Consider the following 230,686-nt stretch of genomic DNA (forward strand, 5'->3'; position numbering starts at 1 on the left):
TCGCTGTGGGGCATCGCGATCCTGGCCGTCGTCGGGATCTGCGCGTTCATCCCGTTCTTCGGGATCGCCATCGACGCCACCATCACCAACGGTCCCGACCTGATGGTGGAGCGGATCCTGCTCATCGACGTCCTCGCCATCGCCGGAGCAGCCGGGCACCGCCGCCTGCTGACCGGCATCACCTCCTTCGGACACCGCATGGCCATGCGGATGCGCTACGCCAAGGTCGGCGGCACCCACCTGCCCGGCGACACCTCCGAACTCGGCGCCGCCCTCGCCATGAACACCCCAGCATCGATGAGCGGATACGGCGGAGGACTGCGCGGCTTCATAGGCAGAGGTGGCGGCAGTTTCGGGATGCTCGGCACCCGGCATCGGCTGATGGGCGCACTCACCTCTCTGGTCGACGGTGCGGGCATGCCGACGGACACCGGCAGGATCCTCGCCGATGCCACGGCCGAAGCCGGGCGTGGGTTGGCCCCCTTGACCGCGGCCGCCGCCCTGGGCGGGCTGGGGACCCGGCTCGGAGCGAGGGGCGCGCACTGGCTGCTCATCGGACGCCGCCCGGACCAGGAGCAGCTGGCCAAGTGGCGCAAGCCCGCTGGCGAGAGCGACATGGGACTTGGGCCATCGGACGGTGGGGACGGCGAAGGGGGCGGTTCAGGCGGTGCTGGCCCGCGGCGGCCTTCCGGGCCGCCCGACCGGTACCGCAACGATGAGGGGCAGATCATCGACCGAACCACCGGCCAGGTCCTACACGACCAGAACAGCGACCGCACCCTGCTGTCGACCCGAGCCCACAACCGACTGGTCCGCTTCCGCGGCTACCGCATCCTGAACCGGGGCGGCCGGGCCGCCTACGGATCAACCGTCGGCCTGCCCGCCGGCGTTCGCCACGCGCGGTCAGCGGGCTCGCGCTACTCCCAGGACGCCCGCCAGCAGGTGCGGGTGTGGGGCAATACCCTCCGCGAGGACGGCCGCGCCTGGACGGACACAGGACGCGACGCGGCCCAAGTCCTGCGCAACCGTGCCGCTGACACCGATGGCCCTGGACCGTTCGTCAGCCGTCGCCTGCCGACCACAGCAACTCCGGCCGCCCCCCACCGCCCGGCAACACCGGCAGGGCCTTCACCCCGTAACCGGTCTGCAGGCCGCCCTGCCCCCGCCTCCACCCCCGCAAGGCCCACCGCGGCGGCGAACGGTCCTGCAGTCCAGCCTCGGCCCGATCTCGGCGGACCGGTCCTTCCCGGTGGGGGAAGCCCGCGTAGCCAGGCGCGTGAGGAGGCGCGGGCCCGGATGCAGGAACTGATGCGGCGCACCGGCCCCGACGCCGAACGCCTGCGCCAAGAGCAGGCCCAGCCGCGGGACGAGGGCGGTGAAGACGAGTGAAGCGGCCCGGGCGCCGCGTGAGGCGATGGGGATGCGCCCTCGCGCTGCTGATGTTCGCCGCCGTGTGCTGTGCCGCACCGGCAGGGAACGCGATCAGCGCGTATGTCGCACTCGAGACCGGTGCACGAGAGGACGGGGGGATCGCCGAGGGCGGAAGCGCCGCGGACATCCCGCCGCGGATGCTGACCGCCTACAAGAACGCCGTCCAGCAGGCCGGGCAGTACGTGCCGAAGTGCCGGGGCATGCGCTGGCCGATCCTCGCCGGGATCGCCAAAGTCGAGTCCAACCACGCCACCGGTAGGAACATCGCAGACAACGGCGACATCCGCCCCAAGATCTACGGGGTACTCCTCAACGGCTCCGGTGCCGGCGGCAACACCACCGCCGTAGCGGACACCGACGGCGGCAGATGGGACGGCACCGCGGCTGGGGAACGCGCCGTCGGCCCGTTCCAGTTCCTCCCCTCCACCTGGCAGTCCATCGGCGAGGACGCCAATGGGGACACGATCATCGACCCGCACAACGCTGACGACGCCGCTCTCGGCGCCGCGATCTACCTGTGCGGCAACGGCCGCAACCTGACCCAGCGCACCCAACTCAAGTCCGCAATCCTGCAGTACAACCACTCGAGCGCGTACGTAGCCAACGTGCTCGGCTGGATCGACCAGTACACGGCGGCCGCCACGGGCCCGAACCTGAAGAACCTGTCTGGGAAGGCCCGCACCGTGATCGAGGCGGCTCTGTCCCAACGAGGCGTGCCGTACTCGTGGGGCGGAGGCAACGCGAAGGGCAGGTCGTACGGGATCTGCTGCTCGCCCGGCGGTAAAAGCAGCGCGAGCATCAAGGGCTTCGACTGCTCCGGACTGACCCAGTACGCGTACGCGAAAGTCGGCATCAGCCTGCCGCGCCTGGCAGCCGACCAGGCCGGTGTCGGCCAGCGGATCCCTGCCGGCCTCGGCCCGAGCGCGCTCAAGCCAGGTGACCTCGTCTTCTACGCCACCGCTCCCGGCCACGACGCCACGATCTACCACGTCGGGATCTACCTGAGCGGCGCGCAGATGATCAACGCCGCCCGCCCCGGGACCGTGGTCCGCCTGGACGCCGTCAACGCGATGTCCGGCTATGCGGGGGGTGCACGGCTGCTGTGACCATCACACCCCGCTCACCGCGCCTGCTGGTGCTCAGCACCGTCCTGCTTGCCGTTGCCGGGTTGGCTCTGCTGTGTGTGCCGCACGGTCAGCAATCGCCGACTCCAGTAGTGGCACCTCCCACGGCCGCGGTCACAGCCCGGCCACCGGTCTCCGTTCCTTCCACCGACAGGACTGCGACTGCCGACGCGGCTGCGTCCACAGCGCCCGAGGCGTCGACACCGTCAGCCGTCGAGTCCGCTCTGCCACTGCACGGCGAGGGTGCCGCTGGTGACAGAGCAGTCCAGCGGAATCTGGAGACTGCCTGGCCTCCCGACCTTCCCGCCGCCGACGAGCGGCAATTACTCGCCGTCGGTCGTGCGCTGCTGCGCGCGGACGCTACCGGAGCCGGCCGCGCGAGATGGGCCGCCGTGTTTCCCGACACGGGGCAGGCGGTGGCGCCTGCGTTCGCGACCGCTGGCTTCCGTATCCAGGCCGCGATCGCCCGTCGCGACGGCAGCCCGACCAAGGCCGTGGTCCATCTCGTGTGGGCCGGCACGGACCGCGGCGGCACCTTCACCGACCTCCGCATCACCGACTGGCACTTCACCCGCACCATCAAGAAAGGAACAGCCACATGGACTCCGCTCCCCCGCACCTGACGGAACTGGCCGGTGACACGGCCGCTGGTCAGGTACTCGCTCTGGTCACCGGCCTGGTCGACGCCGCCAACTGGCTGTTCGGCCACTGGTATCTGCTCGCGCTGGCCATCGCCGTGGGCTGGAGGCTGAGCGAGCTGGCGGTACGCCGGCTCGCGGCCAAGGCCTCGGCCGAGCGGATGGCCCTGGAGCTCGTTCCCAGCCGGCACTTCGACCCGAGCCTGGAAGAGATCTTCCGACGCGGAGTCCAGCTCGCCCGCGCCTCCACGGCCATGCCATGGTGGGCACCCCGCCGGGCGAAGGCCGTGCAGATCCGGCTGCGCGCGGACGGCAGTACGCCGCTGCGCTACCGCATCGAGGGCCCGGCAGGTGGTCAACGGTTGCTGTCCATCACCCCGTTCGGGCCAGATGTCACCGTCGCTCAGGCCCGGCCAATCGTCGACGAACCCAGAGCGCACACCGTGCGTGCCGAGTTCATCCTGCGCGGCAAACCCACAGCCTCCTTGCGTGAGGTGCCGCTGTCCCCCGACCCGCTCCAGCCGCTCATCGATGCCGTGGCCGACCTGCGTGCCGAACTCGGCGACCTCGCCGAGATCCGGCTCGACATCCAACGAGCGCCGAAGTGGGCGTTGCGGGCGCGCCGCCTGCAGTTGATGGGTGCCGCGCGCCGGTCCGAGCGCCGCGAGGCCCAGCGGGCTGCTCGCTGGTTGCGGCAGGATGCCAGCGGCATCGAGGACTCGTTGAGTTGGCAGTTGCAGCAGCTGCTCAGTGACAAACCCGGCTCCGGTTCGGGTGCCGGTCGGCGGCTGGTGATGCCGCCCGTTCCCCGGCGGGTCGAGCCGGCCGTAGCCCTGGGCAAGCTCGCTGAGGACGACCACCTGGTGCGGGTCCAGTTGCTGGTGATGTGCGCCTCGAACACCGAAGGCCGCGCGCAGGCCCGTCTGGCCCAACTGCAAGCTGCGTTCGACGTGTTCGGCGGGCGCTCGAGGTGGGCCATGCGCGGGTGGCGGCTGGGGCCGTGGCGGATCGGTGCGGATCACTGGCCCACCCAGCGCGGATTCGAGCGCCGGTGGCGTCTGGGGCACTGCCAGCCGCCCCGCCCGAACTGGGTGAGGCTGGAAGAGCTGACCGGCCTGCTCAAGCCCCCCACCGTGCATTGCCGCTTGCCGGTGCTCGCCAGTGACCTGCCGACCTTCGAGTTCGGGAATCCCGACCTGCTGCTGCAGGGCGTCTACCGTGGCCCGGACGGCAGGGAGCGTCTGGTTGCCACCTACGCCAAGGAGACCCTGTTCGAGGTGGGGACGGGCAAGGCGGGCGGCGGCAAGACGGAACGGGCCCTGGCGCAGGCGATCGGCTGGGCGCACGCGGGTGGCGGGCTCGTCTTCGTCGACCCGCACCGAGACTCCTGGCCGCGCGCGTTGCCGTTCCTGGCGCACGATCACCTGGCGCCGCGGATTGCACTGATCGATCTCAATGGTCTCGGGCCCAACCCGCGGGTGAGTTCGTGGAACCCGCTCGGGATGGAGCACGGGCAGCCCGTGCACGAGGTTGTCGAGGCGATCGCCGACGCCTACGCTTCCGCGCTGGCGTGGGACGACGCGACCGCACCGCGCGCGCTCACCATCCTCACCGCCGCTCTCACTGTCCTGGTCGCCGTCAATGAGACGGCCTGCCAGGCCGGCCGGCCTGAGGACCAGGCCACGATCTTCCACGTTCGGGCTTTGCTCACCGACGCCGTCTTCCGAAAGGCAGCGCTGGGGACGGTAGCCGGCCGGCTGGACGAGGAGACCCTCGCCTGGTGGCAGTCCGTGTTCCCGACCCTGTCGCCCGACGCGTTCGCCGTCGTCCTCAACCCAATCGCCCGCCTGGCCGCGAATCCGGTGACCCGGGCATTCCTCGGCCAGCCGGCCGGTGTCTACAACATCCGCGCAGCGATGGACTCCCGGATGATCGTATGGGTGTGCCCGGGCGGCAACGGGCCCACCGACCGATTGCTGACCGCCCTCCTGGCTCGGGATCTGCTGCGGGCCGCACGCTCCAGGCGCGACACCCCTGAAGACAAGCGGGTGCCGTTCCGCCCGTACTTCGACGAGCTGATCACCCTGACCGGCGCCGCCCCGGAAACCATCGCGAGCATGTTCGAGGACCTCCGCAAGTACAAGTGCCACATCCACGGCATGACCCAGCTATTGCCCCGCCTCCCCACGCCAGTTCGGCTGTCCCTGGTGCAGAACGCGTCCACGCTGGCCACCACCGCCGGATCGCAGTCCGCGATCGCATCGATCACCGCTGAGTGGGGCGACAACCCCCGCCCCGAACGAGTCGCCACCATAGAACGCTTCGAGCACTACGTCTCCATGAACGTGCACGGCCACCGCATCGGGCCCATCCAACTGCGCGGACCCCACCTCGACAACGTCTTCGCCGCCCAGGCCCGCCCACGGCAGGCCGAAGCCCTGGAACGGGCCGCCCAAGCGAACGCACAAGCACTTCCGCTGGACCAGCTCACCGACCGCGCCGCAAAGCAGCTCGGCCGTGTCACCACCTTCCTCGCCCAGCACACCCCTGCCAGCGCCGTCGCTGTCCGTCTCTCGAGAGGAAAGGATCAGGAGTTCGGATGACCACCACCGACCCCGAGGACCGTAGGACGGGTTGCACACCCAACCCCATCGAGCTCCTCACACGGAAGGGGCCCACCTGACTTGGTACTGGCCCACGCTGAACGGTTACGCGACTCCGTAAGGCGATGGCGCCCCAGGGTGCCGGAAGAGTTAGATCTTGGAAGTGTGAGCATGCACGGCAAAGGCCACGGCCTGTTGCTCGAGGTACCGGCCGGAAGCATGGGGATCGTCGTGATTGTCCACTGCGACGTCGGTGACACCTGGCGCTACAGCAGCGAGACCTGTACCGGCGGTGACAGGGTCGTAGGGATCGAAGACGTTCAGCCAGTCGACATCCGACGGTAGGTGCAGCTTCTCTGGGACACGAACATCGAGTTCGCGCTGAACGGGCAGCCAGGCCAAGGGTGAGCCGCAGGTGATGAGTTGGCTCACGCCGCCATCGGCCGGAAGAGGAATCTCACCGCGTTGGAACATGTCATAGATGACGACGCTGCCCAGGGAGTGGGCGATGATGAGGGTGGCGCCGGTCTGATGGAGTGCCTTGCGTACACGTTCACGGACGGTTTCCGCCATCCCGTCGTACTTGGGTTTGCTGCTGAAGTAGCCGTAGGCCTCGCTGAGTCGGCTCAGCACCATTTTCCCCGCTCGGGGACCAAACTTTCTGTCGATTCTCGCGAGGGCTCTGGTGACGCGGGGTGAGACGCGGGGAGGAACGCCCAGGGTGCCGGCCGTAGGCTGCTCGCTCGGAGAGGGCGGCGTGTGTTCTTCCAGTGCCTCTACGAGAAGTTCGATCTCCTTCTCGTCGGCTCGGTCCAGGTCGCCCGTCTCCTCTTCATCCCCGAGCTGGAGGCGCCCCTTGGGGAAGACGTTGCCGTAGTAGGGAGTCGTCACCGCCGGTGCGGCGACAGCGGACCCAAGGTGCAGGGCTATACCTTCGGCCAGGGCCTGGTTCCAGTCTTCGGCCAGCTTGATGGCGTTGGTGTCGCGCTGGCGGATGCCATGGACTCCCACCACGTGCAAATCGCTCATTGTCCCGGCTCCTCTCCCCGTCGCCGCTCTCCGGGCGGCACGGCAGCGATGCTATCGAGCTCCCTGCGGCCCGGACACGGGAGCGCCCGCGGGGGACGCCCGGAGGTAAAGTGCGGCTCTCGATCTTTGGTTTCTGCGCAATAAGCCGGGGGCTTCATGAGTGAGGTGGTACGCCAGGCGCGTCGGCTGATCGTAATCGCGGTGGATGACTATGCGGACGGCAACGCCGAGTTCACCAAAGGCATCAACGATCAGGTAGCGGTCGTCACGGGCTGGCTGACGGATTCCGCCCTTGGCCCCGACCGGCAGTTCTCGCTCCAGAAGCCGAAGGAGACACTGCACTCGGTGCAGCAGGTCCACCAGTTCCTGAACTGCCAGGATTTGGCCGGCGCTCAGCCGAGAGAAGCCGTCATCGTCTACATCACCGGTCACGGCCAGAGGGGACCGTCCTCGGGTCGGCACTATCTGCGCTTCGCCCGTACCGACGATGGTCGGCTCCCGGGCACCGCGCTGACGACCGGAGAGGTCGTCAGCGCGGTGCTGGCCAGTACAGCCCAGCATGTTCTGGTCCTTGTGGATTCCTGCTTTGCGGGGGCCTTGGCAAACGACGTGCAGCCCGTACTGCGGGACTTGACATCCCGTAGCCGGCTGACCTCGCTTGCCGTCGTCACCTCGGGGAACTTCGATGAGCAGCCCCTGGTCGGGTCGTTCACCGAACTCCTCAGACGCGCCCTGGACAAGATCGAGGCAGAAGAGTCCGGGTTCGCACAGCCCTACCTGTCCTTCAGCGAGTGGCGGCACGTCCTGGACGCTGTGCACCGAGAGGACCGCGGGCTGGTGGAGGCCAAGTGGGTGTGGCCCGAGAGACTGTCCGAAGACGCCAGCCTATGCCTTCCCAACCCGCGGTTCGAGGCCCCGAAGGACTTGGGCAACGCGGTCCGTGCGCTTCCTGATGCCGCAGGTCTGTTCGACGGTTACTGGCGTGAGCGGGCCTCGGGACGGACCCACGAACGGGACACCGGCTGGTATTTCAGTGGTCGGCACGACGCCATGCGTACTCTGACGGAGTTCCTCACGCGGGGCTGCGGCGTGATGGTGGTGACGGGCGCAGCCGGATCGGGGAAGTCGGCCCTGCTAGCACGCCTGGTGACGCTCACTGATCAGGCCTTCCTCGACCAGCCTGACTTGGCCAAAGTGGTGGCAGTCGTCCCGGACGACGAGCGACCTGCCGCCGGTTCGGTGGACGCTGCGGTCCTCGCCCGGAACAAGACATCCCTGGCCCTGATCGAGGATCTGTTGCGCGCGCTGGGCGCCGAGGCGGTGCCTGCCGGAACAGCCCCTTTGCGGGCGCTACAGGAGCGCCTCGCCGCGCGGGCCAAAGGAGACCGGGTGCCGACGGTGGTCATCGACGCGTTGGACGAGGCACGGGATAGCCTGGCCTGCCTCAACGATGTCATCCTGCCGATCGCACGGCTGCGGTCGGGCCACCAGCCGCTGGTGCGGATGGTGGTGGGGGTGCGCAGTTCACCCCATGCCTCGCCCGGCGCTGCGGAGCACCTCACCGATGCGGATGCCGACGAGCTGCTGCGCCGGCTGTGCAGGTCCCTGGAGGACGACGTTCTGCAGGTACCGGTCATGCTGCAACGCACGGACGACCCAAACGTCACGGACGACATCGCGGCCTACGTTGAGGCTCTGCTCAGCGGCGACGATGCGGGCCCGTATGCCGACAAACCTGGGCAGGCCGAAATCGTCGCGCGCGAGGTGGCTTGTGCCGTTGCGCCGTCTTTCCTTGACGCGCGTCTGGCGGCGGACCAGTTGCGCACAGCTCAGCGGATACAGGATGTAACGGCTCCTGCCTGGCAGGAACGTCTAAGTCAGGGCACGGTGGCGTTGCTCCACGAGGATCTCCACGAAGTGGCCCGTCATCATGGTGTGCCCGTGGCCACACTGGTCCGAGTGATGCGTGCCACCGCTTTCGCGGCCGGTTCGGGGCTCCCATGGGCCGAGGTTTGGCCCAGCGTCGCCCAGGCTCTCATCGCTCCGGCGGACGACATGGTCTCGACGGAAGCGCACGCCGCGGCCATCCGCACGGTGCAGACGACACGGCTGACCGGCTACCTGGCCAGAAGCACGGAAGACGGTCGCCTGACCTACCGACCGGTGCACCAACAGGTCTCCAAGGCCCTGCTCCAGCAGCCGTACTCTCTGGCGGACGCCTCACCCGCCACCGCCCAAGGTCACGAGCCGCCCCCACCCCTCGCCGAAGAACACGCCCGTATCACACAGGCGCTGGCCCTCCTGCTGCCCGCAGATTCCGCAACTGTTGCGCATCCCTACGTCCGGCGACACCTCGTGGCTCACGCGGCCGTGGGGAACGTACTGAACGATGCGCATGTGCCGCTGCAACTGCTGGCCCAAGAAACCTCGCACACCCTTCGCGAGCGGCTGGGCCTGCCGTTGCCTGCGAGTTCGGCCCGTAACGACCAGGTGAACGTGGCCGCGGCCGCACTCATCGAGCCCTACCTCGCCGAAGGGTCCGACCCTGCCTCCCGGTACAGCAGCATCGCTCTGCACGCATTGACGCTCAGGCACAACGGACGACCGGCGGAGCCAAGCCCGGCAGCACTGAGCGCGCAGTGGGGCTGGTGGCAGTCCGCCACCAACGTTCTGGCCTCTCCCGGGCAGTACGTGCGCGCTCTCATCGCCATCGAGGTGTCACCAGGACGCACCCTCATCGCCGCCGGTACCAAGAACGGGGCTCACGTCTGGGACGCCTCCAACGGCCAACGCCTCGCTGACCTCCCGGCCGGCCTCGTCGACGACATGTGCGTCGTCCGCGGGCGCAGCAGATCCTTCCTCGCCACCGCCGGGTCTGGAGGCGTCGCCATCTGGGACCCTCTGTCCGGGCTGCAGATCAACCACAACCCCGCTCCTGCCAGCGCGGTCCAGGTCGTCTCTGACGGAGATCAGCGATGGCAGCTTCTCTCACGCTTCAGCGACTACTCACAGATCTGGAAGCCGGATCAAAACCATGTAGACGCTGTGCCCTTCATGCCCGACGAACCAAGCCGCTCCAGCCGTGGCATCCACACCGTGATCCGCACCCAGAATGGACAACCGCTGCTTGCCTCGCCAGACGCCGACGGCCTGGCCCTGAGGGACTTCCGGAACGGGGAACTCCGCGCACGCGTGCCGATGCCGCGAGGCAGGCTGCGGAGGCTCATGAGCCTGCGTCGACCAGGCCGCACTGACCTGGTCCTCGCCGCGTTCACGGACCGAATGCTTACCTGGGACCCCGACACGGGCGACGTACTGCCGGTGGGCAGGGGTCCGGCCGCGTATCCGGCGCAATTCGATCTCCCGGACGGCCGCACAGCCATCGCGTTGGAGAGGCGGAACAGGCAGATAGTGGAGGTGTGGGAACTCGGTGAGGCCGGCTGGAACGAGGTTGCCAGCGTCGCCGTGGGAGAGATCACCCAGCTGACGACCCTGCCCTCCACACCGGGCCGATGGCTCGTGGCAACGGCGGGCGAAGCAGGTCTGCGCTTGTGGCATCCAGACCCCGACATGCCCCTGACCCATCACGGCACGGCAGCCGGACCTGTCACCGCGATCACGGCGCTGCAGGTCCCGAGCGCAGACGGTCGGGTGCACCATCGGTGGGTCGTCGGCAGCCGCGCCGGCGTGGAAGTCATGGATCTGGAGGGCAGCGACAGAATCAGCTGGCACCTCGGACAGGTTCAAGCCCTTCATGCTCTTTCACCAGGGCGCGTGGCTGTTCTGGCAGACAGCGGAACGCACATCTGGCAACCGCCAGCAGGAGCAGAAAGCGTGAGGGGGCCCTTGACGTCGTTGCAGCATGAATCCTGGACGCTCCGCTGGCCCGACAGGATGGTGGCCAATTGCGTCGTCAACTGGCCACCAGGTTGCACTCGCATCGCCACTGCACGCTCCGGCGGCATTTTGTTGGAGGACATCGAGGGCGGACAGGCTGAGTACGTGGACATTCCATCATCCCCAGCGCCCCGGGCTGTGGTGGCCCTGCCGGCCGCTGACGGGACGACTCCGCGCATTGCGGTCGGCACACGCCGCGGTGCACTGATCTGGGACCTGCAAGCCCAGCGGGAAGTCACCAATCTCCGCGTCCGAGGTCAGCGATCGGACACCTGGGCCCTGACACTGCTCCACTCAGGCGCCACCACTCTGCTGGCCGCTGCCACTCGCGAAGGCATTCACATCTGGGACACTGCAGACTGGTCACCGCAGGCCCGGATCACGACGCCCTGGACCAAGTCGCTCGCCGCTATCGCCCTGACTCCCACACACCATCTGCTGGCCAGCGGGAGTGGCCACGCTCTACACCTGTGGGACCCAGCTTCCGGCGAGCTCTTGCACAGCTTGATCACCGCCGCACCCGTCGACACCATCGCCTCTGCGCCTGAGGATGGCTCCGTCTTCATCGCAATCGGCGGGCCGGCAGGCTTGGCGGCCCTCCGAGTCAACTTTCCTACCCTTTGAGGCGGCAGGAAGACAAATCACCAGTTGGAGATCTTGCCCGGCGGGAGCCCAAGGCCAAGGATCCGGTCGGGAATCGCGCCCGGAGAGGGCGACGCGGTGCGGGCGATCAACTCGGTGGCCAGTTCGAGGGCGGGACCGGACAGGCCCGTTCCGGGCTGTGGCCACCCTCTTCGACAAACTGACCGCCCATTACCACGCCGGTATCCACCTGAACCGCCCGGGTGAAATAGAGACTCGATTCCGTGTAAGTATCAACTTACGGGACAACCTTTAAGGGCGATCGCATTCTGGTGCGCCCAGGCTGCTTCGTTGGTCAATTGCTCGGACCAGTCGATCAGGGTTTCCTGCAGGGCCGCTTTGGCGAGGTGGATGCGCTGAAATTCGCCGGTCCCGGCGGGTGGGTAGGTGTGCTGGATGTCCCGCCATAGCCGCTGCAGGGCGTAGTCGGCGTCCAGGGCTTGGGCGCCGTGCAGTTCCATCGCGTCGCGTCCGGAGCGCACGGCCCACTGGTGGCCGAGGTATTTGGCGTTGATGAGGTCGGTGTCGCAGGGCAGGCCGTGGTCGAGGAGATGTACGGCCTGGTAGGTGACGGTGCGGGCGGCCCGCAGGCGGGCCTCCATATCCCCGATCCGGTCACGGACGACGGCCAGGTCGGCCAGCGTGCCGGTGTAGCGGGGACGGTGTTTGAGGTAGTGGCTAGTGGTGTGCACGGTCGCCTCGTGTAGGCCAAGGCTAACGGCGGCCAGATTGGGTCTGCCGTACAGGATGCTGCTGGACTGCGCTACCGCCAGGCCTTGGCCGACGTCGCCGAGCACGTTGCCGGTAGGGACGCGGACCCGGTCGAGGTCGAGGCGGCCGAAGGAGAAGCCGTGCAGGCCGAGGCCGGGCCGGTGCGGTCGGACGGTCAGGCCTTTGCGGTCGTGCTCGATGAGGAAGGCGGTCAGGGTGCGCGAGGTGCGTACCTCGCTGGTGGCGGTGCAGGCGATGACGATGTGCATCCGGGCAAGGTGGCTGTTACCAATGTGGATTTTGCTGCCGGTGATCACCCAACCGTCGCCGTCCCGCTCGGCGACGGTCTCAATGCCTCCGATGTGGCCGCCCATGTCCGGTTCGGTGACGGCGATCGACGGCAGAACGGTGCCGTCGGCGGCCTGGGGCAGCCACAGGCATTTCTGCTCATGGCTGCCCCAGTGCACCAGCGCGCCCACCGGTATCTGACTGGCCTGCAGAATCGCCGCTGTGGCTCCGGATACTGTGGCGATGCGGTGGATCAGGACGGTCTTCGCGACGTGGCCGACCCCCAACCCGCCATAGGCGGCAGGAACGGCGATGGCGAACCAGCCGCGGGCCGCCATGAGTTGCGCCATCTTCCGCTCGATCTTGCTGGGTGAGGCTTCCATGCGCGGCACGCGTGGTGCGACATGTTCAGCAGCGAACATGTCGGCTTCCCACCACAGCCGTTCGTGGACTGCGTTGAGGTAGGGGTGAAGAGCAGTGGACAAGGGGCGCATGTACGACTCCCTGTTGGGGTGGCACGGCGGGTGCGGCCGAAGCGTCGGCTGGGGCTTCCGGAGCCGGAGCGGTTACTAGCGTGCGGCGTGGTTGGTGATGACCTGCATCGCGGTGTCGCGGGTGTCGAGGACGATGTCCCGCAGTCGGAGAGCCTCGTCGAGAGGGCGCGGGTCGGGGTCGATGACGCATACGGTGCCCACCGCAATGCCGTCGTGAATCAAGGGCGCACCGAAGTAGGACTGGATGCCAACCGCGTCGACTACGTAGTTGCTGCTGAAGCGGTGGTAGGCGTGGACGTTGTGCAGTGGAAGGGCCCTTTTGCGGTCGACGACTTCGGGACACCAGCCGTGGTTGCGGTTCATGGTCCGGTCAACAATGAGGTATCCGCTGTCGGCCGGTGGGTTGTGCAGGCCGATGAACGTCTGGTCTTCCAGGAACAGGTTGACCATGCCGTAGAGGAAGCCGGTGCGCTGGGCCATGTCGGTGGCGAGGTGGTCGAAGTACTGGGTGGCCTGGGTCGGGATGCCCAGACGGTGGATCTGTTCGATGCGTTGCGCCTGTTCGGCTAAGGCGATTGCGTGCTCGCCGCTGACGGTGTCGTGGCCCGGGTGGACGGCTCCGGGAGGCGGAACGATCATGCCGTAATCAGGCCTCGCCGGCAGTAACCGGGTGGCTGGGTCGGTGTGAGGCGAGAGCGCGGTGGGGTGGGGGGTGTGGGTCATCATGCGTCCTGGAGTGTGGTGGGGCGGGTGGGCGGGGTCTGGGGTTGGGAGAGGGCGTGGTCGACGAGCGTGAGCAGGACGCCGGCGACGGAGGTGGCCGCGCGGGCGTCGCAGGGCACGACGGGGAGGTGTTCGGGGAGGTTGAGGGCGTCGCGGATGTCTGCATTGGGGTAGCGGTGGGCGCCGTCGAACTGGTTGACGGCGACGATGAAGGGCAGCTCGATCCGTTCGAAGAAGGAGATGGCGGTGAAACTGGCCTCGAGGCGGCGGGTGTCGGCCAGGACGACCGCGCCGATCGCCCCGTGGGACAGGTCGTACCAGAGGTCCACGAAACGGTCCTGTCCTGGTGTGCCGAACAGGAACAGTTCCAGGGGCAGGGGGACGTCCAGGCTGAAGCGGCCGAAGTCGAAGGCCACCGTCGTGGTGTCCTTGGCTTCCACTCCGTGCAGGTTGTCGGTGGGGGCACTGGCTTGGGTGAGGTATTCCTCGGTGGTCAGCGGTTCGATCTCGCTGACGGCGCGTACCAAGGTGGTCTTGCCGACGCCGAACCCGCCGGCGATCACGATCTTGAGGATTGTCGGCTCGCCCGCGTCCGCCTCCCGGCCACGGGAGGAGGGCGCTGGGTCAGCCGGACTGGGCGTAGGAGACGGCATCGGGCCACCGGGCCTTGAGACCGGCACTGAGTGCCTCCAGCAATTGTCGAGTCGGATCAGCCGAAGCAGCGGCAGTGCTGGCGGGCACCCGTAGGGCACGTGCGTCCAGCAGATCGGAGATGAGGATGCGCACCACGCTCACCGGGCGGCCGAGGGTGCCTGCGAGTTCGGTGACCGAGCGGCGCCGCTGCTGGCACAGCGACACAATTCGCGTGCATTCCTCGGGCAGTGCGGGCCCCGGTCTGCCCGGACCTGTCTCGAGCACGCTGTCCAGACTCAGCGTGTAGCGGGGGCGGGTGCGGCCGGCGGTCAGCGTGTAGTTACGTACTACGGAGGATTCGTCGCCCGCGGCATCTGTTGAACAGGCGTGTGGGTGACGGGGGTTCATCGGGCATTGTTGCTGGCAGCGGGGTGGCGGACGGGGATGGTCATGTAGGGCGCGAATCGGTTGATGAGGCGTTCCATCTCGAAGCCGACCGTTCCGGCCTCGGCGTCAGGCCGGGAGATAACGCCCAGCACGGTGTCGACCTCTTTGCGGCTGCTGCCGAGGGTGGTCTCGAATGCGGCGCTGCGGCCTGCCCTTTGGAGGAAGAACAGGGCGTCGTCGCGTTCGAAGAGGATCTGCTGCGTGGGCCGTTTCTTCCGGGTGGGTCCGGTGATGTTGTGGGCCAGGGAGGCCAGGCCGCAGAATGCGGCGGCCAGTTCGTCCGCCCAGTTGCGGTCCAGGCCGCTGTCGAGCAGTTTGAGGCCGTCGCGTGAGAGCAGCAGGGCGTGCGTGACGCCGGGGACTGTGGTGGCGAAATCGTGCAGCAGCCAGGCCATGTCCGTCGTCGCGTCTTTCGTCTGGGGCGCATGCGCGCTTGTGGTGCTGTCGGCCGTGCCGTTCACGTCGGGGGTGGTCATCGTGATCTGCTCCATGGGTATGAAAGGCCGACCCGGCATCTCGCCGCGGGGCCGGGCACATGGGTGGGCGTCAGGGCTGTGTGGACGGCTGCTGCCCGTCACCAGCGGCTGTCTGCGGTCCGGTCGTGTCAGTGTTCTGGGCGCGCGCGGCCTGCCTGCCGCCGAGGAAGGCTGCCGCCAGGCCTGCTCTGGCAGCAGTCACAGGGGTCTGAGACTGCTCAGCGCGGACAGCGATCTGGGCCGGCGTGCGCCGGGGCAACGGCGGCGCCTCGGCATCCGCTCCGGCATCGTAGACCGACGCACTGGCCACGGCGGGCTTCGCCTGGGCATCGGGCGCATTTTCGGGTGGCGTAATCAGTGGCGGCGGGTCGGGCATGTACTGCTCCCCCGCGGGGGTCGACGCCGCGGTGCGGACTACGGCGGGAGGCCGGATTGCCACCAGCTGGCGTTGCGGTACCACCACCAGTGCGGTCGTACTGCCCATCGGGTTCTCCCTGAGCATCACGCTCATGCCGTGACGCTGGGCGATCTTCGCGGCCGTCAGCAGACCGATATGCCCCTCACGCACCTGGGCACTGACATCGACCGTGCCCGGATCACTCAGCAGCGCATTCAGCCTGGCGCGCAGCCTGGCCGTCATCGGCATGGCACGGTCCTCGATCTCGACCGCGAGCCCGGCCGCCACCCTCTCCGCCCGCACCTGCACCCTTGTGTCCGGACCGGAAAACTCGATCCCGTTCTCGATCAGCTCGGCCAGCAGATGCGACAGGTCCGGACCCACATGTCCAGGAAGGCCGAACTCGGCGCCAGCAGCGCCCGCCGAGACCCCCACGCGTGCGTACTGCATGACCTCCGATACCGCTCCCCGCAGCATTGTTGTCACGGTCATGGGCTTACGGGTACTGCGCAACGACTCCCCACCCAGTACGGCCTTGCTCTCCACCAGTCGTCGCATCCGCGTCACCAGATGATCAATCTCGTAGATCCTGGCCAGCAGCTGGGGATCATCGGTCTGCATCTGCAACTCGGTCAACGCATCCAACGCCCGGTCCACCAAAGCGTGCTCGCGCCGGGAGAAATGCCGCAGCATCCCCAGTAACACCGCGGCCTGCGACTCCTCATGCACCCGCACCAACGAGGCCGCAGCCTGCACCTGCAGCTCTTCCAGGAACCCCACCACCCTGGCAGCCCCGTCCGGGTCCTGCGCCGGCCCGGGCCAGTCAGGAATCGGCGGCCTCTGGCCCCGGCACAGCTCATCCGCCGTCCACAGCAGCAGCTTGTCGACTGCCATCACCGCGTCCGTGATCTTCTGCAATTCGACGGCCCACGCCGCCTCCCGCTCCCGATGCACCGCCGTCGCAGCCACCCGAGCGCGCCACGCACCCATCAAGACTGACGCGACCGTCCCCCAGGCCAGCACGCCCAACAGCCGCCCCGTGGACAGCATTGGCTCGGCCCACGCCCAGGCGACCGCCGCAGCCAACAAGACCGCAACCGACGCCAGCGGGACGGCCACCGCCAGACGAATCTGCTCCAGCACGAAGCGATCCGTCAGGGTGCGACGACGCCGGCCACGGCTGCGCCGTAAGAGAGGATGTGAAGAGGGAACGCGGCCAGACATGAGATTCCTTCGCATAAATGATCAATCACGGATGAAGCGTGCTCGCCGAACCGGCCTGAAGCGACTCCGCCGCAGGACATCCCTGGCTGTGCAGCCAGCCATAGACGCCCCCACTGGAATCGCTCGCGAACACACCCTGCGTACGCGGCTCGCCTTCACGGATCTCCTGGCAGCACGATGCGCACACCCGCCGACGGACGGCCGCCGCAATCTCCTCCACGCCGACCGGGACACTCAACGGACCTGGACGCTCGTACAAAGCCAGGAGAGAACGGGACACCGCAGCGAGGTCTTGCACGTATGCAGCCTGTTCCTGAGGCGAAGTGCCGCCGTTGCCGTTCATGACATGATGGGCGCGGATGAGCACGTGGATACCCATGCGACGCCACTCCCCACGCGTACGCGCCGTCACGTCCTCGACCTCTGACAGCAGCAGCGTGACGTGCTCTTCCAGGCGGTCACGAAGGCCTTGAACGCTCTCCTGCTCCTCCTCGCTATCCACCCACACCTGGAATCCGGCGTTGTACGCCTGCCGAATCGCCGCAGCATCGATCAACAGCCACCCGCTAGACATCAGACGACCCCTCCCCTGCCGCAAGCAGGTGCCGGCCGTGCAGGAGAAGCCGCTCCACGGCAGCCGACGAGCACAGGTTGTCTGGCCCTTTCACGGGCCCACACCAGTAGGAGCTGCCGTGGTACGGAGTGATGTGCGCCGGGTCCGGCACACCAAGAAAGCAGCCCTCCCCAAGAATGGGCGCATAGGACTCATGGGCCTTCCAACACACCCCGTCCTCAGCATGTGCCGAAACGAGCGCGTAGTACCGCCGACGAGTACGGTCGGCGAACACCGGACTGCCCGGCAAGGTGTCCGCAAGGTAGCGGTCGACTTGGTGTGAGTAGGCCGTCTCCGCAGCGGCATGAACCAGCTCAGCAGGCATGCGCACGGCAGCGAACAAGAGACCACACCGCAATAGCGCAATCCCCGACTCTCGCCAGCCCGTGCAGGCGTCCGCCTCCGACAAGGCAGCAGCTGTGAGTAGCCAGTCACGCACTGCCGGCTCCACACAATCGGCCGGATCCAGCAGGGTGTCACTGCCCATGTTCGTGGCCCCGGTCATGCCCCAACCGCCTTTTCGACCCGGTGAATAGGACACGCGCATGGCGGCAACCGAGTGGCACCTGGCTCCACCTGCTGGCCGTCGTAAATCCTCGACACAGTGCCGCAGTCCCGCGTGACCGTGCCATAGCGGTCCACCCGATAGGCATGAACCGGCAGCTTGACCCTGGACCGTAAACAGACCCTATCGTTCGTCATGTCGACGCTCCCTCAACGGTTTGAGCGTTGGCCATGGCCCCGGGACCGGTGACGCGGTCGCCGGGGTTCAAGCCGTGCGATGCAATCAGCGTCGTCCATCGCGTGCACTTGCGGGATAACCAGCAGGGGTTACCGAGGCGGTAATACACTCGTCCTAGTTCACCCCCCCCAACGCGATGCCAATCACTCCGGAAGTTGGCCCTCATGGACGCCACCACCCCGGGCTCGCTCGCCCCCGGGGTCCTCGAAAGAGAGGACCTCAAGCGAGCCCTGGCCGAGCATGACTTTGCTGCAGCCTTCGCGCTCATCAAAAAGTGGGGAGGTCTGTCTCAGAACCGCATCGCGGTCGCCTGCCAGCTCACACCCAGTAAGGTGTCCACGATCATCAGCGGCCAGCAGCAGATCACCAGTTTTGAGGTGATCTGCCGCATCTCCGATGGGCTGCGCATCCCAGGGCGTATGGTCGGCCTTGCCGACCGGCCGTGGGAAGTACAGACCGACGCCCCAGGGCCCGCATCACCCCCTGGCCAGGCCTCTAACTTGCCTGATGAGGCCTCATGGCGCCCCGCCAAGACCGTACACCTAGCCGGGGAGCTGACCAGAAGCGACCTCGTGATGGATCGCCGCGCCGTCACACGCGCCCTTTCCGGCGCCGCCTTGTTTGGCGTTGCACTCCTCGATTCCATCGAGGGCTGGCTCCAACCTGCACCTACACCCACGCCCCGCCGTCAACACGGCCGCATCGGCATGCGGGAAGTGGAGGAACTGGAGGGCACTGCACGTGCCTTCCGCGCCTGGGATCACCGGTATGGCGGCGGCTTGCGCCGCAAAGCCGTCGTCGGCCAACTGAACGAGGTAGCCAGCCATCTCGAAGAGCACCAAGCACCCGCCGTGGAACGCGGCCTGTTCCGGGTGATGGCCTATCTCGGCGGCACCGCAGCCACGATCGCCTGGGACTCCGGGTTCCAGAAACAGGCGCAATCCTACTATCTGCTCGCTCTGCGTGCAGCCCACGCCGCTGGTGACGGTGCCTTCGGCGCGAATGTCCTGGCAGGAATGGCTCGGCAGATGTTGTACCGAGACCGTCCACAGGACGCCCTAGAACTCGTGCACTTGGCGCGGAAAGGTGTCAGTACCACGGCCGGACCGCGACTGCGGGCGATGCTCCACACCCGGGAAGCCTGGGCATACGCAGCCATGGGGCGCGGAGCAGCGTTCCGACGGGCGAGCGGTGAAGCGTCGGAAGCACTCGCCAATGCAGGCCCGGAGGACGAGCCGTACTGGATCAAGTATTTCGACGAAGCCGAGTTGGCGGGTGTGACCGGCGGACGGCTGCTGGAGATGGCTCGGAAGGAACCAAAACAGCATGCGCAGGTGGCTGCTGACACCATCCGTGAGGCAGTCGCCCAGCGTGGCACGGAGGCTGGCCGCAGCCATGCACTCGACACGATCGGTCTGGCAGAGTGCCACTTCCTTATGGGGGATGTGACCAGTGCTGTAGACCTCACCGGGCAGGCCGTTGCAGCCGCAGCCCGCACGCAGTCCGCACGCGTGCGCACCCAGCTCGGCCAGCTGTATCCGTACACAGTTGGCAGAGGGGCCTCGCAGCGCATAGCCGAAGCCCGCACAATGATCCGCGACCTATTGTCGAACTGAGGGATCACCGTGACAATCATCGCCGTGACTGGGCATATGGACCTGACCCAAGAAAGCGTGCCTCTGGTACGCCACGCGCTGCGAAAGACGCTGAAGCCGTATGCCGAAAACCTTACGGGCGTCTCCTGCATCGCCAAGGGTTCCGACTCCCTTTTCGCGGACATCGTTCTCGAGCTCGGTGGCAGACTGATCGTAGTGATCCCATCGAGGGACTACCGCCAGGCCAAAGTCAAGGCCGATCACGCCGCGACGTTCGACCGCCTCATCACAGCCGCCGCCGAGGTAGTCGCCCTGGACCACCAATCCGCGAACCGTTCGGCATACGAGGACGCCAACCGGACACTTCTGCAGCGGGCAGAACTGCTCGTCGCCGTCTGGAACGGGGAGCCACCCTCCGGAAAGGGCGGCGGCACCGCGGACACCGTTATCGAAGCCAAGCACGCAGGACTGCCCGTTGAGATCGTATGGCCGGATGGCGCCACCCGGCAGAACTGAGTCGAGGTCCCGAGCGGGGCGGCCGGACGCAGCCGCTGACGCTCGCCTGCGGCCTCCGCCTCCGCTTGCCGGTGACGGACGAGGCTCAGCTCGATCTACACAGCGTATTCGGTGTAGTCGATCCGATCGCGCCAGTGATACGCCAGCCGATGGTCGAGGGCGCGGTGATCGCCCCTTCTTCCAGCCCGGGTTGGACTCACAGCCACTCGCCGGAACGGGGTGTCGGACGAAAGCAAGCGGCAGTATCCCGGACTCGGAGCAGATCCAGCTCGACCAGTCCCTTGCGTAGCCCTCGCGGGTGTTGGTCAGGCAGCCATCGGTGACTACGGGCATGGCCTGACCGCCTATGTGCTCCAGAGCGACCCCGGCAGCGGCATCGTTCGTGTCCTGCCAGTCGTGCGACCCGACTGCTACAACACGCGCCGGTTCTCTATAGCAAAGCCTGCATGTGACTGATTTCAAGCCAAGTTACCAGTGAGGCGCGCAAATTAAGCCACGACCTGCTGGCATATGCGTAATCTTCTCACTACGCAAACGAACGAACATGAGCATGCCAACCGCCAGTTTGAGCTGCGCGCATGAAGCCCAAGATAAGCAGCCACCACAGTCGCCGCGGGGAGATAACGTGACACGGCCAGGGACCGCCTCTGTTCGCATCCAGAAGCAGGCTGCTGCCTTGATCCTGGTCTGCAACCTTGCCTCTCTGCCCGGTTGCAGCGAAAGCCACAGCAGCGCCAAACCTTCCCGCCCGTCAGCCGCATCGACGTCACAGCTGCCCGCAGCCTCTACCGATCCGACCGAGGTAGCGAAAAAGGAAGCAGTGGCGGCATATGCCGCCTACTGGGTCGCGATGGAGAGGCTCTACGCCGACCCCGCCGACAAGAGTGCGCATCTTGATCAGTACGCCGCATCTGCCGCTTTGAAGAACGCCGAGGCAGACGCTAAGCGCGCTCACGACCGCGGCGACATCAACATTGGCCGCATCACCCTTACTGACCAGACGGTCGGCGAGGTGGACACCTCGGGCGCGATCCCAAACGCGACCGTCTCCAGCTGCTTGGACGTCTCCGGGTGGCAGACCGTCGATGCCAAGACCAAGAAGCCAGTGCCCCTCCCAGAAAACCGGCTGACGAAGTATGTAATCCTCAGCACCCTCGAGAAGTATCCGGAAGGGTGGCGCGTCATCCGCGACGAGCCCCAGGGGAAGCCTTGCTGACGCGCCGCATTGCCATCACCGCTGCAACCATCTTGGCTGCGCTGTCCAGCCCTACCCCCAGTCATGCGGCGGAGGGCCCCAAGGAAAGGGGCGGGATCCACTGCACCCTGTACAACTGCGAGGTCGCGGTAGACGTTCCTGGTCAGGCTGGTGGTCAAGCAGGCGGCAGCACGGGTGGAAGCGGTTCATCTGGTGGTGACGACTCCACCGATAAGACGGTCTGCAAATACAAGCTCGCAGACCCACAACCTCGCGCTGGCAGTTTGGACTGGGAAGGCCACAAACCCGGCGACGGCGCCGTGTACGAACAGATATGCGGTTGGGGTGACCTCAACGGAAACACCATCGTTCGGATGGTCTGGTTAGCCGATCCGCCCGCGCAAGAGACCGTCACGCCAGCCGTCCTGGCACAACGGGCAGTCGACTCGATGACGCTGCTCGGCCCGGACATCGCCAGCCCGCGCGCGGCCGGCAAGTACACCGTCGGTGTTCCGATGTGGATGTGGGTCAACCAGAGCCCCACCACCTACGGGCCCAACACCGCTTCAGCATCGGCTGGCGGCATCACCGTTTCCGCGGCCGCGGAGGTGTCAAAGATCGTGTGGAAGATGGGCGACGGCGTCAGCGTGACCTGCAATGGCCCCGGCACGGCCTACACGCCATCCGAGGGCATGGCCCAGTCGCCGACCTGCGGACACGTCTACTCCAAGACCTCGGCCGGAGCCCAGAACGGAAAGTTCCCAGTGACAGCGACCTCGACATGGCTCATCGACTGGCAGGGCGGCGGACAAGTCGGCCAGCTGACCGAGGTGCGGCAGACCAACATGCAGGCGTCAGTCGGTGAAGTACAGGTCGTCAGGTAACGCCGCCGGAAGGACAGAACGGTGAGCCAGACTCAAGAACGCGCATACGCAGCCAACGGCGGCGCCTATCAGGGAGGTGTGCCCGCTCCGGTGGCGCCACCCCGGGTGTCGGCTCGTAGGCGACGGCCAGGTGTCATTGCCCTGTCACTGGCGCTGATCGCCGCTGGCGGAGCGGGGGTTGCTGTCCTGCTGCTCCAGGTCGGGAATCGCACGGACGTGGTGACCGTGGTCCGCGACGTCCAGGTCGGCCAGGTCCTCACGGGGGACGACCTGGGTAAGGCGTCCGTCGCCCTGGACCCGGCCGTCAAGGCGGTGCGCGCCGACGACCTGAAGTCGGTGGTGGGCAAGCGGGCCGCGGTGGAGCTCAAACCCGGCTCCATGCTTGCCCCGTCTCAGGTGACGAGGGACTCGCTGGTGAAGGCGGGCGAGCAGTTGGTGCCGATCGGTTTGGAGCCGAAGCAGATCCCGGCTACCGCTCTGGTGCCGGGCCAGAACGTTGAGCTGGTGCGGGTCCCGGCCCAGGGCGCTGCCGACGTGGGCAAGGCGTCCGATGGGGCGCCGCAGACGATTGATGGTCGGGTGGTGAAGGCGTCCGGCGCTGCCCCAGGTACGGGGATCGTGGTCGTCGACGTCGCAACTGCCGCTGCAGACGGCCCCACGGCCGCCGCTTGGGAGGCGGCCGGCACGTTGCGTCTGGTCCTTGCTGCCCCGGGCGGTAACTGATGGCGGTGATCGCGCTCGCGGGCTGCAGCGGTGCGCCCGGTGTGACCACGAGCGCGCTGGCTCTGCTGTTGTCGTGGCCTCTGCAGGCGGGCCGGCGGATGATTCTGGCCGAGTGCGACCCGGACGGTGGTGCCGTGCTGCACGGGTTATTGCAGGCCTCGCTCGGCGATCGGTACGGGCTGCGCAACCTCTCGGTGGCTGCCCGTAAAGGTGAGTTCAGTGAGGCTTTCTGGCGGCAGTTGATCGACTTGAGTGGTGAGGACGATGCGCGGGAGTCACCGCGCGACCGGCTGCTGTTGCCGGGCATCACCGACCCCGCGCAGGCGGCGAGTCTGGGCTCGGTATGGAAGGTCATCGCGCAGATGTTCCGCGGCATCGATGCGGAGAGCGGCCACGATGTCCTGATCGACCTCGGCCGTCGCGGGGCCTACGGGCCCTCCGGGGTCCTGGCCGAGCAGGCCGACGCCGTAGTCGTGGTGGTGCGTAACACCTTGCGCTGCCTGCAGGCAGCGGAGAGCCGGGTGCGCGCACTGGACGAACGGGTCGGAGACATCAGCGTGCTGCTGATCAATGAGGGGCCCTATCCCGCGGGCGAGGTCCAGCGCGTCCTTCAGGTGCCGGTGCTCGCCACTTTGCCGTACGCGCCGAACGATGCCCGCGTGCTGTCCGACGGCGCCGAACAGCCTCGCCGGTTCACCAATTCACCACTGATGAAAGCCGCCCGCACGAGCAGCGCGCTGCTCCTCCAGCGGGCCGCCCTACGCCGGGCCCGCCTCGATCCACGCGGCCTGCACACCGCGGGTGGAGAGGTGACCCGTGCACGCTAGGCCCCTGCACCCGGACCCCTCCGTGGCCCCGCCCTCCCAGGAGCGGGCGCCACATCAACTCAACGGCGCGTCCTTACCTGCTGGTGCTGCCTCGAGCACACGGGGACTCGGAACGGCGGCACCGCAGATCACCGTCGACTACCGGGTGGCGCGGGAGATCGCGTCCCAGGTAGCCAAACAACGCGAGGAACTACTCAAGACCAAGCCCGGCATGGACCGGGCCGGCGAGGAGCAGCGCTGCCTGAACTGGATCGCCGAGGCTGTCGCGCTGTGGTCGGACGCCCAGGCAATGACGCCACAGCAAGATGAGGCGCTGCGACGCGCCGTCTATGACTTGCTGTTCCGGGCCGGCCGGTTGCAGCCGTATCTGGACGACGAGCGAGTCGAGGACATCATCATCCAGGGCCCGCACGAAGTATGGCTCGACTACGGCGACGGTCAACGCCGCCGGGTCGGCCCGATCGCGGACTCCGAGGAGGAACTGCTGGAGTTGCTGCGAGAGTTGGCCCGGGGATCTGGGCACAGCGAGCGCACCATCTCCACCGCCAACCCCACCCTCGCCCTGTCCCTGCAGGACGGCTCCCGCCTTCAGGCCATCACCGGACTCGGCCCGATGACGTATGCCGTCATCCGCCGGCACCGGGTATCCCACTCCGACCTCGACGACCTGGTGCGGCTGGGCACCATCGACCCCATCCTGCGCGCATTCCTCGGGGCGTGCGTGCGCGCCGAGAAGAACATCATGATCGCGGGGAAGCAGAAGGCCGGGAAGACCACGCTGATGCGAGCGATGCTGAAGGAGCTCGACCCGGAGTGCCGCTTCGCCACCATCCAGACCGAGGATGAGCTGTTCGCCCACAACAACGGCTACCACAAGCAGGTCGTGTCCCTGGTGGGACGCGAGTCCAACGGGGAGAAGGACGTCACCGGGCGCAGCGCCGGTGAGGTCACCCTCCTGGATCTGATGCACCCTGCGCTGCGGATGTCGCTGGAGCGGATCGTGGTCGGCGAGGTCCGCGGCCCCGAAGTCGTCGCCATGATGCAGGCGTTGACGAACGGCTCCGGTGGCAATCTGTGCACCATCCACGCGCGTCGCCCGGACATCGTCTTCGACCGGATCGCCGAGTTGTACGCGCTCGCTCAGGAGAACCTGTCCGAGCAGCTCGCCTACCGGCAGACCGCCAACGGCCTGGATTTCGTGGTGTTCGTCGACATGACGGACGAGACGCAGATCGGGGGCCGCCGCCACCGCTACGTCTCCCACGTCCTGGAACTGACCGGGATCGGAGAGAACGGCCGGCCCGCCACGAACTCGGTCTTCTCCCCCGGAGCTGAGTGGGGGGAGGTGCGGGCGGTGCCGAGGATGGATCCTGCCTGCATCGACGACCTGCGCCGCGTCGGCTTCGACTCAGGCATGCTGCAACAGCCCTACGGGGCCTGGAAAGCACCGTTGCCACTGAAGGTGGGAGGGGCCCGATGATCCTGCTGTTCGGGCTGCTCAGCGGCATGGCCCTCGTCGGCGGGCTGATCGGTGCCGTGGCGGGTCTCGTCGGCACAACAGCGCCGCGCCGGCCGGTAAGCCAGCGTTGGAAGACCCTGCACGGCGGAAAGTACCCGAGCGCGGACGCCCGGATGCGGCAGCGGAGCCTCGCGGCCGCAAGCGTCGTCGTTTTCGTGGGCGTGTGGCTGGTCTCGGGGAACTTCGTCGGCGGAGCACTGCTGGGTGCGGCCGTCATCGGCGTTCCCTGGCTCATCACCCCTGGGCAGATGGCACAGGAACGCATCGGTCAGCTGGAGGCCCTGAGCGAGTGGACGCAGAGGCTGGCCGGCCTGCTGCGGCTGGGTATGGGCCTGGAACAGGCGATGATCGCCAGCCGTCAGGGTGCACCGGAAGAACTCGCCCCGCAGATCATCAACCTGTCCGACCGGCTGCGCCTGGGATGGCGACCGGAAGGAGCGCTCCGCGCGTTCGCCGATGAGCTGGACGATGTCACCTCGGACAAGGTGGCGGCGGCGCTCATCCTGTCCGTCAACGACCGCGGCCCGGGCCTTGCCCAGGCGCTGGAGGACCTGTCGGGCACCGTCCGCGAGGAAGTCGCCAAGAAGCGGGCCATCGAGGCGGACCGGGCGAAGCCGCGCACCACCGTGCGGTGGATGAGCATCATCACCGTAGGTGTCGTGGTGGCCGGGTTCTTCGTCCCCTCCTACACCAGGCCGTACTCGACGCTGCTGGGGCAGCTGGTGCTCGCCTTCCTGACGGCTGGGTTCGTCGGTGTCCTTGCTTTGATGCGGCAGCTCGGCTCCTTCCGCCGCATCCCACGCTTCCTTATTCCCGACCCCGCCAGCACCGTCCGGCTTCCTACGTCGGAGCCCGCACCGGAGCCCGACCTGTCGCTCACTGCCCGACAGCCGGAAGGAGTGACCCCGTGAATCTGATACCTGTCGTGGTGTCCGGCGGCACGATCGGCGCCGGCCTGGCGCTTCTGATTCGGGAGCTCCTGCAGCCTCAGCCCGCGCTGGGTCCGGCTCTGAAGCGCAGTGCCCCGGCTGTCTTGACGATGCCCGAACCGGACTTGGACCGGGAGGAGGTGTGGGGCCGGTGGCTGCTGGCCCGCCTCGAGCGGCTGCCTGGCGTCCGGATCCCCACCACCAACCTGGCCCTGCTCGGGCTGGGTCCGGGCGAGTTCATGCTCAAGAAGACCGCGCTCGCCGCGCTGGGGCTGCTCTGCCCGGTCATCGCGACGGTCCCGTGGGTCACCGCGGGTGTGAGCCTGCCTTTCTACGTGCCCACCGGCGTCGGGCTTCTCCTCGCGGCTCTGCTGTTCATCACGCCCGATCTCTCTGTGCGGGACCAGGCCAAGCGGGCACGAGAGGAGTTCGCGCACGCCCTGTCCGCCTACCTCGACCTGGTCGCGCTCAAGCGGGCCGCCGACGCCGGGCCCGCCGAAGCGCTGGAGAAAGCCGCCGAGGTCGGCGAGGGCTGGCCCTTCCTCTACCTGCAAAGCGCCCTACGCCGGGCCCGGCTGGAGAAGATCCCGCCCTATCAGGCCCTCGCTGAATTGTCGGCCGAGTACGACCTGCCCGTCCTTACCGACGTCGCCGACATCATGCGCGGCTCAGCCACCGACGGCGCGGCCGTCTACAAGGCGCTGCGCGCCCGCACCGCGGCGCTGAACGCCGAACTGCTGGCTGATCAGGCCGCGGAGGCGAATGCGGCCAGCGAGAAGATGACGGCCCCCGGCGCCCTCTTGGCGATCTTGGTAATGCTGCTGATGGCCTTCCCCGCCGTAATCCGCATGCTGACCGTCTGAACCCACCATCTTGTACAACTCACCAGAGAGGTAGAGAACGTGAAGCACACCGCAGCCCGCACCCGGACTCACATCAATCGTGTGGTCCTCCGGATGACCACCAGAATTCAAGGGGGCCTCGAGGAGGCTGCTCGCCGCCCGGACCGGGGTGACATCTCCATCACGACGGTCATCATCTGGGTGGCTGCTGTCACCGGCGCGGTTCTGGTCGCGGGAACGATCGCCGTCGTGGTCACCAAGTACAACGGCAAGCTCAGCGGCCTGTGATGAATCGTCCCGAGCGGCTGAAAGGCTGGTGGCGGGGGCTGAGATGGCGGGATGACCGCGGGGACACGTCCATCCAGATGGCGATCATCTTCCCGTTCGTGCTGCTCGCCACGGTGACCGTCGTCCAGGCGTCCATGTGGTACTACGCCCGGCAGATCGCCCTGACCGCTGCCCGCGAGGGCGTCACGGCGGCCCGCGCCTACCAGTCGAGTCCGGCCGCTGGTGAGGCCCAGGCGCGTGGCGTGCTGGAGCGCACCGCGGGTGACAGTCTGCGCGGCTACAGCGTCTCCGTCAGCAGCGACGGACAGCGTGTGCGGGTCCAGGTGTCCGGCACAGCGCAGTCGATGATCCCTGGTGTGTCGGGCCTGCAGGTCAGCCAGTCGGCGTCCGGGCCGGTAGAGCGCTGGGTGAACCCGGGGAGTGAATGACGTGCGCGACATCGCCCGGTGGGCTCGCAGGCTTCGCCGCGATGAGGGCAGTGTCGCGATCGAGGCGGCCATCATCCTCCCGGCGCTGATCATGTTCTTGTGCATGGCGATCGCCGGGGGCAGGATCGTCACCTCCGGCGCGAAGATCGACTCTGCGGCCGAGGACGCAGCACGGGAAGCATCCGTCCACCGCACAGCGGCGGCCGCCCAGAGCGCCGCACAGTCGGCGGCAGCCGACTCCCTCAACGACCAGGGCATCACCTGCGCGTCGACCCACGTCACCATCGACACCGGCGGACTCAGCGTGCCGGTAGGGCAGGTCGGCACCGTGACCGTGACCGTGACCTGCACGGTCAACCTGTCCGACCTCCTCCTTCCGGGCGTGCCGGGAGCGAAAACGCTCACGTCGACGGCGACCTCGGTAGTGGACCAGTTCAGACAGCGGGGAAATTGATGATCTTGCCTCGGCTTCACCGGACCCAATGCAACGATCAGGGCGGGGTCACGGTCTTTGTCGCAGTGTGCGTCTTCGCGCTGATCGGCATCATCGGCCTGGCGGTGGACGGCGGCAGCAAGATGCGCGCCACCGAGCGCGCCGACTACGTCGCAGGCGAAGCCGCCCGGGCGGGCGGACAGGCCATCGACCCCGCCGACGCCATCACCGGCACCGCGATAGTCGTCGATCCGCAGGCGGCAGCCGCGGCCGCTCAGGCATACCTCAAGTCTGCCGACGCCACCGGCACCGTCAGCGTGTCCGGGGACGGCAAGACCCTCACCGTGACGGTCACCGGCTCGTACGACACGAAGTTCTTGTCAGTGGTCGGGATCGGCTCGCTGCCGGTGACCGGCCATGGCAAGGCCACCCTCCTGCATGGCGTCACCGCTCCGGAAGGAAGTTGATGCGCACCATCACCCGCTCCCCCGCTACAGCGGCCGGCCGTTCCCTGGCGGGGCTCCTCAAAGCCATCCTGAGCCTGCTCGTTCTGGCCGCTGCAGTCGTCGGGCTGCCGGTCTTGCTGGCGTGGGCGACGCCGGTCATCTGGTCGGCCACTCACGACGACCTCACTCATCTGCTGGACCGGCAGGACACCGGTGGGGCGTTTCTGCTGCTGCTCGTCGCAGTGGGGTGGATCGGATGGGCACAGTTCACGGTCTGTGCTGTACGCGAGCTGATCGCACAACTACGGGGCGGGACGTGGCACGCCCCTCGAGGGCTGGGCGCCTCGCAGCGCGCCGCGGCCCTGCTGATCGGCAGCATCCTGGTGCTGCTGCCCACGAGCTCCGCCCTGGCCTCCGATGCGCAGGCCGCCCCTCTCACGGCCGCCGCTCTCGCGTCCGGCCAGGCGGCCCAGTCTTCACAGTCCGCCGATCACGCCTCCCCCACGTCCGCGAGCACACCGGTCTCGCGTACGTACACGGTGCGCGAGACTCGGCCTGCGGACAGTCTGTGGGCCATCGCCGAGCGGGAGCTGGGGGACGGCGAGCGGTGGCGGGAGATCGCCGAACTCAACGAGGGCCAGACCATGGCCCACGGCACGGTCTTCCGCGCGAACAGCTTTCTGCAGCCCGGCTGGCAGCTTCGGATGCCCGGACCGGACGCGGCCGCAGCAGGGGCCCACGCGCAGCTGGCTGCGGGCACGCCCGCTGCCGCCGAGACCGGGGAGCACGTCGTCACCGTCCACTCGGGTGACTACCTGTCGAAGATCGCAGAGAAGGAACTCGGCGACGGCGACGCATGGCCCAAGCTGTTCCAGGCCAGCCAGGACGCCCCACAGCCGGACGGCCTACCCAAGATCACCAATCCAAACGTGATTTACGCCGGGCAGCAGGTCACGGTCCCCGAGGCGCAACCCGTTCAGCAGCCCCAGGACGACGCCCAGAGCGAGAAGTCGGATAGCCCGAGCACCACTACTCCCCCTGCCGCCGCCCCGAGTACCGACGACAAGCAGCAGACGGACGAAGGCACGGGCGCCGAAGCACCCGTGCCCAGCCAGACCACGCGGCCGGCAGCAGAGCCGCCTGCCCACAGCACACCGTCCGATCGCCCTGCCACTGAGCCCGAGTCGAGCCGACCTTCCGCGCCCGCGTCCCCACCAGCAGATCGCGGGGCCAGCACCTCTCCCTCAGCGCCGGCGTCGCAGCCGGCCGGTTCAGCTCCTTACTCCCCCGCCACCGCGGTGCCCGAGACCCCCGCAGCGACTCCGGTCAACAGCAGCCTTCTGAACCTGCGGATCGTGCTCGGTGCCGGCGCGCTGCTGGCGGCCGCCATCACCGGTGCCCTCGCGCTGCGCAGGACACTGCAACGCCGCCGTCGCCAGCCGGGCGAGAAGATCGCCATCGCGACGGAAACTTCGACGGCTGAGGCCCAGCTGGCGGCAGCCGCCGAGGCCGGCGGCGCTGTCCGCCTGGACGTGGCACTGCGGACTCTGGCTCAGCACGTCGCCCAGCAGCAGGAGGACGCGGTCCTGCCGCCGCTACGGGCAGCGAGGATCGGGGCCCGCGCGTTGGAGGTCCTTCCCGAGGACCTTGCCCTGGATCCGGTGACACCCTTCACCACAGGACAGGGTGGCTGGTGGAGCCTGCCCGCTGACGCCTTGCTTCTGGACGAAGAGGCGGCCCGGGACGTGCCGGCCCCCTATCCGGGCCTCGTCACCATCGGCAGCACCCAGGCGGGCGACCTTCTCCTCCTCAACCTAGCCGGACTGCCTGCGCTGCTCCTGGACGGCAACCCGGTCCACATCACCGAAGTGTGCACCTCGCTCGCCCTGGAACTCGGGATGAGCCCGTGGGCAGCCAACGTCGAAATCATGACCGTCGGCTTCGGCGAGGACCTGCCGCAGCTACTGCCCACCACCCGGATCGGCCACATGCGCCAAGCCGCGCACGCACTGCGCGATCTGAGCGAACGCCTGCTGGAAGCACACCAGATGCCCGAGACGCAGCAACAGCCGTACCTACTGCTGTGCGCCTCATCCTTGGACGAAGACACGGCCTGGCAGTTCGCCGACGTCATCGACCGTGCAGGGACGGTGCCAGTCACGCTGATCGCCCCGGCAGGCACGGCATCCGTTCACTTCCCCGAGGCGGAGATCCTCAACGCTTCGCTCGGCGACCCGCAAACCCTCGACTACGCCGGCACCGACATCACGGTGCAGCGCCTGGAGCACGCCGCCTACCTCCAGATCACCACGGCGCTGAAGGTGTCCGGGCAGGCATCCCACCCCGCCGAGGATCCCTGGCAGAAAGTCCCCGACGAACACGACAGCGTGCCGCGGACCGAGCGGACATCCCCGCAGGAGTACATCGTGCCCACCGCCACCGCTCCTTCGAGTCACACCGCAGCAGACGACGTGAGGGGTGAGGTCTTCCCGGCGCTGCTCGACGCCAGCACCCATCCGTCCGGACTCCGTCTCCTCTCTCCTGCTACCACGTCGGCCGACCATGCCGAGGAACGTGGCCCCGGCACCGTCACTCCGCCGGCTTCAGTACCCGCGCAAGCTGATGTCGATTCCCCCCAGGCAGCCGCCGCGAGGGCTAACGGAGCGGCGCGCACGGTCAAAGGGCCAGCAGCTCCGGGCCCTGGCGAGCGCGAAGCGCACGATCTGCACGCACCGGAGATCCGGGTCCTGGGCCCGGTTGAAGTGACGGGCGTGGACAGTACAGGCCACGGCCCGAGAATGGCCCAGCTCGCCGCCCTTCTGTACTTCCGGCCCGGTCGGAGTGCGGATGTCCTGTGCGCCGACATGGATCCCGTCAAACCCTGGTCGACGAGCACCCTCAACGCGCGGATGCAGGGCCTGCGTAGCTCTCTGGGGAGCGATCCGTCCGGCAATCCCTACGTGCCGCGCCGCAAGGCAGGTGAGGACCCCTACCGGCTCGCCGCCAGCGTCCGCTGCGACTGGACCCGCTTCCTGCAGCTCGTCGAACGCGCCCTGCCGCTAGGACCGTCCGGTCTGAGCGACTTGGAGAAGGCGCTAATGCTGGTGCGGGGTAAGCCGTTCGGCGGCCGACCGCTTCCCTGGGCCGAGCCCTACCAGCAGGAAATGACCACGCGAATCATCGATGTCGCACACACAGTGGCCACCTACCGCATGCCGCCAGGCCCTCAACACGATCTCAGCGCTGCACACCAGGCCGTCTCGACCGGTCTCGAGGTAGATGACACGGCAGAGCTGTTGTACCGGGACTGGATGAGACTTGAGGCCGCACGCGGCAACCGCTCGGGGCTACACACCGCGATCACCCGCGTGCAGCAGATCAACCGAGCACTGGATGTCTCACTCGAAATCGAGACCGAGCAACTCATCAACGAACTCCTCGGCAAGCACCCGCACACGCCGCAGGCTGAGGCGCTATGACCCCCAACGAGTCAGCGCGCGTCACGCTGCCCCGACTCAAAGGGCCGGACCCTTCGACTGCTGAGGAGGCCAGGCCGTCCGATCACTGGGATAGCACGACACCATCAGCCACGGCTCAGCCGCTCCCCGTGTTCACCCGCGCGCAGCGCATGCTGATCGGTGTGGTCGTGTCCGGAGCCGTCATCATCGCCGGGATCGGCTTCGCGGGCTCCTACAAGGCGGTCCGCGAGCTGGCCATCAAGAAGGGCTTCGGGAACTTCGCCTACGTCTTCCCGATCGGCATCGACGCGGGCATCCGCGTCCTGCTGGCCCTGGACCTGCTGCTGACCTGGATCCGCATCCCCTTCCCGCTCCTGCGCCAGACGGCGTGGCTGCTGACGGCGGCGACGATCGCGTTCAACGGCGCAGCGGCCTGGCCCAACCCGCTGGGTGTGGGCATGCACGCGGTGATCCCCGTGCTGTTCGTGGTCGCCGTCGAGGCGGCCCGCCACGCGATCGGCCGGATCGCGGACATCACGGCGGACAAGCACATGGAGGGCGTCCGCCCCACCCGCTGGCTGCTCCCCCCCATACCCACCCTCCTGCTCTGGCGCCGGATGAAACTGTGGGAGCTCCGCTCCTACGACCAGGTCATCAAGCTGGAACAGGAACGTCTCGTCTACCAGGCCCGCCTGCGCTCCCGCTTCGGCCGCGCCTGGCGCCGCAAGGCGCCGGTGGAGTCGCTCATGCCCCTGCGGCTGGCGAAGTACGGCGTCCCGCTGATGAACACCACCCCCGCCGACCTGGCGGCAGCCAGCATCAAGCCTGCCCAAGATCCGGACACTGCTCTATCGGCACTCACCCTGGCGCAGTCCCAACATCACGGGCTGACAACTGCTGCCGACCCCCCGCAAGCAGGGACACAGCTGTGGACCGACGACCTGTGGCCCGCGCAGCCCGCCTCGACTCCAGCACCCGATGGGTTATCACGCCCTCGGCGGACAAATACGGAGAACGCTGAGGAATTGGACGACGCCCACCTCGCTCACGCACGAAATCAACCCGCTCAGCACGACGCCGCATCGACTGCCTCCCTGTACGAGCAAGACCGAACCGTGGCGGCTGACGCCCCACCTGCGGCAGACAAGGACAACGAGACGCTCGTCGCGGCTTTCCAAGAAGGCACGACGAACACCGGCACCACATCGCCAGCTAAAAAGGCCACCATCGGTCCTGCGGTGCATGCACCACACAAGTCCGCCGCCGCGGAAGACTCCGGGCTGAAACTCTCCGACGCAGGCATACACGCCACAATTGAGAAGCGCCGCTCTCACGTGAAGGCCACCATCGGCGGGCACTCACCTCACACGTCGGTTGTAGGGAGGCACCTCACCCTCGTCGACCGCTACTACCTCGCGTGGAAGGAGTACCAGACACAGCACGGCGACGAACCAACCGCCCAGAAACTGTCCGCCTACCTCGCCGACAGTGGCATGCACGGCCGAGGCGGAAAGCCCGTAAGCCCCTCCACCCGGCGCCGCTACTTTCTGTCCTTCCGGCTCTACACGATCTGGGCCCAGCACCGGGTAGGCAACGCTACGCCGGCCTTGGACGCCGTCGCAGACGACTGCGCGGCCCATAGTGTCACCGCCCAGTACAACAAGCCCCTCACCATCCACGACATCAACGAGCACGTCGACGACTTCGAACGACGCTGGCGTTCCCTCACCCAGGGCCACGCCAATCCCGACGATTGATGCCGATCACCTACCCAATCCGTACACGCTCCGCAGCCAAAACGTCGACCGCCCCCTCAGAAAATGCTGCAGCATCCCTCCTTCAAACCGCTCTGCACAGCCAGCGCAGGATAGAAACTCTCACCCTCAACTCAGCTGTGAGAGATCACTCAAGAGAAGCAATCGACTTCACTCGTGCGTACTATTAGGACTCCGTTAGGTTGGGGTGGATCTTGCTGGTTGGTGTCTGGTCCGGGGTAGGGGCTGGTGGCAGGTGGTGCAGATGCCGGTCCAGCAGTTCAGCAGGTCTTGGAGTGCATCGAGGGTCTGGTAGAGGGTGAGGCCGGTGTGCCGGCTTTTGGGGCCAGCCGCTGTTCGGTGAGAAACGCGTGGGCAGCGGTGACGAGAGTGACGTGGTGGTGCCAGCCGGTCCAGGATCGGCCTTCGAAGTGGTCCAGGCCCAGGCCGTGCTTGAGTTCCCGGTAGTCGTGCTCGATCCGCCAGCGAATCTTCGCCAGGCGGACCAGTTCGGCCAGTGGCGTGTCAGCCGGCAGGTTGGACAGCCAGTAGTCGGTGGGCGCTTCGGCTTCCTCGGGCCATTCGACCAGCAGCGTCACTTCGGGCAGGACGCCATTCCACTGACCGTCGCGCGTGGCGGCGGCCTGGGCCAGGCGGCGGGCTCTGACCCCGGCGGGCCGCACACGCAGCGCCAGGAAGCGCGAGCGCATCGGCCCGCGAGAGCCTTCCCTCCAGGTGATGTCGGCGTACACCTGAACGTGGCCCCGGCAAGATTTCCGTGAAGCAGGGGCATGCCACCGTGCGCCGGTGACGCTCCGTCATGGATAGCGGCGTCGGAGCAGGGCCATGAGGATGACGCGGTGGCGGAGCAGCGGGACCCCCGCGCGTCCGGCCATGATCCGTTTCTGGAGCTTCAGATCGGTGATGCGGCCTTCGTTGACTCCCGAGTTGAACCGGGTGGTGATGCCCTGCACGACTGCGGGCTGGTCCTCGCGGATGGCTTTGGCCAGGCTGGCCAGGGCCGGGAGGTCGGCGGTCGTAAGTTGCTCCAGCCAGCCCGGCAGCGGGGCGGCGTCACGGGTGTCGAGCATGGCGGCGAACTGACGCACCAGGTCATGGGCGCGGTTCAGTTCTGGGCAGTGCTCGAACAGCCGCGGGAGTGCCTCGGCTGCGCGCAAGCTGCGGCGGGACGGCGCGGTCGTGATCCAGCGGGCGACTTCGCGGGGTGAGGGCGGCCGTTCGCGTGGCGTGTCGATGGGCAGGCCACGGCGTAGGGGTGCGACGGCCATTTTGATTCGCTGGTAGTGGCCGCGGTAGCCCTTGGCGGCGATCTCCTGGTGCAGCACGGTCGCGGTGTGCTCGCCTTCCTCCCACCGTTGGCGAAGGTAGTCGAGGTATGGATCGAGGCTGGTGGGTTGGCGGGGCCGGGGGCGCCGCACGGCATCCTGCCAGGTGGTGGCCCGGGCGTACTTGGCCACGGTGCGCCGGTTCAGGCCCAGCTCACGGGCTGCGGCGCTGAGCGAGCAGCCGGTGTCGGTCACTGCGTGCACCGCCTCGAACAGCCGCTTCGCGTGGCGCCGGGCTGGGGTGTCGGCCCGGTCGGACGGGCCGGCTCGGTTTGCTGGTGGCGGTGCCGGTTCGGGCTCGGGTACTGCCACGACAAGGCAGCTGCGGTGCGTGGCGGCGATATCCCCGATCCGCTTTGACAGCCCCTGCCACAGATGGAAGCGGTCGCTGACCTGCACCGCGTTGGGGGCGCCGTCGGTGATGCCCTGGCGGTAGACCAGCGAGCCGTCCCGGCAGACCACCTCAACACCGGGATGCGTCCGCAGCCAGGCGGCCAGCTGTTCGGCGTCGCGCCCGGCCCACAGCTCGACCGGCAACCGTGTGTCGGCGTCCACCAGCAGGGTTCCGTAGACGTCTGCATAGAGCGCGAAGTCGTCCACGCCCAGCACCCGCGGGGTCGCTGCCGGCGGAAGCGGCACGCGCATCAAGTGGAACAGCACGCTGGTCCGCGACAGCGGCACCTTCAGGATCTGCAGCAGCCGGGCGCCGCCACGGCCGGCCAGCAGCACCCCGGCCATCTCCACGAGGTGCTGCAGTAGCGGGCTGCGACGCTGATAGCGCACCGTCAGCCCCTCGACCTGCTCGGCAAACGTCCGTCGACCGCAGCCTGGGCTGCCACAGAACAACCGCCGCACCGACAGCACTATCAGCACCGGGCGCCCGCCAGCAGCAACATCGGCCAGCATGCGGTCATAGCGACTGTGCACCCGCGCCGAACCGCGACCGCAGTCCGGGCACGCCACCGTCAACTCTCGGGTGCAGGCAGCGATGCGGACAACGCCGCCCGCCACCCACACGCGCTCCACCCGCACCGCGTCCAGGTGCGGAGACAAGATCCGTACGAGGTCATCACACTCGCTGACAGTGTCACTATCCGTGACGGAGCGTCACCGGCGCACGGCGGCATGCCCCTGCTTCACGGAAATCTTGCCGGGGCCAGAGAAGTCCGTACGCCGACAGGTGACCTCATTGAATGCCTGCCGTCCACGGCTGGTGGCCAGGGCGGCCACCGGGGACGGCTTGTCGCGGTAGCGGGGCTCCGGCCGGCGGCCAAGGCCGGACCAGGGCGGGGCAACGGGTGCCGCGTGGTGCGGGTGGGCGGTCACATCCGAGCGGATGGCCACCACGTAGGCGATGTCCCGGCCGGCCAGCCCGGCACGGAAGTCCGCGTTCTGCCCGTAGCCGGCGTCGGCCACCACCACCGGCGGCACCAGGCCCCAAGTGGCCAGCTCATCCAGGGTGTCCAACGCCAGGCGCCACTTCTCACGGTGCCCCATCTCCTCGGGCACCTGGCAGCGGCGTCGGCGGTCGACGTCGCTGTCCCACTCCTTGGGCAGGAACAGCCGCCACTGCAGCGGGACGGAGGCGGTGTCGGTGACCGCGTGCACGCTCACCGCGACTTGGCAGTTGGCCTGCTTGCCCAGCGCACCGCAGTACTGGGGAGCAACCCCGACCGACATCCTTCCGTCTTTGGGGAACGACACGTCATCGACCGCCCAGGCGTCCGGGCCGATCAGCGGCACCAGCCGCTGCGCGATCCGCCGGCGCACCGGCACCGGATCCCACGTGGACTGGTTCACGAACTGCTGCAGGTTCTGCTCATTGCCGTCCGGTAGTCGCGAGGCCATGGCCTGGATCGACTTGCGGCGACCGTCCACCATCAGTCCTCGCAGATAGCAGTCGCTCTTGGCCCTCTGATCCTTGCGCGGCACCGAGGCGAATACATCAGCCACGAATAACGCCAACGTCGCCCGAACACGATTCACTTCATGTGCATCCACACACCCACCATGCCGCTAACCACGACCACACGAAAGACCTAACGGAGTCCTATTAGGGGTTGTTGTCGCAGGGCTTTTGGGTCTGCACTCGGCTGCCACAGCCGCCGCCCGCACAGCCACGCAGGCCACGGCGGGGCGCGATCCGGGTCCCTATTTCGGGATCAGCGCGCAACGGGTCTGCGTCATCGCCCTCGATACGAAGACCACGGCCGTGCAGCCAGGGCCCCTGCCCACGGACCACCCCGTCCTGCCATTCAACCTGACCGGCGAGGAGACCTGGCTATGGGATCCGGCACGAGTCGGCGCCGCCGAGCGTCTGGCAGATATGGCGCTGCGTGTGCCAACCAGCCAGGTCACGACCCGTCCCGCAGCCCAGGGGGCCCGTAGCTGCCCTTCGCCCTGAAATCGGACAGCGGACAGCGGACACTAGTTACGGCAAGGACGCCGGGCTGCTGTGAAGCAGCCAGGAGCCAGCCCGCGGGTCTTCCAGGTATGCAGCTCAGTTCGTTGAAACTGCTGCCAGATACAACTGAGCAGACGGCTCAACCTGTTCTCCCACCACTCCCCCGCGATCACTGCCACGACAATGCTCGGGATGTCTCCGAGGTGAAGCGCCATTACGGCACGGCGTACATGAACTCCTTGCCGCCGTGCTCTGGAGCAGGGCGCACGGGTTGTTCGCCTGGGCTGCAACGATCCACGCGTCTGCCCTCTTCAAAAGGGGCAGGCCTCGACTTCCAGTGGCTCCAGGGGACTCGTGGACAGGGTGGCGTCTCGTCTCTCCACAGATGCATAGGCCGGGACCATCAGGTCCCGGCGTCGCTCATCTTCAACCACCTGACACGGTTCGAACGACGTGGCAGTGTCCTCTGTGACCGTCAACCACCAAACCACCACGGGCAAGGACAATGCGGCGCATGCGGAGCAGGGCGAATTCTCAGACGAAATCCATTCGGAGCGTTGACCTGCCCCCGTGGAGAGGAGCGGCTCCGTGGAACGCAACATGGACGACACCGCATCCAGGCGCCTGAACCAGGCCGGCCGTCGTCTCCTGTTCGACACTCGCCACGAGGTGAAGATTGCGGAGACGCTGCTCGCTCAGCGCCGACGTCTCGACCGCGCCCGTCGCGCAGCTCTGGGCGCTCTGACCGTGGCCATCCTCACCGCCGTCTGCGGAACAGTCCTCACGTGGCAGTCCTCGCGTTTCCTGCAGGGGGACATTATCTGCGGAGCGGTGGTGGCGCTCTGCGTTGCTGGGCTTCTGATCGTGAATGACAGATCGCTCGGCAAGCGCGCGGACATCGAGGCGGACCTGGAGCAGAAACGAGAGTCGCTGCGTCGGCTCAACGCCCACGAGCATCCGTCGCTGCCAGAACGACGTTTGTTGTATAGGGAAGACGTCGCCGGGGTCATCGAGCATTACCAGACGGACAGTCGAAGGTACCGCCGCGTCCACAACATTTTACAATCACTCATCATGGTCGGCTCCGCGCTCACCACGGCCATCGCAGCTCTGGACACGGGAAGAGAGCTGACCTGGCAGAGCGTTACGCTCACCGGCGTCAGCTTTGCCATCACTCTGGCCGCGGCGTTCACGGGCTACTACAAGTACCGGGAGCGCAGTTACTTCCTCCAGCAAACCGCTGATGACATCGAGAAGGAAGCCAACGCAGTCGCCCTCGGAGTCGGCCCCTACAGCGAGTTCGGGCCCGCCCAGGAACAGGACGCCTTGAAGCTGTTCACCCAGCGCGTTGAGGATCTTCGTAACGAGCAACGCCGCCGCCAGCAGCAGCTAGACCAGCCCACCGAACAGGCACCACCCGCCACGGCACCGTCGGCCTGACCGGGTGGAAGAGCGTCGCTGCAACCTTTCCGAAATCTGCTTCTCAATGCTCAACCTCGACCTCCAATCCCATGCAATAGAACCACTGGGCCGGTAGGTAGCATCTCAGCCCTCGGCGCCCTCCAATCCTTCTTGTCAGCAGGCCTCACATTGCATAGCAGTAGCCATCTGCGACTGCATATCCGATCAATAAAAAAGAGCGTGGACCACTTCATACACCACCGGATACACGGGCATAACAATGAAAAACCAGCCAAGCGCAAGGACCATCTGATTTCGACCTCTTGCGCCCTCCTCGCGTCCGCTCGCAAAGAATCCCCTGAGTCCTCGAAAATTGGCGACGATCGCAGCCCCGAGCAGAAAAAACGGCATCGCGACAAGGATCGAGTAAAGAATTTCCATATTGAACACGTCCGCCCGGCAGTAAAGTCTATCGGAAGGACGCACCCTCCTATTATTCCCTCGTTTTATGGCGTCCAGCTGGGGCCCGATCTGGGGATGAGCATGACGCCGGGGAGTACGGGGTCCGTCAGATCACTGATCGCGTGGAGGATTAGCACGGTTCGACTGGACAGAGCGACACTAAGTATAAATATTGACAATGAATGTCAAGAGCGAAGCAATAGATGCGACAATCAGGACCCGCGGGCGAGGCGATTTTTTTCGACGCCCGCAAAGGTCAATAATAATCAAAGCGCATATCAGCCCCATCAGAACCCCAAAAGAAAAGCTGCCGTAATTCACGATGTTCTCTTTTTCACTCAGTGTTCGGTTGCCCGAAATGGAACACAGGTCGACATCGCAAGGTCAGGACGGTACATCATAGATGGCGGAGTCCACGGTGTGATCCGGGGCTGTGAGCTCATCCGCTAGCTATGCATCCGATCCGGTGCGGGGATGTCGCTGTGGGTCGCGAAACGGCGAGTTGTCACTTGGCCAACGACGGTGATCTACGCTGATTGGGAACGGATTACGCAACCGCGAACGCCATGACCCCGCAGATAAGGGCGCAGGCGGTACAAACATCCGCGATCCAGGCGATCGTGTAACCCTTGACAATCAGACCGCTACCGCCTGCAGGAAATGCACGCCGTAGCTGAGAATTGATTCGATCCACTGCCCGGTCAGTCGTTCCAACGAAGTTGTCTATCACTGAGCCGCCAAAGGCGGTAGAGCGAATCTCGGAACCATCTATGGTCGTAATGGTCAACGTTCCGTCACTATCGATGCTCTTAATCAGGCGAAGTGGGACGGAATGGGTTATTAGTGGATTCACGACACGGATTTCTGCGCCTGTGAGGATGATGCGGGAGCCCATGATGCGCCTAACGAGGGAGACTCCGGCCAAGCAGACCGCCATCACCCCAAGGCCGTCTGCGTTGAGACCATGGGACATCTCAGCGCCGCTTCTGAAGGTAATCAGAACCAGCAGCAGCGTAAATAGCCACGAGATAACAGGAAAGGAACGGCGCTGCAATCTTTCCGAACACTTCCTCTTCAACGCTCAACCTCTGACTCTAATCACACAAGATAAGCGGTGGGCGGCACCTCAGTCCTCGATGCCGCCCTCCACTCCTTTATGCCACAGGCCCCTGAATGCGTGGCAGTAGCCATACTAGGCCGTGCATCTGATTAACAAAAAAGAGCCCGGGCCACTTCATAGAAAATTGGTGACGATCGCAGTCCCGAGCAGAACGAACTGCACTGCAACGAAGATCGCGTAAAGAACTTCCATATTGAACGTGTCCGCCCGACGATAAAGCCCGCGCTCAAGGATACGGGGTGGCCGGTCGGTGAAACATTCATTGCTGCATGGCCCGGCCACCGGATCACAGCGACTCAGGGGACCGACCGGGTTGCGGGGCCCATCGAGACCACTTGGTAGCTCACGTCAATTACCGGTGAAAGCCATCCAGATTGCACCTGCAACCGATAGGGCGACGCATAGGACAAGAGACGCGTCAGCAGCAGGGCATCGCGTCCAGCGGACTTGTGGAGCGAGGGCCTTTGATTCGCTCTCCGCGCCAGCCGATCCCAGCCATGCGCTGATCCTCCGTTGTGCCTCTGCGCTCGAACCCTTAAAGTGATCGATCAGAGATCCTCCGAAGGCAAATACCGGGACTATTCGATCTTTATCGAGATGGACCTCAAGCGTGCCGTCATCGCCCACGGAGACGCCGTGGATAGCCGCCTTCGGAAGGCTATGACTACGCACAGGATTCACTAATGTGAGCATATTCTCGCGCAAGATCACCTTGCAGTTTGCGACTCTTCCAGTAATCCCTGCGAGCGCCAAATATATGGGTACCCCTTGCCAACCTGTCCGGAATCCATTCACCGAGGTGACCTTGTAAACCGCTGCAAGCATGCCAATTCCCAGAACTAGAATAACTACCCCGGAGATCGCCATCCAGGAGCCCCGTCGCAGCACAACCGAATTCATTGCAACTTGCCTCACTATCTCCTAGCTCCGACGGATGCAGCCCCGCAGGACGCAGATCGAGACTCTGATCGGTCAGCTACGGCACGTCTTTTGGGTTGCAGAGCCGAAACATGCGGGGTCCCACTGACAAGACCGATCGCCTTCCGCTTGTAAGGGCGGAGGCACGGTGCCGATACGGGGCAGGACAACACGCCCCGTTCTTGCATCGGGTCGCCGTCTGTTACGGCCTTGAGATGAGCTACCTGCTCACATGGGTGAGGCGGGGGCAGTGGATGAATCCCGTCGCCCATAGCCCGTCACCGCGCTGCCCGGCAGGGCCCCGCAGCCCGCCTCGGGCGCTGATGCTGGACGGCCATCGCAATACGATCCAGGTATCGGCCTCGCAGTTGGCGGATCGGCAACGAGCAGAACCTGCAGCAGTTCGTGAACCAGTCGACGCCAGATCCCTGCCGGTGCAGCCATGGATCGCCGAGCGGATACCGCCATTGAAGGCCACCAGTTATTGCCGCGCAGCTCATGATTCTGTCACATCACGCATCTGCAGATAGCGGGCCACACGCTCGCTATCGCCGTTGTAGACCTGGAGCCGCAGCTCTTCACCGCCGGGGGAAGAGTACTCAAAGACTTGCATTCCGGGACGCCAGGCCGCGCGACGAACAGCCCGGCCGCCAACCGGAAGTCGCACTGGCCGACGGGCCGGACGCGTGAAGACCGCTCCGTCACCATCGCTGGTCAGCTTTCCGTACACAAAGGCTCCGCGGCCCAGCCCACTCCGCCAGGCGATCCGGCAGGGGATGGCCACCCTGTCTCCTCGCTCGGAGTGAGCAGCACGTCGGGCTGTTCGTCGACCAATAACCGAACGCACCGCCACCCCCGACACCAGGGCCACCAGGCCCAGCACGATCACTTCGAGCACTGCTTCGCCTTCCTAATTTCATAGATACTTGCAACTCATGGATCCGAACACTGCTTAAGGGTACCCTGATCCGGATTTAATTATCGCGCGATCAATACTGGCTAGAAGTATTCCGCCAGATGCAGGGGCCAATGAATCGCATACAGTGAAGAACACTTAACGGAGTGCCCCATGAGCAATCTAATTAGGATGACCACGACAACCAAAGACAGTAAACATGCAGTGATAGCCGCAGACCATACTGGAGAAATAAATAGGCCGACGGCCGCAATTACGGCGACCCACACGACGATCCCGAAGATTCCATCGCGCAATACTTCCTTGATTCCTACACGCCGCACGACCTTCCCTCGATCTTCGAGATAGCCGATATATACGTGCACTCGAGTTGCACATTCCGCTTTATTCATTACTCCAGAATACTTCATGACGCTCACAGAGACAGAGCGCTGCGGGCCGCCTACATTACCGTCTCGGCGACCCGCAGCAGCAACTCAACCTCACTCAGAACAGGTTCCTCACGTAGCCCTCAACTTTAGCTGGCCATTCGCCACGGGGAACCTTGTATAGGAGGGGGTAAGAGCCCGCCATGTCCCTCTTGGCAAAGAACGAGGCATACTTACCGTTCGCGCCCTTGAAGATTCCACCAACGGGTCCTCTGCCCCAGAGCGCCCCGGCCGCCATCCCCTTGATTTCGGCCTTCGCTGTTCTGGTGAGAAATTGCGTTGCGCCAGCCTGACGCTGTTCCTCAGTGGCAACAGCCATATGCGCCCCCAATCCTGCCGTGAACAGTGCGCCGGCCCCCACAAGGAACAAGCCACCACCACATACCACCGTAGCAATACAGGCGCCGGTTCCAATGGCTGCAAGCAGGGTGATCCCAATATCGACACCCTTATGATTCCACCAATCCCTACTTCCCAGGCTGTTGTCCCAGGCGGCATCGAAGTTGCCCTTCATGACGTTGCCCCATATGCCGTCTTTCTTGCGCTGTTCGGCCTCGGCTTTCCTCTTCCGCTCGTCTGCGTCTTTCCTCTTCCGCTCGTCTGCGGCTTTCTTAGCCTGGGCCTGAGCCTTGGCGGCTGCTACGGCCTTGGCATTGTAGTGGTAAACCTTGTACGTGCTGGGGTTGGCGCGGTAGGCGCGGTAGCGTTTCTGGGACTCCTTGTCTTTCTTGGGGGTTTGCTTCCAGACCCATTTTCCGTTCTTTTTGGTGTAGCCAGCGGTCATTCCGCGGTCGTCGGCCCATCGGTCGTCGTTGTAGGTCGCTCCGCCAGCGGGGCCGTCGGGGCGTAGGCCGTCTGGGTCAGATTTGGTGAGCGGGCTGTTGTGAGCGTAGCTGTAGGCATTCATCTGGGCCGGGTCGTCGTGGTCGATGACAGGATCGACGGAGAGGAAGCGGCCGAGTGTGGGGTCATACTCGCGGGCGCCGAGGTGAGTCAGTCCCGTGGGGTCGTTGGTGCCGCCGACGAAGCCGCGGGTGCCGAAGGCGGTGGATTGTTCGGAGCGGAGTCCACCGAAGGGAAGTTGCTTGCGGCGGGTGATGGCCAGGGTGGCGGTCGCAATGGCTGTCATGGCGGTGCCCTGGTCGTCGGTAAGCAGGTAGGAGATATTCGTGCCCTGCCGCACGCCGACGGTTTCCCCGTTGTGGGTGTAGTAGCGGGTGCCGGTCTTCGTGCCTCCAGCGGCAACGTGCAGTTCGTTTCCGCCCGGGAGGGTGAGGGTGCTGGAGCCATCGCCGTTCTTGGCGATCAGCCGGTTGCCGTCGGCGTCGTAGAGGTAGCTGGTGGTCTTGCCTGCCTCGGTGAGGGTGGCAAGGTGACCTTCGGTGTCCCAGGTCAGGTCCTGGGTACGGGCGCCGATGGTCCGCTTTTTGGTGTTGCCGGCTTCGTCGTAGGTGAAGCTGCTGGCCTGGCCGTCGTTGGAGCCGCCCTTAATCACGGCTTGCTGAACGGCGTGCGGCAGGCCGCCCTTCGGCATCGGGTGGGTGTAGGTGGTGGTGGCATCGGTGCCTGCTGATGCGCCGGTGCCGTGTTCGGTCTGCTCGGTGCGGTTGCCGACGGCGTCGTACTTGTAGGTGTGCCAGTAGGCGTCTGGGCCACCCACGCTGGACGCTGACGGTGCCGCGGTGCAGTTGGTCGTGGTGGTCCATGCCTCGGTCAGCCGGCCGAGCGGGTCGGTGCTGAAGCATTGGGAATCCACTGACCGCTGGGTGTCCTGGCCGCTAATGGTGGTCAGGCCAGTGACATTTCCGGCCGGGTCGTAGGCGTAGCGCACGTCGTCGACACGTTGGGGGGCAAGGTCGCGGTCGGTGACCTGCTGGGTCAGTCGCCCGGTGTGCTCGTCGTAGACGCGGCTTTGGTAGACCTTCTTGCCCAGTGTCGTGCTGAACTCGATCCGCTCCGGGCGGGAGAAGACGTCGTAGAGGGTGTTGGCGACCAGCGCGACTCCGGCACGGCTCGTGCGGAACGGCAGGTCGTCGCTGTTGAAGCTTGTCGTTACACGCTCGGAGGGCACGTCACCCACGGCGGGGTCGAGGGTCCATTCCAGTGCCCCGGTCTCGGCGACGTAGCCGTAGGTCCAGGTGTAGGTGCCCTGGAGACCGCCGGCTGCAGTCGGAATGGTGACGGTGGTGGAGGTGGGCTGGTAGCGGTCGTTGTAGCCGCCGGTCGCGGTGGTGTACTCGGCACCGCCCGCGTAGCGAGTACTGCTGGTCAGCTGGCCCTTGTCGAGGGTGTCGTAGGTCCACTTCGCGAGCGTCGTGGTGCCCTGCTTCGTCTCGGTCTTGCGGCCGAGCTTGTCATACACCGTGGTCAGGGTGGTGCCCCGGGCGTCGGTCACGGTGACGGGGCGGCCGAGCTTGTCGTACGTAGTGGTCGAGATGCCCTTGTCGGGGTCGTCGGCGCGGGTCTGCTGGCCTCGGTTGTCGAAAGTGTAGGTCCAGGTGTTGCCGGCGGGGTCGTTGACGGTGGTCGGCTCGTCGTACTTGCCGTAGCCGTACGTCGTCTTCTGCGATGCGCTGCGCTCAGCGTTGGTGTACTGGAGGAGCTCGGTGGTGCGGCCCTTGACGTCGGTGACCGTGGTGGTGGCGGTGCCGCCCTTCGGCGGTATCACCGTCACCCGGTCGCCGTCGTAGACGGTGGTGGTGCGCCACTGTTCGTCGCCGAATTTGAGCGACTTCGCCGCCGTGATCCGGCCGAGGCCGTCGTAGTCGTTCTGGGTCGCGGCGGGGACTTCGTTGACCGCCTTGGCGGTGAACAGAGTCGCAGACGGGGCGACCTCGGCGTAGTAGGCGTCGTAAGCCTTCCAGGCCCAGCCGCGGGTGTCGTAATGGGTCTCGGTCACCACGGTGTTCTGGGTGCCGATCGCAGGGGCCTGCGTCTGCCGTTCGCGCAGTAGGCCGTCGTAGAGCGCGTAGGTCGTGTTGTAGTCGCCGTTGTTCTTGAGGGCCTTGGTGGTGACTGCGTTAGCCTCGGTCTTGGATATCTTGTAGATGTATTCCACCGACGGCTTCGCCTCGTTGCCGGTCTTGGGCCAGCCCTGCTGCCACACCTTCCGGGTGCGGCCGAGACCGTCGTAGTCGGCGTCGGTGCGCTTGTCATTGGCGTCCACTACAGCCGTGGCCACGCCCCGCGTCGGGTCATAGGTGGTTGTAGTCGTGTGGCCGAGCGCGTTCGTCACGGTCTGCGAGGTCGGCGCCTCAATGGTCGCCGGGGTGTAGGTGGTCGTGGTGGTGTTGTTCAGCGCGTCGGTCTCGGTCAGCTCACGGCCGTGCTGGTCATAGGTGTGCGTGGCCGTGGTCAGGTAGCCGGTGCCGGCTTCGTCCTGCTCCTCCAGCCGGGTCACATCACCCTTCGTCGGCGCGGCGCTCAGACTGGTGGCGCCGTCGTAGTAGTGGCGCTCGATCGAGATCAGATCAGCCGGCAGGGAGGGTGTGGTCCCGCAGGGCTTAGCGACCGTCCTGATCTCGGCGATCAAAGTGAGGATGTTCGCGGTGGTGTTGCGGGCGTAGGTGGTGGTGGCACACTCCTCGTCGCCGGACTTGGCCGTGTCGCCGAGGTCGGACTCGGTCAATGGCTGGCCGACCGCGTCGAAGGTTCGGGCCGTCTGCGTGGTGCGCCAGCCCGCGCCGACCGCGGTGCGCGTCTTTTCCGACTTGCCGCCGACTGCGTATGCATATCGGGCCGGGAGCCCCTCGGTGCGGGTCTCGGTCGCGGTCGCGGCCGACCGCCGCGGCTCGTAGCTGACAGTGGTCTCGAGCTCGCCGTCGTCGCCGTTGTAGGTGGCGTCCTCGCGCATCATGCCCGCGAAGGCTTCTTGGTCGGTGACAGCCATGCCCTCGGAGTCCTTGACCTCGGCGCCCTCGATGCCGCGGAAGTAGCGGTACTCCTTCAGTGTCCGCGCATCCGATCCTGCACCGGAGCGGACCTGGACGCGGCCGTATCCCTTGCGGTCGCTGTAGGTGAGGTGCTTGGCCTTGGTGAACTCGTCGTCCTTTGACTTGGCCCAGGCCATGCCGCCCAGGTAGGTGTAGTCGGTCTGTTTGACCGGTGCGCCGCCGGTGTTGTCGCTCTCCAGTACCTGGGTGACCACGTAGGTGTGGAACCAGTCCAGGTAGGGCTCGTAGTTGTCGTCCGGGGCGTCCGGCGGCGACCAGATGATCGGGTAGCAGCGCCTCGTGCTCGACGACGGTGAGGGCACGTCGCCTGCCGCGCAGTCGGTCGGCGAGTAGGTGACGCCGATGGTGCCGCCGCTCTCGGTGTCGATGCCGTAGATGCGGTAGCGCCACATCGGCGGCACCGGGTCGGGGTCACCACCGGTGGTGGCTCCCTCGACCCGGTTGGGCAACGTTTGGCCCCGGAACGTGACCGGGGGCATGGAGACGTCGCCGGTGCCGGTGTGGCCGGTGCGAGTGATCGACGCCAGCCACAGCGCCGGATCCGTTCCATCGCCCGGACTGGGGAACTGGTGGGTGAGCGTCCAGGTGTCAACCGGCTTGTAGAGGCCGCCGGTCAGGATCGAGGTGTCGATCTGGGTGAGCCGCTTGCGGGTCCAGAAGGAAGGCGAGTAGCGGTCCTTGCACTCCGTACCCGAGGCGCAGTACCGGTCGAACGGCACGTCCGGCCAGTTCTTCGCGTGGGCGCTGTCGAAGGTGCCGCATTCCGTCAGGCAGCGTTCGGCAACGGTGAAGTCCACCTTGCCGGCCGCCTTGGCTGAGTACACGCTGTTCGCCCGCAGCCCGTACTCGATACGGGACAGGTAGCCGCCGCGGTCGTAGGCCGTGGCCGTGGAGGCTCCGGTGTTGGGGTTGACATTGCGGCCGTAGTAGTTGGTCTCTGCGGTCCAGTAGTAGGCCATGGCGTCGGCATGCGGGTCCACGACGTAGTCGAGGTTCCACCGCCATGCCTGCTGGCACCAGGCGTCCTTGAACTCGGCCGCGTAGCAGGGCTCACCTGTGTGGTTGCCGAACACCGGCACTGTCCACGTGGACTTCGTCTCTGGCTTGCCTGACGTCCAGCCGGGCAGACGGTTGTAGCCGAAGAAGTACTGGGTGCCGTCCGGCGTGGTCACCTTCCAGTACTCGCCATTGTCGTCCCCGTTGCCGGTGGACGTGCTGGTGAGCTTCTCGACCTTCGTGCCGTCGTCGCTCTCCAGATGCCACTCACCCGAAGTGGTGTCCCTGATGAGGGTGTTGGACTGACCTCCCAGGTTCAGGACAGCGTTGTCCTTCTTCCAACACTGGTCGCCGACCTTGGCGGTGGTGTTGTTGCTGCCCGTCTTGTCGTCGGTGCAGGAGATGTACTGGCGCTCGATATAGCCCGGCTCCATCGACCAACCGTCACCGATCCAGTTCGCCTGGTTGTTCGTCGCGGCCGTGCGCCCGTCGATCGACTGCGAGGAATAGCCCAGGCTCAGCTGCGGCGCCACACCACCCGGCACCTCCGGCGTATCGATCCCGTAGTCCCAGGAGAAACCGCCGTTGGAGCCGCCTGCGGACCACGAGGCCGACGGGGCCAGCGACGTCGCGCCGAAGTTGCCGGAGGCACCCGAAACAGCTGCGGTCGCGGCCAGAAGCACGGTCCCGGGCTCGGCCGAGAGACCCGTGACCGATCGGGCCGCCATCGGCGCCTTACCCACGGGAGCCGAGGACGACGGCGCAGTGTCGTCGCTCGTGGGAAGCGAGACCGTGCCGGTCAGGATGCCCGATGTGGTGTTGTTGCTGGTCTTCAGCTCTGCCCCCTGGGCGCAGCCCCGGGTCTTCGGGGTGGTGAGAGCGCAGGCAGGGAGCTGGCGCAGTGTCAGGCGCGACGCCCAGTCGCCGCCGTAGGCGTGGCGGAAACCCGAGTAGTCGACGTCCACCGTGACACGCCCCTTGGCGCCGTCCGTTGGACGAATGGCGAGGAGAAGTCCTTCGGTGCCCAGGGCGTCAGCCGTCTTGCGGTCAAGGACCTGTATCTGGGCCCGCTCCGGGCCGGCTGCCTTCGAGCCCTTGCTGCGCCTCAGCTTGACCGGCAGCGAGCCGACGTCGGCGGCTGAGCCGTTCGATGACACTGTGACCGCGGTCGTGCTCGGCGCAGGCCAGGAAACCTTGGGTGGCTTCTTCCACGCGTTCTTCGCCGCGTGGTCGGTTCGGGAGGCCTTTTTCGGCTTCACCTTCGCGGTAGGCACCGGATCCGGCTTCTTCAGACCGAGAAGATTCAGCTCGGCCGCAGCCGCGACGGGGCCGCCAAGGAGCCCGGCGAGCAAGTAGGCAGCCAGAGACAGGGCGATCGCTCTGAAAGCACGGATGCGTCTGCGAGCCCACCGTCGGGCTCGAGGCTTCGCTGAGGGCACACCGGACACAGATCCCCCCACAGGATGTTCACGGATTTGAAGATCTGCGGAGCCTACCTCGCAATCCTCAAGCAGAAAAGAGGTTCTGACGCCTATTAGATTCATGCTGCATTCGGTTAACATACGGCGGCCGAAAAAGTAAAGAGATCGAAAAGTATATAACCCGGACACAACGGTGGCCCGGTCGCTCGGACCGCCCTGAACTGAGTGAACAGGATCCTCGATTCCTTGGCGCCCTGGACTCGAAGCACCGGACGGGACCTGCCTCTTCACCACGCCAGCAGAGGGAAGTGGCTTCGCGCTTGACGCAAGGACAACCGTCACGAGATCTCACTCGTCACGCATACATGCGGTAGAAATCATGCAGAACCTGCAAAGGGAGAGTAATGAAGAATGTCCGTTACGGCGCGAGACAGCGGCATCGTCACCGTTTTTCCGTAGCCGCTACAGCAGCGCTGCTACTTGCCCCGTTCGCCGCAGCCATACCCGCAGCCGCACAGGAACAGGCGTCAGCAACTACTGCCGTCGCCGAGTCGGCATCGGACACCCCATCCAGCATCGACCAGTTGCAGCAACTGACCGACGCCGCCTCGGCCAAGGCTGAAGACACCGGTGAGCGCGTCGAAGTCACACGGCTGCGTACTGAGACGGCGGAGACCTACGCCAACCCGGACGGGTCCTTTACCACCGACCAGTACGCACTGCCCCAACGAGTCCGCAAGGGAATCAAGCTGGTCGACATCGATACCAGCCTGGCCCGCAACACGGACGGCAGCTACTCCGCCAAGGCCACCGAGGTGGAGGTGACGTTCTCCGGCGGTGGCGAGGGCCCTCTGGCCACGGTGACGCGGGACGGACGCAGCATGTCCTGGTCCTGGCCCGATCCGTTGCCCGCACCGGAGGTCGACGGCGACAGCGTTGTGTATCGGGATGTGCTGGACGATGTCGACCTGAAGCTCAAGGCGGGCACGGCTGGCTTCGGCCAGTTGTTGATCGTCCACAGTGCCGAGGCTGCTGCGAACCCGGCACTGGCGAAGATTAGGATGCCGCTGTCCACCGAGGGGTTGAGCGTCGACGCTGACGCGGCCGGGAACATGCGCGCGGTCAACCCTGCCGGGCAGGAGGTCTTCACCGCCCCGACTCCGCTGATGTGGGACAGCACGCAGCCTGCAGCCACCCTCCGCGCGACGGGTACGACTCCGCCGCCGGCCCATGAGTTCGAGGCGCCGTTCGGTGCGCAGGAAGCAGTTGTGGGCGTCGACATTGCCGGTGGAGAGCTCACTCTGACACCGGATAAGGATGTCCTCACCGGCCCGGACACTCAGTACCCGGTCTATATCGATCCGGCCGTGTCGGGCTCCCGGGAAGCCTGGACCATCGCGTACAGCAGCGCGCCGAGCACCGCCTTCTATAACGGCAACGGCTGGGATGAGGGCGATGGCAACACGACCACCAACTACGCCCGGGTCGGTAACCCGGGCGACGGCACTTCCCGCTCGTTCTTCCGGATGGACACCAACAATCTCTGGAACACCAACAAGGTGGTCTCCAGCTCCAGCTTCCGGATCCAGAACAGCTACTCCTACTCCTGCACCCCTCGTGAGGTGCAGCTCTGGCTGACCGGAGGCATCAGCTCCTCCACCACCTGGTCCAAGCCGCCGTCGTGGTCCACCAAGTTGGACACCGTCTCCGATGCCAAGGGATGGGGTTCCTCCTGCCCGGCCGGAAACCTCGCCTTCGACGTCACCGCCGGCGCCAAGCAGGCCGTGTCCGGCAAGTTGGCCAGCATCACCCTCGGACTGCGCGCCACGACCGAATCCGACGCGCTGGCCTACAAGCGGTTCGATGCCCGCACCGCGGTCTTGTCCACCACCTACAACACCGTCCCCAACGCGCCGACCGGCCTGGATACCGTCCCCAGCACCGGCTGCGACACGGCCCCGCCATACCCGGCCATCGGCAACACCGACGTCTATCTGACTGCGAAGGTCAGTGACGCGGACGGCGGCACGGTCAAGGCCCAGTTCCGGCTCTGGGGCAACAACAATTACGCTGGCGGGGCCGAGATCTTCAACCAGATCGTCTCCGTCACCTCCGGCACGGTCGCCAAGGTCAAGGTCCCCAAGGCAACTCTGGAAGCAGTGCTCGCCCAAGCCGGCGGCATCTTCGGCTGGAAGGTCCAGTCCCTGGATGCGACCGCCGCATCGCCCTGGGTTCCCGCGAGCGGTACCTGCCGCTTCAACTTCGACCCCACCCGCCCCAGCAGCCCGCCCGTGATCGCTTCAGCGGACTTCCCCGACGGCACTGACGGCTGGCCCGAGACAACCGGCCAGGCCCGCACCCCCGGCATCTTCAAACTCACCAACGGCGGCATCACCGACGTAACCAAGTACGAGTACTGGACCGACTGGGACCCCACCATCCGTATCGCCACCCCTAAGAGCACCACGGACTCCACGGATCTGGCGGAAGTCCAGCTCACCCCGCCCTCAGCCGGTTCCATGCGCGTGTACGTGTACAGCATTGACGGCGCCGGCAACCGCTCCGACCGGGCCTCGTACTTCTTCTACGCCAACAGCCTTGCCATCCCCGACAAGGCCGGTGACCTCAACGGCGACAACAACGCCGACATCTACGGCGTACGCCCCGACGGAGAACTGTGGCTCTACCCCGGCCAAGGCAACGGCTACTTCGGCACCTACACCGTCGTCAGCAACGCCAACTTCAACGGCGCCTCCCTCACCCACCGCGGAGACTGGACCGGTGACGGCTTCGAAGACCTCATCGCTGCTGTCCCCGGCGAAGCCGGCGCCAAGACCCTGCACGTCTTCCCCAACAACGGCCGCGGGTGGGCCTGCACCGCCATCGACGAACAGGCCGACGGGCACTCCCAGTCCTGCCTCTACGACCAGCAGGAACTCAACACCTACGACCCCGCCAACAACCACTGGGCCAACGCTGATCAGATCCTCGCCATCGGCGACGTCGACGGCCCCCTCGACACCGACGGCGACGGCACCGCCGACGTGCCCGCCTTCCCCGACCTCCTCATCAAGGAAGGCAACCTGCTGTGGCTCTACTACGGCGCCGACACGATGTACCTCGATGAAACCCGTGCACCGGTCCTCGTAGGCAACGGCTCCTGGTCCAACTACGACCTTGCCGCACCCGGCGACCGCACCGGAAACGGCCACGTCGACCTCATCGCACGCCACAAAACCGGCGGCGAACTGCGCCTCTACCAAGGCACCGGACCGGACGGAGAAGGACTCGGCGACGGCGCCGCCTCCACCGTCATCGCCACCGGCTGGACCAACACCTTCCGTCCCCTATACAGCGCCGTCCCCGACGGCGGCACCGACGGCAGAGCCGACATCTGGGCCACCGGAAGCGACGGAAAGCTCTACCTCTACTCCAACCTCAGCGGCAGTGGAGTAGCCGTCGGCACCAGCGGCTGGCAGAACTTCCAAGCCATCAGCTAACACCCGCCGCTCGTGTGCCGCGCCCACAGTTGTGGGCGCGGCACAACCACATCAACAGCGCTGAGAATGAGAGGACGGCTGAGAAGCTATCGTCATGGAGGACAAGGCAGGCGGGATTCAGGGCCAGTCGGTTCGCGCGGGCAAATACTCACGTGTCGAGCGGGAGAGACGGTTCCTGCTGGCCAGGCCTCCCGAACTGTCTGCGGTGACCACCACTCGCGTGATCACCGACAGGTATGTGGTGGGGACCCGTTTGAGGCTGCGGCGAGCCGCTTTTACAGACGGTCGCTGCGAGCTCAAGCTCACCCAGAAGGTCCCCGTCCTGCAGCCCGGCGCCGTCCAGGGCCTGATCACGAATACGTACTTGTCCCCGGCCGAATACGACGTCCTTGCTTCGCTGCCGGCAGCAGTACTGTCCAAGTGCCGTTTCAGCGTGCCTCCCCTTGGTGTCGACGTCTTCGACGGCCACCTTCAGGGACTGGTGCTCGCCGAGGCCGAGTTCACCAGCGACAAGGAAGCCCAGTCGTTCATGCCGCCTGCCGAATGCGTGGCGGAGGTCACCGACGACACTCGCTTCACCGGTGGGCAGCTTGTCCGAACCTCCCGGCAGGAGCTGCTCCGATGGCTGGCCGAATACGGGCTCTATCCAGAAGGCTCCCAGGATGCGGCGGAGTAGTACCAGACTTATCGACACCACGCGGACGCTGTCTGAGTGGCGGCCCGTTTCTCGTTGTTTATGCCAGATGTGCGGCATCGACGGCTATGCGGTTCCGTCTTTGCTCCAGAGACGCCATCGCCTACGGCCGACCGCAGGGTTCTCGCGCCCTCTGGCAGGGGTCTCGTCCTGTTCTCCTCCTGGGCGGGCCTGGCCGAGTACAGCGGCCTGCACGGCCGACCAGTCCTGCGTGCGCCACCAGCGGTACAGGTCGCCGGAGGCGATCACGGGAAAGGGGAGCGCTTCGACGACCCTGCGCTGATACACCTCGGCAGGGCGCTCGGCAGGGTTGAGGCGATGCTGGTGGTTGACAATCAAGGCAGCGCAGGTGACTGGCTGACCGGGCCGCAGTTGCGGCCATTTCTCCAGATGGCGTTGAAGCTGCGAGATCAGTTTCTCGCCCGCTGCCCCGGCGGCGGCCTTCACCTCGACCAGGCAGGTCGACCCGTTCAGCACGGCGAGCAGGTCCGCCGACAGGGTGCCGCCCAGTTCCTCGTCCAGATCGGTGACGGCGAATCCGGCAGCATGCAGTACCACGGCCACCGCGTCTTCCAGCTCGCTGCCGCTGCCGTACAGCAGGCCGTTGCGCATGGGTTCGGCCTCCTGCCGCGCCCGCTCCAGATCGTCTTCCAGGCGGGTCTTGTCCTCCAGGTAGCGGCGCTCCAACTCTTCAAGAGCGCCGCGTGCTTGCATCTCCGCGGGGGTCTCCAGGGCGGGATCGACATGGTGGCGTGAGCGGACGCGGCGCAGTGCGGCCGGTACGTGCGTGGGGAGGGCGCGCTGGACGAGCCAGTCGACCACCCGGTTCCAGTCGACCCCGTCAGGGATCACGTACCAGATCTGCTTACCGTCGCCGGACGTCCAGCGTGCGACGACGGGCTCGCCCAGGCTGTCGACGAGGATCGGCACCAGTTCGCCTTCGGGCTCCTGAACCGTCGTTCCGCGCGGGCCCTCCAGGGCGCTCGCCTGCAAGGTCATCGCCCACCAGGGGGCGCTGGGAGGGCGGTTGACAAGTCTGAGTCCGAGGTCGTGGTCGGCCGCGTCCAGACCGGGAGCCAGGGAGACCTCCGCCCCCGCGAGCAGCCGCTTGCCGACGATCGCGCCGTTAAAGTGGCGGAAGTCCACGCGGCCGCCGGGTCGGCCGAAGACCGACCGCACGCGGTCATCGTCATCGTCTGCTGTGCCCATGGTCGCGATGATGAGCGCGGGTTCGCCGCGCGAGGCCGCCCCGGACAGGAATCTGTCGAACTCCTCGGCGCCGTGACCGGAGAAGTGGCTCGGGTTGATGGCGGCGGCGCAGGTGCTGGTATCCATGTCGAGCCAGCGCGGCTCGGCCCCATGCCCGGTCCAGGAGATTCCCGCGTACTTGGCCGAGGCCGCGAAGAGCTTGCGCGCGTAGTCGGCGGCCTGCGGATCGGGCTCCTCCATCTGAGCAGGGTCGTGGACAGCGATGTGTACGGGGACGAGTCCGTTGGGACCCGAGGTGTGCGCGGCCATGGCCGAACCGTAGCGGCCTGGTGTGACAGCGCCGCCAGGATCCCCTCCTGCCCAGGCCGCCGACCTCGACCGGCACGAGCGCGTTGTCGGCCGCGGTGAGTATGGCGACGGTGAGGAGGCCCGGCGAGGGCGTCCAGTCGACCAGCGTCACGTCGTACGGGCTGCTGCCCGACTGCTCGGCGAGCCCGGCCGCCAACGCCTGTTCCGCGCCGATTGGCCGCTGGTACCCGACCCGGGCCCAGTCGAGGGCGCGCCGCTGGAGGTGCGGCCGCATGGTGGTTCATCGACTGGCTGCTCAACCACTGACCAGTCGACGCCCGGCCCCATCGTGTGCGGCGGGGCGCAGGAAGCCGGAAGGGCCCGGCCGCCGAGCGGTCGGGCCCTTCCGGATGGCCGGGGCGAATCAGCTCTCCTGCTGCCCGGCCGCCGCATCCTGTCGGCAGCGGAAGCACTGGGCGAGGCAGCGTTCCGGCAGCGGTTGGTCCGGGGGGTCGAGCAGAACCGTGTGGCTGCCCGGGTGGCCACAGATGTCGCAGTACATGGTCTTCACCTCCTCCTCTCATCCCTTCTGCGGGAAGGAGCGCCCAGCACAGTACGACCCGGTCGTGATGCGCGTCACAGCGCCGCCGGTGCAGCAGCATGCGTACCCCCTCGTCTGGCGCGGCGAGTACCTCGTGCCTACCGGGGAGACGACGACCACCGCTTTGTGGTGGATCGCCCTGCCAGGGCAGGTCGAGCAGTGTTACGACACCAGCGAGGCCGAGCGCCTGGTCAGCGGCATCTGTCTGGCAGTAGGGATCATCTGGGAACCGGTCGCGGCGCCCGGCGGGGCCACCCAGCTCGCCGAAGCCCTCGCCCGTACGGAACAGCGGCGGTAGGGCTGAGGAACCGGCTCGACGGCTCCCTTCCTGCCCGCACGGGGGCTCCGTACGCCATGATGGAAGTGGCCCGAGAACCGCTTCATCCTTCGAACATCCCGGGGCCACGAGTAGAAGGACACCTGATGGACCTCGATATCGCCGCTGACCAGCACGATCTGCTGACCTTGTGCGCGTTGCGTGTCGGCGACGCCACCCTCGACTGGAGTCTGCTCGCCCGCGGCGCTCAGAGCCCCGAGGGCCTGGCCGCGCTCATGGACGGACAGCTGCACGAGGACTCGCGTGCCGCGGCCAAGAACCGCCCCCTGCTGCAGCAGGCCCTGGCCGTCGGCCTGGACGATGCCCGTGCCCGTGTCGACGACGAGCTCGCCGCGGCCGACAAGGCCGGCGCGCGCCTACTCACCGTCCTGGACAGGGGCTACCCGGCGAACCTGCGCATGATCGGCAACCTGCCGCCGTTCCTCTTCTACCGCGGCGAGCTCGATCAGCGCGACGCCCGCTCCATCGCCATTGTCGGCACGCGCCAGGCATCCGAGGACGGGCTACGCCGGGCGGCACGGATGGCCCGCGAGCTCGTCGAGCACGACGTCGTGATCGCCAGCGGCCTCGCCAAGGGTATCGACGCAGCCGCCCATCAGGCCACGCTCACCGCGGGCGGCCGGACCTTCGCCGTCATGGGCACCGGCATCGCCGCCCCGATCTACCCGGCCGAGAACCGTCCGCTCGCGAAGGCGATGCTCAGCGCTGGGGGAGCGCTGCTGAGTCAGTTCTGGCCCACCAGTCCCCCGGCGAAGTACACCTTCCCCCGCCGCAACGTCGTCACCTCCGGCACCACCCTGGGCAGCGTCGTCATCGAGGCATCCAGCACGTCGGGCGCCAAGATGCAGGCCCGACTGGCCGCCGAGCACGGCAAACTCGTCTTCCTGATCCGTTCCCTGGCCGACACCCAGCCCTGGGCCAAGAAGATGCTCGATGAGGGCCGGGCGATTCTGGTCACCGCCTCCAGCGACATCACCGACCGCCTTGGCCAGGCCGCGGACATCCAGGCCGCCGGCCGGCAGCGCCAGCAGCTCGCCCTGGCCGGCCTGTGACGGCAGGTCTCCCGGATCCGGCAGGCTTCCCCGACTGCCCGGTGTGCGCATACCGCATCACCGGCACTGCGCGCCTGTGCTCCGACTGCGCCAGCCAAACCCTCCAGCCGGTCGCCGAGCCCCACTGCCCGGTCTGCTCCCAGGCCGTCGCGCCCGGCAGGCAGTGCGGCAACCGGGTGTGCGCGCTACCGCAAGCCGAGCAGGGGTTCTCCCGCGTCGACGCGGTGGCCATGTACTCAGGAGCCCTGCGCGACAAGATCCACAAGCTGAAATACGATGGAAAAGCCGGCTGGGCGATGATCTTCGGCCGGCTCCTCGTCGGCTGGATGGAAAGACACTCCGAAGAGATGCGGGGCGTCGACTACGTCGTTGGCAACCCCACCCACACCGGCCGCCAGCCCATCCAGCACATCGAGGCGATCATGGACGCCGCCTACACGGAAGATGTGACCCGCGCCTTCCCGCTCAGCCCGCCGGGCTCCCACCGGCTGGTGAAGCAGGCCGAAACGGCCCGGTCCGCGAACCGCACCCTGGACGACAAGCGCGCGGCCGCGGCCGCGCATGCCGCCGCCCTGACCTGGACCGGAGACACCGGCGACATCAAGGGAGCCACCATCCTGCTCGTCGACGACGTGTTCACCAGCGGATCGCAGCTCCAGCACGTCGCGCTCCGACTCCGGGCGACCGGAGCCACCGACGTCCGGGGACTGGTTCTCGCCCGAGTCCCCTGGAGCGGATGACGCCGCCCCGGACGCCGGGACTGGGCCTGTCAGCTGCCTCCGGCCGGTCGGTCAGCGCCGTGTCGAACTCACGCGGCTTGCCCAGGACGGTGGTCATGTGGCGGCGGCTGAGGCGCTTCATCCGGGATGAGTAACCCGGCGCCACCGTCACCGGCCCGGGCCGGTGACGCCGTGGCCGGGGCGTCCGCGTCGGGAATCACGACGTCCCGCCCGCGTGGTCAGTGACCCATGTCGGAAGAGTCCGGCCTTCTAGAGCCTGTCGTCAAACGTCAGGCCCACATCAGCAGGGTTGCGAGTGTGACGGCGGCCTGGAAGGACTGGGCGGTCTTGTCATAGCGGGTGGCGATGCCGCGCCATTGCTTGAGGCGGTTGAAGCAGCGTTCCACGACGTTGCGCCGCTTGTAGACCGCCTTGTCGAAGACCGGGGGCCGTCCGCCGCGCCTGCCGCGGCGGAGCCGGTTGCGGATCTGATCGGCCCGCTCCGGAATGGTGTGCGCGATGCCCCGCTCACGCAGCCAGGTGCGGATGGCCCGGGAGCTATAGCCCTTGTCGCCGATGACGTGCGAGGGCAGGATCCGGGGCCGACCTGGTCCGATCCGCGGCACGCGGATGGCCTGCATGACGGCGGTGAACTGGGTGCAGTCGTTGGTGTTGCCGCTGGTGATCGTGAAGCCGAGGGGCCGGCCTAGGCCCAATGCCGTTGCTTTTACGGGTTCGCCGGTTGGGGTCTTATGACGAGGACGGCTTGCGTGCCGGTGCGGGTCGGCTGCGGCCAGGCACGATGCTCGGCTCGTCTGAGGTGGTAGTTGGACATCTTGCGTTTCACGACGCGGGGCTGGCTGCGGAGCCGTCTGACAGGCAGGAGTCGTTCCAGGAGGTCCTGCTCGAGCATCACCAGTGCTCTGACCAGGAGGTCAGGGGGAAAAACTGCCCGGCGTGACGGTCACGCTGCGCCGGGCAGAGCGCAGGGTCTCGGTGAAGGAAACCCGATCAGGGTCCAGGCCACGGGTGGCAGCCGTTCTCAGCATGAGCTCGCGCAGTGCGTGGTGGACCAGGAGGTGTGCCCAGATCTGCTGACGGACACCTTCGGGTGTCTTGCTGCTGAGGACGACGCGTGCGCCGCGCTGGTGTGTCTTGATCTCGGCGAAGACGGACTCGATCTCCCAGCGCTCGCGGTAGAGCGCGGCCAGTTGCCGGGCCGGATACCGTCGGGCGTCCAGCAAAGTGGTGACCAGGCGGTATCCGTCGCCCCCGTCCGCGCCAGCCTGTTCTTTGACCCGGTAGGCCAGGACACGCACCACGACCGGCTGATCCCGGGCGGGGCCACTGCTCGCCCGGATATGAGAGAGCCACGACCCGTCACGGAACTGCCTGGTGACCGGCAGGACGCGGTTGGCGGGCACTCGCCACACCAGGTCGGCACCGGTGTCGGCAAACGCACGCCACAACGGGACTCCGAGGAACTCCCGATCGGCCAGGACGAGCTGACCCGGGCCGACCGACCGGGGCAGGCGGGTGACCAGGGTGACTTCCCCGGTGCGGCAGCCGGCGAGTTCCGCGTCCAGCACCGCGTGACTGCCGATCTCCACCAATGTCGCCATCCGCACCTGCGGGAACGCACTCCTGCCCGCCCCGCGGCCACTGCCGGGACGTCCGAAGGCCGTCTCGTTGGCTTCGCTGTCCGCAACGTCCCAGCAGGTTCCGTCGACGGCCAGCAGCCGTAAGTCCCGCCAGAACGCACCGGGAGTCGCCTCAGTGGCCATCGGCTTCGCGGTCGCGGCGAACAGCACCCGCAAGGGCTCGGATCCCAGCCGCTCCCGAGCCCTGAACAGCGAGGACTTCGCCGGAACACGCCAGGTACCCAGCAGGCCCACACCCCGCAGTCCCTCGACGAGGTGCCGCATCACTTCCAGATACGGAGAAGGCGAGAACAGGGCCAGCCCCAGCACGAAGTACACCACCAACCGGGCGGGAAGCAGCCGCTGACGCTGCTCAGAACGCCCACACGCGGCCACCACCCGATCCACCAAACCTGGCGGATACACCCAGGTCAACAAGCCAAGACCCGATAAGTCAGACACACTCGCAGCCACCCGAACCACCCCCGAGACCCACTGCCAAGCAGACTACGCCCACAGCAAAGGCAACGGCATTGGGCCTAGGCCATCGCAAGCGAGGTGGATTTTGCTGGTCAGGCCGCCCCTCGACCGTCCGAGTTCCGGGCTGCGGAGCCCCCTTTTCGAGCCCCGGCGGCATGCTGATGGGCCCGCACGATGGTGGAGTCGACCGACACCATCCAGTCGACAGCACCGGCCGCATCCGCCTTCGCCTGAGCCGCCCGCAGCATCCGCTCGAAGGTGCCGTCCGCCGCCCAGCGGCGGAACCGGGTGTGCAAGGTGGCCCAGGATCCATACCGCTCGGGCACGTCCCGCCAAGCGGACCCAGTCCGGAACTTCCACACGATCCCGTTCAGGACCATCCGGTCGTCCAGCCGCTTCCGCCCCGACTCAGCATGGGGCAGCAGCGGCCGCACGAACTCCCACTCGGCATCCGACAGTTCATGGCGACGTATCACCCAACCATGATCCACCAGGCAAGATCGTTTGACGACACGCCCTAGGTGTGTTGTCCCGGGACGTTGGTGACACGCGTGTTGGGTGCTTGAACAAGTGAGGGCCTTCTGGGTTCGGTGTGGATTGCGACATCTACCGCCGACCGCCAGGAGGCCCTCGTGTCCCACCGTAATGCCCCGCTGACGCCGACCGGCAGGCTGCGTCTGGCCCGGTGTGTCGTCGACGATGGCTGGCCTGTGCGGCGGGCCGCGGAACGCTTCCAAGTCAGCCACACCACCGCCGCACGATGGGCCGGCCGCTACCGGCAGCTGGGCTGCGAGGGCATGCACGACCGCTCCAGCCGCCCGCACCACCAGCCACGCCGCACCCCGCCGGACATCGAGGCGCAGGTCGTCCGCCTGCGTCGCGAACATCGGATCGGCCCCCTGCGCCTGGCCGCCCGCTGCGACATCGCCGCGTCCACCGCCCACCGGATCCTGGCCCGCCACCAGCTGCCCGTCCTGGCCGCCTGCGACCGGGCCACCGGCGAACCCGTCCGCCGCTACGAACGCGCCCGCCCCGGCGAACTGGTCCACATCGACGTCAAGAAACTCGGCCGAATCCCCGACGGCGGCGGCCACCGCACCCAGGGCCGTGCCGAAGGCCGACGCAACCGGACCGGAACCGGCTACGCCTACCTGCACACCGCCCTGGACGACCACTCCCGCCTCGCCTACACCGAAGACCTCCCCGACGAGACCGCCCCGACCTGCGCCGCCTTCCTCACCCGCGCCACCGCCTGGTTCGCCACCCAAGGCATCACCGTCGAACGCGTCCTGACCGACAACGCCTGGGCCTACACCAAGAACACCTGGCGACAGACCTGCCACCAGCTGGGCATCAGCCCCCGCTGGACCAGGCCCTGGCGACCGCAGACCAATGGCAAGGTCGAACGCTTCCACCGCACCCTGCTCGACGAATGGGCCTACCACCGGCCCTACACCTCAGACGCCGAACGACAGACAGCGTTCCCCGACTGGCTGGACTGGTACAACTACCACCGACCCCACACCGGAATCGACGGCCAAACACCAGCCAGCCGTGTCACCAACCTGTCCGGACAACACACCTAGGACGTCGCGCACGTAGCCGGGGACCTCCGCCCGCAGACCGCGGAGCATGTGCGCGAGGTACGGCACGGAGAAATGCCCGTACGGCCGCCGAACAGGCCGAACTCGATGTTCCGCTCGGGCACTGTCAGTTCTCTCTGCCGTGTGGTGGGGTTCGGGGGTGCCGGAGGTATTGGTGTCCTTGACCTTCACTTCGAATCACGCCGCGCCCTTCGAGGAAGATAGCGCGCATCGCGGTAGTAGCGATCGGGGCGGTGCGAGTAGCGGCAAGTGCAGCAGCGCCGGGAGCTCCGAGCGGTCCGCCGGACGAACGCTCCCGGATCCGCCCTGTGTTGGTGCAGGCGTTAAGGCCGGGACGGCGGCCTCAGTCGTCAAGTCGCCGACGAAGAGCGTGGCGCGCAAGTGTGCGTGTGGTCGCCGGGCTGGCCTGAGCGTCACCGAGCTGAGCGGTCGGGCGAAGGTACACCGGCCACCGCGGCCGCGCCCGCCTGTGGGACAAGAGTGACGTCGATGCGTGGTTCGACCAGCGGAAGCCGCCCCGTCTGCGGGAGCACAGGCCGCCGAAGCTCGATCCCGACGAGCTGCTCACCGGGGCCCAGGCCTCCCGGTTCCTCGGCTACAAGAACCCTCAGCAGGTCAACACCTATGTGCGGGACCACCCCGGCTACTTTCCCGAGCCCGACGTCGTCGAGGAACTGGGCACCCCGGAGCGGCCCTACCGCCGGCCGAAGTGGTACGTGCGGACGCTCCTGGAGTGGAAAGACTCGCACCCGGGCAGCGGGAAGCGCAGCGTCGAACGTGCAGCGCCCGCCCTGCCGGACGTACTCGTCGACGGTGGCCCGGATGAGCTGCTGGGTGCATCGCAGGCGGCGGCCCTGCTGGGATTCAAGAGCGTGAACTCCTTCAGCAGCAGTCTGGGCCAGGGCAACCTGCCCCTACTGAAGACCGTGGACGCCACGTCCGAGAAAGGCGGGCGCCGCCGGTGGACCCGCCGGCGCATCCTCGAGCAGGCCGCGCAGCGCAAAACCAGGTAACACAACCGGCGGGTGGCCGTCTCGGCCCACCGCCCCCTATAGACGCGGCATCCGGTTATGGGTTGTTGGTCCCTTGCGGACCGGATGTCGCACGATGGCCGGCATGGCGTGGCTCGCCACCACGCCCCGCAGCAGCCCCGGCTGCTGCGGACCGGCCATCACCGAACTTTCCGCTGCCACCGCCCCTCCGCGTGCACCCGTCAACGAGGTGCTCTGCGCCGACAACGGCGATTGATGCATCAGCCCGATGCTCCAGTTGCTCTGCGATCCTGGAGGCAGGAGACGAGAGGGGCCGCGTTCATGCAGTGGAAGACCCATGGCGAACGGCAGATCTACACGAACCAGTGGGTGAACCTGTGCCTGGTGGACGTCCAGCAGCCGGACGGACGCCGTTGGGAGCACCATGTGGTACGTCTGCGACACCTCGCCGTGGCTGCTGTAGTGAATGATCGCCGTGAGGTGCTGATGATGTGACGGCATCGCTTCATCACGGATGCGTGGGCGTGGGAGCTGCCGATGGGGCTGGTCGAGGAGGGGGAGAGCCCAGAACAGGCCGCGGCTCGGGAGGTTCTCGAGGAGACGGGTTGGCGTCCGGGGCCGCTCAAGCCGCTGATCTACGCCGAGCCAGCCAATGCTCCGCGCCTACACCATCATCACCCTCGACGACCTCCCCGGCCCCTGAGCCCCGCAACTGCCTCAAGCCCCCGCCCCTTGCTTCAACGCTCCCCCGACGTAAAGCAGGGGACGGGCCCCACCCCCGGTGCCGGGCCGCCACCCCCTCCCCCAACCGGCCCGGCACCAGGGACTCCATCCGACGCCCGGGGCTGCAGAGGTGCTTTCAGCGGTCGGCGGTAACAAGGCCTTCGAGTCGGCGGGCAAGCCCCTCGCTGGGCTACAACATGGTGCCAAGACCATCGACTTGATCGACATCCAGGTCCTCTACTGCCTCTTTGACGGCGTTTTCCCGCACGAGCGCGGCCGCAACTGGCAGGGCACGGCGGACCTCCACTCCACCGGGCCGGGGCGTGGCGATGACGACCCCATCCGGCCCCGACGCGTACCCGCGGGCGGGAGCAGCCAGCCAAACGGTCGGGGGGCAGCCCGTGCCGTACGAATGCCGGACCGGGCGCGCCGGGACCATCCCCACGGGGCGCGCGGAAAGCCACCCAAGCGAACGCACAAACGCTCCCGCTGGACCAGCTCACCGACCGCGCTGTAAAGCAGCTCGGCTGCGTCACCACCTGCCTCGGCCGAGCACACCCCCGCCGCCGCTGTCCGCCTCTCGAAAGGAAAGGATCAGGATTTCGGATGACCACTACCGACCCCAAGGACCGTACGACGGGCTTCACACCCAGCCCCGCCGAGCCCCTCAAGCACCAGTTCCTGCAGCGGGATGGTCGCAGAGATCACGCGGTCTCACGGGGGCGGTGGTCCTGGACGGATTCTCCGCGCGCCCGCTGAGGAAGCCGGCGGATGTCTCCTGACACTGGAAAATGGCTGCTAACCGTGGAGGTCGGCCAGCCGATCACCGTTGAAGTGATGGCCATTGGCCTGGAGGAGGGCCGGGTCCGATTGTCGGTGACCCCCGCCGACAATCCGGAACTTCGTTCGCTCCTGAGATCACGTAACGGCGGGGAGATCCTTTCCGGGACGGTCGCAGCGATCGAGTGGCTCGTGTTCGTGTCACTGGGCGTCGGGCCTGACCACCCCGTCTTCCCTGGCGTCGGGTTGAACAGCGGCACGCCGGACATCGAGACGATGCGCGAGACCATCGACCAGTTACGCAACGCCGATGCATCCCCGAGACGCTGCCGCCGCCCCCCGTCGGACGCAGACGAGTGACCGAATCCAGTGCCTTCCGGGCGCGCAGGATGAGCGGGCCGCTGGCACCGACGTCCTACAGATGCTGCTCAGCACGCTCGGGCCGGGGGCGTGCGGCGTCGACCTGCTCGACGGTCACGGCCGGGAAGCCGAAGTCGACGTACCCGCTCTTGAGCCACTGCTCCAGTTCCCTCACGGTGCGACCCACCTCGGAGGCTTCCTCGTGGCCGCAATAGCCGACCGGCCCCGGTCGACCAGGAGGTTGCGCAGGTTGTACAGGCTCCACTTCACGGGGGTCTGCGGGTATAGGCGCTGCTAGGCATCGCGGGCCAACTGCCAGGCGGCGAACCGGTCACCAGGTCGAGAACGGCAGGCTGTGCTCGACCGGCCTGGACTTGGCCGGGCAACTCGTGACCACCGCCCGTCGGCGGATCCTTCGCCTGGCCTGGCACTGGTCCTGGACCAGCCACATCAGCACCGCTCTCGAACGGCTCGCACTCTTGCCGAATCCCGGCTGGCCAACGGATTCCCGTCCTACGACAGCAGCTCAACACCCGGAGCAGTGGAACCCGAGGCCACTACGAGACGACACTCGGGCCCTGGGCATGCACAGTCTCAGCCCACGGAACGAAAACGGTCCACCGACTCCGCCGGCGGACCGTCACGAAACTTCGAGGCTAGTTCGCCGTTACCAGCCAGGGGTTGTTCACAGGGCCAGCGGTGGTCAGTCGGAAACCGCGTTGGGCCTGGACAGTTGCGGTCCCGACGTAGCGGTTCTGGTAGTTCATATATGCCTCAATGTGCATCCAATAGGGACCACAACAGACTCCCGTGGAGGCGTCGGATACACAACCTCCAGGCGGGACATGCCAAACGAGATTCCCCGAGCGGTAGTCGGTAGCGTAGCTACCGCTGGAGCAGAACATGTATGTCCAGGGAACCCCCGCCTCGGCGGACGCCGACCCGGCGGATGCCAACGCAAGAGTGCCAGTCATCAAACCAGCTGACGCCAAAACAGCAGCCTTGCGGGCAGTGCTCTTTAGGTTCATTTCTATCCCCTTCATGGAAGCTCTCCAACCCGTGGCGGGAGAAGTGATTTTCCTACGCGGCGCAGGCCCCGCAGGGAAAGCAAGTGCATCGCACCGGACGAGCTCTCTCCGATGCCAGACCTGTCGGGTGCGGCAGCACACTTCAGTTCAACCGACCCCCGTCTGACCCGCCCTAAGGCGTCATGTCATTTGGCTTTTTCGATAGTCTGCAGTCGAGGGATCGTGGAGCGTCAGGTGCCGGATGAGTTGTGGGAGTTGCTCGCCAGCTCTGTGGTCTAATTGCGAGCCCCAGACTGACAGTCTTGGGTTTTGCTCGCTTCATCACTACCTCTCTCTATTTGAAGTCGATCTGTGACACTCCGCACGGGTCCGATCGATGGACGAGCCGCCCGCACAGGCCAAATGGACTCAGCGGAATGGCGTTTGACGACCTAGATTTAACCATCCCAAGGGGAGAAAATGCCGCCTAAAACTGGCGGATGCTTGCCTGATCCCGCGCGCTCGCCGTCCGACACGAGACGTCGATAGCCTTGTCGGCGGTCTGTAGGTGCTCAGGGCCGGGTGTCGCCCCTAAGGCAAACGTTCGAGACGGGATCGTCGATTTCCGCGGCCGCGATGTGACGGACGGCCGCAGCACCTCGTGGTTGCTTCAGCGCCGGTGAAAGGTGATCAGGCTGTCACGTCGGCTTCCGGACGGGCGTTGAGGTGAAGCTCGGGTCGTAGAGAGTGGGGTACTACCAGCAGCGCCAGAGGACGCGCACCCGGCGGGCGCCCAGACCGCGGATGACCCGATTGTGGGGCTGACGGCGAGCCGTGGCCTGCTCGTATGCCTCGCGCACCCAGGGAACTTCGTGGGCCATATTGAAGACCCACCAGTCCACCGCGTGACGCATCCGCTTGTTGGTGGTGTAGCGGAAGCGGACCTGCCGGGTGCGGCCGGAGGAGCGGGTGACGGGGGCGACTCCGGTCTCGGCCATGAGCGCGGCCGAGGTGGGGAACCGCTCGCGGTCCTCGCCCATCTCAGCCAGCAAGTGGCCGCGCAGGAACGCCCCATGCCGGGGAAACTGAGGAAGATCGGCGCGTCCGGGTGGACGGCCAGGAGCTCATCGACCCGCTTGTTGAGGATGCGCATGTGGTCCTCGAGCAGGGCGAATTGCTCGGCGAGTAGGACGGCGGTCAGCTGCTTGCCGAAGGTTGTGCCCGGTGCAACGCTCAGCAGGTGTGCACGCAGTCGTTCCACCAGTATTTCGGGGCGGGTGCGGCCGGAGTAGCCGTGGCGGCTGATGAACGCTTTCATCCGCTCGGGTCCGATGCGACGGGCCTGTTCAGGGGTCGGGCAGTCCTGCAGGAACGCGAGACTGATGTCGCGGTCAAGGGAGGAAGCCAGGTGCAGCACGACTGGGTGGTAGGACTCGAGGGGTGGCCCGCAGCTGGTTCTCCAGGTCGCGTTGGTTCCAGACGACGCGTTCGCGCTCGCGGATGACCGCCCGCAGCTCAGCCAGCTGCGGTCAGGGCACGGGCAGTGAACCGCCCCGGGTTCCGTAGAGATCTCAGACTGTGGTTGTGACCTGGGGTTTCGTGGATTCGGTGTAGTAGTTGGCTTCGTACTCGACGGGTGGGACGTGGCCTATCTCGCCGTGGAGCCTTCGGTGGTTGTACCAGTCGACGTACTCGGCGGTGGCCAGCTCGACCTGGGAGAGCGTTTTCCAGGGGCGCTGGGGTTTGATCAACTCGGTCTTGTACAGGCCGATCGTCGACTCCATCAGGGCGTTGTCGTACGCGTCCCCGACCGAACCGATGGAGGCGGCGATGCCGGCGGCGTCCAGATGCTCGGCGAGCTTGAAGGATGTGTACTGCGACCCGGCGTCCGAGTGATGAATCAACTCGCCTGACCGGACCGGGCGTTGGTCGCGGTCGCGTTGCCAGAGTGCCATTTCCAGCGCGTCCAGGACAAACACGGTCTCCTTCATGGTGGCCGCCGACCAGCCGACGATCCTGCGGGAGAAAGTGTCCACGACGAATGCCACATAGACGGTCGCGGACCATGTCTTGACATGGGTGAAGTCCGCGACCCAGCAGCGGTTCGGAGCGTCGGCGACGAAGTCGCAGTCGACGAGATCGGGGGCCCGCTCGGCCTGTCCGCCGGGGATCGTGGTGATGACGCGCTTCCCGCGCACCGCGCCCTGGATGCCGAGCTCGCGCATGAGGCGCTCAACGGTGCAGCGGGCCACTTCGTGACCCTGCCGGTTCAGCTCACGCCAGATCTTCCGGGCTCCGTAGACACGGTAGTTGGACGTGTAGACCTTCTGGATCCGTTCTTTGAGCTCCGTGTCGCGCACGGCACGGGCGGAGGGGGTTGCGAGGCGCTTCCTGTAGGCGTAGTAGGTGGAAGGGGCGATCTTGCAGTCGTGCTCGGTGAGTGTCCTGCAGATCGGCTCGACGCCGCCGAAGCGGTCCCGGTACTCGTCGATGAACGTTACGAGCGCGTGTGTGGCCGGTCGAGCTCGGCCGCGAAGAAACTCGCCGCGGCCTTCAGGATCTCGTTCGCCCGCTTCAGCTCGGCGTTCTCCTTCTTCAACGCCTTGAGCTGGGCAGACTCCTCCGTCGTCGTACCCGGCCGCTGCCCGGTGTCGACCTCGTTCTGCTTCACCCAGTTCCGTAGCGTCTCGCGGGAACCGATGCCGAGCTTGTCGGTGACGGCCTGCAGGGCCGCCGTCTCGTTCGGGTGGTCGTCGCGGACCTCAGCGACCATACGCACCGCACGTCGGCGCAGCTCAAGCGGGTAACGGGAGGGTCGTGCCATGACTCAATCCTTACACGGAATCGAGTCTCTATTTCACCCGGGGCGGTTCACCGAGGGCCTTGACCAGGTCGTCGACCGACCTCGTGGACACGCCGTGGACGTAGGCCTCCATGATGACGGCGTACAGGGCCTGGTCGATGCGGCGGCGCCGCTCCAGCAACGCGGGGAAGAAGCTCCCCGACCGCAGCTTGGGGATCGCGAGATCCAGGTCGCCGGCCTGCGTGGTGAGCGTCTTGTCGCGGTGGCCGTTGCGAAGAGCTGTACGCGTCTCGGGGTGCTCGTTCCATTCCGCGCCGATCCGGGCTGTGGCTTCGGCCTCGATCAGCTCTTGGAGCATCCGCTCGGCCACGAGTTCGAGCCCGTCCGCCGAACGTAGTGACTCGAGCAGCCGGAGTAGGTCATGCTGAGACAGGGCCACCCTGCACCTCCCGCGTTGAACTGCCCGTTCACTACGCAGAGTTGCATGGTGGCCCGCCCTGCAGGCAGGGAGCGGAAACCACGCCGGCACGCGCCCCCGGCGCACTCCCTAACCGTGATCGCCTACACCGCGACAAGGGACGCCATCGTAGCCAGCAGCCGGACAGCATGGACGCCCGCAGCCGGCGGGCTACGTTCGGCGCAACTTTTCTTTTGTCGCGCGGTCCATTGAGCCCGCTGCCGGCGACGCCTCAGAACGGTGAGGCGGCCTGGGAGGTCCCAGCCGTTCTGGGGCACCTTCCGCTATGTCAAGCGTGACGCGCCCGCGCTGTGGATGCATCTCGAACACGCGAGCGCGCCTCCCACTCCATGCGGTGGTGCGTCCAGATAGGTGGGGGCGCGCTCTGCCCGACTCCGGCGTGCCTGACCTGGAAGGACGCCAGGCCGCGTAGAGTCGAGCCCATCCTGACCCGGCAGTGTCGGGGGCGCGAGCCGTGGCAGCCATGCGTGTGGCGCAGTAGTCAGGGTGCGAATCCGGTGCACGCGGACAAGGCTGGAGTTATGGCCCGCAGCACGTGATCGTCTACCCGCCCACCAAGACGGGCAGGGGAAGGTTGCGTCTGGACGACACCATCCCTGGCACTGCCTACAGCCTGCACGATCTATGTGCGTTCCTTTGCCGTGCGGGCATCAAAGGCTTGATCGAGGTGGATCTGGTGGCCGAGGACACAGGGACTTGAGTCGTCCGCTCACCCGGATGTCCCACTCTCGTGGACAGCCCCCACCATGCTTGGTTGTCGTATTTCGAGCCGTCGGCGATCACATTTCCGTACGCGAACTCCAAAGTTCAGGGAAAATGGCCTGTTCAAGGCCGTGGCGCAGCCAGTCGGCGGCCCCGGTACGGTAATAGCCCGGTTTATTGCCAAAGGTGCGGATGGTCACCGTTAGGTGCACCTGCTGCCATCGGATGAAGCGTTCTGCGAGCTGAGTCATCGACTCACCGAGTTTCCTCAGTTGGTTGTGGGATTCGTTGCGGTAGACCTGCACCCATGCCGCCTCGACCTCGGGCTGCGCGGCGTACGGTTCGGTGAAGTCGCGGTGGACAGCGGATTCCGGCAGGGGTAGTCCTCTGCGCTGCAACAGGGCCAACACCTCGTCATAAAGGCTAGGAGCCTCGAGCGCGTCCTGCAGTCCTTGATGGATGACGGGGGTTGACCGGTGCGGCTCCAGCATCTTCGACGACTTCACTCCCAGCAGGAACGCCAGGTGGCGGTACATGTACGAGTGGAGCGAGGAGCTCTCGCCCTTGCCGAGCTTGGCTTTGATGGGGTTCCAGTCCGAGGGTGTCATGTCCGTGTAGCTCTCCCACGTTCCCTCAAGTGCACGCAGATGACTCACGCTGCGGTGCAGGGTCCGTAGAGCGGCACGGACATCGTCGTCGCGAACTTCCCGCCTCGCCCTGCCGAGCTCATGGCACAGCAGTCCGAAGTAGAGCTCCATCACCTGGGAACTGATCAGGAAGGCCATCTCGTAGGGCGTCTCTGTAAGTGGCCTTTGCAAGGTGTGCAACTGCCGCACCTGGAAGTAATCGATGTAGCCGGTCGTTCCGCTCGGGTCGCCCGATACGGCGGTTGAGGGACGCAGATCGCGCCAGGATGTTTCGTCCACGGCCATAGTTCACCTTTACGTGAGGACGAGGGTCTGATCCTGCCCATGAGACCCCTCCTGCCTCCTCCCCAAGGCGTAATTCTCACGAAATACAAAAAAGTCACCCAGATAGGGGTGGGGTCTACTGGTGGTGGTGCTGTCATCACGCCGTTGACGTGCACCGGAGAGAACGCTGCGAGCGCCTCGGCGAGCACGGTCGCGTCCCCGTCCAGATCCTGCTCCATCTCCTCAGCTTTGGCGTACAACGCGCCGATGCGGTCGTGGATGGCATCCCACGAGGCGCCGTTTCCGAGTCCGAGCGCCTCGGTCAGGGCGACGCAGTGTTCCTCGAGGGTCTCCTCGGCTTCGCGGACCGCGGTGTCGGTCGCGCCCCGGTTCTTCTCTAGGGCTCGCTCGTCTCGGCGTGTGCCTTCACAGCGCGACGGGAGGGCTTCGAGTCTGCCGATGCGCTGATCGAGTGGCGTGGGGGCAGCCCAGAAAACTGGAAGTACATCGAGCACTGGCTTTCCAGGAAAGTGCAAGGTGCCGAAGCTACTCACCTACCGCCTGGCAGCGTCCAGGAGAGCGACCGAGTACGCGGCTCCGGCCTGACCTGGCGTAACGCTCACCTGCGGGTTCTCGGACCGTTTGCCGAGACTCTCCGCTGTTCCCGTTGGCCGCTTCCTTCATCGGGCACGCAAGGGGCACGGCGTCACTCGTAGAGCCGCGCTGCGCTGAAGGCCCGCGCCATGAAGCCCAGTCGCCCTCTGGCGGGAGCTCCTGACCGTGGTTCGCGTACCACCCTGGGGTATCGGCCACCCACACTTCCAGAGCCTCCAGGAAGCTGTCCAGCGTCCGGTTCTCCCATTGGTCGGCGCTCGTTAGGCTCCAGTGGGAAGGGCTCGCGCTCGTCTCCCCAGTCATCGAGTCTGAGCTTGACTCGGAAGTTGTGCTCCGCGTGATCGACCACGCTCCTACTGATAACGAACCCCAGTGGGGGAGGGACAATTCCGGACGGTGAACCGAAGATCTCCGCCAGCCCCACTGCGTCTGGTACCCCGTCGATCTCTACGAATACGCCGAATGGCTGTCGGCCGATGACCTTGCCGGTCACGGCGGCGCCCACTGCAGCGCGGTCACGGTTGCTGGCCAGGCCCGTTGTATGTCCTCGAGCGTCGGATCCCCACACCGTTCGGCCACGTGTACTCCGTCATGCGCGGCGTCCTTCGGCGATCGTGTACTTGAATCAGTGGCCTCATCCTTATCAGGTCGATCACCGGGGGCCGTCGACGTCGGCCAATCGGTCCTACGCCTCGGCCGAGCGTCCACGGAGGTCCGGCGTCGACCGCTGCTGTTCGTGCTTGTTGGTGTCAGCCGCTGGTGTCAGCGGCCGCACGCGATCTTGACAAGCCCGGTTTTTATCTCTGGCGACAGGAGCTGGTCAAGTGGCATGCCCGCGCTCTTCTCCGCAGGGTCGCGGACGCCATCGAGGGCCTTCAATCCGAGGTTCCAGTGAGACTGTATCGACTGGCCGCCCCACGTGAGCCCTGATACACCGGAGGGAAGGGAGGTGTGCATGCCTCGCGATCTCGTCAGGGAGCTGACCGCGCTCCTTGCGGCAGTGGCCATCCCGCTCGTCGTGTGTGTGCTTCTGCTGCCGGTCCGAGGCACCCTGTCCCACACCAATGTGGCCCTGATCTTGATGTTGGTCGTCGCGGTGGTGGCTGCCTTCGGCTGCCGGCGGGCCGCGGCCCTCGCGGCCTTGTCCGCCGCCGTGTGGTTCGTCTTCTTCTTCATCACTCCGTACGGAAGCGTCATCCGCTTCGCCAGGGCGGACGACATCATCACCGCCGGGCTGCTGCTCGTCGTCGGCCTTGCGGTCTCTCAGCTGGCTCGCAGCTACACCCGCGAGCACGCCATCGCCACCACGCTGCAACGCAGCCTGCTACCTCACGGACTGCCAGACACCAGCACCGTCCGGGCGGCGTTCCGGTACGTGCCCGCCGAGGCCGAGGTCGGCGGGGACTGGTTCGACGTGATTCCTCTCCCCGGCTTCCGCACCGCCCTGGTGGTCGGGGACGTGGCCGGCCACGGCCTGCACTCCGCGGTCACCATGGGACGGCTGCGCACCGCGGTCCGCAATTTCTCCACTCTTGACCTGCCGCCCGACGAGCTGCTGGCCCGCCTTGACGACGTGGTCAACCAGATGGATACGGAGGCGGGGGCTGGCAAGGAGGGGACCGTCGCGGCTACGTGCCTGTATGTGATCTACGACCCGGTCTCCTGTTGCTGCACGATGGCACGGGCTGGTCACTTTCCGCCCGCCGTCGCCCATCCGGACGGCCGCGTGGAGATTGTCGACCTGCCCGATGGACCCTTGCTCGGTCTGGGCGGCCCGAGCTTTGAGGCAGCCGAGCTGAAGCTGCCGGAGGACACGCAGCTCGTGTTCTACACCGACGGGCTCATCCACAACCGGTACCGCGACATCGGGACCGGCCTGAAGCTGCTGTGCGACACGCTCTCCGGCGCAGGGCTCGACCCGGAAAAGACGTGCGAGAGGATCCTGAAGGCGGTGCTGCCGGCACGTTCAGTCGATGATGCCGCTCTCCTGGTCGCCCGCACCCGGGCGTTTCCCCGTGACCATATCGCCGAATGGGACGTCCCGGCCGTTCCCGCCGCGGTGCCCGCCATACGCGCCGAGGTGCTCGCGAAACTGGCCAACTGGAACTTGGAGGAGTCGGCATTCACTACCGAACTCATCCTCAGTGAGCTGGTCACCAACGCCATCCACTACGCGGCACCCCCCATCCACCTGCGCCTTCTGCACGAAGCCAACCTGGTAATCGAGGTCAGCGACGGCAGCAGCACCTCCCCGCACCTGCGGTACGCAGCGGACACGGACGAAGGCGGCCGCGGCATCTTTCTCGTCTCACAGCTCGCCGAGCGGTGGGGAACCCGCTTCACCCCCACCGGGAAGATCGTCTGGGCCGAGCAACCGCCCCCAGCGGTTCCCGTCGCCCCCGTCCTGGCATCGGCTACGTGACCAGCCAGCACCCGAATCGCTTTGGGGCTGATCAGCAGTAACGCTAACCCCTTCGGGCGGATGAGACCCACAGCCTTCGTGGCCGATCAGTGGGTCAGTCGTTGGTTTGGGCAGGAGGTCCGGCATGGGGTACTGGGTGTACGCGTTCACCGGTTGTCCCGACACCGGGAACTACCAGCAGATTGCGAACTATGGGCGGGACGAGCCGGGAGACCCTGCGCCGGATCCTGCGCGCCGGCAAGGTTCTCCTGGAAGACCACCACCACGTGGAAGGCGTCCACCGACCCGCAGTTCATCGCCAAGATGCACCGCATCCTGGCCCTCTACGACACCCCACCGGCGGACGGGCGGGTGATATGCGTCGACGAGTTCGGCCCGCTCAACCTGATGCCGCCCAAGGGCAAGGCACGGGGTCCGGTGAGGCGTCCACGCCGGTTACGGGCCACCTACAACCGTTACGGCGGTGTGAGGTACATGCTCGCCGCCCTCGATCTGGCCACCGGCAAGCTGTACTACCGCATCCGCCCACGCAAGCGCTGGCGGGAGTTCCTCGGCCTGCTCAGGGCCCTGCGGGCCCGCTGGCCCGGCCAGAAGCTGTATGTGGTGCTGGACAACTTCTCCCCGCACAAGCACGCCAAGGTCCGTGCCTGGGCGGCCGACCACGAGGTCGAGTTGGTCTTCCTGCCGACCTACGGATCCTGGCTGAACTGGATCGAGGCCGAGTTCGCGGCCCTGCGCTACTTCGCACTCAACGGCACCGACCACCGCAGCCACAACGTCCTCGAAGCAGAAGAACGCGCCGGTCGCCGTCCTAAGGGTTTTACCTCCTCTCCTGCCAGGTCACCTCCCGCCATGCGGCGATCTCACCCTCGTCGCGCTTGGCGGCGGGCCGGGTGGGCATCTGCACGCTGTAGCCCATTCGGTGCAGCAGCCGGGTCACCCCGGAGATGCTGTAGGAGATGTGGAACCTCCGCCCAATCAGCGTGCGCACCCGGACGGCGGTCCACACATGGTCGTCCGCCCAGCCGTGTGCAGACGGTCCTTCGTTCAGCCACGCGGCAAGTCTGGCCTGCAGGTGGGGGCCGAGCCGGCAGTCGTAGCCCGGGGCCCCCTTGGAGCGCAGGGCTTCCCGCCCACCTGCCTTCCAGGTCGACTGCGAAGTCGAATTGACAGCAAAGTAGGCTGGGTCGGGGTGCCGCCCCCGAGTTCAACTCGGGGGCGGCACCCCGACCCCACTGCTTTCCGCCACATCTAGCCTAGGACTTTGTGGCGGTTGACTTCGTCACGCACGCGGTGGCACGGGTTCGTTCCATGCGGGCGATGCTGACGGACATGCGGCGACTGGGCGGGTATGGGTAGAACTGTGACGGTGCATTCGGGCGCACTGCCCCTGTGTTCGGGCGCGGGTTTGAGGGCTGGGAGCGCTCGGACGAACTCAGACGGCTTGGCTGCTCGGGACGCCCCAGGGGTTCCGGCGCCAAGGGGGGGTGAGGCGCCGGAACCGGCTGGGGTGGCTCCTGGCTTGTGCCAGGGTCCGTCCGGCGCTCTGTGTAGCGTCGGACGGAGCAGAGCCCGCACATCATGGCAGATGGACGTTCGCAGGCGGGGCGGGGGGTCCCGCCGTCCCGTTCGGCGGGCTTCGGTCGAGAGTGCTACGCGGCGGCGTGCGGCGCGATTGCTGTGAGTCGTTCGCGGGTCGTCTGGGCGTACGCGTCGGATTGTTCGATGCCGATGAAGCCGCGGTCCTCGAGGAGGGCGGCTGCGCCGGTCGTGCCGGATCCGGTGACCATGTCGAGGACGGTTCCGCCGGGCGGGATGATGCGCACGAGTTGTTGCATGATCTCAACGGGCTTCTGCGTGATGTGAACGCGAGCGGTTCCCCGAGGTTGGCTGCCGGTGAAGTGTCCGGGCAGATAGACCGGTTGATTACCGGGAACCATGGCACCGTTGCTCCCCCAAACGATGAACTCGCATTCTTGGCGGAGCCGGCCAGGCTGGGGGCGGGCGATTGGCTTGTGTCAGACGGCGATGCCGTGCCAGGTGTAGCCGGCGGCTTGGAGGGCGTCGGAGGTGGCGGGGAGCTGGCGCCAGTCGGTGAAGACGAGGGCGGCCCCACCGGGACGGGTGAGGCAGTGGCCGTGGGCGAGGATCATGGCGAGCCACGCTGTGTAGGAGCGTTAGTCACGGTTCTCGCCGGTGAAGCCGCCGAGGTCAAAGCCGTGGTTTCGGCCTGCCTCGCTCATGTATTTTTCGCGGGCGGCGCGGCTGGTCCGCTCGCTCATGGTGCGGCCACCGGAGTTGTACGGCGGGTCGCAGATGACGGTGTCCACGGGTTCGCTCAGCGTTGGCAGGATTGTCAGGGCGTCGCCCTGGTGGAGCGTCCATGTGGGCATCGTGTGCCTCTCGTGCGGTCGCATGCGCGAGTGGTGCGAGCGAGTTGGTGCACGGCCCCTACGGCGGGGCTTGTCCATGGGGTTCCCGATCTTGGAAGTGCTTCCGCCGTTGGTGGAACGGGTTCGGCGCATCCGGGGACTCGGACGCCGACGCGGCCACCAATCCGAGCCCAGCGGGTCCCAGTCGCGCCGTCCTTGCGGACCGGTGGGAGACCGGGCAAAGCACCTGGTGTGCAGGTTGTCCAAAACGGCCCTCTGTCGGCTAGTGGGACGCCCGTAGGATCCGCACATGCTGGCTCGAATCGCCAGTGGAAAAGGGGGATGAACATGCGTGTGAGCATCCGTACTGTCAGGGCCCTGGTGGCGGCTGTTGTAGTGGCTGGTGGCATGACCCTGGTCACTGTTCCGTCTGCCAGTGCGGCACCCGCTACGACCTGCTACGGCAGTGCCAAATCCTACGCCTCGAGCGGGCGCGACAACCTGGACTGGCCGGGTAAGGGAGTGGCCACCACTACGTCGAACTGCGCGGACATTAACGTCAAGCCCAACCAGGGCACTTACGTGCAGACGTGCTTTTGGACCAATAATGACTGGTCTTGCAACAGCCTTCGTTGGATCGCGGCAGGTACCTGGGGCACAGCGGCCACTGACGTGCTGAACGGCACGGGGTTCTTCCTGCACTTCGATCGTTCCAGCAGCGGGCTCGTTGCCTACTGAGCACCACGTGGACGCCTAAAGGCCGCCCTGCGATGGCGAGGAGTCTCGAGGCCTGGGTGATGACGGCAGGTCCGCGCAGGGCGCGCCGTACGGCGTAGCCAGCGGTGATCCGGTCGGCCCACGAGGCTGCGACTGTGGTGGTCATGTGTTGCTCTCTCTGCTTCAAATGCTCTTGAGGAGTAACGCGAAGAGGATCAACGCGCTGACGAATGTGAGCGCAGCCATCTGCCCGGGTTCGGGCATCGTGCGCTAATCTGTTCGATTCGCTCGCCGTCGGGGTGGTTGCCGTGGTGGTGCTCATCACGATGCACCTGCCCCCGGTCGTCCGCTCGCCGCGCGCTGGCATTCGGGCGGGGTCGGTGCGACGCCTGGGGGAGGGCCTCCTGCAGCTCGTCCTCTCGATCGTCATCCCCGTCGTACTCGTCGCCGATCCCGTCCAACGGGCCTGGTTGCGGTAGTGCTTCCAGGTCCGGGACCCCCCGTCCTTCAGTGGTCCTGATCCGGCGAGGCCCAACCTACGTCGTAATATCGAACACGTGAACGATCCGTCCAGACTCGACCTCCTCCACTTCGCCCGCCGAGTGGTGTTTCAGCAGGCCACAGCAGCACTCGCATAGATCGACACGTGGATCGCACAGGAGGAACAGCGCGAGTCGCGGCAACGGCAAGCCGACGAGATGCGGCCGCCGCCCGCCGACTGGCTGCTCGAGCGCGGGCTGAACAAGACCAACACGGTCGCCGTGCACGTCGGCGGCTGCTGGACCGTACGCAAGAGCAGCCGATGCATCGGCGTATCGCAGGAGCAGGCCGTCGACGCACTGCGCCAGCAGGTGCCGGCATGCACGCACTGCCGACCGGACACCGCGCTGCGGGTCCTCGACTAGATCGGCCCGCCCCCGTGATGCCCCCCGTGCGCGTGGCATCACGGGGGGCAATACGTTGCGCCGGCATCAAGGGCGTAGCCGGCGGCCGGGACAGCATGGAACACCCGCAGCCAGCGGGCTACGTTCGGCGCAACTTTTATTTGTCGGCGCGGGCCAGTGAGCCCGCTACGGTGGCGCCCCGGAACGGGGAAGCGAACCTGGGTAACCAGCCGTGCTGAGGCGCCCTTCCGCTAGGTCAAGAGTGACGCGACAACGGGACACACGCATCTCGAGCGCGCGAGCGCGCCTCCCACTCCCTGCGCTGCTGCGTCGTCCGAAGGGGTGGGGGCGCGCTCTGCCTCGACTTCCAGCGTGCCTGGCCTGGAAGACCACCGGGCCGCGTGGAGTCGATTCAATCCTGACCGGCCGTCGTCGGGAGCGACAATCGGAGCGGCCATGCGGGTGGCCGCAAGCCGGGGGCGCGCGCATCCGGCGCCTTCGGGCGAGGGTGGGTTTATGGCCAGGCGTCGCGTGATCGCCTCCCCGCCGACCAAGACGGATGGCCGGCGGATGCGCGTGGACGGATGCATCCTCGGCACGGCCTACAGCCAGCACGATCCTTGTGCGTTCCTTTGCCATGCAGGCATCAACTAGAGCGCTGCGATGGCGCCATAGAAGACGTGGACCTGCGCGCTCGGGCGCTTCAGGCGGCACATGTGATTGCTGCGTCCGCGAACATCGAGTACCGCGACTACCTCGGCGCCGCAGACGTTTTTTCCAGCAAGGGGCAGCCAACCACCTGCGGCACCCATCCGGCGTCCGGCGCACCACCGCCCGTGTCCGCAATGCCCGCGGCGCGAGTCGCGGCTGGTGTAGGACTGGCTCTATCTCTGTTCGGGTGCTGGTTGCGCTCCCACGGCGGTCGCCCCTATGTCGGGGACGGATTACTCACGGCAGGTTCGCTAGTGGGAGCGGTGGCAATTGGAGCGGTGGTCGGTGACCTGATCTGGTTGGCCGTGTCGGCGACACGCAAACGTTCCACCGTCAGCGCGGATGCCCAGCTGACCAGGATGCGAGACGCATGGAAACTGGCACTGCTGGAGAAGGGAATGGTGCCCTTTCTGCTGAGTCACCTTGATGAGGCGCACACAGAGGAACAGCAAGATCGCGCCACACGTTAGTCCGTCCGGGCGCATGAGGTTGCGCCCTGGACCCTGCTATTTTCTACAGCGTTGTAGAAGTTGATCTGGCTGCCGGTTCGCCCACGTACGGGCTCACTACGGCGGCCGTGGAACAAAAGGAGTCGACATGGCCCTGTGGGACCGCATCAAGGACTCAGCCTCGCAGATGCAGACACAGCTGGTGGCGAAGAAGAACGACCTGAAGAGTGGTGCGTTCCGTGATGCGAGTATGGCGATGTGCGCCCTGGTGGCCGCCGCAGACGGGAAGATCGACCCGTCGGAGCGACAGCGTGTCGCGCAACTGATCTTCAATAACGAGGTGCTGCAGAACTTCCCGGCTGCCGACCTTCAGCGCCGCTTCGAGGACAACCTGAACAAGCTGGCTGCCGACTTCGACTTCGGTAAGGTGAGCGTGCTGCAGGAGGTCGCAAAAGCGAAGAAGAAGCCTGCAGAGGCGCGCGCTGTGATCCAGATCGGGATCGTGATCGGTGGCGCCGACGGTGACTTCGATGCCACCGAGCGCGCAGTGGTCCGGGATGCCTGCTTCGCTCTGGGACTGCCGCCGCACGAGTTCGATCTGTGACGGAGCGTCCTCTCTGGAGCATGACACTGGGCCGTCAGGGATATCGACCTGCCGGCCCAGCTTCATGTCGGTGTCAGAGGGGTGTGGCGGCGTGCAGCAGGACGAGCAGGGTGAGTGCCGAGTTGGCCGAGAACATGGCCGACAAGAGGGCTCCCGTGGTGGCCGTCCACAAGGCCAGGCTCACGGTGGTGAAGGCCGGCGGCCAGGCGTGGGCGCAGGGGGCCGGGCCGAGGAGGGCCGCCACTCGGCGCGGGAGCGGACCGGGGGTGGCAAGGCTGGCGAGTGTGGGTGCGGGCGTGCCGCGTGAGACGAGCGCGGCCTTGCCGATCGCGCGGGCGACCGTCCTACGGCTGCCGACGGTCCCGGCTGCTTCCTCGTCTGCCCATCGCTCCGTCGTGTAGGCGACGGCTGTCCGCAGAGGCCGTAGGAACGGGTTGGCGCGGGCAGCCAGTTGGACGAGCAGCAGGTGTCGGTGGTGTCGTGCGGTGAGGTGGGCGCGCTCGTGGGCGAAAAGGGCGCGGCGCTCCCGGGAGCCGAGGCCGGTGAGCATTGCTGTGGAGACGACGACGCGGTCGCGTGGACCGCCGGGCAGGGCATAGGCGTAGGGCCGGGCGTCGGGCAGCACCGCCACCTCGGTGAGCGGCAGAGCGGCCAGTGCCTGGTGGGCCCGCCGCCGTACTCGGGAGTGGTGCAGCGCGGCGTGGGCGCAGCCCGCTACGACCCAGATCAGTGCCGGGATCGCCGCCTTCCCGGCAATCTCGTGGTGCGGCACGCTCTCGCGGACCTCGGGGTCCGACCAGCCGTCCGGCAGGGGATTGCCGGGCAGTTGAGCGGTGCCAACCACCATCAGCAAGGCCAAACACACCGTGCTGCACACGGCCATGACGCAGGAGACGCCGGTCAGCAGCACCGTGGCGGTGCGCGGATGGAGGCGCTGCGCGGCCAGGCGTGCAATCGGCCAGGCGGTGAATGGCAGCACCAGCGGGAGGAACACGAAGATGCCCATGCGTGTGTCAGTCCTCGTCGCCAGCCTGGTCGAGCAGTTCGCGCAGCGTCTGTTCGTCGCGCTCGGGCAGGGTGGTGATGAAGCTGGCCAGTACCGCTCTGCGATCCTGCTCACTGTCCAGGACGCGGTGCATCTTCAACGCGGCGAGACCTGCCTCGTCCGCGGCGGGCAGCCATACGAACGAGCGGCCCTCGCGCCTGCGCGTAACGGCGTCTTTCGCCAGGAGGCGAGCCAGTACCGTCATCACGGTTGTGTAGGCGAGGTCTGCTCCGAGGTGTTCCTGTACCCAGCCCGCCGTCGTCGGCTTTCCGGCCCCGTGCAGCGCCGCGAGCACCTGCGTCTCCAACGCGCCCTGCGCCCTGCGCCGAGGACGCGAATCCGGCCCCACCACGCGCGGTCTCCCTTCTGATGGGCCGTCGCCCGGGCACACGGTGCCGGGGTCCACATCCTACAAAGCCTTGTCCATGGCCGGTTTCCGCCGACTCCGGAACGAGGCGAACGCATGTTCCCATGGTCCGCAGGACGATCACCCGAGGCCTTCGCAGAGACGGTGCATGGCGGATTACGAATCACCTTCGCACGTCACCCCCCCAATTGCTTCTACAGTGTTGTAGATTCTAGCTCGGGGTCCGTGACCCGGATCCGAATCGACTGCTTGCATGGAGGGACGAAGCATGGGTGTTTCCCTGGCCAAGGGCGGCAACGTGTCGTTGAGCAAGGAGGCGCCAGGCCTGACCGCAGTCGTGGTCGGCCTGGGCTGGGACGTACGGACCACCACTGGCACCGACTTCGACCTGGACGCATCCGCACTGCTACTGAATACGTCAGGCGCTGTCGTCTCCGACCAGCACTTCGTCTTCTACAACAACCTGAAAAGCCCGGACGGCTCGGTGGAGCACACCGGCGACAACCTCACCGGTGAGGGTGAGGGTGACGATGAGTCGATCAAGGTGAACCTGGCCGCCGTACCTACCGATGTCGACAAGATCGTCTTCCCGGTGTCGATCCATGACGCAGATGCCCGAGGCCAGAGCTTCGGACAAGTACGCAACGCGTTCATCCGTGTGGTGAACCAGGCGGGCGGTGCCGAACTGGCCCGCTACGACCTGTCTGAAGACGCCTCCAACGAGACTGCGATGGTCTTCGGCGAGCTGTACCGCAACGGGGCCGAGTGGAAGTTCCGCGCGATCGGTCAGGGGTACGCCTCGGGCCTTGCGGGCATCGCCTCCGATTTCGGAGTCGGCGTCTGAGGCGGCAGCCTTCGGGAGCCCGTCTGAGCAGTGAACAGCCCGTTCAGTCTTTCCGACGGACCGAGCGGACTGGGTACTCCACCCGACAATGACGCTACTTGCGGGAGTGGCTCCAGGAGGCATTCCCGCCACTGGTATTCGCCGTCGCTGTGGCGTGCCGCAGCCCGTCCTCGAACCGCCCCGTGGCAGAAAGTGAGACAACGACGTATGTCTGTGAATCTGAACAAGGGGCAGCAGATCAGCCTCAGCAAGTCTGACGGTGGCGCCCTGCGTGCCGTTCGTATGGGGCTGGGCTGGCAGGCGGTGCAACGCAAGGGTTTCCTGGCCAAACTGGCTGGGACCCGGGACATCGACCTCGATGCCTCGGCTCTGCTCTTCACCGGCGGGCGGATGGCAGATGTGGTCTTCTTTCGGCACCTGGTCAGCGACGACGGTTCCGTGCGACATTTGGGGGACAACCTCACCGGGGGCAGCGGCGCCGGCGGCGACGACGAGGTCATCCTCGTCGACCTCGGCCGTGTTCCCGGGCACGTTGACCAGATCGTCTTCACGGTCAACTCCTTCACCGGGCAGACCTTCGCCGAGGTGCAGAACGCATTCTGTCGCCTGATCGACGAAGTCACCGGCGAGGAGTTGGCCCGCTACACCCTGAGCGGCGGTGGCGCGTGCACCGCCCAGATCATGGCGAAGCTCCACCGGGCGGGCGACGGCTGGCAGTTGCAGGCCATCGGCGAGCCTGCCGCCGGTCAGACGTTCCAGGACCTGCTGCCCACCATCGCCGCCCACCTGTGACCGAGGCGCTCCGGCCCTCGGGTCAGTCGCGTGAGTTGCCGAACAGCAAGCGGTAACCGATAAGCAGGACCAGCGAGCCGCCGATGGCCGCGCCCCAGGTGTAGAGGTCGAAGAAGTGCTTCTCCACCGGACGGTCGAGGAAGCGGGCAGAGAGCCAGCCCCCGACGAACGCGCCGGCGATGCCGATAAGGGTCGTTCCGATGAGGCCGCCCGGGTCGCGGCCGGGCAGCAGGACCTTGGCGATGGCTCCGGCGAGCAGGCCAAGGATGATCCAGCCGATGATGCCCACGTTGTTGTCCTCCGGTCGGGCCGGGCCGGGCGGAGTCGCCGGGCGTCGGCCACGTAGATTGCCTGATTGCGCAAGCTTATGGACAATCCTGAAGGCATGGCGAGGATCATCGGTAGTTGCCGGCGGACCGTTGAGATTTCGTCACTTGTTCATGACGTTGCGCAAGTTAGGAACTGGAAGAGGTTGGTCGTGTTGATCATGATCATCACGGATAGCGGAGGCTCTGCATGAGTGTGGCCCTGGCCAAGGGCGGCAACGTGTCGCTGGACAAGCAGGCCCCGGGCCTGAACGTGGTGACAGTTGGACTGGGCTGGCAGGCGAACACCGGCTACGACCTGGACGCGAGCGCGTTGCTGTGCAACCAGTTCGGGACGGTGCTGTCGGACGAGCACTTCGTCTTCTTCAACAACCTGATCAGCCCGGACGGATCGGTCCGCCACTCCGGCAGCGGCGGTCCCATCAGCGGAGACGACCAGCAGATCCATGTCGAACTCTCCCGGGTTCCCGACGAGGTCGTAAAGATCGTCTTCCCGGTGTCCCTCTACGAGGGCGCGGCCCGCAGCCAGAGTTTCCGCCAGGTGCACCGCGCCCACATCCGCGTCCTCGACCAGGAATCGGGTGCCGAGTTGGCCCGCTACGACCTCGCGTCGGGTGGCTTGTCGAATGAGACGGCGCTGGTCTTCGGTGAGCTGTACCGGCACGGCGCGGAGTGGAAGTTCCGTGCGATCGGCCAAGGATACGCATCCGGCCTTGCGGGCATCGCCGCCGACTACGGCGTGGATGTCCTGCGCGATTCGGCACCCAGCCCGGCTCCCGTCGCTTCGCCGCAGGCCAGTACCGGTGCCTACCTGCCACCCGCCCCGACGGTGCCGACGCCCACTCTCGTCTCCTCGCCCACACCGGCTTTCGCCGCGCCACCGCAACCCTCAGGGAGCTCCTCCGTGACCTGCTTCTTCGACCCCAACCACGGGCCCGGCACGACGACCGTGACGTGGTCCCCGCAGTGGGGTGTCGCCCGGCCGATCCAGTCATGCGGCAGCTGCGCGCAACGGGTCCACAGCACGCCGCCGCCGTTCTACACCCCGCCTCAGCAGGGGTATCCGCAGCCTGCACCGCAGGGTTATCCGCAGCAGGGCTACGGGCAACCGTACGGAGACCATCACGACCACCAGCAGCAGAGTGGCGGGCGTCGCTTCGGCACCGGCGCGCTGATCGGGGCCGGTGCGGCCGGTCTGGTCGGTGGAGCACTACTGAACGAGGCCTTCGACGACGAACCGGACGTGATCGTCAACAACTACTACGAAGAGTGATCGGCAGGTCCCCTCGTGTCCGGTGGTCGGTACGAGCGACTGGATCTCCACTGACGCGCACGCACGCCGGGATCACGCACCTACACTAGGTAAGCGCGTGCGCTGAGGCCGTGCTGTGGGCGAGGCGGGAGAAGGCTGTGTCGGAGAACGTCGGTGGTTTCAAGGATCCGTCCACCGAGGTTCTGTCGGAGGCCGCCGCAACGTTCGGGCTGCTGGCGTCGTCGGCCCGGTTGCATTTGATGTGGGCATTGTCGCAGGGCGAGAGCGATGTCACGCATCTCGCGGACCGGGTGGGCGGAGCGCTACCCGCGGTCAGCCAGCATCTGGCGAAATTGAAGCTCGCGGGGCTCGTGCGTTCGCGCCGTGAGGGTCGGCGGCAGGTTTATTACGTCGACGACCCTGACATTGTGACGGTGGTACGGGTAATGGTCGGCCAGCTGAGCGCGCGCTCGCAGCGGGGCACCGCGCCGGTACACCGACTGAGCGGGACCGGTGGCTGAGACCACCGCGGCTACCGGCCCGGACGCTGTATCGGCTCATGGCGTTGTCCCGGGCGCCGGCGCCGCGTGGCCTCGTACGGGACATGCGGTGCCGTCTGTGCTGGAGGTGCTGCGCGGGCTGGGCAGCGGTCCGCGCGGCCTGACGGAGGGACAGGCTGAGGAGCGGCTGCAGCGGCTGGGCGCGAACACGGTTCCAGACCGGCGTGCGGCGTCGTGGCCGCGACTGTTCGTACGCAGTCTGCGGGACCCCTTCACCGCGGTGCTGGTGTGCCTCGGGCTGGTGTCTGCGGTCGTGTTCGCCTGGGGGACTGCCACCGTGATCCTCCTCCTGGTCGTGGTGAGCTGCGTGCTGCGTGCGTCCGGCGAGCACCGGGCCGACCGGTCCATGGCCGGACTGCGTGAGCTTGTGGCCACCACCTCTAGCGTCCTGCGCCGAGCGGACGACGAGGACACGGCCCTCGCGCCCACGATCCGTGAGGTCCCGGTGGACGAGCTGGTTCCCGGCGACGTGGTCCGGCTCGGCCCGGGTGACCTGGTTCCGGCGGACGTACGGTTGCTGCGCGCAAGCGGTCTGACCGTGCACCAGGCCGCGCTTACGGGGGAGTCGGCGCCCGTCGCAAAGTACGCGGACGACCTATCTCGCGCGGCCGGAGGCGGTCCGTTCGAACAGCCGCAGCTGTGTTTCCAGGGCAGCAGCGTCGTGTCCGGCAGTGCCACGGCGGTCGTTACCGCGACCGGCGTGCACACCCGGTTTGCCGCCTCCCACAGCTGGATCTCCGGCGGAGCGGGAGCGAGCGCCTTCGACCGTTCCGTGCGCGGCGTCTCCTGGATCCTGATCCGGTTCATGCTGCTCACCCCACCGTTGGTCCTCATGGCCAACGCGGCGCTGCGTGGGCGCGGCCTGGAGACGCTACCGTTCGCCGTCGCGGTGGCAGTCGGTCTGACGCCGGAGATGCTGCCCGTCCTCGTCACCACCTCTCTGGCCCGCGGCGCCTCGCTGCTGGCCCGTGCGCACGGCGTCATCGTGAAGCGGCTGCCCGCCTTGCACGACCTGGGCGCTGTAGATGTCCTGTGCCTGGACAAGACCGGCACCCTCACGCTGGACCGGCCAGTCGTTGATCGCGCGCTAGGCTCTGACGGGCAGGAAGACTCCGAGGTACTGCACTGGGCCGCCGTCAACGCCTGGTGGACACTCCAGCTCGCCGACCTGCCTACGCCCGACGCCCTCGACGAATCGATCCTGGACGCGGCTGACGAAGACGAGCTGTTGGCGTACGACGGGACGGCCGCCGTACCCTTCGATCCACTCCGTCGACTTGCCACCGCCGTCGTGCGGACGCCTGGGCGCTTGGGTATTCACACTCTGGTCGTCAAGGGCGACGTCGAGGCCGTCCTCGAGCGCTGCACTTTGGAGGGGGACGAACGCGAACGGCTACGCGGCCTCGCCTCTGGGCAGGCCGACGGCGGACTCCGGGTCCTGGCGGTCGCTACCGCCGACCGCCCGGCACGCGCCCGCTCCTACTCCCCTGCCGACGAACACAGCCTCACCTTTCGTGGCTTCGTGACCTTGCACGACGCCCTCGCGCCGACCGCCACCGACGCACTCCAGGCCCTCGACGGGCACGGTGTCACCGTCAAGATCCTCACCGGCGACCACCCCGGCACCGCCGCCCGCGCCTGCCGCGACCTCGGCATCCCGCTAGGCCCCGACAGCGTCCTAACAGCCGACCGCATCGATGACCTCACGGACACGGAGCTCGCCGATCTGGCTCGCCGCACGACTGTCTTCGCCCGGTGCACCCCTGAGCACAAGGCCCGGATCACGCACGCGCTGCGCACTGCGGGGCACACCGTGGGCTTCCTGGGCGATGGTGTCAACGACCTGCCGGCCCTGCGCGTCGCCGACGTCGGCATCGCCCCGCGCGCGGCGGCCGACGTGAGCCGGGAGGGCGCCGACGTGGTGCTCGCCGAGAAGGACCTCACCGCGATCGCCCATGCCGTTGCCGCCGGCCGGCACGCGAGCGGCAACATCGCCACGTATCTGCGCATCACACTGTCCTCGAACCTCGGCAACGTCATCGCAATGCTCTCCGCGGGCCTTCTGCTGCCCTTCCTGCCAATGCTCCCGGCCCAGGTCCTTGCACAGAACCTGTGCTTCGATGCGGCCCAGCTCGCCTTCGCCCACGACCGACCGCACCCGGCGGTGCTGGGGCGACCGACCGTGCTACGACCTCGGGACCTGTTGCGCTTCATCACTGCCTTCGGCGTGCTCAACGCCGTTGCCGACCTCGCCACCTTCGGCGTTCTCGCGCTCGCTCTGCACGGTCCAGGGACCGGGGACGATGAGGCCGTGTTCCACTCCGGCTGGTTCACCGAGAACCTGCTCACCCAGGCCCTGGTGATGCTGCTGCTGCGCGTTGGCCGCAGTCGCGCCGAGGGGCGCCGGCCAGGCCCCGTTGCCTGGGCTGCGGCTGTGCTGGCCGCCATCGGCTTGCTGTTGCCACCATCACCCCTAGGACCATGGCTCGGCCTGGCCGCACTCCCTCCGATGTACTATCTGCTGCTCACGGCCGTCCTCGCGCTCTACGCCACTGGCCTGGTGGGGGCCAAGGCTCGCTACGAGCGGCGGCACGCAAAACATCTTCGCTGATCCCGCCGTCCGCCCCATGACTCATTGATCAGCTCCACGCGGTCGGGCATGCACAGCGCTGCCTCACACAGGTCTTAATGCGCCTGCGGTACAAGGGTGCTGCCAATGGGAGGGGCGCGAGAGAGGCGAGTTATGTCCGATTCCACGGCACCGAGGCGCTGGCGGTGGATCCCCGTGGCGGTCTTCGTCGTGGCCTTGTACGTCATCGCGCGTGCGGCCAACGCTCCGCAGGGCGAGGCGTCATCCCCGTCCCGTTCCACCTCGCCGGTCGGCTCACCCACACCGGCCACCTCTGCCTACGACCCCGCCAGCTACGCCTCCCCAGTGAACACCTGGGCTCGCCGCACCGGCGTCAGTGCGCAATTGCTGATGGCGATCCTCTACAACGAGGCATACAAACCGCACGACCCACCCTTCGAGCGAGCCTGGCAGAAATACAAGCCGGACGCCTCCTTCGGCATCGCCAACATGCATCGCGCCACATTCGACGAGGTCAAGAAGGGCCGGGGCCTCGCCAACCGACGGTGGGACGAGCTACCTGATGACCGGGACCTCTCCATCGAAGCTGAAGCGTGGTACCTCCACGACCTAGCGGCCCAGCTGCCCATCACCTGGGCCGCCGCGTACAACAAGAACGAGTTGCTGGCCCTGGGCTACAACACCGGCGCGGGCAACATGCTGGCTTTCACCCGCGGAGCAACTCCGGGCAGCCAGGCCCAGTCCTATCTCGACAAGCTGCACGCCAACTGGGCCAAGGCTGGCAGGGCTGTCAGCGCTGGCTGAACGATCCGGAATGGCCCTGAGCAGAATGCGGCCGGCGGCCGACACCTACCTTGCAGAGGCGAGACAGGTGAGTTGCGGTATTGCGCAATAATCGCAGCAGCGGTTGAGAGTCCGACGGCGTGGAGGAAGGGCGTGCATGCGGCGCGGGGACAGTCGGCGAGTGCGTGATGCGAATCTGCGGCTGAGCGCCGCTGTGGCCGAGGTCGAAGGACTCTATGCAGCGTTGTTGAAGGCCGGCTCTTCCGTACAGCGGAGAAGGCTGCAGGCAGAACTGGCGTACGCCGCCAACCGCTTGGCCGATTTAGCGGCTGTGCCGACGGAGACACGCCCCCGGGCCACCACCATGCGGCGCTCGCGTTGGGGTCGGCGGCGGATCCTGGCCGAACGCGGCGCCGCGTGGATCATTGCGCGGTATGGACGAAACGGGCACTGAGCCCAGCCCGCGCGGGCACGTGCCGATCCGGCACTGACGCGTCGGCTCCATGAGATCTCTCACCTGTGAATTACGGCGGGACCTTGGCTCCAGGAGCCAATTGTTTGCTAGATTGCGCAACTACGCAACCAAGGTGGAATTTACTCTGCCTGTCCGTAACACCGCCGCGCACGCCCGGCCGCACCACTGACGGCCCGGCCCAATAGGCCCGACCGTCATGGGAGTGGGATATGAGTGACCCGTGGGACGGCCCGGTCGGCCAAGCCACCCGCAGCCGCACCGCTCGGACAGCCAGGCAAGGTGCGCCTGCGCCGGACAGTGTGCACACGCCGGGCGGCCGGGCAGCGGCGCGAGCAGCCTCACGCCCGAGCGGCGGCACGCACTCGAGGCGGCGCGCCCGGCCGGTGCGGCGCGGCGGGCGAACGCTGCGGATCATCGGGGTGTGCTTGTCGATATTGGTGCTGGGGGTGGCTGGGGTCGGCTGGTGGTTCTACGAGCACCTGAACGGCAACATCAACAGCGTCTCGCTCGACGGCAAGGGCGGTAAGGAGAAGGCCGACGCGTTCGGCCGTACACCGATCAACATCCTGGTGATGGGTTCGGACGGCCGTACCAGCAAGGCGGACTGCAAGCTCGGCGGCGGCTGCTCGAAGACGGGGGTGCAGACCGGCAGCGGAAACGCGGACGTGCAGATGGTGGTCCACATATCCGCCGACCGCTCCAACGCCACCGTGATGAGCATCCCTCGCGACACCATGACCGATGTCCCGACGTGCAAGGATCCCGAGACGGGCCAGTCCACGACGGGCTACCACGGCCAGATCAACAGCGCCCTGCAGTACGGCCCCGCCTGCCAGGTCGCCACCATCCACCAACTCACCGGCATCCCCATCGACCACTTCGTCAAGCTCGACTTCTCCGGTGTAGTGAGGATGTCCGACGCGGTCGGCGGCGTCTCCGTCTGCGTCAGCGACGACGTTTACGACACCTACTCGCATCTGAAGCTGTCCAAGGGCACCCACACCCTCAAAGGCGAGGCGGCACTGCAGTTCGTCCGCTCGCGGCACGGCTTCGGTGACGGCAGCGACCTCGGCCGAACGGTCTCCCAGCACATCTTCCTCAGCGCCATGATCCGCAAGTTCAAGAGCGCGGGCACGCTCACCGATCCCACCGCGGTCTACGCCCTCGCCGACGCGGCCACCAAGGCGCTGACTGTGGACGACGGTCTGGGCAGCGTCAAGAAGCTGATCGGGCTCGCGGACGACTTGAACAAAGTCCCGACCAAGCGGATGACCTTCGCCACCATGCAGACGGCACCCGACCCGGCCGACAGCAACCGCGTGGTGGTCGGGGCGGGCGCTAAAGCCCTGTTCTCCGCCATCTCGGGCGACCAATCGCTTACCACGGGTTCCGGTAAGAAGTCGGCGGCGGCGTCCGCGACGGCCACAGCCGCGGCCGTACCCGCCTCCGAGATCGCTGTGACGGTCAAGAACGGCACCGACTTCACTGGCCGCGCCTCCACGGTCGCGACCGCGCTCATCGACCACGGCTTCAGCTCCGGTACGACCACGGCCAACGCCCCGACCCCGGTGACAACCACCACTCTGACGTACGGCGCCGACCAAAAGGCCGAGGCGCAGACAGCCGCCAAAGCACTGGGACTGCCCACCTCGCGCCTAAAGCAGGGCACCGGCACGGGTCTGACGCTGGTGATCGGCAGCGACTGGCCGAGCGGCTCCGCCTACCCGGGCGGCTCGTCCGAACCAGCGCCCGCCGACACGAAGGCGGCGGTCTCCAACGCCCATGCCCAGACCGCCGACCAGGCCAAGACCTGCGCCAAGGTCAGCCCCTACAAGACGGTCACGCTGAACGGTGTCCCGATGACGCCGCCCCAGGCGTATACGGCGGCGAGCGGAAAGCCCGACTCCGACGAATGAGACCGTGTGCGTGCAGTCGGTCCGTGAGGTTGGAATGGAAAGTTGGAGACTGAGATTGGTTCACCAATTGCGCAAGCTGGTGAGCAAATAGCGGGGCGGTGGCGCTCCGATGATTTCGGCTGCGACGCTGCCTGCCTCCCGTCAATGCCCTGGAGTCCCCGATACCGCGCCTGCCGCGCCGTCTCCGTCGACGCGCAACCCGTTGGAGCCCGGGGGCGCAGCAGGTCGTCGTGCAGCTGTCCGGAGAGGTCACGTCGAAGGGCACCGAACGCATCGAGGAGGACCTGAAGCATGCCCTTCGTTCGGAGCCCCGCCTCCTGGAATTTGATCTACTCCGGGTCACCTACCTCGACGGTGGCGGGGCGCGAGTATTCCTGACCGCTCTACGAGCAGCGCAGCCACTCGGTACCAGGTGATCGCCACCCACGTGAACCCGCAGGTCCGTCGCACGCTTACCCGCCTCGGTCTGGATTCTCTACTCACCATCTACGAGGAAGCGGCACCTGGGGGGTCGTAACAGTCATCCTGTCGGGCCAGCCCCAGGGTCGAGGAGTCCGAAGGTGACCAGGGCCAGGAGGGCGAGGCCGAGCGCCACTCGGTAGGTGACGAACGGGGCGAAGCTGTGGCGGGAGATGAACTTCATGAACCAGGCAATTACCGTGTAGCCGGACACGAAGGCGATGAAGGTGGCCCACAGAGTCGGCCCCCAGTCAGGTGCTGTTCCTTCCCCGATCTTCAATACCTCCAGGCCGCCGGAGGCCAGCACGGCAGGAATGGCGAGGAGGAAGGAGTAGCGAGCGGCGGCTTCACGGCCGTAGCCCATGAGCAGGCCAGCGCTGATGGTGCCGCCAGAGCGGGATACTCCAGGGATCAGGGCCAGGGGCACGGTGCCCACAATGACGAACCAGCCCAGACGGGCGTCGGGATCCTTGCGCCCTTCACGGACGAACAGCGAGACCGTCCACGCCTTCACGATCAAGGCGATGTCGCGCCTGAAGTAGATCAGCGCCGCGCTTTCCGTGCCGAGCTGGGTCACTGCCGTGAACGCCGAGCCCGGATCTCTCCAGCCGGCCAGCGCGGAGAAAACCCGCAGGTGTGCACTGGAGGACACGGGCAGGAATTCGGTCAGTCCTTGGAGGAGGCCGAGCGCGGTGGCATGAAACCAGGTCATCGAGAGGACTCACCGCGGATAGTTCGTTCCAGCCGGTGCGAGCTGGCTGCGGGCGGCAGCTGTCCGCAGCGCAGACGGTGATGCCGCTGTCCGACCTCAGGACGGGGCGACAACTTAGGCCAGGGTTGTACAGTTGCGCAATGTGGCAATAATGCCATGCAGCGCGCGCCGTCCGGCGCGTGCGGCTGGTCGGTGAAGAGAAGAGGTGTGCGGGATGCTCCGCAACGGACTGGAACCCTGGCATCTGCTGGTCGTAGCCATCGTGATCATCGTGCTGTTCGGGTCGAAGAAGTTGCCCGAGGCCGCCCGTGGACTGGGGAAATCGATGCGCATCCTCAAGAGCGAGGCGAAGGCAATGACGGATGACGGCGCCACGCCGTCATCCGAGACCTCCGCAGGTGGTACGACTGTCACCGAACCTGCGCCGCGCGTCATTCAGGCAGCGCCGAGTGAGGCCGCGGCGCCACGCGCGGCCACAGAGCACCCCGCGGCGCACTGAGTCCTGGCCCGCCATGCCTGCATCACGGGCTCGCTATGTCGAAGCCGTACCGCAGCAGCTCGCCGGCCACGCTGTAGTCACGGCGGTAGACATACACCCCTTCGGCGCGCAGACCGTGCGGTGCAGCCTCCACCAGGCAGGGGTGCGTCACCTGGATCACGCGCGGCCGGTCGGCCACCTTCATCCGCAGTCCGTCCGCGGGCCCTCCGTCGAGAACCGCGGTCTCCCATCCCGTCACGCCCGTCTTCTCCATGCGAGTCAGTTTAAGGGTTGCGCATGTTGAAGACTGTTGCGATGGGAACCACAGCCGGAACGGCTGTCACTTAGGTGGCATCAGGGTCAAAAGTCGCACGAGAGGGTGAACGGGTCTGTGTGTCCTTCGTCAGGGACACAGGCTGCGCCGCCGTCTCCCGAGGGGCCTCATCGACCGCTTCGCGGACCGTTTCAGCAACCTGCGCCAGTTCCGCTCTCGGGTCGAGGGCGCCCTGGACATCGGCGAGCCCGAGGCTCTCGCCATCGAGGACATGCTTGCGGACGAACACTTTCGGGTGTAGGTCCTCGAACTCGAAGTCCTTGAACGCCGGACCTAGTTCGGATCGGATCTCCTGCTTGGTGCTCTCGGAGAAGTCGCGCACTCTACGCAAGAAGCCGGTCACGTTCTGGATGATCTCCGGCAGTTTGTCTGGACCGAAGAGCAGGATGGCGAGTACCGCCAGTGTGACGAGTTCGAGCGGGCCTACGTCGGAGAACATTTGACACTCCTTGCCACGTCCAGTCCGGCCCGCCGATGCGGGAACCTGTCACAAATACTTTAGATGTTGCGCAAGCGTGGGAACCGTCACGGTAGGGTCGGCGTTGGAAACCAGTGAACGTACAGACAGCCCACAGTCGGGAGGATGAGCCGTGGGAATTACCCTGGCCAAGGGCGGCAATGTGTCGCTGAGCAAGGAGGCACCGGGCCTGAGCGCCGTGGTCGTGGGTCTGGGCTGGGACGCGCGCACCACCACCGGCGCGGACTACGACCTGGACGCATCCGCACTGCTGCTGAACGCGTCGGGGAAGGTCGTCTCCGACCAGCACTTCGTCTTCTACAACAACCTCACCAGCCCGGACGGTTCGGTCGAGCACACCGGCGACAACCTCACCGGCGAGGGCGAGGGCGATGATGAGTCGATCAAAGTGAACCTCGCAGCCGTACCCGCCGAGATCCACAAGATCGTGTTTCCGGTGTCGATCCACGACGCCGAGACGCGTGGGCAGAGCTTCGGGCAGGTGCGCAACGCGTTTATCCGCGTCGTGAACCAGGCAGGCGGCCAAGAGATCGCGCGCTACGACCTGTCGGAGGACGCCTCGTCGGAGACCGCGATGGTCTTCGGAGAGCTGTACCGACACAGCGACGAGTGGAAGTTCCGTGCGGTCGGCCAAGGCTACGCCTCCGGACTGCGTGGCATCGCACAGGACTTCGGCGTCCACGTCTGAGCACACCGCCTCGGTCCCCCGTCGCCCGCCCGGCCACCCCTCCCTCCGCAGGCGGGCGACGGGCCTGCCCTGTCACAAGCGACCCGAGCAACGATGCGTGCAGGGGTGCATTTACGGACCGGAAAGGGGGTGACTACGGTGCTCTGAACGTTCCGAGGTCGTTCCCCGCGTAGGTGACGTAAGAGGTGTTCTGGTCTGTCAGGGTTCCATCACAAGAAGATCGTGACTCAAAAGCTGCCGTCGCACAGCGACCGACAGACGCAGAATCCACCGCCCGCATCCAGCGACAGGGCGAGCGGCCGCACCTCGGCGGCACCACCGATCAAAGAGCGGGACGCATTCTTCGACAACGCCAAGTACCTCGCGATCGTGCTGGTGGCAGTGGGGCATGCCTGGGAGCCGCTGCGGGCCGAGAGCCGTACCGTCACCGCGCTTTACACGGTCGTCTACGCCTTCCACATGCCAGCGTTCATCGTCATCTCCGGCTACTTCTCACGCACTTTCGACGCAAGCCCTCAGAAGATCAAGCGCCTGCTCACCGGCGTGATCATCCCCTACGTCGCCTTCGAGACGGCGTTCACCTATTTCACCAGGTGGAGCGACGGCGTCCCGGACCGCCCGATCAGCCTGCTGGACCCCCTGTACCTGACGTGGTTCCTGGCGGCGCTATTCATCTGGCGGCTGACCACCCCGATCTGGAAGCTCGTGCGCTGGCCGCTGCCGATCGCACTCGGTATCGCGGCGCTGGCCACGCTCGCGCCGTCCATCGGCCAGGACCTTGACCTGCAACGCGTCCTGCAGTTCCTGCCGTACTTTGTGCTGGGCCTGTGCCTGAAACCGGAGCACTTCCGGCTGGTGCGGCGGTGGAATGTGCGCATCGTGGCGGTGCCGGTGTTCGCGGGCGCGCTCGGATTCGCGTATTGGGCGGTGCGGCGGATGGACTACGGCTGGTTCTTCCACCGCTCCGCAGCAGAGAGCTTCGGCGTGCCCGCCTGGTACGGGCCCGTCATGGCCCTGGCCCTCTTCGGCTGCTCGCTGGCCCTGGTGGCCTGTTTCCTCTCCTGGATACCCGGGCGACGAACATGGTTCACCGCGTTGGGCGCGGGCACGCTCTACGGCTACTTGCTGCACGGCTTCGTCATCCAGGCCGCCAATCACTGGCAGTGGTCCCGCCATGGCTGGGCTCACCGGCCTCTCGGAGAGATCGCCGTCACCCTTGTCGCCGCCTCAATGGTGACCGTTCTGTGCACCCCGCCCGTACAGCGGCTGTTCCGTTTCGCGTTGGAACCACAGATGGACTGGGCGTTCCTGAAGGACGCTGCCGAGGTGACACGCAACCGTGCAGTCGTACGTCGATGACGTTTCACAGCTTCCGCCGCCGTTGACGCCCCGGGCGAGGCCAGGAACCCACACACGACCGAGATCGTTCCATTAGTCCCATTGTCAGCAGAGGAGTGCACACCTTGTCCGCCAGATCGACGGACCCCTCGGGGCATAGTCCCCGACCACCCCGCCAGGAATCTCCTGGGCACGGCACGCGGCGGGGTGGTGTCCGATGAGTGCCACGGGCGCCGCACTGGGCGTGTTGGCCGTGTTCCTACTGACCGCAGCCACCGGCTTCTTCGTCGCCCAGGAATTCGCTTATGTCTCCGCCGACCGCCTTGCCCTCGCACGAGAGGCCGAGGCAGGCGACAGGAGGGCCGCCCGCGCTCTGAAGGTGCTTGGGCGTCTGTCCTTCATGCTGTCAGGTGCGCAGCTCGGCATCACCGTGACCGGACTGGTGGTCGGCTTCATCGCCGAGCCGTCGGTCTCGGCGCTGCTCGAACCAGCACTGTCCAAACTCGGCATCCCGGACGCAGCAGTGAGTAGCATCTCCATGGTGCTGGCTTTTGTGGGCGCAACGGTGGTGCAGATGGTGCTGGGCGAACTGGCCCCGAAGAACCTCGCTATCGCTGCGCCCGAGCGACTGGCAAAGGCATTGGCCAGTTCCACCCTCGCCTACCTGAAGGCTGCCGGCCCCATCGTGCACGTCTTCGACGGTGCCGCCAACAAGCTCGTGCGCAAGGCCGGCATCGAGCCGGTCGAGGAACTTCACCACGGCGCCACCCTGGAGGAACTCAGCCAGCTCATCGGTGAGTCCCACGAGCAGGGAGAACTGCCCAAGGACACCGCCACCCTCCTCGACCACGCCCTGGGGTTCTCCGAGCGCACTCTGGACGAGGTGATGGTGCCGCGCCCGGACGCGGTGTTCGTGCGTAAGGACGCGTCTGCCTCCGAGGCGATCCAGTTGATCGGCAAGCATGGTCATTCCAACTACCCGGTTCTGGGCGACCATCCTGATGACGTCTCCGGCGTGCTCGGTGTACGGGAGCTGATGGGACTGCCCGCCGACCGGCTCGCCGACACGACCGCTGACGCGATGGCCCGTCGGCCCCTGCTGCTGCCGAACACTCTGCCGCTGCCGGAGGCGGTGGAGAGGATGCGTGACCGGGACGACGAGTTCGCCGTGGTCCTGGACGAACACGGCGGCGTCGCCGGCATTGTCACCTACGAAGATATCGCCGAGGAATTGGTCGGTGACATCGCCGACGAGAGCGACACCGTCACCGCGCCCGCCATGGACGACGGCGAGGGCTGGCTCGTGGACGCCGGGCGCCGCCTGGACGAGATTGCCGATGCCACCGGCATCGAACTTCCGGAAGAGGACGACTACGACACGGTTGCTGGCCTGATCGTCGACCGGCTCGGTCGGTTTCCGACCGTCGGCGACCACGTCAGCGTGGACCTGGCCGACGGCGATCGCGTGACCTTGGAGGTGCGCGCTCTCGACCGCCATGTACCTGAACGTGTCCGTCTTGAGCGATCACCCCAGCCCGCCGCTGTCGAGGAGGAGCAGGCATGAGTTTCCCGATGGCACTCTTCGTCACCATGCTGCTGCTGATCGCCAGCGGATTCTTCGTCGCCGCCGAATTCGCCCTCGTCGCCGCCAAACGGCATCGCATGGAGAAGGCTGCAGCCAAGGGACAGCGTGGCGCCAAGGCCGCGCTCGCTGGAATACGTGAGCTGTCCTTGATGCTGGCAGGTGCCCAACTCGGCATTACCGTCTGCACCTTGGGCCTGGGCTCGGTCTCCAAGCCCTCGATTTCGCACGAACTCGACCCGCTGCTCCACAAGCTGGGCCTGCCCAGTGCGCTCAGTTATGGCATCGGGTTCGCCGTGGCCCTAGTCGTCGTGGTGTTCCTGCACATGGTGGTCGGCGAGATGGCCCCCAAGTCCTGGGCCATCGCGCACCCCGAACGCTCTGCGATGCTGCTCGCGCCACCTTTCCGTGCCCTTGTGAAGGCAGTCCGTCCGCTGCTGCAGCTGTTGAACATCATGAGCAACACGCTGGTACGGCTGTGCCGGATCACCCCACGGGACGAACTTGCCTCGGTTCACAACCGCGAGCAGCTCACCCACCTCGTGGCAGAATCCGAGCGGCTCGGCCTGATCACCGAGACCGACTCGAAGTTGCTCACCCGTTCACTGACCGAGCCCGAGACGCCGGTGCGCCTACTGCAGATCCCAGCCGTCGAGATCACTGCGGTCGACGGCGGTGCCAATGTCGACGAAATCCTGCGCGTGGCCACCACCAGCGAGCGCACCCGCATGCTCGTACGCGAACACGGAGCCGTCCTCGGCTCCATCCACGCCCGCGACGCCATGGTCGCCCGCGCCCACGCAAGGCCCACAACCGCCCGCGCTCTCGCCCGGCCGGTGCCGGAGCTCACGCAGGAGGCGACAGTCGCCGACGCAATCAACGTCCTCCGCCGGCGCCATGCCTCGCTCGCCGTCGTACGCGATGTGTCCGGACACCTCACCGGCATGGTGACCCTGGACGACCTGCTGGCCCGCTTCCTGCAACCACACGCCACTGAGGCGCCCCGAAGTTCTCGGACAGCGGTCCCCATAGGATCGAAGTCCGGAACGGCGGAGAGAGCACGTGGCACAGAAGCGTAGGAAGTTCAGTCCTGAGTTTCGGGACGAGGCGGTCAAGATGGTGGTCGTGGAGTCCCGCCCGATCGCCGAGGTCGCCCGCGAGATACAAGTGAACGAGGGAACGCTGGGCACCTGGGTCAGCCGGTACCGGCAAGAGCACGCCGGGGAGGAGCCTCCCCTGAACATCAGCGAACGCGCCCGCCTGCGCGAGCTGGAACGCGAGAACCGGGAACTCCGCATGAAGACCGAGTTCCTGGGAAAAGCGGCGGCCTTCTTCGCCCAGGAATACCGGTGACGGAGAAGTACGAGTTCATCGACGGCGAGGCCGACAACTTTCCCGTGCAGCAGATGTGCACCTGGGCAGGAGTATCCACGTCGGGCTTCTACCACTGGAGATCGAGGCCATTGTCGGCCACCGCGAAGCGCCGTGCGGAACTGAGGGCCGTCATTCTCCAGGTCTTCTCCGACTCGCAGGAGACCTACGGCTACCGGCGTGTCCACGCCGCGCTCCAGCGGATGAACGTGCAGGCCGGAGCAGAACTGGTCCGCGCGCTGATGCGCGAGCTCGGCCTGGTGACATGCCAGCCGCGGCCCTGGCGGGCGACCACGATCGCCGATGATGCGGCGCCGGCCACGCCCGACCTGCTGGCCCGTGACTTCACCGCTGACGCTCCCGGGCGCAAACTGGTCAGCGATATCACCTACGTTCACACCTGGGCCGGGTTCCTGTATCTCGCGACCGTCATCGACTGCCACACCAAAGCTGTAGTCGGCTGGGCGATGGCCGACCACATGAAGACCTCTCTCATATCGGATGCACTCGATATGGCGGCCCGGAACATCGACCTCGCCGAAGGCTGCATATTCCATTCCGATCGCGGCAGTCAATACACGTCTCGGGAACTTCGTTGCAAGCTCAGCTCGTTGGGCCTGCGGGCGTCGGTCGGCCGCACCGGTGTCTGTTGGGACAATGCGATGGCTGAGTCATTTTTCGGCGCCCTCAAGAACGAACTCGTGCACCGAACTGCGTTCCCAACACGCGCACATGCCCACCGGGCGATCGCCCGCTACATCGAGATGTTCTACAATCGAAAACGCCTCCACTTTCCGGACTCGGCTACAAGACTCCCGCAGAAGTCCACGCCGAGTACGAGGAGTTGCAGGCAGCGGCATAAGGAGAACCCTCAACACCGCTGTCCGAGAAGCGCAGGGCCCCTCAGTCACCGAGGCTGTCCAACTCCTGGCCGCCCTCGCCCCCCAGCCGCACCGACGCGGTGCGGACCGCGTCGGTGAAGGCGTTCGTGATCCTGGACGGCACGATGCTGCCGATCGACCGCATTGCCGCGGACCGGCCGTTCTACTCCGGCAAACGCAAGAAGCACGGGATGAACGTGCAGGTCATCGCCGACCCCTTCGGCCGACTGCTGTGGGCCTCACCGGCCCTGCCCGGCGCCGTTCACGACGTCCGCGCGGCTCGCGAACACGGCATTGTCGACGCCCTCGCCGAGACCGGCATCAAGTGCTGGGGCCGACAAGGGTCACCGGGGTGCCGGCGGCACGGTCCGCATCCCGTGCTGGGGCCGGTGGGAGACCCTCTCCGCAGACCAGAAGGTTGTGAACCGATCCCACGCAAAGATCCGGGCCCTCGTCAAGCAGGCCGTCGCCACCCACAAGTCCTGGCGGCTCCTCCGCAAACTACGGTGCTCGACCACCCGGATCACCAGCCTCGTCCAGGCCGCCCTCACCCTTCATCTGACCAGCCCAGAGTGAAGATGGAAAGGGCTCAAGGCCTTCCATCCCTCGGGCATCCGCGGTCTTCGATCCCTCCGTCTGGAAGGCCGCGTCATGGATCCCCGACCGCTCGACCGCCGCCACGCCCTGCTCGGGGGACGCGGTCACCGACGGTGGGACGCGGAGCTGCCCGTACACGCGTACCGCGGCAGTCGACTACGTCCCGGCGTGCCCGCGCCCGTGCACCCTGTACGGGACCAGCCATCGCGGGGCCGGCGCCGCTGGTACCGACGCGAGGTGGAGCAGCGGGCACAGCGATGCCCGGCAGCCTGCGCGGCCCATGACCCCGAAGGCACCTGTAGCGAAGGCTCCGGTGGCGAAGGCCCCGGCCGCCCGTCCGAAGGCTCCTGCCGTGCCCCCCAAGGCCTCGGCTGCGCCCCTCTTCAAGCCCGCCAGCCTGCCGCCGCTCATGTGGATCGGGTCCGACGGCAACAGGGACCGATGCTGTGAGGACGTCTTTCCGAGGACGACGGGCCGGCCCGGTGCCACCGCGGCCTCGAGCACTACGGCCACCACCGGGGCATCAGCGAGGCCGGACGCGAGTACACGTGGCCGAACGCCGCACAGCCTGGCACCACGTGATGCCGCGGCCGCCACGACGCGCCACAAGCCACCCAGGCCGTGCACCCTCCGCCGGTCATCACCTCTGACTGGAAGGAACCCCCTGATGCTCTCCAAACTCGGCCTGACCCGCCGTGGCGTCGCCGTCCTGGTGGCCGCGGTCGCCGCGGCGTTCGCCCTCGGCATCCTCGGCGGTGTGTTCATCACCGACGGGAACGCCGGCGGCACCCCGAACCCGCACCCGACGGCGACGCACACGAACACGCCGTCCCCGTCGGACCCGCCGCCCACGGCGGAGCCCACGGAGTCCTCGCAGCCCTCCTCGGAACCGACCTCGAGGCCGACCTCGGCGCCCAGCGACCCGGCGCCGACCGACGGCGGCGCGTCGAAACGCGCTCGGTTCAGCGTTGCGGCGTGGAATCCGTGGCACGGCCTGCCTGCGGACAGGCACGGGCAGTCCTGAGCCCGGTGCGCCCTTCCCCTGCAGGCGGCGCAGTTCGCGGCGGCGTCTTCCGGCCAGGAGCCAGGGGGTGAACGGGCCAGCCCTGCCCCGCACACCAGTGGGCAACGGCGTGCAGCAGTAGCGGCTCCGCAGGGGCAGAGGGCGAGCGAGTCTCACCAGAGCGCGGCACGCGGTCCTCGTCAGGGTCGAACGGCCAGTACAGTCCCTGACGGTAAAACAGCAGGCCACGCGCGTGGATGATGCCACCTCAGGGACCGAAGGGACTGGGTTTGCAAAGAGTGTAGGCCGCCGGTCGCTGAAGCCTCGAACCTTCCCCCATTACCTTGTTGATCAGCCCCGCAATGGGGTGCCCGGCCTCTGGGACGGCATGACTGTTCCCCCCTGTAGCTCGCATGATCTGGGGGGTGGTGTCACCGCTCCCGGAGGCACTGGCAGACCGCTGATTAGGGGCATGACCACCGACTCCTTCGGGAAGTTGGGAGGCTCTTCGTAATGTGGGTGCCGGCAGCTGGTGCCGCAGGTAGGGCCGGGGACGTACGACCGGAGAGTGCACGTGATCGACACCAGTGACATCGGCGCCTTCCTCGGCCTGGACGTCGGCAAGGGCGAACACCACGCCACCGCGCTGACCCCGGCCGGGAAGAAAGCCCTCGACAAGCGGCTGCCCAACAGCGAACCCAAGCTCCGCGAGGTGTTCGCCAAGCTGATCGCGAAGCACGGCACTGTACTCGTCGTGGTCGACCAGCCCGCCTCGATCGGCGCCCTGCCACTGGCAGTGGCCCGCGACGCGGGCTGCAAGGTCGCCTACCTGCCCGGGCTGACGATGCGGCGGATCGCCGATCTCTATCCCGGCGAGGCCAAGACCGATGCGAGGGACGCGTTCATCATCGCGGACGCGGCCCGGGCGATGCCGCACACCCTTAGCGCCATCGAGCTCGAAGACGAGACCATCGCCGAGCTGGAGATGATCGTGGGCTTCGACGACGACCTAGCGGGTGAGGCCACCCGGATCGCGAACCGGCTCCGCGGGCTGCTGACCCAGATTCACCCGCATCTGGAGCGAGTTGTGGGCCCGCGCATCCAGCACCCAGCCGTCCTGATGCTGCTGGAACGGTTCGGAGCCCCAGCCCAGATCCGCAAGGCCGGCCGCCGACGGCTGACCACCCTCATACGTCCGAAGGCCCCGCGGATGGCCGAGCGCCTGGTCGAGGACATCTTCACCGCTATGGACGAGCAGACCGTGGTCGTTCCCGGCACCGACGCAGCCGCGCTCATCGTGCCCAGCCTCGCCACTTCCCTCAGCGCCGTCCTCGACCAGCGCAAACTCCTGGCCACCAGGATCGAGGAGCTGCTGGAGACCCACCCTCTTTCCAAAGTCCTGACGTCCATGCCGGGGATCGGCGTCAGGACCGGAGCCAGGATCCTCATCGACGTCGGTGACGGCAGCGCATTCCCGAGCGCCGCCCACCTCGCCTCCTACGCCGGCCTCGCTCCCGCCACCCGCAGCTCGGGCTCCTCGATCCGCGGAGAACAACCCTCCCGCCGCGGAAACAAGCAGCTCAAAAGAGCGTTCTTCCTCTCCGCGTTCGCCGCCCTGGCCGACCCCGCCTCCAGGGCCTACTACGACAAGAAGATCAAGCAGGGCAAGCACCACACCCAAGCCCTCCTCTGCCTCGCAAGACGACGAGCCGACGTCCTCTTCGCAATGCTTCGCGACGGCACCTTCTACGAGCCGCAGCCAGCGGCGGTCACATGACCTGCGGGCCACCCAGCAGCACCACACGGTCGGCCTCGACGCCGAAGCCGAGAACCGGGTGGAGCGGATCAGACTCCGGGCTCAGCAACACCGGCTTGCCGAGCCGACGCCCGATTGCCCGCAGCAGACGGCACAGCACATCCACGCCGTGCTGACCCTGCAACTCCCGAAGATCAACGTCGAAGTCGATCGAGCCAGCCTCATACGCCCGAAAGATCACCAGGAATCCAGGAACCGGCCAGACCCTCAGCAACGCATCGGCACCCTCACCCCGGGCCAGCATCTCCGCAGCTCTCGGCAGCCGGACCACAGCACCGTCCTCCGAGTACTCGCACGACCACCCCTGCGACCGAACGAGATCAAGCACCGCCTGCCAGTCCTCCACCGAGGTATCCGGGACGCGGACGTCCGGCAGCGACCCCATCAACTCGGGAGCAAAGAAGCTCTTGACGTCATCCCACAGCAGGTCAGGCATCACGCCATGCTGCCTTGCCACTCACCGAAACGCAGCCCAATTCCCTTGACGAAACTCATAGGGGCACCCCCCCCGCGCGCCGTGTTCCATTTTCTTCATTCCCTTGAGTCCCTAAAGTCCTGACGGACAAGCAGGCGGCCATCCGTGTGCATCCATTTGCCCCATTTAGCCAGGGACTGAGGCGATGGGGGGTCCTGCGGGGCGGAGCGGCAGCACTGTCTGGCCCCGGGCTCAGGGACCGAAGGGACCGGCGCGGCGAAAAGAGCCTGGCCGGGAGGGGACCCACACCCCCCGGTTCCCGCACCCGGGCGGTTCGAGGGACGGAGGACCACCCTGGGGACGCGAAAAGCGTTCAGACCCTGACCGTTTTTCGAGGTCACAGCCCTAAGGCCTCACGTGAAGGGACTGAAGGGACTGGGATCTCCAAGTTATGAGCTGCAAGGGAATAGGTTCTTCACACGAGTGGGTGCGTGTACGAACAGAAGCACGCAGTGCTACGTGATGACTGGAAAATTGGGTCCCTTGAGTCCCTGCATGCCGCCTGACATACCCGTTGACCTGCGCAAACGCTGCAGGGACCGAAGATGTGGGGCGGTCGTCCGCAGCCCCGCTTTGGTCCATTTCGGGAGCACCCCCTCGCAAAGCAGCCACGCCTGATGCCCTGCGGCAAGGGGCCGACGGGAGGCAGCGAACGCGCTGCCCTGTGGCGGTGCAGCAGGCAGCTCTGTGTCCGGGCTGCAGGCGGTGAAGGTTGTACCAGGAGCGGCACAGGGCGGCGAACTCCTCCTGGTGCTGCTCGTAGGAGCATGTCGGTCCCCCCTTCTGGCGCTGGTGGGCGGCGGCTGGCAAGGGCGACGGTAGGCGGCCGGTGGTGGTCGGGAGTGCTGGAGGCGGCATCGCGGGCATGTGAACGGCCCCGCACAGGCAAGTACCGGGTGCGGGGCCGTCGGGGGCGGGTGGTGGTCAGTTGCTGCCGGGGAGGGTGGCGTGGATGGCATCCGCGACCTCCCTCGGGGTGGCGGTCGCCGGGGCGAGGGGCACGTGAGGGGGGCCATCCGTCGAAGGAGTCGGCGTAGGCGGTCTGCCAGGGCTCGTCGTGGTGGAAGAACCACCAGGTCGTGCCGTCGCGGTTGAGGGTGATCCCGTGGGTTTCGACGGTCACCGGGCCGGTGTGGGCGCCGGTGTGGCCCGCGAGGATCAGGTGGGCTTCGACAGCGTAGGAAGGCCCGTTCGGCGCTGCCGGGGGCGTTGAAGGCGGTACGGCCCTGGTCGCCGAGCTTCCACTGCTGGGGTTCGTCGTCGCGGTAGGCGTCGGAGCAGACGAGGTTGAAGACCTCGCGGCCGGCCGACCCGGACAGGGGGCCGTGAGGTTTCGCACCCATGGGCCCGGGGTCTTGAGTCACGTTTTGGGTGCCATGCCAGCGCCCGGCTTCCGTCTGTGCAGGGGAAGGGTCGGGCTGCGCATCACCCGTGACCCGGGCACCTGTTTGCGTGCGGCGACTGACAGTCACTTGGTCGCGGCCGCCACCATGCTGGTGCCGGTGCAGAACGCCCACACTCCCCCAGCGGCTTCCTAGTCGCGCAACCCCTGTCCGGCCTGGAACGTCGGGTCGGGGCGGCGCCAGATGATGGTGATCGACGGTTTCCGCGCGGCCGGAGCCCCGGTCCTGTCTGGGCTGGGACGAGACGTGGGGTGCTGTCTGGCGTGACCAACCCTCGTACAGCCTGGAGGCAACGCCTGAGTGACCGGTGCGATTTCAGACGGCGGGGACGACAACGCGGGGCCCCGTCAAGACTTGTGGATCAGTGATCAGAACCAGTTGATCGTGTCCTTCAGCAGGCGGGTGAGCTTCGCCCACCTTGTTGCAGGGTGGAGCGGAGAGGAGCGGGCATCGCCCGAAGGTGTCCTCCGGCGGACACCTTCGGGGTGGGTGACGCTCCATCGGGGCATCGGGTGGAGTCCACCGCGTGGATGGACCATGGCCGATCCTTCGGGTGTTGCCCATCGAGTGGAGTGGGCCGATGGGCAACGCGGCCGTCCGTCCCAACCCGGCCGCGGAAATCGTCGATCCCGTGTCGAACGTTTGCCCCGGGGGGCCGACACCGGCCCTGAGGCACCCACAAACCGCCGACAAGCCTCGACGTCTCATGTCGGACGGCGAGCGTGCGGAATCAGGCAAGCATCCGCCAGTTTTAGGCAGCATTTCCTCCTCCTGGGATGGTTAAATCTAGATCGTCAAACGCTATTCTGATAAATTCAGTTGGCCTGTGCGGGCGGCTCGTCTATCGATCAGACCCGTGCGGAGTTTCACAGATAGACTTCGAATAGAAAGAGGCACTGTCGTGAAGCGAACAAAACTCAGGACAGTCAGTCTGGGGCTCGCAATGCTTGTTGCAAGCATCGGCCTCGCAGCACAGCCCGCCACCGCCTCGGAAAGCGCCCGACCCACTACGGGAGCATGAATTTGAGTTTTGTACCACCAAATCCATGACACCCTGGTGGTCTGTTCGCGCAGCAAACTGAACTGCGGACCGCTGCGGGTCTGAGAGTACGGCGAAGCCCCCATCGACTCTCACCGTGGGAGTCGATGGGGCTTTTGGTTTGACAATGGCTAACGCAATGAGCTGAGTTGTGGAAGTTGACACCATTGCAAGAGACGATTCGTGTATTCCGTTTCGCCCTCGACCCATCCGCCACACAAGAGGCACAACTACTACGATGGGCTGGCAACGCTAGACTCGCATTTAATTATGCTCTGGCGGAAAAGAAGCGCGTCTACAGCGAGTGGCGGGCCAAGGTTGACGCAGCGGTGGCGGCCGGGACTTCAGAGAAGGAAGCGCGAAAGCTCTTTGCTTTTCCGAGGATATCCAAGCCCGAGGTGTATAAGAAGTTCGCAATCGATCGCGGCGATGACCGCAAAGGGCTCGATGGCGTCTGCCCGTGGTGGCATGAAATCAATACTTATGTATTCCAATCTGCGTTTCTCGATGCCGATGCGGCTTGGAAGAATTGGCTCGCTTCACTGAAATCACCTAACGCGGCGCGTGCAGGTTTTCCACGATTCAAGAAGCGTGACAACAGTAAGAACAGTTTCCGCATTCACCATAACGTCAAGAAGCCTTCCATCAGGCTTGTGGGAAACAGGAGACTCTTCCTGCCTAAGTTTGGCGAGATTCGGATACACAACTCAGGCAAACGGCTTGCACGGCTTCTTGAGCGAGAGGGTGCGCGCGTTCAGAGCGTCACTGTACGGCAAACCGGTCGCCGGTGGTACGCCTCCGTCTTGTGTCATGTATTTAGAATCGGAGGCGAATCCGTTAAGCAAGACGCCTCGGGGCGTGACATAGTGGTGAGCTGTTCTGCTGAACGTATTTCTCTAGGCTCCGACACTCTCGACCGCAGCAACCAACGGGAACTCGAGCATCGGAGTGTCCCCGCGAGCGTCTCACGGTCGCAGAAATCATTGGCGAAGTCGTATAGCACTTACAAGCGAACCACCCCATGGTCGAAGCGCCACTATAAGGCTCGGAAAAAACTCGCTGACCGGCACCGTCAATTGACAGAGCGTCGCGACACTTACTTGCACGCAATAAGCAAAGAGATTGCCCAAGAGTACACTTGTATCGCATATCGGGATGAAGTGAAGAGATCCGCGAGTGAGTTGATCGGCGAAAATGGCAGTCATCGATACTATTCCGGGCGTACCATTCTTGATGGTACGGGTAATGAATTGCTGCGACAGTTGCAGTATAAAGGCAAAATATACGGAGCCACGGTAACCCTCATGCCGTGTTAGCGCAGTCGCACGCGGGCTCCCCTGAGGAATGCGCAAACCCGACATCATGAAATTTCCGCCCTACGCAAGAAATTAATATAAGGCAAGGTCGCCTCTGGTAGAGGGGAGACTGAAAATGCCCGCCATCACGGGAAGACGCCCATGCGAGTGGGCGCCACCCTGGCCGAGTAATCGACCAGCGTACCTATGGTGCGACCCACAGACCTCAACCCCATTAAAACACGGGGTTCTTCAAGTTCTAATAAATAGCGACCAAACTGGGCGGTTCGTGAACGGCGAGACGCCCCTCCCGTGGGAGGGGCGCAGTGTTCCGTGTCCGGGCGGGTTCCACAGGGGCGTTTTCAACCTCCGGTTGAGCTGGCGTGATGGAGGGTGAGTATTGCCTGGACGATGCCTGTGATGCGGGTGGTCGAGCAGCAAAGTTTGCGGAGGAGCCGCCAAGTGTTGAGGGTGGCGACGGCTGCTTCGACCGGAGCACGGATCTTGGCCTGAGATCGGTTCACGGCCTGCTGACCGGTGGATAGCGCCTCCCATCGGCCACGGATCGGCACCCGGACTGTGCCGCGGGCGCCCTGGTAGCCCTTGTCCGCCCAGCATTGGATGTGAGCCTGGTCGAGGGCGTCGATGATGCCGTGTTCGCGGGCTGCACGGATGTCGTGGACGGCCCCCGGCAGTGCGGGCGAGGCCCACGGCCGTCCGAGGCTCAGCGATGCCCAGGTCGCCAGACTGGAGCGGGAGTTGGAGCGTGGACCGCTCGCACAGGGCTGGGCTGACCAGTGGTGGACCTTGGCGCGGGTCAAGAAGCTGATCGGTCGGCTCTTCCACATCTCGTACACGGTGGAGGGCACGTGGCGACTGCTCAAGCGGTACGGCTGGTCCTGGCAACAGCCCGCGCGTCGCTGCGATCCAGCGCGATGACGACGCGGTCGAGCTATGGAAGAAAGAGGTCTGGCCGCAGGTAAGAGCACCGCGGCGGCCTGCAATGGTTGGATCGTCTTCGAGGACGAGGCCGGCCAGTCGTTGACGCCGCCGCGTGCAAGGACGTGGGGCCGAATCGGCCGGACGCTGGTGGTGCGAGTCAGAGGCCGGGGCTCGGGACGGGTGTCCATGGTGGGCATGACCTGCTACAAGGCTGGCGAACGATCGCGGCTGATCTACGCAGTCCGCGAATACCGCGGGCGCAAGGACCAGCCGAAGGGTTTCGGCTCCCGGGACTTTCGTGCCCTGCTGGTCCGCGCCCGGATCCAACTCGGTGGTCCGATCGTGCTGGTCTGGGACAACGTCCGCATTCACCTGACCGCAGACCTGCGCGAGTTCTTCGCAGTCAACACCGACTGGCTCACGGTGTTCCAGCTGCCTGCCTACGCCCCGGACCTGAACCCGCAGGAAGGCGTGTGGTCTATGGTCAAGCACGACCTGGGCAACCTCGCAGCCGCCGACCTGGGTCAGATCACCCGGACTGTGAAGCGCAAGCTCAAGGTGATTCAGTACCGGCCCCAGCTGCTCGACGGTTGTCTCATCGGCAACGGCCTGGCCTTCGAGGCGTTACCCGGCTGGGGCCCCTGTCACCCGAATGCGCGCTCGGTAACATCGCTTCGCCTGGATGAGGTTTCGCCCGACGAATCGAGTGAGCCCGTGAGTGACGATGTCCTTTCTGTCATTCCGACCGACCCGCACTGGCAGCCTGAGCCGGCCGCGGCTGAGCGCACTGCGTCGCTCGTGGAGGACCTGGCCCCCGGGCCTCCCGACGGCGTCGACGTCGAGATTGACGTCACCTGGCACGACACACTCACCGTCGTCGACTCTGGTCAGAATCTGCAGAAGATCGGTTGTCCCCAATGCGGCCCGTCGATCGACACCGAGTGGTGGGCCGACCTACTCGAAGCTCACTGCGACAACGGCTTCGCGACCCTTGCCGTGGCGGTCCCCTGCTGCGGCGCTGCGACCTCGCTGGACGCGCTGGAGTACGACTGGCCCTGTGGCTTTGCCCGATTCGAGATCGCCATCTGGAACCCAGAGCACGCCTGGTTCAGCGACGAGGAACTGACGGCCATCGGGGACGCACTCGGACATCCGGTGCAGCAAGTCAGGGCCCACATCTGACGCACGTCAGCCCGCGAGTGACCCGACATCACGAGTTCAAGATCAGTAGCTTCGAGGTTCACAGTCCGGTTCGGAAACGGCGGTGTTCACGGACAGCGAGTTCTTCGGAGAGAACATGCCGCGGAGTCACTTCTGGTCCACAGTTTCACGGCGCCATGGGTGAGCGCCGGACACCCGCGGAGCGGGTGCCGGCCGCGATGAGGCACAGGACCGACGACACTGCAGTGCAGAGGCTATCCGCCGGATAATTCAGATACCGACCAAGGAGCAAACAGAGCCTCGTCACCGGCGCGCTGAGTGAGAGCACCGTAGCGACGAGACTCCGCCGCGTCGCCCAAATGTCAAAGGGTTCATTTTCGAATCATGGGCTCACAACTGGTAACTATCTCGCGCTTTGTCCCTCGGTAACCGCGCGCATTGATCACGTTGTGCAACGTTTCAACATGGTTGATAACGGAATTTGCCGTCACGATGCGTCAAGCGGCAACGACATCGTCACCCCGACTTCAGCGAAGCCTAGCGAAGTGTAAAGCGACCTTGCCGCTGCGTTGTCCCCGAAAACATGCAATCCCACAGATTTCGCACCGAGCTTGGCCGCTTCTTCAATGCAAGCCATCAACGTTGCTCGGCCGTATCCTTGACCGCGAAACTCTTCGGCCACTGCGATATCGTAGATATAAGCCTCGCTGCGCCGTGATTCGCCTCGGACAGCAAACCAAAGCCGTCCGACGCGCTGCCCACTATGGGCATCACGTACGGTGAAGAGATGACTATTAGGGGAAGCGAGCCCATTTGGGAGCAGTCGGCCATAGATTTCCTGCGCCTTCGCGAGTGACTCTTCCCTCGCCCAGGTCCCCATTCTCTCCTTTGCTTCTGCATACTCCGGCACAGCGAGGGCCTCAAACTCCTTATACTCGGCGTTACTCATCCGGTCGAGCCGTATCTCTACTGTCGTCATACCTGAAAGTATCCATACAGATCGGCGAGAAACAACCCCTATCCCTTGCGGGTTTGAGAAACGCCTGACCTCCCTGTGGAATTCCTACTGGGGCCTGCGCGGTGAATCTTCAGGCTGACGGGCGGGTGGCCAGCCGTCGACGGCACAATTCGGGTGCAACGGTTCATCGATGACAAGCGGGAGTCGGCCACCAAAAACGATGCTTCGAACCCGCAGCGCAATGTTGTTGAGATGGAGAGTTGGCGACCTACAGCGTCTATCAGTGAAGCCCATATTATTTTGATGTAAATTAAGCTTCAGAATGTTTCGCCTAGTCGCAAGCTAAGTCAGCAAGGGTTCAGTCATGGCGTGTGGGTGAAGACGGGCACTATGATTCCGAAAAGAATGACTACTGTCCCGATTACCACGGCGAGCGCAAGTCTCACTCCATGGCGATTCATTAGCATCTCTTACTTTCCACCTCAGGGTCACCAGACATTTGATCATGTGCCGAGCTGTTCAGTCTGGAAGAGAAATCCGTGGCGATTTTGAGCCGCTTGCCTAACTGCTAGTCAGCTTTGGCTTCCTCTCCGGACTGAAGCCGGGGATTCCCGTATGAGGGGGTTAGGCCGGTTGCGTGACTTACGGTTCCTGCATCACGGACCGGCTGATGCCGGGGTCTCCACAGACTGACACGGCATGACCTGCCGCGTTCGGCTGTTGATGGCCGCATTCACCTCGGCGTGGCGCGGTGTCCGCAGCCCGCGGCGTTGCGCACGAAGACGGCTTGGCTCTCGCGGTTGCCTTGACGAAGCCGCAGGCGGAGCACCGTTGCGACGTGTATGCGGGGGTGACCTTGACCACGCGTGTGCCCGTGGCGGCCGGTGCCCACGAGGGCGAGTTCGAGGCGGTTCCATCCCTTGTCGAGCACGGCCCGTCCAGCTTGCTGCCGGACGGTAACCCTGGGATCGGTGATCGTGCCGGCAGCCGAGGCTGTCACGGTGGGGGCGCTCAGGTCGTCCAGGACCACCAGGCTGTTGCATGCGGGGATGGGGATGGCCGTATAGGCGCAGAAGGCGGCTTGCCGGTCGGTGACCCGGTTCATGATCCGCCCCGTGCTTGAGATGGTCTTACACCGGTTCGCGCTGCCGCGCTTCTGCCGGGCAAGGCTCTGCTGAGGCGACCTGTACCGGTCTGCTTCGCCTGGGGTGATATACGGCCGGTCGTGGAAGGTGTCATGCTCCCGGCATACCCGGTCCATTCCCTCAAGGTCTGCTGGAGCACGAGAAAGGCGCTGCCTTGAGACGCCTTGGCATCGGCAAGCTCCGCGGCCTGCGGCACGTAATTCATGCACGCCCCACGCCGCCAATACTCCCAGCGCTGATCCAGGGCGGTGTTCCACGCTGACCGGCAGACGCTGCCGAACTCCTCGCACCGCTCCTCCTGTTCGGGCGAGAGGTCGAGCAGATAGCGACGACCGGACGGCATGAGAACACCCCCCTTCAAACGACGCGATCAACGTAGTGCACGCCACTGACATCAACCCTCTGAGCTCCGCCGCCCCCGGTGCGAGGAAGCGCGAACCTCAGGTCAAGCACGGGTCTGCGCAAGACTCCGGACCAATCGGACTCGACAGGTGCATCCCCGAACGCTTGACTCGAGGTCGCAAAGCGCTGACCCGCGTGGCACACAAAACGCCCTTAATCCTCATCGTCACCAGTCCTGAGTCGAAAGCAACGAACTTATGGGTGGACCGCCGGGATCGTCGATCTCTCTCACAACTGTGCTCGCACGCACGGATATGGAGACGAGGGTGCTTGGGTATAGGACGTATGCTTTGAATACTACGCGTCAGAATTCAGCAGCAAGACTCGGGCGAGCCACTCGGTGCGGGTCCTGCGGGCCGCAGCCGAGATCTGTGCCTGCGGGAAGAGAGCGTCAAAGCCGTGGAAACCTCCCGCCCAGACGTGAAGCTCGGCCTGGCCCCCCGCCGCCCATATACGAGTAGCATAATCGGAAATCTCGTCGCGGAAAACTTCGGCCGACCCGGTGTCGATGTAGGTGGTGGGCAGCCGGGAGAGGTCGTCGGCCAGCGAGGGGGACACGTAGCTGGGCACCTCGTCGCTAGGCAAGCCGTCGAGAACGGCTCGCCATCCGAACTCGTTCATGTTTCGAGTCCAGACATAGGGGTCGCCCGAGTACTGCCGACTGGATGTGGTGTTGTTCCGGTGGTCGAGCATGGGCCCGATCAGCACCTGGGAGTGAAGTCGGGGGCCCCCGCGGTCGCGAGCCTTTAGTGCTACCCCCGCCGTGAGACCCCCACCAGCGCTGGCGCCCGCAACTACGATACGGGCGGGATCAATACCCAGGTCGTCGGCATGTTCCGCGACCCAGAGCAGCCCCTGGTAGCAGTCATCAACCAGGGTCGTGCCGGCAAACTCCGGCGCCAGCCGGTAGTCCACAGAGACGACTACCGCACCAAATCGGCTGAGCCACTCCAGCGGGATGTCGATCTGCGAGAAGCGGTCACCCATGACCATCCCGCCACCGTGCATCCAATAGATGCAGGGCGCTTGAGCTGAGCGGTCCACGCCGGCGGGGCTGAAAACCGACAGCGGAATCTGCTCGCCGTCCACACTCGTGATGGTGACCTCACGTCGATCGATCGCGCGGCCCTCAAGGAGCGGTTCGACGGGCGCCGAGGAGAATGGCCGGATTTGCGCGAGGAGTTCCGGGCTGAGCTGGGACATGGCCGGCATGTCAGCCAAGAGTTTGCGCAGTTCGGTGTCCAGGGCGGGGAGCCCCGCAGTCATGGTCGTTACCTCTTATGTGGATGATGTCGGACGGTTGCAAGAGACTTCCCAGTCAGATGCGGCGGCTGAGGCGCCAGAATGGTGCCTGCCGTCGATCTACAGCATGGCGGCCACGAGGGCCGCACGGCGGGCGCGCATAGAGGCGCGCTCGGCACGGCGCTGCATCCGGCGGGCTACCGCGAGACGCACGGCCTGGCGTGCCCGCTCGGCCTCAAGGAGTCGCTCGTGCATTTGCGCACGAGCCACGGCTTCTGGAATGAGTTGCATCTGTCGGGTCCTGTTCTGGGCGATGCGTGGTCCGCACCGCTGGAAGTGAAACCTCAGAAAGCGGCCTTGCCACCGACAGGCACGTAGTCGGTGTACTCGGACTCCTTCGCCAACAGCGGAGCGATCTGCGCGACAATGGCCTTGGCGGCCTCGCTGGAGAACATCCGGTGGTGGTCCTCCTCACTGGTCCGCATTCTTCGGTGGCCTGCCGCGGCAAGCGGGTCTGAAGCGCCAACCCCGCGTGGTGTGCCCGTTGCGCGCGCCCGACCCCTTACGACCTGGCATGATCAGGTGGGAACCCCACTTGACACCGCGTCAGTAATGGCTGGCGTCTAGTCCTGCGAGCCGAGTTCGATCGGTACGCCGATGAGTGACCCGTATTCGGTCCAGGAGCCGTCGTAGTTTCTCACGTTCGCCTGGTCGAGCAGTTCGTGCAGTACGAACCAGGTCAGCGAGGAACGCTCACCGATGCGGCAGAGTGCGATCGTACCCCTCGCGAGATCGATGCCTTCCTCCTCGTAGAGGGCCGTGAGCTCCTCGTCGGATTTGAAGGTGCCGTCGCTGTTGGTGTTCTTCGACCACGGGACGTTGCGTGAGCCAGGGATGTGGCCCGGCCTCTGCGACTGCTCCTGTGGGAGGTGCGCCGGAGCGAGGAGCTTGCCCGAGAACTCGTCGGGCGAGCGGACGTCGACCAGGTTGAGGTTGCCGATCGCGGCGACGACCTCGTCGTAGCGCGCCCGGATAGTGCCGTCCTGCGCCGAGGCACGGTACTCGGTTGCCGGGCGGGCAGGGACCTCGGAACCATCGACCAGGTCGCGGGAATCCAGCTCCCACTTCTTGCGGCCGCCGTCCAGCAGCTTGACGCTCGCGTGACCGTAGAGCTTGAAGTACCAGTAGGCATACGCCGCAAACCAGTTGTTGTTACCGCCGTAGAGCACGACGGTGTGGTCGTTGGCGATGCCCTTGGCCGACAGCAGCTTCTCGAAGCCTGCCTGGTTTACGACGTCACGCCGCACCGGGTCTTGGAGGTCCTTCTTCCAGTCGATACGCACAGCGTTCTTGATGTGGTTCTTGTCGTAAGCCGATGTGTCCTCGTCGACCTCGATGATGACCACCTTCGGGTCGTCGATGTGGGCCAGCACCCACTCGGCATCCACCAAAACTTCACTGCGACTCATCGTGATTCCTTAAAAGCTAACATTAGGTACGGCTGCGCAGCTGTATATGCGCAGAGTCCTTGGAATTGGTCTGTGGTGGAGCGTGAGGCGCTTGCCCTGTTCGGGGCGGGTGCCTCAGCTGCGTTCCGTGAGGTCGAAGACAAGGCCGTGGATCGCGAACGGTGTCGCCTCGGCACCGTCGATACGTCTTATAAGGGCTGCTCGGCGACGGCGTATTTGAAGCTGTCAGAACCGCTAGGTGCAGATGACGGTCATGTGCCCGACGGCGCCTTGCGCTACCGGGCTCACCCCGCGTCCGAACACGCCGACTAAAGGTTGTCCCGCAATCCCCGGCGGGCGCACGACGACAGCTACGGCACCTCGCCGCTTTGTCGGATCGCCCTGATACGCCCAGTATGAGGGCGACCTTCCGCCTTGCGATGCACCGCCTCTGACGCCGCGCGCTAATCCACCGGGGATCACGGGACAGCCCTTAAAAGAAGCTCATCCCTCATGTGTGACCAGCTCTGGCCGGCGACGACGGTCCCGTGCTTCGCCCACGTTGCTCCCTAGGGCAACCGGCGTTCGAGGCTGAGGTTGTTCGTTCCACACCCACAAGATGCAGTGAACGCCCGAAGAGTTCGATGTGGAGCGCGCGTGCTCCCAGACGTGTTCAGGGAATCGGCGGGCCCTCGTGGCCGTGGCTGCCTTCGAATCGAGCGGTGACCGAGAACGTCGGGCTGGCCGCTGACTGGATAGGTGTGGACCTCAACATCTTCGTTTACGACTGCACAGGCGACGACGGAGTGCCCCTATCGGCGCGATCTGCAACCCGGTGCTGGAAGAACTGCCGCCAGAGGACGTGACTTCGGCGCCTCCAACGGAGGGCTGTCCGTCCGAGCCGACGGCGTATAGGGGTGGTCCGCGGTCATACGCAGAAGCCCGGCGGGTCAAGGCGAGCGGCACGGGCTACTTCCGTGTGCTGCCTCCAGCACGAGACCGACCCTCTTCGGGCATCTGTACACCGATGGCCTATTGCTGCGCTACGGCAATGACGCGCTGCGGCGAGGTTCGGCTAGTCGTTCCGGACGATCTCGTAGCGCGGAGTGTTCTCCGCCATCTGTCGAAGCGCGTCCTTTCGGCCGCGCTTCGAGAGGCGATCGATGTACAGATGCCCGTAGAGATGGTCGGTCTCGTGCTGGAGGCAGCGCGCAAGTAAGCCCGTACCACGCACCTTAATCGGCTTGCCCTGGGCATCCTGGCCGCGGACCACCGCGTAGTCCGGACGCGGCAGCGCGGCGTACGCCATCGGCACGGACAGGCAGCCCTCCTTGGAGTTGTCCAGGTGACGCTCCTCCGGTGGCAGTTCCTCCAGCACCGGGTTGCAGACGGCGCCGACGTGCCGCAAACCGTAGGCGTCCGGGCAGTCGTAGACGAAGACCTTGAGGTCAACACCGATCTGGTTGGCCGCGAGGCCCACGCCCTCGGCGGTGCGCTGGCTGGCGAACATGTCGTCGATCAGGGCTGCGAGTTTGTCGTCGAACTCCGTGACGTCCCGGCACTCCCGGTGGAGCACGGGGTTCCCGACGACGGTAATCGGGCGGGACGTGCCGCGTTCGCGGTGCGCTAGTTCCCGCGCTTCGGCGTCCTCCACGTCCACGACGAACCCGTGCTCGTCGACGGTGGCTTCCCTACGCAGGCTGACCGGGACTGTGGTCGATTGCTTCATACCCGCAAGATGCGGTGGGAGCCGGGAAAGTTCGATCGCCTGCCGGTGCATCAGTTGCAGGACCGCGAAGAAGACAACGGCGGCAGAGCTGGTGCGGCGGGTGCCCCCGCGGGAAAAGCGACCTTTCCAAGCATGTACGGTAGCTCGCGGTCTCGCGGCGTTAAGTGGCAGATGTGTAGTGGTTTTCCAGGTTAACTCCTTGGGAATCCTCGGCACCCGATTGGAGTTCAGCCGTGGCCGTCGCCTAGCATCACCCTCCCGGGCAAGCTTCGTTTGCACACGGGGCGTTCCGTTCGCAAAGGCTCTCGCGGCGGACGGTACCAGTGCGGCTCGCGCAAGGCAGGTGCGGCAGGCACCGGTCTAGGGAAACCAGTTCAGGAAGGCGGGGCTTCATGGCGGGCACCGACGGCGAGGATTTCAGCTTCAAGGGCTCGGACGGCGTGCTATACCACACGACGCCAGCGGATCTGAAGACCAAGGCTACGGACATTCGCAATACCGAGCAGACCGTTCAGGCGGAACTCGACGCGCTGAAGAACTACGTCATCGGCCTCGAGGCAAAGTGGAAGGGCGTTGCCTCCAACACGTTCCAGGAGCTCATGCAGGAGTGGGAGAGGTATGCGGCCCAGCTGCAGAACGCGCTCCTCGCCATTGCGAATGGCCTCAACGGGACCGCCGACAACTACCTGGGTTCCGAGCACTCGAACGTGGCGAACGTCAACCGCGTAAGCCTGCCGAAGGCCAACCTGGCCTGACGGCTCCGGACGCCGGAACGCCTGAACGTCGTACGCACACTTCTTGTCGGAGGAATCGAGATGCCCGATATCGAAAGCATTCCCATCTACGTCGGCCAGGGCCTGGAGACGGCGGGTAACGACCTCAACGCCTCGGCCCAGCACATCATGGGGGAGCTACACGCCCTGCAGGCCCGGATCCGTTCGCTGATCGACACGTGGAACGCCCAGTCCGCGACCGACTACCAGATGCGTATGCACGAGTGGGACATGGCCGCAGTCGGTCTCTTCGGCAGCGAGGAGGAGGACGGCGTGCTCGGTGAGATCGCCCACGTGATGCGCGTGAACTGGGGCAACTACGTCGGCGCCGAGGAAGCAAACATCAAGACGTGGAACTCCACGCACTGATCCCGGCAGAGCCGGCCCGTGGCCGACGCGTGACAAGGAAAACACCCAGTGGAAAATGAACGCTGCCATGTGACCGTGGTGGGAGCACGGCGGCGGGTGGACCTAGCGGTGCCCGTGGACGCGGCCATCGCCGAGTACACCCCGGCCTTGCTCAGGCTCGTGGGGCAGGTGGAATTCGATGACACCTTCCCTCCGGTCTGGTCGCTGGCGTTGCCCGGCGCGCCGCCGTTCGAGCCGGAGAGCACCCTACGGGAGTGCGGTGTCGCGGATGGCACCACGCTGTACTTGCGGGACGCGGCCGCGGGGGAGTTCGACGAGCCCGTGGTCACTGACCTCGAGGAGTCGGTCGACAAGGCCGGCGAGGACATCGCCGCGTGGGGCTGGCGGCCCCGCGCCTACACGACGCTGGTCCTCGGCATCCTGGGTCTCATCGGGGGCTTCGTGTCCCTGGTGTGGTCGGATGCGGCGGACACCGTCCGTCCGATCACCGGTCTCGGCGCGATGGTCGTCGCGTTCGCGCTGGCCCTGCTGACCTGGCACGCCTCCCGTCAGGGCTGGTCCCTTCCGCTGGGCCTGCGGCTGATCATGGCGTACTCCGCCGTTCCGCTGCTCGCTGTCGCAGCCGCGTCCTTGCCGGTGGCGGACGACACCGCCATCGGCCTGCTGCTGGCGCTGAGCGTGGGGGCTTTCCTCGGCGCGCTCACCAGCCTGCTCGCCATCCGTCACGCGACAACACTGATGGCGTTGGCGATCACCGGCATCACCCTCGTGCTGACCGCGTGCCTGATCCTCGGACGGGTCACGCCGCTGGAGGCCGCCGCGGTGGTGGGCGTCACGATGATGGGCGTGCTCGGCGTCGCGCCCAAGGTCGCCGGGCACTTGGCGGTGCTGGCGGGATCGACGGTCGGCGGCACCGACGCCTACGCCGACGAGGGCGATGTGCTGCACCTGGTCAAGCGGGGGCAGCGGCTGCTCATCGGAACGAATGTCCTCGGCTCCGCCGTTGCCGCCGCGTGCCTGGTGATCCTCGGCTCGGCGCACCAGCCCTTCGCTGTGGCCCTGGCCGGCTGCCTCGGCCTCGCCCTCATTCTGCGGTCGGGACGGCTGACGATGGCGGCGGCGGTCGTCCCGGTGGTGACCGCGGGAACCCTCGGCCTGGCCATCGCGGTGAGGTGCGCGCCCGGCAACTTCGGGGCGCCGGCCTGGGTTGGCCCCGCCGCGCTGCCCGGTGTGGCCGTTCTCGCGCTGGTGTTCGGCCTGAGCCGGGTGTTCCGCGTGGACGCCGAGGAGGAACGCCCTTCCTGGATCGACCCGCTCGCCGGGTTCTTTCTGGTGGTCTCCGTGCCGGTCGCGGTGGGCGTCTTCGACGTCTACGCGTCACTGCTGCACTCGGGGCAGACACCGTGACAGGGCCGGGGAACGGAGTGCGGCGCCGGTGAAGCGCAACGTCCTGCGGGTGGCGGACCGGGGCTGGGGTACGTACCGCACCGTCACGGCCGCCGTCCGGGCGGCCGTGGACGGCGCGGTGGTCCATGTCCAGCCGGGTGTCTACCGCGAGTCGCTGATCCTGGACCGCGACGTCACCGTCGTCGCGGAGAAGGGCCCGGGCACGGTGCACATCGCTGCCGTGCACGGGCCCGCGGTCAGCGTCAGCGGCGGCGCGCCCGTGCTGCGTGACGTCGCGATCGAGGCCGCGGCCGACCGCGGGCCCGCGGTGCTCATCGGCGGCGGCCGGCCGGTGTTCGAGAACTGCACGGTGTCCGGTGGCCGTGTCGAGATCGCCCGCGACGCCTCCGCAGAACTGCGCTCGTGCGTTGTCGAGGACTCCGACGGCTCCGGCGTCCACGTCACGGGCACGGCCGCAGCGGTCCTCGAGGACTGCGTGATCGCGTCGACGGCGGGGCACGGACTGACGCTGAGCGACGCCGCGAGGGCGGAGGTGCGGCGTACCACCGTCGAGCGTGTCACCGGGTGCGGCCTCGTGCTGACGGGAGAGTCGCAGGGCACCTTCGACGACTGCACGGTCCGGCACACCGGCGATGCGGCACTGATGGTGCTGGCTCCGGCGCGCCCCGTCCTGCGCGGCTGCCGCCTGCACGACACGAAGACACACGGGGTGCGGATCACTGACGCCCGTGACGTCGCCTCTGCTGTCCCTGAACCTGCAGCCGACGCAAACGCCGCGGCCGCCGGCCGTGAGGAGTTGCGGATCCGGCTGGAGAAGTGCGAGGTCTTCCGCACCGGGATGGAGGGCGTGCTGGCCTCGGGCACGGCCAAGCTGCGGCTGCACGACTGCCACATCCGGGAGACCGGCGGCGCAGGGGTGATCGCCGCAGGTACGGGCCGGGTGGACCTGGAACAGACGCGCGTGGTCGACGTGCCCGGGACCGGCCTGGCCGCCGTGGAGGGCGCCGAGTTGCAGGTACGCGGTGGCACGGTGGCCCGTACCGGGGCCAACGGCGTGCACGCGACGGGCCGGTGCACCGTCCGGCTGACCGAGTGCGAGATCTCCACCACTGCGTACACGGCACTGCACTTCGGCGGAAGCGTTCGCGTGGAACTGCGCTCCTGTACGGTGCGGGACAGCGCGCAGCACGGGATACGGGTGGAGGGCGCGGCGGACCTCACCGCCGAGGACATCCGGGTGGAGCGGACGCGGATGACGGGCGTCGACGTCAAGGACGCCGACGCGGTGCTGCGCCGGTGCGTGGTAGGCGAGGCAGAGACCGGCATCCGGCTGGACACCCGGCACCGCCCGCTTCTGGAAGGCTGCGAGGTGCTCCGGCCATCGAAGACGGGCATCGAGATCGCAGCGGGCACCGGCGCGGTGGTGCTCGGGGGGCGGGTCGACGGTTCGGGATCGGCCGGGGTCTTCCTCGACGAGCGTAGTGAGCCCTGGATCGAGGAGCTGACCGTCGCCGACGCCCAGGGCAGCGGACTGGTGATCTGGGCGGGGGCCCGGCCCAGGGTGCGGTCGGTGAGCATCGCGGGCGCCGCGAAGAACGGCGTGTACGCGGGCGACGGTGCCGAGGGGCTGCTGGAGGACTGTACGGTCTCGGCCACGGGCTATCCCGCGGTGTACGTGGGGACGAAGGCCTCCCCCGTGCTGCGCCGCCTCCTGGTTCACGACGCGGACGAGGACCTGTCGCAGGCCGACGGCGCGGCGGCCCGTTTCGAGCAGTGCCGGAGCAGGAACGTCAAGTCCGTCACCATGCCGACGACGGACGAGGGCGAAGTGGCCGCCGTGGTGGGGCTGACGGGTGCCCCGCGCGGCACGGGCGGCGGGCAGAGCGCCGAGGTGAGCATCCAGGAGGGGGCCGGCGAGGACCGCTTGCCGGAGCTGCTGTCCGAACTCGAGCAACTGGTGGGCCTGGAGAGCGTCAAGCGTGAAGTGGCCTCCATGGCCAAGCTGATGCAGATGGTCAAGCGGCGTCAGGAGGCGGGACTTCAGCCGCCGCCGCTGAGCCGGCACCTGATCTTCGCGGGCAATCCGGGCACGGGCAAGACGACGGTGGCGCGGTTGTACGGCCAGCTGCTCGCGGCGCTCGGGCTGCTGGCCAGCGGGCACCTGGTGGAGGCCGACCGCAGCGCGCTGGTGGGCGAGTACGTCGGCCACACCGGGCCGAAGACCACGGGGGTCTTCCGAAAGGCACTGGGCGGTGTGCTGTTCATCGACGAGGCGTACGCCCTGGTGCCGGCTGGGCAGAGCAACGACTTCGGGCAGGAGGCTGTCTCCACGCTGGTGAAGCTGATGGAGGACCATCGCGACGACGTGGTGGTGATCGCGGCCGGTTATCCGGTGGACATGGGGCGCTTCATCGACTCCAACCCGGGCCTGGCCTCGCGCTTCACCCGGACGCTGCGCTTCGACGACTACTCGTCGGCGGACCTGGTGCGGATCGTGGAGCACCAGGCGTCCCGGCACGATTACCGGCTCGGCGAGGAGACGTCGGTGGCGCTGCTGGCCCACTTCGACGCGATCGAGCGGACGGAGCGTTTCGGAAACGGGCGCACCGCCCGTCAGGCGTTCCAGCAGATGACCGAGCAGCACGCCATGCGAGTGGCTGACCTGGCCGATGCCGGTGACGAGGATTTGACGCTGCTGCTGCCGGCCGACGTGCCCGCGGTGGTCCTCTGATGGTCCGGCACCGCGGACACGCTGTCTCCTGCTCAGCCGGTGACCGGGCCAGGGGGCTCGGGGAAGCGCGACGCCCGGTCGACGCGGGCGTAGGACTGGCCCGCACTGTTGATCATGGCGATGTAGCTGCCGAGCAGCTCGAGGGCGTTGCTCTGCAGGGCCAGAGCCTTCTGCATCGCCGGGTTGATGTGCTGGGCGAACTCCTCGCCGATCTCGGCGAGCGTGCGCCGGTCGTTGTCGTCGGTCTCCTGCGGTCCAGGGGCCCAGTACCCACCCGGGGTCGGCGTGAAGCCCGTGTACTGACCCGAGGAGATGGGCGCGTCCGGGCGGGGAGGGCCCCAGAACTGGCCGTGCACCACGCCGTCGACCTTCTGACGGAGTGCCTCGTAGTTGAAGACGGCGTTGCGGCCCTGTGTCAGCAGGGTGTTCTCGGTCGCCCGTACCGTGGCCGCGTCGAAGGCGATCGGGCCGCTGTCCACCACGTCACTCGACGACTGGCCGTCCGTCGGGCCGGCCGGATCGAGGTTGAAGCTGGGAGGCGTGTCCCAGCCGACCGACATGGTGGGGACGAGGCTGCTGAAATCCTTTCCGGCATCCGGGTCTTCGACGCCGCCGTCGCCCCCTTCGGTGCCGCCGGAGTGATTCTGCTGGGGTTTGGGCATTCTCTTCTCCCGTTTGTGCGTCGGCCGACGGTGCAGGGCCGGTACTCCGATCGACATACGCCGATCCGGATCAGTTTGTCATACCGGAGTCCGGCGTTGAAACCCGGAGCCGGGATTCCGAGGAGCCCGACGACAACCCGCAACCTGCGGCCGGCGGGCAACGTAAAAGGAGTGTTGACTCATGGCGACGTCGCCAAGGGAGAATTTTACCGACGCCACCCGGATGGGAGCCCTCGTAACGGAGCCGTCGCCGCGCGCGGCACTGCAATCGGGCAAGGTCATGGTCGACGCAAGTCCGGCTGATACAAAAGAGAAGAACTCGGGCGGTGGGCACAACGATCCGGGGGGTCGTGGCGGATCGATGTCCCTGGACGAGTTCCATGTCGCGCTGGGTGAGCTCAGGCGGGCGATCGGTGTCGTGCGGGGGGAGAGCGAGCACATCTCGGGTCTGATCGGCCAGGTCGAGAGCCATTTCGAGGCGGCGCGCACCTCCTGGCAGACCCCGTCGGCGTCGTCGTTCGAAACGATGTCGAACTGGTTCTCCCGGGCTTCCCGTGAACTGGAGAATTTGCTGCGGGAGATGGCCAGCCGTATGCAGGTCGCCTACGACAACTACGCAGCCGCCGAGCACGCCAACACCCACAATTCGGGAGGCTGACCATGCCCGACAGCGTCGATTACGACATCAGCTCGATAAAGATCGACCCACAGGCGCTCGGCACGGAGGGCGAAAAAAAACTGATACCGCTCGCCAACGAAATCGGTGAAGCGGTCGAGCGGATCAACAACACCGCCGCTGCCCTCAAGCTGGGATGGGTGGCGCCCAGCGCCGAGGAGGCGCATGCATTCGGTGAGCGCTGGACGCGCGTGATGAAGCAGATGTTTGGCGAGAAGGACGGCCCGATCGGCGTTCTTCCCGCTCTCGCCGGGGGAATTCTAGGAACCGCCATCGGATTCAGCCACCTGGAACTCGAACTGGAAAAGGTATTCGGCGACTTCTCCAATGAACTCGCGGTTCCGTCCGGCGGCGACACCGGGCCGTCGGACCACACCGGACCGGACTTCCCCATCACTCAGGACTTCCCGAACTAAATGACCAGGACAGATTTTCACCGCCCGGCCAGGACGTTCCCGCCCTCGGTCCCGGAGCAGCAGGTCTCGCTGGCCGCGGCGCCGCAGAAGGCCCCGCAGAACCAGGCCCAGACCTGGCTGTACATGCTGCTCCCGCTGCTCAGCAGCATCAGCATGGCCGCCTACATGGTCACCTTCGGCAGGCCATGGATGATCATGCTCGGCATCGGATTCGTCGTCGTCTCCATCGGCGTCACGATCCTGGTCAGGATGCAGACCAAGAACGCCGGCCGGCGCACGCAGTTCCGCCAGCGCGACCGGTACTTCGAGTATCTCGGCGACATACGGCGTCAGGCGCGGGAGTCGTCGATGGCGCAACGCGCGGTCAGCGCTTTCGTGCACCCGAGCCCCCAACGGCTGTGGGCGATCGCCACCGCGGGGCCACGCCGGGTGTGGGAGCGCAGGCCCGCCGACCCGGACTTCATGAAGCTCCGGCTGGGGATCGGCCGCGGTACGCCGGCGCTGCGCATCGTCCTGAGCAGGCACAGCGATCCGACGACGGAGCACGACCCCGAGGCGCACCGCCGTGCCGAGAAGCTCGCCAACGACTTCGAGACCGTCGGCCTCCAGCCTGTCTGGGTCGATCTGGCGAACACCGGCGTCCTGACCCTGCTCGGCTCCGAGGGGCGCACCGAGGAGCTGGCCGGGGCGCTGCTCATGCAGCTCGCCGTCCTGCATGCTCCGGACGACGTCCAGGTAGCCGCTCTCACGGCGAGCGAGAGCCGCTCGTGGTTGTGGGTGAAATGGCTCCCGCACGCGCGCCAGCCCGGCCGGGGGGATTCCGTCCCCATGGTGGCGGAGAGCATGGACGGCCTCGCCGACCTGCTCCAGTCCCACGTCGACCGCGTGCGCGAGGAACGCACGGAACGCGCCGGTTCTCTGGGCCTTCGGCGTGAGGCCACGGCGTCCCGCCATCTCGTGGTGTTGTTCGACGGGTTCCGGCCGGGAGCGGACTGGGCGCGTTCGCCTCTGGTGGCGGACTTGCTGGCCGAGGCCGGTCCGGAAAGCGGCATCCACGTCGTCTGCCTGGTCGCGAAGGAGAGCGAGGAGCCCAGCCGGGTCGACGCGCGCGCCCGGGTGGACGCCGAGGGCGGCCTCAGCCTGGAGACGCGCCACCCTGCCCTGGTCCAGGCGGCAAAGGACGCGGTCGCGGACGTGTGCCCGCCGCGGCTCGGCGAGCAGACCGCCCGTGCGCTGGCGCCGCTGAGGCTGTCCGGCGAGCAGGAGCAGGTCCTCGCCCGCACCGTCGCACTGCCCGAGATGCTGGGCGTGACGGACCTCGGTTCGTTCGACCCCACCGAACTGTGGCGGGAGCCCGATGACGAGGCGCTGCTGCGGCTGCCGATCGGCTTCACGGGCGACGGCGCCCCGCTGGTCCTGGACCTCAAGGAGTCCGCGCTGGGCGGCATCGGCCCGCACGGGTTGGTCGTCGGCGCGACCGGTTCCGGCAAGAGCGAACTGCTGCGCACCCTCGTGACGGGTCTGACCATGACCCATGCCCCGGAGCACCTGAGCTTCGTGCTGGTCGACTTCAAGGGCGGCGCCACCTTCGCCGGCGTCACGGAACTGCCGCACGTGGCGGGCCTGATCACCAACCTTGCCGACGACCTGGCGATGGTGGACCGGGTCCGCACCGCGCTGCAGGGCGAACAGCAGCGCCGACAGCAAATGCTGCGCAGGGCGGGAAACGTGGACTCGGTCCGCGAGTACCAGATCCTGCAGTCCAACGGCGGCACCGATGTGGACGGCAGGCCCCTGGAGCCGATGCCGTATCTGATGATCGTCGTCGACGAGTTCGGTGAGCTCCTCGCCCAGCGGCCCGATTTCATCGAGCTGTTCGTGCAGATCGGACGGGTCGGCCGAAGCCTGGGCATGCATCTGCTGCTGGCGACCCAGCGGCTGGACGAGGGGCGCCTGCGCGGCCTGGAGTCGCATCTGTCGTACCGCATCTGCCTGCGCACCTTCAGCGCCCAGGAGAGCCGGGCCGTGATCGGGACGCCGGACGCCTACCGGTTGCCCTCGATCCCCGGCTCCGCGTACCTGAAGGTCGACGAGTCCGTCTACGAGCGCTTCCGCGTGGCGCACATCTCCGGCGCGTACAACGAGACGGACGACCACGAGCCGGCACCGGGGCCGCTCCCGGCCCCGGTGCCGTTCGGCCTGCGCACCGCCGAGGACGCCCAGGCGGAGGAGAACGACGAGGCCGAGCCTTCGGCGAGCCTTCCGCGGCCCCTGCCGGGCCGGCGCACCGAGATGCAGGTGGCCGTGGAGCAGGTGCGGGCACATGGCAGTCCCGTGCACCAGGTGTGGTTGCCGCCGCTGCCCGCGGCGGTCGAACTCGACTCGATGCTGGGCCCCGTCGGCACCGACGGCGAGCGCGGATTCCACTCCCAGATGTGGCCCCAGGGCGGCGGCCTTTCCTTCCCGATCGGCGTGGTGGACCTGCCTGCCCGGCAGGAGCAGCGCGCCATGCTGCTGGACCTGTCCGGCCAGCAGGGCCACCTGATCCTGGTAGGCGCGCCGCAGTCCGGCAAAAGCACCCTTCTGCGCTCCCTCATGGTGAGTGCGATGCTCACCCACACCCCCGACGAACTGCAGTTCCTCGGCGTCGACTTCGGCGGCGGCAGTCTCATCGGCCTGGAGCGGGCCCCGCACGTCTCGGGCATCACGACCCGGCACGACGAGGCGCGCACCCGGCGCGCTCTCTCGGCGGTCCGCCAGCTGGTGAACGACCGGGAGCAGCTGTTCCAGGAGCTGCGGATCGACTCCGCGGCGGACTTCCGCCGACTGCGTGACGAGAAGGCCCTGCCCGACGGCGTCAACGCCGCCGACGTCGTCTTCGTCGTCGACAACTGGGCGGGCCTGCGGTCGGCAATGGAGGAGGCCGAGGAGGTCGTACCTGACATCGCGGTGCGCGGCCTCAACGTGGGCGTGCACCTCGTACTGACCGCCAACCGCTGGGCGGAACTTCGGGCCAACCTGCGCGACACCATCACCGGCCGACTGGAACTGCGCCTCGCCGAGCCCGCGGAGTCGGAGATCTCCCGGCCGCTGGCCAGGCAGCTGCGGGCGTTCGTGGCCGGCCGAGGCCTCGTGGCGCCCGGCAGCTTCTTCCAGGCGGCGCTGCCGCGCCTGGACGGCACGGCGTCCACGGACAACCTCACCAAGGCGCAGGGGGCCGTGATCGACGAGTTGGTCGCCGGCTGGAAGGGCGCCGTCGCCCCGCCGTTGCGCGTGCTCACCGAACTCATCACGCCGGAGGAGCTGGACCGGGCCTGCCAGGCCCTGCCCGGGGGGGTCGAACAACTGCCCGCCGGCGCTGTGCCGATCGGGATCAGGGAATCCGACCTGGGGGCGGCGTTCCTCGATCTGGAGGCCGACGGACCGCACTTCCTGGTGTACGGCGACTCCGGTTCGGGCAAGACGGCGTTCCTGCGCTCGTGGATGCGCGCGATGGTCAAGCGCCGCTCTGCCTGGGACGTGCGGTTCATCGTCGTCGACTACCGGCGTGGACTGCTGGGCGCGGTGCCCGACGACTACGTCGGCGCGATGGCCGGGGATCCGGACGCGGCTGCCGTCTACGTGGAACAGGTCGTGGAGAAGCTCAAGGAGCGGATGCCGCCCCCGGGCATCACTTCGCGCGAGTTGAAGGAGCGCGACTGGTGGGCCGGGCCGGAGCTGTACCTGGTCGTGGACGACTACGACCTGGTGACCTCCGGCGGGGCGACCGGGCGCGGACCGCTAGCGGCCGTCGGCGACTACCTCACCCAGGCCGCCGAGATCGGCTTCCACGTGGTGCTGGCGCGCAGGAACGGGGGGTTGGGTCGCTCCCTCGCGGATCCGGTGGCCGGCCGCATCCGGGAACTCGGGTCGGGCGGTCTGATCCTGTCCGGCGATCCCCGTGAGGGAGCGGTGCTTCAGGACCAGCGGGCGCGGCGCCTCCCGCCCGGCCGCGGCATCGTCGTCTCCCGCCGCAGCGGCTCCTCCCTCGTCCAGACGGTCCACGACGCGGAGGACGACTAGCCGCGCGAACCGCTGCCCCGCCCTGCCCGCGCGACCCGTATCAGCCGACGCCACCTGAAGCGAATGACCGGCGGCGGCCCCTTCCTTGGCCGCCCGCTTGTGAGGACACACGCCATGCCTGCCCATTACGACGACGCGCACATCCGCGATCTCGGCAACGAGTGGATCAACACCGGTCTGAAGCTGCACGAGTACCTGGGGACGATGCACAGCAGCGTCCAGTCCATGAATGACGGGTGGACCGGCAAGGCGGGCCGCGCGGCGCAGGTGGTCTGGAACGGAGTCGCCGAGCACAACATCTGGCACGCCATCTGGGAGGCGGGCTGGGTGGCGCAGGAGATCGGGAAGGCGGTCATCAACTATGCCGACGAGCTGCAGAAGACGATCAAGGAGATCAACCGGGCGCACCTGATCGAGGCCCTTAGCACGATCTTCGGCATGGTCCTCGGCATCGCCTCGTTCGGCATCGCGGGCCTCCTGGGCCGGCTCGCCACGCTGGTCGGCGAGCTGGTGGAGGGTATCGCCGCCAGCATCTCCAGGATCGCCGCCGCGGCTGGGACGATCGGGCGCGCGGCAGCCTTCGCCGCCGACACGGCCATCAACGCGGCCACCACCCTCGGCACCGACGTGCTCTCCGAGTTCATGGCCTCCAGCGCCGCGCACGGGCCCACCAAGATCAACTGGGCCGGCGAGGGCATCAACGTCGGCCTGGGGGTGTTGATGGGCTGGGGAATGGGCGGCATCGACGTTCTCCAGGCCCCGCACAACTTGGGCGGCAACGGAGTGCCGCGCGTCTCGGCCCCCTCACCCACGCCGACGCCGACGCCGACCCCGACGAACATCGCAGTACCGCACCCGTCCGGAGTCCCCCACACCGGGCTGCCGTCCGTGAGGGACCTCACCCCGTTCCCCTCGAACTCGGTCTTCCAGACGAACCACGCGCCGCCGACGGGCTCCGGCATGACGAACCCGGTTACGGGCGCACCCCGCCCGAACGCCGGCGGGCCCGGCGTGGAGACGTCCGGTACGACGCGGCCTACGACCCCGGTCCCCCACGCCGACCCGCCGAGCACGTCCGTCGGTCACATCACCACGGGAGGCGGCGGACAGCCGCCGGGCCGCCTCCGAAGTGAAACCATTCCCACGAACGGGACGCCGCAGGCGTTCCTCGACGGGCCGCCCCGCAGCACCCGCGACGTCTCCGGAGGAGCCACCACCCCACCGGCTGCGCACGAGAACGGCACCGGGGGCAAGGGCGGAACCGGCAGCGGCCTCGACGTGCGGAACGAGATCCCGCCGAGCACGGCGGCCTCACACGGTGGCGGCGCGCGCGAGAACGCCCTGCCCAGCACCGGTGGGCCGACCCAGACCCGCGGCGGCGGTGCGCGGGACACCGCGACCTCACACGCCGGCGGGGGCCGCGGCACCTCGGCGGCCGCCCATGGTTCCGCGTCCGAGGGCGGTCCTAGTAGTGGGACGCCGGCTCGTGGCACGGGTACACCCGAGCGTCCTGAAGCGCAGCCGGCGGTGACCGGTGGTCATGGTACGGGCGCGCCGGAGGGCACGGGCACGCGTCCTGGAGCGCAGCCGGTCACTACCGGGGGCCGCGGCGGGACGGACGTACCCACGAGCGGGGTGCGCTCCGGCAGCCCGGAGTCGAGCGGTGGAACCCGTGCCACGCACGACGGGCCGCAGCACTCGCGTCCGGCCGGCGGGGGCGGCGGCCGTCGCGCCGTGGACTCCCAGGACGGGAAAGCGGCGTCGGAAGGCACGATCGTGCATGCGGAAACGTCGGCGAACACCGAAACCACCGCAGGCGCCGAGCGGTCCGTTGACTCGCTGGCCTCGTCGGCGTCCGAGACGCCGACGGGCAGGCAGCACGACTTCGGCTCCGGAGCCACGGCGCACGACGATGCCCATGGCGGAGGCCGCGTAGTCGAGCCCGACCCCGGCCACGACGCGCACGCCGTCCTGGTCCGCGAGGACGCCGGCAAGACCGCGAAGTGGAACACCTTCAAGCAGGAACAGAACGCGAGGAACCTTCCGGTCGTCGAGGCGGAAGCACGCCTGGAGTTCCACCGTCAGGACCTCGACACGGCCTGGCAGAACGCCTACGACAAGTACGCCGAGAACGACCTGTTCGGTGGTTCGCACCTGTCGCAGGACGGGCGCGAGGCGCAGACCGCCGAGTGGCAGTGGCGCAACGACATCACCCGCGAATTCCGGGCGGAAGTGGACCGGACGGGCCACATCTCCTCCGACGCCTTCACGCGCATCGTGGACCGCGCGCGGCACAACGCGTACAAGTACCTCGTCAGGGCCGACCAGAACGAGAGGTTCACCGCCCGTTTCAAGGAACAGGTGGATGCCTACAAGGCGAACCGGTTCGGTGAAGGCGGTGACCTTCCGCAGTTCGACAGAGCGCCCTCGAAGTACGTCTACGACCGCGATCTCCAGACGTACGTCAAGGACGACACCAAGGCGTACGGGTACCCCGACGACGGCGGTCAGGGGCCCGTCGCCAAGCTCAAGGACGGAGCCGACGGATCCCGTCCCGACGACTTCACATTCATCGAGCACACGTCGGACGGCGACGCCCCCGTCGACCATTTCCGTGACAAGTCGCACGACTTCAACGTGCTCGAGCAGTACTACATCGGCAAGCACGAGGAGTTCAGCCGGGCGCTCGACGGGTTCCTCCACGACGGGGACACCAGTGGCGGACTGCCCGCGCACACGGCTCGGCAGCTCGACGGGCTCCTGGACAACGTATTCCAGGACCTCGGGGCGATCGCGACCCGGGAGCACGACATCCAGGTGGCGACGAAAGAGATGTTCGACGACGTCATCAGGTGGAACTCCACAGGCGCGGAGGCACTGCCGGACGACTTCGTGAACCAGGTGCGGCTGGACTTCCAGCGCGACCTGCGCACCGACCACGACCTCGTCTTCCGGCACGGAGACGGGGACCGGCCCCGCGCGCTGTGGGACCTGACGACGACCCGTGCGATCGACGAACTCCCGGGCCGCATCGCCAAGGAGCACTTCATCCGGGGTCGACTGGCGGAGGAGACGCTGCACGCCCAGGGCCGGCTGTCGGAACTGGGCGAGGACTTCCTCGCCCACTTCGGCGAGGACGGGCGGCAGCGCGTCGTCGGGGAGTACCTCGACACCGTGCGGACCACCGCCGCCCGGCACTTCATCGAACGCTGGGGCGACGGCCCGAAGGCCCGTGAGTCCGCTCCGCAGTGGACCGACGTACGCGACAACCTGCGCTCGACGCTGCCCGACCGGATCCGCCACGAGGGCGACCTGCAGGCCGTGGTCGGTGAGTCCGCGCACACGTTCCACGAGATCCTGGGCCACCCGGGCAGTACTGAGTCCTTCCAGCTGCACGAGGACACGGTCAGCAGGCTGGGCAACGACTTCCGTACGGAGCGCGTCGTCAAGTACGACGCGCTGTTCGCCCCTGAAGGGCACAAGACCCAGGCCTGGCTGTCGCACGAGTCGCGCCACGAGGACGGCTTCCGGTCCCGGCTCAGCGACCTGCGGGACGGCGACTACTACTCCGACCTCAACAGCTTGCACTACCCCGTCTTCCGGGACTGGCGTGCCGGCGGGGCCTCGCCCAGTGAGAGCGTTTCGGTCCGTCCGGGCACCCCGGAACACCCCGCAGCCCCCGAAGGCCACAGCGCCGCCTCCGAGGGCCACACCCCGGCCCCCGAGAGCCACACCCCCGCCCCCATGGACGACAGCGACACCCCGGTGCCGCCGCGCGAGCACACCGGTGGCCGGCAGGAGGTGACGGTCGTCCCGACAGTCCAGACCCATCAGGGGCAGGGCCCTTCCGAGGTACGGACGCAGGCCAACCACGCCCCGCGGCACCAGGACGGGTCGCAGGTGCAGGTCACCCGGGAGCGGGACACCGCGGGCTCCCCCGGAACCATGCCCCAAACGCCCGCCGTGACGGTCCACACCTCGGCGTCCGCCACGGCGCACCGTCCTACAGAGCAGGGCCAGGGGCGGCAGCAGGCGTCCCGGCAGGAGGACTCCCTGGCGCTTGACCTGCCGGGCGAGGTCCAGGGCTGGCCGCGGAACACCTCGGAGTACACCTTCACCCGCACGCAGGTCGACCATGTCCACCAGGAGCTGCTGCAGGCGCGCCCCCTGCTGGACTTCCTCGCCCGGAACACGCAGTGGCTTCCCGGCCGGGCAATGGTTCTCCCTGCGTCACAGACCCTCGGCGTCCCGGAAATCTCGGGATTCGTCACCAGGCTGGCCGACGAGCTCGACGCCCCCGTGGTCTTCCCCGTCGCGCAGGAGGACGCCTCGGCGCCGCCCTCGTGGGCTGCCTTCGACCCGGCCGAGGGTGTCTTCCACACCGCCGACGACCTGGACGGGGTCCTCGGTGCCCTGCCCGAGACCGCCCGCTTCGGTGAAACGGAGGCGCTGCCGTACGACGTGCTCCCCGCCGCCGACCACGCGCGGCTGGAGGAGGCCACGCGGAGGGCGCTGGCGGAGCGGGGCATCGACGACGTTTCCGCAGGGCGGATCGCCCGGGTCCACGAGGATCTGCTCGACGCGGGCCTCCTCTCCCGGCAGGCGCCGATCGCGGTGCGCGCCGAGGTCACGGCCGAACTCCTTGCCGAGGGACTGAGGTTGACCGCCGCGGTGGACGACGCGCTCGGTGCGCGTACCGAGCGGCACGTCTCGTACGAGGACGTCGACGAGGCCGTCCGGCAGCTGACGGCGGAGAGGGGCGAGGCGTTCCTGTCGCTGCCGGTCGCCGTACAGGCGGAGGCCATCGCCGACCACATCGTCGGGATGGATCTCGACGAGCCCGAGGCGCTGCCCCTGAGCACGGTGGACAAGGGCAAGGCGGCGGTCCGGGGACCGGTAGCCGCGTCGGTGGAGCAGGACGACGAGCATCTGGACTTCGGCCGGTCCCTGCGGTCCCCCATGGAGCAGCGGGAGGGCGAATCCACTCGTCCCAGCAGTGGTGACTGGCGGGCCGTGTCGGACGCGGGTGTGGCGCTAACGGAAGCCCGGAGTGTTTGGAACGACACGGTGGACGATTTCGTGGCCGCCGAGGAGCGGCACCTGGAGGGGGTCGGTTTCTCCGCCAAGGCCGAGGGCCGGGGCCTGGCCCAGGCATGGGACCGCTTCGTACGTGCCGAGGCGGAGTTGACCCGTGCGGAGGAGCGGTGGTCAGAGGCCACCGGAGGTGCCCCGCTGCCCGAGGTGCAGGAGGTGGAGGCGCGGAACGGGGTGCTGCCCGGGGGCTCCCGCGTCTCCCGGTGGCTGCGCGGTCATCGCGAGGTGCCTGCGGTCGCGGGTCCGGAGGGCGTCGTCCAGTCGGTGACTTTGGTGCCGGCGGCAAGCCATGTCGTCATCGACGGCAGGAGGGCCGGTGAGGTCACCGGCCATGACGTCCACGTCCTGATCCCCACCAGCCGCGACCTGATGGTGGCGTACTGGCTGCAGCATCCAGAGGGCGTCGACGACTCCTTCAAAGCGGAGATGGACGCGTTGAACGCGGCGCGTGCAACCGCTGCCCGCGTCGAGCTCATCACAGCACTGGACAGCCGGATCACGTCCTTGGCCGACGACCTCGAGCTCTTCCGTGATCTCCGGAGCCGCCGAGTGTGGGACCGGTTGGAGACTTCGCAGATCGCCGCGCTCGTCATGGCCGAACGCCGCGGCCTGCGGGCCATGGCCGCCGACCGTGACGAGCTGATCTCCAAGCTGCGCAGCGGCGCATGGCCGTGGGCCAAGGGGTATCTGCTCGGCGGCGGCATCGACGGGGTGCTGGACTCCCTGGTCGACTCCGTCCTGGGCACCCTTCGCAACGACATGTCCCTGACCGTCAACGTGAGACTGGATGCCGGTGCCACCAGCGAGGGCACTGTGCTCGACGCGATGGTCCGGGACAACACGGTCCTGCTGCGCAATGCGTGGGAGTCCACACCCGGTCAGACCGGGTATTTGTTTGGGAGCCGCGGTCCGGCCGAAGAGGCCCTGGGCTATGCGTCCACCGTCAAACGCACGGGCCAGGCGTCCGGTATCTACGGTGCTCGCACCGGCGCACCCGACGAGTTCTTCGCGCCGAGCGATCAGGACCGCTCCGCCCTGCCCGTGTACGCGGCACTGACCTCGCCCCACCGGCCGCAGGCTCTTAAGTCGTACGGCTCAGCGGTGTTCCACCTCAAACACGCGGTGATGGAGCGGGCCACCTTCACGCCGGAGGACAGTTTCCGTCCTGGGCCGAGGGGCGCGCAGGGCGTGACGGGTCTGGGGAACCTCCTGCCGTTGCTCAACCACGGCGACGAATCCCTGGTCCGGTTGGCGTTCGCCGAGGCGACCGATTTCGCTTTCGACCCTGGTTACCGGGCCCTGAGGGATTCCGGCAGTCTCTCGTCCCGGTTGCAGGGGTACATCGAGGCGCAGATCCACGGTGGGGTCACCTGGCAGGACCTGGACCGGGTCGTGCTGTTCCACGACAGTCATGACCGGGTGAAGGCGCAAGAGGCCCTGTCCCAGAAGGACGTACTGGAGACGTTCGCCCGCGACAACGGGTTCTCGCTTACCGTCGAGACGGTCCCGGTGTTTCCCGGGGTGCGGCCGGCCGCGGTTCCGTACGGCGCGTCAGGCGCGAAGGTCCACGAGAGCTATGAGGACCTGCACTTCACCGCAGGGCTTCTGGACGAGCATGGTGTGGCGTCGGCGCGGGGGTTGGGTGCTGGTGGTGCTGGTGGTGCGGGTGTTTCGGCGTTGGTGCGTCCGTTTGAGGAGTTGCGTTCTGCGTACGGTTGGTTGGAGGAGGTCAATCCGTATCGGGCACAGGGTGGTGGTTTTGGCACGAACTGTGTTCTGACGGCGATCGCGGTTGATCTGTCGTTGCGGGACGGTGGTGTTCATCAGGCGTCTGCTTCGGATGTGGGTGCTGTCCGGCAGGGTGCGGAGGATGCTTCGGGGCTGCGGAACTACCTGGAGAACTATCTGGATCGTGTTCCGGATCCGGTGGCGGGTGCGGAGGCGGTCGCTGCGGCGATGTCGGCGGCGCCGGTCGGGGCTCGGGGCATGGTGGTGATCGAGAGTGCCGGGGGCGAGATCGATCATGTGGTGAATGTGACGCGTGATCACAACGGTGTGGTGTTCCTGGACGGGCAGTCGGGTTTCCCGGTGCGTGAGCCTGCTGGTGTGGTGTCTTTCCTGCCGACCACGCAGGGTATTCCCGGATTCCCGCTGCACAGCGATGCCGACCTTGTCACCGATGGCGCGCCGCAGCGTTTGCTGGGTTCCGGGCAGGGAGCCACCGTCCCCGAACTGAACGAGACCTCCGGCCCCCGCAAGCGTGGAACGCGTATGACCGTGATCGACGGTGTTGGGCGGGCGGTGGATTCTGGAATTCTCGGTGTTCAGCCTCAGTCCGGAAGTACAGCCCAGGCGCTGGTGGACGCGCCTGTCGGTCACGGTTACGGCATGCTCGGGCGTGCTGCGGGTGGGCGTGGGATCGGTGGTTTGTTGTGGAATCAGGGTGCTGCCGATCGGGAGGCCGAACTCAGTCGTAAATACGGTATTCGAATCGGTCCTCCCGCGGATCGACCGAACGACCATTTCAGCCATTCCACGCTTTCCAGGATTGATGGCGTCCTGGCCAGTCTGCCTCGCGAGCACGTTATTGGTAACCCGGCGCTGACCGCGATTCAGCCCGCGGTTCCCGAAGCGGGTGAAAACAGCAGCGGGTACGACATCAGTCAGAGGCTCATCGATATTGTTTCTCCATACGGGCTTCCCTCGTGGCTCCTTACGGAGCTTAATCGGGCTAGTGGGTGGCAGCGCGCCCTGATGGACAAGGCGGCGTTGTCGGAATATCGCGAGATCAGTGAGGACGGGGATCGGGAACTCGGTATCGGTGATGGCCAGCGCCAGGTGATGGGTGGTGTCTCGAATGTGCTGGCACAGGGTAACTACGTGAAGTGGATGCTGCGGCATGAGATCGGTCACTCCGTCGATCAGCGCATCAATTGGATGGCAGGTCTTCTCCAGCAGTCCCGGTTCGGCGGCTGGCGGATCTACACCGACAACGATCTTGGCGAGCTTGCCACGAGGGTTCTTGGTAAGGCCGGGTTGGGCGATCATCTCCATGTAAATAGCAGATATAGGCAATCCTTGTTGAATGCGGCGACGGCTGCGCTCCATCCGGGCGTGGCGTTGAACCATCCCCTGGTTACTGGGTTGTTTGCGGACTTCCCGGGGCAGAGCGCTGGAATTGCTCTGGTTGTTCGCTTCAAGCAGTTGGCGCAAGCGCAGCCGTGGACGTTGCTCGACGGGGGTGGTGACGTGCTTGATATCGGCGGGCGCATGTACCAGGTGAGCCGCGACGGCCAGTGGGTCAGTTACCTGCGGGCCGAGCGCACCAACCATTCTGTGTCCAATTACCAGTTCTCAAGTCCAAGTGAGTGGTTCGCCGAGGCGTACGCCGCCTTTTACGGGACGCGTCCCGAGCCTCGCGCGCGGCTCAACCCTGAGGTGCGGGCCTATTTCGGCAGAGAGCTGCCCGAGTACTTCCGCTCAAATCGGGAAGATTCGTCGGCTGCGTCGTTTGCACCGAGCTCCACCAGCGGTCGCATAGCGGCGTCGACATCGGCGCCGGCTCCGGCTCCGGCGTGGGCTTCGACGTCGACGTCGACGTCGGTTCCGGCTCAGGGGTGGGCGCCGACAGCGGCGTCGGCTTCGACGTGGGCGCCGGCACCGATGCTTTCCCCCGCCGAGGCTCTGTTTCGTGAGGTCAACCAGCGATTGCAGAGAATGGGGGCGCGCCTGGCAACACGGGATCAGGTGGCCGAGGCGGATCGGAAGTTGTCGGCCCGGCGGGGAGCGGGTTACACGCTGAGCGACCTGCGGGCGCGGAGTGTCGACGTTGTGGAGCGTCTCTTGGGGCGGCCCCAGGGAGGGCTTGGGGGGGCGGGGCGTACGGATGGCGCGGCTGTCACCGGTGAATCGTCCGCGGCAGGCACGTCGGGATCGGTGACGGACACTTCGCGGGCCGCGGGACCGATCCGGAGCACGGCTGTTCGCTCTGGTCTCGTAGACCGGACGGTGCTGGAGGGGATGTCTCCGGTCGAGCGGAGGAACGGGCTGGCCGACTTCCAGCTCAGGTGGCTGATCTGGGAGAAGTCCGCCAACCGGCAGGGAGAGGCAGGCCTGCCTGAGGGTCACCCACTGTTCACCGCGTTGGTCGAGGCGGCGAACTATGTGGGCGGACACACGCTGGTTGGTATCGAGGACCGGCTTGCGGAGCATGCTGGTGACTTGTTCCAGTTGGATCGTGCCGACCAGGATCTGGTTATCGTCGCCAGTCGTCTGCTGACCCACCTGGGGGACGGTCCCGTCGCGGAGCGGCTTGCCCGGTCAATACCGGTTGGCGTCGGGTCCGAGGACCTCCGTGGACTGCTGTCACCCGCCTCCACGGCGGATGACAGCACCGCGGTCCCCGCGCGTTCCGACACGCTCTACCCGATGCGGGAGGCCCCTTCCGCTGTCATCAGCACTGTGCCTTCGTCTGGCGGGACACCCGAATTCACCGCACCTGTTGCTCCGGTCACGGCCGATATCGGAGTGCGTTCTCGGACCGGTGGTGGATCGGTGGTGGATGCCGAGGAGAAGTTGCGGGTTTCGGTCGATGCTGCGGTTGTGCGGGCCGTGGCGCAGGCCGGTGTGGGTATGGACGCGTTTGTTGCGGATCCCGCGGTGCTCAATTGTGTTGTGCTGCTGGATGCGCTGCTTGACGAGTTGTTCCCCGTGGTGGGAGAACTCGGTGGATCTCGGGCGGCTTTCCGTGCCGTCCGTCCGGCGTTTGCTCGGGATGACCTGGTTTCGAGATCCGGTCGGACTGAGGAGCGGCTTGTTCCTGGTGGAAGGTGGTTGCCGTTGTCATCGATGGATCAGTTGGTCGATGCTCTGGTGACGGCTGGTGTGGGCAGTAAGGCGGTAGTGCTGGAGCAGGGCTTGGAGGGCATTGGGCATGCTCTGCTTTATGCGAATGTCGGGCTGAAAGCAGACATGGGCGAGGTGCTGATCGCGCGTGTGGACCCGCAGGCGTCCAGCCGTGTGGAGGTTTTGGACCGACGGGATCTGCAGCGGTGGGTGCGAGCCGGCCATGGAACGCGTATGACCGTGATCGACGGTGTTGGGCGGGCGGTGGATTCTGGAATTCTCGGTGTTCAGCCTCAGTCCGGAAGTACAGCCCAAGCGCTGGTGGACGCGCCTGTCGGTCACGGTTACGGCATGCTCGGGCGTGCTGCGGGTGGGCGTGGGATCGGTGGTTTGTTGTGGAATCAGGGTGCTGCCGATCGGGAGGCCGAACTCAGTCGTAAATACGGTATTCGAATCGGTCCTCCCGCGGATCGACCGAACGACCATTTCAGCCATTCCACGCTTTCCAGGATTGATGGCGTCCTGGCCAGTCTGCCTCGCGAGCACGTTATTGGTAACCCGGCGCTGACCGCGATTCAGCCCGCGGTTCCCGAAGCGGGTGAAAACAGCAGCGGGTACGACATCAGTCAGAGGCTCATCGATATTGTTTCTCCATACGGGCTTCCCTCGTGGCTCCTTACGGAGCTTAATCGGGCTAGTGGGTGGCAGCGCGCCCTGATGGACAAGGCGGCGTTGTCGGAATATCGCGAGATCAGTGAGGACGGGGATCGGGAACTCGGTATCGGTGATGGCCAGCGCCAGGTGATGGGTGGTGTCTCGAATGTGCTGGCACAGGGTAACTACGTGAAGTGGATGCTGCGGCATGAGATCGGTCACTCCGTCGATCAGCGCATCAACTGGATGGCAGGTCTTCTCCAGCAGTCCCGGTTCGGCGGCTGGCGGATCTACACCGACAACGATCTTGGCGAGCTTGCCACGAGGGTTCTTGGTAAGGCCGGGTTGGGCGATCATCTCCATGTAAATAGCAGATATAGGCAATCCTTGTTGAATGCGGCGACGGCTGCGCTCCATCCGGGCGTGGCGTTGAACCATCCCCTGGTTACTAGGTTGTTTGCGGACTTCCCGGGGCAGAGCGCTGGAATTGCTCTGGTTGTTCGCTTCAAGCAGTTGGCGCAAGCGCAGCCGTGGACGTTGCTCGACGGGGGTGGTGACGTGCTTGATATCGGCGGGCGCATGTACCAGGTGAGCCGCGACGGCCAGTGGGTCAGTTACCTGCGGGCCGAGCGCACCAACCATTCTGTGTCCAATTACCAGTTCTCAAGTCCAAGTGAGTGGTTCGCCGAGGCGTACGCCGCCTTTTACGGGACGCATCCCGAGCCTCGCGCGCGGCTCAACCCTGAGGTGCGGGCCTATTTCGGCAGAGAGCTGCCCGAGTACTTCCGCTCAAATCGGGAAGATTCGTCGGCTGCGTCGTTTGCACCGAACTCCACCAGCGGTCCCATAGCGGCGTCGACATCGGCGCCGGGGTTCGTGCCGCGGGGGTTGGGTGCTGGTGGTGCGGGTGTTTCGGCGTTGGTGCGTCCGTTTGAGGAGTTGCGTTCTGCGTACGGTTGGTTGGAGGAGGTCAATCCGTATCGGGCGCAGGGTGGTGGTTTTGGCACGAACTGTGTTCTGACGGCGATCGCGGTTGATCTGTCGTTGCGGGACGGTGGTGTTCATCAGGCGTCTGCTTCGGATGTGGGTGCTGTCCGGCAGGGTGCGGAGGATGCTTCGGGGCTGCGGAACTACCTGGAGAACTATCTGGATCGTGTTCCGGATCCGGTGGCGGGTGCGGGGGCGGTCGCTGCGGCGATGTCGGCGGCGCCGGTCGGGGCTCGGGGCATGGTGGTGATCGAGAGTGCCGGGGGCGAGATCGATCATGTGGTGAATGTGACGCGTGATCACAACGGTGTGGTGTTCCTGGACGGGCAGTCGGGTTTCCCGGTGCGTGAGCCTGCTGGTGTGGTGTCTTTCCTGCCGACCACGCAGGGTATTCCCGGATTCCCGCTGCACAGCGATGCCGACCTTGTCACCGATGGCGCGCCGCAGCGTTTGCTGGGTTCCGGGCAGGGAGCCACCGTCCCCGAACTGAACGAGACCTCCGGCCCCCTCAAGGAGCTCGTCGAGGAGCCCGCGCCCCGGCGTTTGCGCCCCGTGACGGGCGCCGTGGACCTGGACGAGAGGCGGCCGCCGCGAGTCGACCTGGAACTGCCGCCGGCGCCGCTTTCCACCGGCCCGGTCCGGTTCAGTGACGGCACCCAGCTGCCCATCTACATGACCGGCGGCGTGGGTTCCCAGCTTCCCGGGCTGCCACAGGACGTCGTGCGTCGTTCGTTCGCCTTCGGCCAGGGCGACCGCACGCTGCGCGGCATCGATCTCGTCGTGCGGGAACTCGACGAGCAGCTGGGCCGGTCGGTCGGCACCCGCCCGGCTCCTGTCAAGGGGAGCCGGGCACAGGACGGCTTCGGTCTGCTGGACCGGGTGAGCCGCAGCCTGCGGGACAACCCGCAGGGGTTCTTCGGCGAAGGAAGGACGTTCCTGTATAAGGCGGCGGACGGGAAGACCCGGACGCTGGGGGTAACGGCGCGGCTATACGGGAACTGGGAACGGTTCGCTTCAGGCCACGGGAATCCGGTCAAGGTCGACACCATGCAGCGGTCGACCGGCACCAGCGGCCAGGTCAAGGTCAACGCCACCTCGCTGGGGCTGGCCTCGACGGTGCCGCTGGGGCCCGTCAATCAGTTCGTCTCCCCGTGGGGCCGACTGCATTTTCGGTTCAACTTCGGCAAGCAGGTGCGATACAACCAGCAGAGGCAGGTGGTGAACCAGACCGAGACTCGCACCCTGGACGGTTCGCACGTCCATGTGGACGACGTCTGGTTCGAGTTCGAGGTCAAGGACCGCCACGGCACCGCCATCGACCTGAGCGGGAAGCCGATTCAGCAGGGTGAGGACACAGCTCGGCGGCCGGTGGAGTTCGGCTTCGCCGTGCGCGGCGGCGTCATGGTGCGGATCGCCGACTCCCTGACCACCGGCAAGGCCCTCACCGGCGAGCTGCCGCAGCGGTTGACGCTGGGCTCCGACTCCCGCCTGCGGATGGTGAACACCGAGGCCTTCGGCCCGACCGGCCATATCCGCGACTGGGTGGTGGAGCAGATCGGAGTGACATCGGACAGCATGGCCGCCTCTCAGATCGGGGAATTCTTCTCCACCGGCGGCTTCCACGGAATGTCCCGCGCGCTGAATTCGGGCCGGGTGGTCACCCCGCCGCTGTTCGGGGGGGAGAGCGGCAGCGAGCCGCTGGGTGTGTTCTCCGTGAAGGTCGAGTCCGGTGACGCCGTTCTGATCAACGAGACGACGGCCGCGGAGCTGCGGGACATCGTGCAGAGCACGGCACGCAACGAGCGGCAGATCGGGAGGTCCCACGGCGCCGAGGTCGGCGTGTCGGTGGGCCCCATGTTCCAGCTGTTCGGGCTGGAGAACGGCGAGTTCGACCTGCGCCTGCTGGCTGGGCTCAACGGCCGTTACGGTGCGTCTCGGAGCCGGAGCACCCTCTCGGGTGGGTCCGCGGCCGTCAAGATCGCGGCTCAGGTCAAGGGCTCCGCCACCGGCCTCTACCTGGTACAGAAGAAGATCACCGTGACCGCGCCGCCGACGGGGCACCGCGGGAAGCTGTGGAAGGACACGCCGCGGAGCAGGATTACGCCACGTTCCGAAACGTTCCAGACGTGGGCGGTCGAGCGGTTGACCCGCACCGAGGCCAGCCGGCTGGCCGGGCTGGACAAGGGCAAGCCCGCCGGGCGGGAGCCGGAGGCTCCGCCGTACCTGACGCAACAAGAGCCATCGACGCTGGGTATGAGCCGGGTGGAGGAGTTCACCTTCGCCGACGGGAGCATCAGTCGTGATGTCGACGGCAAGAAGGTGACGTTCCCCGAGCGCTTCGCCGACGAGGTGCTGCAGAAGGTTGGCGAGGCCTATCCGGACCTGGTCGCCCCGCTGCGTGAACTCAACCCCCGCAGCCCCCGCTGGCGCAACGCCGATCACTTCGGGATTGTGCTGCACAACACGCTGGAGGTCCTCAACCAGCTGTCGCACCACAGCATGGCGTCGAACGTCGAGACGATGATGACCACCGGTCTGCGGATCGACCTGGTCGAGTCGGCCAGGATGTCGCGCGGCCACCGCTACGTGTGGGTGGACGCCAAGCTGACGGAGCGGCGCTACGAAGGTAAGCAGGAGGACCTGCGGCTGCGGTTCAGCGCCCCGGGCACCGAGGTCGTGGGCGGCCAGCAGAGCGGCTCCCGCGCTGCGCAGATCGGCCTCGAGGCTGCGGTCTCGCCGCGCGACACGAACACCGACGAGATCAGCCGGCCGGAGCAGCTGGGAACCGTGTTCGTGGGCGTGAGGGTCGGTAAGCGCACGGAGTCCGAGAGCGGTTACGGCATGGCCGCCACGCACGAGGCCTTGTCGATCGGCACCGGTGGCTCCCACCTGTACAGCTACAAGATCAGCCTCAGCGCCAAGCGCGGCGGCTACTGGCGGCCCCGCAGGTGGATGCGCGGTCTGCTGTTCATGAACGCCCTCGGCACGCAGCCGTTCGTGTTCGGCGAGCCGGAGGGCCGGCTGATCGGGCCCCCGGAGCAGAGCGGCACGCAGGACGCGTCGGGTCTGGGCCGGGTGCTACTGAGCGTCCCGGTCGAGCACACCCCCGTCGCCCCCGTCACCACCGCCGACCGCACCGTGAAGGCGCCGGAGGCGCTCTCCGCCGAGGAAGCCCGCAACCTCGCGATGGACATGGGCACGGTGCCGGCGGCCACCGTCGACCGCGCCTCCACCGTGCTGTTGTCGCAGCATCCCCACGAGACGGTCTCCGTGATCGCCGACAAGGAGCTGTCCGGCGCCCTGAAGGACGTGCTGAACGAGGCGTCGGGCGGTTCCTGGACGGTGATGCAGAAGGGCGCACCGGCGCACGACGCGGCGCTCCAGCTCGTCGAGAGTAAGAACCTCCGGGCGAACTTCGACCAGAGCTCCGCGGAGACCGGATGGCGGGCTCCGGAGCTGTTTGCGTCGGCGCCGTACCTGAACCGCTCGACGTGGCTGGCGCACCGGACCACCCTCCTGTCCGGCATGACCGCCTTGACCAGCGCGCAGAGGATCGAGACCGAGACCACCGTCGGCGGCGTCGCGAATTCCACCGGCCGCTACACCAGGACCAGCACGCTGTTCTTCGGCGGCCAGCTGGGTTACCAGAAGTCCCACGGGTTGGGGACCGGGGTCACCGGCAACTACACCCTGGTGGTCAGCCCGTACCGGCGGGACACTCTCACGTCGAAGACGGTCCAGCGGTCCGCGGTGTCCGAGATCAACCGCAAGGACACGGGCCGCCGCGTCCTGGCATCCGCCGCGGTACTGCACGAGATCGCGGCCGCCTCCGAGCGGATCGGCGCATGGGCACACGGCAATAGCCACCTTCCCACCTCCCTGGTCGGAGCGTCGGGACGCAGGCTCGTGGTCCCCGGCGGCTGGGTGGGCCACCTTCCGGAGAAGAGCGCCTACCGGCTCGGGGTGCTGAAGGACGACTTCGGCGACGTGCCGCTGTACAACAAGCGGTCCTGGTCGCCGCTTCCGTTGCTGAGGGGCCAGGCGTTCGGCAGCTGGCCGGTGAACTCGCTCGACACGGCCGCGGCGGTGCGCCGGTTCGAGGCGGCGCTGAAGCCGCTGGGGCTCTCCACTCAGGACCTGGAGCAGCTGCGCCGGCTGGTGTCGGGCCGTGTGGTGCGGGCCATCGGCAGGGAGATGTCGGGCTCGGGTTCCGCGGTGCCGGCGCGCATCGGCCGCTGGGGCTCGGAGTGGGCTCAGACGTGGGTCGGCCGCCGGCAGGCGCGGCTCCGCGTCCAGTTGGTCCCCGTGAAGAGTGCCGCGGACGGCTTCGGCGGCCTGGGCCACAGCGTGGAGCTGGAGGAGCACCGGCAGGCTGTGGAGTCCGTCCAGCAGACCCGCGGCCGGGCCTCAGGCAAGCTGATCGGCTTCGTTGTCTCCGAGGGCGCCCACACGCCCGACGCGGTGGCCAGGTCCGCGGGTCCGACACACTCGCAGATGGGTTCCTCCGTGCAGGGAACCGTTCAGACGCAGAATGACGGCACCGTCAAGTACTCGACCGTCACGACCACGCAGGCGCACGGCGAGTACACGACGGAGTACGAGCTGCGCCTCGAACTGGAGATCACCGACACCACGCCGGCCGATCCGGCCGCAGCCGGGCACGCCGGTGCGGACCGCCTGAAGGACCAGGCCGGCCGGTGGTTGCAGATGTGGACCGGGCGGCGCAAGCACTCGATCTCGGTCCAGGAGAACGTAGGCAGGCTGATCGAGCACTTCCCGCTCAGCCTGATGCGGCCCGAGCCGCAGGACTCGGCCGGGCAGTCAGATCCGCTCGCACCGCCGCCGTTGGAAGGGCCCGGCGAACCACACCGGGTCGCCCTGCCGCCTTCGCTCGGCGCGGGCGGCTGGCACGACGTCGCGCACCGGGGAGCCGGTGGCAAGGTCGAGGTCAAGCCGTTCGAGATGCCGCAGGAGGGCTTCGCGGTCCGCGGCGTCATCGGGCTCGACGGCTTGCGTGCCGCCAACACGCTGGCCCTGGGCGCAGCGTACGACGTGTCCCTGTCGGTACCCGGGCACGGTCCCATCAGTGCCGATCTGCTGGCGCAGGCGAAGAACACGCCGTTGACCCGAGCCGGCACCGGGTCGGCGCAGAGCCTGGAGGACGGGACGTCCAACGGGGCGCTCGCGGCGTTCTACGAGCAGACGCTGACGCCCCGCGGCTACCAGGTGGCCGGGCTGACCGACCGCGGGTTCTTCGGAGGCGCGGACGGCAGTCTCGCGATCTACTCCAAGCCCGACCTCTCCAAGGTCCGGTTGATGGCCGTCGCGGACGGGATGAAGTTCGAGGGCGCCAACCGGGAGGTGCACGGTGCCAGCTCGTCCGCCGGCCGCGCGGGGTGGGCCGGTCACGTCCTGCAAGGCGGACCGACCACCTCCTCACCGGCGGTCGGCACCAACCAGATCGGCAGCGGGTTCGGAGCCCACGAAGTGGACTCCGTGACTGCCGGCCTGGCGGGTGAGTGGCTCACCTCGGTGAACGTCAAGCCGGAAAAGGGCCGGGCGTTCCTGTTCGCCATCCCCACGAAGTGGCTGTCGATCGCGCAGGTCCACCACCACGTGAAGGACAGCACCCCGGTCGAGGCGGTCCGCAGTGTCTTCGGCAACCCGCAGCGGGAGCCGCAGGCCATGGAGGCCGACGCCACGGTGCTGGCCTGGGTGCGCGAGGACGTGGCCCGGCGACTCGGCCTGGTCGGCGAGGCCAGCTTCCCGGCCAAGGTGGCCGAGTCCTGGGACGCGGTCGGCAAGGCGGACAAGGAGTGGACCGCCGCCGACAAGGCCTACTGGGACCTGCGCCGCGGCGACGCCGCGAAGCGGGAGTCCGAACTGGCGGCGGCCGACAAGGCGCTGAACGCCTTCACGGGATCCGTGCCGTCGGTCGAGGACGCCCTCAAGGAGCTCAACGCGCTTGAGCTGGACGACGACTTCGCCGAACCCGCCCACGACGGCTGGGAGCAGGTGCGGTCCGAGCAGATCGAGCAGGCGCGGACGACGGTGGGGATGGCGCGTCAGGTCGCCGCCGCCCGGGACGCGCGGGACGCCGCACAGCAGCGGCTCGATGAGGTCAAGGCCGATCTGGCGGCCCGCCTTGCGTACGCCGATGCCCTCGCAGACGAGTACGCCCGGGTGCGCGGGCTCACCGACCGCCTCACCAACTGGTACCAGCTGCAAGCCTCCACGCAGGGCCGTGGACTGATCAAGAACGTCGAGGAGCCGCCCAAGGCGGCTTTCTGGCCGCCTTCCAAGGCGAACGCCGCGAAGACGGCGGCCTCGCAGAAGGGCAAGGAAGCGGACCGCACGGGGCTCGGCGGGAGTGCCGGTGTCTTCCGGCCGTTGGATGCCGGGAGTGGGGCCGTGGTTCTGCGGCCTGAGGAGGAGTTGCGTCTTGCCTACGGGTGGTTGGACGAGGTCAATCCTTCTCGGGCGCAGGGCGATGGTTTTGAGACGAACTGTGTTTTGACGGCCATCGCGGTCGACCTGACTCTGCGTGATGGCGCTGTTCATCAGGCACCGCCGTCGGAGGTGGGTGGTGACCGGCAGGTCGCGGAGGACGCTTCGGGGCTGCGGAACTACCTGGAGAACTACCTGGATCGTCTGCCGGACCCGGTGTCCGGGTCGCAGGCGGTCGTGGCCGCGATGTCTGCGGCACCGGTCGGTGCACGCGGCATGGTCGTGGTCGAGAACGCCGCCGGCGGTATCGACCATGTGGTGAACGTGACACATGATCACAACGGGGTCGTGTTCCTCGACGGGCAGTCGGGCATGCCCATTTACGCACCCGCAGGCGTGGTGTCCTTCCTGCCAACCACCGAAGGAATCCCTGGGCACGTCCTGCACCACGCGACGACCGCCGGCACAACTGCGCCGCCACGCACGCTCGGAGCCCCAGTCGGGCAGACCTCGCATGCCGAACGCGTGGAGGAGGACCGCCCGGGGTTCGCCGAGGGGGTGAGCAGCGGAGTCACCCACGCTGCCGCATCGCGCGCGGACTCTCAGGACGACGTGTCGCTGGACGACCTGTACGGTCCGGCGGTGCAGCCGAAGACGGTGAAGCGTGGTGAGAAGGACGACACCGTTCCGCCTCGGGTCCGTGTCAACCCCCTGTGGTACCCGGTGAAGGACTTCAAAAAGGCCCTGCTGGAGCGCGGCGGCGTCTGGTCGTACGTGATCGACGAGCACGGCCGGTTCTTCCTCGGCAGTGAGGATGTCTGGTCCATAGCGGGAGAGGAGGAGCGCAAGGAGCTCTTCGATGCGATGAGGGCCGCTCACCCTGATCTGACGATGGAGGATCTGAAGGGGTGGCTCAATGACCAGGGCGTACCCACCGTTGCCGCGGGTTTCGATGAGACCGGCGCCGCGGTGGTCGGCTCCGCCCGCGTCGGCGGCGAACTGTTCCGCGACCCGCTCACGGGTCAGTGGACGATCGACGCGTCCAGCCGCTACGTGGGGCCTGTCGTCCGTCCTGGTGTGGAACCGGCCACCGTCACCCGGTGGGTGCGCAACGCGGCCGAGGCCCTCAGCTCTGCCCTGGGCATGCCGATCCGTGCCAAGGACGCGGAACAGCCCACCGTCGCCCACGGCGCGCTCGTGGCGGGTACGGGCACCGGGGAACTGGACCATGATTACGGTCCCCTGGCGGGTCCGAAGAAGGTCAAGGACCGCGAACGTGACCCTGCAGCCGTTGACCGGGTCCGTGTCAATCCCCTGTGGTACCGGCTGGAAAACTTCACGCCGTCCCTGCTGAAGCGCATCGGCGGCGTCTGGCACTACGCCGTCGACGAGGACGGGCAGATCAGCATCGGCAGCGATCAGATCCTGTCCATCATGACGGAGAAGGAGCTCGACGAGCTCTTGGCCCACATGCTGCGGGCCGGCCACAACCTCACCCGGGAGCAGCTCAAGGCGGCGATCGACAACCAGGGCCATCCCACCGTCGCGGTCGGGTTCCGCGAGGACGGCACCACCGCCGTCCGCCCCGCGCGGGTCAGCGGAGAACTCTCCTACAACCCCGCCTCGCAGGTTTGGGAACTCACGGACAAGTCCGGCCGCTACATGAGCAACAAGATCCGGCCGAGCGTCGACCCCGGGGAAGCGCAGCGATGGCTCGCCAACACCGCCCGGCGCATCAGCGAGCATCTTGGCGTCCCCGTGGAGCCCGTACTGTTCAAGAACGCACCGGTAGCGGCGACCGAGGCGGGGATCCGCCACGATCTCGCCGCCGCCGCAGTCCGCACGGTCGTCGCGCCTGAGGTGGTCGACGTGGCCGAGCAGGCCGAGGCGGTCGACCTGTTGCGTCTGGAGCGGTTCCGCGCGTACACCACCGATCCTGCGGGGTCTGATCTCCGGTCGCTCTCGCGGGTGGTGGCCCTCGACCGGATGCTGAGCGACTACCAGGCGATCGACGAGCACGATTACGCTCGGCGTGCTGCCTCGCTCGACCAACTCGTGGACCGGGCCCGTACCTACGCGGCCACCACGAAGAACGAGTTCCGGCGGCAGGCCGTGCAGCGGCTGGTCGAGCAGGCCGGGACCCGGGCCGTCGAGTACCGACAGCAGGCAGGACCACGGGAGGAGCCCGCCGGCGCCGTGGAGTCCACGCCGACCGGTCCGCTCGGGTATCGCGAACGCATCGCGCTCGCAAAGCGCGAATGGCGGGGTCCGGTGATCGAGGAGGTGGCGCGGCTGGAGACGATGCTGCTGGACGCCGGTCCCGGCGCCCGCTCACTCGTGATGGGCGCGGCGCCCGGCGAACAGCTTTGGGCGGTGAACGTCCTGGGCACGGTCCGCTGGGTGGAGCAGGGCACGGCACAGGTGACGCAGGCCCCGCAGTCCGCGCAGGGCACGGTGGTCTCGATCGACCTTGACTCCCGCGCCAGGCTGATCAAGCCCGACCCGCGGCTGCTCGGCGCCGACACGGAGGCGGCGCGTTTCTGCGGGTTGGTCGTGGGCGGGGACCTGAAGCACGTCGTGTGACGGACGGCGGCCCCGCGCGCAAAAGCGCCGGGGCCGCGGGACCGGTTGGGAACCGGACGGCGGCCCCGGCGCCCGGGGATGCGGTTCAGCAGGGCGTTAGCGGGAGAAGTCCCCCAGTTCTGTGCGGAGCGATTCCAGCATGGGCACGAACTGCTCTTCGTGCCGGGCGGCCAAGTCCTGCTGGGCGTCCCGGACGGCGGAGACGATCATGTCGGCCAGACCCTGTGCGTTGCCCGGGTCGGCCACGACAGGGGAGATCACCAGGTCCTGGAGTACGCCCTTGCCGTCGAGGGTCGCCTTCACCGCGCCGCCGCCCGCCGTGCCCTGCACGGTCAGCGCGCGGAACTCCTCCTGGGCGCGGGTCAGGTCCTGCTGGATCCGGCGGGTGCTGTCCAGCAGCTTCCGGATGCCGAGGCCGTCGTCAAGGTCCATGTCTGCATTCCGATCGTGTGGGGGGCGTGCCGTTCGGGGAGCGTCGCCCTTCGAGCTCATGCGCACGTGGGGGCGGAAGAGAAGCCGGTGTTACCGGGGCGACGCTGCGGGCGCCGGCATCCGCTGACCCTCCGCTGCGCGACCCGGCCACGCTCAGCGCTTGCTCCACTTCTGGTTGTCGGTGCCGTAGCAGGTCCACAGCTGGAGCTTGGTGCCGTTAGCGGTGCGTTTGTCGACGACATCGACGCACTTGCCGATCGCGCTGTTGACCAGGTCGTGTGACTTGTTCAGGATGAACTTCTGGGCCCAGCCGCCGTTGCACCTGGCGAGCTGGATGGGCGTGCCGTCGTTCTGGGAGGCTCCGGCGACGTCGATGCACAGGCCGAACATCCGGGCGGTGCCGTCGGAACGGAAGTCGATCTTCTGCCATGATCCGCCGCCACAGTCCCGGATCTCGAGGCGCGTGCCGTCGACGGCCTTGCTGTTCTGGGCGCCCGTGGCGGCGATGCAGCGGCCGCTGGCGTGATTGAATACCAAAACACCTGGGTACGTGACGGTTTGCACGTTCTGTGTACCGCTGTTCGACCGTTCGTTGGTCGAGCCGCCGGACCCCGACACGGACGCGGACCCCGACACGGACGTGGAGCCGGGCGTGGAGCCGGTGTTCGTACCAGCGGCTGGCGACGCGATCGGCGTGTTGCCGGATTCGCCGCTTTCGCCGGTGACCTTGGTGCCGCTTCCGCCGTTCGGCGCACCGGCGCCGGGGCGGGCGGCATTGACAACGCCCTCGTGACCCGGTGCGGACGAGCCGCTTCGCGGGGCGGCCACCGCAGAGGAGCCAGACGACGTCGGGGACAGCGAAGCGGACGCAACGGTCTTCTCCTTGTCGCCGGAGCCGGCGGGGAGTTTCGCGATCGCAAAGACGACCAGGACCGCGACGGTGGTGAGCGCGGCCGCGGCGGCTATCCACGTCCACGATCGGGGCCGCGGACCGCCGTCCCGGCGCAGCTGCGTGCGCCGGGTGAACGCGTCGGCGAAGCGCGAGGAGGCTCCGTCCAGCAGCGCTGGGTCCTGCGGCTTGGGTTGGGGCGGCACAGCGTCTCCTATGAGTTCGGAAACCATGGGACGGGCATGGGATGTACGTCAGGCAACCGTCGAAGCGCGGCTTGACATATCGGTGGCCAGAAGGCGGACACAACGTAGCAGTCATTTTAGGAGTCAAGCTTTGCCTGTATTTTAGGAGTCAGGCTTTGCCGGGCCGCACGGGGATACCTCTTGCACGCCGGACAGGCGCTGCGGGCACGGCAGGCACCCATGCCTGGCGGAACGGCAGGCGCGGGCGGTCGCCGTTACGCGGCGCAGATCCGGTGATCTGCCCCGCCGACCACGAGCCGTTCGGCATGGGGGCCGTCTTCCCGGACCGGGCCGGGCCGGTGCATCTACGATGTCATCGGCAGCCGTTCCGCCTCGATGCCCTGCGGGCTGACGCCGAGATCGGCCTGGGTGGGGTCCGGGCCTTCGGGTCCGACCCCCGCAGGTTGCGGTGCTTGCACCGATGTCATGGTGCCACAGTGCCCGCGAGGGCGAGGAGCCGCTGCATGTGCCGGGGCGGCATGGGACCGCCCGACGGCGGGCACCGGCGCACACACGACAGGCCCGGTTCCCGGGCCGGTGCGCACTGGACCGGCGCGGCGACGGGTGAAGTCGCGCGGTCCTTCGGCTAGATGATCGTCCAAGGGTTCGGGTCCATGAAAAGGACCAGGGCGTCCAAGCTCAGTGTGTGACGACCGAGATAGACACCCTCGCTACCGCACTCCACGTGCGTATCGATTCGATGACCTGCTGAAGGTTTCGCCTCATCTGGCCCCGTGGCGGCCCGCGGTGGGCATCGCTCCGCGGCTGTCGGATGCCGAGCTGATGACCCTGGCGGTAATGCAGGCTCAGCTCGGCTATGTCCCCGAGGCCCGCTGGCTGCGGCACGGTGCCGCCAGCGATCCCGGATGGCCCGGCTCGCTGTGGTCGTGCGGGTCCTGGTGGCGCCGTCCGAGGCGGCCGTGTGGTGCGCCCGCCATTGGCTGCGCAGTCGTGCAGGACAACTTCGCCAAAACGGCGGCCCGGCGATAGCAGCGGAATCGACAGCACCTCGATGGTGACCGAGTCGAGCCTCTGGCCTCCGCACGGCCTCGGCCTCGCTCTCCGGCGACTGCCGCGCCGCCGTCGAGAAGCGGTCAGTGGAAGGAGTCTGGGAGACAATCGAACTCAGCCAGTTCCCAACGCATCTTGCGAGTATGAGATCAACAGTCACGGTTCCGGACACCGGGGGCCGTTGGGAAACCATCACAGGCCAGGCGCGGGCTGTCGTGGTCGACGGTGCGCGGCAGGTGTACCGGGTCGCCGGTAAGGGCCCGGTCCGCCTAGGGCAGTCCGGAGGTCCGGGGGGGTACACGCGCAGCACCTGCGGACGCCTGGGCTTGAAGACATCTGGACCCGGTCGACACCGGCGGAGCCTACTTCGCCAACTATGAAAAAACTGTCGAACGTACGGGCGAGTTCACCGTCGCGGCCAGGCACGACCGGCCCACGGCCGACTGACACATAAGCGACCGGCTGGGCCCGATCTCCATGCCGGCACAAGCGTTCGTCGACTTCCGTCATTTCGTCTGCGCGCCCGCTTCGCCCACGACCTGCACATTGGCGTGCTGAACGCCCGACTGAGCGAACTCCCTGGCAGCGGCCACTTCCGGCATATAGGCAGCCGGACGGGTTCGCTACCGCCGTGCTGGGGTCGTACACGACTAAGAAAAGGGAAACCACGCGTGAACGCCACCGTCCCGCCCAGCCTGGCCGAACAGACCGAAATCAAGGCCTACACCGACTTCCTGACCAGCGCACCGGAAACTGTACGCGACACCCTGGGCATCGGCTCACTGGAGATCGGCCCCGCACTCGCCCTGGCGATCCGCGAGTACCCCACCCACTTCTTCAACCGGGCTGGCGGATTCGACACCAGTGAGACCGTCACCGCAGACACCCTGGAACAGATCATCGCGTTTTACCGCAAACAGGGTGTCTCTCGAGGGTCGTTCATGATTGCACCGCCGATGCTGCCCACGGACTGGGCCTCCATTGCCGCCCGCCTGGGGCTAAGTACCGGCCACAGCCATGTCAAACTCGGCTGCGACACCGAAACCCTCCTGACCGCCGTCGACGGCATCGCTGCTCTCGACCCCCGCTGGCACATTGGCCTCATCGAACCCCACCAGGCCCGCGAATGGGCCACCGTCATGATGACCGCCTACGGCTTCACCGGACCCGGCATGATCGACGCCGCCTCCTGCGTCGGCAAACCGAACTGGCGTCAGTATGCCGTCTGGGACAGCGAACAGATGATCGCCGTCGGAAGCATCTACATCAACGGAGAATGCGCCCACATGTTCGGTGCAGCAACCCTCCCCGCTTACCGCGGCCGCGGCGCCCATACCGCACTCCTCTCCATCCGCGCCTGGGCAGTCAAAGCAGCCGGCTGCCGATGGCTCGTCGCCGAAACCGGAGACGAAACCCTCGGCACCCGCAGCACCTCCCTCCATAACCTGCTCGGCGCCGGCTTCCAACCCCTCTACGAACGAACCACCTGGACCTGGCGCAAATAAGGCCACCAGCACTCAGCCCGCGCCCGGGTCGCGGTCCCGTGCCGGAGGCACGGGAGGCACCGCACGGCGTCGGCGGAACTCCGTGCTTCCAGTGCAGCGGTTGACGTGTACGGCGCAGTCGTAAAAGTCCCTAAAACAGCGGTGGCGATCACTTCCTCATGCCCGGGGCGATATCTGGTGATGAGCCGGCCGTACTCCGTCTCAGTCCGAACGCATTTGCACATAAGTGGCAGATCTCACACAACTCCGCTCGCGTGGGCAGGAGGTGCCGACCGCAGGAGGCCAGTGCGTGAGAATGCCCGTCGCGCCCGCACATGAATCGGAAGGAGAAGCTGCCTGCGCGCTGGATCCTGACCGTGGAGTTCGCCATTGCCGCTCTGCGTTGCGGACCACGACCATGCACCCGGCGTACGGTCAACCGGATGGCTTGGCGTGTCTATTTGAGTCCTTCACCGGCCCCTCATCTTCCGCCAGCTGATAGCTGGGACTCGCTCTCGACCAGAAGGTTGCGATCAAATCATGTTGCTGAATGAACTTCGCACCCTGCTGAATCGTCATGCCCGTGTTGGGGGAACTACTGCAATCGAGGGCGTGCTGATCAGCAAGGCGGAAGGGGCTGACGCGCCATCGGCGGCGATGACCGAAACGTGCATGACCCTGGTCGCGCAGGGCGCCAAGCGTGTCGCCCTGGGCAAGTGCGTATACGAGTGCCGCGCCGGGCAGTATCTCGTCGCTTCGGGCGGCCTGCCCGTCATCAGCCGCTTCACGGAGGGCGCCCCCGACCGCCCTGCCCTGGGTTTCGGCCTGTTGCTTCAGCCCTCGGCCATCGCAGACTTGCTGATACAGGCGGCTCCAGGCACCGTTCCGAACGGTCACGCCGCACCATCCACCCTGACCGTCAGCGACGCGTCCGGCGAACTCCTCGACGCCGTCGTACGACTGCTACGCCTGCTCGACCGGCCCCAGGACATGGACATACTCGTACCGCTCAACAAGCGGGAAATCCTATGGCGGTTGATCACGAGCGAGCAGGGCGCAGCGGTCCGCCAGATCGGTCTCGCCGACAGCAAGCTCTCCCACGTCACGAAAGCCGTGCAGTGGATCCGGGAGAACTATAGGGCTTCCTTCCGAGTGGAGGACGTAGCGGAACTCATAGGTATGAGCCCTTCCACTCTGTTCCGTAATTTTCAGGCCGTTACCGGGATGAGTCCCATTCAGTTCCAGAAGAGGTTACGACTCCATGAGGCCCGGATCCTGCTGGCATCCCACCCCAAAGACATCGCGCATATTGGCCGACACGTCGGCTATGAAAGCCCGTCCCAGTTCAGCCGGGAATACCGGCGTCAGTTCGGTGTACCGCCGAGCCGGGACACCTTTGGCCGGGCAGTGAACAGGGCGGTCCGGCTTATTTCTCACGAGTAAAAGGCGCGTTTAAGAAATGCTGCGCGGGCCCTACTGAGGCACAGCGGGGTGCAGCAGCCGGCGGTAGAGAAAATCGCTCCTTAACCCGCGCGTGAATCCGGCGATATCGGTATCCGCCCTCTTACCGCGAGCGGCCTGAAGGCGCCTCAGGCGTGCGGTGTCGCCACAGCGGCGCGAATGGGAAGGTGGCCGTCGCGCAGTCGGCGTCCACTGCGTCCGTTGTTCACCGCGACGATCTCGGCGAGGATGGACAGGGCGCTCTCCGCGAGTGAGGTCCCGCCGAGATCGAGGCCCGTGGGGCCGTGGAGGCGTACCAGGTCCGGAAGGTCCGCCAGGCGTCGTAGCCGTTGAGTGTGGGTGGCCCTGCTGCCCAGCGCGCCGATGTATCCGGCGGGACCGGCCAGGGCGGCGCGGATCGCGCGGTCGTCGATGCGCGGGTCGTGGCTGAGCGTAACGAGCGCGTCATCAGCGTGGAGCGGATGGTGGGCGATCCACTCGTCGGGCCAGGCGCACACGAGTGTGACGCTGTCCGGGAAGGCCCCGGAGATGACGTGGCCGGGCCGGGGATCGAGGACGACGACACCGCGGTGCAGTGAGCCGGCCAGAGTAGCCAGAGTTGCCGCGAGGTCCGTGGCACCGATCAGTAGCAGCCGTGGCCGCTTCGTCAGCTCTTCCGTGAAGGTAGTTTCGTCCTGCGGCAGTTGGCCGATGGTAGCGGCCACCGACCAGGGGTAGGGCGGCCGCAGATCGACCTGTATCGCGAGCGGGCGATCCTCGGCTAAGGCCGTGGTGATCGCGGAGTGAATCGGCTCCGGCGGTGCGGGAGCGATTTGTATCCGCAGTTCGCCGGCGCAGGCCGGTACCTCCTCCCAAGGCAGCAGGTGTTCCCCAGGAGTCACGACCGTCACATGGGGTGGCGCCCCCGCCAGTACCTCGCGAGCTGCCTCAAGGACGATGCCCTCGACGCAGCCCCCCGACAGAGAGCCGCGCCAGGTTCCATCTCCGGCCACGGCCATGGTCGCGCCGAGTGGTCGTGACCCGGGCCCGTCGCGGTCCACGAGACGGGCCAGTACGACCGGCTGGCCCGCACGGTGGTGGGTATCGACGTAGGGCCAGACTTCACGCAGCATCCGAGCATCCTGTCCTGGCGGTGCCGACGGGGAAGTTACTACTGCGGATCCGGCGGGTGGGCGGCTCGGGAGTCCCGCCAGCCAATAACACCCGTGCGGGCGGTGCAAGCAGTGGCACCCGCACGGGTGCGCGCCTTCGATGCGGCGAGGTCACGGCTGAGGGTGCTCTTCCAATACGCGGTCGAGGCGGAGCGGGAGGGCCCGCTGGCGGACCCCTGTGGCGTGCCATACCGCGTTGGCAATCGCGGCTGCGGTGCCGACGGTGCCGATCTCCCCCACACCCTTGATGCCTGAGGGGTCACCGGGTTCGTAGTCGGGTATGAAGTCGGCTTCGATGTTCGGAATGTCGGCGTGTGCGGCGATGTGGTAGCCGGCAAAGTCCGCGTTGATGTGCCTACCGGTGACGGGATCACGGACGCCTTCCTCGTGCAGGGCCATCGACAGCCCCATGACCATTCCGCCGACGAGCTGGCTGCGTGCGAGGAGCGGGTTAATCACACGTCCTACGGCGAACATGCCCAGCAGCCGCCGTACGCGTACCTCGCCGGTCGCGGGATCGACGGCCACCTCGCTGAACAGGGCGCTGTAGGAATGGCGCTCCATCAGGGCCAGTTTGCCAAGCGACTCGGTGGTGTCGGCGGAGACCGTCAGCGGCAGTGCGGCGTCCTCCAACTGGGAACGCAGCTTCGCAGCGACCTCGGTGATCGCCCACGACCATGACGCCGTCCCCCGGGACCCGCCAGCGCTCCATGCGGGGCCAAGGTCGCTGTCCGCAATCTGGATCCGTATCCTCGCGGTCTCGACGCGCAGCGCGTCAGCGGCCACCGCGGTCAGCGCGGTCCGCGCGCCGGTGCCAATGTCGGAGGCGCCGACCCCCACGGTGAAGGTCCCGTCCGTCTCGGCTGTAATGGACGCCGAGGAGGGCAGCGCCCCTCCCGCAAAGGAAGTGACTGCCACTCCCGTGCCGACGAGCAAATTTCCCTCCCTCCGCATCCGGGGGCGGTGGTCCCGTGTGGCCCAGCCGAACCTGCGGGCTCCCTCCTGCAGACAGGGCATGAGGTTACGGCTGCTGAAGCGAAGACCCGATACGGGGCCGACAGTTGGCTCATTTCGCAGCCGCAGTTCGACCGGGTCCATGCCCAGGCGCTCCGCCAGTTCGTCCATGGCAGACTCCAGTGCGAACGAACCCGGCGCTGCGCCCGGCCCGCGCACCGAGTACGGGGGCAGGATGTCCAGCGGGACTGCGAGGCGCCGGGTGCGGATCGCCGGTGCCGCGTACAGGGTGTGGGAGAGTTCGGTGCAGTTCTCCAGGTAGTCGGCGAGTGGGGAGATCTCGAAGGCGGCCGTATGCTCGATGGCCCGCAGCCGGCCGCCGAAATCGGCCCCGAGCCGGACCCGCTGGTCGGTCGCCGGCCGTGCCGAGATTGCCTGGAACACCTGGCTCCGGGTGAGCGTGACCCGTACGGGACGGCCAAGGACCATGGTGGCCATCACCGCCAGGACCAGCTGGGGACCACACCCTCCCGACTTGGACCCGAAGCCGCCGCCGACGTGCTGGGACCGCACGCGCACCTGCTTCGGGTCCAGGAAGAACAGCTTGGCCACCGTCATCGCGACCAGAAACGGCCCCTGATTAGAGTCGATGATCTGAAGGCGTTCGTCCTCCCACCAGGCGGTTGCGGAGTGCGGCTCCATGGCCGCGCCGTGTTCCTCGGGTGTCCGGTACCGTTCGTCGACGACCACCTCGCTCGCGGCCAGTTCCGCGTCCACGTCACCGACGTTCGCGTCCTCGCCGAAAAACGGCGTCGCCGGGCGAGCAGCGGGATGCTCAAGGGAGAAGTCGGCGTCGTGCGGTTCCCGCTCGTAGGTCACCTTCACTTGCGCGGCCGCCGACCGTGCTTGCTCCATCGTCTCGGCCATCACGAGGGCGATCGGCCTGCCAGAGTGAGGGATGTCGTCATTCTGCAGCAGGTGCATCCCGCCGTCGGGGCCGAAGAACGATCCGGCCTCAAGGTTGAGGCGAGGCGCGTTGCGGTGGTCGAGGACACCCAGCACGCCCGGCATGCCCAGAGCGGCGGAGACATCCATGTCGTGAATGCGTCCCCGGGCCACGGTGGAGGTGACCACATAGCCGAACGCGAGATTCTGTATTGGCTCGTCACCCGCGTAGCGGACGGCGCCGGTGACCTTAGCTGGCCCCTCGATGCGAGTCAGCGCGGATCCCACAACGGACATGGGCGGACTCTCCGGGACTGTGGACGGTGAGGAGGTGCTATGTCGAGTGGCTTCCTTCGCGTTCGCAGACACGTCGGCGGGGAGCGCATTCACGCGTGGGATCTCCTTGGGTAGCTCATCGGGTGAGTAGTGGGGCAGAGGCGAATACCATCGATCCCGGTGTGGGCGGAAAGGAGTCGACGGACCACGGCCTGGTGGGCACGGTGCTCCAGCGGTGACGACCCACATTCCGGTCCCCGGCCGGTCCCGGCTGCCGATTACCGAGGGGCTCCTCCGGGATGACCGGTCGCCTCTCCTCCGTGTGAACAACGCTGACGGGCCCCGGCTCACGGCAGGAGGACGCCGTGGGTCCCTCTGCTGTCGAGTAGTGCGGCATGGCGGAGACGTAGAAGCCAGTGACTCCCGACCCACATGCCCAGCGCGTCCCATGGGCGACGAGAGACCACTGGCTCCTTTTTTCAGGCGTACCGGCGCCGTTTCCCTGGCCCGTGCGGCGCCGGAAGGCACCTTCCTCTCCGCATCCGGCTGGTGGCGCTGAGCCGTCTCGGGCGAGACCGTCCGTGGAGTTACACGGTTTGCTCGACGAGCCCGGTCAGGACGGTCTCGGCGAGATTGCGGGCCAGTGCCACCTTGTAGCGGTTGTGCTCCAGCGGGCGCGCGGCGGACAATTCCGCATCAACCGCGGCCCGGAACATGCTGGCGGTGGCCGGCTGGTCTTGCAGGACGGCCTCGGCCGTCAGTGCGCGCCAGGGCCGCGATGCGACACCTCCGAAGGCGATCCGTACGCTGTCCACCGATCCCTCACGGACGTCCAGAGCTGCCGCCACGGATACATTGGCGAAGGCATAGGACGCGCGTTCACGGACCTTGCGGTAACGCGACCGCGGTGACTCGGCGGAGGTCGGCAGGGTCACACCGGTGATCAGGGCTCCCGGTGGCAGCAGCGTCTCCCGCTGCGGCGTGTCACCGACGGGGGGGTAGAACTCCGACAGCGCGATGTCGTGGGTCCCGCCGAGTGTTTCGTAGTGCACCACCGCGTCAAACGCGGCCAGAGGTACCGCCATGTCTGAAGGATTCGTCGCCATACAGTGGTCGGACCATTCGAGGATCGCGTGGTTGTGATGCTCTCCCGTGACCGCGGCGCATCCACTGCCGGGAGCCCGCTTGTTGCAGGGCTCCGAGCGGTCCGCGAAATAATTGCACCGGGTACGCTGCAGCAGGTTGCCGCCTACGGTGGCCATGTTACGCAGCTGCCCCGAGGCTCCCGCCAGAATCGCCTGGCTCAGCGCCGGATACCGGCTGCGTACCTCCGCGTGGGCCGCGACATCGCTGTTGGTCGTCGTGGCACCAATGAAGAGCCCACCGTCGTGCGTCTCGTGTATGCCCTGCAGTGGCAGATGACGCACATCCACCAGGCGGGAGGGGCCCTCAAGTTCGCTCTTCATCAGATCGACGAGGTTCGTGCCACCGGCCAAGTACTGGGCGCGGTCGTTCTGGGACATCAGGGTGAGAGCATCCCGGACTTGTGTGGGCCGGTCGTAGATGAACTGCTTCACTTGGCAACCTCCGCACGGACCGCTGTTTCGAGCACGGCGCGTACGATCGAGGAATAAGCGCCACAGCGGCAGAGGTTGCCACTCATCCGCTCGCGGACTTCTTCGGTGTCCAGTGCGGGGTTGTCGGCGGAGACATCGGCGGTGGCCGCGCTGGGCCAGCCCGCCGCGTGTTCGGCCAGCATTCCGACTGCCGAGCAGAGCTGGCCGGGGGTGCAGTATCCGCACTGGAAACCGTCGAGCCGTACGAAGGCCTCCTGAAGTGGGTGCAACTGGCCGTCCGTGGCGAGGCCTTCCACCGTGGTGACCTCAGCGCCTTCGGCAGCGACCGCCAGAGTCAGACAAGAAACCGTGCGCCGGCCGTCGAGCAGGACAGTGCAGGCGCCGCACTGTCCCTGATCGCAACCTTTTTTCGTTCCCGTGTGGCCAGTCTGTTCGCGCAGCGCGTCGAGCAGTGTCCTGCGGTTGTCGACGGTCAGTTGGTACGTTAGACCGTTGACGTGAAGCGTTAGTTCGCTGTGGGTGTCCTGCACCTTTTTCCTCTCGCTTGCCCGTCAAGGATCGCCGCACATCGCACGGACACAGAAGATCTCTACAGCGCTTATCCCGCGCCAGACCTGCTGGGGCGCCTGCAATTCAACCGGGTGGGTGAGAAGAAATGTTGCACATGAACGGCGAGATCTTGCATATTTCTACCCCGTCCCAGGGCGCTACCTGTTGCCAAGTGCGGTTCCGCTCAACGTCGTGGCGGGTGGGTGCATCGGCTGCCCCTGTCTACCCCCTGACGACGTGTCGTAACTTTCTTCAATGGCGTCGAAACCGGGGCATGATCTGGGCTCCGGGACAAGTCCGGGGGGAAGCCTGCCGACTGCCCGGACGGCGTCCGGCATGGAGGCGGCGCCAGCTTGGCCCGGGCTCTTGCACGGAACGTGGGAACCCCTCGACCCGTGTCACCGTCCGATTGGGGTGGTGGCGAGAGGGAGAACCGCAGGCGGACAATACCGTGAGGGGCCGAGTACCGATGCGGGGTACGGGGTCGGACCCGTAGTACTGATGAAGCCCGGTAACGCCGGTTGAGCGAAGGGGGCGGGTCGTCCGGGTCTGTTTGGCGGTCGACCGGAGTCCCCGGGATGAGCCGGACGAGGGGAACCAAGTCGTTTGAGATCTCGAAACACCTGGTGTTCGAGGCGTGTTTGAGGGTCAAGGCCAACAAGGATGCGGCGGGGCAGGCCGCCTCGTTGACTGGGCCAGGCAGAAGCTCCGCCTCACCCTGGAGATCGTCAAGCGCAGCGACGACATGTGCGGTTTCGTCGTACTGCCCCGACGCTGATGCGTGGAGCGCACCCTGGGCTGGCTGATGCGCTCCGGCGCCTGGCCCGCGACTACGAGACCCGGCCGGCCACCAGCGAAGCCGCCGTGCAGTGGTCGATGGCCATGCTCATGGGACGCCGCCTCGCCCGCCGCCGCACTTGATCACTCACCTTCGGGCATCGGAGGGTGAACAGGCCCGGCCGGTCCTCAACCAGCCAGCCTCGTGCGACCAGCCGCTTCGCCTTGACCCGCACACCTTCGACCTTCGCGAACACCAACTCCAGGCCCAACTGAGCAGCCAGGTCCTTCGCCCGCAGCCCCTCCCCTCAGCTGTCGGCCTCCAGTACGCCCAGCAGCCGCCGGTACTCCGGCGCGAGCACCTGAGCCGTGCCCCCTCGCAACCACTCGGGAACCACCGACCCGGCCACGGGCACCTTCACCGGGCTCGGAACCGATGCCGGCCGGACCGGCTCCTGCGGCACAGCATCCGCGGCCAGGGCCTCGGCCAGTTCCGCGAGCGCGGCGACCCGCCGCTCGAGTACGGCTTCCGCCTCCGCCAGCTCGGACAGAACCCGGTCCGCCTCGGCGTGCATTTCCCCCACCCGCACCCGAGCAGCCGACGCCCGAACCTCCAACAGCCCCATCACCGACGGAACCTGCATACCTCCCCGACGAAACAACACGACGTATCGTCCCTGCCGCAGAACCGTCGACATCATGCCTGAGCAGCGAAAAAGCAGCGATCCACATTCAGAAAGACAACAGCTTCTAAGAGAGAGGCCTCTACGCTTCCAGGGGATTGACAGGCCCTTGCACGACGGCAGCGTTGCTGACACGAGCCCTCCCCACCCAGATCAACCTGGAGATCCTCCCACGCACCCAGCGAACGTGACGGCACCGTCCCGGGTCCCAGACCGCCTCCGGAGATCTGGGACCCGGGAACGGCATGTGCGATCCCGGGCCCCGGTGCTCCGTTCGGGCGGTCGTTACAGGTAGGAGGCGAGCGGTACACCCATGTTGAGCGTGCAGAAGTTGGCCGCTTCGCGTCCGAGGCCAGCGAACTGCTCGGGCACGTGGATGAGATCGCCGTTTGGGCGGAGGTCGAGCGACGTGATCCTAGCGGACGTCGACTGTGGCGGAGGTACGTTCGTGAACGTCTCGCTCTTCCACTGGATGTCGCCGTTGACGTTCCACGCCCAGACGGGCTCCTGGCCTTCTTCCAGAACGAGGGAGCGTGAGCCGGGGCCGGCCTTCTTCAGGGATTGCTCCAGGTCTTCCACAGCAGACTCCGTCGGCTTGGGCCACTCGCGTTTGGCGAGCACGATGCGCTCCCGCAATCCGAGCGGTTTGCTTTTGCTTACGCTGTCGACCTCAGCCGGAGTGACCGGTTCGGCTCGCTGCCGGTAGCTTTCGGCCGCGGTTTCGGCCTGTTCGATCACCTGCAGTACCCGCTCCGCGCGGAACGTGTTCTTGGTGGTGCCGACGTAGGCACGGGCCCGTTGGATGACATCGTCAAGCGCCGCGGCACGCTGTGCGGAGTCCTGCCCAGCGGTCTTCCGGTACCTCTCCAGCAATCCGTCGAGCAGCGCCACATTCGACAGCGACCGCAGCCCGGACGACGAACCATCCATGGTGTACTCACGGAAAACATCCGGATCCAGCAGATCAACCGACAGCACATCGGGCAAGGAATCCGAGAGCCCGGGCGTGGCTATCGGAAAAAGTTGCCCCCTTGTAGCGGCACCATCATGGTGATCCACCGCAGTCGTTGCATCCTGCTGTGGGAAATTTTGTGCGTGCGTCAACCCTTCATGTGCCCCGTGCGCCAAGGTAGTTTCACGCCATCCCCCGGGCATGTTGAGGTGGTCCAGCTCTGTGAGAGCGGTGTGGTCGCGCAGGGCCTGCCAGAGGTTGTTGTCCTGGCGGGTGACGGAGAGGGCGTTAGCGTCCAGCGGCCCGGTGGGCTTGCCGAGGACGTCGTGCAGCAGCTGGTGCAGCTGCGGATCGTTGGTCTTGATCCAGTCGGCGCCGTTGTTGCGGTCCTGGCCGGTGGCGGCGTCGCGGCCGATGTTCGCGTTGAAGTACGCCACGACGCTTTGTGCGAAGTACTCGGCCGCGTTGGTCGAGGAATGGTTGCCGACCAGGTCGCCGGCGGAGTTGCGCAGAGGGCCGTCGACCCACTGCCTCTCCTGAGCCTCCGCGGAACGTTCGTCGAACGCCGCGACCACCTGTGCCCGCTGCTCTTCGGTGAGGCCGAACACGTAGACCATGTGAGCGAACTCGTGCAGCGGGGAGGAGTACCCCTCCGGATGCGTCCGCCCCACCGTGTCGTCCGCGTCCCCACCGAGCAGGTTCTCCTCACTGACAGCCACACGCCTGCGTTCGGCGTCGGTCCAGCCCCGCGCGGTGGCCGGGATGTCCTGCGCGGACATCGCCGTGCCGTTGTCCGCGGTGGTGACGTCAATGAACTCCACCACGCCCGTGAGCCGCTCGGTCCGCGGGATCACCACAACCCGCACATCACTTTCGGCCACACGGCGCCGCACGTCCTCGTCCTGCAGCAGTACCCCGATCAACCGCGCAGCCTCCGCACGAGCCGCGACCGGCCGCTCCACCGCGTCGGGCACGATGACCAGACCACGCGCAACCCTCATCGCGTCGGAACTGTTATCCACTCCCCTGAACCCGACCGACGCACCAAACCCGCTGCCATCAGCCATCAGGTGAGCCGCATCCGCCCCCGGCACCGGCTCACCCAGCGCGGCTCTCAAACCAAACTCATTGTGCACGAGAGGCTCTATGCGAAGCGGCTCAGGAATAACACGCCCCTGAGGGTCGAAGAACATTACCTGAACATCGCCGACGGAATTATCCCTGATCAGATCCCATTTCGACGGATCAACTCCGTACCAGCCAGACTGCGGATCAACAAAGTAGGGAAGCGCTCCCGGCTGGCCGCCCGCGTGAACCATATTGAACATATGGACCCACTGATACCCATGGCGGTTTGTCAGATACACCTGGACGATGGCGGAGTGGCCAAATTCAAGATCCCGTAGACGTGCGGCCGTGAGACCAAGCCCTCGATAGCCTGAATCTATCAGACTGAACACATCTCCGTAGTATGCTTCAACCTTACTCTGAGTGTCTCCCTCCGCTACATCATTCAGCTCAGCTGCGACTGTTGGAATCCCGCGAAGCGTGAGTTCGAAACTCAAAGCACACTCGACACAGTTGACCGATCTTCCTCCATTCAGGGAAGGATAACCGTTGATGCCCCGCAGCCACGTCCAGAACATAAAACGCTGCCGCGGATCTGCCGGGACACTGTTTCTCAGTCCCAGCTGCAATTGCAGATGGGCCGATGTTCCCAAGGAGCCTGACAGGTTATCTTGGAGCTGCCGCACTTCATCTAGAGATGATCGCTGTATTCGCTCAGGAGTGAAGTCACGCAGATTCCCCCTCCCATCGAAAACTAGAGAGAAGAGCTCCGCGTCATTTCCGGTCAGCTCCGTAATATTCTCGGCCATTGCTTGCCGCTGAGCATCCAAATACAACACATTCACGCCATCAAAGAAAGCATTGATCGCGCATGATTCATCTTGATCTGGCAAATCTAGCATAATGACCGCAGTCGCACCACGGCCCGCCAGGCGGAGTTTTTTATCGATCCGCGCAATGCCCTCGCTACTTGACCCTTCGTAGTTAAATCCTCCCCGACCGAGAACATAACCCAGGGAGTCCACATCTTGTACAGCATCCGGAATAAAATGACTAATATTGGATGTCGGATGGCCTTGAAGAGTGTTATGCACCGCATAAGCGGTCCGCGCAGCATTTTCCTCAAGAGACATCCGACTTCTCGGCGCTTCATATATAAGGTTGAACCAAGCAGGGTCTACCCGCGTCGGCCGCACTGGTTGACCGGCCTGATTCATTGGGAACCCCGCCAGCAAACCGGAACGGGAACCAGTACGTGCGCCTTGCGGCGTAGGGCGAGGTGCTCCGCCCGTCAACCCGGTCCGGGCCTGTGTCCCGAAATCTTCGCGCAGCTGCTCCGACAGGATCCAGGCGGGCTGCTCCGTCAAGGGCAGATCGGGGCGCGGATGGGTGTGCAGGCGTTCGGCGATGAGTGTGGCCATGTTGCCGTACAGTCCGGCGTACTCAGCCGCTTGCGGCCCAGCATCCCCACGGATGACCGGTGGGCTTTGGTGGCGCGACGCCATGATGGTCGCGGCCTGCTCCAGCAGCCTGTTTACTGTCTCCTCGGCGAGCTTGCCTAGGATCCTCTCCGCCCGGGCGAAGTCTCCCGCCCATGCCTCCAGGACCGCAGCGTCCACCACGGGATACCCGGGTTCCCGGCCGCTGCGCGGTCCGCTCCCCAACCACTGTGCGTCTCCTCGGTAGATGGGCACCGACCAGGGGAGCATCTCCAGGGTACGATCGGCGTTGAACGCCGACACGTCCGAAGTGAGGTCCCGCGAGTCTCCCTGCGGCAGCAGAGCCACCTGGTCCGCGGTCGCTTGTTGTGTGAAGTGGGCGGCCAACGCGGCCAGCCGGTCCAGCGGATCGGACAACTGCTTCACCTCTCTGGCGACAATCGGATCCACGGCGAAGCAGATCTTGAAGGAGTCGGGCATTTCGGACATCCTTGGGTGGAGAGGCTGGTCGGGCTTGGACGCACCCTATGCGCTCGCCGTGACCCGACAAGGGCGAGGTGGGGAGCCGGAGTGTTCGGACACCATCGCCTGGGATCTGGGCCTCGCGGCGGCGCTCGGTCGAGGGCGGTTCGCGCGTGAGCGGGCCGCGCTGGCCCTTTTGCCTCTCGCTCTGTACTACCGCGCCGAGGCAGCCGAACTCCTCTCGACGAGAAGGAGGAGATCATCCCGTGATCGACCGGCTGACCAGCTTCTACGGCTTCACGAAAATGCCGTCGGCAAGGAACTCGCCCCGGGCGCACTGCACCGCCACCAGGCACACGCTCAGCCATCGGGGAGTGTCTGACTTGTTGAATCGACCGCAGGCGCTCGGTCTGCAGCCGTAGCGTCCAGGGTGCCGGTCGGCACGGGCTCGTGTAGTGTCTTGCCGCCCTGCGGGCTGGCTCATGATTAGCGTGCCGCCGCCGTCCGGCACCCGCGCGGTGTGGCTCGACAGAGGCATGAATGTGTGTGACTGCTACTTCAAGTCAGAGTGCCCACCGCACATTTCTGCCCGTCACCCGCCAGGTCAGGATGCGCATGATCATCATCGGGATCGATCCCCACAAGTCCTCGCACACCGCAGTCGCTGTCGATGCAGCAGGCTACAAGGTTGGTCAGCGGCGGTTCATCGTCAACTCCGGGACCTTCGGTCGGCTTCTGCACTGGTGCGCGCAGTGGCCGGGGCGCCGGTTCGCGGTCGAAGGCGCCAGCGGCCTTGGCCGGTCTCTTGCTCAGCAGCTGGCCGCCGCGGGCGAGGATGTCGTTGACGTGCCTTCCACCTTGTCGGCCAGGGCTCGTCTCCTGGCCACCGGCGGGGACCGGAAGACCGACCCCGCAGACGCTCTTCACGTGGCCCAGGTCGCGCTCTTCCGCACCGATCTGCGCAGGGTCACCGCGGAGGACCAATCCACGATCCTGCGGCTGCTGACCGAGCGGCACGACGACCTGACCGGCGAGCGGACCCGTATCGTCAACCGTCTCCACGCGGTCCTTCGCGACCTGTTGCCCGGTGGCGCCCCCACACGGCTGTCGGCAGAGAAGGCCGCGACTTTGATGAAGGGGATCCGGCCGGCCACCGCGACGGACCACTGCCGCCGGGACATCGCTCGTGATCTGCTGGCCGACCTGCGCAGGCTTGACAGGCAGGTCAAGGACAACGAGGCCCAGATGCGCGATGCTCTCGTTGCCGCACGAACCAGCCTGACGTCGCTGCCCGGACTGGGCACGGTGCTGGCTGCGAAGCTCCTGGGCCACGTCGGCGACATCAGCCGCTTCCCGACGGAACACCACTTCGCCAGCTACGTCGGCAGCGCGCCCTTGGACGCCTCCAGCGGCAAACGAGTACGCCATCGGCTCAACACCGGGGGCAACAGAGCCTTGAACAGCGCGCTTCACATCATCGCTGTCTGCCAGATCCGTAACGATGGGCGCGGCCGGGAGTACTACCTCCGCAAGATCGCCGAAGGAAAGACACCCGCCGAAGCCCGCCGAGCCCTCAAACGACGCCTCTCCAACGTGGTCTACCGGATCATGAAACGAGATCAGCGAGTTCAACTCGCAGAAGCTGCTTGACACACAGAGGCGCTAATCAACGGCCCTGTCTCACTTTCGGTGGTGACGGAGCGTGTCGCTATCCGAGGAGGATGCGGTGGCGGAGCAGGGCGAAGCCTGCTCGTCCGTGCATCTGGCGCGCGATCCGCTTGGTTTTGGTGTTGACGCCCTCGGTGGGGCCGTTGCTGTACGGAAGCGTGAGCCCGGCGATCACTGCGTCGAGGTCCCGGTCCAGGCCCCGAGTGAAGGCATGCAGATGGGGCAGGTCGGCTGCTCGGACTTGAGCGATCCAGCGCGTGAGCGCGTCGGCGTTGTCGGTGTGCGGCGTGAGGAGCGGGGCGAAGCCCCTGATACCTGTGGTCAATTGGATCATCTCGGGGCAGGCGGCGGTGAGCTTGGCAAGGAGTTCGTGTTGCCCGGCCTTGAGGTTGTCAGGCCTGGTCAGCAGCATCCGGGCGAGCCGGCGCGGAGAGATATGGCTGCGGTCGGCGTCCGCACGGCCCTGGTTGATGTATTTGTGCAGGAGGTTCAGGCAGCCGGTGAAGCCGAGGGCTTTGATCTCTTCGAAGAGGTGCTTCATGGCGACGGAGGGGTCCACGGCCCGGCGTGTGCGCAGGTGTTCACGGTAGGGGTCGACGAGGCTGGCGCGGTACTTCGGGACGCAGAGCATGCGCTCGGGCCGATCAGCGCGGGCGTAGCGTTTGATGGTGTTCAGGGCCAGTTGCAGGCGTCGGGCGCATTCGAGCAGGCCGACGCCCTGGTCGAGGAGTCCGTGGATCTGGTGCCAGCGTTCCAGGGTGGTCTGGGCGCGGGGCCCGTCGTAGAGGGGCGCGTCCAGCACGGTGGCCCAGCAGGTGCTGTGCGCCTTGATCTCGCTCAGAGCGGCTTCGCACAGGTTCTTCCACAGATGCCAGCGATCACCGACCTGGACCGCGTCGGGCAGCGCGCGTCGGATGGCCTCGGCGTAGGTCGCCGAGCCGTCCCGGCATACGATCTCGATGCCCGGATGCTCGCGCAGCCACGCTTCCAGGGTGTCGGCCGTGCGGTCGGGCAGCACGTCGATCCGCTCGTGGGTCTCGGCGTCGGTGATCACGGTGGCGTAGCGGTGACGCCGGCACAGAGCGAAGTCGTCGACGCCGATCACCCGGGGCACCCGCCCGACGGGCAGCGGGATGCGCAACAGCGTGCGCAGAGCCGTGTGACGCGACAGGCTCACCGCGAGTATCGCCAGCAGGCGTGGCCCGGCCCGGCCTGCTAACTCCTTGACGACGGCCTTGACTTGCCTGGTCAGGCGGACGGTTCGCCGCTGGTATCGGTCCAGGACGCCGGGCACCTGCTCGCGGAAGGTGTGGCGGCAGCCGCGTGTGGGACACACCAGGCGCCGCACCCGCACACGGACCACCACCCGTCGTTCATCGACCGGCACGTCGGCCACTGTCCGCCAGTGATAGCCGTGCACGCGTTCCGACGAGGCGCCGCACACTGGGCAGATCGCAGTGTCCCGCGGAGTCCGTGCCCGCACCACGATCCGCTCACCTTCGTCGACCACATCCTCGACGACCGGCGGGGACAGCCCCAAAAAACACCGTCTGCACAAGCTCGTTGACATCCTTCACGAGGATGTCAACGCCTCATCACGACTCTCCGTCACCACCGAAAGTGAGACAGGGCCTAATCAACGGCGGATCTGTTGATCATGGAGACGCCAAGTGAGTGAGATGACGATCGAGCAAGAGCCTGTAGTCGAGTCGGTCGGTGCGGTCCCATCAGACGAGCAGTTGATCGCGATGCTGGTCGACCGGGCCCGTGGTGAGGGTCTGCAACTGACTGGCGAGGGTGGGCTTTTGCAGCAGCTGACCAAGCGGGTGCTGGAGTCGGCCCTGGAAGGCGAGATCACCGACCACGTCGGCTACGAGAAGCACGATCCCGCCGGGAAGAACAACGGCAACAGCCGCAACGGCACCCGCGCCAAGACCGTGCTGACCGACGTCGGGCCGGTCGAGGTCAGGGTGCCCCGGGACGTGGCCGGCACCTTCGAGCCGCAGATCGTCAAGAAGCGCCAGCGCCGACTGAGTCTTTCCCGGTAAGCGGCCGTCGCTCGCTGTGATCGCGATGCCTGCGCTGCCGTCCGTGCGGTCCTCAAGTCCGGGCAGACGTAAGGCCCCTGGTAGGAACGATCTTGCGACGGATTGCTCTGACCGAGGGGCCTCACGTGTCGACCAGTGTCACATACACCGCGGTGCTCGATGTGAAGCGGTCCACCGCCGAGCACCTGGCCCGGTTGCTGCGCGACACCGCATCGCGGCCGGAACCCGCAGGGATAGGCGTGCGCTGGGCTGCTTCCGCCAGGCGGTGCTCATCCTGCGCTGGTTCATCGACGGCACCCGCCTTTCCCAACTCGCCTGCGACAACGGCCTGTCGGCCTCCACCACATACCGCTACCTCCACGAGGGACTGGCCGTTCTGGCGGCCGGGGCACCGGACCTCGCGACCGCGCTGAAGCGCGCGAAGGCGGCCGGGCTGACACATCTGAACCTCGACGGCACCGTCGTCCGCACCGACCGCCTCGCTGCCCCCGGCCCCAACGGCGCGGACCTGTGGTGGTCCGGAAAACACAAGCATCATGGCGGGAACGTGCAGGTCATCTCCACTCCTGACGGCTGGCCGATCCGAGGGACAAGTTGGACACCATGACGGACATGGCCGGAGCGGTCTCGACCGTCCCGCCCGCCGTCGCGACGGTGAACGGACCCGAGGGCGAAGACCTGGACTGGGCGTCGGTCGACTGGTGCCGGGCCGAGGAAGACGTACGGCGTCTGCGGCAGAGAATCTTCACGGCATCGCAGGCAGGGGACCTGAAGAAGGTCCGCAACTTGCAGAAGCTGATGCTCCGGTCCCGCTCGAACACGCTCCTGAGCGTGCGGCGGGTCACGGAGATCAACGCGGGACGCGCGACGGCGGGAGTCGACGGCAAGGTGGTGCTGATGTCCCCGTCCAAGGCCGCGCTGGCCGACTGGATCCAGCACCGTGCCCGGCCGTGGATTCCCCAGCCCGTCAAGCGGGTGTTCATCCCCAAACCGGGGACCACGAAGAAGCGCGGACTCGGAATTCCAGTGATTGTCGACCGGTGCCTGCAAGCCGTGGCACTGAGCGCACTGGAACCCGAGTGGGAAGCGCGGTTCGAGCCGAAGTCGTACGGCTTCCGGCCCGGCCGCGGCTGTCACGACGCGATCGGGGCCATCCACTCCACGCTCAACGGGAAGAACCCGCAGCGTGTGCGGGTGCTCGATGCGGACCTGACGGCGGCGTTCGACCGAATCGACCATGAACGGCTGATGGCCACGCTCGGCACCTTCCCCGCCCGGGGACTGGTCCGGCAGTGGCTTAAGGCCGGGGCCGTGGATCGAGGACGGTTCGCCCCGACCGAAGCGGGAACTCCGCAAGGCGGAGTGATCAGCCCGCTGCTCTTCAACGTGGCCCTGCACGGAATAGAGGAAGCCGCAGGCGTCGCTACTACACAACCGGCCGAGACGCCGGAAGTGCACAGAGCGGGAGCCCGGTGCTGGTGAGATACGCAGACGATTTTGTCGCGATGTGCACCAGCGGTGAGCAGGCCGAACAGGTCAAGGAACGGCTGGCGGCATGGCTGACGCCCAGGGGGCTCGCCTTCCACGAGGACAAGACACGCATCGTCCACACGGAGAACGGGTTCGACTTCCTGGGGTTCAACGTCCGCCGCTATCACGGCAAGCTGCTGATCAAGCCGAGCACAGCGGCTCAACGACGGATCCGGGAACGGCTGAGCACCGAGATGCTGGCCCTGCGAGGGGCCAACGCCGGTGCGGTGCTCAAGAAGATCAACCCGATCGTGCGGGGTTGGTCGGCCTACTACCGGACGGTGGTGTCGAGCGAGGTGTTCACCGCGCTGGACAATCACATGTGGAAGCTCGCTTACAAGTGGGCCAAGCGCAGCCACCCGAACAAGCCGAAGCACTGGATATCCGACAAGTACTTCGGCCGGTTCAACAAGGCCAGGAGGGACCAGTGGGTGTTCGGCGACCGCAACAGCGCTGCCTACCTGCTCAAGTTCTCCTGGACGAAGATCGTCCGGCACCAGTTAGTCAAGGGCAGGGCGTCCCCGGATGACCCGGCGCTGGAGTCGTACTGGGCCGAGCGGCGTCGCAAAGGACCACCCGCGCCGGTCGACGGCATGACCGTGCGCCTGCTCCAGGCTCAACAGGGTCGTTGCCCGATCTGCGGAGGGCTCCTCTTGCACGCCGATCACCCGCCGCGAAGCCCACAGGAATGGGAAGCGTGGCGGGTCGTCCTCAGGAAGGCGATCTCCAAGCAGTACGTCGCCTTCCGAGGCAGGGTCTCACCGGGCGATCAACGAATCCGTCTCCTCCACACCCACTGTCAACGGCGGATTGGAGCCGCCGGACTGACGAATCCTGCACCTTCTCCTGACCGCGAGCCCTTGGGGCTTGCTTGAGCCGTGTGCGGTGAACAACTGCTTGCACGGTTCTGAGGGGGCGGGGACGCGGCAATGCGTCCCCGCTACCCGACTCATCATCGGGACCGGCCGGTCTGCGATCGGCACGCTCGTCGACCGTGCCACCCACTACGTCCGCCTCATCCACCTACCCAACGGCTGGAAAGCCCCACAGATACGCGACGCCCTCGTCGAGCAAACCATCGACCTGCCCACTTCGCTGCGACGCACCCTCACCTGGGACCAGGGACGCGAACTCTACCTCCACGAGCAGATAGAGGACCTGACAGGATTCCGAATCTACTTCTGCGATCCGCACAGCCCCTGGCAACGTGGCACCAACGAAAACACAAACGGGCTGCTGCGCGAGTACTTCCCGAAAGGCACCAGCCTCACCTGCTACACCGCCCGCGACCTCGCGCAAGTCGAGCGGCAACTCAACGAACGCCCCCGCCGCGTCCTAGGGGACCGCACTCCCGCCGAAGCCATGAGACGTCTGGTCAAGACACCTCACCTACCGCTGATTCGCAACGATCAGTGGAAACCGCCCCGTCTATCCGGTCCTGTTCGTGGATGCCATCAACGTGAAGATTCGGGTTCTGTCGACGATCTTGTGATCTGGACGGTTGAGCAGATCGCACCAGTTGTTCGCGATCATGCATCGCGTGCTCTTCCGATGCGCTCTTGAAGCTGTTCCCGTACCTGTCTGCGCTGCTGATCGAGGAGGCCGAACGGCGGCCGGACAAGGTGGTACTGAGGACGCGGGTACGGGCGGCAACCGGGTCGTACCGGTGCGGCCAGAGCTCGGCTCGGGTCCACGGCCGGTATGTACGCAGGCTGCGTGACGTCGCTGTGGGCGGGCTCGGTTTCGTGATCGAGTTATGCATACGCCGCTTCCGCTGCGAAAACACCGCCTGCCCTGTGGTGACATTCGCCGAGCAGATCACGGGACTGACCACCCCGCACAGCCGCCATACTCCGCTGCTGCGTGGGGTGTTGACGCAGATCGGGCTGGCCCTGGCGGGTCGGGCGGGGGCCCGCCTGGCTGCCGCTGTCGGTATCTCCGTGGGCAAGGACATGCTGCTGCGGTTGGTCAGAGCCTTGCCCGAGCCGGAAGTCGGCGACGTGGAAGTGCTTGGTGTCGACGACTTCGCCTTCCGCAAGGGCCGCCACTACGGCACGGTGCTGATCGATATGGCCACCCACCGTCCACTGCATCTCTACGACGGCCGTGAGGGCGAGGATCTGGCCGCATGGCTCCAGGGCCACCCCGAGGTGAAAGTGATCTGCCGGGACCGCTCCAGCGGTTACGGGGAGGGTGCACGGGTTGGGGCACCACAGGCTGAACAAGTCGCTGATCGCTATCACCTGTGGGCCAACCTCGGCCAAGCGGTGGAGAAGACGGTCAACGCCCATCGCTCCCGCCTGGCCGATCCGCCTCCCGGCGACGTCGGCACCCTCCGGGGACAGGAGGCGGAGCCCGAGCTGGTCCAGCCACCGGCGGAGCTAACGAGTTGGTGCGTGATAGCGGGTGAGGTGTCTGCGCTGGTGGATGGCGTGATCATCGCGTGGCGATCATGGTCAAGCGGGCGGTCCTTGCGCATCGGCTGTTTACGGGGCTCTCGCGACGCCATCTGAGCTGCCTCGTTCAGGAGTTGGCCATACCGTGGCAGGCCATGGTCGAAGGTCGCCGGCACGCTGCGCGCGGCGGGGCCAGGAGGCGGGCGGCGGGTGCCGGTGCCAGGCATGAGCTGGTGTTCGTCGACCGTGTGGTGGCCACGCTGATCCATTTGCGGCACGACCTGCCGCACTCGGTGCTGGGACTGCTGTTCGGCGTCGACCGCTCCACCGTCACCCGCGCGATCGGAGAGGTACGCACGCTCCTGGCCGAACGCGGATGCGCGGTCCCGGACAGTCCTGGCCTGCGTCTTCGGACACTGGCGGATGTGTTCGCCTACGCCCAGGCCGAAGGCGTCGAGCTGCGCCTGGACGCCACCGAGATCCAGGTCCGCAGGCCACCGGCCGGCCGCGGCGGACGGCGGGCGTTCGTCTCCGGAAAGAAGAAGCAGAACACGATGAAGGCCACCGTGATCGCGGACTGGCGTGGCCGCACGTTATGGACCGATGCCCTACGGCCTGGGCGCATGCATGACGCCACAGCCGCCCGCAACGAGGGAATCGCCATCTGCTTCCAGCACTTCCCCGAGGTGGAGGTCCTCCTGGACGACGGCTATCTCGGCCTGAGCCGCGACTACCCCGGCCAGGCCATCACCCCGCCGAGAAAGCCGCGACGCGGAGCACTGCCTGGGCGCCTCGCGCAGTGGGAACGGGACCGTCACGGGCACTCGTCCGACCGCATCACGGTCGAACACGCCCTGGCTGACCACAAACGCTGGAAGCAACTAGCCCGCTGGACCCACCGACGCGACCGCCTGCCCGACACCTACCGCGCCATCGCCGGCCTCGTCTCCGACCGCACCGTCACCGCCTGACAACAGGCAACGACCAGGCCAGACACACCTCACCCGCTATCACGCACCAACTCGTAAAAGTCGTGGCCAGGCTGCGTGACGAGCACGCTGCCGCCCACGAGCTGTGGGCGCAGGGGATGTCGAAGGCGGCGATCGGCCGGAAACTTGGGGCTGCACCAGGCCACCGTCCGCAAGCTGGTAGGCGCCCGCTCCGCCGACGATGTCGTGGCCAAGAGCCTCCAGCGGGCGCATATCGTCGACCCATACGTCGGCTACCTGCACCGACGCTGGAACGAAGGCGTCAGAAACGCCGCACAGCTCTGCCGCGAGATCCAGGAACTCGGACACCGCGGAAGCGAGTTGGCAGTCCAACGTCACCTGCGACGCTACCGAACCGGGCGCGGACACACACCCGTCCCGGGACCCAAGCCTCCGTCGGTCCGCGAGGTCACCTTATGGATCATGGCCCATCCCGAACACCTCAGCGACGAGAATGCCGACAGGCTGCACCGGCTATGCGAACGCGATGCGGACCTGGACCGGCTCACCCTGCATGTCAGGAAGTTCGCCGCCATGATGACCGGACGCCACGGCGACCGCCTTGACGGCTGGATCACCGGAGCCGAACAGGACACCCTGGCCCCGCTCGCGTCCTTCGCCCGCAACCTCCGCCGGGATCTCGATGCCGTCCGCAACGGCTTGTCCCTGCCTTACAGTTCCGGCGCCGTGGAGGGCAACATCAACCGGCTGAAGATGCTCAAGCGCCAGATGTTCGGCCGAGCCGGCCTCGACCTCCTTCGCAAACGCGTCCTGCTCGCGCGATGAGCCGGACTGCCTGGATCACAAGATCGTCGACAGAACCAAGATTCGGGATGGGCAGGTCGCGAACAGGCCGATCTACGTTGTCATGGCCGTCACCGCCGAGGGGACCCGCGACATCCTCGGCATCTGGGCCGGGGACGGCGGCGAGGGCGCGAAGTACTGGCTGCACGTTTTCACCGAGCTGAAGAACCGCGGCCTGGACGACGTGCTCATGCTGGTCTGCGACGGGCTCAAGGGCCTGCCCGAGGCGGTGGAGACCGTCTGGCCCCGCACGATTGTTCAAACATGTGTCGTCCACCTGCTGCGGAACAGCTTCCGTTACGCAGCCCGTCAGAACTGGGACAAGGTCGCAAAGCCCTCAAGCCCGTCTACACAGCTCCCTGAAGTTCCCTCACGACCTTGGACACTCGTTTCTTACGCTGCCAGGGAGTGACCTCGCTGGTGTCGCTGCCGGATCTCGAGCGGCGTGAGGTAGCCCCACTGAGGGTGCTTTCGTAGTCGCCGGCGGTTGTAGAAGGTCTCGACGTAGGTGAAGATCGCCGCTCGGGCGGTGGTCCGGTCCGGCCAGACGCGGAGGCCGATCTCTTCCTTGAGGACGGCGAAGAAGCTCTCAGCTGCGGCGTTGTCGTAGCAGGATCCGGTGCGGCCCATGCTCTGCCGCAGGCCCAACTCACTTATCGTGCAACGGAGTTCTTCAGAGGTGTATTCGCTGCCGCGGTCCGAGTGGGCGATGCAGCCGGGCTGGAGGTCGCCCCGGCCGGCGGCCATGGTGAGCGCGTCGACGACCAGTGAGGCCCGGTGATGGTTGGCCATCGCGTATCCGACGATCTCACGGGTTGCCAGGTCCAGCCAGGTCGCCAGATAGAGCCAGCCCTGCTCGGTGGGGATGAAGGTGATGTCGCCGACCAGCTTCACTCCGGGAGCCGGTGCGGTGAAGTCCCGGCCGACCAGGTCAGGGGCGGGCATCGCCCGTTTGGCGGGACGGGTGAGCGTTCGGCGCCTGCGGCGCGTGACGCCGGTGATGCCGCGCTCACGCATGATCCGCTCCACCCGTTTGCGGTTCACGTGGCGGCCGAGCCGGGTCAGTTCGGCGTGGATGCGCGGGACGCCGTAGGTGTGCTTGGAGGCGATGTGCAGCACGGGGATCTCGTGGGCCAGGACGTCGTCGGCCTCCTGGCGGCGTCGGCGGGCAGCCTCGCCCTTGGCCCAGGCGTAGAAGGAAGAACGGGCGACCTTCAGCAGCCGGCACAGGAGAGCGACGTTGAAGGTGGTCTTCTCCGCCTCGATGAACCGGTAGACGTCGGTCATCGATCGCTCTCCTTCGCAAAGAAGACCGCCGCTTTTCGCAGGACCTCGATGGTCTTGGCCTGCTCAGCGGTCTGCTTGCGCAGCCGCTTGAGCTCCTCGCGCTCGGCCGAGGTCAACTCGCTCGGCCGGCTCTGGCCCCGGTCGGGCTTGGCCTGCTTCACCCAGCCCCGCAGACCCTCCGCACTCACGCCGAGGTCACGGGCGACCTCGGTGACCGTCTTGTCGGAGGCCAGCGCCAACTCGACGGCGTCACGCTTGAACTCCTCCGTGTACCGCTTGCTGCGGTTGCTCTTGCTCAACCTGAACTACTTCCCCTGGGACCCATCCGTCCCAGTGTCCACGTGTCCAGGTCAACGGGGGAGCTTCAAGTGCGCGCAGCGCGATGGCCCTGGCCAGCTCTGGTTTGGTGGCGAAGACCCGTTCATCGGGGATCTTGGCGGCGCGGCAGCGTTCACGGTCGTCCGTCCAGGACTTGGGCAGATACAACTCGCGGTCCACCAAAGCCCGGCCGCGGGTGGTGGCGTAGGCGGCGAAGACGCCGATCTGGCAGTTCTCGGTGTGGCCGGGGGTGCCGGAGTACTGGCGCTGCACGCCTGCGGAAGTGGTGCCTTTCTTGACGAAACCGGTGTCGTCAAGGATAAGCACCCCACCGTCTTCGCCGAGCTGGTCGGCGATGTATGCCTGCAGGTCGTCGCGGACGTCGTCGGCGTTCCAGGTGGCCCGGTTGAGTAGCCGTTGCAGGCCGTCGGGGGTGCGGTGGCCTGCGTGTTCAGCCAGTTGCCAGCCATTTTTGCGGCCGACCGGGCCGAGCAGGGCGCGGACGTAGTCACGCATGCGGCGTCGCAGGTCGGCGCGGCCGAAACGGTGGCCGATGCGCAGGAAGAGGTCGTTGAGTTCACGGTCCCAGGTCGCGTCGGCAAGGTCGTCGATCACGCAGGGAGGCTGCCCCCATCACCGCGCAGACAGTTCCCGATGTCATTCGATGGAGGGGCGGTCCGGCAAGACCGCCCCTGACATGCCATCATCCAACTACACTCCCCACGATGCCTCTGACCAGACCAGATAGCGAAACGCTGCTGGAGTACTAGGTCGCATCCGTTACCCCTCGTACGCAAGAGCGTCGAGTGAATGGATACGACGAGGCCTCCAGTTTCAGAGCTCTCTTCGATGGTGATCCATGTACCAGAGACCCCGCCGTCCACCCATCAACGGGTGCCACCCTGCTCCACCGCGTCAGCAACTCTCGTAACGTGACATAGGCCCAGGGCTCGGAATGTTAGATCGACACCCACGCCGTGCAATGCCAAAGCTGATAGGGCGAGGGGAACGCGGCGCCCATGTAATATCTACATACTTTAAAGCCCGTGACGCGGGATTCCCAACCCGCAGTGACGGCCTGAGAGGGCCTCGCCCTGACAGTATGCGACGCACCGTTCGCAAGACCCACTGTGAGTTCGGTGTAGACGTCAGGGGAACTCGGAAGTGCCAAGCCAACATCGGCACTACCGAGAAGCCAGGCCCAACTCGGCGCCCCATTGCCCGGACAATTGTCGATCTGGATTTGGGCGCCTTCAAAACTCCATGCCCTGGTGCAACCTAGCGCAGAGACATCGTCTTCCGTTGCTGACAATCCCCCCTCGTTGGCGCTCGCAGAGGTGACACTCGCATCACCGGCGCTCGCAGAGGTGACACTCACATTATCGGCGCTCGCAGAGGCGGGTTGCGTCATGAGGGCAAGACTTGTGACAGCCGCCGCAATCACCAGATTGAGTGCGCGAATTCTTGTTCGCTTCACAGCAGTCCCTTCTGTTATCCAAGGTCGATCTGTGACACCTCGAACGGATTAGATCCGCAGACGAGGTTGCCCACTCAAGCAAACTAGCCTGCTTTGATGGGCAATGACGAGCAGTAATTCAACCAGTGTGGAGCGAAAATGGGTTGCCTAAAACCGCCCGATGCTTGCCTGATTGGAGCCCCCCTTGATCCAGGGGCTTTACGCGTAGCCGATCTGTCCGGTTTATCACACGATTCCGAAAGCTTTGAGAGGCTGTTGGGGGTCGCGGGCAGCGCGGCGGCAGTCGGCAGCAATGTTGGTGTGGCCGGCTTGGCGGAACACAATGATCGCGAGGTTGCGGAGAGTCGCCATTGTGTGGGGCAGGTCGCCGCTGCGGACCTGGGCGGAGTCCTAGCTTGACTCTGAAGCTTCTATAGATCGTCAAGTTGTTGTAGACGGACCGGGTGTGCCGCTGAAGGCGGGGATCTTGGAGTTGCCCGGTGCGCCGGGGTAATCGGTTGGCATGCTCGGAGTGTTCTAAAAGCCCATGCAGTTGCCGAGGTGTCCGTGTCGCTCCGTCCTCGTTCTCGTGAGCAAGTCCCGCTTCTGACCGCGCAGATCGCGCGGGCGAGCAACCCGGGTGGTACGGCAGCGATGTGGGTGAGAGACCGCCTGGACGGGCTATGGCGGGACGAGGACTTTGCCGATTGGTATCCGCGGGATGGGCGTCCGGGGCTTTCGCCTGCCCAACTGGCCACCGTCTGTGTGCTGCAGTTCGTGCTCGGTCTGTCGGACCGGCAGGCCGCCGAGGCGGTGCGCTGCCGCATCGACTTCAAGTACGCCATGGCCATGGAGCTGGACGACCCGGCTTCCACCACAGTGTGCTGGCCGACTTCCGAGACCGTCTCACCGAGGGCAACCGCGCCGACCGTCTCCTCGACCTCGCGTTGGCCCGCCTCAAGGAGGCCGGTCTGGTGCGGGAGCGCACCACACAGCGCACCGACTCCACCCACGTCCTGGCCGCGGTCCGTGACCTGACCCGGCTGAGATGGTCACCGAGGCGGTCCGCGCCGCGCTGGAGGAAGTGGCCGGCACTGCCCCGCACCTGCTGGACGGACTGGTCGACGAGGACTGGGGGCGCCGCTACGGACGCCCGGTCCGCCTGGGCAAGAACCCCACCAAGCCCAAGACCAGGATGCTCGCCACCGGCGATGACGCCGTCCGGCTCCTGGAACTCGGCCCCTACTCGACCTCCTCACCCACCGCTGCCCACCCCGGCCGCCAGAGGGCGCCAGTACTCGGCCTCGAGCTCCAGCCTGCGCTTGCGTCCCCGCCTCGCCATCAACACTCCACAATGATCAAGGAATGTTGCGACAAGCGTTAGAACCCAAGCGTCCGCTACTGGTCCACTTTTCAGCCGTCGCCGACACGCGAGATCCCTCGGCCAAATTCCTGGCGCACCCTGGGCACCTGACTCGGCAACTCCAAGATCCCCGCGACTACGTGGCACGACGCACCCTCGAAGGACTCAAGACGAAGGACATCTTCAGATGCCTCAAGCGCTTCGTCGCGCGCGAGGTCTACCACCACCTGACCAGCGCCTTCAGCGGCACACCCGGCCCGTCTACAACAGCTTGACGATCTATAGAAGCGTCAGAGTCAAGCTAGAGCGTGTCGTCAAACGTCACGCCCACATCAGGAGTGACGCGAGTGTGATGGCGGCCTGGAAGGACTGGGCGGTTTGGCGATTGCCCGCAGCACCATGGCCTTGGCCAGGTCAGGTTTGGTGGCGAGGGCCCGCTCGTCAGGATTGTGGGCGGCGAGGCAGCGGTCGCCGTCGTCAGTCCACAACTTGGGCAGATACAACTCCCGGTCCACCAGGGCACGTCCGCGTGTGGTGGCGTAGGCGACAGACACCCCGATCTGGCAGTTTTCGGTGCGGCCGGCGGTGCCGGAGTACTGGCGTTGCACGCCGGCCGAGGTGGTGCCCTTCTTGAGGAGAGTTCCATGACGGTCGAGCAGGTGCCGCCGACTTCGGAGTGCACGCGATGACGCTGTGGAAGCGGATGCATTACGCGGACATCGATGACGGGACAAAGCCTGGGACGACCAGCCAGGACAACGCGGAACTACGGGAAGCGCGTCGGCGGATCAAGTTGCTGGAGCAGGAGAACGAGGTCCTGCGCCGGGCCGCGGCCTACCTGTCGCAGGCGCATCTGCCGGGAAAAGGATCTACCCGCTCGTGAAAGAGCTGGCCACGGGTGGAATCCCTGTCACGGTCACGTGCAGGGTCCTGAAACTTGCCCGCCAGCCCTACTACCGCTGGCTCGAGCGGCCGGTGACCGATGCCGAGTTCGAGCAGGCCACACGTGCGAACGCGTTGTTCGACGCTCACCGTGAGGATCCGGAGTTCGGCTACCGGTTCCTGGCCGACGAAGCCCGCAGCGCGGGATCCGGCATGGCCGACCGGACCGCGTGGCGGATCTGCCGGGACAACAGCTGGTGGAGCGTGTTCGGCAGGAAACGCGGCAGGGGCAAGAAGGCCGGCCCGCCGGTTCACGACGACCTCGTCCGCCGTGACTTCACCGCGACCGGCCCGAACCGGCTGTGGCTCACCGATATCACCGAACACACCACCCACGAAGGCAAGTTGTATCTCTGTGCGGTCAAGGACGTCTTCAGTAACCGGATCGTCGGCTACTCGATCGACACGCGAATGAAGTCCCGCCTGGCCGTCACAGCCCTGAACAACGCTGTTGCCCGGCGTGGACACGTCGCCGGGTGCATCGTGCACAGCGATCGCGGATCGCAGTTTCGGTCACGAAAGTTCGTCCGGGCGCTCGATCGGCACCGGATCGTCGGCTCGATGGGGAGGGTCGGGGCGGCAGGAGACAACGCGGCCATGGAGTCCTTCTTCAGCCTGCTGCAGAAGAACGTCCTCGATCGTCGGGCGTGGGCCACCTGCGAGGAACTGCGGATCGCGATGGTGACCTGGATCGAGAGGACCTATCACCGGCGCCGCAGACGAGCCTCGCTCGGCCGGCTGACCCCCGTCGAATTTGAGACCGTCACGACCACACCGGCCCTCCAGGCCGCGTGACCGGACCTGACCTGCCCCACCTCTCAGGTTCCAGTTCTGCTGGCTAACTGACGGCCTTCACGAAAGGCTGCCGGACATGCCCCGCGCCTACCCCACTGAGTTCCACGCCCGCGCCATCGCGTTGGTGCGGGCAGGAAAAGAACAGAAGCAGACCGCCGTTGACCTCGGCATCCATCCGGTCACGTTGTCGAAGTGGTTGCGCCAGGACGACATCGACAACGACCGGCGCCCCGGCAGGGTCTCGGCGGAGTCCGCAGAGCTGCGCGCAGCGCGGCGACGAATCCGCGAGCTGGAAACCGAGCTCGAGATCGTCCGCAAGGCCGCGAAGTTCCTCGGCGAGGACAAGCCGGCCCCAAAAGGCTCTACCCGGTGATCGACCGTCTCGTCGATGCCGGGGCACCGGTCGACCGATGCTGCCGGATCCTCGGGGTTGCCCGGCAGAACTACTACAAACACAAGCGCGCCCCGACCACACCGCGACAGCTGCGACGGGAGTGGCTGACCGGGCTGATCCGGGAGGTCCACGTCGCCTCACGCGGCACCTACGGCTACCGTCGCGTCCACGCCGAGCTCACCCTGGGCATGGGCATCCAGGTGTGCTCGAGGACCGTGTCGGTGCTGATGACACAGGCCGGGATCTACGGACTGCCCGGACCGGTGCGGATCAGGCGCCTTCGGGGTGTCGTCACCGCCGATGACCTGGTCAACCGGAAATTCCATCGGCTGCGACCCAACGAGCTGTGGGTCACCGACATCACGCAACACCGAACGAGAGAAGGATGGGTGTACTGTGCGGCGGTCCTGGACGCGTTCAGTCGCAAGATCGTGGGCTGGTCAATCGACTCCAGACAGGACTCCGCCCTCGTGGTCAACGCGTTAGGCATGGCCCTGCGCAACCGGCGCCCCGAACCAGGCGCGATAGTGCACGCCGATCACGGCACCCAGTTCACCTCGTGGGTCTTCGGGGAAAGGATCCGCTCCGCCGGGCTCCTGCCATCGTTCGGCACGGTCGGAGACGGCCTGGACAACGCGATGATGGAGTCGTTCTGGTCCTCGATGCAGATCGAGCTGCTGAACCGCAAACGGCGGGAGACCCGGGTCGAGTTGGCGAACGCGATCTTCGAGTACATCGAGGTCTTCCACAACCGACAGCGACGCCACTCAGCACTGGGCTACCGCACCCCGATCGAGTACGAACTACTCTCCGAACAAGACACCATCCCCGCCGCCGGTTACTGGCTTCGTCGTCGTAGGGTCTGGGTCTTCATCGGGCCTGGTGACGGCGTCCGCTTTGGCTGGTACCCCGGAGGTATGCGGTACGCAGATGGGGCGGGCTGACCGCCGAGGAGCGCAAGCGCCGCGAAGAGATGAGGATGCAGGCCGTCGACCTCTTCGAGGAGCGTGTGAAAGTCCCTTGCATCGCCCGGGAGTTACGGGTGAGCGAGAAGTCCGTCTACCAGTGGCGCGGTGCCTGAAGGCAGGCGGACGGGAAGCCCTGCGGTCCAAAGGGGCCCCGGGCTACGACTGCCGGCTCGGCCCCCACCGTCAGGCCAGACTCGCCGCCCGGCTGGACGAAGGACCGGCCGCACACGGCTGGACGGACGACCAGGTGTGGACCGCCGCCCGGGTGCGCACACTGATCGGGCGGAGGTTCCACATCTCCTACAGCGTCTCCGGGGTGACCCGGCTGCTGCACCGGATGGGCTACAGCGTGCAGATGCCTGCCCGGCCCGCCGCCGAGCGCGACGAGGACGCGATCGCCGCATGGCGGGAGGTGACCTGGCAGGAGGTAAAACCTTCCGGGCGGCGACCGGCGCGTTCATCTGCTTCGAGGACGAAGCAGGCGTGACCGGCCGGCCGCCCAAGGGCCGCACTTGGGGCCGGCGTGGGATCACCCCGACGGTGCGCGTTCCCGGGCGCAGCCGTGGCCGCGTGCCGGTGGCCGGGCTGCTGTGCTTCAAGCCAGGCCTTCCCGCCCGCCTGTGCTACCGGCTACGCCGGCACACCGGCCGCAAGGACGAGCGCCGCTCGCTGGGCGAGAGCGACTACATCCGCCTGCTGGATGGCGCCCACTACCTGCTCAAAGCCCCGCTGATCGTGGTGTGGGACCGGCTGAACACTCACATCTCCAAGGCGATGCAGGTGCTCGTGGCGGAGCGCGAGTGGCTGACGGTGGTGCTGCTGCCCGGATACGCGCCCAAGCTGAATCTGGTCGAGGGCATGTGGGCACACATCAAACGGAGCCTGGCCAACCTGGCCGCCCGCACCCTCAGCAACCTCGAGACTCTGCTCCGCAGACGGCTCAAGGCACTGCAGTACCGGCGCGCCATCCTTGACGGATTCCTCGCCGGGACGGGCCTCACTCTCGACAGACCGGACTGACCCCTACGACGCCGAAGTCAGTAACTAGGATCGTTCCTGTTGCCACCCGGGGGACGCGGCGGCGACCCGCGCAGGGTACGGCAGGATCGACGCACGTACTGCGGCGTTGCGGTGCGCATGCGAGAAGGCCGACAGGTCGGGTGCCGAGGCACAGGCCAGCAAGATGGGGTGTACTGAGAATGCCTGATATTCCCAAAGTATTGGTGTGTTTCGACGATTTGCCACGGGATGTCGTTCGTGCAGTCAAGCGGGAGCCTGAGCAGCTGAAGAAGTTCAGAATCCTGATCGAACACTACAAAGCTGCTGCCGACACTGCGGAAGCGCCTTACCAGGACGAGACGCGCCTGTCGTCCCTGGAACAGCTACTGGTCGAGCTGACCGAACCCGGATCGCAGGTGTCCGGTTTTGCCTCTCGCGCTCTTGGCTTTCTCAGCGCAGATGGTGACGTCCACCTCCACCACGACGGCACGGTGGTGTCGGTGCCGCGGCACACCGCCATACCGTCCGAAGAATGGGACGAGCGCAACGCCGCGGCGAACGAAGTGGTGATCAGCCAACTTCTCGACAGGGCCACGCGGCACCTCGAGAAGAACCGTCCTGCCGACTTCGCGGTTTACCAGACGAGCGCTCGCCATCTGATGGACGGCCGCCACCGAACGCCCGCCCTGCGCGATGACCTCTCTGCTCAGGAGCTGCACGAGAAGGAGACGCTGGCCAATATCCAGCTGATCGTCGCACATCAGCTGTACCTGGATCGCCAAGACGAAGACGAGACGCGGTTCCGGAATGCACTTCTCATCTCGGAGTGGCTTCGTCGAGCATTGCAGACGCAGCACACCGACGGATTCCATGTGCCGGCTGGCAGTCCATTTTTCAACTTGTTCAAGAAGAAGGAGAAATCGACAAGCCGCGACATTTATTCAAGTCCTTCGACAATCTCGGCAACCGGCTCTTCATCCTTGCGTACTGCCCCGCACGAATGGATTGAAGCCACCCATTGGAGGAGAGTCGGCGGGCAGTTGGGATCGAATCCCGGTGGCACCTACATCGATCAATATGGGCAGACATTCTATGTCAAGCTGGCACCTACGCCGGACCACGCCCGCAATGAGGTGTTGGCTGCTGACCTCTACATGCTCGCCGGCGTGGACGTGCCCGAGCTGAAGTTGGTGATGTACAACGGAAGACCTGGCACCGCCTCACGCATCATCGCCAACGCACAGTCGGATCTCGAACAGCGCCTGCGGAACGACTCCAACTACAGGAAAACTGTTCAGGACGGCTTCGCCGTTGATGTCTGGGTAGCGAACTGGGACGTCGCCGGTACGGCGTTCGACAACATCGTCAGCTCGGAGTCCGGAATTCCCGTGCGGATTGACACCGGTGGGGCGCTTCTGTTCCGGGCCAATGGCGAACCAAAAGGTTCCTTGCTCAGTCCGCAGGCAAATGAATGGGACAGCCTGAGAAACGAGAGAATAAATCGACAGTCGGCTCGCCTGTTCGCCGACATTAGCTCGAAGAGGCTGAAGGATTCCGTCCGGCGCATTGTCTCTGTGAGGCCGGAGGCGATAGACGTCGCAGTCGACGCCCTTGACTTCGACGCGGCCGCAAGTCAAGGACTCAAGAACATACTCAAATCACGCCGTGCGGATCTGGCTAATCGCGCAGACATTGCACTGCCGGAAAGGGAATCGGCTGGCGCCACGGCCGACCAGAGCCGGATCTCTACAACCGGCTATTACGGGAACCCGGGTTTCCAATCAAGTGCCGAGGATCGCTCGCGCTTCGTCCGGGCGTTCAGGTCCTACGAACGATATCAGTCCGCTGCACAGCGACTTGCAACCACGAACCATGTTTTGCGGGACATTCCGGAAGAGGATCTGGTGGCCATCCTAGGATACACCGGAAATGCGTTCTTCGACATAGTCAACAAGGCGCTTAGAGAACAGAACGCAGAAGAACTCCGGCGCTATGATGCGCACATCCGGGGCGTTGTATCCGGCCTGAATAGACTACCCGTGCACGTCGGCACGGTGACCCGTGCGATAGAAATCTACACGCGCTCCGATCTTAAACAGGTCGTCGCCCGCTACAAAGTCGGCACTATAATCGAAGAAAAGTCTTTTGTCAGTACCGACGTCGCCCAGATAGTTCGCCCAGGCAACATTATATTTACCATCAAGTCCAAAACAGGGCGACGCATTGACATGCTCTCGGAGTATCAGGACGTCGAAACAGAGGTTACCTTCCCTCCCGGTGTAAAGTTCCACGTCACCAAGAACACCAAGAAGGGCGACCAGCACTTCATATCGATGGAAGAGGTGGAACCCGCTCATCCCCTCTCTGATGTGACCGGACCGAACGCCCCGACTCAGATGCCTACAGCACAGGCTCCGGCTTGGCACCACACATCCACCGTCCAGCCGACCGTTGCCCCCATGTCCGCGTCGCAGGCCCTGGGCATGCTCGGAACACAAGTCAACACAGGCGCAATGCCGCCCGCCTTCACGCCTCAGCAAGCTTTCGCCTCCATGCCCGCGTCGCAGGCCCTGGGCATGCTCGGAACACAAGTCAACACAGGCGCAATGCCGCCCGCCACCTGGTCGGCACAGCAGCCATACACCTGGAACCAGGCACCCCAGACTTCACAACCCGGCATGTACAGCGGATACCCGTACACCAATTACCGGGTGCAGCGGGCAGAGGTGAGCATCCCCAAGGCCGACGCACTCTCGCAGGATGCACTACGCCGCCGGCTGGCCACGCTGAACGAAGGGACCCCAGAATGGGAACGGGTTGCGAAAGTTCTCGCCACCTGGACGAACGGCAGTACAGAACCAAACCAAAACGTCACGTCCTCCGTCTTGGCGCGGCCACCCGCAATGGCACTGCAAACTCCGGGGCGTCCACTCGGCATTCGAGAACGCGTTACATTGGCGTGGCGTACGTGGGAGAACATGGGGCCCGAGGGCGTAAAGGAGTTGGAAGAATTGTTGAGGAGTACGGAAAAAGGTGGTCCGGGTTCTCGGTCTTTGGTTATCGGTGCGGCACTGGGGGAGCCTGAGAAGGCCCTGTGGGCGGTGAACTACGAGGGTGTAGTGCGCTGGCGAGACAACGCTGGTAACGATGTGCAAACCCTGCAGGATGAAACGGAAAGAATTATCTCGATCGACCTCAACCCCCGGTCCGACCTCATCCACGTGCCAGCTCAGTTGAAGATTGCCGGGTCTGAGGCGACCAACTTCTGCACACTCGCACCTGGTATGAACCTGACGCGCGTCATGTGACGCCCTGTCCGAGGGCTCTTTGGGGCCGCAGACGAGGAGGAACGCCGACCGCGCCTCCAAGGATCGTCCACACGGCACCGGTGTCGACTCGTCCGCGCGCCTCGGCCAGGGGCCGCCGGTTTCTATTGTGCACCTGGTCCGAGACCACGTGGCACCCGGGGCGGGCCGCCTGCCGGGTCGAGCTTCGCGCCGAGAACATCACGGAATCGACGGCCACGACGACCTCCTCGACGATCACGGGAGCTAGTACTCCAGCAGCGTTTCGCTATCTGGTCTGGTCAGAGGCATCGTGGGGAGTGTAGTTGGATGATGGCATGTCAGGGGCGGTCTTGCCGGACCGCCCCTCCATCGAATGACATCGGGAACTGTCTGCGCGGTGATGGGGGCAGCCTCCCTGCGTGATCGACGACCTTGCCGACGCGACCTGGGACCGTGAACTCAACGACCTCTTCCTGCGCATCGGCCACCGTTTCGGCCGCGCCGACCTGCGACGCCGCATGCGTGACTACGTCCGCGCCCTGCTCGGCCCGGTCGGCCGCAAAAATGGCTGGCAACTGGCTGAACACGCAGGCCACCGCACCCCCGACGGCCTGCAACGGCTACTCAACCGGGCCACCTGGAACGCCGACGACGTCCGCGACGACCTGCAGGCATACATCGCCGACCAGCTCGGCGAAGACGGTGGGGTGCTTATCCTTGACGACACCGGTTTCGTCAAGAAAGGCACCACTTCCGCAGGCGTGCAGCGCCAGTACTCCGGCACCCCCGGCCACACCGAGAACTGCCAGATCGGCGTCTTCGCCGCCTACGCCACCACCCGCGGCCGGGCTTTGGTGGACCGCGAGTTGTATCTGCCCAAGTCCTGGACGGACGACCGTGAACGCTGCCGCGCCGCCAAGATCCCCGATGAACGGGTCTTCGCCACCAAACCAGAGCTGGCCAGGGCCATCGCGCTGCGCGCACTTGAAGCTCCCCCGTTGACCTGGACACGTGGACACTGGGACGGATGGGTCCCAGGGGAAGTAGTTCAGGTTGAGCAAGAGCAACCGCAGCAAGCGGTACACGGAGGAGTTCAAGCGTGACGCCGTCGAGTTGGCGCTGGCCTCCGACAAGACGGTCACCGAGGTCGCCCGTGACCTCGGCGTGAGTGCGGAGGGTCTGCGGGGCTGGGTGAAGCAGGCCAAGCCCGACCGGGGCCAGAGCCGGCCGAGCGAGTTGACCTCGGCCGAGCGCGAGGAGCTCAAGCGGCTGCGCAAGCAGACCGCTGAGCAGGCCAAGACCATCGAGGTCCTGCGAAAAGCGGCGGTCTTCTTTGCGAAGGAGAGCGATCGATGACCGACGTCTACCGGTTCATCGAGGCGGAGAAGACCACCTTCAACGTCGCTCTCCTGTGCCGGCTGCTGAAGGTCGCCCGTTCTTCCTTCTACGCCTGGGCCAAGGGCGAGGCTGCCCGCCGACGCCGCCAGGAGGCCGACGACGTCCTGGCCCACGAGATCACCGTGCTGCACGTCGCCTCCAAGCACACCTACGGCGTCCCGCGCATCCACGCCGAACTGACCCGGCTCGGCCGCCACGTGAACCGCAAACGGGTGGAGCGGATCATGCGTGAGCGCGGCATCACCGGCGTCACGCGCCGCAGGCGCCGATCGCTCACCCGTCCCGCCAAACGGGCGGTGCCCGCCCCTGACCTGGTCGGCCGGGACTTCACCGCACCGGTTCCCGGAGTGAAGCTGGTCGGCGACATCACCTTCATCCCCACCGAGCAGGGCTGGCTCTATCTGGCGACCTGGCTGGACCTGGCAACCCGTGAGATCGTCAGATACGCGATGGCCAACCATCACCGGGCCTCACTGGTCGTCGACGCGCTCACCATGGCCGCCGGCCGGGGCGACCTCCAGCCCGGCTGCATCGCCCACTCGGACCGCGGCAGCGAATACACCTCTGAAGAACTCCGTTGCGCGATAAGTGAGTTGGGCCTGCGGCAGAGCATGGGCCGCACCGGATCCTGCTACGACAACGCCGCAGCTGAGAGCTTCTTCGCCGTCCTCAAGGAAGAGATCGGCCTCCGCGTCTGGCCGGACCGGACCACCGCCCGAGCGGCGATCTTCACCTACGTCGAGACCTTCTACAACCGCCGGCGACTACGAAAGCACCCTCAGTGGGGCTACCTCACGCCGCTCGAGATCCGGCAGCGACACCAGCGAGGTCACTCCCTGGCAGCGTAAGAAACGAGTGTCCAAGGTCGTGAGGGAACTTCAAGACCCGACCCCACGGCCCGTACTCGTCGGGCACATCTCGCCATGGCACACCGGTCCGGACCCGGAACCGTATGCCGTCGATCAACTGCCGTCGAGACCAGACTGGCGGCCGCCCCGCCTTCGTCCCCTTCGGCAACAACGGCTCCAGCGTTGCCCACTGCTCGTCCGTGAGATCTCCCCGACCCATGAACCGTGATCATTCACAGTTCAAGATCCACTTTCGATGCGCGGCCTAGCAGGATTGGGCCCTCGCGGCGTAACGACAGCGTGTCTAAGATCATGGGAAACTTGAGGTCGTTCGCTCACCGTTTGCCTGCCGGACTCGTTTCAGCGGCGGGCCCGGTAGTGAAAGCGCGTCTTGCTGATACGGCCCTGATTCATGAAGTGCGCCAACACGGCGTCGGGCGGGCAGTGGAAGGGGTTCTCCGGCGGGTTGAGCAGAGCAATCTCCCAGATGACGACCTCGCGGCTGGCCACCACGTTCAGCAGCTTGTGCCGTACGCCGGCGGACACATCACGATCAAACGCGGGGGGTAGGTGATCGATGCCCGTGCGTTTGCCCGTCGGCAAGATTACATCCGCCTGCGGTGACCACCAGTCAGACAATACCGAGGTAAGTTCACCGCGATACCCGGATTCTATGGTCTCCTTGGCGAGTCTGCGGTGCCTTGCGTGCAGGGTTGCAACGTCGTCGTGCACCTGCTCGGCCGAGTTCAGCAGGGCATTGACCAGCTTGGTGCGTGCCTGGTTGAGTCTGCTGCGCACGGTGCCGACCGGTGTGGCGCAGAGTGCCGCGATGTCTTCGTACGATGTGACGTCGGTGAAGTAACGCAAGATCGTTACCAGCCGCAGAGTGGGGGACAAGCCCTCCAGCGCGCTCCAGACCCAGTCCCGCAACGCATGCTGGTCGAGAACCTCCGCCGGGTCCGGCGGTGTTGGGTTTGACCGGTCCGCCTCAAAGGGTTCGCTTACTTCGGGCATGGGAATGGCCGACATCTTGCGCAGCTGGGCCCGGCACACATTGCGCACCACCATCCGTAGCCACGCACCGACCGCGTCCGGATCCCTAATGTCGCCTATCCGGCGAACCGCAATGAGCACCGCCTCCTGCACAGCGTCTTCGGCATCCTGGCTGTGACCGAGCAAAGCCAGCGCGACAGCATGCATACCTGCTCGATGTCTGGCAAGGAGCAGGCCTAGACAACTGGCATCGCCCGCCTGTGCTGCGTGCAGCAGTTCGGAGTCCTGCGGCACTCCAACCACCCCATGTTTTTTACCCATTCATTAATAATAACCTCAGGCCCTTTTGATCCCAAATGTCCGACCTTCGGGCCTGGTGCGGCATCCTGAACCGGAGCATCACCGCCCAAAGCGGCAAGCGCTGCTCAACACATTCGAGCCACGGGTTGAAGCCGGCGGTGGTACGGGAGGTCCGCGTGTGTGGTGGTATATGGACGGCCACTCGGTGACTTGGTTTTGAGGCTATGCGGTCCTACCTTGGTCGTGGGTTGGGCGGGCCGGGTTAAGGTCCAGATACGGGTCTGCTGCACGATCAGATGACATCTTGACCTGCCCCACGGTTTGGGTTCCAGCTGCGTTGGCTAACCGGCGGCGGGGATGGTGTCTTGTTCGGAGAGTAGTTCGTACTCGATCGGGGTGCGGTAGCCCAGTGCTGAGTGGCGTCGCTGTCGGTTGTGGAAGACCTCGATGTACTCGAAGATCGCGTTCGCCAACTCGACCCGGGTCTCCCGCCGTTTGCGGTTCAGCAGCTCGATCTGCATCGAGGACCAGAACGACTCCATCATCGCGTTGTCCAGGCCGTCTCCGACCGTGCCGAACGATGGCAGGAGCCCGGCGGAGCGGATCCTTTCCCCGAAGACCCACGAGGTGAACTGGGTGCCGTGATCGGCGTGCACTATCGCGCCTGGTTCGGGGCGCCGGTTGCGCAGGGCCATGCCTAACGCGTTGACCACGAGGGCGGAGTCCTGTCTGGAGTCGATTGACCAGCCCACGATCTTGCGACTGAACGCGTCCAGGACCGCCGCACAGTACACCCATCCTTCTCTCGTTCGGTGTTGCGTGATGTCGGTGACCCACAGCTCGTTGGGTCGCAGCCGATGGAATTTCCGGTTGACCAGGTCATCGGCGGTGACGACACCCCGAAGGCGCCTGATCCGCACCGGTCCGGGCAGTCCGTAGATCCCGGCCTGTGTCATCAGCACCGACACGGTCCTCGAGCACACCTGGATGCCCATGCCCAGGGTGAGCTCGGCGTGGACGCGACGGTAGCCGTAGGTGCCGCGTGAGGCGACGTGGACCTCCCGGATCAGCCCGGTCAGCCACTCCCGTCGCAGCTGTCGCGGTGTGGTCGGGGCGCGCTTGTGTTTGTAGTAGTTCTGCCGGGCAACCCCGAGGATCCGGCAGCATCGGTCGACCGGTGCCCCGGCATCGACGAGACGGTCGATCACCGGGTAGAGCCTTTTGGGGCCGGCTTGTCCTCGCCGAGGAACTTCGCGGCCTTGCGGACGATCTCGAGCTCGGTTTCCAGCTCGCGGATTCGTCGCCGCGCTGCGCGCAGCTCTGCGGACTCCGCCGAGACCCTGCCGGGGCGCCGGTCGTTGTCGATGTCGTCCTGGCGCAACCACTTCGACAACGTGACCGGATGGATGCCGAGGTCAACGGCGGTCTGCTTCTGTTCTTTTCCTGCCCGCACCAACGCGATGGCGCGGGCGTGGAACTCAGTGGGGTAGGCGCGGGGCATGTCCGGCAGCCTTTCGTGAAGGCCGTCAGTTAGCCAGCAGAACTGGAACCTGAGAGGTGGGGCAGGTCAACCTGTCACCCAAACCTGCACCAGACCCAACTGCGGGTCGGTGGAAAGCTTGAAGGCATCCTGCAGGTGCGGCTTGAGGTCGAACCGCTTCCAGATTCGTCCGATGGTGGACTTCGACAGTCCGGTACGGACAGCCATAGAAGCGCACAACCAGTCTGTTCTCAGCGGTCGGGCGACGGCGATCCCCAAGTCTGCGGACGGCCCCGCGGAGGACCTGCGTGCCTACAAGATCGCCAAGGATCCCGCAGTCAAGGCACGCACCCAGACGATCAACCAGCTCAAGGCCGTCCTCGTCACCGCCCCCAGCGAACTGCGCGAGCGGTTATCGCCGCTTCGCAACCCCAGGCTCATCGCCGCCTGCGCCGACCTGAAGGATTCGCCATCCTCGGGAGCCATCGTCTACACCCTGCGGCTCCTGAGCCGCCGAATCCAGAACCTCACCGCTGAGGTCCGCGATCTCACTGGACGCATGACCGCCACGCTCCAATCGCACACGCCAAAGCTGCTGGAGATCAAGGGGGTCGGACCGGACAGTGCGGCTGCCCTGCTGGTGGCCGCAGGCGACAACCCGGAACGTTTCTCCAGCGAGGCATCATTCGCAGCTCTCTGCGGCGTCAGCCCGGTCGAGAGGTCCTCGGGGAAGACCCACCGCCGGCGACTCAATCGCGGAGGCGACCGACAGGCCAACGCAGCGCTCTATCGGATCACGCAAAGCCGCCTTCGATGGGACCCACGCACCCAGGCCTACCTCGAACGTCGCACTCGTGACGGCAGGAGCCGCCGCGAGATAATCCGCTGCCTCAAGCTCAAGCGCTACATCGCTCGCGAGATCTACCACCACCTTCAATCAACCGTCCCACGCAACGCAGCTGGACCGGCAGCGATTTGACAGACCATAGGGGCATCAACCCGCAGGAGCGGCTGAACAAGGAAATCCGCCGCCGCACCGACGCCGTCGGCATCTTCCCCGACCGCACCGCACTCATCCGCCTCGTCGGCGCGGTCCTGGCCCAGCAGAACGACGAGTGGACCGAGGCCCGCCGCTACATGGGCCGCGAGCTCCTCACCAAGACCCGCCTCCACCCGATCGAGTCAGAAACCAACGAGCCCGACCTGCCCACCCAACTCACCGCATAGCCTCAAAACGAGATCACCGAGTGGCCGTCGATACACCACTCCCGCGGACGTGACCCACATAGCGACCGGTTACGGCAGAAGGCCACGGTCAGAGCTATTGCCGCTGAGCTGGGTCGCAGCCCGTCCACCATCAGCCGGGGGTACGGCGCAACGGCATCCCGCTGGATGGTGACGCCTCACGCTGGGCCTACCGGCCCTACGCGGCCCAGGGCCGTGCCGAGGCAACGCAGGCCACCGCTGGACGCGGAAAAGATCAGCCGAAGCCCACTGTCTGCTGGATGCTACCTGGTGAACGTCAACCAGTACGCGGTAGCGCGACGTCAGCGGAACGCTATGACTTCACCGCCCGCGCCACCGCTGAAAACGAGTCAGGCAAACGACAACGGTGAGCGGATCGAACTTTCATAGGCTCGCACCGCATCTTGCGGGTATGACACCAACAACCGCACTTTCGTGCGCCGGACGCCGTACGGGAGCTGCCGTCGGTGAGGCGGGGACCGTTATCGTCGACGGTGCGTTGTGAGCGACGGCCAGAACTTGCACGGGAACTGGGTACCGTGTGTCGTGGCGCTCCTCATTGAGTGGGTGTCGGCCACGCCGGACGCAGCGGCCTACCGCTGCCCCGTGCCGCCGGCCGAGGCCTCACCGGTTCGGGCTCATTGAGCTGGGGACAGGTTGCCGATCGAGTGCTTGCCGTGTGCCGGCGGGCTGATCGGACTGGGTGTACAGCCCATGGAGTGGGTCGCGTTCGCCTGCGGCACCCGCGTCGATTGGATCCTCGCCGACCGCGGTGGGATGTGCGCGGGCGCCATGGTGTATCCGTCGACCAACGCGGATGCGGCCGCGTACGCCCCCCTGACTCCCGGAGCCGTGTGCTGTTTGCGAGGGATGCCGTCCAGCAGGCCAAGGCGCGTGCGTGCTGGGACGAACTGCTCAACCTTGCCCCTGTCGTGGTGATCGACGCCGAGGACGCGCGGCCCGCCGAGGCCGATCCGGGGACGGGGTGCTCCCGCTCCGACTCGGTCATTCGACAAGTCGCTCTTTTTATACACGGAAGGAAATTTCATGCATCGTCTCAGACGAGGCAGACGCTCTCTGTGGTCAGTGCCCTTGGTGCTGCTGGCGTGCGTCATTCTTCAGGTGACAAGCCTGCCGGAACTCACCACGACGGCGGTGGCGTCTGACGCCCTGCCCCCTGCCGTTCCTCCGGCACCGAAGCCGAAAATGGTTGAGACGACGGTGGACGTCAGCAAGTACGCGTCCAAGGCTGCTGCGCTGGAAGCCTACTGGACCCCAGCAAGGATGAAAGAAGCCAAGAGCCTCGACCGGCGCACCACCGACAAGATCACGCGTCCCGAAGCACCGACCGCGAAGAAGACTGCTAAAGCGTCAGTCGCCAGGCGTCCACCCACGTCGCAGCAGAACAAGGTCGGCAGGATATTCGCGCAAATCGAGGGTACCGAAGGAGACACGAAATGCACCGGTTTCTCGGTACCACCCGCACCCGGCCAAAGCGGAGTCGTGGAAACCGCTGGCCACTGCGTACTGGGTGATAGCGGGGATAAATTCACGAACGTCATATTTGTTCCCGCGTGGGACCCTGGTGATCCGGTAGACCAGACCCCCTACGGAATCTTTCCGTTGAGCCGCTCCGTCACTACCTACAACCCCAAAGAACCCGCGGACCCGGCAACCGACTGGGGTTTTTACGAGGCTGAACCGAACGAGGAAGGACGACTCCTCTCCGCGACTGTGGGAAGCATTCCATTCTGGAAAGCGGACAACGTGAGCAAGTCGGGCGAGCCTTTCCAAGCCACCGGTTTGTACTACGACGATGGTAAATCAAGTATGTGCGAAGCCTGGACGCAGCGGATCAAGCTTAACGATGATCCTTCGGACGATAGGTTTGAGGACTCCTTTTGGACTTACGATTGTCCCATTCCCGGCGGAGCCAGTGGCGGTGCGTTGCTCGTCGAACCCACTGGAGATTGCCGTGAGGATGAACCTGGCGCGATTGGCATCCTGACCCATTCGGATGACCCCGGCACGGTCCCTCATCTAACTTTGGGGCCTCTCCATAGCGACGCGGTGGTAAGAGGTTACTTCGAGATCACGGATCACGATTACAGCGGTACGTGCGGTTTGCCGCCTGCGATTGTGTCGATGGGGGACAGTTATATTTCGGGTGAGGGTGGTCGTTGGGCAGGGAACGCTGCGACTTCGGCGGCGGGGTCGGCATGGGGTACCGACCGGGCGACTGTGAATTGCAATGGTGATGAGTCCGTGTGTGAGCACGATCCGTCGCGGGTGTACGGCGACACCGGGTATGACAAGGGCGCGCAGGCGTGCGACCGGTCGGATTCGGCTGAAATTTTGGGTGTGGAGACTCCTGATGTGCCGGTGGAGCGGCGGTTCAATATCGCTTGTTCGGGTGCGACGACGGACAATGTGACTTCGACGGGCTTCAAGGGGCAGCGGCCGCAGATCGATGATCTGCGTGATATTGCCAAGAAGAACAAGGTACGGACGGTCGTGTTGTCGATTGGCGGCAACGATCTTAAGTTCTCCGAGCTTCTTCAGGACTGTGTCAAGGCTTATTTCCTTCCGTCCGTGTTCAACAAGGGCTGTCGCGGGAGCATGGAGAAGGAGTTCTCCGAGAGACTCGACCCGGTCCAGGCCAAGGTTGTGAACACAGTCGAGGCTATCCAGGGCGTGCTGCGGAAGGCTGGTCAGGAGGACGGCAGTTATCAGATCGTGCTGCAATCCTATCCGAACCCTCTGCCACTGGCTCGTGACTTCCGAGATCCGGAGAATGCGCCTCTCCCGCCGGCTAATTACAGCCGGTATCTGAAGGGCGGATGTCCCTTCTTGGACGCGGACGCCGATTGGGCGCACACCTCCGTGGTGCCACGGATCAGTGCGATGCTGGAGCGTGCCGCGGACGAAGCTGAGGTCTCCTTCCTGGACCTGCAGGAAGCCTTCGCCGGGCATGAACTGTGCAGTTCGACGACGCGGCAGGCCGACTCGTCCCACACGCTCGCCTCCCCGCTGAAGGCTAAGGACGCCGAGTGGGTGCGGTGGGTCCCCTACCTGGTCGAGGACCTCAAAGATGCGCCGTGGCAGGTTCAGGGGAACCAGCAGGAGGCGATTCACCCAAACCACTACGGCCAGCTCGCCCTGTCGGCCTGCTTGACCAAGATCCTGCAAAAGCTCGGTACCTCCCCGGGGGACTCCGTCTGTGTCAGCAGGCCGTCCAGCTCTCCCGGTTCCGTCGATGACACCGTCAACCACAACGCGGACCTGAGCAAAGGCAACCGTCGTGGCCCCGTGGCGGGGCTCCCGGATTGGAGCCGGGCCGGATTCCGGGGCGGGGAGAACCTGCCGAGTGCGACTTCCTACACCTCCGATCCGGCCTGCAACCTCACCCCGTCCGCACTTGAACAGCAGTTCAACGTGAAGCCCAACGACGGACGCGACGACACGGCGGGGCTGCAGGGTGCCATCGACCGCATCCGCGAGAAGTGCACGCCTGACGCCTCGCCCGGCAAGCTGTCGGTAATCAACCTGCCCAAGGGCGTTCTCAACGTCAGTAAGCAGTTGGGGGTGGACGCCTCCTATCTGGTGATCCGGGGACAGGGGTCGGATCCGGGGAACGGTTCACGGGTCGTCTTCCGTCCTGACGAGAACACTCGATACGACACGCTGACGGCCAAGAATGAGCGTTGGGCCCAGGAGTTCATGGAGTGGACGTGCGCCTCGGCTGAGGTGTCGACCCCGCTGGTGGGTAGCGGCGGCTGGATCTGGCCGGGACGCGGGCTGTTCCGGGTGCAGACCCGGGAACCCGCTGAAAGGTACATCGAACGATGCGGTTTCCCCAGCAAGGTCCCGGAGAACCGCCGTGATCTGTTCGAGGGGTCGATCAATCAGCACTGGGACTCGGGTGTCACCGTGGCCGGAACCGCGGCCGACGCCAACTATGCCGCCCGCCAGGGCGACCGGGTCATCCAGTTGAACACGAAGGCGAAGATGGACGCCTTCAAGGCGGGGGGCTACCTGTGGGTCGGGGCGGCCAACAGTCTCAAGTTCTACCAGTCCCAGGGAGTGGACGTGGTGAAGGCGGACGATCCCCGCATGGAAAACCTGCACATGCGACAGCAGGTGTTCACCATCTCCTCGGTCGACTCCTCCCGCCGCACCATCACGATCGACAAGCCACTGGAGTTCGATCTCCCGGTCGATTCCACGTCCGACGGCTCCCCGCCGCTGGGAGTGGGGACCGCCAAGCCCTACACCAGCAAGGTCACCCCACTGAAGATGATCACCGACGTGGGCTTCGAAGATTTCTCCTTCACCCAGGACATCAACGGTCTGCCCAAACTCACCGGCGGCACCTACCAGTTCAGCCCGTCCCAGGCAGTACACAACTACGGCAACATGGCACCCGAGTACGCCATGCACGGTGTCGTCTTCAAGTGGGCCGCCAACTCCTGGATGCGCGGCGTCCGCGCCGACATGGTCGGCTCGCATCCGGTCGTCACCGAAGTGGCCAAGAACATCCAGGTCGAACACAGCGTCTTCGACGGTTCCTGGAACAAGGGCAAGGGCGGCAACGGCTACCTGCGCGGCTCCCGCGTCTGGGACTCGGTCTACGCCTACAACGCCAGCCGCAACCTGCGGCACTTCACCTTCCAGTGGGCCGCTTCCGGCAACGTCGCCATCGGCAACGACTTCGACTCCGACCTGAACCTCCACGGCGGCTGGGAACGACACAACCTGTTCGAGAACAACACCGTGCGCGTGCCCTACAACCACTCCTCCGGCGAGTGCGAGACCAACTGCGGAGGTGAAGGCGGAGCCGGCGACAAGGGCACCTGGTGGCCCATCTACTGGACCGCCGGTACCAAGGGCATCAGCTGGTCTGGATCCAGTGGCCCCCAGAACGTCTTCTTCCGTAACACCCTCACCAAACAGACCAGCAAAGACGGCCCCTACGAGCCCTACGCCACCTACATCGACCCCAACCGCATATTCCAGTTCGGCTCCGCCGAAGCCAACCCCGCCACCTTCCAACACCTCACCATCGGCAGTACCCCGCTCTTCGACTGGGGCGGCGCCGAGAACATCAGCTTCCTCGGCGGACACGGTGTCAACGGCAACAGACGAGACCCCGCACCCTCCCTCTTCCTCAAGCACTACCGCCCATAACCCCCATCCCACCCTCTGAAGGCACCGCGCCCGTTCCCGACGAGCCCCACACCACCGGGAACGGGCGCGGCGCGCTCCCCGGGACTGCCCAACTACCGGTTGATCCGGTATGCGGACGATTTCGTCATTCTGGTGTCGGGCACCCGAGCCCACACCGAGGCACTGCTTCCAGAAGCGGCAGAAGTCCTCTCCACCGTCGGCCTGCGGCTCTCGGAGGAGAAGACACTGATCACGCAGATTGACAAGGGCCTCGACTTCCTCGGCTGGCGTATCCAGCGTCACCAGAAGCGGGGAACCGACCGACAGTACGTCTATAACTACCCGGCCAAGGAAGGCACTTCGGTCCATCAAGGCCAAAACGAAGGCGCTCTGCCGGATGAACGTCAGCCTGCCGCTGGCAGCCCTGCTGCACCGGCTCAACCAGGTGCTGCGGGGGGTTGGACCGCCTACTTCCGTCCCGGGGTGTCGGCCCGGTCCTTCCAATACCTGCGCATGATCGTCTGGCGCCAGGTCTTTGGATGGCTTCGGCGCAAACACCTCGGCACCGGGTGGAAGGAGCTCCGCCGCCGCTACTGCGGTGGCGGATGGTGGCCGCATGACGGGGACGTCGTCCTGTTCAACCCGGCTCGGTCCTCACTACGCAATACCGGCCTCGGGGGACGACCATTCCGTCGCCCTGGCCCAGCACGATCTGAGGAAAGCACCTGCTCAAGGGCTTGTGGAGAGCCGGATGCAGGGCCAACTCGCACGTCCGGTTCGGGAGGGCGGCGTGGAGAAACGGGCTGGGAGTAATCCCAGTACCGCGCTCCGCGCCGACCCACCACGACGTCGCCCTGGTCGACGACAGCGGCCAGTTACTCGCCAAGGGGCATATCACCGACGACGCCACAGGCTACAAAATCTGCCTGAACCTGCTGGTCGAGTACGGCGACAGCGAGGAGAACCCGATCCCGGTCGCGATCGAAACCTCCCGCGGCCTGCTCGTGTCAGTGCTGCGGACCGGCAAGCGGCAGGGGTTCGCGATCAACCCGATGGCCGCCGCCCGCTACCGCGACCGCCACTCGGTCTCGCGCAAGAAGTCCGACCCCGGCGACACCCTGGTGCTCGCAAACATCCTGCGCACCGACATGCACGCCCACCGGCCTCTGCCACAGGACAGCGACCTCGGCCGGGCCATGTCCGTCCGGTTGCGTCCAGGGAAGTGGTGTACGGGGGTTCGACCTGATCCGGGGGTTTGCTCCGGCGTTGGGATGAGGCCGCATAGATGAACGGCCACCGGCTGATCTTTGTCGAAGCCCGAAGGAGATCAGCACGATGACCGCACCTGACAGTCTGCCCCTGCACGCCCTCGCCGAGGACAACCTCGCTGCGGCGAGTCCCGATCTGCTGCGCGCGATGGTCAAGACGTTCGCCGACGCGCTCATGTGTCGGCAACGGCTGAATGCGAGACCACTTCCAACGGATGAATTGTGGCCCTCCTGGGCGGTCTGACTCGTTGAGTCAGGCCGGGAGGATGGGTGATCAGCGTGGAGGACTGGGCGGAGATCCGCCGGTCGCACCGGGCCGAGGAGATGCCGATCCGGGCGATCGCACGGAAGCTGGGGATCTCCAGGACGACGGTGCGGCGGGCGGTGGCCAGTGACCGGCCGCCGAAATACGAGCGGGCCCCGAAAGGGGTCGGTCGTGGACGCGGTCGAGCCGAAGATCCGGCAACTGCTGGAGGTCTGGCCGGACATGCCGGCCACGGTGGTGGCCGAACGGATCGGTTGGGACCGCGGGCTGACGGTCCTGCGTGAGCGGGTGCGCGAACTGCGATCCGACTACCTCCCGGCGGATCCGGCCTCCAGAACCGTCTATGAGCCCGGTGAGCTGGTCCAGTGCGATCTGTGGTTCCCGCCGGCGGAGATCCCGCTCGGGTTCGGGCAGACGGCGAGCCCGCCGGTGCTGGTGATGGTGGCCGGCTACTCGCCTGGATCATGGCGAGGATGCTGCCGAGCAAGGCCGCGGCCGATCTGATCGCCGGGCACTGGCGGCTGCTGACCGGGCTCGGGGCAGTGCCGAGGGCTCTGGTCTGGGACAACGAGGCCGCGGTCGGTTCCTGGCGGGGCGGCCATCCCCAACTGACCGAGGACTTCGCCGCGTTCGCAGGTCTTCTGGGCATCCGCAACATCCAGTGCCGTCCCGGCGATCCGGCGGCCAAGGGCCTGGTCGAGCGGGCCAACGGCTATCTGGAAACGTCGTTCTTGCCGGGCCGGGTATTCGCCTCGCCGACCGACTTCAACATTCAGCTGGCCGACTGGCTCACCAAGGCCAACCGGCGCATCCACCGCACGTTGCAAACCCGCCCCTCCGAGCGGGTCGAGGCGGACAGGGCCCGCATGCTGCCGCTGCTGCCGCCGGTCGATCCGCCGGGCTGGTGGCGCACATCGCTCAGGCTGCCGCGCGACCACTACGTCCGCATCGACACCAACGACTACTCGGTCCACCCGCTCGCGATCGGCCGTCGCATCGAGGTCAAGGCCGACCTGGACCAGGTCCTTGCCTTCTGCGAGGACACCGAGGTCGCCCGGCATGCCCGCTGCTGGGCCCGCCACCAGTCGATCACCGACCCCACCCACGCGGCTGCCGCGAAAGCCGGCCGTGAACGGGCCCGGCACCGGCCCGTCCCAGTCGACCAACTCGACGTCGAACAGCGGCCGTTGGACACCTACGACCAGATCTTCGGCGTCATCGACGGCGGCCTGACCACCGGGGAGGGAGTCGCCTGATGGCCACCAAACAAGCGGCGAACGGCCGGGATGCCTCTCCCCCGAACTCGTCTATCCCACGAAGGCGTTGAAAGCCCCCGCGTTGCGGGACGCGGCCGCCCGGCTGGCTGAACGGGCCCGCGACGAGGGCTGGAGCCACGAGGAGTATCTGGCCGCCTGCCTGCAGCGGGAGGTCGCCGCCCGCGGCTCCCACGGCGCTGAGGGCCGCATCCGCGCGGCCCGCTTCCCCTCCCGCAAGTCGCTGGAGGACTTCGACTTCGACCACCAGCGGTCCGTCAAGCGGGAGGCGATCGCCCACCTGGGGACGCTGGACTTCGTCGTCGGGAAGGAGAACGTGATCTTCCTGGGGCCGCCCGGCACCGGCAAGACCCACCTCGCCACCGGCCTCGGCATCCGGGCCTGCCAGGCCGGCCACCGCGTCGCCTTCGCCACCGCCGCCCAGTGGGTCGCCCGCCTCGCCGAAGCCCACCAGGCCGACCGGCTCAACGACGAGCTCACCAGACTCGGGCGGATCCCTCTGATCATCGTGGACGAGGTCGGCTACATCCCCTTCGAACCCGAGGCCGCCAACCTGTTCTTCCAGTTCATCTCCGGCCGCTACGAACGCGCCTCGGTGATCGTGACCAGCAACAAACCCTTCGGCAAAGCGCACATGTTCCGGCGAACCTGTGCCAGGCGGCGGCTGAACAGCACGGGTTCAAATGGGAGAGGTAGCTCATCGAGCTGGACGTATCCTTCGTGCCGTGACGGCGATATATGTGCTAGACGGCAGCCAGGTGAGGACGCTGGAAGACTTTTGGCGACTCATGGGCGAGGCGGTCAATGGCCCTGGAGGCTACTTCGGCAAGAACCTCGACGCCTTCGCTGACTGCCTCAGTGGCGGCTTCGGACAGCCCGACGATGATGACTACGTTGTTGAATGGCGTGACCACCAGGCGTCTCGCGAGTATCTGGGCTATCCGGAGACGGCTCGCCAGCTGGAGATCCGCCTCTCACGGTGCCATCCCACGAACCGCCCTGCTGTCAGCGCGGATCTGGCTGCGGCGCATACAGAGCACGGGCCGACCGTCTTCGACTGGCTGATCACGATCTTCGAGGATCGTGCCCCTGGCGTCCTGCGGCTTCAGTAACCATCATTGCCAGGTCTTCACCGCTCCGGCAACGGCCCTCATCGACGTGGTCTGCGAGATAGATCATAGTGGCTTCGGGGTCCATGCCGAACGCGGCGGCGACGAGCTTGGGATCCATGGTGTTGACCAGGTCAAGCAGTCGAGTGCAGCGGATCATGCGGGGCGGGAAGCCGCAGGCGTCAAGGACGTGGCTGACATAGGGGGTGGAGGCGGGTCCCCGGCCGGACTTCGTCTGGCGGGTGACCATGACGTGGGGATTATCGGTCCGCTGGGCTTCGCGGTGAGCCAGACAGCGTTCCAGCACGGCCCATAACGCCGGGTCCAGGGGAACAGGATGCGGACGGTCGCCGAGCCGGGTAGTCCGGGCGTGAGGGTCGAGGTCAGAGGTCTGCAGCATCTTGACCTCGCGGCTCGATGCGCCATGCAACAGCGCGAGCATGCCCAGCAGGGCCTCGTGCGGGTGGACGGCCGGATCGGTGGTCCAGCGACGGAAGAGGACGCGTTGCTGGTCGAGTGTCAGCGTCGCTCCGGTGAAGCCGCTCGGTCCTCGGGAGGTCAGACCCCGGGTGGGATCCACCAGCACGATCTTCCGGGAACGCGCGAAACGGAAGAACTGCCCGAGCACGACCAGCCGACGTTTCCGGGCCTTGGGCGAGCCGGCGAGGAAGGCTTCGACGTCGTGGACATCGGTCACGCCCAGTCCTGCTTGCCGCGTTCGCCGGCGAGGAAGCGGGCGAGGTCACGCATGATGGCCAGTGCCGTCTCGATGGTTCCATCGCTGCGAGGTCGTGTTCCGGCACGGCGGGCTCTCTCGCGCGAGCGCATCATGAAGTCGGCGAATGCGTCGACCGTTGGCCTCAGGGTCTCGGGGACTGCATCGATGCGGCGCTGTCGGCGGCCGGCGGCGAGCCGTTCGGCCTGATCGGTGGCCATGGCCATGCCGTGACCGGTGAAGAAGGTTTCCAGTGCGCGGGCGAGGGAGCCCATCGAGCGTCCGGAACGACGGGAGCGTTCGAGCAGAGCCTGCGGGTGGTTGGGCTGCCCGTCCAGGAGAAGTCGCCCCAGGGAGCTGATCATCGTGCAGGCGCGGCTGACGCAGTACTTGGCGGCGAGATCGGCCGCGAAGTCCCGCAGCCAGTCCGGGGGTTCACCGAGTTCGGCGATCAGGTTCTCCGCTCGGACGAAGGGCCGGTCGGGATGGCGCTGCCAGCAGGCTGAGCACAGACCCAGCCCGGCATGCCGCCGCACGCGGCCGCATTCGCGGCAGGGCCGGGGCGGCTGCTTGGTCTGGCGGGGACGCGAGCAGTGCCCGCACCATCCGGTGTCCTCGCGCAGATAGCCGGGCCGACCGCACCGAGGACAGGGCGCCTTGGCGGTTTCGCGTTCAGCCGTGCGCGAGCAGTCCCGGCACAACGTCGCTGTCTTGTCTCTCACCGGATGGCCGCAGGCGGTGCACACGCGTGAGCAGGTGATACACCGGCCGGTGTCCTCCTGGAGGACGCGCTGCTGGCCGCAGCGGGGGCACCCGGCCCTGGCCGCCGCTTCCTTCTGCCGGGCCGTGCAGCGACAGCAGTACTGCCGGTCGATGAAGCCGACCGGGGCCCCGAAGCCGACGCAGTCGCTCTGTTTGACGCCCACGATGCCACCCGGGTCAGAGCGGCGGCATCGAACGGCCGTGGGCGGAGGCCGCCTTGGGCAGGTCAGCGACTGGCCGCGGTGGGGCGGCAGGGCGATCGACGGGGGTGGTGTCGACCTCGAACAGGTCGTTGGGAGTGCATTCCAGCGCGGTGCACAACGCGATCAGAGTGGACATCTTCACCTGGGAGGGCTCCTTGGTGAACAGCGCGGACACCGATGCGGAGGACATCGGCAGGCCGGCACGTTCGGCCAGGAGCCGCTGCAGCTGGGTGCCGGTCCAGACCTCACGCTGGGCGGCGGCCATCCGCAGACGCCATCGGATCTTCATGCGGGGCTGCCCTCCTCGGCCGAGAGTTCGCCCAGCGTGGTGGTCACCGCGCGGCGATAGGCGTCCTCGATGAACGTCGCGGACGGCCGGACGTATCTCATGGTCGAGCCGACCGTCCAGTGACCGAGGAGTTGCTGGATCGCCACGAGGTCCACACCGCGTTCGTAGTTGTGGGTCGCGCAGGCCCGCCGCAGGGCATGCGGGCTGAACCGGTCGGCGGCAGGGCGTCCTTCGAGTTCCATCAGATAGCGCAGGCGGTTGCGGATCGTCCCGCGGTGCAGGCTGCCGCCGGACTCATCCGCGAACAGCACCGGCGAGTTGGGGAACTTGCCCCGCACATCGTCGAGGAACCAGCGCAGGACGAGATCCAGGCCGTCCAGCATGGGCACCCAGCGCGGCCGCGGGCCGGAGGTGCGAGCGCCGTTGCCGAATCGCACATGGAGCTTTCCGAACGGGCCCCGCGAGAAGTGGACGTCGGGACGGTCCAGCAGGGACGCCTCTTCCGAGCGCAGGCCGGCGTGATAGAGGGTCCGGAACATGGCATAGTCCCGGGCCGCGGGCCCGTACTTGCGGGCGGTGGCGATCCGGGCCTTGAGGAAGTCGAAGAACTCCGCCACCCGTTCTGGGGTCGGCGGCGGCAGTTGAGCCGGCGAGTCGTCCCCGACATGCCGCGCGGCGTTGAACTCGTCCACCGGGCAGACCAGACGGACACCGAACCCCGCTTCGATCTCAACGGACTTGCGAACCTGCAGGAACCGGTGAAAGCCCTTGAAGATCTGCACATACTCGCGCCGGGTCGATGCCGCCCGCCCGGCGAGGGCCAGGTCGCCGACGACCCGGTCGATGTCCTCCGGGGTGACGTCCCATGCGGGCCGACCCAGCGCGTTCAGCGTCCGTTCCAGCAGGCCAATGTCGTTCTCGACCGTCACCGGGCTGAACCCGCGGGCCCGCCACGAGGCGACGAACGCCTCGACACACTCGGCCTGAAACTCCCACGGATCGGCAGTCACCGGCTCCAGCAGGACGGCACCACCCTCGATCACCCGCAACTGGGATGTCACCGGCACACCTTCCTCGCACCTCACCGATCAAGGCAGCACCTGGAAAATCCGAGCACCACCATGAAGACCAACGAGGACCGCAGGAGATGGATACGGGCCGGTGGCAGCAGCGATCCTCGAAAAGGAACATGTGCCAGCCCCAGATCGCTGGGGCGAGGTCTTCGGCGACGACACCGTCGCCGCCGCGATGATCGACCGCCTCGTCCACCACGCCGAGGTCATCTCACTCAAGGGCGACAGCTACCGCATGCGCGGCCGCGACCTCGGCCGGGTTCCCGCGGCCAACACCGGGGAATGACCAACATCAACTGACAGCGCGAGGACCACTTTTCATTCGGTGCAAACGGTCCACGATTCAGCCGTTACCGACATACGGCGGGCAGCGCGAGAAATCAGCACACCCGAGAGCCTTCAGGGCTTGCTTGAGCCGAGATGCCCGGAAAGCGGGCACGTCCGGTTCTGAGGGGCCCTGGTGCAGCAATGCACCGGGGCTACCCGACAAGCGTATCGGGTCGTACCCCTGTGTCCGCATCGAGGGCGACGGCCGGTCGGTGGTCTCCCAGGCCGGGCCCGTGCTGCTGGTGGAAACGGCCCGCAAGACCGGCCTGGATGCGGCGACATCAGCAGCGCTGGCACCGTGGCGCAAGCCGCGGGCCGTGCACGATCCGGGCAAGATCCTGCTGGACGTGGCGCTCGCGGTCGCCCTCGGCGGGGACTGCCTGGCCGATGTCGCGATGCTTCGGGCCGAGCCGGCCGTGTTCGGGCCGGTCGCCTCCGATCCGACCGTCTCCCGGCTCATCGACACACTCGCCGCGGGCGGGAAGCGGGCACTGACGGCGATCCGGACCGCGCGAGCCGAAGTCCGCGAAGCAGTCTGGAAGTTGGCTGGCAGCTCGGCACCGGACGCCGACGGACAGGTGATCGTGGACCTGGACGGGGTGCTGGTCATCGCGCACTCCGACAAGCAAGACGCCGCCGCGACCTGGAAGAAGACCTACGGCCACCACCCGCTGATGGGCTTCGTCGACCACGGACGGGGCGGATCGGGGGAACCGGTGGTGGGCCTGCTGCGGCCCGGGAACGCAGGCTCCAATACCGCTGCGGACCACATCGAGGCTGCGAAAGTGGCCCTGGCCCAGCTACCCAAGCAGTACCGGCGCGGACGCAAGACGCTGATCCGTTGTGACTCCGGCGGTGGCACGCATGAGTTTGTGGCCTGGCTCGCGGCGCGTGGGAGGTGGCTGTCGTACTCGGTCGGTATGACCATCACCGACGCCATCCACCAGGCCGTCTTGAAGGTCCCCGCGTCGGCGTGGACCCCGGCCGTCGAGCCAGACGGCGAGGTCCGTGACGGCGCCTGGGTCGCCGAACTCGACGCCGGCAGCGACTGCCTCAAGGGCTGGCCCACGGGGATGCGGTTGATCGTCCGCAAGGAACGCCCGCACCCGGGCGCCCAGCTGCGCTTCACCGACGCTGACGGGATGCGTTTGACCTGCTTCGCCACCAACACCACCGGCCAGAAGATTGCGGAGCTGGAGCTGCGGCACCGCCAGCGGGCCCGCGCCGAGGACCGCATCCGCGTCGCCCGGGCCACCGGCCTGCGCAACCTGCCCCTCCATGACGCCGCGCAGAACCAGATCTGGCTGGAGATCGTCCAGACCGCTCTCGACCTGCTCGCCTGGATGCCAATGCTCGCCCTCACCGGATCCGCCCGGCTCTGGGAACCCCGCCGCCTGCGGCTGCGGCTCTTCTCCGCCGCCGCCCAACTCGTCACCACCGGCCGCCGCCGCATCCTCCGCCTGGCCCGGCACTGGCCCTGGACCCAGGTGATCACAGATGCCCTCAACCGGCTACAAGCCCTGCCGAACCCCGGCTGACCAGCACCGTTTCCCGTCCCTACGAACCACACCACCACACCGGAGCGTGGAAGCCGGCGCCCACCCGACGCGACAGCCGGGTCACCAACCTGCCCACCCGCAGAAATCCTCGTCTCGAACAAACGGAAGGGCCCGTCAGCAAGCTGACGGGCCCTCATGCAAGATCGAGGCTAGATCGATATAACTCCCCGACGGCGCGGCCGGACTTTCTCCAACTCACCTACTGGGGATTCAATCCATCGCGATTCAGGTTACCAGGCGATAGGCGCGATAATGGCCTTCCAGTACACCCAGCCATCCCAAGCGGTTGCGATGCTGACTACAGCGGCGCCGTTGTTAGCACCTACTAGCCAGCTGGGGCTATTCGTGGGCATTTTACTCGCTTCTTGGGTCCAGCCCCCGATGACGTCTTTGCTAGCTGTACTTACTCGCACAAAGGCGCTGGTCCCCTGCCCTCTTTCAGTGGCGGCAAGCACGAGCACCCCACCATGCACAACAACCGCTGGACCCATATCGGTGAAGACGTCTTGAACCGCCCGATTCGGCACTTGAGGCGTATCCCATATGTTTTGTCCCGCCGCAGTCCAGGTATAAGCCGGACGGTTTTGCACGTTCCGGAAGGCCACGAAAAATCTGTTGGAAACCTTGTCGTAGGCTACTGCGGGTGAGCTTTTCGTCTGACGCTGGATATTATTCCCTGTTGTGAGCGGGGTGCCATAACGCTGGCTTCCGTCGCGCCATGAGTAAACTATCTGATCGTCTTGGCCTTGCCCCTTCCACATCAGCATCACCCCCTGCTTTCCGTCACTTGCCGCAGCAGGTGAAAGATTGGGATTCGTTCGCGCGTTCGGAACCGCACTCCACGAGCCCCACCATGCCCGGTTATCTCCCCACCCTGTTGCCTCGTATATCTGACCGTTAGTGCCTGTGTGGTACAGGACGAAACGTACACCGTCCCACACGACACGAGGACCTGCCTGCGTAGTAGCCGAGTTGCTTATTGCAATGGGGCTTCCGTTATTAAATGAGAGCCAAATACCGTCGTTGTCGTAACCTCGCCACACTGTGACGAAATTACCTGCAGTATCGCCCGCTTGAGAGACGGGCCCGTTTGCCCTCAGCGGCTGGCCCCCAACCATTTCATTGGCGTAGTTGATGTACTCGCCAGGCTGACTGGAGGCTGCTTGGGCGGCCCCAGGGGAAATGACCACTATGCTGATCGCAAGTGCACTCAAGAGCGTCGGCACCCAGAGCCTTCCTCGCGAGACGAGATGCTTCATAAAATATTCGAACCTCCGAGCGCCTTTGTTTTGTGGGCACAGTAGAAGAAACAGCTAAAACTGCAGGCCGGCAGGATCCCAACTCATCGGGGAATCCATATGGACCGGGAGTCGACGGTATTCTGACCGCACCTGATCGGAAAATTCCGCCAAAAATTGGCTGATACTTGCCCGATCCTCGTGGTCCTCGCTATCCAAGCTCTGGCGATTCACCTTTGCCGTCTGGGCTGCACGGTTCCGCGTTGAGGTGATTGAGCCGCGGAATCAGAGCTCCGGCAGGCTTATGGTCATCCCGTACAACCGGGTGGTCTGCATGTCGCTCTGGTTGTCGTCCGTAACCATCAGGACCTTGATTCGGCCGTCCGGAGTGGTCTCTTGACTCCAACGTCCGGCTGAGTACGCTCGCCGAGGTCATCGACCATCTCGACGTAAGCGGGCAGACCGGATCATCGACGGTGCGGATTGTCAGACGAGTTCGGCCTTCTCCAGCGCTGAGCAGCAGGTGCCGACCATGAGGCGGGTGACGGTGTAGGGGTCGACGTTGGCGTTGGGGCGCCGGTCCTCGATGTAGCCCTTCTTGTCGACCTCGACCTGCCAGGGGATGCGGACGGAGGCGCCGCGGTTGGACACGCCGTAGCTGTACTCGCTCCACGGGGCGGTCTCGTGGGCGCCGGTCAGGCGGGCCTCGACATCGGCACCGTAGCTGCGGATGTGCTCGGCCGGCTTGTCGTCGCGGCCCAGGGCCTCGCAGGCCTCGATGATCGCGTCGTAGCCCTCGCGCATGGCCTTAGTGGAGAAGTTGGTGTGGGCGCCGGCGCCGTTCCAGTCACCCTTGGCCGGCTTGGGGTCCAGCGTCGCGGAGATCCCGAAGTCCTCGGCGGTGCGGTAGAGCAGCCAGCGCGCGACCCACAGCTGGTCGGCGACCTCCAGCGGGGACAGCGGGCCGACCTGGAACTCCCACTGGCCGGGCATAACCTCAGCGTTGATACCGGAGATGCCCAGGCCCGCAGCGAGGCAGTTGTCGAGGTGCGCCTCGACGATCTCCCGGCCGAAGATCTCGTCCGCGCCGACACCGCAGTAATAGCCACCCTGCGGGGCCGGGTAGCCCGTCTCGGGGAAGCCCAGCGGACGTGAGCCCTGGAAGAAGGTGTACTCCTGCTCGATGCCGAACAGCGGCTCCTGGCCGGCGAAGCGCTCGGCGACCGGGCGCAGCAGTGCGCGGGTGTTGGAGGCGTGCGGGGTCCCGTCGATGTCGTAGACCTCGCACAGCACCAGCAGGTTGTCCCCACCGCGGATCGGGTCCGGGTAGGTGGCGACCGGCTTGAGCACGCGGTCCGAGCTGTGTCCCTCGGCCTGGTTGGTGCTGGAGCCGTCGAAGCCCCACACACCGGGCTCCGCGCCGTCGGCGAGGATCTTGGTCTTCGAGCGCAGCTTGGCGGTCAGCTCGGTGCCGTCGATCCAGATGTATTCAGCCTTGAAAGCCACTTTCGCTTCTTTCCGTGAGTTGAGCCTGCGCTGAGGCAGGACGTTAGTGATGAAGGCAGTGCGAGATTCGGGGGACGGCCTGTGCCCCGCCGGTCTGTCATGTCCGCGAACCGGTCCCCGTATATGTCGTGTGGTCAGTAGGATGTGCCGGGTGCCGGTGAGTGCTGGATTTCCTTGACGGTCGTGAGTTCGTAGGCGTTTTCTGCGTGGAGGAACAGGTCGATGCCGGCGACTTCGTGATGTCGGGGGACGCGGAAGCCGACGGTGAGGTCGATGACCTTGGCCAGCAGCCATGAGGCCGCCAGAGAGTAGGCGGCTACGGCGAGCGCTCCAACGGCCTGCCGGCCCAGTTGTGCGGGGCCAGCGCCCGCGATCAGGCCGTCAGCGGTGTCGAAGAGGCCGATCAGGAGGGTGCCGACGATGCCGCCGACCGCGTGGACGCCCACTACGTCCAGGGAGTCGTCGTAGCCGAGGCGGTCCTTCAAGCTGACCGCCCACGCGCACACCACACCGGCGATGGCGCCGATGGCGATCGCGCCCCAAATGCCAACAGCAGCGCAGGCGGGGGTGATGGCGACCAGGCCGGCGACGGCGCCGCAGGCCGCGCCGAGTGAGGTGAAGCTGCCCTGACGCAAGCGTTCCCATGCCAGCCAGCCGAGCATGGCGGCGCCGGTAGCGACCTGGGTGTTGAGGAGGGCGATGCTGGCTGTGCCGTTCGCGGCCAGAGCCGATCCGGCGTTGAACCCAAACCAACCAAACCAAAGCAGCCCGGAGCCGAGCATCACGAGCGGCAGGCTGTGCGGGCGCATGGGCTCCTTCTTGAACCCGACGCGTTTGCCCAGCACCAGGAGCGCGCCCAGCGCCGCCATGCCGGCGTTGATGTGCACGGCGGTGCCTCCGGCGAAGTCTTTCACGCCAAGCTTGTATATCCAGCCGTCGGACTGCCACACCCAGTGCGCGACCGGGAAGTAGACCAGGCTCACCCACAGGGCGATGAACAACATCCAGGCGCCGAACTTGGCCCGGTCCGCGATCGCGCCGCTGATCAGCGCCGGCGTGATGACCGCGAACATCAACTGAAAGACGGCGAAGGCGAACACCGGGATGGTGCCGGTCAAGCTCTCTCCGGAGATGCCGTTCATTCCTGCCAGACCAAGGTCGCCGACGAGTCCGGCGCCGGTGTCGTCACCGAAGGTCAGGGAGTAGCCGTAGGCCACCCACAACACACTGACGACGCCGAGGCTGATGAAGCTCATCAGCAGCATGTTCAGCACGCTCTTGACCCTGACCATGCCTCCGTAGAAGAAGGCCAGGCCGGGCGTCATCAGCATCACCAGGGCGGCGCTGATCAGGACGAACGATGTGTCGCCCGAATCGAAGCCCGTCGGCATCGAAATCACTCCTTGTGTTGCGGAAAGCCGCCGTAAACCGGCGGATTGAGCACATGTCTTGTGCGGGGCCTCTGGGCTCAGAGGAGGTTTTCCCTGTGGTGGCAGGTGCGGCGGCGGCGAAGAGCCGCACGACTCCACGGTGGTTCGGGAAGGCGGCGCTCGGCTTGCGTTCCGGCTCGGGGATGTGGCCCTCGCCTAGGTTGGTCCAGTTCTCGGGGTGGCCAATCACCGCTGGTCGTCAGCAAGGCTGCTGTTCGGGAATCGCGCGTGGGGTGTCCTCGAGGACCGCTTCAAGCAACCGTGTCACCTCTTCGTGGCCACCTCGTGCCGCATCAGTTTGAGCCGTGCCGCCCCAGCGGTCGGTGGCCTTCGGGTCGGCACCGTTGCTCAGTAGGTACTGGACGATCTCCAGATATCCCTCCGAGGCAGCCAGGTGCAGGGCGGTGCGTTTGTCGTAGTCGGTGGAGTTAGGGTCCTTCCCGGTCGCCAGCGCGATTCGCAGATCGTCCAGATCGCCCTGACTGGCAGCCCACAGCAGCCTCATGGTGGAGGCGATCTCCTCTTCGTTCTTGCCACGCCGTGGGTCGCGTTTGCCGGACACTTCTCCGGCGGCGAAGGAGTCGTAGACGTGGAAGTTGAAACGGGCCACAAGCTCCTTGCAGAACGCGACCCCGCGCACCGTGTTCCCCAGCGCGTCCAACCGCGGGGACCACACGCAGATGCCCATCACCCCGGGGATGACGATCATCAGGCCGCCCGACACCCCGCTCTTGGCCGGCAGCCCGATCGTGAACGCGAACTCGCCCGAGTAGTCGTACATCCCGCATGAAGACATCAATGACAGGCACTTGCGCACCGTGTCGGCGGAGAACACGCGGTCCCCGGTCAGCGGGTTGACTCCACCGTTTGCCAGCGATGCTGCCACCACCGACAGCGACCGCGCGTCGACCTCGATCGAGCAGCACTGGAAGTAGAACTCCAGCGTCTCCACCAGATCCGTCGACTCCGGGAAGGAGCCGTGCTCCCGCATGAAGTAGCCGAGCGCGAAGTTCCGGTCTGCAGTGCGGCGCTCGGAGAGGTACACGGCGTTGTTGAAGCCGACCGCGCCCCCGCCGGAGAGCCGTTGCCAGGTATCGGCCACGTAGTCGAACCGGTCGGCCATGTCCTGCTGGGGCCGGATCAACGAACACGCCATGATTGCGCCGGAGTTGATCATAGGGTTGTGAGGCAAGCCGTCACTGTTCAGGGTCAGTTCGTTGAACCCCCGGCCACTGGGCTCTCGGCCCACATGCCGGTGCACGAGTTCCGCGCCGTGCTCTTCGAGAGTCAGGCAGTAGTTGATCGGTTTGCATATCGACTGGACACAGAATTGAGTGTCCGCGTCGCCGACCGCGAACCGTTGGCCGTCCGTGGTACATACGGCGACTCCAAATTTCTCCGGATCGACCCGTCCCAGCTGCGGGATGTAGTTGGCGACGTGCCCGGTGTCGACCCGCCTAAGTCCTTCATAGATCGCGGAGATCTCCCGCTGCAGGGCACCGAAGTCCGGAATGACGAAGCCGCCCTTGATCGCTTTGGCGACGACGCTGGCCTTCTTGCACAGTGCGATGAAGCGGTTGAGGTCAATGCGGGAATTCCCCTCGATGTCCACACTCCGTCGCAGCTCCGCCCAAACCTCGACCACCCGCGGATCACTCTCTGAGATACCCGACTCGCGTAGCCTTGAGAGGAGTTCGGTCACACCAACCTTGCCGTCCTCGCCGACCCCCAGAGACGTGAACAACTTGGCGTAGTACCCGAGACCGAATTTGCCGTCATCTGACCCCGCACCCTGGCCCTTGGATGGCACGGCGCCGATATCTTGCAGCCGGGGGCCGGCCTTCCTTGTTGCGGGCATGGCAAAGCATCCATTTCCTAGACAGAAGATTGAGCCTCATAACCGGAGCGGCTCTCCCCCCGGCGAGGTCGGGTGGACAGCGGCAGAGACTGCGGTGGGCGGATTCGCGGGTGCTGTTCTCGCGGATGCGCCAGGCGGGGACGTCCAGCAGCCGAGGGATTCCAACGACGCGAGCGGCGCTCGTTCCGGACCGCACCCAGGTTCCAAGCCGGGACCGCATAGTGACCGAGCAGTCCGAGAACTATCGGTACTCGACCAACCGCGAGAACGATCAGGACAACCTGGAGCCCGCGTACATGTCCTCCAGTAGATCCTTGTACTCCCGCTCCACGACGGGCCTCTTGAGCTTCAGACTTGGCGTCAGCTCACCGTGCTTGATGTCCAGGTCCCGCGGCAGCAACCGGAACTTTTTCACCGTCTGCCAGCTTTGCAGCTTTTGATTGAGCTCGTTAACGTAGCCCTCGATGAGCGCTACGGTTGCCGAGGAAGCGACGACGTCCTGGTAGGTCATGCCTTCCATGCCGTTCTCCGTAGCCCATCGGAGGATCGTCGGGGCGTCGAGGGCGATAAGCGCGGTGCAAAAATTACGGTCGGCGCCGTACACGAAGACGTTGGATACAAACGGGCACAATGCCTTGAAGCTGCCCTCGATCTTGGCCGGCGCGACATATTTGCCCCCGGAGGTTTTGATCAGGTCCTTTTTGCGGTCGGTGATCCGGAGGAAGCCGTCGACGGACAGTTCGCCGATGTCACCCGTGTGGAACCAGCCGTCGGCCTCTAGGACTTCAGCGGTCTCCTTGGGCAGTTTGTGATAGCCAGCCATGATCCCGGGACTCCGGAGCAGAATCTCGCCGTCGGCGGCGATCCGCACCTCCGTACCGGGCAGCGGCTTCCCTACCGTACCGGTGCGATGTCCCTCTCCGGGGTTGACGAAGCTCGCGGCGCTGGACTCAGTCAGGCCGTAGCCCTCCAGGATGTGGACGCCTGCGCCGGAGAAGAAGAAGCCGATGTCGGGGGCCAGCGCGGCGGAGCCGGAGACCGCGGTGCGCAGCCGCCCGCCGAAGGCCTTGCGCAACTTGGAGTAGACAAGGGCGTCGGCGACCTTGTGTTGGGCCCTAAGAGGAAACGGGATGGTCGCCGGGTCGGTACGACGGAAGTTTTCCTGCGAGACCTTGGCGTATTCGCGAGCTACCTTGGCCGCCCACTGGAAGGTCCTGTACTTGACCCGACCACCCGCGTGCGCCTTGGCGGCAACCCCGTTGTAGAGCTTCTCGAAGATCCTGGGCACGGCAGCCATATAGGTCGGTCGGACTGCCGGCAGGTTCTCGATGATCCGGTCGACGCGCCCATCCACTGCAGTGACGTGCCCGGCCTCGATGTGGCCGGACGTGAGCACCTTGCCGAAGACATGCGCCAACGGCAGCCAGAGGTATTGAACGTCGTCGTTCCTGATCAGGCCGGTCGCCATGATGGCCTTTGCCATGTACGACCAGCTGTCGTGCAGCAGCCGCACCCCCTTGGGGCGGCCTGTGGTCCCCGAGGTGTAGATGAGAGTGGCGAGCTGGTCGGAGCGAACGGCTTTGATCCGCTCCGTGACCGCGTCCGGCCGCTCGGCGAGCAGCGCGCGCCCGCGGGTCTGCAAGTCCGCAAGCGAGAGGACCCAGCCTTCCGGGTCACCTTCGGCAGGCTGGGCGTCGGCCGACTCGATGACCACGACGTGGGCGAGGTTGGGCAGTTCGGCCCGGCTCTCGCGCGCCTTGGCCAACTGGGCGGCGTCCTCGGCGATCAGCACCCGACTGTCGGAGTCGGCGAGGATGTACCCGGCCTCCTCATGATTGGTCGCGGGGTAGACCGTGGTGGTCGCAGCGCCTGCGCACATGACGCCGAGGTCGGCGAGGATCCACTCGACGCGGGTGGTGGCGGCGATGGCGACGCGCTCTTCGGAGCGCACGCCCAGCTCGATCAGGCCGGCCGCTACGGCGTACACCTGCGCGGCCGCCTCACTCCAGCTTAGGGAGCGCCACTCGTCAGGGGCCTGGCCGGAAGCCGACATGACGGGAAAGCGGTAGGCCTCCGCGTCGGGCGTGGCCGTGACGCGCTCAACGAAGAGGGCCGCGACGGACGGCGGCCGGTCCCCAATCAAGTTCTGCGTGCCGCTCACGACATGCCGTCGACGATGACGTTCCTCGCCCCATCCGTGGCGGCTCCCGTATGCCGTCCAGCACTCATGACCGCAGTAGTTGATCTCATACCCACAAGATGCGGTGCAAGCCGGGAAAGTTCGGTCGCTGGCTGACTTTCGTCGTCTATCTGCCCGGCCTCGCGGTGATTCGGGCATCGGCCGGCTACCGCGGCCTGGGCAAACCCGATGCGAAGGACGCCCGGGTCATCGCTGATCAGGCACCTATGCGCCGCGACCTCCACGTCCTGACGCCGGAGAGCGAGCTGACCGCCGAACTGCGGATGATGACCGACCGACGGGCCGATCTGGTCAAGGAACGGACACGACCAATCGTCTGCACGCGCAGGTGCTGGGCATCTTTCCGGCCCTGGAACAAGCTCTGGAACTGACGAGCATAGGCCCGCTGTGCTGCTGTCCGGCTACCAGACGCCGGCTGCCCGGAGCCCAGTTGCGGATCACCGACGCCGACGGCGTGCGCCAGACCTAATCCGTAGTTATGAGCGTTCTGCAGGAGCGGGTGCTTCTCGGAGCGTTCGAGTACCAGACCGTGACATCCAAGGGCAGCTGGGCCGTCGAGGCCTCAACGTAGACCGGGTGCGTGGTCGTGGTGCTCATGGTGGTGGCAGTCACATGGGCGCCGGGCGGATGCCTTCGCCAGACTGGGCCATGAAGCCTCGATGCAGAGCGGCGACGCTCGGCGTCTCCGTGGCCGCCACCACTTGGCGTCGCCGGACGGATACGTGAAACCAGCCTGGTCCATGAGGCCTCGGCTGAGACCTGGTGCCGTCCGGCGCTGTCAATCCCATCGCCTTGATTACTCGTTGGTGTTGGTGGTACGAGCCCGCCGTGCGGTGACCTCTTGAGATGCCCGAGCCGTACAAGCTCCCGCGCAGACCGAGGCCCGTGAGGTGCGCTGGTGCCACGAACGGCTAGTGAGGTGGCGGCCCGGCCGCGATGCGGTTGAGGCCTGGGATTAGGTCGCTGCGTGGCCCGCATGCGCTCGTGACCAGCGCAAATACCGAGCTCTGGGGAGGGAATCTTGATCTACTGCGGAATCGACTCGGCGGAACGAACCCACGACGTCGCCTTGGTCGACGACACCGGCCAGCTGCTGGCTAAGCGGCACATCACCGACGACGTGGCCGGCTACAAGATCCTGCTGGAACTGCTCGCCGAGTTCGGCGACACCGAGGAGAACCGATCCCGGTCGCGATCGAGACTTCCCGGGGCTTACTGGTGGCCGTCCTTCGAACCGGCAAGCGCAAGGTGTTCGCGATCAACCCGATGGCCGCCGCCCGCTACCGCGACCGGCACAGCGTCTCGCGCAAGAGGTCCGACCCTGGCGACGCCTTGGTCTTGGCCAACATCCTGCGCACTGACATGCACGCCCACCGGCCCATGCCCGACGACAGCGACCTCGGCCGCGCGGTCGCCGCCCTTGCACGCGCTCAGCAGGACTTTCTGTGGAACCGGCAACAGCTCGCCAACCAGCTCCGGTCCCTGCTGCGCGAGTACTACCCCGCAGCCCTGGCCGCTTTCGCGGCCTGGGCCAACAGCCTGTGCCGCCCCGAAGCCCGCGAGCTCCTCAAGACCGCCCCGACCCCAGCCCGGGCCGCACGACTGACCCGCACCCAGATCCAGGCCGCCCTCAAGCCCGCCGGCCGCCAGCGCGGTATCGAAGCCGAGGCCGAGCGTCTCCGCGAGGCCTTCCGCGCCGAGTGGGCCCACCAGCCGCCGCTGGTCGAGGACGCGCTCGGCAAGCAGATGCTCGCCCTCCTCATCCAGCTAGACGCCGCCTGCACCGCCGCCGACCAGCTCGCCGAAGCGGTGGAAGAAGCCTTCCCGAGGCACCCGGACGCCGAGATCCTGCTGAGCTTCCCCGGCCTCGGCATCCAGCTCGCCGCCCGAGTCCTGGCCGAGATCGGCGACGACCGCACCCGCTTCGCCGATGCCCGCGGCCTCAAGGCCTACGCCGGCTCCTCGCCCATCACCCGTGCCTCCGGCAAGAAGTCCGCCATCACCAGACGCTGGGTGAAGAACGACCGGCTCAACCACGCCCGCTACCTCTGGGCCTTCGCCTCCCTCCGGGCATCGACCGGAGCCAACGCCCACTACCGCCGCCGACGCGAACAAGGCGACTGGCACGCAGCCGCCCAGCGCAACTTCTTCAACCACGTGATCGGACACCTCTACCACTGCCTCCAGAAGCGCGAACTATTCGACGAACAGTCCGCGTTCCCCACGCTGCCCACGTCCTTGGAGGCAGCAGCTGCCTGAGCCAGGGCCAGGCGAGCTCCTACCAACCCATGTCTCGGGCCACAGCCTCCTGCGCGGCGGCGATCTCCTCCTCGGTCGAACCGGCGATGTCGGCATCGACGTCGCTCTCCAGCCGAGTGAGCAGGTCCATCAGGGCCTGCTTCTGCGCGGGGTGTGTGATGGGGACCGTGTTGAGATCGGTAGTCATCAACCAGTCGAACAGGACGACAGCATCGGCATGCCAAAGCGGCACGGTCACCATCGGCAGATCGGAATCCATGGTGCTCATCGTGCCTCGTCGAGCAACTCCACGACCGCGCCGTGTTCGGAGGACTCATCCCCTGGACTTGACGGCATAGCAACGTGAGGTGTCTGCTTCGCCACCAACACCGCCGACGTCCCGATCGCCAAGCTCGAACTGCGGCACCGCCGGCGGGCACGCGCCGAAGACCGGATCCGTGCCGCACGGGCCACCGGCCTGCGCAACCTCCTAATCCACGACACCGCCCAGAACTAGATCTGGCTGGAGATCATCTAGATCGCCCTGGACCTGCTGGCGTGGATGCCGACGCTCGCTCTCACCGGCACCGCCAGGAGCTGGGAACCCCGCCGGCTGCGGCTCCGGCTGTTCTCCACCGCCGCACAACTCAGCACCGGCCACTGCCGCATCCTCCGCCTCGAGGCCCACTGGCCCTGGACAGACCTGATCAACCAAGCCCTACACCGGCTCGCAGCCCTGCCGAACCCAGGCTGATCAGCAACTTCCCGCCCCTACGAACGGCACCACCGACCGGAGCCGTGGAACCCGGCGCCCACCCAGCGTGACAGCCGGGCCCACCGCCTGCCCACAACCAACCCAGACACCGAAACGGCCCGCCAGAAGAACCGACGGGGCGTCACGAAACATCGAGGCTAGAGTTGTCCCACCCTCACGGCGGAAATGTCTCGAAAAATGATTGCCTGTCTTGGGGCGTCTCCTCTGCCTCTCAAGGAAACGTCAGCATCAAAATTTTTGTCACCACAGAACGAGTCTGTTGTGACGGATCTCTCAGGCAGACATCGATTTTCACCGCCGAGCCCTTGACGGAGCTCGGCGAGCGGCTGTGGCCCCAGCCCGTCATTTGCGAGTCGCCGCCGATGGCGCGGCACCGCTCGTCAGCGCGGACGAGATTCTCTCTCACCAGCGGCGCTGCGCTATTGCTTGTGTTCTCCTCATTCGGAAGGAGCGTGATCAATACACCGTCCTTATTCAGGTTGGTGAGAGGCGGACACGCGGATAGTGTGACACGGGTGATCTTGGAACACGTACCGTTCTCTGGTGTGTGGAGTGCCTGGGACGATATGAAACCGACCGCATTTCCGTGGTCCTCCAGGACAGACAGGCTGTGCCACTTCGTCGGCAGGTACATGGTCACTCCTTCCGGAGTACCCTGCATGCGCACAGGCGAGAATTCTTGACTAACCGTGGAAGCAGCGGCCGGTGCTCTGCGGCCGTGCCCTGGACCGAAGGCTCCCGACCACAGGCCGTTGGCGACAATTGCGCACCCCACAACCAGCGCCGCTGCACTCACGGCCACCCGCCTGCGCTGCCTGCGCTGCTGAACGCGCCGCCTGATCTGCGTCATCCGGTCAGCGGGCGCGGCTAGATGAGGCACGATGCGTTCGAGAAGGACCGGAAGATTCCGTTCCATCTCCTGCAACTGCCTCTCAGGCACGCTGTGCACTCCACTCACCGCCTTCCGTCAGGCTCGGGGCGAGTGCAAGCTTGGAGCGCAGCAGGGCCAGCGCCTTGGTCGTATGACTCCTGACAGTACCGGGCCGGCAGCCCAACACCTCGGCGGTCTCCTCCACGCTTAGATCCTCGAAATAGCGCAATACGACCACGGCCCGCTGCCTCGATGGCAGCAACCTTAGAACGTCGGACAAAGAATGTTCCAGGTCCACGGAGGCGAAGGGATCGACGGCTGCTGCACCACGGCTCGTTAGCGTTGTCAGGTCGGAGGGCGCGTGTGGTACCTCGCCGTGCCAACGTCGCTTCCACCACGATACGTGTGTGTTGACCAACGCTTTGCGTATGTATGCCTCCGGATTCCCCCCTGCAATGGATCTCCATTTCGGCCAAACCTTCGTTAGTACTGTCTGCAGCAAGTCCTCCGCCAGGTGCTTGTCCCCCGTGAGCAGCCAGGCGACACTGAGTAGCCTCTGCCCGCGAGCGGAAACGAACTCCTCGAAATCCGCGTCCGCGCTGTTCACCTAGCTGTCCCTGCCATCGTGTTCCCGTTCCGCTTGCCATTGTCACGCCAGTCCCAACGATAATGCGCTGCTTTGCTGCGGTGGGAAGAGATCACACCGCCTTCCGGCCGGGGCTTCCTTGGCGCCAGGGATCCCAATCCGTCCTCGCGACACACGCGTACTACCTGGCTCCGTCCCTGTGAGCTTCAGAAGTCGACCTCGTCTTCACGTTTTGCGGGCCACGGCACTTTCACGTGACCGCTGCGAGCCCACCAGGCTAGGGCGAGCTCGCCTGCAGGAGGACAGTTCTTCACACTTCGAGGCTTGGAGCAACGTTGCGTGAGGGCAACGGGCGCGTCTCAGGAGGGTGCCCGAAGCGCGTCGACGGGTTCCATGCGGGCGGCGCGCAGCGACGGGTAGAGGCCAGCCAGGAGGCCCACGAGGGCGCCTGCCAGTGGGGCGCCCAGGACGATGCTCAGATCAAGTACCGGCGTCCACTGCTTCGCGGCCGCCACGCAGACGACGACCACGACGCCGAGAGCCGCCCCCACGATTCCGCCGAGGAGCCCGATCAGCGTCGACTCCGCCAGGAACTGCCCGGCCACCTGGCGTCTGGAAGCGCCGAGGGCCCGGCGCAAACCAATCTCGCCGGTCCGTTCCATCACCGTGACCAGCGTGACGTTGGCGATGCCGATGGCGCCCACGACTAGAGAGACCAGCCCGAGAACCAGGAACAGTCCGTTGACGTCGCCCTCCACGCCTTTCCTCGCCCTGGCCAGGTCCGGTGGCGCGACGACGGTGAGCGCGTCCTCCTGTCCGGGTGACAGTGCGATCGGTGCCTGCCGCGCGACCTGCTGGGTCGCGCCGAGGGAGGTGTTGATCAGCACGCGGCTGACGTTGTCCATGCCCATCCGGTCCGCCGCCGTGGTCGGCGGCAATATCACCGAGGCGGAAAGGCGCTGTTCGCGGCGGAATCCGCTGAGCACGCCGATCACCGTGAACGACTGGCCTTGAAAGAAGACGGCGGGAGCGCTCTGCACGTCGTTGATGCCCAGCAGCCGGGCCGCCTGGTCGCCGAGGACTGCCACCCGGTCGTGGCGGGCGACGTCACCGGTGTCGAAGAACCGGCCAACCGCCATCGTGCCGTGCACTGCCTCCGGTAGACCAGGAGTGGCCGCAACGACCGCCAGCGTCTGCTCGGTGAGTGCCCCAGGCGCGATCACGTCGTTGGCCCGGACCTGGACATTCGCGGTCTCCTCGGAGTCGGACAGTGCGGCGGCCGACTCCACGCCGGCGAGGCGCTCGACCGCGTTGATACCCGACCATCTCACCAGTGCGGGATCGAGTGAGCCCGGCCGGGGCGTCGGCACCACGACGGTCACCGAGGTGGCGGTGAGCGCGTCGAATCGGCCGACGATCTGGTTTGCCGCCGTCGACGCCACACCGATCGTGATGACCAGTGTTCCGATCCCCAGCACCGTACCCAGGGTCGTCAGGGCCGACCGAACCGGACGGGCGAGCACCCCGGCCAGCGACTCCGACCACATGTCCCGCGGATCCACGCGCGGCCGCTCGTGCCCGATCTGGTGGCGGGTCCGGCGCACAGGGCGTCGTCCGCCACGCCACCGCATGGAGGGCGCCTTCGTGTCCACCGGACGCGCTCGGTGGACACCGCGGACGCCGGTACTCATGCGCTCTCCTGACTGAGCCGGCCGTCACTGATCCGCACCCGTCTGCCCGCCCGGTGGCTGACGGAGTCGTCATGGGTGATCACGACCAGCGTCATGCCCTGAGCCTGCAGGTCGTCGAAGAGCTCCAGCACCGACTCGGTGTTCTCGCTGTCGAGGTTGCCCGTCGGCTCGTCGCACAACAGCAGCGCCGGCTCGCCCATCAGAGCGCGGGCGATGGCCACCCGCTGCCGCTCGCCGCCGGACAGCCGGCCGGGCAGGAACCCGACGCGGTGCCCCAGCCCGACCCGTGCCAGCGTGGCACGCGCCCGCTCGGCCCGGGACCGACGCCCGCGACCGGGGCGGGGCGCCCGGTAGGTCTCGGCGAGCATGACGTTCTCGTCCACGGTCCGGTACGGCAGCAGATGGAAGGACTGAAAGACGAAACCGATGCGGGCGCCGCGCAGCGCGGTCCTCTCCGGGTCGCCGAGGGCGCTGGTGAGCACGCCGTCGAGCCAGTAGGCGCCCGACGTCGGCCGGTCCAGCAGGCCCAAGGTGTTGAGCAGCGTGGATTTTCCCGAGCCCGAAGGACCGACGATCGACAGATGCTCCCCGCGCCGGACCGACAGGTCCACATCGCGCAGGGCATGCACCGGCGGATCGGAGTCGAAAACCCGGCCCAGGGCACTGAGCTGGATCACGGTGTCTGCGTCCGGCGCCTCCCCGGGCGACACCGCAGGTGCCGCGTGTCTACGCCTCACTGTCCGACCACCACTTGGTCCCCCTCGTTCAGCGCGCCGCCATCCGCGGTCACCTCGACCTGCCCGGCGGCGGAGAGCCCCACAATGACGGGCACGTCCACGCCCTTGCCGTCGCGCCACACCCGCACCCGGGCCTTGTCGTCGGCGCTGGTGTGCACCGCCGCCACGGGCACCACCAGCACGGCGCCCTTCGAGGCACCCACATTGATGGTCACCTTGGCGGTGCCGCCTGCCTGGTTCTTCAACGGACCGGGGTCGGGCACGGAGATCACCAGTTGTACGGGAGCGGACGGGTCGACTGGGGCCGCTTCGCCCGAACCGCCCTCGCCTTTCCCGTCTCCGCCCGAACCGTCGGCGCTCTTTCCGGCGTCCGCCTGCACTCCGGCGCCAACCTCTGCCACGACGCCACGTACCTGAGTACCGTCACCCGTTCGGACCTGGGCCACCATGCCTTTACGCAGAGTCTCACCGTCGGCCCCGGGCACCACCGCCCGCACCACGACATCGGAGCTCGTCACGGTGACGACCTCCCCGTCCGGGGTGTCGCCGACGTGCACCTTGACCTTGTCCACCCGTACCGGCAGGTCCGGCAGGAAAACGACCTCACCCGCCGGAACCTTCGTACCGAACGTCGCAGTGAACGCGCTGAGAGCCGCGTTGGCCCGGTTCAGCTGCTGGCGTGCGGCCCGCAATTCCAAAGCGGACGCTCCGCCGGAGGCAGGCGAGCTCGCCGTGCCGGTGCCACCCTTGCTGCCGTCGGCGCCGCCGTTCTGCGCAGAAAGGACTGCCAGCTGCGCCTGTGTGACCGCAGCCTCCAGGTCACCCAGCTGTGTCTGATCGTCGGCGCTGGGCTGCTGCGGCTGGAATCCCTTGCTCTCGTACCACCGTGTCACGGCCATCGCCGTGCCCCTCCCGTAGTTCCCGCTGACGGCCCCCGGATCGTGACCCAGCCTGCGCAGGGCGCTCTGCAACTGCCTGACGTCATCTCCAGAACCGCCGGGGCCGAGGGCCCGGTACATCGGGACCGATCCCTGCAGCACAAAAACCGGGCGGCCGCTCACCTGCATCAGAACGCTGCCCTCGCGCAGCGTGGTCCCCACAGCCGGGACCTTGGTGACCCGCAAGGTCGCCTCACCGTCCCCGGAACCACTTGCTGAGCCGACAGACCCGGACAGCGAGACCCCGTGCGGTGCCCCGAACTCCACACCGCCCTGTGCGATCACCGTTCCCGTGAGCTTCCTGCGCTCCACGGCAACCGTGACCGGCCCCGCATCCGGCGCCTGGCGTGCGGCAGCGGCGTCGGCGGGCGACTGCATCTGCATACCGGCGAACCAGCCGCCCGCACCCACGAGGGCGACGACTCCCACGATCACCGCGACCTGTCGGCCGCGGCGCTGGGGACCACGCAGAAGTCCGCGGCTCATCCGGCGGCCCCGGAGAAGGGGTGCTTGGCGAGCTTGGGGAAGTACGCAGCCCGGAACTGCTTGCCACATTCCAGGTCCTTCAGGGCGACGTCGATCTCCTGGGTGAGCTTGGCCGTGGCGTCGTCCTTTTCCATGTTCTGAACGCCGGTTGCCGGGACCTGCTGGGCCGTCGCAAATTGCACCATGTCCCCGATGGCTGTCGGCTGCGTGGTCGTCACGGCGATCCCCTGGTCACGCAGGCAGGACGCGAAACGCTGTGCCAGGGAGATCAACTGCGGATCCCCGTTCAGCGCCTGTGTGGCCAAGCGGTCCTGCTCCTTGTTTGCGGCAGACTCACGATCCAACTCCGCCTGGGACTTCGCCGGCCCATTCGCCTTCTCAGTCCCCTCCTTCTGGCATCCTGGAAGCTCCACCTTCCTCCCGTTGGCGAGCTGCTTCACAGTCCCCATCGCCTTGTCGTAGGCCTTTCGTTGCGCCGGGGACAGGGCATCGAGGTACGCCTTGTCCGGACTTGCATCCTGTTGCGCGCGGAAAGCCTTACTGCCGGGCAAACTCGGGTCGTTCGGGTACACGGCCCCCGCGAAGAGCCCGAAGCCGTATTTCTCCCGATACTTCTTCGCCAGTTGGTAGTCCTTCCCGTTGGATGAGTTGCTAGCGTCCGCAAACGCGGCCACATGCGGTGTGTAGGTGAAGCCCTTTGCCCGCATGCAGGCGGCCACGGCGTTCTGCGACACGTACAGCTTCTTGGTCACTTCGTCGGCACCCTCGGGAATCGCCAGCTCGCCCTTCGAGGACGCCCCGACCTTCGAGGATGGCGAGCGGTCACCGGACTCGGAGGACGCGGCGGAGCCGCTGCCACATCCGGCGAACGCGAACACAGCAGCAGCTGCTGCCATCGGCCAGCAGGTGCTCACGATGCGTTTGGGAGCCATGTCGGTCCATCACTTCAACTCAGGGGGACACACGATGCTGTGCATCCCTGTCAATGACCTCAACCTGGTGACCACCTCCGAGCGCAGAGCCACCCCTCCCGATGTGACATAGATCACTGCGAGAGGTGAAGGGCGGGCGGAAGCCCACGGGAAGTGGCCGCGTAGAAGAAGGCTGCACAAGTGCGGGCGGCGGCCCGGCTTTTCACGGAGCCATGGCTAGTGCCCAGGCATAGTGCCGTGGCTCTATTGGTGACGTTTGCGGGATCATGCCGCGGCGGTGAACGGCGCACAAAGCGGCTTGATCGGCGGTCTGCTGTGGATGCGGTGTCGACCCACTCGGCGATGCGGGCGACGTTGCAGGCCAGCGCGGTGAGGACGTGCTGGCCGTGGGATTTCGCCAGACCGCGGTAGCGCCAGTGACGCAGGCGGCCGTGGGCGCGGACGTTCTGCGAGAGGGGGGCTTCGACCCCGGCTCGGATTGTGTATCGGCGCTGCCACTCCGTGGTGGTGTGGGCGAGCCGGTTGCGCATCTGAATCTCGTGAAGTTCGCGGATGGGCAGCAGGGAAAGGGCTCTTGGCCGGATCGTGGATGGGGTGCACTACGGGCGGACCGAGCAGGTCAAGCAGTCGGCCTTCGCGAACATGACCGGGGTGTAGTCGTGTCCGTTGACCCGCAAGGGCCTCCACTCCCGGCTGACCGCGTGCCCTGAGGGTAGATGGCCTGCTTAGGGTCCCACTCGACAGGGAAGGCCGATTTGCCAAAACCCGAGCCGTCCTTGGCCTGGCGGTAGACCGAGCAGGGTGTTGCCGTGCACGCGGCAGCCCGCTCGGTGTACACCGGGATGACGTAAACCGACGTGGAACGCCGAGGCCTGCCCGACCGGTGGCGTCACGGGACCGTCCACGACGTTCTTCCGTCACACGGCGACGGCGCCGGTTTCTGGTCCGCCTACGACCAGTGGTCGGGCGAAGCCGGAATGAAGGGCGACGACGGCCCAGCGCTCCCTGACTGGGTACGCAAACTGGTCGAGTACTTTATGCCGTCGGCCGAGCTGGACCGCGGGGCACGCTTCACGCACGAGGAGCTGAACAGGGCAAGGTTGCAGATCACCGACCAGCTGGAGGAATTCAACAACGTGCGGAGGTAGGCTGCCCGACGACCTACGGCTGAGCCGGGTTCAGGAACGCGCATTGATACGCAGAAACCTCATCGCGGGCCGTTATTGGGACGACGCGACAACCCAACCCCCGCCGTCAGGATCGTCGTCGCTCGCGAAAACGTTCGTGTCACCCTCGTGCGGAAGGACGGCACCACCACCGCGTTCACCGGACGACTGCGCCCGAGACAGTCCCAGAAGCCGGCGACGGCAGTCTCTGAAAACCCCGAGAATCAGGAGACGACCAAGGCGCCGCAGACACCCAAGGTGCCGGAAACGCCAAGGCGCACGAGACGACGAATGCCCCCGAGGCCACAGCCCCACCGGGCCTGGAGCACATGTCGACCCTGGAACCCGGGCAATTGGCGGCCGAGAGTGAGACGCCTGCCCTTTCGGAATCGTGCCCGTTCCTCCTCCGGCTGATCGACCGGCGTCGGCCGATCCGGCACCGGAAGGCCGTATAGACGGGTCCGAGCCATGCTCGACCCCCCGACCGGTCGCCCGGTACGGAGCCTGTGGTAATGCCGCAAGTGGGTCCGGCCCTGGGTGTGCTGTCCGCGCCGGGTGAGACAGGAGCACCCTCTGTTCGGGACCATACACTCACTGCGGACGACGAACCCGCGGAGCAGCAGGGCACCGATCACACCATCGACGGCCCGGGCGGCATCAGTAAACGCGTCTTCACCCTGCTGACCACCGGCGTTGCAAAAGGCGGCCGTGGCGCCTCACGATACCGATGGCGGACACACACCAAAACAACAGGCTGAAATAGAGCTGAATGCCAGTCAGGCATGGTGACCGGCGGCGCGACCACATCAAGGTGGTGCTGTGAGCTTGCCGTCGCTTCAGGCCGTGGACCATTTCTGATTGTCGGTCCCGGCGCAGGACCACAACTGGAGCCGGGTGCCGTTCTTGGTGCCCTCGTCGCGTACGTCCGCACACTTGTCCGCGAGGCCGCTGACCAAATCGTGCCGTGTGTTAAGCGTGAACTGCTGCGCGGCATCGCCGTTGCAATGCGCCAGCTCGAGGACCGTGCCGTCCGCTGTCGAACCGCCGGCAAGTTGCACACACATGCCGAGTCCGCGCATGGAACCGTCCGCCTTGAACACCCAGTGCTGCGAAGCCGCGGTACTCGAGCAGTCCCAGATCATGAGTCGCGCGCCCTGTACGGCCTTGCCGCCCACAACGTCGATGCAGCGGTGCGAGGCGTGACTGAACACGGTCGCACCCGGCACCGAAGCCTGACGCGTCGCGGTGGATCGGGACGGGGCGGAGTTGGAGACCGCGGGGGGTTCGTCGGGAGTCAGAGAGCCGTTGCTCGGCGTACTGCTGCTGGATGAGCCGATCGTGGGTTTCGCACGTCTTTTCCCGTCCGTGGTGACAGAGCTACTCGTCCCGTCCGCCGAAGGGTCCGACGAAGGTCCGATGCCATCGGTGACCTTGCCGCCGTAGTCGTGGGAACCGATCGCTGTCGACGACCCGCTGTGGCGCTGGCCATCGTGCTGGCCCGTCATGCCGAAGGTCAGCAGGACACCGGCCGCCGCCAGCAGCCCGACAATGCTGACGACGGCCAGGGCGCCGCGCGATCCCGCACGCCGGACAGTACCGCTGGGACGGGTGTCGGCCGGGCGGAGCGTCACGGCGACGCCCGCGCGGGGTGGCGCGGCAGCGGTGTCCCGGTTGTCGAGGTCGCTTCCGTGCCCGCCGCCGGCGGGGATGTTGGTGGGAGCCTGTAGCTGTGCCGATGACTGCGCGGGGGAACGGCCGATGTCTCCGCGCGACCCGAGAGATGAGTACTGAGTCAGACGCGGCGCGGAGACGCTGGCTTCGGGCTCGGTATTCTCCGACGCGGCCGGTTCTGCCGTGTCGTCCTGTGCCCTGCTCCCGACCGGTGTGGAACCGGGACTGACGCGTTTGGCGCTGCCCGGAACCCTCACCGGGAGATCGCCTGCTGGCCGCGGCGGACGTGGTGGCTTCATGATTCCTTTCCGGCGAGGGAAGGACTTCCCCGCACGTACGGCGGTTGCGCCGCGGTTTCGGTTACTCAGGGCGTGGCCGGAGCCGCCCGGCCACAGGTGCGTGGGCTCCCGCGGGGTCCTCTCGGCGTCGGGTCAGCCCGCCGCCCTGCGCGTACCTCACACCCCACGGCTACGACAACCAACTGTCAGGCGAACGGCACCGACATCACTCAATCAATCAAGTTCAGTAATCGCAGCGCCAGCGCTGGGCCGAAGCTGATTCGACAATTGGCGTCGAGCGGCGGTTGGCGCCGCGCAACGCGCGCCAAGGCTCAGGCGGAGAAGCAGAGCGCGGGCCTGTGGCGCCCGGGCGTTGCCGTACAGGCGGCCGAACGGCGTTGGAGGATTTCTACGAGTCCGCCGCGCTGGCTGCCGAGGTGCTCTGCCTGAGCCCGGAAAGCCTGGGCTGCCATAGCGTGGCGGGTCGCCGCCACGGACGGGGCGACAATGCGGATTCGCTGGGGAACCAGGTACCGCCTGCGCGGACATCAGTGAGCGCGATCGGCGGCGGCGCGCCGCACGGAATGCGGTTCCTCGGGGGGCTGTTCATCCCGTATGTCCGCGAGGAGCGCGGTGATGGCGGCCATGATGTCTGCAGTGGCGTCCTTGAGTACGTCTTCGGTGAGGGGCTTACCCGCGTACCGGCTGAGGTCGACGGGCGGTCCGGCAACCACGTGGACGGGCTGGCGGGGAGCCAGCCAAACTCGCCGGTTGCCCCGGCCACCGCGGGCGTAGGGTGGCGCGATCCGGTGGGCGCCCCACTGGGCGACCGGAATAACGGGTGCGCCGGTCATCAAGGCGATTCGGGCTGCGCCGGTCTTCGCGGTCATTGGCCACATCTGGGGGTCTCGGGTGACGGTACCTTCCGGGTATATCGCGACACACTCCCCCTTGTTGACGGCGTCCACCGCGGCGCCGAGCGCCTGCGCAGCATCGTTGGTCCCGCGATGGACGGGGATCTGGCCCATCTTGCGCAGCATCATGCCGACAAAGGGAATGGTGAAGAGGGAGGCTTTCGCGAGCAGTCGAGGTGGTCGGCCACTGCTGTACTGAAAGAGCCCATAGGTCAGCGGATCAAAATAGGAAATATGGTTGACAACAGTAATGAACCCACCCTTAGCGGGCATGTGTTCATGCCCCCGCCAATGGCGTTTGACCAACACGAACAGCACCGGCTTCACGATCGCCACCGCCAGCCGATACCAGACGTTGCAGGGGTTACGAGCCGTGCCGGGCACCCCGGTCCTCCTTTGCCTGAGCGGCGCCATCCGCCCACCTCTTCCTGTCGTCTCCCGGTCCCCGGCCAGGCCAGTGGCCGAGCCAGACGCCGCAGTCGGCTCGCCCGCTGCCTCGAGGCCGCCGGCCGGAGTTCCGCCCATCCGCGCGAACTTGCGCACTGCGCCTGCACCCGTCCGTCACGCCATGGAGCGCGGCCCGCGGCGACCCGGGCACGAAGACATGAAGACTACACATCGAACTTTCCGTATAAAATGCGGCCAAACCAACGTTCACCTTGACGCAATTGGTGTACGGCAACCAATATGCTTGAGTCTGCAACGATTTCCTGTTCATGGAAGATGCATCGACTGGACGGCGGCACTCATGCGACGCCGCGGCGCTGCTCGCTGTAGGGCGCTGTGTCCGATATCTCGAAAGGGAGCGCCGCCGGTGCTCGACCCGGGTGCTCTATCGGCGGGGTTCTTCCGGGCAGGCTGGTTTAGAAGAGGCCAACGCCCGGGTCCATGCCCAAGCGGACACGGCCCGCGGCTTCCATGAGGGGTGCCGAGTGGTTGGCGTGCTGCAGCGCAGCCATACCGTCACGGAAGAGCCGCTCCAGTCGGTTGCCACGGTAGAGCGGAGTGGAGCTGGCGAGTTCGTACAGCGTAACGAGCACTTCGCGGCTCACCTGCGCAGCATGTGTCATGGCGGCACGCAGGGCCGCTCGCTGTTCGAGCGTGGGGGCGCCCCCGCACTTCGCCGCGTCCTCTAGTGCCTGCGCGGCGGAAACCAGCAGCAGCCGTGCAGCCTGAAGCGCCGCCTCGGAAGCGGCTATGGCGTACTGGGTGCGTGGGGAGTCGGCCAACGTCGCGCCAGTGGTGGGGTTCTTCTTGGCCAGGGCGAGCGCGACTGTCTCGTCAAGGGCCGCCAGCGCGACACCGAGGACGATGGCAGTGCAGCCGGGCAGTACCAGAGCGGGGAGGAAGCCCCGGTACAACGGCTCGTCGATCCTGCGGGGGGCGTCCAGAGGCGACAGGAATTCGGCGGGCACGAAGACGTCCTCAGCCACCACGTCGTTGCTGCCGGTGCCACGCATGCCGCTGACGTCCCAGGTCTCCTTCACGGACCACTGGTTCCGATGCAGGACACACATCTGAACGTCGGGCGAGCCCCCTGCGGTCAGGCGCGGCATGCCGTCCTGCATCACTACGACGACTGCCACCAGCCACTCCGCCGTGTTGATGCCGCTGACGATCTTCCAGTGCCCGGAGACCCGGTAGCCGCCGTCGTCGGGTACGGCCATCCCGGGAATCCCGGAGTTCGCAAAGGCTGGCTCCCGCTCCTGGCCCCAAATTTGTCCGGTCGCAGACTCGTCCAGCAGGGCCCCCACGAAGCCAAAGTTGGCGTTCCATACCAGCCATGCCACCGAGGCGTCGATGCGGCCAAACTCCTCGTAAACCTTCAGCACGGTCGTCAGCGGCGTTTGTGATCCGCCGAGTACCCGAGGGGTGAGCAGGCGGAACGCTCCCGCGTCTCGAAGGGCCCCATACAGTTCCTCGGAGATGTCGGCCCGACGGTCAGACTCATCGATTGCGGCCTCGATGGTGGGCCGCAGCAAGTCGGGAAGACGGAGCGGCTCGACGTTGGGCGAGCCGAATGCGGTCTCAGGGATCTCGGACATGGTGCCTCCTCGAAGTGCCCGGGCGTGGCGTGCTGCTTGCCCGGCCGTGCCGTTCGCAGACAAGATGCAGCGAGGCGTGAGCAAGTTCGATTTTCCTGCCCGTGATTTGCCCGATACCGCGGACGGGGTCGCGAGAGCGGAACTCCGACGGAGCATTTGGCGCCTGCATGGTGTTCCTGGCCCGCGGCACACGAACACGGCCTGGGTACGACGACCCCACCAGACAGACTGCCCCTGCACGGCCTCGCCGGGGCGAAACCTCCCGCAACCGGCCCCTGGACGCCGGGACCGTATGCATACGGCTGGGTAGACGAACTGAACGCGAAGGCCGCCGCATCACAGGCGACCCCGCACTGGTCGCGGGCAGTGTCAACGCCGACGGACACTGCGAGATCCTCAGTGCTCCAGTCAGACGTCGTGTCCTGAGCTGGTTCTTCTTCGGTAGTGGCAACGACGGGCGAACGCTTGGTGGTCTCTCCGCCACTGGGACCCGAATCACGGCAGGACAGCGACTGCCAGGCGCCGGCAAGTGCTTACTCGATGAGCTGGTCAATGCGGCAGAATTTGGGTAGGAACTTGATCTGCTGGGATTCGGCACCGTCACGACATAGCCGACCTCGAGCTACTCGAGTAGGCGGCGGCAGGAACAGCCGCGTCCGTAAGCCTCATCGGCGGTTACCCAAGCAGCGGGCACTCCTGCGCCAATGCAGCGGAGGCCGAAGCCCCTGGCCAGCTCGCCCTTGGTCACGAAGGCGCGTTCATTGTTGATCTTCGCCTCTCGGCACCGCTCTCGATCTCTGGTCCAGCACTTGGGCAGATAGATCTCACGGTCGACCAGGGCTCTGCCACGGCCGTTCAGTAGGCCGCGAAGAGGCCGATCTGGCAGTCTTCAATCTGTCCCGAATATACCGGTGTATGGCCTCGACACCCCGGCCGTCGTGGCGCCCTGGGTGTCACCGGTCCACCGCCGATTGGTATCCCTCCTCCTCGTTTCAGGAGCCGCAGGGCTTCGCGACTAAGACCAACTCAGTTAGCCCTCGAACTTTCCCGGCTCGCATCACATCTTGTGGGTGTGGAGCTAGCAATCAGGGGCCTCGCTCAGTCCGGCTGCCAGCAGGGGCGTCGACGAGGGAGAAGGGACGCGAGGTTGGGTTCGGGAGTGGCACACGACGGGGAGCGGCGCGAGTACCGCATGGAGGAGCTGGCCAAGGAGGCCGGCATCACGGTGCGTACGCTGCGCTTCTACCGCGAGCGCAAGCTGATCCAACCGCCGCGCCGCGAAGGCCGCATAGCCTGGTACGACGACACGCATCTGGCCAGACTGCGCACGATCTCCGCCCTCCTGGACCGCGGCCACACCCTGAACGGCATCGCGGAGCTGGCCGAGGCCTTCGACCATGGACGCGGCGTGGGCGATCTGCTCGGTCTCGGCGCACCCACCGAGGAGACCCCGGTCCGCCTCACCCCGGAGGCGCTGGCCGACGTCTTCGGCTCCGAGGCCACTCCGGAGAACCTCGCCGCGGCCCTCGAACTCGGCTACCTCGGCACGGACGGCGGCGAGATCATGGACATCAGCCGCCGGCTGCTGGAGGTCTCGGCGGCCCTGGTCCGCGAGGGCATCCCGCTCGCGGACGTACTGACCGCCGGCCGGCGCGTCCGGGAACACGCCGAGGCCCTGGCGGAGGTCTTCGCCGATCTGATGACCTCCCACAACCGCTCCCCGCAGGACGCCAACCGGCTTCGCCCACTCGCGAAGAGCGTCGCGGAGGCGGAACTCTCCCTCGCCCTGGACCGAGCGGCTGCGCGAGCGGTAGACCGCCGCGGCGGTTCTTGCCCCCCAGGTGGGGCCTTGCCGCGGTGGAGTCCTGGTGCGGCCTGATGTGTTCGTTCGGTGGGCTGAGCGCGCTGGTTGCCCTGGTCGCATCTGCGAGAGTGCCTCCGTCACCGGCAGCGTCAACTGCCACCCGGGTGGCGTGAATCCGTCAGCCCCCCACCAGTGCGTGGACGCCAAACGCGTTCTCGCCCGCGCAGCACGGAGCATGTTGTGACCGACGATCTCTACCGCCGACTCGGCGCCTACCTTCGCACCGTCCGCCAGTCTCGCGGCGTCGCCCAGGAGGATCTCGCCCGGGCCGTGAAACTCACCCGCGGTTCCATCGCCAATCTGGAAGCCGGCCGTCAACGTATCCAGGTCCACACCCTCGTCACCGCCTGCCACGCACTCGGCCTCGATCCGGCCGATGCCCTGGCCGCGGCGTTGGAGGGCCGCATTGCTCCGGCGCCGTTGCCGGCCGATGACCGGGCCCGGCTTGCTCCGCTACTTCGTCAGCTGTCCTCCGTCCGCGACGGCATCGACCAGCTGCTGGAAAGCCGGTAGCCGGCCACCGGCAATCGCGCGCGTGCGTCGGCTGATGTCCGTCAGCACGTGTTCGGGCGCCAACGCACGGTGTTGTTCCGTTCTGCTGCCGGGGTGGAAGGGGCAGCATCGATGCACGCCCCTGCAGCAAGGTGATGCAGCCCGGGTCTGATGCAGGTTCGGGTGACAGGTGCGGTCACGCGGCCTGGAGGGCCGGTGTAGTCATGACGGTCTCGAATTCGATGGGGGTCAGCCGGCCGAGCGCGGCTTGTCTGCGGCGTCGGTGGTAGGTCCTCT

Annotated in this window: 145 protein-coding genes and 47 pseudogenes (2 of these 192 only partly in view); 108 read left to right on the forward strand and 84 right to left on the reverse strand. The window is 66.4% G+C overall.

Going from position 1 to position 230,686, the window contains the following annotated elements:
- The 4 genes from ACSHXN_RS44035 to ACSHXN_RS44050 all read left to right on the forward strand — a co-directional run.
- Positions 1-1,389 carry the 3' portion of a hypothetical protein gene (locus ACSHXN_RS44035; RefSeq protein WP_438306604.1) on the forward strand. 1,320 nt of this gene lie to the left of the window's left edge, so the window shows 1,389 of its 2,709 coding nt (coding positions 1,321-2,709); the start codon falls outside the window, past its left edge; its stop codon occupies positions 1,387-1,389.
- A 17-nt stretch (positions 1,390-1,406) separates the two neighbouring features.
- Positions 1,407-2,537 carry a C40 family peptidase gene (locus ACSHXN_RS44040; protein WP_438306605.1) on the forward strand — a complete coding sequence of 377 codons (1,131 nt, stop codon included), beginning with the start codon at positions 1,407-1,409 and terminating at the stop codon, positions 2,535-2,537.
- A 410-nt stretch (positions 2,538-2,947) separates the two neighbouring features.
- Positions 2,948-3,178 carry a hypothetical protein gene (locus ACSHXN_RS44045; RefSeq protein WP_438306606.1) on the forward strand — a complete coding sequence of 77 codons (231 nt, stop codon included), beginning with the start codon at positions 2,948-2,950 and terminating at the stop codon, positions 3,176-3,178.
- The gene (locus ACSHXN_RS44050) at positions 3,154-5,796 is read left to right on the forward strand and encodes an ATP/GTP-binding protein (protein WP_438306607.1); all 2,643 of its coding nucleotides are present in this window, start codon (positions 3,154-3,156) and stop codon (positions 5,794-5,796) included. Before ACSHXN_RS44045 ends, ACSHXN_RS44050 begins: the two co-directional genes overlap by 25 nt.
- A gap of 150 nt (positions 5,797-5,946) precedes the next feature.
- Here ACSHXN_RS44050 and ACSHXN_RS44055 read toward each other — a convergent pair whose 3' ends face one another.
- The gene (locus tag ACSHXN_RS44055; protein ID WP_438306608.1) at positions 5,947-6,825 is read right to left on the reverse strand and encodes a hypothetical protein; all 879 of its coding nucleotides are present in this window, start codon (positions 6,823-6,825) and stop codon (positions 5,947-5,949) included.
- Positions 6,826-6,981: 156 nt separating this feature from the next.
- On the opposite strand from ACSHXN_RS44055, the gene ACSHXN_RS44060 reads away from it, so the two are divergent.
- Complete coding sequence (locus ACSHXN_RS44060; RefSeq protein ID WP_438306609.1) at positions 6,982-11,346, forward strand: AAA family ATPase; 4,365 nt, start codon at positions 6,982-6,984, stop codon at positions 11,344-11,346.
- A gap of 251 nt (positions 11,347-11,597) precedes the next feature.
- Here ACSHXN_RS44060 and ACSHXN_RS44065 read toward each other — a convergent pair whose 3' ends face one another.
- From ACSHXN_RS44065 to ACSHXN_RS44095, 7 genes are all read right to left on the reverse strand, one after another.
- Positions 11,598-12,857 carry an acyl-CoA dehydrogenase family protein gene (locus ACSHXN_RS44065; protein WP_438306610.1) on the reverse strand — a complete coding sequence of 420 codons (1,260 nt, stop codon included), beginning with the start codon at positions 12,855-12,857 and terminating at the stop codon, positions 11,598-11,600.
- 75 nt (positions 12,858-12,932) lie between these two features.
- Positions 12,933-13,496 carry a GAF domain-containing protein gene (locus ACSHXN_RS44070; protein ID WP_438306611.1) on the reverse strand — a complete coding sequence of 188 codons (564 nt, stop codon included), beginning with the start codon at positions 13,494-13,496 and terminating at the stop codon, positions 12,933-12,935.
- 83 nt (positions 13,497-13,579) lie between these two features.
- Complete coding sequence (locus ACSHXN_RS44075; RefSeq protein WP_438306612.1) at positions 13,580-14,143, reverse strand: GTP-binding protein; 564 nt, start codon at positions 14,141-14,143, stop codon at positions 13,580-13,582.
- 61 nt (positions 14,144-14,204) lie between these two features.
- Positions 14,205-14,621 carry a DUF742 domain-containing protein gene (locus ACSHXN_RS44080; RefSeq protein WP_438306613.1) on the reverse strand — a complete coding sequence of 139 codons (417 nt, stop codon included), beginning with the start codon at positions 14,619-14,621 and terminating at the stop codon, positions 14,205-14,207.
- Positions 14,618-15,136: a roadblock/LC7 domain-containing protein gene (locus ACSHXN_RS44085; RefSeq protein ID WP_438306614.1), complete on the reverse strand. Its 519-nt coding sequence runs from the start codon at positions 15,134-15,136 to the stop codon at positions 14,618-14,620. The genes ACSHXN_RS44080 and ACSHXN_RS44085 overlap by 4 nt, the downstream gene beginning before the upstream one ends.
- 70 nt (positions 15,137-15,206) lie before the next feature.
- A complete protein-coding gene (locus tag ACSHXN_RS44090) occupies positions 15,207-16,676 on the reverse strand; it encodes a sensor histidine kinase (RefSeq protein WP_438306615.1) in 1,470 nt (489 codons plus the stop codon).
- 106 nt (positions 16,677-16,782) lie between these two features.
- Positions 16,783-17,313, reverse strand: coding sequence for a DUF6415 family natural product biosynthesis protein (locus tag ACSHXN_RS44095; protein ID WP_438306616.1), 531 nt, complete (start codon positions 17,311-17,313; stop codon positions 16,783-16,785).
- A gap of 963 nt (positions 17,314-18,276) precedes the next feature.
- Between ACSHXN_RS44095 and ACSHXN_RS44100 the strand changes: the two genes are divergently transcribed.
- From ACSHXN_RS44100 to ACSHXN_RS44170, 15 genes and pseudogenes are all read left to right on the forward strand, one after another.
- Positions 18,277-19,728 (forward strand): helix-turn-helix domain-containing protein, encoded by a 1,452-nt coding sequence (locus tag ACSHXN_RS44100; RefSeq protein WP_438306617.1) that lies wholly within the window; start codon positions 18,277-18,279, stop codon positions 19,726-19,728.
- 9 nt (positions 19,729-19,737) lie between these two features.
- Positions 19,738-20,223: a hypothetical protein gene (locus ACSHXN_RS44105; RefSeq protein ID WP_438306618.1), complete on the forward strand. Its 486-nt coding sequence runs from the start codon at positions 19,738-19,740 to the stop codon at positions 20,221-20,223.
- An 820-nt stretch (positions 20,224-21,043) separates the two neighbouring features.
- Complete coding sequence (locus tag ACSHXN_RS44110; protein WP_438306619.1) at positions 21,044-21,439, forward strand: secreted protein/lipoprotein; 396 nt, start codon at positions 21,044-21,046, stop codon at positions 21,437-21,439.
- Positions 21,433-22,302 (forward strand): ATP/GTP-binding protein, encoded by an 870-nt coding sequence (locus ACSHXN_RS44115; protein ID WP_438306620.1) that lies wholly within the window; start codon positions 21,433-21,435, stop codon positions 22,300-22,302. Before ACSHXN_RS44110 ends, ACSHXN_RS44115 begins: the two co-directional genes overlap by 7 nt.
- 21 nt (positions 22,303-22,323) lie before the next feature.
- Complete coding sequence (locus ACSHXN_RS44120) at positions 22,324-23,025, forward strand: SAF domain-containing protein (protein ID WP_438306621.1); 702 nt, start codon at positions 22,324-22,326, stop codon at positions 23,023-23,025.
- Complete coding sequence (locus ACSHXN_RS44125) at positions 23,025-23,852, forward strand: hypothetical protein (protein WP_438306622.1); 828 nt, start codon at positions 23,025-23,027, stop codon at positions 23,850-23,852. Before ACSHXN_RS44120 ends, ACSHXN_RS44125 begins: the two co-directional genes overlap by 1 nt.
- A gap of 127 nt (positions 23,853-23,979) precedes the next feature.
- Positions 23,980-25,332, forward strand: coding sequence for a CpaF family protein (locus tag ACSHXN_RS44130; protein ID WP_438306880.1), 1,353 nt, complete (start codon positions 23,980-23,982; stop codon positions 25,330-25,332).
- A complete protein-coding gene (locus tag ACSHXN_RS44135; protein ID WP_438306623.1) occupies positions 25,329-26,282 on the forward strand; it encodes a type II secretion system F family protein in 954 nt (317 codons plus the stop codon). Before ACSHXN_RS44130 ends, ACSHXN_RS44135 begins: the two co-directional genes overlap by 4 nt.
- Positions 26,279-27,163, forward strand: a complete 885-nt coding sequence (locus ACSHXN_RS44140; protein WP_438306624.1) for a type II secretion system F family protein — start codon at positions 26,279-26,281, stop codon at positions 27,161-27,163. The genes ACSHXN_RS44135 and ACSHXN_RS44140 overlap by 4 nt, the downstream gene beginning before the upstream one ends.
- Positions 27,164-27,256: 93 nt before the next feature.
- Positions 27,257-27,430, forward strand: a complete 174-nt coding sequence (locus ACSHXN_RS44145) for a hypothetical protein (protein WP_438306625.1) — start codon at positions 27,257-27,259, stop codon at positions 27,428-27,430.
- A complete protein-coding gene (locus ACSHXN_RS44150) occupies positions 27,430-27,858 on the forward strand; it encodes a TadE/TadG family type IV pilus assembly protein (RefSeq protein WP_438306626.1) in 429 nt (142 codons plus the stop codon). Before ACSHXN_RS44145 ends, ACSHXN_RS44150 begins: the two co-directional genes overlap by 1 nt.
- Before the next feature lie 10 nt (positions 27,859-27,868).
- Positions 27,869-28,312, forward strand: a complete 444-nt coding sequence (locus tag ACSHXN_RS44155; RefSeq protein ID WP_438306881.1) for a TadE/TadG family type IV pilus assembly protein — start codon at positions 27,869-27,871, stop codon at positions 28,310-28,312.
- Entirely contained in the window at positions 28,312-28,758 is a 447-nt protein-coding gene (locus ACSHXN_RS44160) for a TadE/TadG family type IV pilus assembly protein (protein ID WP_438306627.1), read from the forward strand. Before ACSHXN_RS44155 ends, ACSHXN_RS44160 begins: the two co-directional genes overlap by 1 nt.
- Positions 28,758-32,216 carry a LysM peptidoglycan-binding domain-containing protein gene (locus ACSHXN_RS44165; protein ID WP_438306628.1) on the forward strand — a complete coding sequence of 1,153 codons (3,459 nt, stop codon included), beginning with the start codon at positions 28,758-28,760 and terminating at the stop codon, positions 32,214-32,216. The genes ACSHXN_RS44160 and ACSHXN_RS44165 overlap by 1 nt, the downstream gene beginning before the upstream one ends.
- 149 nt (positions 32,217-32,365) lie before the next feature.
- Positions 32,366-33,034, forward strand: a pseudogene (locus ACSHXN_RS44170) (DUF2637 domain-containing protein); the annotation flags it as partial.
- Positions 33,035-34,230: 1,196 nt separating this feature from the next.
- On the opposite strand, the pseudogene ACSHXN_RS44175 reads toward ACSHXN_RS44170, so the two are convergent.
- The 3 genes and pseudogenes from ACSHXN_RS44175 to ACSHXN_RS44185 form a co-directional block, all read right to left on the reverse strand.
- A pseudogene (locus ACSHXN_RS44175) lies at positions 34,231-34,689 on the reverse strand (transposase); the annotation flags it as partial.
- A 78-nt stretch (positions 34,690-34,767) separates the two neighbouring features.
- Positions 34,768-36,327, reverse strand: coding sequence for an ISL3 family transposase (locus ACSHXN_RS44180; RefSeq protein WP_438306882.1), 1,560 nt, complete (start codon positions 36,325-36,327; stop codon positions 34,768-34,770).
- A 141-nt stretch (positions 36,328-36,468) separates the two neighbouring features.
- A pseudogene (locus ACSHXN_RS44185) lies at positions 36,469-37,296 on the reverse strand (IS701 family transposase); the annotation flags it as partial.
- A gap of 991 nt (positions 37,297-38,287) precedes the next feature.
- On the opposite strand from ACSHXN_RS44185, the gene ACSHXN_RS44190 reads away from it, so the two are divergent.
- Entirely contained in the window at positions 38,288-39,139 is an 852-nt protein-coding gene (locus ACSHXN_RS44190; RefSeq protein ID WP_438306629.1) for a DUF4231 domain-containing protein, read from the forward strand.
- Positions 39,140-39,325: 186 nt separating this feature from the next.
- Here ACSHXN_RS44190 and ACSHXN_RS44195 read toward each other — a convergent pair whose 3' ends face one another.
- On the reverse strand, positions 39,326-39,586 hold the full coding sequence (locus ACSHXN_RS44195) for a hypothetical protein (protein WP_438306630.1): 261 nt from the start codon (positions 39,584-39,586) through the stop codon (positions 39,326-39,328).
- Positions 39,587-41,030: 1,444 nt separating this feature from the next.
- Positions 41,031-41,582, reverse strand: a complete 552-nt coding sequence (locus ACSHXN_RS44200; RefSeq protein ID WP_438306631.1) for a PH domain-containing protein — start codon at positions 41,580-41,582, stop codon at positions 41,031-41,033.
- A gap of 332 nt (positions 41,583-41,914) precedes the next feature.
- Here ACSHXN_RS44200 and ACSHXN_RS44205 point away from each other — a divergent pair.
- A pseudogene (locus tag ACSHXN_RS44205) lies at positions 41,915-42,061 on the forward strand (IS701 family transposase); the annotation flags it as partial.
- A gap of 35 nt (positions 42,062-42,096) precedes the next feature.
- Here the strand turns inward: ACSHXN_RS44205 and ACSHXN_RS44210 are convergent.
- Both ACSHXN_RS44210 and ACSHXN_RS44215 read right to left on the reverse strand, forming a co-directional pair.
- Positions 42,097-42,498 (reverse strand): hypothetical protein, encoded by a 402-nt coding sequence (locus ACSHXN_RS44210; RefSeq protein ID WP_388489834.1) that lies wholly within the window; start codon positions 42,496-42,498, stop codon positions 42,097-42,099.
- A gap of 504 nt (positions 42,499-43,002) precedes the next feature.
- Complete coding sequence (locus ACSHXN_RS44215) at positions 43,003-49,245, reverse strand: RHS repeat domain-containing protein (protein WP_438306632.1); 6,243 nt, start codon at positions 49,243-49,245, stop codon at positions 43,003-43,005.
- Positions 49,246-49,898: 653 nt separating this feature from the next.
- Between ACSHXN_RS44215 and ACSHXN_RS44220 the strand changes: the two genes are divergently transcribed.
- Together ACSHXN_RS44220 and ACSHXN_RS44225 are read left to right on the forward strand one after the other, a co-directional pair.
- On the forward strand, positions 49,899-52,814 hold the full coding sequence (locus ACSHXN_RS44220; RefSeq protein ID WP_438306633.1) for an FG-GAP-like repeat-containing protein: 2,916 nt from the start codon (positions 49,899-49,901) through the stop codon (positions 52,812-52,814).
- Positions 52,815-52,908: 94 nt separating this feature from the next.
- A complete protein-coding gene (locus tag ACSHXN_RS44225; RefSeq protein ID WP_438306634.1) occupies positions 52,909-53,490 on the forward strand; it encodes a hypothetical protein in 582 nt (193 codons plus the stop codon).
- Positions 53,491-53,574: 84 nt separating this feature from the next.
- Here ACSHXN_RS44225 and ACSHXN_RS44230 read toward each other — a convergent pair whose 3' ends face one another.
- Positions 53,575-55,026, reverse strand: coding sequence for a hypothetical protein (locus tag ACSHXN_RS44230; protein ID WP_438306635.1), 1,452 nt, complete (start codon positions 55,024-55,026; stop codon positions 53,575-53,577).
- A 527-nt stretch (positions 55,027-55,553) separates the two neighbouring features.
- On the opposite strand from ACSHXN_RS44230, the gene ACSHXN_RS44235 reads away from it, so the two are divergent.
- The 3 genes from ACSHXN_RS44235 to ACSHXN_RS44245 all read left to right on the forward strand — a co-directional run bounded on the left by ACSHXN_RS44235 (position 55,554) and on the right by ACSHXN_RS44245 (position 57,735).
- Positions 55,554-55,904, forward strand: coding sequence for a hypothetical protein (locus ACSHXN_RS44235; RefSeq protein ID WP_438306636.1), 351 nt, complete (start codon positions 55,554-55,556; stop codon positions 55,902-55,904).
- Between the two features lie 125 nt (positions 55,905-56,029).
- Positions 56,030-56,995, forward strand: coding sequence for a DNA-processing protein DprA (locus ACSHXN_RS44240; protein WP_438306637.1), 966 nt, complete (start codon positions 56,030-56,032; stop codon positions 56,993-56,995).
- Positions 56,992-57,735: a ComF family protein gene (locus tag ACSHXN_RS44245; protein WP_438306638.1), complete on the forward strand. Its 744-nt coding sequence runs from the start codon at positions 56,992-56,994 to the stop codon at positions 57,733-57,735. The genes ACSHXN_RS44240 and ACSHXN_RS44245 overlap by 4 nt, the downstream gene beginning before the upstream one ends.
- A gap of 269 nt (positions 57,736-58,004) precedes the next feature.
- Here ACSHXN_RS44245 and ACSHXN_RS44250 read toward each other — a convergent pair.
- From ACSHXN_RS44250 to ACSHXN_RS44260, 3 genes and pseudogenes are all read right to left on the reverse strand, one after another.
- A pseudogene (locus tag ACSHXN_RS44250) lies at positions 58,005-58,427 on the reverse strand (IS5 family transposase); the annotation flags it as partial.
- 222 nt (positions 58,428-58,649) lie between these two features.
- The gene (locus ACSHXN_RS44255; RefSeq protein ID WP_438306639.1) at positions 58,650-59,837 is read right to left on the reverse strand and encodes an IS4 family transposase; all 1,188 of its coding nucleotides are present in this window, start codon (positions 59,835-59,837) and stop codon (positions 58,650-58,652) included.
- Between the two features lie 33 nt (positions 59,838-59,870).
- A pseudogene (locus ACSHXN_RS44260) lies at positions 59,871-60,307 on the reverse strand (IS5 family transposase); the annotation flags it as partial.
- Positions 60,308-60,466: 159 nt separating this feature from the next.
- Between ACSHXN_RS44260 and ACSHXN_RS44265 the strand changes: the two are divergent.
- The 5 genes and pseudogenes from ACSHXN_RS44265 (at position 60,467) to ACSHXN_RS44285 (ending at position 64,293) form a co-directional block, all read left to right on the forward strand.
- Entirely contained in the window at positions 60,467-61,420 is a 954-nt protein-coding gene (locus tag ACSHXN_RS44265; RefSeq protein ID WP_438306640.1) for an IS481 family transposase, read from the forward strand.
- 464 nt (positions 61,421-61,884) lie between these two features.
- Positions 61,885-62,451, forward strand: a pseudogene (locus ACSHXN_RS44270) (hypothetical protein); the annotation flags it as partial.
- Between the two features lie 103 nt (positions 62,452-62,554).
- A complete protein-coding gene (locus tag ACSHXN_RS44275; protein ID WP_438306641.1) occupies positions 62,555-62,686 on the forward strand; it encodes a hypothetical protein in 132 nt (43 codons plus the stop codon).
- A 65-nt stretch (positions 62,687-62,751) separates the two neighbouring features.
- Positions 62,752-63,108, forward strand: a pseudogene (locus ACSHXN_RS44280) (NUDIX hydrolase); the annotation flags it as partial.
- 816 nt (positions 63,109-63,924) lie between these two features.
- Positions 63,925-64,293 carry a hypothetical protein gene (locus tag ACSHXN_RS44285; protein WP_438306642.1) on the forward strand — a complete coding sequence of 123 codons (369 nt, stop codon included), beginning with the start codon at positions 63,925-63,927 and terminating at the stop codon, positions 64,291-64,293.
- A 55-nt stretch (positions 64,294-64,348) separates the two neighbouring features.
- On the opposite strand, the gene ACSHXN_RS44290 is transcribed toward ACSHXN_RS44285, so the two are convergent.
- From ACSHXN_RS44290 to ACSHXN_RS44315, 6 genes and pseudogenes are all read right to left on the reverse strand, one after another.
- Positions 64,349-64,480: a hypothetical protein gene (locus tag ACSHXN_RS44290; protein ID WP_438306643.1), complete on the reverse strand. Its 132-nt coding sequence runs from the start codon at positions 64,478-64,480 to the stop codon at positions 64,349-64,351.
- Between the two features lie 1,575 nt (positions 64,481-66,055).
- Positions 66,056-66,373 (reverse strand): annotated as a pseudogene (locus tag ACSHXN_RS44295) (transposase); the annotation flags it as partial.
- A gap of 498 nt (positions 66,374-66,871) precedes the next feature.
- Positions 66,872-68,124 (reverse strand): IS3 family transposase gene (locus ACSHXN_RS44300; RefSeq protein WP_438306644.1). Its coding sequence is split into 2 segments (ribosomal slippage): positions 66,872-67,842 and positions 67,842-68,124, totalling 1,254 coding nucleotides; the frame shifts between segments, so codons are not numbered across the junction.
- Positions 68,125-68,173: 49 nt separating this feature from the next.
- Positions 68,174-68,542: pseudogene (locus tag ACSHXN_RS44305) on the reverse strand (transposase); the annotation flags it as partial.
- A gap of 818 nt (positions 68,543-69,360) precedes the next feature.
- Positions 69,361-70,209, reverse strand: a complete 849-nt coding sequence (locus ACSHXN_RS44310) for a tryptophan 2,3-dioxygenase (protein WP_438306645.1) — start codon at positions 70,207-70,209, stop codon at positions 69,361-69,363.
- A 531-nt stretch (positions 70,210-70,740) separates the two neighbouring features.
- A complete protein-coding gene (locus tag ACSHXN_RS44315) occupies positions 70,741-71,112 on the reverse strand; it encodes a DUF7660 family protein (protein ID WP_438306646.1) in 372 nt (123 codons plus the stop codon).
- Positions 71,113-71,764: 652 nt separating this feature from the next.
- Here ACSHXN_RS44315 and ACSHXN_RS44320 point away from each other — a divergent pair.
- Both ACSHXN_RS44320 and ACSHXN_RS44325 read left to right on the forward strand, forming a co-directional pair.
- Positions 71,765-73,231, forward strand: coding sequence for a SpoIIE family protein phosphatase (locus tag ACSHXN_RS44320; RefSeq protein ID WP_438306647.1), 1,467 nt, complete (start codon positions 71,765-71,767; stop codon positions 73,229-73,231).
- Between the two features lie 60 nt (positions 73,232-73,291).
- Positions 73,292-73,936, forward strand: a pseudogene (locus ACSHXN_RS44325) (IS630 family transposase); the annotation flags it as partial.
- Between the two features lie 50 nt (positions 73,937-73,986).
- Here the strand turns inward: ACSHXN_RS44325 and ACSHXN_RS44330 are convergent.
- Together ACSHXN_RS44330 and ACSHXN_RS44335 are read right to left on the reverse strand one after the other, a co-directional pair.
- Positions 73,987-74,378 (reverse strand): annotated as a pseudogene (locus tag ACSHXN_RS44330) (winged helix-turn-helix domain-containing protein); the annotation flags it as partial.
- A gap of 505 nt (positions 74,379-74,883) precedes the next feature.
- A pseudogene (locus ACSHXN_RS44335) lies at positions 74,884-75,624 on the reverse strand (DNA-methyltransferase).
- A gap of 327 nt (positions 75,625-75,951) precedes the next feature.
- Between ACSHXN_RS44335 and ACSHXN_RS44340 the strand changes: the two are divergent.
- The 5 genes from ACSHXN_RS44340 (at position 75,952) to ACSHXN_RS44360 (ending at position 78,968) form a co-directional block, all read left to right on the forward strand.
- Complete coding sequence (locus tag ACSHXN_RS44340; protein ID WP_438306648.1) at positions 75,952-76,341, forward strand: hypothetical protein; 390 nt, start codon at positions 75,952-75,954, stop codon at positions 76,339-76,341.
- Between the two features lie 287 nt (positions 76,342-76,628).
- The gene (locus ACSHXN_RS44345) at positions 76,629-76,799 is read left to right on the forward strand and encodes a hypothetical protein (protein WP_438306649.1); all 171 of its coding nucleotides are present in this window, start codon (positions 76,629-76,631) and stop codon (positions 76,797-76,799) included.
- A 219-nt stretch (positions 76,800-77,018) separates the two neighbouring features.
- Positions 77,019-77,225, forward strand: a complete 207-nt coding sequence (locus ACSHXN_RS44350; RefSeq protein WP_438306650.1) for a DUF6233 domain-containing protein — start codon at positions 77,019-77,021, stop codon at positions 77,223-77,225.
- Positions 77,226-77,884: 659 nt separating this feature from the next.
- Positions 77,885-78,385 (forward strand): hypothetical protein, encoded by a 501-nt coding sequence (locus ACSHXN_RS44355; protein ID WP_438306651.1) that lies wholly within the window; start codon positions 77,885-77,887, stop codon positions 78,383-78,385.
- Positions 78,386-78,512: 127 nt separating this feature from the next.
- Positions 78,513-78,968, forward strand: coding sequence for a tellurite resistance TerB family protein (locus tag ACSHXN_RS44360; protein ID WP_438306652.1), 456 nt, complete (start codon positions 78,513-78,515; stop codon positions 78,966-78,968).
- 73 nt (positions 78,969-79,041) lie between these two features.
- Here ACSHXN_RS44360 and ACSHXN_RS44365 read toward each other — a convergent pair whose 3' ends face one another.
- Together ACSHXN_RS44365 and ACSHXN_RS44370 are read right to left on the reverse strand one after the other, a co-directional pair.
- A complete protein-coding gene (locus ACSHXN_RS44365) occupies positions 79,042-79,974 on the reverse strand; it encodes a M56 family metallopeptidase (RefSeq protein WP_438306653.1) in 933 nt (310 codons plus the stop codon).
- Positions 79,975-79,981: 7 nt separating this feature from the next.
- The gene (locus tag ACSHXN_RS44370) at positions 79,982-80,365 is read right to left on the reverse strand and encodes a BlaI/MecI/CopY family transcriptional regulator (RefSeq protein ID WP_438306654.1); all 384 of its coding nucleotides are present in this window, start codon (positions 80,363-80,365) and stop codon (positions 79,982-79,984) included.
- 283 nt (positions 80,366-80,648) lie between these two features.
- Between ACSHXN_RS44370 and ACSHXN_RS44375 the strand changes: the two genes are divergently transcribed.
- Positions 80,649-81,224, forward strand: coding sequence for a TerD family protein (locus ACSHXN_RS44375; RefSeq protein ID WP_438306655.1), 576 nt, complete (start codon positions 80,649-80,651; stop codon positions 81,222-81,224).
- A 207-nt stretch (positions 81,225-81,431) separates the two neighbouring features.
- Entirely contained in the window at positions 81,432-82,016 is a 585-nt protein-coding gene (locus ACSHXN_RS44380) for a TerD family protein (protein WP_438306656.1), read from the forward strand.
- A gap of 22 nt (positions 82,017-82,038) precedes the next feature.
- Here the strand turns inward: ACSHXN_RS44380 and ACSHXN_RS44385 are convergent, their stop codons facing one another.
- The gene (locus ACSHXN_RS44385) at positions 82,039-82,305 is read right to left on the reverse strand and encodes a GlsB/YeaQ/YmgE family stress response membrane protein (protein WP_438306657.1); all 267 of its coding nucleotides are present in this window, start codon (positions 82,303-82,305) and stop codon (positions 82,039-82,041) included.
- Positions 82,306-82,532: 227 nt separating this feature from the next.
- Here ACSHXN_RS44385 and ACSHXN_RS44390 point away from each other — a divergent pair.
- The 6 genes and pseudogenes from ACSHXN_RS44390 to ACSHXN_RS44415 all read left to right on the forward strand — a co-directional run.
- Positions 82,533-83,090 (forward strand): annotated as a pseudogene (locus ACSHXN_RS44390) (TerD family protein); the annotation flags it as partial.
- Between the two features lie 662 nt (positions 83,091-83,752).
- Positions 83,753-84,115, forward strand: a complete 363-nt coding sequence (locus tag ACSHXN_RS44395; RefSeq protein WP_438306658.1) for an ArsR/SmtB family transcription factor — start codon at positions 83,753-83,755, stop codon at positions 84,113-84,115.
- A complete protein-coding gene (mgtA, locus tag ACSHXN_RS44400; protein ID WP_438306659.1) occupies positions 84,108-86,765 on the forward strand; it encodes a magnesium-translocating P-type ATPase in 2,658 nt (885 codons plus the stop codon). Before ACSHXN_RS44395 ends, mgtA begins: the two co-directional genes overlap by 8 nt.
- A 132-nt stretch (positions 86,766-86,897) precedes the next feature.
- Positions 86,898-87,548 carry a lytic transglycosylase domain-containing protein gene (locus ACSHXN_RS44405; protein ID WP_438306660.1) on the forward strand — a complete coding sequence of 217 codons (651 nt, stop codon included), beginning with the start codon at positions 86,898-86,900 and terminating at the stop codon, positions 87,546-87,548.
- Between the two features lie 663 nt (positions 87,549-88,211).
- Complete coding sequence (locus tag ACSHXN_RS44410; protein WP_438306661.1) at positions 88,212-89,918, forward strand: LCP family protein; 1,707 nt, start codon at positions 88,212-88,214, stop codon at positions 89,916-89,918.
- 170 nt (positions 89,919-90,088) lie between these two features.
- Positions 90,089-90,334, forward strand: coding sequence for an STAS domain-containing protein (locus ACSHXN_RS44415; RefSeq protein ID WP_438306883.1), 246 nt, complete (start codon positions 90,089-90,091; stop codon positions 90,332-90,334).
- A 104-nt stretch (positions 90,335-90,438) separates the two neighbouring features.
- Here the strand turns inward: ACSHXN_RS44415 and ACSHXN_RS44420 are convergent, their stop codons facing one another.
- Positions 90,439-91,089 carry an undecaprenyl-diphosphate phosphatase gene (locus ACSHXN_RS44420; protein WP_438306662.1) on the reverse strand — a complete coding sequence of 217 codons (651 nt, stop codon included), beginning with the start codon at positions 91,087-91,089 and terminating at the stop codon, positions 90,439-90,441.
- A gap of 214 nt (positions 91,090-91,303) precedes the next feature.
- Here ACSHXN_RS44420 and tatA point away from each other — a divergent pair, with 214 nt between their 5' ends.
- Positions 91,304-91,588, forward strand: coding sequence for a Sec-independent protein translocase subunit TatA (gene tatA, locus ACSHXN_RS44425; RefSeq protein WP_438306663.1), 285 nt, complete (start codon positions 91,304-91,306; stop codon positions 91,586-91,588).
- 22 nt (positions 91,589-91,610) lie between these two features.
- Here the strand turns inward: tatA and ACSHXN_RS44430 are convergent, their stop codons facing one another.
- Together ACSHXN_RS44430 and ACSHXN_RS44435 are read right to left on the reverse strand one after the other, a co-directional pair.
- Positions 91,611-91,841, reverse strand: a complete 231-nt coding sequence (locus ACSHXN_RS44430; protein ID WP_438306664.1) for a hypothetical protein — start codon at positions 91,839-91,841, stop codon at positions 91,611-91,613.
- A 70-nt stretch (positions 91,842-91,911) separates the two neighbouring features.
- Entirely contained in the window at positions 91,912-92,340 is a 429-nt protein-coding gene (locus ACSHXN_RS44435) for a sec-independent translocase (protein WP_438306665.1), read from the reverse strand.
- Positions 92,341-92,491: 151 nt separating this feature from the next.
- On the opposite strand from ACSHXN_RS44435, the gene ACSHXN_RS44440 reads away from it, so the two are divergent.
- From ACSHXN_RS44440 to ACSHXN_RS44475, 8 genes and pseudogenes are all read left to right on the forward strand, one after another.
- Positions 92,492-93,067, forward strand: coding sequence for a TerD family protein (locus ACSHXN_RS44440; protein ID WP_438306666.1), 576 nt, complete (start codon positions 92,492-92,494; stop codon positions 93,065-93,067).
- A gap of 222 nt (positions 93,068-93,289) precedes the next feature.
- Complete coding sequence (locus ACSHXN_RS44445; protein WP_438306667.1) at positions 93,290-94,426, forward strand: acyltransferase family protein; 1,137 nt, start codon at positions 93,290-93,292, stop codon at positions 94,424-94,426.
- 196 nt (positions 94,427-94,622) lie between these two features.
- Positions 94,623-95,969 (forward strand): hemolysin family protein, encoded by a 1,347-nt coding sequence (locus ACSHXN_RS44450; RefSeq protein WP_438306668.1) that lies wholly within the window; start codon positions 94,623-94,625, stop codon positions 95,967-95,969.
- A complete protein-coding gene (locus ACSHXN_RS44455) occupies positions 95,966-97,066 on the forward strand; it encodes a hemolysin family protein (protein ID WP_438306669.1) in 1,101 nt (366 codons plus the stop codon). Before ACSHXN_RS44450 ends, ACSHXN_RS44455 begins: the two co-directional genes overlap by 4 nt.
- Positions 97,050-98,220, forward strand: a pseudogene (locus tag ACSHXN_RS44460) (IS3 family transposase). Before ACSHXN_RS44455 ends, ACSHXN_RS44460 begins: the two are co-directional and overlap by 17 nt.
- Before the next feature lie 44 nt (positions 98,221-98,264).
- Positions 98,265-98,815: pseudogene (locus tag ACSHXN_RS44465) on the forward strand (transposase family protein); the annotation flags it as partial.
- A 688-nt stretch (positions 98,816-99,503) separates the two neighbouring features.
- Positions 99,504-99,860, forward strand: coding sequence for a hypothetical protein (locus ACSHXN_RS44470; RefSeq protein WP_438306670.1), 357 nt, complete (start codon positions 99,504-99,506; stop codon positions 99,858-99,860).
- Between the two features lie 553 nt (positions 99,861-100,413).
- Positions 100,414-101,616 carry an IS110 family transposase gene (locus ACSHXN_RS44475; RefSeq protein ID WP_355140407.1) on the forward strand — a complete coding sequence of 401 codons (1,203 nt, stop codon included), beginning with the start codon at positions 100,414-100,416 and terminating at the stop codon, positions 101,614-101,616.
- Here ACSHXN_RS44475 and ACSHXN_RS44480 read toward each other — a convergent pair.
- A complete protein-coding gene (locus ACSHXN_RS44480) occupies positions 101,609-102,091 on the reverse strand; it encodes a hypothetical protein (protein ID WP_345554478.1) in 483 nt (160 codons plus the stop codon). The genes ACSHXN_RS44475 and ACSHXN_RS44480 overlap by 8 nt on opposite strands.
- 2,630 nt (positions 102,092-104,721) lie before the next feature.
- Here ACSHXN_RS44480 and ACSHXN_RS44485 point away from each other — a divergent pair.
- Complete coding sequence (locus ACSHXN_RS44485) at positions 104,722-105,888, forward strand: RNA-guided endonuclease InsQ/TnpB family protein (protein ID WP_438306671.1); 1,167 nt, start codon at positions 104,722-104,724, stop codon at positions 105,886-105,888.
- 341 nt (positions 105,889-106,229) lie between these two features.
- Here ACSHXN_RS44485 and ACSHXN_RS44490 read toward each other — a convergent pair.
- Positions 106,230-106,577: pseudogene (locus ACSHXN_RS44490) on the reverse strand (transposase family protein); the annotation flags it as partial.
- On the opposite strand from ACSHXN_RS44490, the pseudogene ACSHXN_RS44495 reads away from it, so the two are divergent.
- Positions 106,576-107,421 (forward strand): annotated as a pseudogene (locus ACSHXN_RS44495) (IS630 family transposase); the annotation flags it as partial. The pseudogenes ACSHXN_RS44490 and ACSHXN_RS44495 sit on opposite strands and share 2 nt — an antisense overlap.
- Before the next feature lie 1,036 nt (positions 107,422-108,457).
- Here the strand turns inward: ACSHXN_RS44495 and ACSHXN_RS44500 are convergent.
- From ACSHXN_RS44500 to def, 8 genes and pseudogenes are all read right to left on the reverse strand, one after another.
- Positions 108,458-108,949 (reverse strand): GNAT family N-acetyltransferase, encoded by a 492-nt coding sequence (locus ACSHXN_RS44500; protein WP_438306672.1) that lies wholly within the window; start codon positions 108,947-108,949, stop codon positions 108,458-108,460.
- A gap of 621 nt (positions 108,950-109,570) precedes the next feature.
- Positions 109,571-109,792 (reverse strand): hypothetical protein, encoded by a 222-nt coding sequence (locus ACSHXN_RS44505; RefSeq protein ID WP_438306673.1) that lies wholly within the window; start codon positions 109,790-109,792, stop codon positions 109,571-109,573.
- Positions 109,793-110,029: 237 nt separating this feature from the next.
- Positions 110,030-110,416, reverse strand: a complete 387-nt coding sequence (locus ACSHXN_RS44510; protein WP_438306674.1) for a helix-turn-helix domain-containing protein — start codon at positions 110,414-110,416, stop codon at positions 110,030-110,032.
- A gap of 356 nt (positions 110,417-110,772) precedes the next feature.
- Entirely contained in the window at positions 110,773-111,741 is a 969-nt protein-coding gene (locus ACSHXN_RS44515) for an alpha/beta hydrolase (RefSeq protein WP_438306675.1), read from the reverse strand.
- A gap of 96 nt (positions 111,742-111,837) precedes the next feature.
- Complete coding sequence (locus tag ACSHXN_RS44520) at positions 111,838-112,065, reverse strand: hypothetical protein (protein ID WP_438306884.1); 228 nt, start codon at positions 112,063-112,065, stop codon at positions 111,838-111,840.
- Positions 112,062-112,196 (reverse strand): annotated as a pseudogene (locus ACSHXN_RS44525) (putative quinol monooxygenase); the annotation flags it as partial. The pseudogene ACSHXN_RS44525 and the gene ACSHXN_RS44520, both read right to left, overlap by 4 nt.
- A 144-nt stretch (positions 112,197-112,340) precedes the next feature.
- Positions 112,341-113,186 (reverse strand): sulfurtransferase, encoded by an 846-nt coding sequence (locus ACSHXN_RS44530; RefSeq protein WP_438306676.1) that lies wholly within the window; start codon positions 113,184-113,186, stop codon positions 112,341-112,343.
- A 1,054-nt stretch (positions 113,187-114,240) separates the two neighbouring features.
- Positions 114,241-114,894, reverse strand: a complete 654-nt coding sequence (gene def / locus ACSHXN_RS44535; protein ID WP_438306677.1) for a peptide deformylase — start codon at positions 114,892-114,894, stop codon at positions 114,241-114,243.
- Positions 114,895-115,286: 392 nt separating this feature from the next.
- Here def and ACSHXN_RS44540 point away from each other — a divergent pair, with 392 nt between their 5' ends.
- The 4 genes from ACSHXN_RS44540 to ACSHXN_RS44555 are packed head-to-tail and all read left to right on the forward strand — an operon-like array spanning position 115,287 to position 120,174.
- Positions 115,287-115,649 (forward strand): WXG100 family type VII secretion target, encoded by a 363-nt coding sequence (locus tag ACSHXN_RS44540; protein ID WP_438306678.1) that lies wholly within the window; start codon positions 115,287-115,289, stop codon positions 115,647-115,649.
- A 60-nt stretch (positions 115,650-115,709) separates the two neighbouring features.
- The gene (locus ACSHXN_RS44545) at positions 115,710-116,036 is read left to right on the forward strand and encodes a WXG100 family type VII secretion target (protein WP_438306679.1); all 327 of its coding nucleotides are present in this window, start codon (positions 115,710-115,712) and stop codon (positions 116,034-116,036) included.
- 48 nt (positions 116,037-116,084) lie between these two features.
- Positions 116,085-117,443, forward strand: a complete 1,359-nt coding sequence (gene eccD, locus ACSHXN_RS44550; RefSeq protein ID WP_438306680.1) for a type VII secretion integral membrane protein EccD — start codon at positions 116,085-116,087, stop codon at positions 117,441-117,443.
- Positions 117,444-117,471: 28 nt separating this feature from the next.
- Positions 117,472-120,174 (forward strand): right-handed parallel beta-helix repeat-containing protein, encoded by a 2,703-nt coding sequence (locus ACSHXN_RS44555; RefSeq protein ID WP_438306681.1) that lies wholly within the window; start codon positions 117,472-117,474, stop codon positions 120,172-120,174.
- 32 nt (positions 120,175-120,206) lie between these two features.
- Here the strand turns inward: ACSHXN_RS44555 and ACSHXN_RS44560 are convergent, their stop codons facing one another.
- The gene (locus ACSHXN_RS44560; protein ID WP_438306682.1) at positions 120,207-120,836 is read right to left on the reverse strand and encodes a hypothetical protein; all 630 of its coding nucleotides are present in this window, start codon (positions 120,834-120,836) and stop codon (positions 120,207-120,209) included.
- 181 nt (positions 120,837-121,017) lie between these two features.
- Here ACSHXN_RS44560 and ACSHXN_RS44565 point away from each other — a divergent pair, with 181 nt between their 5' ends.
- The 4 genes from ACSHXN_RS44565 to ACSHXN_RS44580 all read left to right on the forward strand — a co-directional run bounded on the left by ACSHXN_RS44565 (position 121,018) and on the right by ACSHXN_RS44580 (position 146,600).
- A complete protein-coding gene (locus ACSHXN_RS44565) occupies positions 121,018-121,494 on the forward strand; it encodes a WXG100 family type VII secretion target (RefSeq protein WP_438306683.1) in 477 nt (158 codons plus the stop codon).
- Between the two features lie 2 nt (positions 121,495-121,496).
- The gene (locus ACSHXN_RS44570) at positions 121,497-121,928 is read left to right on the forward strand and encodes a hypothetical protein (RefSeq protein WP_438306684.1); all 432 of its coding nucleotides are present in this window, start codon (positions 121,497-121,499) and stop codon (positions 121,926-121,928) included.
- Complete coding sequence (gene eccCa, locus ACSHXN_RS44575) at positions 121,929-125,990, forward strand: type VII secretion protein EccCa (RefSeq protein WP_438306685.1); 4,062 nt, start codon at positions 121,929-121,931, stop codon at positions 125,988-125,990.
- 114 nt (positions 125,991-126,104) lie between these two features.
- The gene (locus ACSHXN_RS44580) at positions 126,105-146,600 is read left to right on the forward strand and encodes a toxin glutamine deamidase domain-containing protein (protein WP_438306686.1); all 20,496 of its coding nucleotides are present in this window, start codon (positions 126,105-126,107) and stop codon (positions 146,598-146,600) included.
- Positions 146,601-146,696: 96 nt separating this feature from the next.
- On the opposite strand, the gene ACSHXN_RS44585 is transcribed toward ACSHXN_RS44580, so the two are convergent.
- The 3 genes from ACSHXN_RS44585 to ACSHXN_RS44595 form a co-directional block, all read right to left on the reverse strand.
- Positions 146,697-147,032, reverse strand: a complete 336-nt coding sequence (locus ACSHXN_RS44585) for a YbaB/EbfC family nucleoid-associated protein (protein WP_438306687.1) — start codon at positions 147,030-147,032, stop codon at positions 146,697-146,699.
- Positions 147,033-147,185: 153 nt separating this feature from the next.
- Positions 147,186-148,127, reverse strand: a complete 942-nt coding sequence (locus ACSHXN_RS44590; RefSeq protein WP_438306688.1) for a ricin-type beta-trefoil lectin domain protein — start codon at positions 148,125-148,127, stop codon at positions 147,186-147,188.
- A 344-nt stretch (positions 148,128-148,471) separates the two neighbouring features.
- Positions 148,472-148,594 (reverse strand): hypothetical protein, encoded by a 123-nt coding sequence (locus ACSHXN_RS44595; protein ID WP_438306689.1) that lies wholly within the window; start codon positions 148,592-148,594, stop codon positions 148,472-148,474.
- A 218-nt stretch (positions 148,595-148,812) separates the two neighbouring features.
- On the opposite strand from ACSHXN_RS44595, the pseudogene ACSHXN_RS44600 reads away from it, so the two are divergent.
- The 3 genes and pseudogenes from ACSHXN_RS44600 to ACSHXN_RS44610 form a co-directional block, all read left to right on the forward strand.
- Positions 148,813-149,021 (forward strand): annotated as a pseudogene (locus ACSHXN_RS44600) (IS982 family transposase); the annotation flags it as partial.
- Positions 149,022-149,848: 827 nt separating this feature from the next.
- A complete protein-coding gene (locus ACSHXN_RS44605) occupies positions 149,849-150,682 on the forward strand; it encodes a GNAT family N-acetyltransferase (protein ID WP_438306690.1) in 834 nt (277 codons plus the stop codon).
- 519 nt (positions 150,683-151,201) lie between these two features.
- Entirely contained in the window at positions 151,202-152,104 is a 903-nt protein-coding gene (locus ACSHXN_RS44610) for an AraC family transcriptional regulator (RefSeq protein ID WP_438306691.1), read from the forward strand.
- 146 nt (positions 152,105-152,250) lie between these two features.
- On the opposite strand, the gene ACSHXN_RS44615 is transcribed toward ACSHXN_RS44610, so the two are convergent.
- From ACSHXN_RS44615 to ACSHXN_RS44630, 4 genes are all read right to left on the reverse strand, one after another.
- Positions 152,251-153,234, reverse strand: a complete 984-nt coding sequence (locus ACSHXN_RS44615) for an XdhC family protein (RefSeq protein ID WP_438306692.1) — start codon at positions 153,232-153,234, stop codon at positions 152,251-152,253.
- Positions 153,235-153,384: 150 nt separating this feature from the next.
- Positions 153,385-155,469 carry a xanthine dehydrogenase family protein molybdopterin-binding subunit gene (locus tag ACSHXN_RS44620; RefSeq protein WP_438306693.1) on the reverse strand — a complete coding sequence of 695 codons (2,085 nt, stop codon included), beginning with the start codon at positions 155,467-155,469 and terminating at the stop codon, positions 153,385-153,387.
- Between the two features lie 566 nt (positions 155,470-156,035).
- The gene (locus ACSHXN_RS44625; protein ID WP_438306694.1) at positions 156,036-157,025 is read right to left on the reverse strand and encodes an FAD binding domain-containing protein; all 990 of its coding nucleotides are present in this window, start codon (positions 157,023-157,025) and stop codon (positions 156,036-156,038) included.
- Positions 157,022-157,555: a (2Fe-2S)-binding protein gene (locus ACSHXN_RS44630; protein WP_438306695.1), complete on the reverse strand. Its 534-nt coding sequence runs from the start codon at positions 157,553-157,555 to the stop codon at positions 157,022-157,024. Before ACSHXN_RS44630 ends, ACSHXN_RS44625 begins: the two co-directional genes overlap by 4 nt.
- Before the next feature lie 796 nt (positions 157,556-158,351).
- Here ACSHXN_RS44630 and ACSHXN_RS44635 point away from each other — a divergent pair.
- A complete protein-coding gene (locus tag ACSHXN_RS44635) occupies positions 158,352-158,495 on the forward strand; it encodes a hypothetical protein (protein ID WP_438306696.1) in 144 nt (47 codons plus the stop codon).
- A gap of 164 nt (positions 158,496-158,659) precedes the next feature.
- Here ACSHXN_RS44635 and ACSHXN_RS44640 read toward each other — a convergent pair whose 3' ends face one another.
- Positions 158,660-158,926: a hypothetical protein gene (locus ACSHXN_RS44640; protein WP_438306697.1), complete on the reverse strand. Its 267-nt coding sequence runs from the start codon at positions 158,924-158,926 to the stop codon at positions 158,660-158,662.
- Positions 158,927-159,319: 393 nt separating this feature from the next.
- Positions 159,320-162,973, reverse strand: a complete 3,654-nt coding sequence (locus tag ACSHXN_RS44645) for a toxin glutamine deamidase domain-containing protein (protein ID WP_438306698.1) — start codon at positions 162,971-162,973, stop codon at positions 159,320-159,322.
- A gap of 591 nt (positions 162,974-163,564) precedes the next feature.
- Here ACSHXN_RS44645 and ACSHXN_RS44650 point away from each other — a divergent pair.
- Positions 163,565-164,605 carry an IS110 family transposase gene (locus ACSHXN_RS44650; RefSeq protein WP_438306699.1) on the forward strand — a complete coding sequence of 347 codons (1,041 nt, stop codon included), beginning with the start codon at positions 163,565-163,567 and terminating at the stop codon, positions 164,603-164,605.
- Positions 164,606-164,663: 58 nt separating this feature from the next.
- Here the strand turns inward: ACSHXN_RS44650 and ACSHXN_RS44655 are convergent.
- A pseudogene (locus ACSHXN_RS44655) lies at positions 164,664-166,200 on the reverse strand (ISL3 family transposase).
- A 171-nt stretch (positions 166,201-166,371) separates the two neighbouring features.
- Here ACSHXN_RS44655 and ACSHXN_RS44660 point away from each other — a divergent pair.
- From ACSHXN_RS44660 to ACSHXN_RS44700, 9 genes and pseudogenes are all read left to right on the forward strand, one after another.
- Positions 166,372-166,659 (forward strand): annotated as a pseudogene (locus ACSHXN_RS44660) (transposase); the annotation flags it as partial.
- A gap of 137 nt (positions 166,660-166,796) precedes the next feature.
- Positions 166,797-167,254, forward strand: a pseudogene (locus tag ACSHXN_RS44665) (IS5/IS1182 family transposase); the annotation flags it as partial.
- Between the two features lie 29 nt (positions 167,255-167,283).
- Positions 167,284-168,153, forward strand: a complete 870-nt coding sequence (locus ACSHXN_RS44670) for a reverse transcriptase N-terminal domain-containing protein (protein WP_438306700.1) — start codon at positions 167,284-167,286, stop codon at positions 168,151-168,153.
- Complete coding sequence (locus ACSHXN_RS44675; RefSeq protein ID WP_438306701.1) at positions 168,150-169,076, forward strand: group II intron maturase-specific domain-containing protein; 927 nt, start codon at positions 168,150-168,152, stop codon at positions 169,074-169,076. Before ACSHXN_RS44670 ends, ACSHXN_RS44675 begins: the two co-directional genes overlap by 4 nt.
- 73 nt (positions 169,077-169,149) lie before the next feature.
- Positions 169,150-169,587 (forward strand): annotated as a pseudogene (locus ACSHXN_RS44680) (IS30 family transposase); the annotation flags it as partial.
- 173 nt (positions 169,588-169,760) lie between these two features.
- Positions 169,761-170,714 (forward strand): ISL3 family transposase, encoded by a 954-nt coding sequence (locus ACSHXN_RS44685; protein ID WP_438306702.1) that lies wholly within the window; start codon positions 169,761-169,763, stop codon positions 170,712-170,714.
- Complete coding sequence (locus ACSHXN_RS44690) at positions 170,654-171,568, forward strand: transposase family protein (protein WP_438306885.1); 915 nt, start codon at positions 170,654-170,656, stop codon at positions 171,566-171,568. Before ACSHXN_RS44685 ends, ACSHXN_RS44690 begins: the two co-directional genes overlap by 61 nt.
- Before the next feature lie 441 nt (positions 171,569-172,009).
- On the forward strand, positions 172,010-172,372 hold the full coding sequence (locus ACSHXN_RS44695) for an ISL3 family transposase (protein WP_438306703.1): 363 nt from the start codon (positions 172,010-172,012) through the stop codon (positions 172,370-172,372).
- Between the two features lie 31 nt (positions 172,373-172,403).
- A pseudogene (locus ACSHXN_RS44700) lies at positions 172,404-172,750 on the forward strand (transposase); the annotation flags it as partial.
- 33 nt (positions 172,751-172,783) lie between these two features.
- Here the strand turns inward: ACSHXN_RS44700 and ACSHXN_RS44705 are convergent.
- The 3 genes and pseudogenes from ACSHXN_RS44705 to ACSHXN_RS44715 all read right to left on the reverse strand — a co-directional run.
- The gene (locus ACSHXN_RS44705; RefSeq protein ID WP_438306704.1) at positions 172,784-173,677 is read right to left on the reverse strand and encodes an IS3 family transposase; all 894 of its coding nucleotides are present in this window, start codon (positions 173,675-173,677) and stop codon (positions 172,784-172,786) included.
- Complete coding sequence (locus ACSHXN_RS44710; protein WP_438306705.1) at positions 173,674-173,976, reverse strand: transposase; 303 nt, start codon at positions 173,974-173,976, stop codon at positions 173,674-173,676. Before ACSHXN_RS44710 ends, ACSHXN_RS44705 begins: the two co-directional genes overlap by 4 nt.
- Positions 173,977-174,022: 46 nt before the next feature.
- A pseudogene (locus tag ACSHXN_RS44715) lies at positions 174,023-174,610 on the reverse strand (IS701 family transposase); the annotation flags it as partial.
- Between the two features lie 1,495 nt (positions 174,611-176,105).
- On the opposite strand from ACSHXN_RS44715, the gene ACSHXN_RS44720 reads away from it, so the two are divergent.
- The 3 genes and pseudogenes from ACSHXN_RS44720 to ACSHXN_RS44730 all read left to right on the forward strand — a co-directional run.
- A complete protein-coding gene (locus ACSHXN_RS44720) occupies positions 176,106-176,489 on the forward strand; it encodes a transposase (RefSeq protein WP_438306706.1) in 384 nt (127 codons plus the stop codon).
- 10 nt (positions 176,490-176,499) lie between these two features.
- On the forward strand, positions 176,500-176,835 hold the full coding sequence (locus ACSHXN_RS44725; protein ID WP_438306903.1) for a transposase: 336 nt from the start codon (positions 176,500-176,502) through the stop codon (positions 176,833-176,835).
- A gap of 110 nt (positions 176,836-176,945) precedes the next feature.
- Positions 176,946-177,089 (forward strand): annotated as a pseudogene (locus tag ACSHXN_RS44730) (IS110 family transposase); the annotation flags it as partial.
- A gap of 108 nt (positions 177,090-177,197) precedes the next feature.
- On the opposite strand, the pseudogene ACSHXN_RS44735 reads toward ACSHXN_RS44730, so the two are convergent.
- Positions 177,198-177,449 (reverse strand): annotated as a pseudogene (locus ACSHXN_RS44735) (transposase); the annotation flags it as partial.
- Positions 177,450-177,475: 26 nt separating this feature from the next.
- Here ACSHXN_RS44735 and ACSHXN_RS44740 point away from each other — a divergent pair.
- The 7 genes and pseudogenes from ACSHXN_RS44740 to ACSHXN_RS44770 all read left to right on the forward strand — a co-directional run.
- A pseudogene (locus ACSHXN_RS44740) lies at positions 177,476-178,551 on the forward strand (IS3 family transposase); the annotation flags it as partial.
- 76 nt (positions 178,552-178,627) lie between these two features.
- Positions 178,628-179,751, forward strand: a pseudogene (locus ACSHXN_RS44745) (IS3 family transposase); the annotation flags it as partial.
- 111 nt (positions 179,752-179,862) lie between these two features.
- Positions 179,863-180,933, forward strand: a pseudogene (locus ACSHXN_RS44750) (IS630 family transposase).
- Between the two features lie 179 nt (positions 180,934-181,112).
- Positions 181,113-184,220 carry an ADP-ribosyltransferase domain-containing protein gene (locus tag ACSHXN_RS44755; protein ID WP_438306707.1) on the forward strand — a complete coding sequence of 1,036 codons (3,108 nt, stop codon included), beginning with the start codon at positions 181,113-181,115 and terminating at the stop codon, positions 184,218-184,220.
- A gap of 398 nt (positions 184,221-184,618) precedes the next feature.
- Positions 184,619-185,206: pseudogene (locus tag ACSHXN_RS44760) on the forward strand (IS701 family transposase); the annotation flags it as partial.
- A 46-nt stretch (positions 185,207-185,252) separates the two neighbouring features.
- Positions 185,253-185,555, forward strand: coding sequence for a transposase (locus ACSHXN_RS44765; RefSeq protein WP_438306705.1), 303 nt, complete (start codon positions 185,253-185,255; stop codon positions 185,553-185,555).
- Positions 185,552-186,445 carry an IS3 family transposase gene (locus ACSHXN_RS44770; RefSeq protein WP_438306708.1) on the forward strand — a complete coding sequence of 298 codons (894 nt, stop codon included), beginning with the start codon at positions 185,552-185,554 and terminating at the stop codon, positions 186,443-186,445. Before ACSHXN_RS44765 ends, ACSHXN_RS44770 begins: the two co-directional genes overlap by 4 nt.
- Positions 186,446-186,479: 34 nt before the next feature.
- Here the strand turns inward: ACSHXN_RS44770 and ACSHXN_RS44775 are convergent.
- From ACSHXN_RS44775 to ACSHXN_RS44790, 4 genes and pseudogenes are all read right to left on the reverse strand, one after another.
- Positions 186,480-186,665, reverse strand: a pseudogene (locus tag ACSHXN_RS44775) (transposase); the annotation flags it as partial.
- A gap of 140 nt (positions 186,666-186,805) precedes the next feature.
- A complete protein-coding gene (locus tag ACSHXN_RS44780) occupies positions 186,806-187,759 on the reverse strand; it encodes an RNA polymerase sigma factor (protein WP_438306709.1) in 954 nt (317 codons plus the stop codon).
- A 320-nt stretch (positions 187,760-188,079) separates the two neighbouring features.
- A pseudogene (locus ACSHXN_RS44785) lies at positions 188,080-189,239 on the reverse strand (IS3 family transposase).
- A 102-nt stretch (positions 189,240-189,341) separates the two neighbouring features.
- Positions 189,342-189,467: pseudogene (locus ACSHXN_RS44790) on the reverse strand (IS630 family transposase); the annotation flags it as partial.
- Here ACSHXN_RS44790 and ACSHXN_RS44795 point away from each other — a divergent pair.
- From ACSHXN_RS44795 to ACSHXN_RS44840, 10 genes and pseudogenes are all read left to right on the forward strand, one after another.
- Positions 189,448-190,197 (forward strand): annotated as a pseudogene (locus ACSHXN_RS44795) (transposase); the annotation flags it as partial. The pseudogenes ACSHXN_RS44790 and ACSHXN_RS44795 sit on opposite strands and share 20 nt — an antisense overlap.
- Positions 190,198-190,214: 17 nt before the next feature.
- Positions 190,215-190,445, forward strand: a pseudogene (locus ACSHXN_RS44800) (transposase); the annotation flags it as partial.
- Between the two features lie 60 nt (positions 190,446-190,505).
- Positions 190,506-190,711 (forward strand): annotated as a pseudogene (locus ACSHXN_RS44805) (helix-turn-helix domain-containing protein); the annotation flags it as partial.
- 847 nt (positions 190,712-191,558) lie between these two features.
- Positions 191,559-195,650 (forward strand): hypothetical protein, encoded by a 4,092-nt coding sequence (locus ACSHXN_RS44810; protein WP_438306886.1) that lies wholly within the window; start codon positions 191,559-191,561, stop codon positions 195,648-195,650.
- Between the two features lie 492 nt (positions 195,651-196,142).
- Entirely contained in the window at positions 196,143-196,442 is a 300-nt protein-coding gene (locus tag ACSHXN_RS44815) for a hypothetical protein (protein ID WP_438306887.1), read from the forward strand.
- Positions 196,442-196,843: pseudogene (locus ACSHXN_RS44820) on the forward strand (IS110 family transposase); the annotation flags it as partial. The gene ACSHXN_RS44815 and the pseudogene ACSHXN_RS44820, both read left to right, overlap by 1 nt.
- A gap of 121 nt (positions 196,844-196,964) precedes the next feature.
- A complete protein-coding gene (locus ACSHXN_RS44825) occupies positions 196,965-197,141 on the forward strand; it encodes a hypothetical protein (RefSeq protein ID WP_438306904.1) in 177 nt (58 codons plus the stop codon).
- A gap of 26 nt (positions 197,142-197,167) precedes the next feature.
- Positions 197,168-198,418, forward strand: a pseudogene (istA, locus tag ACSHXN_RS44830) (IS21 family transposase).
- Positions 198,418-199,064 (forward strand): annotated as a pseudogene (gene istB / locus ACSHXN_RS44835) (IS21-like element helper ATPase IstB); the annotation flags it as partial. The pseudogenes istA and istB, both read left to right, overlap by 1 nt.
- Before the next feature lie 97 nt (positions 199,065-199,161).
- On the forward strand, positions 199,162-199,548 hold the full coding sequence (locus ACSHXN_RS44840; RefSeq protein WP_438306710.1) for a barstar family protein: 387 nt from the start codon (positions 199,162-199,164) through the stop codon (positions 199,546-199,548).
- On the opposite strand, the gene ACSHXN_RS44845 is transcribed toward ACSHXN_RS44840, so the two are convergent.
- From ACSHXN_RS44845 to ACSHXN_RS44860, 4 genes are all read right to left on the reverse strand, one after another.
- Complete coding sequence (locus tag ACSHXN_RS44845; RefSeq protein ID WP_438306711.1) at positions 199,502-200,242, reverse strand: hypothetical protein; 741 nt, start codon at positions 200,240-200,242, stop codon at positions 199,502-199,504. The two genes, ACSHXN_RS44840 and ACSHXN_RS44845, sit on opposite strands and share 47 nt — an antisense overlap.
- A complete protein-coding gene (locus ACSHXN_RS44850) occupies positions 200,239-200,796 on the reverse strand; it encodes a hypothetical protein (RefSeq protein ID WP_438306712.1) in 558 nt (185 codons plus the stop codon). The genes ACSHXN_RS44845 and ACSHXN_RS44850 overlap by 4 nt, the downstream gene beginning before the upstream one ends.
- A 403-nt stretch (positions 200,797-201,199) precedes the next feature.
- Positions 201,200-201,514, reverse strand: a complete 315-nt coding sequence (locus tag ACSHXN_RS44855; RefSeq protein WP_438306713.1) for a helix-turn-helix domain-containing protein — start codon at positions 201,512-201,514, stop codon at positions 201,200-201,202.
- Positions 201,511-202,575 (reverse strand): tyrosine-type recombinase/integrase, encoded by a 1,065-nt coding sequence (locus tag ACSHXN_RS44860; protein ID WP_438306714.1) that lies wholly within the window; start codon positions 202,573-202,575, stop codon positions 201,511-201,513. The genes ACSHXN_RS44855 and ACSHXN_RS44860 overlap by 4 nt, the downstream gene beginning before the upstream one ends.
- Before the next feature lie 145 nt (positions 202,576-202,720).
- Here ACSHXN_RS44860 and ACSHXN_RS44865 point away from each other — a divergent pair.
- Both ACSHXN_RS44865 and ACSHXN_RS44870 read left to right on the forward strand, forming a co-directional pair.
- Positions 202,721-202,873: pseudogene (locus ACSHXN_RS44865) on the forward strand (ATP-binding protein); the annotation flags it as partial.
- A gap of 208 nt (positions 202,874-203,081) precedes the next feature.
- Positions 203,082-204,452: an IS1380 family transposase gene (locus ACSHXN_RS44870; RefSeq protein ID WP_438306888.1), complete on the forward strand. Its 1,371-nt coding sequence runs from the start codon at positions 203,082-203,084 to the stop codon at positions 204,450-204,452.
- A 251-nt stretch (positions 204,453-204,703) separates the two neighbouring features.
- On the opposite strand, the gene ACSHXN_RS44875 is transcribed toward ACSHXN_RS44870, so the two are convergent.
- The 5 genes from ACSHXN_RS44875 to ACSHXN_RS44895 form a co-directional block, all read right to left on the reverse strand.
- Positions 204,704-205,732, reverse strand: coding sequence for a hypothetical protein (locus ACSHXN_RS44875; RefSeq protein WP_438306715.1), 1,029 nt, complete (start codon positions 205,730-205,732; stop codon positions 204,704-204,706).
- 465 nt (positions 205,733-206,197) lie between these two features.
- The gene (gene glnII, locus ACSHXN_RS44880) at positions 206,198-207,217 is read right to left on the reverse strand and encodes a glutamine synthetase (protein ID WP_438306716.1); all 1,020 of its coding nucleotides are present in this window, start codon (positions 207,215-207,217) and stop codon (positions 206,198-206,200) included.
- A gap of 134 nt (positions 207,218-207,351) precedes the next feature.
- Positions 207,352-208,608, reverse strand: a complete 1,257-nt coding sequence (locus ACSHXN_RS44885) for an ammonium transporter (RefSeq protein ID WP_438306717.1) — start codon at positions 208,606-208,608, stop codon at positions 207,352-207,354.
- 238 nt (positions 208,609-208,846) lie between these two features.
- Positions 208,847-210,505, reverse strand: a complete 1,659-nt coding sequence (gene glsA / locus ACSHXN_RS44890; protein ID WP_438306718.1) for a glutaminase A — start codon at positions 210,503-210,505, stop codon at positions 208,847-208,849.
- Positions 210,506-210,776: 271 nt separating this feature from the next.
- A complete protein-coding gene (locus ACSHXN_RS44895) occupies positions 210,777-212,666 on the reverse strand; it encodes an AMP-dependent synthetase/ligase (protein WP_438306719.1) in 1,890 nt (629 codons plus the stop codon).
- 140 nt (positions 212,667-212,806) lie between these two features.
- Here ACSHXN_RS44895 and ACSHXN_RS44900 point away from each other — a divergent pair.
- Both ACSHXN_RS44900 and ACSHXN_RS44905 read left to right on the forward strand, forming a co-directional pair.
- A pseudogene (locus ACSHXN_RS44900) lies at positions 212,807-213,125 on the forward strand (IS110 family transposase); the annotation flags it as partial.
- Between the two features lie 601 nt (positions 213,126-213,726).
- A pseudogene (locus ACSHXN_RS44905) lies at positions 213,727-214,964 on the forward strand (IS110 family transposase).
- 19 nt (positions 214,965-214,983) lie between these two features.
- Here the strand turns inward: ACSHXN_RS44905 and ACSHXN_RS44910 are convergent.
- A complete protein-coding gene (locus ACSHXN_RS44910; RefSeq protein ID WP_438306720.1) occupies positions 214,984-215,223 on the reverse strand; it encodes a hypothetical protein in 240 nt (79 codons plus the stop codon).
- Between the two features lie 93 nt (positions 215,224-215,316).
- On the opposite strand from ACSHXN_RS44910, the pseudogene ACSHXN_RS44915 reads away from it, so the two are divergent.
- Positions 215,317-215,697: pseudogene (locus ACSHXN_RS44915) on the forward strand (transposase); the annotation flags it as partial.
- A 232-nt stretch (positions 215,698-215,929) separates the two neighbouring features.
- Here ACSHXN_RS44915 and ACSHXN_RS44920 read toward each other — a convergent pair.
- From ACSHXN_RS44920 to ACSHXN_RS44950, 7 genes are all read right to left on the reverse strand, one after another.
- The gene (locus ACSHXN_RS44920; protein WP_438306721.1) at positions 215,930-216,352 is read right to left on the reverse strand and encodes a hypothetical protein; all 423 of its coding nucleotides are present in this window, start codon (positions 216,350-216,352) and stop codon (positions 215,930-215,932) included.
- Positions 216,353-216,650: 298 nt separating this feature from the next.
- Positions 216,651-217,196, reverse strand: a complete 546-nt coding sequence (locus ACSHXN_RS44925; RefSeq protein WP_438306722.1) for a SigE family RNA polymerase sigma factor — start codon at positions 217,194-217,196, stop codon at positions 216,651-216,653.
- Between the two features lie 338 nt (positions 217,197-217,534).
- Entirely contained in the window at positions 217,535-218,722 is a 1,188-nt protein-coding gene (locus ACSHXN_RS44930) for an ABC transporter permease (RefSeq protein WP_438306889.1), read from the reverse strand.
- Positions 218,723-218,862: 140 nt separating this feature from the next.
- The gene (locus ACSHXN_RS44935; protein ID WP_438306723.1) at positions 218,863-219,543 is read right to left on the reverse strand and encodes an ABC transporter ATP-binding protein; all 681 of its coding nucleotides are present in this window, start codon (positions 219,541-219,543) and stop codon (positions 218,863-218,865) included.
- 56 nt (positions 219,544-219,599) lie between these two features.
- A complete protein-coding gene (locus ACSHXN_RS44940) occupies positions 219,600-221,027 on the reverse strand; it encodes a peptidoglycan-binding domain-containing protein (RefSeq protein WP_438306724.1) in 1,428 nt (475 codons plus the stop codon).
- A complete protein-coding gene (locus ACSHXN_RS44945) occupies positions 221,024-221,959 on the reverse strand; it encodes a hypothetical protein (protein ID WP_438306725.1) in 936 nt (311 codons plus the stop codon). The genes ACSHXN_RS44940 and ACSHXN_RS44945 overlap by 4 nt, the downstream gene beginning before the upstream one ends.
- A 113-nt stretch (positions 221,960-222,072) precedes the next feature.
- Positions 222,073-222,489, reverse strand: coding sequence for a transposase (locus tag ACSHXN_RS44950; RefSeq protein ID WP_438306726.1), 417 nt, complete (start codon positions 222,487-222,489; stop codon positions 222,073-222,075).
- Positions 222,490-222,816: 327 nt separating this feature from the next.
- Between ACSHXN_RS44950 and ACSHXN_RS44955 the strand changes: the two genes are divergently transcribed.
- Positions 222,817-223,107, forward strand: a complete 291-nt coding sequence (locus ACSHXN_RS44955; protein ID WP_438306727.1) for a hypothetical protein — start codon at positions 222,817-222,819, stop codon at positions 223,105-223,107.
- A gap of 854 nt (positions 223,108-223,961) precedes the next feature.
- On the opposite strand, the gene ACSHXN_RS44960 is transcribed toward ACSHXN_RS44955, so the two are convergent.
- From ACSHXN_RS44960 to ACSHXN_RS44975, 4 genes and pseudogenes are all read right to left on the reverse strand, one after another.
- The gene (locus ACSHXN_RS44960; RefSeq protein WP_438306728.1) at positions 223,962-224,756 is read right to left on the reverse strand and encodes a ricin-type beta-trefoil lectin domain protein; all 795 of its coding nucleotides are present in this window, start codon (positions 224,754-224,756) and stop codon (positions 223,962-223,964) included.
- An 866-nt stretch (positions 224,757-225,622) separates the two neighbouring features.
- Complete coding sequence (locus ACSHXN_RS44965; protein ID WP_438306729.1) at positions 225,623-226,372, reverse strand: lysophospholipid acyltransferase family protein; 750 nt, start codon at positions 226,370-226,372, stop codon at positions 225,623-225,625.
- A 479-nt stretch (positions 226,373-226,851) separates the two neighbouring features.
- Positions 226,852-228,033, reverse strand: a complete 1,182-nt coding sequence (locus tag ACSHXN_RS44970; protein ID WP_438306730.1) for an acyl-CoA dehydrogenase family protein — start codon at positions 228,031-228,033, stop codon at positions 226,852-226,854.
- A 536-nt stretch (positions 228,034-228,569) separates the two neighbouring features.
- Positions 228,570-228,982 (reverse strand): annotated as a pseudogene (locus ACSHXN_RS44975) (transposase); the annotation flags it as partial.
- Between the two features lie 243 nt (positions 228,983-229,225).
- Here ACSHXN_RS44975 and ACSHXN_RS44980 point away from each other — a divergent pair.
- Together ACSHXN_RS44980 and ACSHXN_RS44985 are read left to right on the forward strand one after the other, a co-directional pair.
- Positions 229,226-229,912 (forward strand): MerR family transcriptional regulator, encoded by a 687-nt coding sequence (locus ACSHXN_RS44980; protein ID WP_438306890.1) that lies wholly within the window; start codon positions 229,226-229,228, stop codon positions 229,910-229,912.
- A gap of 165 nt (positions 229,913-230,077) precedes the next feature.
- Entirely contained in the window at positions 230,078-230,410 is a 333-nt protein-coding gene (locus ACSHXN_RS44985) for a helix-turn-helix domain-containing protein (RefSeq protein ID WP_438306731.1), read from the forward strand.
- Positions 230,411-230,585: 175 nt separating this feature from the next.
- On the opposite strand, the pseudogene ACSHXN_RS44990 reads toward ACSHXN_RS44985, so the two are convergent.
- Positions 230,586-230,686: pseudogene (locus tag ACSHXN_RS44990) on the reverse strand (IS3 family transposase) (its annotated part continues 91 nt past the right edge of the window); the annotation flags it as partial.

The organism is Streptomyces sp. HUAS TT11 (assembly GCF_051553595.1).
Taxonomy (GTDB): domain Bacteria; phylum Actinomycetota; class Actinomycetes; order Streptomycetales; family Streptomycetaceae; genus Streptomyces.

Bases quoted from the DNA above. Each gene is read 5' to 3' on its own strand.
- ACSHXN_RS44100 (WP_438306617.1), top strand. From the start codon at position 18,277: ATGGACGCCACCACCCCGGGCTCGCTCGCCCCCGGGGTCCTCGAAAGA.
- ACSHXN_RS44640 (WP_438306697.1), bottom strand. From the start codon at position 158,926: ATGCACGCCGAGGCGGACCGGGTTCTGTCCGAGCTGGCGGAGGCGGAA.
- ACSHXN_RS44430 (WP_438306664.1), bottom strand. From the start codon at position 91,841: ATGGAGAAGACGGGCGTGACGGGATGGGAGACCGCGGTTCTCGACGGA.
- ACSHXN_RS44545 (WP_438306679.1), top strand. From the start codon at position 115,710: ATGCCCGATATCGAAAGCATTCCCATCTACGTCGGCCAGGGCCTGGAG.
- ACSHXN_RS44455 (WP_438306669.1), top strand. From the start codon at position 95,966: ATGAGTTTCCCGATGGCACTCTTCGTCACCATGCTGCTGCTGATCGCC.
- ACSHXN_RS44080 (WP_438306613.1), bottom strand. From the start codon at position 14,621: ATGAACCCCCGTCACCCACACGCCTGTTCAACAGATGCCGCGGGCGAC.
- ACSHXN_RS44060 (WP_438306609.1), top strand. From the start codon at position 6,982: ATGAGTGAGGTGGTACGCCAGGCGCGTCGGCTGATCGTAATCGCGGTG.
- ACSHXN_RS44930 (WP_438306889.1), bottom strand. From the start codon at position 218,722: ATGTGGTCGGAGTCGCTGGCCGGGGTGCTCGCCCGTCCGGTTCGGTCG.
- ACSHXN_RS44645 (WP_438306698.1), bottom strand. From the start codon at position 162,973: ATGCCCGACTCCTTCAAGATCTGCTTCGCCGTGGATCCGATTGTCGCC.
- ACSHXN_RS44705 (WP_438306704.1), bottom strand. From the start codon at position 173,677: ATGACCGACGTCTACCGGTTCATCGAGGCGGAGAAGACCACCTTCAAC.
- ACSHXN_RS44980 (WP_438306890.1), top strand. From the start codon at position 229,226: ATGGAGGAGCTGGCCAAGGAGGCCGGCATCACGGTGCGTACGCTGCGC.
- ACSHXN_RS44510 (WP_438306674.1), bottom strand. From the start codon at position 110,416: ATGCCGTCCGGTCGTCGCTATCTGCTCGACCTCTCGCCCGAACAGGAG.
- ACSHXN_RS44165 (WP_438306628.1), top strand. From the start codon at position 28,758: ATGCGCACCATCACCCGCTCCCCCGCTACAGCGGCCGGCCGTTCCCTG.
- ACSHXN_RS44285 (WP_438306642.1), top strand. From the start codon at position 63,925: ATGTCTCCTGACACTGGAAAATGGCTGCTAACCGTGGAGGTCGGCCAG.
- ACSHXN_RS44815 (WP_438306887.1), top strand. From the start codon at position 196,143: ATGATCGTCTGGCGCCAGGTCTTTGGATGGCTTCGGCGCAAACACCTC.
- ACSHXN_RS44360 (WP_438306652.1), top strand. From the start codon at position 78,513: ATGGCCCTGTGGGACCGCATCAAGGACTCAGCCTCGCAGATGCAGACA.
- ACSHXN_RS44720 (WP_438306706.1), top strand. From the start codon at position 176,106: ATGTGGGTGAGAGACCGCCTGGACGGGCTATGGCGGGACGAGGACTTT.
- ACSHXN_RS44910 (WP_438306720.1), bottom strand. From the start codon at position 215,223: ATGGATTCCGATCTGCCGATGGTGACCGTGCCGCTTTGGCATGCCGAT.
- ACSHXN_RS44560 (WP_438306682.1), bottom strand. From the start codon at position 120,836: ATGCCCAAACCCCAGCAGAATCACTCCGGCGGCACCGAAGGGGGCGAC.
- ACSHXN_RS44340 (WP_438306648.1), top strand. From the start codon at position 75,952: ATGCGTGTGAGCATCCGTACTGTCAGGGCCCTGGTGGCGGCTGTTGTA.
- ACSHXN_RS44275 (WP_438306641.1), top strand. From the start codon at position 62,555: ATGGCGTGGCTCGCCACCACGCCCCGCAGCAGCCCCGGCTGCTGCGGA.
- def (WP_438306677.1), bottom strand. From the start codon at position 114,894: ATGAAGCAATCGACCACAGTCCCGGTCAGCCTGCGTAGGGAAGCCACC.
- ACSHXN_RS44540 (WP_438306678.1), top strand. From the start codon at position 115,287: ATGGCGGGCACCGACGGCGAGGATTTCAGCTTCAAGGGCTCGGACGGC.
- ACSHXN_RS44145 (WP_438306625.1), top strand. From the start codon at position 27,257: ATGACCACCAGAATTCAAGGGGGCCTCGAGGAGGCTGCTCGCCGCCCG.
- ACSHXN_RS44950 (WP_438306726.1), bottom strand. From the start codon at position 222,489: ATGCGCAACCGGCTCGCCCACACCACCACGGAGTGGCAGCGCCGATAC.
- ACSHXN_RS44315 (WP_438306646.1), bottom strand. From the start codon at position 71,112: ATGACTGGGGAGACGAGCGCGAGCCCTTCCCACTGGAGCCTAACGAGC.
- ACSHXN_RS44200 (WP_438306631.1), bottom strand. From the start codon at position 41,582: ATGAATTCGGTTGTGCTGCGACGGGGCTCCTGGATGGCGATCTCCGGG.
- ACSHXN_RS44610 (WP_438306691.1), top strand. From the start codon at position 151,202: ATGTTGCTGAATGAACTTCGCACCCTGCTGAATCGTCATGCCCGTGTT.
- ACSHXN_RS44920 (WP_438306721.1), bottom strand. From the start codon at position 216,352: ATGTACCTGCCGACGAAGTGGCACAGCCTGTCTGTCCTGGAGGACCAC.
- ACSHXN_RS44380 (WP_438306656.1), top strand. From the start codon at position 81,432: ATGTCTGTGAATCTGAACAAGGGGCAGCAGATCAGCCTCAGCAAGTCT.
- ACSHXN_RS44585 (WP_438306687.1), bottom strand. From the start codon at position 147,032: ATGGACCTTGACGACGGCCTCGGCATCCGGAAGCTGCTGGACAGCACC.
- ACSHXN_RS44940 (WP_438306724.1), bottom strand. From the start codon at position 221,027: ATGAGCCGCGGACTTCTGCGTGGTCCCCAGCGCCGCGGCCGACAGGTC.
- ACSHXN_RS44500 (WP_438306672.1), bottom strand. From the start codon at position 108,949: ATGACGACAGTAGAGATACGGCTCGACCGGATGAGTAACGCCGAGTAT.
- ACSHXN_RS44970 (WP_438306730.1), bottom strand. From the start codon at position 228,033: ATGTCCGAGATCCCTGAGACCGCATTCGGCTCGCCCAACGTCGAGCCG.
- ACSHXN_RS44565 (WP_438306683.1), top strand. From the start codon at position 121,018: ATGGCGACGTCGCCAAGGGAGAATTTTACCGACGCCACCCGGATGGGA.
- ACSHXN_RS44375 (WP_438306655.1), top strand. From the start codon at position 80,649: ATGGGTGTTTCCCTGGCCAAGGGCGGCAACGTGTCGTTGAGCAAGGAG.
- ACSHXN_RS44125 (WP_438306622.1), top strand. From the start codon at position 23,025: ATGGCGGTGATCGCGCTCGCGGGCTGCAGCGGTGCGCCCGGTGTGACC.
- ACSHXN_RS44320 (WP_438306647.1), top strand. From the start codon at position 71,765: ATGCCTCGCGATCTCGTCAGGGAGCTGACCGCGCTCCTTGCGGCAGTG.
- ACSHXN_RS44755 (WP_438306707.1), top strand. From the start codon at position 181,113: ATGCCTGATATTCCCAAAGTATTGGTGTGTTTCGACGATTTGCCACGG.
- ACSHXN_RS44050 (WP_438306607.1), top strand. From the start codon at position 3,154: ATGGACTCCGCTCCCCCGCACCTGACGGAACTGGCCGGTGACACGGCC.
- ACSHXN_RS44690 (WP_438306885.1), top strand. From the start codon at position 170,654: ATGGTCAAGCGGGCGGTCCTTGCGCATCGGCTGTTTACGGGGCTCTCG.
- ACSHXN_RS44240 (WP_438306637.1), top strand. From the start codon at position 56,030: ATGGACCTCGATATCGCCGCTGACCAGCACGATCTGCTGACCTTGTGC.
- ACSHXN_RS44235 (WP_438306636.1), top strand. From the start codon at position 55,554: ATGTCGCAGTACATGGTCTTCACCTCCTCCTCTCATCCCTTCTGCGGG.
- ACSHXN_RS44160 (WP_438306627.1), top strand. From the start codon at position 28,312: ATGATCTTGCCTCGGCTTCACCGGACCCAATGCAACGATCAGGGCGGG.
- ACSHXN_RS44150 (WP_438306626.1), top strand. From the start codon at position 27,430: ATGAATCGTCCCGAGCGGCTGAAAGGCTGGTGGCGGGGGCTGAGATGG.
- ACSHXN_RS44885 (WP_438306717.1), bottom strand. From the start codon at position 208,608: ATGCCGACGGGCTTCGATTCGGGCGACACATCGTTCGTCCTGATCAGC.
- ACSHXN_RS44450 (WP_438306668.1), top strand. From the start codon at position 94,623: ATGAGTGCCACGGGCGCCGCACTGGGCGTGTTGGCCGTGTTCCTACTG.
- ACSHXN_RS44670 (WP_438306700.1), top strand. From the start codon at position 167,284: ATGGCCGGAGCGGTCTCGACCGTCCCGCCCGCCGTCGCGACGGTGAAC.
- ACSHXN_RS44770 (WP_438306708.1), top strand. From the start codon at position 185,552: ATGACCGACGTCTACCGGTTCATCGAGGCGGAGAAGACCACCTTCAAC.
- ACSHXN_RS44410 (WP_438306661.1), top strand. From the start codon at position 88,212: ATGAGTGACCCGTGGGACGGCCCGGTCGGCCAAGCCACCCGCAGCCGC.
- ACSHXN_RS44825 (WP_438306904.1), top strand. From the start codon at position 196,965: ATGACCGCACCTGACAGTCTGCCCCTGCACGCCCTCGCCGAGGACAAC.
- ACSHXN_RS44725 (WP_438306903.1), top strand. From the start codon at position 176,500: ATGGTCACCGAGGCGGTCCGCGCCGCGCTGGAGGAAGTGGCCGGCACT.
- ACSHXN_RS44085 (WP_438306614.1), bottom strand. From the start codon at position 15,136: ATGACCACCCCCGACGTGAACGGCACGGCCGACAGCACCACAAGCGCG.
- ACSHXN_RS44515 (WP_438306675.1), bottom strand. From the start codon at position 111,741: ATGACTGCGGGGCTCCCCGCCCTGGACACCGAACTGCGCAAACTCTTG.
- eccCa (WP_438306685.1), top strand. From the start codon at position 121,929: ATGACCAGGACAGATTTTCACCGCCCGGCCAGGACGTTCCCGCCCTCG.
- ACSHXN_RS44435 (WP_438306665.1), bottom strand. From the start codon at position 92,340: ATGTTCTCCGACGTAGGCCCGCTCGAACTCGTCACACTGGCGGTACTC.
- ACSHXN_RS44470 (WP_438306670.1), top strand. From the start codon at position 99,504: ATGCTCTCCAAACTCGGCCTGACCCGCCGTGGCGTCGCCGTCCTGGTG.
- ACSHXN_RS44365 (WP_438306653.1), bottom strand. From the start codon at position 79,974: ATGGGCATCTTCGTGTTCCTCCCGCTGGTGCTGCCATTCACCGCCTGG.
- ACSHXN_RS44480 (WP_345554478.1), bottom strand. From the start codon at position 102,091: ATGCCTGACCTGCTGTGGGATGACGTCAAGAGCTTCTTTGCTCCCGAG.
- ACSHXN_RS44065 (WP_438306610.1), bottom strand. From the start codon at position 12,857: ATGCGCCCCTTGTCCACTGCTCTTCACCCCTACCTCAACGCAGTCCAC.
- ACSHXN_RS44780 (WP_438306709.1), bottom strand. From the start codon at position 187,759: ATGGGTAAAAAACATGGGGTGGTTGGAGTGCCGCAGGACTCCGAACTG.
- glsA (WP_438306718.1), bottom strand. From the start codon at position 210,505: ATGCCCGCAACAAGGAAGGCCGGCCCCCGGCTGCAAGATATCGGCGCC.
- ACSHXN_RS44580 (WP_438306686.1), top strand. From the start codon at position 126,105: ATGCCTGCCCATTACGACGACGCGCACATCCGCGATCTCGGCAACGAG.
- ACSHXN_RS44135 (WP_438306623.1), top strand. From the start codon at position 25,329: ATGATCCTGCTGTTCGGGCTGCTCAGCGGCATGGCCCTCGTCGGCGGG.
- ACSHXN_RS44225 (WP_438306634.1), top strand. From the start codon at position 52,909: ATGGAGGACAAGGCAGGCGGGATTCAGGGCCAGTCGGTTCGCGCGGGC.
- ACSHXN_RS44615 (WP_438306692.1), bottom strand. From the start codon at position 153,234: ATGCTGCGTGAAGTCTGGCCCTACGTCGATACCCACCACCGTGCGGGC.
- tatA (WP_438306663.1), top strand. From the start codon at position 91,304: ATGCTCCGCAACGGACTGGAACCCTGGCATCTGCTGGTCGTAGCCATC.
- ACSHXN_RS44530 (WP_438306676.1), bottom strand. From the start codon at position 113,186: ATGAGTCGCAGTGAAGTTTTGGTGGATGCCGAGTGGGTGCTGGCCCAC.
- ACSHXN_RS44405 (WP_438306660.1), top strand. From the start codon at position 86,898: ATGTCCGATTCCACGGCACCGAGGCGCTGGCGGTGGATCCCCGTGGCG.
- ACSHXN_RS44350 (WP_438306650.1), top strand. From the start codon at position 77,019: ATGCGGCCGCCGCCCGCCGACTGGCTGCTCGAGCGCGGGCTGAACAAG.
- ACSHXN_RS44055 (WP_438306608.1), bottom strand. From the start codon at position 6,825: ATGAGCGATTTGCACGTGGTGGGAGTCCATGGCATCCGCCAGCGCGAC.
- ACSHXN_RS44070 (WP_438306611.1), bottom strand. From the start codon at position 13,496: ATGATCGTTCCGCCTCCCGGAGCCGTCCACCCGGGCCACGACACCGTC.
- ACSHXN_RS44570 (WP_438306684.1), top strand. From the start codon at position 121,497: ATGCCCGACAGCGTCGATTACGACATCAGCTCGATAAAGATCGACCCA.
- ACSHXN_RS44230 (WP_438306635.1), bottom strand. From the start codon at position 55,026: ATGGCCGCGCACACCTCGGGTCCCAACGGACTCGTCCCCGTACACATC.
- ACSHXN_RS44650 (WP_438306699.1), top strand. From the start codon at position 163,565: ATGCGCATGATCATCATCGGGATCGATCCCCACAAGTCCTCGCACACC.
- ACSHXN_RS44945 (WP_438306725.1), bottom strand. From the start codon at position 221,959: ATGGCTCCCAAACGCATCGTGAGCACCTGCTGGCCGATGGCAGCAGCT.
- ACSHXN_RS44855 (WP_438306713.1), bottom strand. From the start codon at position 201,514: ATGAAGATCCGATGGCGTCTGCGGATGGCCGCCGCCCAGCGTGAGGTC.
- ACSHXN_RS44420 (WP_438306662.1), bottom strand. From the start codon at position 91,089: ATGACCTGGTTTCATGCCACCGCGCTCGGCCTCCTCCAAGGACTGACC.
- ACSHXN_RS44635 (WP_438306696.1), top strand. From the start codon at position 158,352: ATGCGTGGAGCGCACCCTGGGCTGGCTGATGCGCTCCGGCGCCTGGCC.
- ACSHXN_RS44875 (WP_438306715.1), bottom strand. From the start codon at position 205,732: ATGAAGCATCTCGTCTCGCGAGGAAGGCTCTGGGTGCCGACGCTCTTG.
- ACSHXN_RS44595 (WP_438306689.1), bottom strand. From the start codon at position 148,594: ATGACATCGGTGCAAGCACCGCAACCTGCGGGGGTCGGACCCGAAGGC.
- ACSHXN_RS44695 (WP_438306703.1), top strand. From the start codon at position 172,010: ATGGCCCATCCCGAACACCTCAGCGACGAGAATGCCGACAGGCTGCAC.
- ACSHXN_RS44620 (WP_438306693.1), bottom strand. From the start codon at position 155,469: ATGTCCGTTGTGGGATCCGCGCTGACTCGCATCGAGGGGCCAGCTAAG.